This window comes from Hahnella aquatica (SeqCode) (assembly GCF_965194505.1).
Lineage (GTDB): Bacteria > Pseudomonadota > Gammaproteobacteria > Burkholderiales > Burkholderiaceae_A > Hahnella > Hahnella aquatica.
Map to the genome: position 1 here is coordinate 1167148 of NZ_OZ239144.1, position 222485 is coordinate 1389632.

Consider the following 222485-nt stretch of genomic DNA (forward strand, 5'->3'; position numbering starts at 1 on the left):
TGCAACTCCAGCACCTCGCCAATCTGACGGCCAATGGTGAGCAGGGGGTTGAGCGCAGTCATGGGCTCTTGAAACACCATGGCGATCTCGCGGCCGCGCAGGGCCCGACGCCGCGTCTCGGAGGCGTCGAGCAAGGACTCCCCGCGCCAGAGCACCTCTCCCGAACAGTGCGCCTCGGGCAGCAGGCCCAGGATGCTGAGCGCAGAGACCGTCTTGCCCGAGCCAGACTCGCCCACCAGGGCCACCCGCTCACCCTTGTGGATGCGGATGTCCAGGCCCGAGACGGCCTCTCGCTGCTGGCCATCGGCCGAGTGAAATGCGGTCGTGAGGCCCCGCACCTCGAGCAGAAGCTCTGCGGCGTTGGCGTGGACGGCTTCAGCCACGGCGTGTGTCGAGGGCATCGCGGAGCGCCTCGCCAATGAAGATCAGGAGCAACAGCAGGCCCACGAGCACCCCGAAGGTCGAGACCGTGATCCACCAGGCATCGAGGTTGTCCTTGCCTTGGGCCAGCAGCTCGCCCAGGCTCGGGGTGGAGGCCGGCACGCCCAGGCCCAAGAAATCAAGGCTCGTGAGGGCAAGGATGGAGGCCGACATGCGAAACGGCAGGAATGCAATGACGGGCGTGAGGCTGTTGGGCAGCAGGTGTCGCGTGATGATTCGAAAGTGCGACAGGCCCATGGCCCGTGCCGCCGTGACGTAATCGAGGCTTCGGTTGCGAAGGAACTCCGCCCGCACGTAGTCCGATAGGCCCATCCATCCAAAGACCGACAGAATCACCAGCAAGACCAGGAGGCCAGGCTCAAACATCGAGGCCAGAATGATCAACAAATAGAGCTCGGGCACGGAGCCCCAGACCTCGATGAACCGTTGAAAGAAGAGGTCCGTTCGCCCGGCAAAGTAGCCCTGGATGGCGCCAAAAACAATGCCCAGCAGCACTCCAATGGCCGTGAGGGCCAGGCCAAAGAGCACCGAGACCCGAAAGCCATAGATAAGCCGGGCCAGCACATCGCGGCCGCGGTCGTCGGTGCCCAGCCAATTGTCTGCCGATGGTGCCGCCGGGTTGGGCGCGTTGGAGAAGTAATTGAGTGTCTGGTGCTGATACCGATTGAGCGCATACAAGGCCCAGTTCCCCTGCTCCTCAAACTTCGCCTGGATGAAGGGATCGAGGTAATCGGTCTTGGTGGTGAAGTCGCCCCCGAAGGTGGTCTCGGGAATGTCCTGCAAGATCGGGAAATGCAACTGCCCGTTGAACGAGACCGCCAGCGGACGATCGTTGGAGATGAGCTCGGCCACGAGGCTCAGGCCAAAGAGCGCAAGGAAAATCCAAAGGCTCCAGATGCCCCTTCGGTTGGCCCGAAAGCGGGCCCAGGCGCGGGCGGTCGGCGACTGGTGGTTCATCGGCTGGTCGCCCCGAACTGAACCCGCGGATCGACCCAGACATAGATTAGGTCATTGATGAGCTTGGCCACCAGGCCCAGCAGCGAGAAGAAGAAGAGCGTGCCCATGACCACGGGGTAGTCGCGCTTCATGACCGCCTCATACGAGAGCAGGCCCAGGCCATCGAGCGAGAAGAGTGTCTCGATGAGCAGGGAGCCCGTGAAGAAGGCCCCCACGAAGGCGGCCGGAAAGCCCGTGACAATGGGAATCAGCGCATTGCGCAGCACATGGCGCCAGAGCACGACATCCTCCGAGAGGCCCTTGGCCCTGGCGGTGAGCACATATTGGCGCCGAATCTCCTCGAGCATGGTGTTCTTCGTGAGCATCGTCACCACGGCAAAGCTTCCGAGCACCAGGCAGGTGAGCGGCAGCACCAGGTGCCAGAGGTAGTCCAAGACCTGGCCAATCAGGCTGAGCTCGGCGAAGTCGTCGCTGGTGAGGCCTCGCAAGGGGAAGAGCTGCAGAAAACTTCCCCCACCGAAGAAGACCAGCATGATCACCCCGAGCACAAAGCCGGGAATGGCGTAGCCCACGAGAATGACCAGGCTCGTGTAGAGGTCGAATGGGGTGCCGTGGCGCACGGCCTTGGCAATGCCCAGTGGCAACGAGACGGCATAGGTGATGAGAAAGGCCCAGAGCCCCAGGCTGATGGACACCGGCAGCTTCTCAACAATCAACTCCCAGACCGTCTTGTTGTAGAAGAAGCTTCGGCCAAGGTCGAACTGCATGAAGCCCACCACCATCTCGACGAAGCGTTCATGCACGGGCTTGTCGAAGCCATAGAGGGCCTTGATCTCTGCGAGCTGCTTGGGGTCGATGCCCGTGCGCCCGCGGTAGACACCCCCGGCGGTCTGGCCCATGTCGGCACCGGCGGTCATGCCCGGCACCGAGGGGCCTGCACCGCCATGGCCGGCCTGCTGCCCTTCGAGGGCCTGCACCATCTGCTCGACCGGGCCGCCTGGCACAAACTGAATGAGGGCGAAGGTGACCAGCAGAATGCCCAGCAGGGTGGGCACCATGAAGAGCACCCGCTTGACCACATACCGGGCCAGGGCGGCGTTCAACGAGACCCCCACCACCAGGCCGTCATGGCCCAGTCTTCCGAGTGGTAATAGAGTGGACGGGTGGGCGGCGACATGAGGCCCTGACGATACGCCACTCGGTGCACATTGTTGTGCCAGTTGGCCACGGCATAGTGCTCCACCCTCAGCAGGCGATCGAGCACACGGGCTGCTGTCACAAGGCCCTCCCGAGAGCCCGCACCCACCACGCGCTCGATGGCGGCATCGACCAGCGGGCTGCGAACACCGATGAAGTTGTCCGCGCCCGGCTCGTCAGCGGAGCGACCCGTGAACCGAAAGAGGAGTTCATTGCCTGGGTTCTGGCTCGAGAGATACCAGTGAACGATCATGTCGAAGTCGTAGTCATCCACGCGCTTCTTGTAGACCGAGGCATCGGTCATGCGGGTCTCCACACGAATGCCCAGGGTCTGGAGATTGCGGGCAAAGGGCGCCACCACCCGCTCCCAGCTGCGCTGGTTGATGAGAATCTCGAAGGCAAAGGGCTCGCCCTTGGCGTTGCGCAGCACGCCGCCTTGAATGGTCCAGCCCGCCTCGGCCAAGAGCTGCTTGGCTCGGCGCAGGTTCCCCCGCAGGCTTCCCGGGGGGCTGGTCGTGGGCGGCTCCGGCACAGCCCCAAGCACCCCCGGAGGCAATGGCACGCCCGTCTGCAGCGCCAGACTGCGAAGCACCGCCTCCTCGCTGGCCGAGGGTCGGCCCTTGGCCGCCATGTCGGTGTTGGTGAAGTACGAGTTCGATCGCTTGTACTGGTCGTAGAAGAGTTGCCGGTTCATCCACTCGAAATCCATGGCCAGCTCAATGGCCGCACGCACCCGACGGTCGGCAAACTGGGGACGGCGCACATTGAAAAAGAAGGCCTGCAGGCCTGCGGGGTTGGCGTTGGGCAGCTCGGCCTTGATGAGTTCTTTGGTGTCGAAGGCGCGACCCTGGTAGGAGCGGGCCCAGTTCTTGGCCGCATTCTCATGAATGAAGTCGAACTCGCCGGCCTTCAGGGCCTCCAGCCGGGCGAAGACATCCTTGTAATAGCGAAAGCTGATGCGATCGAAGTTGAACTGGTTGGCCCGCACAGGGAGGCTGGCGGCCCAGTAGTCTTTGCGCCGCTCGTAGGTGATGTTGCGGCCGAGGTCGACCCGGCCCACGGCATAGGGGCCACTGCCGATGGGCACCTGCTGAACCCACTGGTCAAAGGGCAGCGCGCCGCCCCAGTTTTTCGAGAAGACGGGCACGCTCGCCACGATCATGTGCAGCTCGCGATTGCGACGACGAAAGTCGAAGCGGATGGTGCGCTCATCGACCACCACGGCCTCCCGCACATCGGCCCAATAGTTGCGCCAAATGGGGCTGGCGGCCTTGCTGCGCAGGGTGTCGAAGGAGAACTTCACGTCGGTGGCGAGCACGGGGCTGCCATCGGAGAACTTGGCAGCCGGGTGAAGCCGAAACGACATCGACAGGCCATCCTCGGCCAGCATCATGTCGCGGGCGAGCAGGCCATACATGGTCATGGGCTCATCCAGGCTGCCAATGGCCAGTGGCTCAAAGACCAGCTCCATGAGGCCGCGGGCTTGCATGCCCTTGAGGGTGAAGGGGTTGAGCTTGTCGAAGCTGCCCATGGCGGCCAGGCGAAGGTCGCCGCCCTTCTTGGCGGCCGGGTCGGTGTACTCGAAATGGGAGAAGCCCCGGCTGTACTTGGGACTACCCCCAAGGGCCATGGATGGCACCCATGACTGCGCTGCAGCGCAAAGCCATGTGCCGACGCCGATCAGCATGATCAGGGCCTGTATCGAACGCCAGCAGGTGCGGCTTGCTTCCATGATGGGAGAGTGTACCCAAGGGCCAAGGCTCTTGGCTTCCGGTGTTGCAGACCAAACCCTTGGGCCTGGGGGGAGGCGCTGGGAAACGTAGAATGCAATGAATCCTTCTGTCCAAACGGAGTCCTCGTCCATGTCCTTCCTTCACGGAAAGCGCATTCTCATCACCGGCCTGCTGTCGAATCGATCCATTGCCTATGGCATTGCCAAGGCCTGCCACGCCCAGGGGGCCGAGCTCGCCTTCACCTACCAGGGCGAGCGCTTCGAGGGCCGGGTGCGCGAGATGGCCGCGGAGTTCAACAGCACGCTGTGCTTCTCGCTCGATGTGGCCGAGGATGCGCAGATCAATGCCCTGCCCGGCGCCCTGGCGGCCCACTGGCCTCACCTGGATGGCCTGGTGCACGCGATTGCCTTTGCGCCCCGAGAGGCGATTGCCGGCGACTTCCTCGAGGGCTTCTCCCGTGAGGGCTTTCAGACGGCCCATGACATCAGCGCCTACAGCTTTGGCGCCCTGGCCAAGGCCCTGCTGCCACTCATGGAAGGCCGGCCCTCGGCCATGATCACCCTCACCTACCTGGGGGCCGAGCGCATGGTGCCCGCCTACAACACCATGGGGCTGGCCAAGGCGAGCCTGGAGGCCTCGGTGCGCTACCTGGCCTCGAGCGTGGGCCCCAAGGGCATTCGGGTCAATGGCGTGTCGGCCGGGCCCATCAAAACCCTGGCCGCCAGTGGCATCAAGGGCTTCGGAAATATTTTGTCGGTGGTGGAGAAGAACGCACCCCTGCGTCGCAATGTGACCATCGACGATGTGGGCAACGTCTGCGCCTTTTTACTCTCGGACCTGGCCGCCGGCGTGACGGGTGAGATCACCTATGTAGACGCTGGCTTCTCCACGGTGGCCTCTGGGCTCATCGAAGGTTAAGGGCCCGGGTTGAAGGCCTACCTCGACCTCATGCGCCACGTGCTGGCGCATGGCACAGAGAAGACCGACCGCACCGGCACGGGCACCCGATCAGTCTTTGGCTGGCAGATGCGATTCAACCTGGCCGATGGCTTTCCCATGGTCACCACCAAGAAGCTGCACACCAAGAGCATCATTCATGAGCTGCTCTGGTTCCTGCGCGGCGAGACCAATGTGAAGAGCCTGCAGGCGGCCGGCGTGAGCATTTGGGATGAGTGGGCTCGGCCTGATGGCGAGCTCGGTCCCATCTATGGGAAGCAGTGGCGGGCATGGCCCGCCCCCCAGCCAGACAACCCGCACCATGTGATTGATCAGCTCGCCGATGTCGTGCGCGACATTCGGCAGAACCCAGACTCGCGCCGGCTGATTGTGAGCGCCTGGAACGTGGGCCAACTGCCCGAGATGGCGCTCGCCCCCTGCCACGCCTTCTTCCAGTTCTATGTGGCCGACGGCAAGCTCTCGTGCCAGTTGTATCAGCGCAGTGCCGACATCTTCCTGGGCGTGCCCTTTAACATCGCCAGCTATGCCCTGCTCACCCACATGGTGGCCCAGCAGACGGACCTGGCCGTGGGGGACTTCATCTGGACGGGCGGCGACTGCCACCTCTACAACAACCACCTGGAGCAGGCGCAGCTGCAGCTCCAGCGCGAGCCCCTGCCGCTGCCGCAGCTGCGCATCCTGCGCAGGCCGTCCAGTTTGTTTGAGTATGCGTTCGAGGACTTTGTGATCGAGGGCTACGAGTCGCACCCGGCGATCAAGGCGCCGGTGGCCGTCTGATGAGGCTGGTGGCCGTGGTGGCGATGGGCCAGAACCATTGCATTGGGCTCGACAACCGCATGCCCTGGCACATTCCCGAGGACCTGGCCCACTTCAAGGCCCTGACCATGGGCAAGACGGTGCTCATGGGCCGCAAGACCTTCGAGTCGATTTTGGCCACACTCGGCCGGCCACTGCCAGGCCGCCCTCAGATGGTGCTCACACGGTCATCGGCCTGGACGCCCGAGGTGGTGGGGGCCGACCCGATCACACGTGCGAGCAGCCTGGCCGACGCCCTGGAGATGGCCCGGGCGCGCGGCCTGGATGAACTGATGGTGATTGGTGGTGCCGAGATCTACAGCCAGTGCATGGCGCAGTTGGATGTGATCGAGGCCACTGAGATTGAGGCCTCGCCCGAGGGCGATGCATTCTTCCCGCCACTGGACCCGGCCCAGTGGGTTCGCACCCCGGGTGAGCGAGGAGAATCGAAGGGGCTGGGTTACACGTTTGTGCGCCACGAGCGACGCGGACCGCGCTGAGGGGCACCTCGGAGAGGCAGCAGAACGGACATGGTGAGCCCCTGCGCAAGGCCGGGATGGCGAGGCCCCTGAGGCAGGGCCAGGGTGCTTTCTTACGTCTTGGGCAGCGTGACGCCGGTCTGGCCTTGGTACTTGCCGCCACGGTCTTTGTAAGACGTGGCGCAGACCTCATCGCTCTCGAAGAAGAGCATCTGGGCGCAGCCCTCACCGGCGTAGATCTTGGCCGGCAGCGGCGTGGTGTTGGAGAACTCCAGCGTGACGTGGCCCTCCCACTCTGGCTCCAAGGGCGTTACGTTCACGATGATGCCGCAGCGTGCGTACGTGCTTTTTCCGAGGCAGACCGTCAGCACGCTCCGGGGAATGCGGAAGTACTCCACAGTTCGGGCCAGCGCAAAGGAGTTGGGCGGAATGATGCAGACATCGCCTTTGAAATCGACGAAGGAGCCCGGGTCGAAGGCCTTCGGGTCCACGATGGTGCTGTTGATGTTGGTGAAGATCTTGAATTCGTTGGCACAGCGCACGTCGTAGCCATAGCTCGAGGTGCCGTAGGACACAATGCGCTGGCCGTTGGCCTCGCGAACCTGCCCCGCCTCGAAGGGTTCGATCATGCCGTGTTCGGCCGACATGCGCCGGATCCAGTGGTCGCTCTTAATCGCCATGCCCAATTATGACCGAACCAGTAAAATGACCGGTTATGCCCATACGCTCGATTTTTCTCACCTCCGCCCTGCCCTATGCCAACGGGGCCATCCACATTGGGCACCTGGTGGAATACATCCAGACCGACATCTGGGCGCGCTATCAGCGGCTTCGCGGCCACGAGGTGGTCTACGCCTGTGCCGATGACACCCATGGCACCCCCATCATGCTTCGCGCCCAGAAGGAAGGCATCACACCCGAGGCGCTGATCGAGCGGGTCTGGCACGAGCACCGCCGAGATTTTGAATCCTTCGGGGTGGACTTTGACATCTACCACTCCACCCACTCGCCTGAGAACAAGGCCCTCTCCGAGCGCATCTATGGCGCCCTGAAAGAGGCTGGCCTCATTGAGGTGCGCACCATCGAGCAGCTCTACGACCCGGTGGAGAAGATGTTTCTGCCCGACCGGTTCATTCGAGGCGAGTGCCCCAAGTGCCGCGCCAAAGACCAGTACGGCGACTCCTGCGAGGCCTGCGGCGCCACCTATGCGCCCACCGACCTGATCAACCCCACCTCGGCCGTGAGCGGCGCCACCCCCGAGACCCGTGAGAGTGACCACCACTTCTTCCGCCTTTCCGACCCACGCTGCGTGGACTTCCTGCGCGACTGGGCGCTGAACTCTGGCCGGCTTCAGCCCGAGGCCGCCAACAAGCTGCGTGAATGGCTCAGCGCAGACACACCACTCAACGACTGGGACATCTCTCGCGATGCCCCCTACTTCGGCTTTGAGATTCCTGGCGCCCCCGGCAAGTACTTCTACGTCTGGCTCGATGCCCCCGTGGGCTATTACGCAGCGCTCGCCCGCTGGTGCGAGCTCCACGGCGACACGCTCGAGCGCTTCATTGGCCCAGACTCTGCAGTGGAGCAGGTGCACTTCATCGGCAAGGACATCCTCTACTTCCACACCCTCTTCTGGCCCGCCATGCTGCACTTCGCCGGCATGCGAACCCCTACCCGCGTCTACGCCCACGGCTTTCTCACGGTCGATGGCGCCAAGATGAGCAAGTCGCGCGGCACCTTCATCACCGCCCAGAGTTACATCGAGCAGGGGCTCAACCCCGAGTGGCTGCGCTACTACTTCGCCTCCAAGCTCAACGGGTCGATGGAAGACCTCGACCTCAACTTCAACGACTTCATCGCCAAGGTGAACAGCGACCTGGTTGGAAAGTTCGTGAACATTGCCAGCCGCTCGGCCGGCTTCATCAACAAACGCTTCGATGGCCAACTGCTCGCAGATGCCCGCAGGGCCGCCCCTGGCACCGACCATGCTGCATTGGAGCAATTGCTCGTGGATGCCGCCGACTCCCTCGCCGAAGGCTACGAAGCCCGAGACACCGCACGCGTGGTGCGAGAACTCGTGGGCCTGATGGATGCCGTGAATGCGTATGTCGACCGCCACAAGCCCTGGGAGATGGCCAAGCGCGAGACCGACCCCGAGGTTCTTCATCGCGTGCTCTCCACCACCCTGCGCTGCTTTGCCCGCCTGAGCATTCTCTTGAAGCCCATCTGCCCAGCCACGGTGGCCCAGGTGGAGGCCGACGTCTTCCAGACCACAGCCTGGGGCTGGGATGACCTCGATGCGCCCGAGTTGCTCCAGCTCAACACCTTCGCCCACCTCATGACCCGGGTCGATCGCGATGCGATCGACCGCCTGATCGACGCCAACCGCTAAGGAAGCCCCATGCCCTTTGTCTTTCGTTTCGCCCGCCCGCACTATGTGTCAGAAGCCACCAGCTTCATTGAGGGCCTCAAGCTCGAGCAGCCCGGCCTTGAGCAAAAGCAGCAGGCTGGCCGCTCCCTGCTCTGGGACAAGCCTCCAAAGTCGCCCGACCAGATTGCGCGTGAGCGTTCTGCCAGGGTGCCCCAGCAGCCCTATGTGTACAACGGCCCAGCGCGGCCAGGCCCCAATGTCTGACACCCTCACCCCGCGGCTGTATGGCGAGCCCATGGGCTCGCTGCCGCAAGACCTCTACATCCCGCCCGATGCCCTCGAGATCATTCTCGATGCCTTCGAGGGCCCGCTCGACCTGCTGCTCTACCTCATCCGGCGCCAGAACTTCAACATCCTCGACATTCCCATGGCCGAGGTCACGCAGCAGTACCTGCGCTACATTGATGAGGTCCGTCAGACCAACCTGGAACTCGCCGCCGAGTACCTGCTCATGGCGGCCATGCTCATCGAGATCAAATCGCGAATGCTCCTGCCCGTGCGGGTGCAGGCCGGCGATGAGGAGCCCGAGGACCCTCGGGCCGAGCTGGTTCGACGGCTCGTGGAGTACGAGCGCATGAAGATGGCCGCCCTGCAGATCGACCAGCTCCCGCAGGTGGGCCGAGACATCGCCGTGGCACAGGTCTTCCTCGAGCAGTCCATCGCGCCGCGCCTTCCGGATGTCAATGCACTCGACCTTCAAGCCGCCTGGCGTGAGATTCTGAAGAAGGCCAAGCTCGTGGCGCATCATCAGGTCTCGCGAGAGTCCCTCTCGGTGCGCGAGCACATGTCCAAGATACTGCGGCAGCTGCAGGCCGCCCAGTTCGTGGAATTCAGCGACCTCTTCATGGCAGCCCTGCGCGAGGGCGGCGGCATTCCGGTGATCGTGGTGCACTTTCTGGCGCTTCTGGAGCTGGCCCGAGAAGGCCTCGTGGACATCACGCAGGCCGCACCGTTCGCGCCCATCTACATTCGGCTCGGCCACCAGACCCACTGATGTCCGTTGCATTCGGGCACCTCACCAGCCTGGGGCTCCCGAGCCATGCAGACGACCTGGTCTGCCTGACCGACTCGCTTCAACTGCCCGGCCTCTCGGCCCGGCTGGCGGATGCCCCCAGGCTCATTTTGGGCGGTGGCAGCAACCTGGTGGTGCGGGCCGATGCAAAGGCGCCGCTCAAGGCCACGGTCATTCACAACCAGTTGACCGGCATCGTTCGGCTGCCCGCGCAGGACGACCGCATCGTGATTCGCTGCGCGGCCGGCGAGGGCTGGCATCGGTTCGTGATCTGGACCCTGGCCCAAGGCCTGGGCGGCCTGGAGAATCTAAGCCTCATTCCGGGCACGGTGGGTGCGGCCCCCATTCAGAACATTGGCGCCTATGGGGTCGAGCTGTGTGACCGCATCCTCGCCGTGCATGCCTGGGATTTTCAAGCCCATGCACACTGCGTCTTTCGTGCCGACGAATGCGGCTTTGGCTACCGACACAGCCAGTTCAAAGACCCCAGCGTGCAAGGCCCCTGGGACCACGCCCGCTACCTGATCACCGCGGTGGACTTCGGCCTGTGGCCCGCGCACAAGGCGCCCTTGGTGGTGGGCTATGCGGGCCTGGAAGGGCTCGATGCGCCCGGCCCCGAAGCCCCGATGCGCCTGGCCCACACCGTGATGGCCCTGCGGCGCCAGAAGCTGCCCGACCCGGAGCAACTGGGCAATGTGGGCAGCTTTTTTCAGAACCCTGCGGTGCCCGAGGCGGTGGCCACGGTGCTGGCCGAGCACCACCCCCGCATGCCGCAGTATGCAGGCGCGCAGGGGGTCAAGCTCTCGGCGGGCTGGCTCATCGAGGCCGCTGGCCTCAAGGGCCATCGGCATGGCGCGGCAGGCGTGTACGACCATCACGCCCTGGTGCTGGTGAATCACGGGACGGCCACCGCGGAGGACATCATGGGCCTGGCCCGTGAAGTTCAGCAGCGGGTGTTGGAGCGCTTTGGCATTTGGCTCGAGCCCGAGCCTACGATTGTTCCGCCCGTCGAAAGACGGGCTTGAGTGGAGCCGAGGCCTCGGCATCGAAGGCATAGCCCTCGGCTGCAAAGCCCAGGAGATCGTCGGGGTGTGAGACCCGCTGCTCGATGGCATAACGGGCCATGAGACCCCGGGCCCGCTTGGCATAGAAGCTGATGACCTTGTAGCGGCCCGCCTTCTCATCCTGAAAGACCGGGCTGATGATGGGCGCCGCCACCCGCTTGGCATCGACCACCTTGAAGTATTCATCGGAAGCGAGGTTCAACAGCCAGGGGGCTTCGGACTGCATGGCCTCACTCTGTGTGATGGCCGTCGTGACCTGGTCGGACCAGTACCGATAGAGGTTTGCGCCCCGTGGGTTGGCCAAGGACGTGCCCATTTCCAAGCGATACGGCTGCAGGGCATCGAGCGGACGCAGCACGCCGTAGAGGCCCGAGAGAATGATGAGGTGCGACTGCGCCCAGGCGAGCGAGGCCGCATCGAGGCTTCGCGCATCCAGGCCCTCGTAGACATCGCCATTAAAGGCGAGCACCGCGGCCCGGGTGGCATCTTTGGGGGGCTTGGTGGACCAGGCCTGATAGCGGGCCTGGTTGAGATCGGCCAGCTTGGGGCTGATGTCCATGAGGGCAGAGATCTCTGCGGAGGACTTCTGTCGCAGGATCTCGATGAGCACGGCCGCCTCGGACATGAGCGGCGGCATGAAGGCCGGCCCAACGGCCACGGGCGACTCATAGTCGAGCGTTTTGGCAGGTGAGAGCAACATCAGCATGAAAAAGATCATGCCATACTGAGCACATGAAGAACTGGCATCTCACATGGCTTCTGGCCCCATTCCTGCTGCTCGTTGGCTGCGCCGGCCCGGCCGGTGTGAGCATCAAGCCCACCATCGAGGCCGTGGACATGCGGGTTGGTCAGTTCGACCGCGAGGGCGCACAGGTCACGGTAACCCTTCGTGTGTTCAACCCCAACCAGGTGAGCATTCCGCTCGAGAACCTGGCGGCCGACCTTCAAATTCAGGGCGAGACCGTGCTCAACCTCAAGGCCATGCAGCCGGTGCACCAGCTCGCTGCGCAGTCGTCGGTGAGCATTCCTCTGAGTGGCCGCGTGGAATTCAAGACCTTGCCCAGCAGCCTATCTCGGGTGGCGTTGTCGCTGGTGAGTGGACTGCTCGAGGTGCGCGTGGTGGGCACTGGCACCACCGGCAACGGCCTCATTCCCCTGCGCTATGAGAAATCAGGCCGCCTCGAAGCACCGCGGCGCTAGCTGCCTAATCGGCCTTCCGGCCCCGCGCCTGCCCTACTGATCCACCGAGCGAATCATTCGCTCAAAAACAGGCCTTGAGGCCTCCGTGCCCATGGCGTTCCAGTCGGGGGATGGCAGCCCCGCGAAGGCCTCCCGAATGAGTCGACCCCAGGCCTGGTGAATGAGGTCGAAGTACGGGTTCTTCTCGGTGATGGACACAAACCGGCTCACCTTGAGTTCGTCGGCCCGATAGACCAAGAGGTCCAGGGGCAGGCCCACCGAGATGTTGGACTTCAGCGTCGAGTCCATCGAGATCAGGACACACTTCATGGCGTCGTCGAGGTCGGTCTCGGGCGTGATCACCCGATCGAGAATGGGCTTGCCATACTTGGATTCCCCGATCTGCAGGTAAGGCGACTCGGCCTGGGCCTCGATGTAATTGCCCGCCGCATAGACCTGAAATAGTCGACAGGCCTCGCCGCGAATCTGCCCACCCAGAATAAAGCTGCAGTTGAACTCGATGCCGAACTCCGTGAGTGCGGCATGGTCACGCGCATGGACCTTTCGGACGGCCGCGCCCACACGGGCGGCCGCCTCGGCCATGGTGGCTGCCGACCAGAGCGATTCCGACTCGGGCGCACTCTGAAGGATGTCTCGCACGCTCTGGGTGATGGCCAGGTTGCCCGCGCTCATGAGCACCAAGACCCGGTCGCCGGGCCGCTCATAGACGGTCATTTTGCGGAAGGTGGAGACCTGGTCCATGCCCGCATTGGTGCGGGAATCCGAAAGGAACACCAGGCCCTGCTGAAGATTGGTGGCAACGCAATAGGTCATGGGTGAGAGTCTAAATCAGCGTTAGAAATCAGCCCTGGTGCACCGACACGGCCACACGCATGGACTCCACGCCCCCGCCGCGACGAACACCCCGCACCGGCGAGACCGCCTCGTAATCGGCTCCCACGGCCAGTCGCAGCCAGCGGTCTCCCACACCACACCGATGGGTGGCATCGATGCCCTGCCACTGACCCTCCACCCAGCACTCCATCCAGGCATGGGTGGCCTCGCTTGCGCGGGCCTCACCGGCCAGATAGCCGCTCACATAACGGGCGGGCAGCCCCATGCTGCGGCAGATGGCGATCATCACATGGGCATGGTCCTGACAGACACCGGCCCCACGCGCCCAGGCCTCCAGGGCTGTGCTGCCCACATCGGTGGCGCCGGGCGTGTAGGTGAGCGTGTCTTCAATGGCGCTCGCCAGTGCAATCAGGCCTTCACGGGTCTGGGAATGCAGGTGTGTGCGGCCAAACGCCAACAATTCGTCTGAGGCCTGGGTGAGCGGGGTCGAGCGGAGAAAATAGGCCACCGGCACCGCGCTCGAATCTTCCGGGCTCGAGAGCCCCAGGCGGGCATCCGGCCGCACCACCTCCACCTCGCCGCTCACCCGAATGCTGATGAGTTGGGTGGGCTTGTCCACAACCATGAGGGCCATGGTGTTCCCGTGGGCATCGGGCTGGGACCAGACCTCACCCGTGCCCGCGATAGACCAGCGCACCACCCGCTGGGCGGCACCCTCGATGGGCTGCAGATACATGCGCTGAATGGCGTGGCGCACCATCTCGGAATACTCGTACTGGGTCTGGTGCTCAACGATGAGCCGCATCAGGCCGTGGCCGCGATCGGCACCAGGAACTCTTCGCTGATCTGAAGGCCCAGGCGGTGCGTCTCGGCAAGAAAGTTGGTGAGGAAGAGGTGAATGGTGGGCGCGAACTCGGCATCAATGGTGAGGTACTGCAGCTCGGCCTGCATGCGGCCCGCGATGCGAAGCGACTGGCCACGCTGACCGGCCGACACGGCATCGAGGTTCACCATGAGCTCGTTGAGACAGGCCAGCAGTGAGCGCGGCATGTCGGCACGCTGGATCAGCAGCTCCGCAATGCGCAGCGGCGTGACCACATCTCGATAGACCTTTCGGTAGATCTCGAAGGCCGAGACCGACCGCAGCACCGAGGCCCAGAAATAGAACTCGGTTCGGCCCACCGCGGCGCTCGCGCCTCCCGTGGCGTGCGACACATACTTGATGTCGAGAATTCGGGCGGTGTTGTCGGCCCGCTCCAGGAAGGTGCCAATGCGAGAAAAGAAGAAGGCCTCGTCCTTGAGCATGGTGCCGATCATCACGCCGCGGCACAGGTGAGACCGCAGCTTCACCCACTCAAAGAATCGGCTCGGATCGCGGATCCAGCCCGGGGTTCGCAGCAACGACTGTGACTCCAGCCAACTGCTGTTGACCGCCTCCCAGAGGTCGGGGGCGAGCACCACCCGCACTGCACGCGCGTTCTCGCGCGCGGCCCGCAGGCAGCTTGCAATGCTCGATGGGTTGGTGGTGTCGGCCACCATGAAGTTCAGCACCCGCTCGGGCGTGACCCGATCGTGGGTGGCCCAGTACTGGGCATCGAGCTCCGAGAGTGTGAGCACGGCACGCCAGCCCTCATGGGCGAGGTCCTGCCCACCCGGCAGCATGGAGGACTGGTGCTGGACATCGAGCAGACGCGCTGTGTTCTCGGCCCGCTCAATGTAGCGAGACATCCAGAAGAGGTGGTCGGCCAGCCTACTGAGCATCGTCGAGAACCCAGGTGTCTTTGGTGCCGCCGCCCTGCGAGGAGTTCACCACGAGCGAACCCTTCTTCAAGGCCACGCGGGTGAGGCCACCCGGCACCATGGAGGTCTTGCGGCCACTCAGCACAAAGGGGCGCAGGTCGACATGCCGGGGCGCAATGCCCTCAGAGACCATGGTGGGGCAGGTGGACAAGGCCAGCGTGGGCTGGGCGATGTAAGTCTGCGGCGAGGCAATGATGCGCTGGCGGAAGGCCTCGATCTCGGCCTGGCTCGCGGCCGGACCAATGAGCATGCCGTAGCCGCCGGCGCCATGGGTTTCCTTGACCACGAGGTCTTTGAGGTGGGCCAGCACATGTTCACACTCATCTGGCCGACGGCACAGAAAGGTGGGCACGTTCGAGAGCACTGGGTCTTCATCCAGATAGAAGCGGATCATGTCGGGCACGAACGGGTAGACCGCCTTGTCATCTGCAATGCCGGTGCCAATGGCATTGCAGATCGAGACCCGGCCCGCCCGAAAGACCGAGACCAGGCCCGGCACCCCCAGCACCGAGTCTGCTCGAAAGACGAGTGGGTCGAGGAAGTCGTCATCGATGCGCCGGTAAATCACATCGATGCGTTGCGGCCCCCGTGTGGTCTTGGCAAACACACGCCCTTCCGACACAAAGAGGTCCGGGCCCTCAACGAGCTCCACGCCCATCTGCTGGGCCAGATAGGCATGCTCAAAATAGGCGCTGTTAAAGACACCAGGCGTGAGGATGACCACCGTGGGGTCGTCCACCCCGGGCGGGGCCACCGAGCGCAAGTGTTCAAGCAACAGGTCTGGGTAATGCTCGACTGGCGCAACCGCATGCTGGGCGAAGAGCTCCGGGAAGAGCCGCATCATCACCCGACGGTCCTCGATCATGTAAGACACGCCGGAGGGCACCCGCAGGTTGTCCTCGAGCACGAAGAACTCGCCCTGCCCAGCCCGCACGATGTCCACCCCACTGATATGGGCCCAGACCTTGTGCGGCAGCCGAATGCCTGCAATCTCGGGGCGGTACTGCGGGTTCTGGTAGATGAGCTCGGCAGGCACGATGCCTTCTTGGATGATGCGCCCACCCTCGCAGTAAACGTCCTCTAAGAACGCGTTTAGTGCCTGCACCCGCTGCTGCAGGCCTCGCTCCAGGGTGGCCCACTCCGAGCCCGACAGCACCCGTGGAATGAGGTCGAAGGGAATGAGCCGCTCGGCTCCGGCTTCATCCCCATAGACGTTGAAGGTGATGCCCACACGCCGAAACAGGAGGTCTGCATCTTGTCGGGCTCGATCAAGCGACTCTGGGGGCTGGGTCGCAAGCCATTGCCAAAAGCCCTCGAGGTGCGCGCGCGGGCTTGCCCCGGCCGCATCGGCGCCGTAGGCGAGAAGAAGCTCATCAAAAGGCGAAGACAAGGCAGAGACCATAGAGACCCTCCAGCAAGCCCTATGCCAGCGGAGAGTTAGCGCCAGATGGGCTTTCGTCGGCTACAGCAGTCGATCGCGTCGGCAATGCGCACCAACATGACGCGCTTGCGCACCAGTGGTGTGCGACTAAAAGGCCGCAACAGCTCCGTTGGATCGCGGGTCGAAGCCCCCCGACAGAAGGCCATTGGGCTGACGCACGATGGCACCCGCATGGCCCACGGATTCATCCCAGGCCCCGATGGACTCCACCCAATGGCCCTTGGCCCGAAGCGTCTCGACCACATCCGCACCAAAGCGAGACTCCAGCTTGAGGCTATCGCTCGCCTGTCCCCAGGTGCGGCCGAGCAGCCACCGCGGTGCCTCGATGGCGGCCTGTGGATCCATGCCGAAGTGGTGAATGCGCGTGAAGACCGTGGCCTGGGTCTGCGGCTGACCATCACCGCCCATGGTGCCGTAGACCATGGTGCCGCCGCCATCGAATTCGGCCAGACCGGCATTGAGGGTGTGAAACGGGCGCTTGCGCGGTGCCAGGCAATTGATGTGAGCTGGGTCGAGGCTAAAGCCACAGCCTCGGTTCTGCCAGTTCACACCGGTCTCGGGCAGCACAAGGCCGGAGCCAAACTCGTGATAGATGCTCTGAATGAAGGACACGGCCACGCCCTGCTGGTCGACCACGCCCATCCACACGGTGTCGCCCGGCTGGATGGGCGTGCCCCAGGGGGCCGCGCGATCGAGTTCAAGCTGTGAGGCCAGCGCATCGAGGTGGTCGTCAGACAACAGCGACTGGGCTGACACCCTCATGAAGGCCGGGTCGGTGAGCTGCTGGTCGCGAACCTTGAAGGCCAGCTTGGTGGCCTCGACCTGCACGTGCACGAAGTTGGCCGAGGTGGGCCCACCCAAGCACTTGGGGTGCTTGCGCATCACGCGATCCATAATGCCAAGGATCATCATCGAGACCACGCCTTGCGAGGGCGGCTGCATGTTGCGCAGCCCCGCACCATGAACCCTGCTGGTGAGCGGGTTCACCAAGCGGGCCTCATAGGCGGCGAGGTCGTTGGCCCGAATGGGGCTGCCCAGTTGCTCGAGCTCGGCGGATATTTGTTTGGCGAGGCTGCCACGATAAAAATCGTTGGTGCCCTGCTGGGCCAGCCTGCGCAGCGTGGCCGCCATGCGGGGCTGTTTGAAGAGGCTGCCCGCCACCGGGGGGGCACCTTGCACCAGGAAGGTGTCAGCGAAGCCTGAGATCGGTGCAAGCTCGGCGAGCTTGGCCTGCGTGCTCATGGCCTGGCTGGCCGTCACGGGAACACCATGTTCCGCATACCAAATGGCATCGGCCAGCAGGCGCGAGAGCGGCAGCCGACCCCCAATGCTGCGAGAGACCTGATGGGCCAAGCCCCAGCCGCCCACAGTGCCCGCCACGGTGAGCGCGGCCGAACCGCCCCGAAATGGAATGCGGTCGCGCATGCCCTGGTCTTGATAAGACTGCAGGCTTGCCGCCGCGGCACTGTGGCCGCTGGCGTCGATGCCCCCGGGCACGCCGTTGGGCCCACGCATCACCCAGAAGGAATCTCCGCCAATGCCATTCATGTGCGGATAGACCACCGCGATGGTGGCCGCCGCCGAGACCATGGCCTCAATGGCATTGCCCCCCTCGCGCAGAACCGCCACCGCCGACTCCGCCGCCAGGCTGTGCGGGGCCACCGCCATGCCCCTGCGCCCCCAGAATGACTGTGTCACCGCATCACCAACCAATGTATTCCGGCAGCCACAGGGCAATGCTTGGAATGGAGAACACAATGGCAATGGCCACGATCTGCATGGCGATGAATGGGATCACGCCCTTGTAGATGTCGATGGTGCGAACCTCGGGTGGGGCCACGCCCTTCAAAAAGAACAGCGCCCAGCCAAAGGGTGGCGTGAGAAACGACGACTGAAGATTCAAACAGATGAGCATGGCCAGCCATACGAGGTTGACATCCTGGGCAATGAAGACGGGGAGGAACAGCGGCACCGCAATGTAGCTGATCTCGATCCACTCCAAGAAGAAGCCCAGCACGAAGATGAGCACCATCAAGAAGATGATGTCGGCCGTGACGCCCCCAGGAATGAACTCAAAGAGGTCGTGGATCAGGTCTTCGCCATTGAGGCCACGGAAGGCCAGGGCAAAGATCTGGGCACAGACCAGGATGAACATCATCACCGCTGTGATCTTGGCGGTGCCCTCGGTGGCCTCTCGAAGGGCTTTGAAGGAGAAACGCCCAGCCCCAATGGTGACCAGCATGGCCCCAATGGCGCCCATGGCGGCAGCCTCTGTGGGCGCAGCCACACCGCCGATGATGGATCCGAGCACTGAGAACACAAGCAGCACTGGCGGCACCACCACCTTGAAGAAGCGTGTCCAGAGCTCGCGCACCGAGACGGCATCGCGCTCGTCCTTGGGCAGCGGTGGCACCTTGTCCGGATAGATCATGCCGAACACGATGATGTAGATGCAGTAGACCGCAGCCAGCAGCAGGCCCGGCCCTACGGCCGCGGCAAAGAGCGTGCCCACCGAGAGCTGCATGATGTCCGAGAGCACAATAAGAATGAGGCTAGGCGGAATGATCTGGCCCAGGGTGCCCGAGGCACAGATGGTGCCGCAGGCAATGGCGGGGTCATAGCCCCGCCGCAGCAGGGTGGGCAGCGTGAGCATGCCCAGCGTGATGATGGTGGCACCCACAATGCCCGTGGTGGCGCCCAAGAGCACACCCACCAACACAATGCCGATGGCCATGCCACCCCGTATGCCTCCGGCCAGGTGACCCACCACGTCCAGAAGGTCGTCGGCAAGCCGAGACTTCTCCAGCATCACCCCCATGAACACGAAGAGTGGGATGGCCAGCCATTGGTAGTTGGCCACGACCCCGAAAATTCGGGCGGGCACCAGGTTGAAGAGTGCTGGGCCAAAGCCCACCAAGCCAAAGACGAATCCGGACACCGCCAGACTGATGGCGATCGGAACGCCCAGCATGAGCAGGCTGAAGAAGCCGGCCAGCATGGCCAGCGCCATCCATTCATTGAAACTCATTGTGTTTTGTCCAGTGCCTGGTAGCGGTGCAGGGTTCTAAAGAAGGCAGCAAACGCCTGCACAAACAATATTGCAAAGCCCAGCGGAATCAGCGCCTTGATGACCCAGCGGTAAGGGATGCCGCCTGGGTCTGGCGAGCCCTCCAGAATGGAGAACGACTGCATGACATAGGCCACGGAGAGCCAGGCCACCATGAGCGCCACGGCCATGGTCAGTACCTCGGCGAACAAATCCACCCGAAGCTTCTTGCGGGGTGGGTAATCGGCGTAGAGCACGTCGATTCGTGGGCTCTCGCCCGACTGTATGCCCCAGCTCATCACCAGAAGAATGAGCGGCACCAGCAGGTGCCACTCCAACTCCTGCGCCCAAACACTTCCCACACTCATGGTGTAACGAAGCAATACATTGGTGGCCATGAGCACCACAATCACCAGAACCAGCCAAGAAAAAACTTGGCCGGTTCTGGCAACCCACGACTCTATGCGCTGCAGGACGTGTTCAGGCATGTGTGCTTAGCCTTGGACCTTGTTGTAGTACTGCGCCTCGCTGACCTTGGTCCAGGAGTCGTACTTTGCCTTGAAGGCGAAGTAGGAATCATGCACCTTCTTCGTGAGGGGGTCTTTGGCAATGGCCTCCTGAAGAACCTTGTTGGTCTCCTTGCGAAGCGCGGCAATGACGGCATCGGGCAGCGGACGTGCGATGACCTTCTCCTTCTTGATGAGCTCGTCCATGGCCTCTGAATTGTTCTTCTGGCACCAGCCCTCGCTGATGACATTGCAGGCCGCCGAGGCGCCTCGAACAATGGCTTGCAGGTCTTTGGGCAGCTTGTCCCATGCGGCCTTGTTGATGAGCAACTCAGAGACCGTTGCGGGCTCATGCCAGCCGGTGGTGTAGTAGTACTTCGCAGCCTTCTGAAGGCCAAGGCGACGATCTTGGAAGGGGCCGACAAACTCCGCCGCATCGATCACGCCACGCTCGAGTGCAGGGAAGATCTCGCCGCCCGGCAGCACCTTCACATCCACGCCAAGGCTTGCATAGACCTTGCCCGCCAGGCCGGGGATGCGCATCTTCAGGCCCTTCAGGTCGGCCACGGTCTTGATCTCTTTCTTGAACCAGCCCGTCATTTGCACACCGGTGTTGCCACAGGGCATGGCCACCATGCCAAAGGGTGCATAGACCTCGTTCCAGAGGTCGATGCCGCCGCCGTCGTAGAACCAGCCGTTCATGCCCTGGAAGTTCATGCCAAAGGGCACGGCCGTGAAGTACTGGGCCGCGAAGGTCTTGCCCGTCCAGAAGTAGCTGTTGGCGTGGTTCATCTCCACGGTGCCTGCGCGCACGGCGTCGAAGCCCTCGAATGCAGGAATCAGTTCACCCGCGCCGTAGACCTGAATGTTCAGTCGACCATCGGACATGTCCGAGATCATCTTGGCGAGGTCGGTGGCGCTGCCGGGGCCGGCCATGTAGAAGGGTGAGCCCTTGGGATAGGCACTGGTCATCTTCCAACTGAACTTCTGCTGGGCCTTGGCAATCATGGGGAAGGCCAGTGCGCCGGCGGCGACGCCGGTGGTGGCACCCGCGCGAAGGAAATGTCGTCTTTGAGTGGTCATGGGGAGTGGCTCCTGAGTGAAGTGCGTTGATATATCCGCTCGTCGGTTGCGAGCGGGATGCGGCTTCCTGGGCAGCAACAGCCATGCCACCCCGCAGACCCATTGCCCTCGCGGGTCAGCAGCGCTGCGAGCTATTTTTGCGCTGGCGTGGTGCATGGACTTGCATCGATATGGTGCCAGATCCCCAGGCTGGTGCATTCGATTTAGTTGCTGCATCACAGCACCTGTAGAGTGTTGACATGCTCGCCTACCGCCACGCGTTTCATGCTGGGAACCACGCTGACGTTCTCAAACACGCGGTCTTGCTGGCCTGCCTGTCCCACCTGCAGCAAAAGCCGGGCCCCGTCCTGGTGGTGGACACCCATGCCGGCGCAGGCGCTTACACACCCGATGGTCCACTGACCCGCCAGAAATCGGAATGGCATACGGGGCTTGGTCGGCTATGGCCCATGCGCGAAGACAACATGCCCAGCCTGGTGCGGCAGTATGTGCAGGCGGTTCGCGCGGCCCAGCCCGGCCCCACACCGGATCAGCCCCTCGTCTTGCCGGGCTCGCCCTGGCTCATCACACACCAGATGCGCAGCCAGGATGCCATTCGCTGCTGCGAGGCCCACCCCACCGACTTCCCATTGCTGCAGGCCATGCTGGCCCCCCTGGGCCGCCGGGCGCAGGCGCTTCAGAAGGATGGCTTTGAGTCACTCAAGGCCTGGCTGCCGCCCGCGAGCCGTCGGGGCCTGGTGCTCATGGACCCGTCTTACGAACTGAAGTCGGACTACCCGCAGGCCTTGAAGTCGCTGCGCGATGCCATGACGCGTTTCGCAACCGGCTGCTATGTCATTTGGGTGCCCATGGTGGCGCGACTCGAGGTCGACCGCTTCGTGCGCCAGGCCATGGCCCTGCCCGCAGGCAGTCGCCTGTTGGTGAGCCTGAAGGTGCGCAGCCCCGTGAAGGACGGCCTTGGGCTGATGGGGAGCCACCTGGTCATTCTCAACCCGCCGTTCGGACTGCAGACGAGCCTCGAGGAGGCCCTGCCCTGGCTGGTGAAGCAGCTCGGCCAAGACGGCTCGGCCCGTTTCGAACTCTCCCAACAAGAAACAGGGGGGCCGAAGCCCCCCCGTCCGACAACACCGCGCAGCCCGGGCCGCGCGGCTCCCTCCCGCCCTGGCTCGCTTAAGCGACTCTCTTGATGGCTGGCTTTGGATCTTCGAAAAACTGCTCGTCCTCGGTGGACCCACGCAGTGCTGCAGTGGAGGAGTCCGCCTCGATGGTGGTGGTCACCGCGTCGAAGTAGCCCGTGCCCACCTCACGCTGATGCTTCACCGCGGTGAACCCGCGCTCGGCCGCTGCAAACTCGGCCTCTTGTAGCTCCACGAAGGCAGACATGTTGTTCTGGGCATAGCCATGCGCCAGGTTGAACATGGAGTAGTTCAGGCTGTGGAAGCCCGCCAGCGTGATGAACTGGAACTTGTAGCCCATGGCGCCGAGCTCTCGCTGGAACTTCGCAATCGTGGCGTCGTCGAGGTTCTTCTTCCAATTGAAGGACGGTGAGCAGTTGTAGGCGAGCATCTTGCCGGGGAACTGCTTCTGAATGGCCTCGGCATACTTCTTTGCAAATTCGAGGTCTGGCGTGCCGGTCTCGCACCAGAGCATGTCGACAAATGGTGCATAGGCCAGGCCACGGGCCACGGCCTGGTCAAAGCCATTGCGGCAGCGGTAGAAGCCTTCGACCGTGCGCTCACCCGTGAGGAAGGGCTTGTCGGTCTCGTCGACATCGGAGGTGACCAGATCGGCCGCCTCCGCATCCGTGCGGGCCAGCAGCACGGTGGGCACGCCCATGACATCGGCCGCAAGACGCGCCGCCACCAGCTTGGAGACTGCATCGCGGGTGGGCACCAGCACCTTGCCGCCCATGTGGCCGCACTTCTTCACCGAGGCGAGCTGGTCTTCAAAGTGCACGCCCGCCGCACCGGCCTCGATCATGGCCTTCATGAGTTCGAAGGCATTGAGCACGCCACCAAAGCCTGCCTCGGCGTCGGCCACGATGGGCACGAAGTAGTCGATGTAATCGGGGTCGGTCGGCTCCTTGCCTTCCATCCACTGAATCTGATCGCAACGGGTGAAGGTGTTGTTGATGCCCTTGACCACCCGGGGCACGGAATTGACGGGATAGAGCGACTGGTCAGGGTACATCTCACCGGCCAGGTTGGCATCGCCCGCCACCTGCCAGCCCGAGAGGTAAATGGCCTTCAAGCCCGCCTTGGCCTGCTGCATGGCCTGGTTGCCCGTGAGGGCACCCAGGCTGTTGACGAAGGGCTCCGCGTTGACATCCTTCCAGAGGCGGTCTGCACCGCGCTTGGCCAGGGTGTACTCCGGCTGAACCGAGCCCCGAAGGCGAACCACATCGTCTGCCGTATAGCCCCGCTTGATGCCTCTCCAACGGGGGTTCTCTGCCCAATCTTTCTGAAGTTGCTGCGCCTGCGCTTGCCGTGTTGCCATGGTGAATCTCCTTGAGATGAAAATTTGGTGGGTTCATCCTAGGGGTGCACGCGGCGAATTGGTGGCACTGCAAACAGAATCTTTTAAAAAATTTAACCTCTATAAATCAGTTATTTAAATAATAAATTTCATATCAAGAAACGCTGAATCAAGGCTTGAAAACGGGTTCTGATGCTCCGCAACAGGGCTGTTTTGCATCGTGAAATGTCAGTTTCACATGACAAAATTAACCGTGCTGCCGGAGTGCTGCAATGGCCGGCTGGGTCAGCACGGCCCGCAACGCCAGCCGACCGGCCAGCAACGCAATGCCGCTGCCCAGCACCAGCCCAATCAGAATGGGCGCCCAGCGCCAGTCCACCGCCAGGGCAAAAAACTGCTGGGCCACCACCATGCCCACACCCTGCGCCAGCAGGGCTGAGAGCCCACCGGCCAGGCCGCCCACCACGATGAGTTCCATGCGCTGCGCCCGCCAGAGGGCCTGCCGACTCGCACCCAGCGCGCGCAGCAGCGCTGCCTCACGCATGCGCTCCTCGCGGGTGGCCAGCAATGCCGCCACGAGAACCAGCCCGCCCGAGAACAGGCTAAAGACAAAGAGCGCCTGAATGGCGGCCACCACCTGATTCACGATGCGACGCACCTGGCTCAACAGGCTGTCGAGGTCCACCATGGTGAGGCTTGGAAAACTCGGCAGCAGGGCCTGTTCGAGCGTGGCCGACTCCGCTGCATCCCAGTAGAAGGATGTGATGAAGGTCTTGGGCATCTCCTGCAGGGCGCTCGGTGTGAGGATCATGAAGAAGTTCACGGCCATGGAATCCCAGCGCAGGCTTCGAATGCTCGTCACCTTGGCCTCGACGATCTCGCCGGAGATGTCAAAGCGAAGCATGTCCCCCAGGCCGATGCCAAGCGTCTGGCCAATGCCCTGCTCCACCGAGACCTCCGGCAGCGCCGGGTTGAGCGGGCGGCCCTCCACCAGCCGATTGTGCGGGGGAAGCTGCGTGCCGTAAGAGAGGTTGAGCTCGCGGTCGAGCAGGCGGCGGGCGCGCTCGTCCTCGGCCTGCTCGGGGCCAATGGGCTGGCCGTTGATGCCGATGAGCCGGCCACGCACCATGGGCGAGAGTTCCACAGGCGACTTCAACAAGCCATTGAGGCGTGCGGCCACGGCCTCTTCTTCACCGGGAATGATGTTGAGCAGAAACCGATTGGGGGCGTCCTGGGGAATGCTTCGGCCCCAGGCCTGCACCAGGTCGGTTCGAACGAAGGAGAGCATGAAGAGGGCCGAGAGGGCCAGGCCCAGCCCCAGCACCTGCGCCACCATGCTGGCCGTGCGCCGGCGGCAGGCCCGTCGAAGGCTCATCCATTCCCAGCCCGACCAGCTGCGTGGCAGCAATTCACCAAGTCCTCGAAAGCCCGACCACAGCAGCAGGCCGATCAGCAGGCCCGAGACTCCAAAGAGCACGACCACGAGCGCGGCCATGAGCAGATCGCCGCTGCCCAGCCAGAGCAGGCCCGCCAGGCCGAGTGCGGCAACCGCCAGCCACAGGCGCGAGGCCTTGCCCACACCTGCACCCTGCTCGCGCAGCGCCTCAACCGGGGAGGCCTCGGTGGCCATCACCAGGGCCGGCCAGGCAAAGACCAGGGTCATGAGAAAGGACATGCCGGCGGCCTGCAGCAGGACCCATGTGGCAGCCATGCTCAATGCGGGCAGTGGCACCGTGAGCAGCGAGGCGAGCATGGCCGCCAGCCCCAGCTGAACCAGCCAGCCAGACAGCAGGCCCGCGAGCGTGGCCCCACCGGCCATGACCATGAGTGTGAAGAACCAGTAACGCCGAAGCGTGCTGCGCGTGGCCCCGAGCACCTTCATGACCGCCAGCCTAGAACGATACAAACGCCCCATGCGCCGGGCCGCCAGGCCCATGGCCGCGCAGGCCGTGAGCACCGAGACCATGCCCGTGAGCGCGAGAAAGCCATTGGCCCGGTCGAGTGCCTCGCGCAGCTCTGGCCGCGCGTTGTCGATGGTCTCAATGCGTTGACCAGCGCCCATGGTGTCGGCCACCAGGCGATCGAAGGTGGCGAGCGCCGCCGGCTGGTCGGCGGCCACCCAGAAGCGGCGACTCACGCGACTGCCCGGCCCAAGGAGGTCGGTCTCGCCGATGTCCTCGATGCGCACCATCACCCGGGGCGAGAGGTTCACAAAGTTCACACCACGGTCGGGCTCATAGAGAATGGCCGCCGAGATGCGAAAGGCCTTGCCACCGAGCGCCATGGTGTCGCCCACCTTCAGCGACAGACGAGACAACAGGCTTGGGTCCACCCAGGCCTCCCCGCGTTGGAGTGTGGCCTGGGTGGTGCGGCCCTCGGTGGTGCCCAATTCCAACTGCCCACGCAAGGGGTAGCCCACGCCCACGGCCTTCAAGGCCGAGAGTTGGGCGCGCCCGTTGGCCAAGACCATGGTGGGGAACTGAATGCCCTCGACCGACTGCACGCCTGCGGTGGCGGCCGCATCTCGCCAGGCCGAGGGAATGGCACGGTCGGCCACCAGAAGCCGGTCGGCCCCGAGGCTCGACTGGGCATCACGCAGCAGGGCCTGCTCCACGCGACTGGCCAGCAGGCCCACCGCAGTAACAGCCGAGACCGAAATGAGAATGGCCACGGCCATGAGGGCCATGGCACCCGAGCGCAGATCACGACGGGCCATGGACCAAAAGAAACGATGACTACGCTGCACGAAGTGCCTCCACAATGGTGACTCGAGATGCGCGCCAGGCGGGCAGCATGCCCCCCAGCACACCCATGGCCATCGAAAAGCCCAGGGCCTGCATCACAATGCCGGGCGTGAGCACAAATCCAAACGAGAGCTCCGAGAAGCTCTGGAAATTGGTGGTCGAGAATTCAAAGGCCTGCATGAGGCTGGCCATGGCCAGCCCGATCACGCCCCCCACCAAGGACAAGAACACCGACTCGGCCAAAAAGGCCAACAAGATGGCACGGCGCTGAAAGCCAATGGCCCGCAGGGTGCCGATCTCGGCCACCCGCGTGGCCACCGCCGACTGCATGGTGATGGTGGCGCCAATCACAGCGCCAATCGAAAAGATCACCGTGAGCGTGAGGCCCAGAATTTTGATGAAACGCGAGAGGGTCTCGGACTGGTCTTCGTAATAGCGGCGCTCTGTCTTGGCCTGCAGGGGCAGCCGAGGGTCATCGAGCACACGCTGCCGAAAGACATCGGCAGCCGCTGGGTCCATGAGCCGAACGATCAGAGACGAGTAGGTGGTGCGCCGAAAGGACTGTCGAAGGATCTCGCCATCGGCCCAGACCTCGCTGTCAAAGCCACTGCGCCCCGCGTCGAAGTAGCCCACCACACGCCAGCCCCGGCCGCCAAATCGCACCGTCTCGCCCAGGCCCAGGCCTTGGAACTGTCGGGCCGTGGCAATGCCCACCACAATCTCCTCTGAGCCCGGTCGAAAGGCACGGCCCTCCACGATGCGGATCTGCCGCCGCAGGGCAATGCCGGTCTGGTCGAGGCCTCGGACCACCACATTCGAGGCCTTGCCCGTGAGCCGCTTCTTCAGGTTCACAAGCACCACCGTCTCGCGCGAGGCCAGTGGCTCCAGTGCACTGGCCACCTCGGGGAACTGGGCCACGATGGCGGCCTGGCCACGATCGATCGCGCTCTGCACCTCGGTGACCGAGCCCTGCCGGGTGACCACCATGTTGTCGGGCTCACCGGTGCTCACCAGCGTGTTGCGCAGGCCCGCATCGAGCATGAGCACCGCCGCAAAGACATAGACCACCAGGGCCATGCCCATGGCCGTGAGGAAGGTCGTCATGCGACGAACCCATAGGTTTCGCAGGCTGTAGCTCAGGGGAATGGCAAAGGGGTTCATCGCACCGTGGGCCTAGATGGCGCGCAGGCCCTCGACGATGCGAATGCGATAGACCTTGAGCATGGGGAAGACGGCCGCCACCAGGCCCGTGAGCAGCGCAGCGGCCAGCTGCCAGGCGTTGGTCTCGAGCGTGACAAAGAAACTGCGGAACAGGGTGCCCGTGGCCTCGTGGAAGGCTGCCGCCACCGGATAGGTGAGCAGCAGGCCACTCACGCCACCCAGCAATGCGAGCAGCATGGATTCTCCGAGCACCATGCCCGAGACCTGCCAAGGCGGAAAGCCCAGGGCCTTCAGGGTGGCGTACTCCGAGGTTCGCTCGCGGGCCGTCATGGACATGGTGTTGGCGAGCACGGCCATGATGATGAGGATCACCACAAACGACACGGCACGGATGGCCACCACAATGGCCTCGGTCATGGCCACAAAGCCCAACTGAAAGGCCTGCTCCGTCTCGGTGTGGGTCTCTTTGGCGGAGTTGGCAAACAGGCCATCAATGGCCATGCTCACCTCGGCTGCGCGCTCAGGGTCTGAGAGGCTGGTGATGAACACGCCCACCGAGTTTGCATCACGGGCGATGTTCCGACGCTTCACCTCCTCATTGAGGTAGGCCCAATGGAAGTACATCTTTCCGGTGTCGGTCTTCTCTTCCTTGCCGTCGTAGATGCCCGCGATGAGGAATTCCCACTGGCCTGGAAAGATCTGGCCCTTCAAGGTGACCATGTCGCCCACCTCAAAGCCATGCTCCTGTGCGAGTCGGCGGCCCACGATGGCGCTGCGTCGGTCTCGGTAGAAGCGATCGCGGGCCTCCTCGGTGAGGATGTATTCCGGGTAGATCTGAAAATAAGACACCGGCTCGACCGCGAACTGTGGGAAGAAATTTCGACTGTCTTTATAGACCCCGCCAAACCAGCGCGAGACGGTCATGCTCTCCACGCCATCGACCTGACGGATGCGCTCCCCGTGCGAGACGGGCAAGGGGAAGATGAGCGAGATGGCGCTTCGGGTGATGAGCCGCGCCTGGCTGGCCGACTCGGCCCCCGAATACCAGGCCTCGACCACCGTGGAGAGCAGGCCAAAGGCCAGCACCGAGATGGTGAGGCCCAGGTAGGTGAGCATGGCCCGGCCGCGATTGCGCCAGATGTTCAGAAACAAAAGCCGCGCGATGAGCATTTAGGCCAACTGCCCCTTCTCCAGGTGGATCACGGCCTTGGCATGGTCTGCGGCCTTGGGGTCGTGGGTGACCATGATGATGGTCTTGCCCTGCTCTCGGTTGAGGCGCTGAAGCATCTGGAGGATCTCGGAGGCCGACTGCCGGTCGAGGTCGCCGGTGGGCTCATCGGCCACGATGAGGCTGGGGTTGGTGATGAGGGCTCGGGCAATCGCCACGCGCTGCTGCTGGCCGCCCGAGAGCTCATTGGGCGTGTGGTGCATGCGATCGGCCAGGCCCACCGAGGCCAGGGCTTCGGTTACACGGCGCTTGCGCGTGGCCCGATCGAGCGAGGTGAGCTGCAGGGGAAGCTCCACGTTCTCGAAGGCCGTGAGCACCGGAATGAGGTTGTAGAACTGAAAGACAAAGCCCACGTGGGCGGCACGCCAGCGGGCCAACTCCGCATCGTCGAGGCTGGAGATGTCGATGCCATTGATCTCGATGACGCCCGAGGTGGGGCGGTCGATGCCAGCGATCAGATTGAGCAGCGTGCTCTTGCCAGAGCCCGAGGGACCCATGAGGGCGAGGAAGTCGCCCTCTGCGACCTGGAGGTTGAGGTTGTCGAGCACCAGAACCTCCTGTCCACCACGCTGATACGCCTTTCGAAGCCCCTGGATCCGGATCACGGGGCCACCACCTTCACCCGGCCTCCTTCGCGAAGGGATGTCGTCGGGCGAAGGACCACGCGGGCACCAGGCTTGAGGCCAGGCGTGAGGACCAGGTCGGAGGCACCGGGGGGTGCCGCCAGGGCAATGGCACGCAGGCTGCCATCTTCAATGGCCCAGACCCGCCAGCCCTTGTCGGTCTCGATGGCGGCCGCGCGGTTTACGCCCACCACGGGCTTGCGCTCCTCGGCTGAGAGGGGCCGCTCCAGGAAGGACACCTTGGCCGACATGTCGGGCAGGATGCGCGGATCGATCTGGTCGAACTCGAGCTTGACCAGGCGCGTGGCCTTGGCCCGATCGATGGTGGGCACCATGCGGGCGACCCGACCCGGGAAACGTTCATTGGGAATGGCATCGAGGCCAATCTCCACCGGCTGGCCCACACTGATCTTGGCCATGCTCGACTCGGAGACATCGGCCTCCACCTCGAGGGTGGACATGTCGGCCATGGTGACGACTGCGCCCTTGGAGTCGGCCGCCGAGGAGAAGGGGGTGATGTTGTCGCCGATGTTGGCGTTCTTGGTGAGCACCACGCCATCGAAGGGCGCACGAATCTCGGCCTGCGAGAGGGCTGCACGGGCCACCTGTGCGGCCGCCTGGGTCGAGCGAAGCTGGGCTGCGGCCTTCTCGAATCGGGCGCGGGAGGCATCGAATGCCGCCTGTGAAATGTAGTTGCGCGCAAGCAGGCTCTGGGCCCGCTCGTACTCGCGGCGAGCGTCGTCTCGCTCGGCGCTGGAGAGGCCCACCTGGGCCTCGGCCTGCAGGAGCTGGGCCGCCAGTTCATCGCTCTCAATGCGCGCAAGCAGCTGGCCCTTCTTCACGCGAGAGCCCTCGGTGACATCGAGTATTTCGAGCCGGCCACTGGCCTTGGTGGAGATGGCCGCCTTGCGCTGGGCCACCACATAGCCACTGGCATTGAGCAGCGAGAGTGTCTGCGATGGGAAGACCGAGACCACGGGGGTGGACTGCACCTCGGTGGGCGATGAGGCGCGCACGATCAGCCAGATGACCAGCAATGGAACGAGGACCAGCGAAACCCGGGCCCAACGCGAGGTGGGAAGGCGAATGTTCATCAGAGGGATTTAGCGCTTGAGGGCGACGGCATCACGAACACAACGAAATCCAATATACGCCACCCGTGTGTCTTTTGGCTTGGTGGCCACGTCAGACTCCACCTGCCGCTCAGGGCCATACCACCAGGATGCGCCACGGGTGATTCGCTCCTGGCCTGAGCCCGTGTCGACCCATTCCCAGACATTGCCCCCCATGTCGAAGAGGCCATTGACGCCAGGCACGGTGGTGCCTGCTGCAACGTGACCCAGGCCGCGGGTGAGGCGGCCCGCGGGCGCAAGGCCTGCATGGCTTGCGCAGCCCTCCAGGCAATGGCTGCCCTGGGCCGAGGCGCCATTCGGGTACTTGTAGCGGGTGCCTCGGGCAAAGCCTGGCGCTGGGCTGCTGCGCTGCTCGAGGTAGGCCGCATCGCGCCATTCCGCATCGTTGGGCAGTCGGCCACCCGACCATCGGCAGATTTGTGCGGCCTCATCGAAGGTGATGTGCACGGCCGGCTCGGCATCCTTGGCCGGTGAACCAAATGGCGCCTGCCAGGTCCATCCAGGCTTGTGGGTCCAGCCCATTTCATAAATGGTGCCGCCCCCTTCGCGCTCGGCTCGGCTCACAAACCCATGCTGCTTGGCCAGCGGCCGCAACTGCCCGACGGTGAATTCATGACGATCCCATTCCAGAGACCCAATCCGAACCCGCTCCCCGAGCGTGAAGGCCTGCGCCGACGAGAGCCCGGCCAGGCCCATCAGCAGCCCCGCCAGGGCCATGGCCACGAGACCCCGCTGCCCACGCGGGACGGTCAGCCAGCCTTTCCTCCACGGCACCGGTGGGTTCGACGACCCGAGGTGCAAAACAGGCGAAAAGGCAGCATCTAGAAGTGAAACGCGTTGCATGACAGAATTCCTCTGAAAGGGAGGTCAGACACCATGGACAGTGAGTGGATCCTTGTGACCAGTGCCGACGGGCAGCAGTTCGATGCCTATGTGAGTCATCCCCCTGCGGGTCGCGGCCCTGGGCTTTTGATTATCCAAGAGATTTTTGGCGTCAATGAGCACATTCGGGCGGTGGCCGACCAATATGCCGCCGATGGCTTTGTGGTCATTGCACCCGACATCTTCTGGCGCGAAGGCCGCCGAATCGACCTGGCCTACGACACCGAAGGGTTTGAGCGTGGCCTGGGTCTCATGGGCCGCATCCACCTGCCACTCACCGCCAGCGACCTTCAACGCACGGTCGAGGCGGTCAAGCACCTCGACAACTGCACCGGCCTGGTGGGCTCGGTGGGCTTTTGCATGGGGGGCATGCTCTCTTATGTGGCGGCCGCCCGGGCAGGCGTGGACACCGCTGTTTGCTATTACGGCGGCGGCATCGACCAGCACCTGGACCTGGCCGAGGACATTACATGCCCCATCTTGTTCCATTTTGCGGAAAAAGACGCCTATATTCCGTCAAAATCGGTGAACAAGATCCAAGAGGCCATGGCCGGCCACCCTGCCACCCGCATCATTACCCACCCCCAGGTGGACCACGGCTTTAACTGCTGGCGCCGGCCGGCCTGGCACCAGCAGACGGCCACCCGGGCCCGTGGGCAGACGCTGGTTCATCTCTCGGAGACCCTGAGCTGACGGGCCAGAAAAAAGATGTAAATCCAAGTTGTCAACTCTGACTGTATCGGACACAATACACCTCACGGCCGTCGGGATTTAGGCCGTGTTACGTAACAGTCCTAAAACAGAAGGAGTACAAGAATGGCTGACAACCAGAAGGTATGGCCCACGGGCCTCACGGAAGCCGAGTCGGAGGAAATCCACCGCAACATGATCCAAGGAACACAGTTCTTCGGGATGATTGCGGCGTTTGCTCACCTCTTGGCCTACATCTATTCCCCTTGGCTGGGTTAAGGAAAGGAGCGCAATCGTGATCTACGGAAAACTGTGGTGTGTGGTCAAGCCCTCCGTTGGCATTCCCCTCATGATCGGAGCCGTTGCAGTGGGCTCCTTTGCCGTGCATGTGGCCTTGCTCACGAACACGGATTGGGTGCCGAAATTCCTCAACGGTGGTCCCCCTGCAAAGGTGGCGCAAGCGCCTGATGCACAGCCCACCATGGCGGCCAAACCCGCCGAGGCCAAGCAGATGTAAGCGCATCACCTCGGGTGCGGGGGAGACTCCCACCCGAGGCCGATTCCATCCACCCAACCCCCATGGCCAAACCCCCTTTCCGATTGGCTTCCGCATGGGCCGCTCTCGGGCCGAGGTTTCTGCCCTTCGCAGACGTTGCCACGCCCGATCTTCCGCTCTCGCGACTGCTTCGTCTGTCTCTCTTTCAAGTGTCCGTCGGCATGGCGCTGGTGCTGCTGGTGGGCACGCTCAACCGCGTGATGATCGTCGAGCTGGGCGTGCCGGCCTCCCTGGTGGCCGTGATGGTCGCCCTCCCCGTATTGTTTGCTCCCATGCGAGCCCTTATTGGGTTTCGATCCGACCGCTTTCAATCCGAACTCGGCTGGCGCCGCGTTCCATTCATCTGGCGTGGCAGCCTCTTGCAGTTTGGTGGATTTGCCATCATGCCCTTTGCACTGCTGGTGCTTGCTGGTGCAGGCCAGTCCGCCTCCGCGCCTGTCTGGGTGGGCTACCTCGCCGCAGCGACTGCATTCCTGCTCGTGGGGGCCGGTCTGCACACCGTTCAAACCGTGGGCCTGTCACTGGCCACCGACCTCGTGGCCGATGAGAGCAAGCCAAAGATGGTGGGGCTTATGTACGTGACCTTGCTGCTGGGCATGCTTGTGAGTGCAACGGCCTTTGGATATGCGCTCGAGGAGTACAGCCACGGCCGACTCATTCAGACCATTCAGGCCGCGGCCGTGATCACCCTGATCCTCAATGCGGTGGCCATCTGGAAGCAGGAACCTCGGATTCGGCGCTCAGCGATGCCACCCGCGGCCGAGCCACAGGCAGGCCCATTCGCAAGGGCCCTGGGCACACTCACCCGCGACACCTTTGGCCTGCGCTGGCTCTGGGTGGTGGCCCTGGGCACGCTGGCTCTCACGATGCAGGACGTCTTGCTCGAGCCCTACGGCGGTGAAGTGCTCGGCCTGCCCGTGGCACAGACCACCCGGCTGACAGGACTGCTGGCCCTGGGTGGCGTGATTGGATTCTGGTTCTCGTCCTTGGCGCTGTCACGAGGCGCAGATGCGCCCCGCATGTCAGCCTGGGGCTTGGTCATTGGCATTCCCGGCATGGCTGCCATCATGATGGCCTCATCGGCCGGTGAAACACTGGTCTTCTTGCTCGGCGTCTCCCTCATCGGGGTCAGCGTCGGACTCTTCGGGCACGGCAGCCTGACCACCTGCCTGCGCATGGCGCCCAAGGACGCCTCCGGTCTCGCACTTGGCGTCTGGGGTGCAGTACAGGCCACCGCCGCCGGCATTGGCATGGCCTGCGGAGGTGTGCTGCGGGATGTCGCCGCCCTGTACCTTGAACCAGCCCAGGCCTACTCGGTGGTTTATGCCTTGGAAATGATGTTGCTCGCAGCGGCACTCATGTTGCTATTCCCTCTGCTAAGATCGAACGAACTCTCAAGGAAGGTGGTGCTTCGATGGAAATGAAAGACATACTGCTGGTCCTGATCCTCGTTGTCGGCGCCTTCATGCTGGCCAACTGGTACAACCGGCCGAAAAGGTAAAACACCATGGTCACTGCGCTTTTTGTGTTGGCCATCCTCGGCATGATGGCCCTGCCGTTCGTGCACATTCGGTATCTTGAAGCCACAAAGAAAGTGCCAAGTCGGCATGCTCGACAGAACTCTGAGCTCTTTGGCTTTGTTTACGCCCTACTGATTGGTGTGTCGCTCTCGGCGATGCTCTTCGATTAAGAGGCCGCGCCGGGCCAGTCTGGCCACGAGGAGTCTCCAGCCAACAAACGGCAGCAGCAGAATAAGACCGAAGTAAAGGAAGGCATCGAGCCACATGTGGATGCCCCTCCTAGCCGCCTGACCCAGGGGGCACAGCGACTACTGGACGTGCCCAACGCCAGAGCCCTGAGGGATCACCCGGCACCATGAGCAGGCCGTGCTCCAGAATGGCCAAGACCAGCATGCTGCCCACCAGGCTCGCGCCCGCTGCCAGGTGCAGGGGTGCCGCCTGATCGAAGACGGGCATCCAGACCCAGGCTGCTGCCATGCAAGAAACCAGAATGCTCATTGGAAACAGAGGATTAAAGCGACGACGCGTGAAATAGGTGAGCAGGTAGTGAAGTCGCGTCGGTAGGAAGGATTCGTAGAAGTTCTTCACACCCAGGTAGATGTTCAGCTTGGCACTCAGTCGCATGAGCCAGAGCACCAGGTAGGTGCCCGCTGCCGTTTGGTTTGGCGCATCCCATGCGGGCAGCACCACCGCCACGGCCAGCACCAGGAGCGCCATCTCTTGATAGGCCACGGTTTGGAAGGCGAGCCAAAAGCGTGGCCAGCCCTTCACACTGGGGCAAGGCTGTCGGTTGGGGCCCGTCACCACGCCCAGAAGAAAGGCCACCTCCTGCCAGACCCAGATCAGCAATGCCGAGCCGAACCCCAGGTAGGCACCGGCCACACTCGGCATCTGGGTTGTGGCCAACGCGCCGTAAAGGCCCACAAACAGGCCGAGCGTTGCAAACGTGAAAACCCAGCGCTCGCCTGACTTGGAGGTGGCCACCGCACGCAAGACCAGCCCGGTGGAGAGCCACCAGACCAGCAGACTCACGGCGATGGCAAGGGCCACATGCATCACCAGCTCGGGACCATGCGAATCTGCTTGGGCAGCGGCGCGCGCTTGACGGGGAGCAGGAAGAGCCGACCAAAGACCACGGCTGCATTGGCTGCCGCCCAGGCCTGCTTGAGGCGGCCCATGACGCCGCCCGCAGCCCTGCCTGCGTCTACGGCGTCTTGCAGCACGCGCAGCCGCTGAAGGCCTGCGAGAAAGTCGGGGTGATCCCAGGACAAGGTAACCGGGAAGACCTGCTTGGAGATCTCGGAGGTGATCTCAAAGACACGCAGGTCGTAGGTCGTTGGGTCCAGGCCCAGGGCCTTGTGCATCTCAGGCCGGGTGTGGTCGCGCACGAACATGGTTGCAAAGACGGCCAGCTGGAAGAAGCGAATCCAGAGGAGGTTGCGCCCTTCGAGCAGCTTGGGGTTGGCCCGCATGATGAGGGCAAAGGCCTCGCCATGGCGGAATTCATCGTTACACCACTTCTCGAACCAGAGAAAGATCGGGTGAAAGCGGAACTCGGGGTGCTTCTCGATCTGACGATAGATGGCGATGTATCGGGCATAGCCGATCTTCTCGGACAGGTAGGTGGCGTAGTAGATGAACTTGGGCTTGAAGAAGGTGTACTTCTTGGCCTTGGTGAGAAAGCCCAGGTCGACACCCACGCCGAAGTCTTTGAGCCACTGATTGATAAAGCCCGCATGGCGGGATTCATCGCGGGCCATGTAGCCGAAGACATCCTTCATGTCCTTGTTCTTCACCTTCTTCTTCAACTCGGCATAGAGCACGCAGCCCGAGAACTCGGAGGTGATGGAGCTGATGAGGAATTCGTTGAACTCCTCGTAGAGCGCGGGGGGCAGCTCGGAGACCTTGCTCGCCATGTCGGGCGGGCGGGTGAAGTGGTCGTCGTTGTTGTCGGCCGCAAATTCGGCCATGAGGGCGTCCCACTCCTCGCGCACGGGATCGACCGAGGCGGCATCGATGGCGGCATGGTCGGTCGTGTAAAAGCGCGGCGTGAGCAGGGTGTCAACCTGCGCCTTCTGCGTGGCCTCATTGGGGCTGCGATCACGAACAGGCGTCTGCTGACGGTTCAGTGTGGCAGCGGCCTCGGCCGTGGCAAATGTCTCTTCAAACTCTCTCATGGCGTGCTCCTCTCAACTGTTGCTTTCAACAAGTACGGCAAGAAAACCTTTGCGGGGTCCGGACCAAACGCGCCGAGGTCCAGGCGCAACCCCGTGATCGGGTCGAGCAGCTCCAGGGCATTTCCCGGTGTGCGCGACAACTGAAATGGCTCGGAGGGGGACCCTCCGCGGCGCATGCGCTCGTGGGCCAGGGTTCGGAGCACACTGCGCGCAAAGCCCGCCTCTCCGGAGATGGGCCGCAGACGCTCACCGGTGGCAGCATCGATCACATCGACATCGCCGGCCTCACCATCTTTGAAAATGAGTAGACGGGCTGCGATGGGCTTAGCCTCTTTCATCTGCGCCTGCTCCTGCCGGGCCGCCTCGCGCTTTTGATGCGCGGTGTAGCCGGCCAGCACCAGTGTGACCACCATGAGCAGGCCAATCCCAATGAGTGGAAAGCCTTCCACCCTGGGCCGGGAAATGAGGCGATCACTCACGAGGCGAGTTCTCCAACAGCTCCGTGCGGCATGTCTTGCACCTTGGCCCCCTGCCCCTTTGAGGCAGACGCTTGCACCGATGCGCCGGTCGGCTGATTGGCCCGCCAGGCAGACTCAAAGAGGCTCGCAACCGGCCCCACCTTGGGCAGGCCTCGCAGCATGGGCTGCGGGTTGGCCAAATGCCAGGGGCGCGCATGCGGCCACAGGTGCGGGTAGGCGATCTTGTCGTCGGGGTGCAGCGCGATGGCGATCTCGCCCGTGCCATGGGCCAGGCGCCTCACATCCGCCGCCTGGATGCGGCGCAGCGGGATGTTGAAGCTCAGGTTCAGCACGATGCCGATGCGCATCACCAGCCGCTTGTCGGTGAGCGTGTAGACCGTGGTCTTGGCCATGAGCAGCGACAGCCAGGCAAAGAGCCCCAAGGCCACCAGGAAGAGCAGGCCAAGCCAACTCACGGCGGCGGCGGTCTGGGCCACCGAGCCAGTGTCGGTGTACATGAAGCTGCCTCGCAGCAGCAGCATGAGGCCGAAATAGGCCAGTAGCAGCCGGCCTCGGAAGACCGACCAGAAGATCAGTGGCGCCGACGGGCTCGCCTGCCAGAGGATGCGTTCACCCGGGGGAAGCTGCTCGGGCAAGCCATACTCGGGCTCGAACTCGTGCTCGTGGCCGTGGTGATGAACGCTGCTCATGGGAAATCCTTAGGCCAAGGGTTCGCGACGGTCTGGTGTGGCAAACAAGGTGCCTGCACCGTAATAGGCCATCACCTTCTCTTCTTCAAAGAGCGTGATCTCGTTGGCCGACTTGATGGCGGGAACGCCCTCGAACTGGCCGCCGAGGATGGACTCCACCGTGACACGGTTGCCACGAATGCGGTCTTTGCGCACCCGGCAGAAGTTCATGGGCAGCAGCACCTGGCGGCCGCCTGTCGTGGTGACCTCGAGGTAGCGAATGAGGTGCTCGGAACGATCCACCCAGACCTCGGAGATCTTCCCACCGACCTGGCCATCGGCACCGATCACCGACAGGCCACGCGGGTCGAGGTCTTGTTTGGCCACGCCAAAGCCTTCGGCAGCCGCCACGCGCAGCGGTACGATGCGCGTGGCGCCATCGACGGTGCGATCGGGCGTGTCGGAGCGGCGGGTGAAGGCGCCTGGCCCGATGCCATCGGTCATGGGGTTGCCCGTGGGCTCCAACGGCAGGCCCGGCAGATCGACCAAAGGCTTTCCGGCGACGGGCGGGTCATCGAGGTCACGATAATGGGGCGCCACAAACTCACCATGAAAGGCCGTCTTGTAAACCTTGGGCTTGGGCATCTCGGCCACACCTTTGTCGAACCGGATGCTGCCGTCCCGACCTTCAATGTGCAGCGGAAAGCCTTCACGCTTGCTCTCGACCGTGAGGTAGTAGACCAACCCAAAGAAGAAAATCCAAAACAAATACAAGACCAACTGTGCGACATCAATGTATGACGTGATTGCTCCGGTTCCCATTTTTTTCTCCTTCTCAGGTTGACAAATCAGCTGGGGAATTCAGCCAATCCAAATTTCTGCTCATGGCGGCCCACCAACTGCCGCCGATACACCAGGGGGCCCATGGCGACCAACGTGATGAACAACATCAAAAGCTCGAGGTGGTAGACCACCCCATAGCCCACTGCAGCGTTGTCGAGTGCGGGGCCCAAGACACCGCCCATGGCCAGTTCGGTGAAGACATCTCGTAGGCCACCGCCCAGCGCAATCGCAATGCCGGTGCTTGTGGCATAGACCGCACCCCAGGCGCCAATGGCCAGCCCGGTGAGGCCGCCCTCTTCGAGTTGGAGGGCTGCAGTGAGCGTGCCAATGGAGAAGAGGCCACCCCCAAACCCAATGAGCACGGTGCCCACGCGAAAGAGCAATTCAGACTGGAATGGGTTGGCGAAGATGACCAGCGAGAAGGCCACCACGCCCACCAGTGCCCCCACCGAGGCCACCAAGGTGGGCGAGAGGCCGCGTTGAATCAGGGTTGCCGCACTCAAGAAGGCCGCCAGTGCGCCGCCGGCCATCAGCGCCGTGAGCGCGGTGGTTTCTGCCACGCTCAGGCCCAGCACCTCGCCGCCATAGGGCTCGAGGATGATGTCCTGCATGGCAAAGGCCATGGTGCCCAGAGACAAGGCCACCAGAAAGCGAAGGTTTCCCGGTGCGCCCACAAAGACCCGCCAGGCCTTCCAGAAGACCGGCCGCTCATCGGTGCGGCGCGTGGCCGACGGCCGACGGGCCTCTTGCTTCCAGAGGGCCACCAGGTTGAGCAGCAGGCCCACAAAGGCCGCGGCCTGAACCACTTGAATGAGGCGGAACTTGGAGAAGTCTTGGAGAAACACACTGAAGACCAGGGCCGAGACCAGCATGCCCACGAGCAGCATGGTGTACATGAGGGCGACCATGCGCGGCCGTTTCTCTTTGGAGACGAGGTCGGAGGCGAGTGCCAGGCCTGCGGTCTGAACCGTCTGCATGCCCAGGCCCACCAGCAGGAATGCGAAGGCTGCGCTGGCGGGGCCGATCCAGGCGGGCCAATGGGTGTCGCCCGAGAGCAGGATGAGCGAGAACGGCATGATGGCCAGGCCACCAAACTGCAGCAGGCTGCCCGTCCAGATGTACGGCACGCGGCGCCAGCCAATGGCCGAGCGATGGGTGTCGGATCGAAAGCCCACCAGGGCCCGAAAGGGGGCCACCAGCACCGGCAAGGCCACCATGCTGGCCACCAGCCAGGCGGCCACGCCGAGTTCCACAATGAGCACGCGGTTGAGCGTGCCCACCAAGAGCGCTGTGGCCAGACCCACCGACACCTGAAAGAGCGAGAGGCGCAGCAGCTTGAAGAACGGCAGGTCCGCGCTGGTGAGGTCTGCAAACGGCAGGTAGCGTGGGTCGATCTGAGACCATTTGCGCGGTGAGAGCAGTTGAAGCCAGATCATCTGCGCACGAGCTCCAGGGCCTGTGAGGTATAGAAGCCACGCGAGACACGTTCGGTGCGGCCAATGCGCCAGCCGTCTTGGGCGAGGGAAGAGGCCGCAATCTTGCGCATCAGCCACTGCGGACGCACCGGCACGATGGCCGGTGAGCGATCACCGCGGGGGAAGAGCCGGCCAGCCCACATCATGGCCATGAGCAGCGGGCTGCTGGGCGCGAAGGTGACCACCATGGAGCGGCGCACGCGTGGGCCGATGGCCTCGAGCGCACGAAGGGCCTCGGTGGGGCCGTAATGAATGAGGGAGTCCATGGCCACAAGGTGATCGAAGCTGCCCAGGCTCGGCTCGAGCATGTCGCCTGCGAAATAGGTGATGCGGCCCGGCAGGTCCGCGGGCATGCGCTCGCGGGCCAAGGCCACCAGGGTGGGCGAGAGGTCGACGGCCGTGACGACCGCACCCGCGCGGGCCAGGTCGGTGGCGAGCAGGCCCGTGCCACAGCCGGCATCCAAGACCGAGGCGCCCGCCTGCACACCCACCCACTGGCCGATGAGTGCGCGCATGGTCTCGCGGCCTTCACGAACCGTCTTGCGGATGCCACTGACCGGCGCATCGGAGGTGAGCCGCGCCCATGCGTCGGCCGCAGTGCGATCGAAATACTCCTCGATCTCGCCGCGCCGCGTGAGATAGGCCGCGTCTCGCACCGAGGTGTTCATCAATCAAACCCCAGCAGATCAAAAATTTCCCGGTCCTTGAGCGCCTCGGGCGCCAAGGGGTCGGTGCCGGCCCAGAGTGAGGCGGCCAGGCGGAGGTATTCCTGCTGAACCGCCTCGAGCTCGGGCGAAGGCTCCATCTCAAAGAGCGTGGCCTTCTTCAGGCGGCTGCGGCGAATCACGTCGAGGTCGGGGAAGTGGGCCAGGCGATTGAGGCCAACCCGGTCTGCGAAGCGATCGATCTGGTCGGTCTGGGCGCTGCGATTGGCAATCACGCCGCCCAGCCGCACCTTGTAGTTCTTGGCCTTGGCATTGATGGCCTGCACGATGCGGTTCATGGCAAAGATGGAGTCGAAGTCGTTGGCCGCCACGATGAGGGCGCGGTCGGCGTGCTGCAGGGGTGCGGCAAATCCGCCGCAGACCACATCGCCCAGCACATCGAAGATGACCACATCGCTCTCATCGAGCAGGTGATGCTCCTTGAGCAGCTTGACCGTCTGGCCCACCACATAGCCCCCACAGCCCGTGCCCGCCGGCGGGCCGCCCGCCTCCACACACATCACGCCGTTGTAGCCCTCGTAGACAAAGTCTTCAATGCGCAGCTCTTCGGTGTGAAAGTCGACCGACTCCAGGACATCGATGACCGTGGGCATGAGCGACTTGGTGAGGGTGAAGGTGGAGTCGTGCTTGGGGTCGCAGCCAATTTGAATGACACGCTTTCCGAGTTTGGAGAAGGCCACCGAGAGGTTCGAGGAGGTGGTGCTCTTGCCAATGCCCCCCTTGCCATAGACGGCAAAGACCTTGGCATTTCCAATCTTCATGTTGGGGTCGAGCTGGACCTGCACACTGCCCTCGCCATCGGGCGGGCCGGGGCGTCGAATTTCTGCAAATGGCACGGTAACCGTGTTCATACGGGTGCTCCTTGGTAGATGCCCTCAATGCGGTCCTCGAATGCCTCGCCTGCTTCACGCAGGGCATTCAAGGTCTGTTCGTCTGGTGTCCAGTAGGACCGATCTGACGCTTCCAATAGCCGGCCGGCAAGCTTGGCCGATGCGGCGGGATTGAGCTCTGCGAGTCGCTCCCGCATGACGGGGTCGAGCAGGAATGTCTGGGTGAGTTGCTGGTAGACCCAGGGCTGCACCTGGCCCGTGGTGGCGCTCCAGCCCATGGTGTTGGTGAGATGGGCCTCGATCTGGCGAACCCCCTCATAGCCGTGCTCGAGCATGGACTCATACCACTTGGGGTTGAGCATTCGGGTGCGGGTCTCGAGGCCCACCTGCTCGGAGAGGGTGCGCACCACACCGCTGCCGGTGGTCTGGTCGCCGATGTAGACCATCGGGTCTTGGCCACCGCGGGCCTTGCGCACGGCGCGGCTCACACCACCCAGGGTGTCGAAGTAGGTGTCCACCGTGGTGACGCCCACCTCCATGCTCTCAAGGTTCTGATAGGCCAGGGTGACATGGCCGAGCGCGGCCTGCAGCAGCTCGGGCTGGCTGCTGGGCCGGCCATTGCGGCCATAGGCAAAGCCCTTGCGCTTGGCGTAGCAGTCGGCGAGTTCGTCCTCGTCTTGCCAGCAGCCTTGCTCGATGAGGTGGTTCACATTGGCCCCGTAGGCGCCGTCTGCGTTGCCAAAGACGCGCAGGGCAGATGTTTCCAGGTCTGCACCGGTGGCCTGCATGTGGGCGAGCACATGCTTGCGCACGAAATTCAGGTCGGTGGGCTCATCGGCCGAAGCCGCCAAAAAAGCCGCCTCGGCGAGCATGCGGATCTGCAGTGGGAGCAGGTCGCGGAAGATGCCCGAGAGGGTGAGCACGACATCGATGCGAGGACGGCCCAGCGCCTCCAAAGAAATGAGGCTCGCGCCGGCCAGCCGCCCGAAGCCATCGAAGCGGGGCTCTGCGCCCATGAGGGCCATGGCCTGCGCAAGCGGGCTGCCCTCGGTCTTGAGGTTGTCGGTTCCCCAGAGCACCATCGCAATCGACTCTGGCATGGGATGGCCCAGCTCCTGATGCCGCGCCAAGAGCTTCTCGGCTTGCTGCTGGCCATCGACCCAGGCGTAACGGCTGGGCATGCGGAAGGGGTCGAAGCCGTGCACATTGCGGCCCGTGGGCAGCACCTCGGGGGTTCGCAGGAGATCGCCCCCGGGGGCGGGCCGAACGAAGTTGCCATTCAAGGCCTCAAGCAGGGCCGCAACCTCTTGGTTGTGCTGCAGGGCGATGTTGATCTGAATGAGCTGCTCGAGCAGGCTGCGATCGGTGTCGCGGCTGCCGACATGGACGAGCGCAGCCGAGAGTGCCTGCTCGGCGGGCTGCTCGAGAATGGCGGCCACGGCATCGGACCAGCCCTCCATGGGCTCCAAGGGCCGATGGGCCCGGGCCATGGCGAGCAGGACATCGGCCCGCTGGCTTGCGTTCATGGCACGGCCCAGGACATGCAGGCCCTGGGGAATGAGCGTGTGCTCGAGCTCGTGGAGCTGCTCGGTGAGCCGAAGCACGGCTGCCGCGGTGGCCTCACCCTCAGAGCTGAACTCAAACTCCAAGGCCTTGGCCTGCTCCGCGATGACCGGCATCAGGCGCGCACGCTCTTGGTCTTCAGTGGGCGAGAGGCTGCGCCAGCGATCGAGGCTCTGCTTGAGTTCGGAGAGCCCACGGTAGAGGCCCGCCTCGGTGACGGCCGGCGTGAGGTAGCTCACCAGCGTGGCCGAGGAGCGGCGCTTGGCAATGGTGCCCTCGGACGGGTTGTTCGAGGCGTAGATGTAGAAGTTGGGCAGGTCTGCAATGAGGCGATCGGGCCAGCACCGGCCAGAGCTGCCCGCCTGCTTTCCGGGCATGAATTCGAGGGCGCCATGGGTGCCGAAGTGCACCACGGCATGGGCCTGAAGGTCTTCACGCAGGTGGCGATAGAAGGCGGCAAAGGCATGGGTGGGCGTCATGTCGTGCTCAAAGAGCAGGCGCATGGGGTCGCCCTCCACACCAAAGCCAGGCTGCACCAGCACCGAGACATTCCCAAAGTTCATGCCCAGCACGAAGAGGCTCTTGCCATTGGTGAGCTGACGGCCAGGGGCAGGCCCCCAGCAGGCCTCGATGTCCTTGAGCCAGACTTCTTTCTTCAGATGGTCCTGCACCGAGATGCTCGCCAAGACATTGGCATCGGTGCCGTGGGCTGCGCGATTGCCATTCAAGAGCTGCTCACGAATGGCATCGCCCGAGGCGGGAAGATCGACCTGATAGCCCTGCCCCGCCATGCCCTTTAAGGTTTCATAGACCGACTCAAAGACCGAGAGGTGGGCGGCCGTGCCAACGCTGCCGCCGTTGGGCGGGAAGTTAAAGAGCACCAGGGCCACACGGCGGTCTTCGACCGGGGTCTTGCGCAGCGTGATGAGGCGGGCCACGCGGGCGGCAAGCATCTCTGCGCGCTCTGGGCAGGACACCATGTCCTGCGGGGTGGTGATGTCGTTGAACTCGCAGCCGCGGTGACAGCCCTGGCAGGCCTGGCCGCGAACACCGGGGCGACCCCCGAAGACGATGGGGCTGGTGGCGCCATCGAGTTCGGGAATGGCCACCATGATGGTGGTCTCGACTGGCATGAGCCCGCGGTTGGAGCCGCCCCAGTCGGCCAGCGACTGGAACTCCAAGGGATGGGCTGCCAGGTAGGGCACATTGAGCGTGGTGAGGATGTCTTCGGCGGCCTGTGCATCGTTGTAGGCCGGCCCGCCCACCAATGAAAAACCGGTGAGCGAGACCACGGCATCGACCACCACACGGCCGTCGCGCATGAAGAAGGCCTCGATGGCCGGGCGTGCATCCAGGCCCATGGCAAAGGCTGGCACCACGGTGAGGCCCTTGGCCTCGAGCGCGGCGATCATGCCGTCGTAGTGGGCGGTGTTGCCGGCCAACAGGTAGGAGCGCAGCATGAGCAGGCCCACGCGTGGCTTGGCCGTGGCGCGCATGCCAGGCAGACGATCGGCCTGGTCTGCAATGCGGCCCGCCATCTTCGGGTGATAGACGCCGAGGTCGGGGTATTCGATGGGCTCGGCCACCGGCAGCCGGCCCTGCCAGACCTGGCGCGGCCCAGTTGCATAGCGGTTGACGAGCATGCCGGCCAGGCTCTCCATGTTGGCGTCGGACCCACCGAGCCAGTACTGCAGCGAGAGGAAGTAGAGGCGGATGTCTTGGGCGGTGCCCGGAATGAAGCGAAGAATCTTGGGCAGTCGGCGCAGCATCTTCATCTGCGAGGCGCCCGAGCCGGAGGTTTCGCTGCGGCCACCCTTGGCGCCTTGGGTCTCACCGGGCCGCTTGCCACGCAGGCGCTTGAGCAGGGCCATCGGGCCCGAGGCGGGCTTGGACATGTCGAAGCGGCCCATGCGGGTGAGCTTGACGACATCCGGCGCCGACATGATGCAGATCAGGGCATCGAGGTCATCGCGACGGCGCTTGAGGTCATCGAGCACCGGCAGGAAGTGGTCTTCGAGAAAGAGCATGGAGACCAGCACCACATGGGCCGATCCAATGGCCGCCTTCACTCGGGCCAGGGCGGCCGGGTCTGCGGAGTATTCGGATGCGGCATGCATGTCCAGGTGCAGGCCAGGGTGCTGACGGGCCAAGCGCGCTGCGGCCATCGCAGTGGCCGAACTGAGATGGGTGTCCATGGTGACGATCACCAGACGCATCTCATCTCGCATAGTGGGCCTTTGCCTCGTAGAGGGTGTCTTTGGTGATGCGCGCCAGGCCTTGCTCGCTGGCGAAGGCCTCGGTGTTGCGCTTGGCCTTTCCGCGCACGAAGAAGGGAATCTTTCCGAGTTCACGCTCGGCCTCGGGGTCCCACTGAACCGAAATGGGGCCAGACGCAGGGGCTACACCACTTCCAGCACCCAAGTGCGACGCCGTGGCCGACTCGTGGAATTCAAAGTCGTCCTTGAACATGCCGAGCAGGTGCTCCTCCAAGCCCATCATGAGCGGGTGAACCCAGGTGTCGAAGAGCACATTGGCGCCCTCGTAGCCCATTTGTGGGGCGTAGCGGGCTGGGAAATCTTGGACATGCACGGGGGCGGAGATGACCGCGCACGGCATGCCGAGCCGCTTGGCAATGTGCCGCTCCATTTGCGTGCCGAGCACCAGGTCGGGTGCGAGCGCGGTGATGGTGGCCTCCACCTCCAGGTAGTCGTCGGTGATGAGGGCCTCCAGGCCATGGGATGCGGCCGCGGCCCGAACCTCGCGGGCCAGTTCACGTGAGTAGGTGCCCAGGCCCACCACCTCAAAGCCCATCTCGTGGGCCGCGAAGTCGGCTGCGGCCATGGCGTGTGTGGCATCGCCAAAGATGAAGACGCGCTTGCCCGTGAGGTAGGTGGAGTCGACCGAGCCGCAGTACCAGTCGGCACGGCCCCGTTGTGAGGCTCGCGCCTTGGCCACCCAGGACTCGGCCTGCTCGGGCACGCCGGCCAGGCCCGCAAGCTCCCGAATGAAGGCCTCGGTGCCACGCATGCCAATGGGAATGCAGCTGGTGTGCGGCTGGCCGTGGCTGCGCTTTAGGTAGCTCGCCACCGGCATGGCCGTTTCCGGGTAGAGCACCACATTGAAGTCGGCCATCGGCAGGCGGCGAATGTCGTCGGGCGAGGCCTCCCAAGGGGCCACCACCTGCACACGGATGCCGAGCATCTCGATGAGCCCGCGCACCTCGGTGAGGTCGTCACGGTGACGAAAGCCCAGGCCCGTGGGCCCCAAGATGTTGCAGGTGGGTGCAGCCGCGTTGGCCGGCCGGCTCGTTGCAGGCTGGCCTGCGAGCAACTGACGAACAACCTGATAGAAGGTCTCGGCCGCGCCCCAGTTCTCCTTCTTCTGATACGAGGGGAGTTCCAGCGGCACCACGGGGATGTCCAGGTTCAAGGCCGCCGACAGGCCACCCGGGTCGTCTTGAATGAGCTCGGCCGTGCAGGAGGCCCCCACCAGCAGGGCCTTGGGCGCATGGCGTTCCACGGCATCGCGAACGGCCGTTTGAAAGAGTTGGGCGGTGTCTTTGCCGAGGTCGCGGGCCTGAAAGGTGGTGTAGGTGACGGGCGGGCGCTTGTTGCGACGCTCGATCATGGTAAAGAGCAGGTCGGCGTAGGTGTCGCCCTGGGGTGCATGGAGCACGTAGTGGACATCGCGCATGGCGGTGGCGATGCGCATGGCCCCCACATGGGGTGGCCCTTCGTAAGTCCAGAGGGTGAGTTTCATGCGAGAAGCCCTCCAAGGCGGCGACGGCGATCGAACGGGCGAGCAAAGAGTGCGGCGAGGTCTGCAGCCTGATCAAAGCCATGCACGGGGCTAAAGACCAATTCAATGGACCACTTCGTGGTGATGCCCTCGGCCTCCAGGGGATTGGCCAAGCCCAGGCCACAGACCACCATGTCGGGCGCGGCCGCCCGGCAGCGGTCGAGCTGGCGGTCGACATCCTGGCCTTCGGAGAGTTGCACCGCAGGGCCCAAGGCGGCCAGCTCGGCCGCCATGATCTGGCGGTTGAGGTAGGGCACGCCCACCTCGACAACCACCATGCCGAGCTCTTCTTGGAGAAAGCGAGCCAGTGGGATCTCCAACTGAGAATCGGGGAAAAAGAAGATGCGCTTGCCGGCGAGCACCTCACGGTGATGCACGAGACTCTTTCGGGCCCGCGCGAGGCCCGGTGCGATGGCGGCCTCGACCTTCTCGGTGGGGCAAGAGAATTCGGCACCAATGTCGCGCAGCCAGCGCGCTGTGCCCTCGCCCCCGAAGGGAAAGCCCGTGGCCACACGGCCAAGCCCACGGCCTTCGAGGACCCGGGCGGTGTCATTTAGAAAGGGCTGGGCCAGCACAAATTTCGTGTGGGGCCCGACCACCGGCATGCGGTTGGACCGCCTTGGGGGCAGGCAGGCCACCGACCCCAGGCCCATGGCCTGACAGCACTCGGTGAGCTGGTCTTCCACGACATCGGGCAGGCTGCCCACGATGAGCAGGTCTGCCGCCGCCTCGCCTGCGGAGGCCAACGACATGTCGGCCGCCAGCCCTGCCAGGCAGGCGTCTTCGCCCTGGGTGAAGGTGGTCTCGATGCCACTGCCCGAGTAGTGCATGACCTTGGTCTGGCCACGATGGGTGAGATCGAGCCGCTGGGCCGCGCGCTCCAGGTCGAGCTTGATGACCTCGGAGGGGCAGGAGCCCACCAGGAAGAGCAGCTTGATGTCGGGCCGCCGCGAGAGCAGCTGGGCCACCACGCGGTCGAGCTCTTCGTTGGCATCGGCCAGGCCGGCCAGGTCGCGGTCGTCGATGATGGCTGTTGCAAACCGCGGCTCGGCAAAAATCATCACGCCCGCGGCCGACTGAATGAGGTGTGCGCAGGTGCGTGAGCCCACCACCAGGAAGAAGGCGTCTTGTATTTTTCGGTGCAACCAAATGATGCTGGTGAGGCCACAAAAGACCTCGTGCTGCCCGCGCTCGCGCAAGACCTCGAGCGGCAGCAGCGGGGCATTCATCCCATGACCTCCTGGCCCATGTGCACGGACTGCTCGCGCCGGGCCAGGCGAAGCTTGTAGAGAAACTGCGCGGCGTTGATCACGTAGGCGGCGTAGGCCGCCAAGGCCAGCCAGAGCTGCGCCTCGAGGCTCAGCCACTGCTCGCCGAGGAACCAGGCCACCACGGCGGCGGTATGAAGGCCGATGACCAGCATGCTCACCATGTCTTCCCAGAAGAATGGGCGTGCAAACAGGTACTGGCCAAAGACCACCTTTTCCCAGATGGCGCCCGTGACCATGATGGCGTAGAGGGTGAGGGTTTTGATGACCACCGACCAGCCGGCCCACTCGGCGCCTTCGGATGTCATGAGGGTTCGCAGCACCAAGACCAGGCTGACCAGGAAGACCACAAATTGAATGGGCGCAAGAAGGCCTTGAACGAGTGTCCAAGGGGTTGCATCGCGCCGGGCCCGTTCCTCACGGCTATAGACAAGGCCCGCCTGTTCCACGACCCAATCCGACATATTTGGAGCTCCTGTCAACGACTTGCACTGCCACAGGAACGCACTCTAGGACGACCCCTCAAAAATGTCAATTTTATTTGACATCAATTTAAATTGACAAAGACAAAATGGCGGCGCATAGTCCGTCTAGGCCATCCAAAGGGCCATCGAGCCGATCACAGGGGAAGGAGCCCCCATGTCATCCAAAACATCTGTTCAATCCGAGCCCGAGACCTTCCTCACCCTGCTCACCCAGGAGGTCATCCCTCGCCTGGTGCTGCTGGAGCAGCCCCAGGCCGCGCCGATGTCGCAGGGAAGCCTTGGGGCCGCCGCAGTGCCCACACCTGTCGATGGCCCCCGTCGCGATCAGGCCGATGCCCTGGCGAGCCTGGCCGCCGCGGGCGACTTGGCTGGCTGCGAGGCACTTGTTCAAGGTGAGATGGCCCAAGGCCTGCGCACCGACGCCGTGTTCCTGTCTTTGATTCAGCCCGCGGCCCGACTCCTCGGCGAGCGGTGGGTGAAGGACACCTCTGCATTTACCGATGTCACCATTGGGCTCTGGACGCTACAACATGTGTTCTCACAACTGCTCGACCAATTTCATGCCGACACCGCCCCAACGGACCGGGGCCCGTGCCTCTTTCTCTGCACTGCCCCGGGCGCGCATCACCGCCTGGGCCTGCGAATGGTCGGTGCCTTCTTCGCCCGCGCGGGCTGGTCGGTCATCACCCACGAATCCAGCGAAGAGCCCGACCTCCTCGAGGCGGCCGCAGCATCCGGTGCCGACATGATTGGCCTGTCCTTGGCCACCGAGCACGACATGCGGCTTGCACCCGCCCTCATTGCCCGACTTCGGCAGGTCTGTCGTAAACAGCAGCCGGCCATCATGATTGGTGGGGCCGCCATCGAGGTCTTTGCCGCGCAGGCCGCTGCCTGCGGTGCAGACCTGGTGTCGGGCGATGCGCCCGAGGCCGTGGCCGCCGCCCAACAGTTTCTCAGCCAGCGAGGTCACCATGGGACGCATTGAAGGCGCACGCGGCGAGATGCTCGGCCTCGACGCCCAGGCCACCGCCGCACTGGTCGAGGCCGCCGCAGATGTGGCGCTCATTCTCGACTCAGAAGGTACCGTTCGCGATGTCGCCGCCAGTGCCGAATCCTGGACGGCCAACGCCTTTCGGGCCTGGATTGGCCAGCCGTGGGAGAGCCTGGTCACCTCCGAGAGCCGGCCCAAGGTGCGCGAAATGTTGTCGCTCGTCGGCTCCGGCGAACCCAACGCGCGGTGGCGTCACATCAACCAGTTGCAGCCCGACGGTGTCGAGGTGCCCATCCTGTTCTCGCTCGTGCGCATCGCACCCGATGGGCGCATGGTGGCCATTGGCCGAGACCTGCGTCCGCTGGCCGCCTTGCAGGGCCGCCTCATGGAGGCCCAGCAGCTCATGGAGCGCGACTACAGTCGGCTGCGCCGCCTGGAGAACGAGTACCGCACCCTCTTCGATCTCATCCGCGACCCGATCCTGATCGTGCGCGCACGCGACCATGTGGTCATGGAATGCAACCGCGCTGCGGGCTTCTTCTTTGGCCAGGATGTCGCCTCGCTCAAGCAGACCGTCTTCGATCAGCTCATTGCGCCCGCGGCGGCCAGCGCCACCACCATGCTGCTGCAGCAGGTCAGCGGCTCGGGCCGCGCCAGCGAGACTGAGCTCACCTTTGCCAATGGCCAAGTTCGCGCGCGCACGGCCGTCTCCTGCCTGCGGCAGGAATCGGACACCGTCTTCCTGGTTCGCATCGAGCCACCCAATGGCCTGCCCTCCTCGCCCGAGGATGCCTCGGTCTTGGAGGCCCTGCGCCGCGTGAGCGATGGCCTGGTCATCACCGACAACAAGGGCGTCATTCGGCATGCCAACCCTGCCTTCCTGGATCAAATCCAGGCTGCACACACGGGCCAGATCATCGGGGAATCGCTCAACCGATGGCTCGGCCGCGCCAACACCGATTTATTGGTCATGATCAACAGCCTGGCCCAAGGTGGCAGCGTGCGGCTCTTCTCCACGCAACTGATCAGTGAGTCTGGGCTGAGCGTGCCGGTGGAACTCTCGGGCGTGAGCTTTACCCTGGGCCCCGAAACCTTGCTGGGCTTCATGGTGCGCGACGTCAACCGCCGACTCGACAGCACGCCCGAAACCTCGAGCCCCGTGGGCCGCAGCGGGGCTGACCTGGCCGCGCTCGTGGGCCGGCTGCCGCTCAAGGAAATTGTGGGCGAGACGGTCGACCTCATCGAGAAGCTCTGCATCGAGGCCGCCCTTCGGCTCACCAAGAACAACCGGGCATCGGCCGCTGAGATGCTCGGGCTGTCTCGCCAAAGCCTCTACGTGAAGCTGCGTCGTTTTGGCATTGATGGGCCCGACGCAGACGCGGGCGACTAACCGACTTCACGGTGGCCGGCCGCGAGACCCTCGTTCTGGCGCTCGCCAAGTGGCAGACAGTTGCCAAGGGCTGGGGCTTGGCCCGACTGGTGCTGGGCGCCCTGCCCCATCGCAAGCCCAACGGCCTTCGCTTTGAACGCTTCCTGGGCAGTGGCCATGAGGGCGGCTTTGGCCTCTCGCCCGGCTGGGATCGCTTTGGCTACCTGGGCCTCTTCGAGACCGAGGCACAGGCCCACGACTTCATCGACCATTCACCACAACTGCAGTCGTATCGCGACCATGCCGATGCACTTCGAGTGCTGAGCCTGCAGGCCTTTTCCAGCCGCGGCCAATGGGGCGGCGTGCCCATTCCGGTGTCGGCCGAGGCCCCCGAGGCCAACAGCCGAATGGCCTCCATGACCCGCGCATCCATCCATTGGCATCGCGCACTCGCCTTCTGGTCGAAGTCGCCTGCAGCCGAGGCCGACCTCGCAAGGGCCGAGGGCTGCGAACTCGCCGTGGGCCTGGGTGAAGCCCCCTTGGTTCGGCAGGCCACCTTCAGCATTTGGTCGAGCCAGGACGCCATGACCCAGTACGCGCATTCCGGCGGGCATCAGGCCGCCATCGCGGCCGCCTACGGCGAGCGCTACTTTTCAGAGTCGGCCTTCATTCGGTTTCGAATTCTGCGTGACATCGGGCAGTTGAGCACGGCCAACACGCCTGCATGAGCGCGCGTTCGGTGCTCATCGTTGGGGCCGGCATGGGTGGGCTCGCGGCTGCCGTGGACCTCGCCCGCCAGGGTGTGCAGGTCACGGTGCTCGAGGCCCATGCAAGGCCCGGCGGAAAAATTCACCAACGCCAGGCCGGCAGCAAGTGGATCGATTCCGGCCCCACGGTCATCACCATGTCGTGGGTCTTTGAAGACCTGCTCGCGGCCGCGGGCCTTCGCCTCTCGGATGTCGTGACGCTCTCGCCCCTGCCGATCATCGCACGGCATGCCTGGTCGGCCTCTGAGTGGCTCGACCTGCACGCCGACCCCAAGGCCAGTGAGCAGGCCATTGCAGAATTCTCCGGTGGCGCGGCGGCCGCACAGTTCCAACGCTTCATGGCCGAGACGCGCGCGCTCTACTTTCAAATGGAGCAGGCCTACATGCGCAGCAGTCGGCCCAGCCTGATGTCGATGGGTTCGGCGCTCGGCCCGCGGGGCCTGGCCCTGCTCGCCAGCATTGGGCCCATGCAGAGCCTCTGGACGAGCCTGGGCCGCCACTTCCAAGACCCACGCCTGCGCCAACTCTTTGCACGCTATGCCACCTACTGCGGTGGCTCACCATGGCTGTCGCCCGCCACCCTCAGCCTCATTGCATTTGTGGAGACCTGCGGCGTTTGGCGCGCCGAAGGCGGCATGCAGGCACTCGGCCAGGGCATGGCCAAGGCCGCCCAAGGCCTGGGGGCACAGATTCGCACCAGCCAGCCCGTGGCGCGCATTCTGGTGGAAGGCGGCCGTGCCGTGGGCGTGGAGACCGCACAGGGCGAAACCCTTCGGGCCGATGCCGTGGTCTTCAATGGCGATGCCGCAGCCCTGCGGGAAGGCCTGCTTGGCGAGGCGGTGAAGGCCAGTGTGCAGCCTGCGGGTGTGGTGCCAAGGTCGCTCTCGGCCATGACCTGGGCCATGGATGCCAGGCTCTCCGGCCGGCCGCTGGACCACCACAATGTTTTTTTCCAGCCCGACTACGACCAAGAATTCGCAGATGTCTTCGATCGGCAACGGCTGCCTGCCACGCCCACGATTTACATCTGCGCCCAAGACCGCGGCGCGCAAATGCCGGATGACGGGCAGGCCGAACGGCTGCTGATGCTCATCAATGCGCCCGCCATTGGCGATCGGCCATCGGCCTTTCCCGAACAGACCATCGACCAGACTTTTGCGAGACTTCAGAGGCAACTTGCCGCATGCGGCGTTGAACTCGAGACCCAGCCGGAGACCACCACATGCACAACCCCTTCGCACTTTCACCAGCAGTTCCCGGCCACGGGCGGGGCCCTTTATGGCCGGGCACCCCACGGATGGATGTCTGTCTTTCAGAGGCCCTCGGCGCAGACACCGATCCCGGGGCTCTTCTTGGCGGGGGGCAGCGCGCACCCGGGGGCGGGGGTGCCCATGGCCGCCCTGTCGGGCCGACTGGCGGCCGCAACCCTGATGGCACACCTCGATTCGACCAGGCGGTCGGCCCGGGTGGTTATCTCTGGTGGTATGTCGATGGCCTGAGCGACTGCGGCCAGCATGGCATCACCCTGATCGCCTTTGTGGGCAGTGTCTTCTCGCCCTACTACCACTGGGCGCAGGCCAAGGCGAAGGCCCGCGGTGCGGTGGTCTCACCCGACAACCACTGCGCACTGAACGTGGCCATCTACAGCCCCGGCCAGAAGCGATGGACCATGACCGAGCGCAGCGCCGCCTGCGTGGACCGCACGGCCACACACTTTCGAATCAAGCACAGCCAGCTGCGCTGGGATGGGTCGAGCCTGGTGATCGACATTCAGGAGCACGGCATGCCCATTCCGTTTCCGGTGCGCGGCCAGGTGCGCATCTTGGCAGACCGGTTCTTTCATCACCAGTCGAACCTGGACGCCGAAGGCCGACACCGCTGGGGGCCCCTGGCCCCTGCAGCCCGCATCGAGGTGAACCTGGATGCCCCGCAATTGCGCTGGAAGGGCAGTGGCTATCTGGATTCCAATGAAGGCGATGAGCCTTTGGCATCGGCCTTTCATCGCTGGGATTGGCTGCGGGCGCCCTTGTCGGATGGCAGCGCGGCCGTGCTCTACGACATCGAACCGCTGGGCCAGGACGACCGGCTCATTGCCCTGCGGTTTCGACCCGATGGCCAGACCGAGCCCTTCGAGGTGGGTCCGCGCATGCTGCTCAAGCGCAGTGCCTGGGCCGTGAGCCGTGCCACCCGCACGGACCCCGATGGCCGTCGGCCGCGGCTGGCTCGCACCCTCGAGGACACCCCGTTCTATGTTCGTTCAGAAATTCGCACCAGCCTGCTGGGCGAGCGCGTGACCGCCATGCACGAGAGCCTCTATGCCCCTCGGCTGCGCTCTCCGGCGGTGCGTTGGATGCTGCCATGGCGCATGCCGCGCATCGACTGATGACGCCCCTCGAGCGTAATGAAAAGGTCGACCATCCAGCCCACTTTTTCGGAGACCGACCGAGGGGGCAGCTGGGCCATGCTGATGCCGGCGGCCTCCACTAGAAAATGAATGGACTCCAGCGGCTTGTGGCCACGGGGAATCCTGGGGGCCACCAAGAAGGCCGGCAGTGACTGTGCAATTCGGGCGAGCTTTTTTTGGCCCGAGACATGGGCCCGGTGGTCGATGGAATTGAAGCGGGCATTGCCGATCTCTCGGCCAATGTCGGCATAGATGTGGCGGGCCGCGAGAATGGCGGGCCGGCAGCCGCGCGGCAGAAACCACACGCCCTCTTCAGCGCGCCGATAGAGGGCATCGGCCGCGGACAAGAGCCGCGCCACCACACGGGCAATCTCGGGGCCGAAGGAGGGTTTGGCCAGCCAGGCATCGGGGTCCAGGCCTTCCTCACGCAGCCAGGTGCGAGGCAGGTAGAGCCGGCCCATGCGGGCATCCTCGCCCACATCGCGTGCAATGTTGGTGAGTTGCATGGCCACACCGAGTTCGCAGGCCCGTGCCATGGGGCGCGCCTCGCGCACCCCCATGACCAAGGCCATCATCGCGCCCACCGTGCCCGCCACCCGTGCGCCGTAGTCGCAGAGGGACTCGAGTGTCTCGTAGCGACGGCCCTGGGCATCCCACGCAAAGCCCTCGAGCAAGGCCAAGGGAATTCGCTTGGGCAGCCGATGCTTAAACACCACCTGGGCAAAGGCCTGGTCCTCGGCAATGGCCATGGGCTGGCCTGCATAAATGGCGTCGAGCCGCTCATGGAGCTCGGCCATGACCCGCGGGCTTGCACCCGACTCATCGACGGCATCGTCGGCCACGCGGCAAAAGCCATAGAGGTCGACGGCTGCGTCTCGAAAGCGCGGGGGCAGCAGGCGTGAGGCGGCATAGAACGACTTCGAGCCCTGGCGCATGAGGGCCTGGTTGGAGCCCTGCGGCGTGTGGTGCATCTAGGCGCCCACCAGGTGATGGTTGGCGGCCTGCGGAATGAGGGTGTCGAGTGCCTTGGCCGAGGTGAGCACCCCGGGAATGCCTGCGCCGGGATGGGTGCTCGCGCCCACAAGATAGAGGCCACGAAGCTCTTCGCTGCGGTTGTGCGGCCGGAACCAGGCACTCTGCAGCAGCACGGGCTCGAGGCCAAAGGCCGCCCCCTTGTGGGCCAGGTAGCGCGATGAGAAGTCATCGGGCGTCATGGTGAATGAGGTGACGATGTGGTCGGACAAGCCCGGCAGCACGGTGTCTTGCAGGTAGGCCTCGATGCGCCTGCGGTAAGGCTCGGCCTGGGCCTGCCAGTCGATGCCTGCATCTTGGTGCGGCACCGGCGAGAGCACATAGAAGGTGTCGCAGCCGGCAGGCGCCAAGGACGGGTCGGTGGCGGTGGGCCGGTGCAGATAAAGGCTGAAGTCGTCGCTGAGCACCTTGTTGTCGAAGATGTCCGTGAGCAGGCCCTCGTAGCGGGGGCCCAGCAGAATCATGTGGTGGGGAATGTCGTCGTATACGCGGCGTGTGCCGAAGTACCAGACGAAAAGGCTCATCGAGTAATGGGTGCGGGCGAGCTTTCGGTCCGTCCAGACGCGCCGCCGCTGGCTGGGCATGGCCCGCTCGTAAGTCCAGGCAGCATCGGCATTCGAGACCACGAGGTCTGCGGCGATGGTCTGGCCAGACTGCAGGCGCACCCCGGTGACCTTGCCGTTCTCACTGAGGATTTCTTGGACATCGGCGTTGTATCGAACCGCACCGCCTTGGCGCTCGAGCAGGCGCACCAGGCCCGAGACAATCGCGCCCGTGCCGCCCATGGCCGAGTGCACGCCGAACTGCCGCTCCAGCGAGAGGATGAGGCTATAGACCTGTGTGACCCGCAAGGGGTTGCCCCCGATGAGCAGGGGATGAAAGCTAAAGACCTGTTGCAGCTTCTCGCTCTTGAAGTGCCGCTTGGCCATGCTGAAGATGCTGCTCCAGGCGCGCATCTTGACCATGGAGGGCATGGCCGAAAAGAGCGAGCCCAGGGTTTCAAAGGGCACGGTGCCAAGCTCCTCGTAGCCGAGCCGGTAGCAGAGGTCGGCCTCCTTCATGAAGGCGTCGTAGCCGGCAACGTCTTCGGGCGAGAGCCGGGCCACCTCGGCCCGCATGGGGTCGGTGGCACCGGAGTAATCGAAGTGGCTGCCGTCGTGAAACCTTATGCGGTAAAAGGGTTTCATGGGGCGTAGGTCGACATCGCGCGACATGGTCTCGCCACAGAGGGTCCAGAGTTCTTCGAGCAGGAAGGGCGCCGTGATGATGGTGGGGCCGGCATCGAAGGTGAAGCCGTCTTGTTGGAAGACGCTGGCGCGGCCACCCGGGGCACCCAGGCGCTCGAGCACCGTGACCCGGTACCCTTTCACCGCCAGACGAATGGCAGCGGCGAGCCCACCGAATCCGCTGCCAATGACAACAGCGCTTGGCAGGCCTTGGTCCGGAAACGGACGTGTCATGGCATGGATCCCCTTTGTTGAAACTGTAACTTGCAATTGACGGTTGCGTTTGTCAAGTAGAGAATCAGGGCATGCCTGCCCTTCTGCGCCAACCCCTGCGTCCGCCGCTGTTTGCGTTCACGGAGCTGCTCAAGCCCATCACCTGGTTTCCGCCCATGTGGGCCTTTGCCTGCGGGGTGATTGCATCCGGTGTGGCCCTGCAAGAGAACTGGCTGCTCATTGCCATTGGCATCTTTTTGGCCGGGCCCATGGTCTGCGCCACGAGCCAGGCCATCAACGACTGGTTCGATCGCCATGTCGACGCCATCAATGAGCCCCACCGGCCCATCCCATCGGGCCGCATCCCTGGCCGATGGGGCCTCTACATTGCCGTGGTCTGGACAGCGCTCTCCCTGGCCGTGGCCAGCCTGCTCGGCCCCTGGGGCTTTCTGGCAGCCGCGCTGGGCCTGGTCTTGGCCTGGGCCTATTCGATGCCGCCGGTGCGGCTCAAACAAAACGGCTGGTGGGGGAACCTCGCCTGTGGCCTCTCCTATGAAGGCCTTGCCTGGATCACCGGTGCTGCCGTCATGGCCGGCGGGGCCATGCCCGAGGCCCGCTCGATTGTGCTGGCCATTCTCTACAGCCTCGGGGCCCACGGCATCATGACCTTGAACGACTTCAAGTCCATTGGCGGCGACCGCCAGATGGGCGTGCGCTCGCTGCCCGTACAGCTCGGCCCACAGGGCGCCGCGCGCCTGGCCTGCTGGGTCATGCTACTTCCACAGGTCTGTGTGGTGGCGCTGCTGGCCTGGTGGGGCGCCCCCGTGCATGCCCTGGCCGTGGCGGGCCTCATCCTGGCGCAGGCCGCACTCATGCGTCGGTTTTTGCAGGCCCCCATCGACCGCGCCCTCTTCTACAGCGGCGTGGGTGTGCCCCTCTATGTGAGCGGCATGATGGTGAGCGCCTTTGCCCTCCGCGGCCTGGGTGCCGGCGCATGAGGGTCGCCACGCAGGCATCCAATAGCCACTTCGGCTGGGGCTCCATTGCCCGGCTCGGCCTGGTGCAGGCCTGCATTGGTGGCGTGGTGGTGCTGGCCACCTCCACCTTGAACCGCATTCTGGTGGTCGAACTCGGCCTGGCCGCGATCATCCCCGGCCTGCTGGTGGCGAGCCACTACGTGGTGCAACTGCTGCGCCCCCGCATGGGCTTTGGTGCCGATCAGTCCGGCTGGTGCACGCCCTGGATCCTCGGCGGCATGCTGCTTCTGAGCGCGGGCGGCTGGCTGGCGGCCTGGGGCACCACGCTCATCCCCGATGGCCAGGCCTCGGGCTTGGCCGTGGTGAGCATGGGTTTTCTCTTGATTGGCGTGGGCGTGAGTGCCTGCGGCACCTCCGTGCTCACCCTGCTGGCCAAACGCACCCTGCCCACCCGCCGTGCGGGCGCGGCCACGCTGGTCTGGATGATGATGATTGCGGGCTTTGCCATCACGGCCGGCACCGCCGGCCAACTGCTCGACCCATTCACCCCTGAGCGCCTGCTGCAGGTGGCCGGTGGCGTCACGCTCTTGGCCAGTGCCATCACAGCCATGGCCCTCATTGGTCTGGAAACTCGCGCACCCCACCAGACCGATCTCACCACCGATCTCACCGCCGCACAGCAACCCCCCGTTCGATTCCTCACCGCCTTGCGCGAGGTGCTGGCCGAGCCCGCCACGCGGCAGTTCACTTGGTTCGTGGCCATCTCCATGCTCGCCTTCAGCGCCCAAGACCTCATCCTCGAGCCCTTCGCAGGCCATGTCTTTGGCATGAGCCCCGGGGCCACCACGGCGCTCTCTGGACTGCAGCACGGTGGCGTGCTCGCGGGCATGCTGCTGGTGGCGGCCGCTGGCAGTGGCCGCATCTTTGGCCGCCGCCTGGGTTCACTCTCCTTCTGGACGGTCTCCGGCTGCCTGGTCTCGGGCCTGGCCCTGCTGGGCCTCACCATCGGTGGCCAGGTGGGCCCCGGCTGGCCGCTCAAGGCCAATGTCTTTTTGCTCGGCGCCGCCAATGGCGCCTTCTCCATTGCTGCCATCGCGTCGATGATGCGTCTGGCCAGCGAAGGGGCCGGCGCCCGCGAAGGCACCCGCATGGGTGTCTGGGGTGCGGCCCAGGCCATTGCCTTTGGGCTGGGCGGCATTCTAGGCACCAGCCTGTCGGACATCGCCCGCTGGGTGGTCGATGACCTCGGTACCGCCTACGGCGTGGTCTTCCTGCTCGAAGCACTGTTGTTTGTGGTGGCGGCCCAGCTCGCCCGATCCATTCGTGAGGCGCCGCCCGCGCCCGCTGCCCCGGCCTTGCGGCCGCCCCAAGAAGGAGATGCCTGCCATGCCTGACTACGACGTTGTTGTGATTGGTGGAGGCCCCGCAGGCGCCACCGCGGCCGATGACCTGGCACGCCTTGGCCACCGAGTGCTGCTCGTGGACCGCGCAGGCCGCATCAAGCCCTGTGGTGGTGCCATTCCACCCCGTGCCATTCGTGACTTTGAGATCCCAGACCACCTGCTCGTGGCCAAGATTGGCTGTGCGCGAATGGTCTCGCCCGCCGACAAGCGCGTGGACATTCCCATTGAGAACGGCTTTGTGGGCATGGTGGATCGCGAGCACTTCGACGAATGGCTCCGCGACCGCGCCGAAGGCCATGGGGCCGAGCGCTTCTCGGGCCAGTTCTCCTCGCTCATCGACACGCCGGATGCCGAGGGCTACACCCAGATCGATCTCATCGCCAAGGCCTCCGACCAGGACGAGGCCCAGTTGCGTCAGGTGCGGGCGCGGTTCGTGATTGGTGCCGATGGCGCCAAATCGAAGGTGGCCCAGCGCCACATTCCACGCTCCAACGAGGGCAAGTTTGTGTTTGCTTACCACGAGATTCTGCAGACACCCGACCCGATTGTCTGCAAGGCCCAGGGCATCGACTACGACCCCATTCGTTGCGATGTGATCTACAACGGCAGCATCTCGCCCGACTTCTATGGCTGGGTCTTTCCGCATGGCAACCACCTGAGCGTGGGCACCGGCAGCATGGACAAAGGCTTCTCATTGCGCCATGCCACGAGCCGCCTGCGTGCCCTGGCGGGCCTGGCCGATGCGCCCACCATTCGCCAGGAAGGCGCCCCCATTCCCCTCAAGCCACTGCCCATTTGGGACAACGGCCGCCAGATTGTTCTGGCCGGCGATGCCGCAGGCGTGGTGGCACCCGCATCGGGCGAAGGGATTTACTACGCCCTGCTTGGCGGGCGGCTCGCAGCCGAGGCCGTGCATGAGGCCCTGCTCACCCACTCGCCCGCGCCGCTGGCCAGCGCCCGGCGCCGGTTCATGAAGGAACACGGCCGAGTCTTCTGGGTGCTGGGGCTGCTGCAGCGGTTCTGGTATGGCAACGACAAGCGACGCGAACAGTTCGTGAAAATCTGTAAAGATAAGGATGTGCAGCAGCTCACATTCGACTCCTACATGAACAAGCGACTGGTCCGCCGCAAGCCCATGGCTCACCTTCGAATCTTCTTTAAAGATTTGGCGCACCTGCTCGGCTTTGCCCGAGCATGACGCCAGTCGAACAGCCCACCCACAAGCCCACCACCCGCATCGTCCTCGTTGCCGCCCTGCTGGCCGTTGCGGTGGCCGGCACGGGGGGTTCGCTCACCATTCTGGATGACTGGTATTTCAGCCTGAACCAGCCCTGGTTCAAGCCACCGGACTGGGCCTTTGGCCCTGCCTGGACCATCCTCTTTGGCCTGATGGCCTGGTCGGGTGCGCTGGGCTGGGCGGCCAGTGATGGCCAGGCCACGCGCCGCAAGCAGCTCATCCTGCTCTGGACGGCCAATGCCGTGTTCAACATTGGCTGGAGTCTGCTCTTTTTCTTTCTCCAGCGGCCCGAGCTGGCCCTCATGGAAGTTCCGCTGCTCTGGGCCTCGGTGTTCATGCTCATTCGGCACAAGCGGGCCTATGCGCCCAAGGCCGCCATGCTGCTCTGGCCATATCTGGCCTGGGTCACACTGGCTTCGGCCATCAACCTCGGCGTCGTGGTGCTCAACTAAAAAAAGTGCCACCGGCGATGATCGCGGGTGGCACCGAACCGAGTTCCCGGCGGGGGACACCGAGAATCGGATCACACTCCTGGAGAGGAGGTGCTTTCGTTATGTCCTTATTTCGGTTTCACCAGGGCCGAGGCCAATGAACCGCCGCTGCTGCTGCCTGCGAGTTCGGGATGGCTCTGGAGCATCTGGGCACCATAGAGGGGCTTGTTCACGCCCTGGTGGCAGGTGGCGCAGTTCACCTTGGCAATGTCGCCCGTGGGCCCAAGGCGGTTTGGCGGATGAATCGGGGCCAGGCCCGCGATGTACTCGTTGTTCACCTCACGCACCATCCGAATGCCGTGCCAGGCGGTGACCCGCTGCGGCGGACTCTGGGACCAGTCGTGCATGGCGCGCGTGTTGTGGCAGAAGGTGCAGTTCACGCCCAGGCCGTCGGACATGTGCATCATGAGGGCGTATGTCCACTCGGTCTGCTTGATCGACTGACGATTGCCGGTGGGCAGTGCCGTGGTACCCGCCACCCGAATCTCTTTGTCCTGCAGCAGGAATGGGGTGAAGGGATCGTAAGGCAGTGAGGTGTTGGCATTGGCCTCCACACCCGCCCGGTTCTGGCCGGAGTCGTTGCCCAGCAGGCGCCCGGCAATCTGGGCGTCGGGCTCGGTGAACCAGCGCTTGGTGGGCAGGTTCTGACCACGGTGGCAGGTGTAGCAGGTCACGCCGGTATCGCCCACGTGGGCCTGCCACTTGCTGTTGATGGTCTGCGTCATTTGGGTCATGCGCCGGGCCACAATTTTGGTGTAGAGGCCATCGTCGGCAAAGTTTGCCACGTTGTGACAGTAGGCACAGCCCTGCTCGGGTGCGACCCAGAGGGTCATGGCCACCATGAGCCGATTGAACTCATTGACGGTGAGGCCTCCGAGCACCTGCACGTTTTTGTAGACGTTCTTGGCCAGGGGGCCACCCTTCTCGGCTGGATCCAAGGCGGCTGGCGCCTGGTTGGCCGCCACGAGCTTGGCCTCCGTGCGCGGGTTGGTGACCTTCTCCATGCCCGTGCCGCGGTAGCCGATTTGGTCGACATCCACCGGGGGACGTTCGCAGCCCGTGAGCAGAAGGGTGAGGCCCACCCCCGCCAAGAGCGACCGCGTGAAATGTGTCGAAATCATGGGAGAGGCTCCTTTATTGTGCGGGGGCGACTGCAGGCATTGCTGCGGGCGCAGCCACTGGCAGGGCTGGGTCGATCACGGGGCCCCAGATGGCCGGATAGGCCGGAGCCACGTGGTGCTTCACGGCCCAGAGGTACCAGTTGTCCACGACCGTGCCGGTGAGCAGGATGCCGATGCCACCGGTGACGCAGGTGAGCACTGCAAACCACCAGGCCCAACGGTGAATCGATTCCATCGTGGCGTTAAAGCCCATCGTCCAGCGCCAGAAGAGGCCAGCGCGCTCCGAGGCGGTGCCGCGGTCGACGATCTGCTCGATCTCGCGCTCGCCGCCGTAGCGGCTCACGGCCAGGATGGTGGCGCCGTGCATGGCAAAGAGCAGCACCGATCCATACAGGAAGGCAATCGAGAGCATGTGGAACGGGTTGTAGAAGAGGTTGCCGTAGCGCAGTGAGAAGGCCGTCGTCCAGTCGAGGTGCGAGAAGATGCCAAAGGGCACGGCCTCACCCCAGCTGCCCATGAGCACGGGGCGGAAGAAGCCCAGCACCAGGTAGAGCCAGATGGCGCCAGCGAAGGCCCAGGCCACGTGGGTGCCCATCTTCAACTCGACCGCTCGCCGGTAGGTGCGAACCCACCACAGCAGAATGGACACCGTGATGAAGAAGCCAGAGAAGAGCCACCAGCCGCCCTCATTCAGGGGCGGGATGGACAGGCCATAGGCGGGCGGTGGGGGGTCCACCGAGAGCCAGAAGAGTTGCCGCACGAACTCGATGGGGCTGTAGTTCACCTGCACCAGGTAGTTCCAGCCAATGGCGGTAAAGCCGATCAGGAAGAAGATGATCGATGCAATGCCGGTAAAGCCCAGGTAGATGGGACCGAGTTGGGCATTGCCCAGGCGCCCCGCGAGGTGCCAATGCCAAGGGCCGCCCATGCGCTCGCGGTTGTCGCGCGGGCGATCGAGCGGCACACCCATGTAACTCGGTGCCTCGACCTGAACCTGCGTGAAGAGATTTTGATATTCAGCCATGTTTATTCTCCGGGGTCTGAGCCACTACGACCAGATGGGCAGACGAAGCCACCAGCCCCACCACTCTGGCCATCCCTGTGTCCAGAATGGTCCGCTGATCACGATGCAGACCGCACTGAAGAAGCCAGCCGCCAAGGCCAGGAAGAGACCGAGCCGGTGAATGCCAAGGGTGCCGATGGAATAGCCAATGGTGTCGCGAAAGAAGGTGTCCTCGTGCTCCGGCGTCTTCACGGTCTCGCCCTTGGCCGGGTTGGTGGCCGAGAGAATGAGCGAGCCATGCAGGGCCAGCGCAAAGGTGGTGGTGAAGAAGAGCGTGACCGCGATCATGTGGGCGGGGTTGTAGTGGAAGTGGAGGAACTGATAGCCCACATTCGAGACCCAATCCAGGTGGCTCAGAATTCCGTACGGAAAGCCGTGGCCCCAGGCGCCCAAGAGCAGCGGACGAATCACCACCAGGGTGACATAGGCGAAGATGGCGAAGCTAAAGGCCACCGGCACGTGATAGCCCATGCCGAGCTTCCTGCAAATTTCAACCTCACGCAGCGCCCATGAGACAAAGGCGCCAATGGCACAGACCGTGATGATCTGCCAGAGCCCCCCTTCCATGAGTGGCGCAAGGCCCAGCCCGTATTTCAAATCGGGCGGTGCAATATTGATCTGCCAAATGTTCCAAACGCCTGCCTGAGAGGTGCCCCACAGAATGAGCGCCGTTCCCAAAAAGGCAAAGAAAATGGTCAGGACACCAAAGAATCCGACATAGAAGGGGCCGAGCCAGAAATCGAACAGATCTCCCCCCAGCAAGGTTCCACCGCGGACCCTGTATTTTTTTTCAAAACTCAGCATGGCCATTTTGTTCTCCTTCGGGGGATGGGTGAGCGGGCTGCAAGCATGCTTATCTCCGCCCGCTCACCGTCCAGCGCTTGATTTACTTCTTTGGCATGGAGGAGTTCTGAATCGCGGCCGTGTACTCGGCCTGACTCATTCCGTCCAACCAGTTGAACTTCGCCGTGCTCAGCAGGATGAGGTGAATCATGGCTGCCAAGCCAAACAAGAAAACGCCCTGCACCAACATGGCACGGAGCGGGTCGTATAGTTTCCAGATACGCCACATATTGATAACTCCTAAGTGAGGTGTGACATAAGGGTGTAAACCGCTGCCCTCACGCCACCAGTGATGGTTCGACTGTTTTCAGCCCCGGGGAACCACGAACGCCAGTTCAGCATCAGCACCTGCGCAGTGACAGCGATCACAAAGAAAACAACGAATGTGAGAGCAAAGATCACAACAAAAGGAAATGAGGCTTCCTTTTGGTGTGGACGACTATTTAGATGACTGATCTGTTGCATGACATGTCCCCTTTTAGGGATGAAGGGTCAGAAGAACCAAGGACGCCAGGCCCACACGAGGATATGGGCCACAACCGCGATGGCGGTAAAGCCGACCAAGCCCTGCATGTAAAACGTATGGAACTCTTGGGCTTCCTCGTCCGTGAGACCGGACAGACTGGTGTTATTGCTCATGGAGGTTCTCCTTTGAGTTGGTCTTGTCGACCAAATCCACGCCGGGCCCGCGTGGAATGGGCAGCCGCAACACCACGTTGCGACGTTCTGGAACCGCACAAGCCTGTGGGGGCCGCACGAGAAGAGGGGGGAGGCGCATGGTCATGAGACCGCTCCGAGGTAGACCGCGTCGTGGGCCTGCTGAAGCCGCGCGGCATTGATGTTGTCTTCGCCGGCCTCGCGGGCATCGCGCTCGGCGCGGTCGCGCAGGCGCTTGGCCACGGAAATTTGCAGCAGCACCGGCTGGGCCGAGACCATCTTGGCGAGCAGGGTCTGTGCGTCGGCAGTCCAGGTGAGGCCTGGGTCGGCATGGGTGCGTGCACCCACCGGGGTTGGGTCGACCTTGTCCATGTCGGTGCCCAGGGGCAGGATGTGGAACAGGGCATCGAAGAGCGCGTTGCAAACTTCCTGCAGCAGATAGACCGCACCGGCATAGCCCATGAAGGGGGTGCCCGTGTGCCTGCGAATGATGGCGCCTGGGAATGAGGCCGGGATGTAGCTTGCGCGTCCAGCCACTTCGGCCAGGTACATGCGCTCGTTGTAAGAGCCAAACAAGACCAACGGGGTTTTGGTCTGCACCAGCTTGCGGATCTCGTCGTTGTTGGTCTTCTCACCGGGCTTGCGGGTGATGGCGAAATTGCACGGCAGGCCGAGTTCCTCTTCGAGGTAGTGCCGGATGCCCCGGCCGTGGGTTTCGCTGGCGACCACACCAAAGCTTGCGGTGCCAAAGAAGTCTTGGGTGACCGAGCGCCAGAGATCCCAGATGGGCTTGATGGTGGTGTGCTTCTCTTTTTCGATGAAGGGCTCGGGGTCGATGCCCAGGGCCTCGCCCAAGGCCCGCAGAAATGCGGTGGTGCTGTGCAGGCCAATGGGCGCCTGCAGGTAGGGGCGGTCGAGGGCCTCGCAGAGCAGGCGGCCGTACTCGCGGTACATGCAGACATTGGCATGGGCCTCGGCGAGCTTGGGCACCTCGGAGAGGTGTGCGGCCAAGGGGAAGACCATGTTCACTTCGGCACCAATGCCCTCGACGAGCCGACGAACCTCGGCGAGGTCGCTGGGCATGTTGAAACTGCCGTAGGCCGGCCCAATGATGTTGACCTTGGGCTTCTCGCCAGGGCCCACGGGCTTGGCCTCGGGCACCTTCTTGGGGCCGTATTCCGTCCAGAGCCAGAGCATGGCCCGGTTGGCGGCCTGCCACTGGTCTTCATCGATCGTGCGCGGCAGAAACCGCGCGATGTTCATGCCCTCCGGGGTCACGCCGCCGCCAATCATCTCGGCAATGGAGCCGGTGACCACCACGGCGGGGAGGTCTGGGTCTAGGCTGGCATGGGCGCGGTGCATGGCGCCCTCGGTGCCTTCGCGGCCGAGTTGCTCCTCAGCAAGGCCAGTGACCACGATGGGCAGTTCATGCGGGGGCAGTGCATCGGTGTAGTGCAGGACCGAGGTGACCGGCAGGTTCTCGCAGCCCACGGGGCCATCGATGACCACCTGCAGGCCCTTGATGGCCGTGAAGACATACACAGCCCCCCAGTAGCCGCCGGCGCGATCGTGGTCGAGGACCATCATGTTCCGATCGCCTCCGAGGCGGCCTTGGCCTTTTTCTTCTGAAGCTGGCGACGCACCTGGGCCTTGAACTCCGGATGCTCGACGGGCGTGTCTTCCCAGATGCCGGCCTGATCGCCCTGGCCCACGCCACCGAAGAAGGCCTTCATGGAATGGAAGCGGTCTTTGTTGGCCATGGCCGCGCGCACCACCTGGCCGAGCGAGCCCACGCCGGCTGCGCCCATGAGGGGACGGGCCGAGATGAGGTTGGTGAAGTAGAGCGAGGGAATCTCGCGCTCTTTGGCGGCCTGCACCACGGGGGTGGTGCCAATGGCGAGGTCTGGGCGATGGCGATCGACGGCCGCGAGGTCTTGCTCGAGCGAGGCCCGGAACTGCACCTCGACACCACGGGCCTCCAGCCATTCAAGGTCGGTGTTGGAGCAGTCTGTGCGCGGGCAGGCCGAGCCCACATAGGGCACGGTGGCGCCGCTCTCGATGAGCAGGCGTGCCACCAATAGCTCGGAGCCCTCGTAGCCGCTGACCGTAATTTTTCCTTCGATGGGTGCGCTCGCCAGTGCGGCCTCAATGCCCGGCAGCACTGCGGCCTTGGCCGCCTCGATGCGCTCGGGGGCCACGCCTGCGGCCTGCCCAATGCGCTCGAGCCAACTGGCAGTGCCCGCCAGGCCCACGGGCGCAGAGCCCACGATGGGTCGGCCCGCCTGCTCGAAGACCCGCATGCTGGCCGTGTAGAAGGGATGAATGGCCCCCACCACCGCGCAGTCGAGCGCGGCATAGAGCTCGCGCCACTCGCGGGTGGGCACCACGGGGCCCACGGCCAGGCCCATGGGCGCAAGCATCTGGGCAATGACCATGGGGTCGGCCGGAAACATTTCGCCGAGCAGCGTGACCGTGGGCAGTGCGGCCACGCCTTGGCGGGGGGCCTGCACGGGGCCAGCGGTGGCCTCGGACATGGCGTACTGGAGCATGGCGCCTGCGAGCACATCCTTCGCCTCGGCATGGGTGGGCACTCCAAAGCCGGGCACATCGATGCCGATGATGCGAACGCCGTTGATCTCTTTGGGCAGCAGCTGCAGGGGCACACCACTGGCCGTGGGCACGCACAGGTTGATGATCACGATGGCATCGAACTGGGCGGGATCGGCCTGGGCATAGACCGCATCTCGAATGTCTTCGAAGAGCTTGCCCGTGACCAGAGACTCGGAGTTAAAGGGCACATAGCCCACCGAGCGGCGTGCGCCGTAGAAGTGAGAGGTGAAGGTGAGGCCGTAGACGCAGCAGGCCGAGCCCGAGAGGATGGTGGCCGTGCGCCGCATGCGAAGGCCCACGCGCAGCGAGCCAAAGGCTGGGCACATGCTCTGGGGCTGGTCGTGCGGGCCCTTGGGGTAGTCGGCCGCGTACTGGGCGAGGGTCTCGGACTTGCCGGCCGCCGATGCGGCTGCATGAAGCTCAGACTTGTTGTTGCACGAGGCACCCTCGGCCAAGGCCCCTTGCGCGCGGGTGGGCGCGGCAGGCTGGATGGGGATGATGGTGTGCTCGGCCACGGTGGTTTAGACCTTGTCGTAGACCACTTCGAGTGATGGCTTGGCGCAGACTTCGCGGCCCATCATGTCGGTGAGAGAGGCGGGTTCAAGGACCACATCGCGGCCCACGGCCGACGATGAGAACAGGCCCAAGAGTTCGTCTTGGGTGAGTGGCTTGGGACGCACGGGCGGGGCTACGGCCACATTGGTGGCGAGCTCTTCAAAGAGCGGGCCCCACTGGGTGCCCGGCCGGCCGATGATGTCGTAGTTGGCGCTCTTGCGGCGGATGTCTTCATGGGCTGGAATGGCCGAGAGCACTGGAATGCCTGCGGCCGATGCGAAGGCTGCGGCCTCGCCGGTACCGTCGTCTTTGTTGATGACCATGCCCGCCACGCCCACGTTGCCGCCGAGCTTGCGGAAGTACTCCACGGCCGAGCAGACGTTGTTGGCCACATAGAGGGATTGCAGGTCGTTGCTGCCCACCACGATGACCTTCTGGCACATGTCGCGGGCAATCGGCAGGCCAAAGCCACCGCAGACCACATCGCCCAGAAAGTCGAGCAGCACGTAGTCGAAGCCCCAGTCGTGAAAGCCGAGTTTCTCGAGGGTTTCAAAGCCGTGGATGATGCCGCGGCCACCACAGCCACGGCCCACTTCGGGGCCACCGAGTTCCATGGCAAAGACACCATCGCGCTTGAAGCAGACATCGCCAATCGAGACAGGCTCACCGGCCAGTTTCTTGCGCGAGGAGGTCTCGATGATGGTGGGGCAGGCCTTGCCGCCAAAGAGCAGCGAGGTGGTGTCGCTTTTCGGGTCGCAGCCGATGAGCAGCACCTTCTTGCCCTGCTGGGCCATCATGTACGAGAGGTTCGAGAGCGTGAAGCTCTTGCCAATGCCACCCTTGCCGTAGATGGCGATGATCTGTGTTTCTTTGGTGACCTCGCCCGTGTGGACTGGGTCGAGCGGCTCTGCGGCCTCATCTCGCAGGCGCTGCTTCATGTTGAACTGAATCGGGGCTCCTGCCAGGTTGGTGTCGGTGACGCTCATTGCAGACTCCTCCAGTCCATGATGACTTTGAGACTCGACTTGCTTTGAAAGGCTTGCTCGTAGGCCTGCGCACAGTCGGTGGCCTGCCAACGATTGGTGATGAGGCCATCGAGGTTGAGCCGGCCTTCTTCCACGAGCCGGCCCACTGCTTGAAGGTCTGCGGGCTGCCACTGGGCGGCCACGCGAAGGCGGGCCTCCCGCAGGAAGGCGGGTGCAAAATCGAATGAGAGCGGCTGGCTGTAGAAGCCCGCGAGCACGACCTCGCCACCAGGGCGCAGGTGGTGGATCCAGTCGTTGAGGGCCTGGCCCGCGCCGCTGGCATCCAGAATGCGATCGAAGAGCTGGCCCTTGCTAAAGGACGGTGTGCGAACGAGGTAGCCATGGGATTCGTCTTGGCGGGCCTTGTCGGTCTCCCAGACCAAGGGCTGGCCGCCCAGGGCCACCACCAGGCGGGCCACGAGCCGGCCCATCACGCCATGGCCCACGATGAGGTCTGGCAGGCCTGAGCCCGGGTGCACCACAGCATGGTGGGCGGTCGCTGCAAGCGCCAGGAGCACACCACGCTCAGAGAGCGAAGATGAAATGGGCAGCACGCGCTGTGCGGCCGTGACGAGCTCGGAGGCGGAGCCCCCGAAGAGGCCGCGCACCGGCCCAAAGCAATTGGCACCAGGCACGAAGACCCACTGACCCTCCGCAATGCCAGCCTGCGGGCCGGCCTCGATGACCTCACCCACGGATTCATAGCCGGGCACCAAGGGGTAGCCCATGCCTGGAAAGGGTGGCATCTCGCCGGTGTAGAAGAGCCGCTCGGTGCCCGTGCTGATGCCGCTGTAATGCACGCGCACCCGAACATCGGCCGCACCCAAGGCCGCGAGGGCGAGTTCTGCAAGGCGCAGTTGGCGGGGTGCTTCGAACAAAACGGCTTGTGCGTGGCTCATTTTATTGTGTCAATTTGATGTGACGAAATAACTGTAAGGCTGATGGTACACCTCAGAGCGTCCTGTGCAAGTTTGTTTTTCATTTTTTTTATTGCGCCGCGGGGGCCTCGGCCACCACCAGGCCCGTTTGCAGGGGCACGGCTGTTGGAACGGCGCGGCCTGCCACAAAGCCCGCCTCGTGCAGCATGTCGATGAGTTCGGCAGCCGAGCGGGGTCGGCCCCCGCCCATGGCCAGCAGGTACCAGCCGAAGTAGGCATCGCCCATGGCCTCGGCACCGCGCGTGGCCGCCATGGGTTCGGCAATGAGGATGCGGCCGCCCTTGGGGCCAAAGCACTGCCGCGCGCGCGAGAGCAGCAGGCGCACACGGTCGTCGGGGTGGTCGTAGAGCACCCGCACCAGGCTCACGACATCGGCGCCTTGGGGCAGTGGGTCTCGGAAAAAATCCGCACCATGGCAGGCCACCCGGCCACTCAAGCGCGGGTCGGTGTCCATGGCGGCGGCCGCCTGCTGGGCCACTGCGGGCAGGTCCACCAGGCTGAGTTTCAGGTGTGCATGGGCGTGGCCCACGGCAGTCACAAACCGACCCAGGCCCCCACCGATGTCGAGCAGTTGTGTGTGGCCACGAAAGTCGTAGGCGTCGATCACCTGCTGGGCCACCAGTGGCTGGCTCTCGGCCATGAGCTTGGAGTAATCGGTGACCTCGCTCGCACCCAGTCCCCCCTCGCGGGTCTGGCCATCGGAGGCGTAAGTCCAGTAGCGGCGCATGCGAGTCTCTGGCGCATCGGTGCGCAAGAGCGTGAGTGGGTCGGTGAGGTCTTGGTAGAAGGCCTCGTGGTGACGCACCATCGCCAGAATGGCTGGGCTGTTGGCCAGCACCACGCCCCGCATGCCCAGGCCCAAGACATTGGGCGCGCGCCACTCCAGAATGCCGATCGACACGCCGGCCTTGGCAAGCAGCAGCATGCGTGCATCGGTGAGGCTGCAAAGACTGGCCGCGGACTCCAGTCGCATGGGTGCGCGACGCAGTTGATCCAGAAGGCCGCTTTGCACCAGGGCGAGCAGGGTTTGCGAATAGGCAAAGCCCGCGACCAGATCGAAGAGCTGGCGCGACTGTCGGTGAACGATCCAGCGCAGAAAGATGGACTGCGAGGCCCAGCGCTGAAAGGCGGGGCTGGCCAAGAGGCGATCTCGCAGGCCCGTGAGGGACCACTTCGAGGGCGCCTTGGCAGGCATCACGGCCGACACTTAAGCCCCCAGCGGATGGCGGCGAAGGCCCGCGCAGTGTTCATCGGGCAGCAGGCGGCGCGCCTGTGCGAGCACCAGCTCACGCAGCTTGGTGGCGCCGCGGCAGGCGGGAATGCTGGCCACGGCCTCGGCAATCAGGCCATCGAAATAGGCCACGGCACCTTCAAGGCCCAGTTCGCGGGCCGAGCTTGGGCGATCGTGGGTGAGGTCTTGGCCTGCGGGCTTGCCCAGTTCGGTCACATCGAGAAGCACATCGCGAATGTCATCGGCCACCTGGTAGGCCTCGCCAATGGCATCGCCCAGCCGCTGCCATGCGCGCGGGTCTGCACCGGCTGCAATCGCACCCCCCACGGTGGCAGCGGTAAAGAGTGCACCGGTCTTCTCGCGCTGGTAGCGGGTGAGGTCGGCCTTGGACTCGCACTCCCAGGCCTGACCGGCCACGATGCCGTGGGGTGGGCCCACGGCAGCCGACAAGGCATCCAAGAGTGGCGCCATGCGGTGGGGCTCATGGGCGCGCGCGGTGGCAATCATTCGGAAGGCCATGACAATCAGGGCATCGCCCGAGAGCACGGCCAGGCGCTCGCCGAAGGCTGCATGCACCGTGGGCACACCTCGGCGGGTGGCGGCGTTGTCGAAGCAAGGCAGGTCGTCGTGCACCAATGATGCGCAGTGCAGGAGCTCCAGGGCTGCGGCATAGGCATCGGAGAGGCGGGGGTCGTCATCGCCGCAGGCCAGGGCCACGGCCATGCACAGGTGGGGCCGAACCCTTGCGCCACCGGGGAAGACCGCATGCCGGATGGCTGCAGCCAGCCTGGGCGGTGCGTTCGATTGCAACTGGGATTCAAGCCCCTTTTCAAGCACCCCTTCAATTCGGTCTGTCAGCATGCTGGCCTCCTGGCGTTCTGCTTCCACAACGGGCACCCGAAGAAAATGGTGTCAATTGCAACTGTCGTTGTGTACTGTACTAGCAATTTGACACTGGCACCAGCATGAATCTGATACCCCGGGTGCTTGAGACGTTTGAGCACCGCCTCGATGGCCTTCAGTGGTCGGGATGGGACCGCCCTGCCGTGGCGCAGTCCCCGAGCCTTCTGTTTCTGCATGGCACGGGTGCAGACCGCAGTTCTTGGCAGCCGCTCTTGGATGTGTTGCCCGAGGACTGGGGCCTGCTCGTGCCCGACCTGCCCGGCCATGGCCAGAGCCAGTTCGAGGCGCCGCAGTCGATTGGTCTTCGCGAGATGGCCCTGCGCCTGCACCGCCTGCTGCAGTCACGCGGCATTCGCAGGCCGGATTGTGTGGTGGGGCATTCTGCGGGGGCGGCCGTGGCCGTGGCCATGGCCCTGGCACCCGAGACCACGCGGCCACACCGCATTTTTGGCGTGGCGCCCTCGCTGGTGCCACCGCCCGCATTGTTTAGTCAGATGCTGGGCCCGTTGCTCGGCCCACTGGTGTTGTCGAGCCCCAGCCTGCTCATGCTCGGTGGCATTGCGCGCTCCACCCATGTGGTGAACCGGCTGCTGGCCTCCACCGGCACCGCCCTGCCCCATGCACGGAAAGAAATTTACCGAGGCCTCTTTGGCCAGTCGGCCCACCTGCGTGGGGCCTTGGGCTTCATGGCCGCCACGGACCTGCCCGGCCTGCTCTCAGAGGCGCACGACCTCACGGTGCCCACCCTCTTTTTGGCTGCGCTCGATGACCCCTGGATTCCGGCCGAGCCGCTTGCACAGGTGATGAACACCCATCTGCCGCAGGCCACGCTCGAGTGGACCACCCAAGGCGGCCACCTCTTCCACGAGGTGGATCAGGCCTCGGTGGGCGCGCGCCTCACGGACTGGATGGCCTCGTGAATGCCCTTGGCCCGTGCCATGGGCAGGGCCAGGTAACGGGCTGACATGGCCTGACTGAGCAAGACCGCCGCAGGCTCCGGGCGGGCCGAGGTGTCGATGAGCAGCCGGTGCGGTGTGAGCAGCGAGAGCTTTCGTGCCATGGCCAGCGCCTCCTCCATGGCCCGTGGCCGGCCGGGGCTGCCATCTCGGGCAAGGTTCGCGCGGCCATCGGAGAGCACCACCAGGCAGGTGTCATCGCCCGCCAGTCGCAGGCGCCTGAGCTGGTCTGCGGCCATGGCAAAGCCCGCTGCAATGGGGCTGCCACCGCCACCCACCAAGGCCGTGAGGCTCTTGCGTGCGGCCACCAATGAGCGCGTGGGCGGCAGCCGAAGCTCGGCCCCGCGCCCCCCGAATGCAATGAGGGCCACGCGGTCGCGCCGGCTGTAGCACTCCGACAAGAGAATCTCGATGGCCCCTTTGGCCTCGGCCAGGCGCGCCATGGCAGCCGACCCCGAGGCATCGACCACAAACACGGTGGTCACCCCACGCTGGCGTTTGAGTCGCCAGACATGCAGGTCATCGGGCCGCAGGGCAATGGCTGCACTCTTCCGAACCCGGCTGTTCTGAAACGGAATGGCGGCGCGCAGGGTGGGCAGAATGGCCAGGCGGTCTGCACCACCGCGCGGCTTGCGACGAATCACGCCCACCGGTCGGCCGCGGCCTCGGCCGCCCTCGCCCATGCGGCCCGCGCCACTGCCACCTGCATGGGTCTGCGACTGCTGTGTGAGCCATTGGGCCCAGGCCTCGAGCAGGCCCTTCGGAAGGCTGGCGGCGGCTGTCTCCACGCTGCGTTCTTCGAAGTCGTCGGTCTTCTGTGGTGCGGGGGTGTCCTCGGGGGTGTCTTGGGGGGTCTCGGGCTGCGCGCCTGAAGGCGGTGAGTTGTCCGCTTGCTCCTGTGGAGTTGCATCGGCCTGCGCCTCAGAAGATTCGTCTTCCGGTGGCGGAGGGCTCGGCCACTGCCGAGCCTGGGGCAGCAGGCTCCAGGGCACCGCCCAGGCGAGGTCTTCGGCCGTGGCTTCGGTGCGCCCATGCGAGCAGGCATGCATGCGCATCCATCGCAGGCAGGCAAGGCTTGGCCGAAGCGAGACCAGACCAAACAGCTGGCTCGCCTCCATCACGGCCGTGACCAAGGGCTCGGGTACATGAACGGATGGCCAATCCTTCGCGGCGTGCATCGCGGCATTCAGCCAGGCCTCGCGCATCAGGGTCTCATCGCGCATGTCGATGCAGCAGCCCATGCGGTCGCGCAGGGCCGAGGCCACCGGGGCTTCATCGGGCAAGGATTCATCGAGCAAGACCAGGCCACAGTCGCCGCGGTCGACCGCCTGGGCCAATGCGGCTGCAAGGCCAGCGGGCAGTCGCTCGGCCATGGCCACCACCAGAAAGCCTTCTTGGGCCTGGGCCAAGAGGCCCGTGCGCATCACCGGGTGGCCCGCGCGAAGGCTCTCGAACGGGTCGATGGTGTCGTTGAGCTGGGCCGGGTCGGTGTGAATGGCCATGCGCAGCCATGCCCTGCCGTGGGCTGTGCAGTGGGCTTGAAGTCGTGCAAGGAGTTGATCGCGGCGCGCACCCGCATGGGCTCGCAACCACAGACCACCATGGGCCGGGCCGCCTTGGGCCAGCAGCCCGAGCAGTCGGTCGATCTCGGCCGCGTCGATCAGATCGACTCCAGCGCGAGCATCACCCGTTGGCTGGCGTCGGTGTCATCCAATGGGTCTCGGCGCAGGCGATGGCGAAGCACCAGCGGGGCCACTTCCTTCAAGTGCGCCACCGTGGCCTTGCGGGCATTGCGAAGGGCTGCGAGCGCCTTGGCTGCACGCATGAGGCTCAGCTCACCGCGAAGGCCATCGGTGCCGAGCGACATGCAGAGCTGGGCTGCGCTGGCGAGCACTTCATCGGAGAGCGTGACCTTGGGCAGGCGCTTGCGTGCGGCCACGAGCTGGTCTTGCAGGGCCTGCTGCTCGGCGGCCTGTGCAGCCACAAAGGCGGCCGGGTCTCGGTCGTAGGCCTCGCGGCGGCGCACGACCTCTACACGTTGTTGAAGGTCGGTGGGGGTGCGCACCTCCACGGCCAGGCCAAAGCGATCGAGCAGTTGCGGGCGCAGCTCGCCCTCTTCCGGGTTGCCACTGCCCACCAGCACAAAGCGTGCGGGGTGGCAGACGCTCAGGCCTTCGCGCTCCACACGGTTCTCGCCCGAGGCGGCCACATCAATGAGGAGATCCACCAGGTGGTCTTCGAGCAGGTTGATCTCATCGATGTAGAGAAAGCCGCGGTTGGCCTTGGCGAGCAACCCCGGCTCAAAGACTTTCTCGCCGCTGGCCATGAGCCGCTCAAGGTTGAGCGCACCCAGAATGCGGTCTTCGGTGGCCCCCAGGGGGAGGTCCACCACCGGCACCGTGATGCGCTCGGCGCGCGGCTTGGATTTCGAAGTGGCCGCACCACCGGTGCAGGCTGGGCACAGGCCCGCGGGCTGGTCTGGTGGGCACTGATACGGGCAGCCGGCCACCACCTCGATGGGGGGCAGCACGGCCGCCAGTGCTCGCACTGCAGTGGACTTTCCCGTGCCGCGATCGCCGAGGATGAGCACCCCACCAATGAGCGGGTCGGTGGCCGCGAGCAGCAGGCCGAGTTGCATTTCTTGCTGGGCCACCATGGCCACGAAGGGGAAGGGGCTTGGGGTGTCACGCTTGGGTGACAGTGGTGTCTGACGCATGGCCATACTCTGCCCAGACTGGCGCAAGCCGTCAATTCACCAGGGAATTTCCTCGCCGCGGTGGTCCACGAACCAGGCCCGGCCCTTGGCTCTCAGGCGATTGATGGCCTGCAGAAGGCCCGCGGCGGACTCATCGGGGCTGATGGCCTCGCTCGCACTGCGAAAGGGCTTGGAGAGATTGGATGCAACCGTTCCGGGCTGCAGGGCCACGAAGACCGCCTGCGGATGTGTGCGGGCGGCCTCGATGGCGGCCGTTTGCAAGAAGGCATTGCCTGCGGCCTTGGCTGCTCGGTAGCCATACCAGCCGCCCAGCTGGTTGTCTTCAATGCTGCCCACGCGGGCCGAGAGCACGCCGAAGATGGCGCGCTCGTGTTTGGCCAGCAGTGGGATGAAGTGCTTGAGCACCATGGCCCGGCCCACCGAGTTCACGGCAAAGAGTTTGTGAAGGTGGTTTGGGTCTAAGGCATCGAGCCGCTTCTCGGGCATGACGCCATCCAAGACCAGCACGCCCGTGGCATCGAGGATGAGGTGAAAGGGACCACGCTCGGCCAGGCGGCGGGCCGTGGCCAGCACCGAGGCCTCTTGGGTGATGTCGAATGCGTCCTCGCCCGAGCGGGAGACGGCAAAGGCCGAGCCACAGCGCGGCGTCTCGCCCAGGGCCTTGAAGATGGCCCCACCGATCGACCCACTGGCGCCCAGCACAATGGCCCGAAAGCCATCGGGCAGGCTGTGCAGCGTGGGGGTGGTGGAGTCCATGGCAAAAGTGTAGCCATGCGGCCGGGCATGAATCCGGCCTTGACGCAGGGGATGCGGGTTGGTGTGAGGCCAGTTGAGGCTTAACCGGCGGATGTATCTCGAAAAGCTCTTAGCACCGCATTGATGCGGGTCTGGTAGCCGGGGCCTTGGGCCTTGAACCACTCAATCACATCGTGATCGATGCGCAGGGAGATAAGCTCCTTCGGTGAGACAGGCCTGAGCCCCCGTCGCACAATGCCCCGCACAATATGTTTGGGGTCGAACTCTGGATGTTCGGCTGTGGCCTCACCCTTCTTGGTCGACATCAGACGATCGTAGTCAGTCTTTGACTTCATTGAAGAAGGCTTTTGCTTCTCGGGCTGTGGCTTTGCGGAAAGAGATGACACGGATTTCATCATGGGCCTCGGTATGTGCGATGGACACTGGCACACCTGCCAGCTGCCCTAGGGTAATAAAGCGCTCTTCGCCGTAAGCAAAACGATCATCCTCGTAGGTGTATGTCAATCCTTGGAAAACAACCTGGACGTCAACGAAGTCCAGGCCGTGCTTCTTCAGATTGACGGAACGCTTGCGTTCAGACCATACGAAACGCATATACGATTGTATCTACAGTCAGAGACTTTTGAAAGAGGGAGAACATTGGGCCACTTGGTTGAGAAGGGTCGGCCAGCATCTCTCAATGGACCATCCGCCATTTCGGTGAGGCTCCCCTGCAAGAGCGCTAGCGGTTGCGCTTCACCCACTCCCGCTTCCACCGTCTATTCCTCCGATTGCTCGTTGGCATCGCCACTTGCACGCTTGTGCTCCCCCGGTTCGCGAGCCTGGGCCGATGCACTCCATTGCATTATTCTCCTTTACAGATTCTGTTTCACGGAATATTCTTTGATGATTCGATCGTTCAAATGCTCAGATACGGAGGCACTGTTTCGCAGCGAGGGGGTCGCGCGGTTCAAGGCGATTGAGCGGGCGGCAAGGAGGAAGTTGTTACAGCTTCATGCCGCGGAGGAGTTACGAAGTTTGCGTATTCCTCCGGGAAATCGGCTCGAACCACTGAAGAGCGATCGCAACGGGCAGCACAGCATCCGAATCAATGACCAATATCGAATCTGTTTCATCTGGACGTCGAGTGGCGTCTTTGACGTCGAGATCGTCGACTATCACTAGGTAGGAGTGCCAAGCATGACCAAGCTACTCGAAGAGATCCACCCAGGAGAGATTCTCCTAGAGGAGTTCATGAAACCCATGGGAATTACGGCTCGCCAACTGGCCGCAGACATTGACGTGTCTCCAAGTCGAATCAGCGAGTTGGTCAATGGGCAGCGGCCAATCACTGCCGATACGGCCATTCGCCTCGGAATCTTCTTCGGGATGGAATCCCGGTTCTGGTTGAATCTGCAGACCGAGTACGACATTCGGGTCAGTGAACGGGAGTTGCGCAGCAAGATCGCTCCGCGCATCCGGGTGTTTCAACGGGCCTAGCGGACTCCTCTACCCTTGGCGGTTGCGCTTCACCCACTCCCGCAAGACCTCATTCATGCGGGTCTGCCAGCCAGGGCCGGTCTGTCTGAAGAACTCAACCACCCCTCGGTCCAGGCGTATCGTCACTGGCGTGCGTGACCCTGAACCCAACGGTCTTCCGCGACGAATGAGGCGATCACCGTTGTATGTGTCAGCAGCCTTGAACCAGTTTTCATCGAGCTCAAGTGCCTCACCGTCCTCAGTGATATGCGACCTTGTTGGCTTCTCGCGCGCGGCGGGTTTCATACCAATTAAAGATACGTACGTTTAAATCGAGAATCAATAGTCGAGGCGGATCGAAGGCCATCCAGAAATGCTGATGTACGCCGCTTGGAGCGTCTCTCCCCCACCCGCCCGAGCCCCCTACCCCTGCCGCCCCCACCCCAGCCAGGCCTGGTCTGTTTTATCAACCCTGTCGATAGTGCTCTCGCGAGCGAAATGGGAATACTCGCCGAGGACGACGCTGAGAGCCCCGACTGAGAAAGGCGGACACCCTATGGTTAATGTAAATCAATTGACGTACACTTTCTTGGACGCAATTCTTAGGGCAAACAAAATGGCTGCCAACAACGCTCTTGTCCAAACACGTATCAGCCCAGACATTCGAGACAAAGCCGCTGCGGTGCTCGAGGGGCTCGGTCTGACCGTCTCCGATGTCATGCGAATACTGCTCACCCGGATTGCCAATGAGGGAAACGTTCCGATAGAACTCACCCTGAAGCCTGCCGATTACGACGCCTGGTTCCGATCAAAGGTGCTTGAGGCCGTGAACGACACTCGTCCGCTTGTTTCACACGAGCAGGTTGAGGAGATCTTCTCCAAGAAGCGCTCCAGTGTCTCGAAGGCCCTTAACCGCCGGTGAGACTCGTATGGTCACAACACGCTATCGAAGATCGAACAAAGATTTTTGAATACCTCGTCGAGAAGAATCCAGTTGCTGCGGTTGACTGTGATACGGAAATTGGACGACAGATTGGTTCACTAATCGACTTTCCTGAGATTGGAAGGATTGGCCGCGTAACAGGCACAAAGGAATTGGTCGTTAGCGGCACACCATTCATCGTCGTCTACCTCGTGGACGATAGAGAAATCAGGGTCTTGCGTGTCCTTCATGCTGCTCAGATGTGGCCTAATGACTAGCGCGGGGAACCTTTAGCCCCCCTACCCCTGCCGCCCCCACTCCAGCCAGGCCTCCAGAATCATGACCATGGCAAAGGTGTCGAGCTCGCAGCAGCGCAGCAAGGCCCGCTCGATGCTGTGCCGCCCCTCAGGCGTGGTGGTGTTGAATTGGCTTTACTGAGGAACCTTCTCTACAAGGCGGCCGCTAACATATTTGTGCAAGACGCTCGCAATAAGCGTCTGATAGGGGAGCCCCTCTTGGAGCGCCCTCGCCTGGAGCCCCGCAAGATCGAGAGACGATATTCTTATATTTACGCGACGATCCTTTAATGCTGTTGCGTGAGCAGCAACCCGATACGCCTCCAGTTCTCGCTTGGTGGCAACCGACCTGAAGGCTCCGCCATCGAAGTCGCGAAGAACTTCTTTCTCTTCCTTAGTGAGTCGGGCCATATCGCTTTGTCCTTTCTGCATATTCCTGCGTTGCCTTTCGGCTGGGGATGATGGTCTTTAGAAAATAGTAATGCTGTTCCTCAACCACTGGGACGAGGTACACGTAGTGATCGACCTCCACCAACAAGAGTCGCTGGTTGGGATAGCGACTCGAGTTTGGATGAATTCGAATGTCTAGCAAACCGCCTTCCTGTATGGCAACCACCACTCGCTCGAACCCTATCCCTCTCTGCGAGAGAAGTTGTTCGTTCTTGTCTGCGTTCCAGTGAAATGCCTTCAAGGTAAGAATGTATCGCACTGTGTGCCTTTTGTCATCAGCTTGTGGTCTACTGATTCTTGCCTATCCAGGCCTGGGTGACTATTAGACATACGAGTGCACTCTGGCGATAACCTTGCAGCCCGTCCCCACCCGCCCGAGCCCCCTACCCCTGCCGCCCCCACTCCAGCCAGGCCTCTAGGATCATGACCATGGCGAAGGTGTCGAGCTCGCAATAGCGCAGCAAGGCCTGCTCGATGCGCTGCCGCCCCTCAGGCGTGATGTCCTCGAACTGCAGCCGCGCATAGGCCATGGCCGCGGCCCCGCCCTCGGCAATCTCCACATCCTCGGGGGCATCGAGTAGGTCGTTGGCGGCATCACCAAGCATCTCGGTGGCCAGGGTCTTTAGCCGGTCGTAAGGGTCTCGCAACTCGCCGGTTGCCTCATCGCGCTGCACCCAAGCAAAGCCCTGCCTGAAATTGAGCGAAGGGATCCCCACCCCATAGATGGGCTGCTCGTACTTCCTCCGCACGAACTGCGAGCTCGCCATCACCGCGGGCAGTACCTTCTTGATGGACGTGCGGCCGTGGGTCTGCGGATGGAAGAGAAAGACTTAAAGCGTTCGGACCAATCCAAGGTAGCTCATCTAATGAGCCTCTTGCCGGACCGAAAATCCTTAATCATCGAGCCCGTTCCCCCGAAACCCCTAAACTAGGGCCGATGAATCCCAGTTCGAACCCCTCGCGACAATCGACGATCGATTGGTACTCGGAGAATGCTGATGCATTCTCGAGAAGCGCAGATTCTGCTGAGATGTCAGAGCTATATTCCCGTTTCCTACCTTACCTCCCTGAGGGTGCGCATATTCTTGACGCCGGCTGCGGTAACGGCAGAGACAGCCTCTTTTTTAAGGAAAAAGGTTACCAAGTAACCGCCTTCGATCTATCTCCGGAAATGGCTCGCCGGGCAAGTGTACTCATTGCACAAGACGCTGTCGTTCGGGATTTTTCGGACGTTAAGGAGCTGCAACACTATGAAGGCATTTGGGCCTGCGCGAGCCTCCTCCATGTCCCTTATGCAGAACTGGGACAGATACTTAGTCAACTAGCACACGCCTTAAAAGAGAACGGCGTGCTCTATCTAAGCTTCAAAAAGGGGGATGGCGAACGGCTGAAGGATGGCCGCCAGTTTACCGACGCAACAAAGACCCGAATTCAAACAATCCTCTCCGAAATTCCCATACTACTGCCGCTCGAATTCTGGGAGACGGAGGACACAAGACCTGATCGAGCGGGCGAAGTTTGGATAAATGCCCTAATCAAGCGCATTGGCGAACGCCGGCTATGCACCGGGGGAGCGAAGCCCCTCTTACCGCAGCTATGCAAGAGCATCGCTCACGCCCAAAAGATCGACCTAGCTGTCGCTTTCGTTAAGGTCACCGGCCTTCGACTACTCCTACCCGACCTAATAGCCTCCGTAACGAATAGATCTGCCCAACTGCGCTTTCTCTGCAGTGACTATCTGGGCCTAACGGATCCCGAGGCGCTTCGACACCTAATGCTTTTAAAGGAAATGGGCTCTGATGTTCGTCTCTTCATTACAAGGCCCGACCAAAGCTTTCATTTGAAAGCTTATCTTTTCACGGTCGATCCAAATAGTCAGGGAGCAAGAACCTGCGCGTACATTGGCTCAAGCAATATAAGCGCAATGGCCTTGAAAGATGGTATCGAATGGAATGTTCGGATCGATCACCCCACAGAGACCGCATTTTTAGAGGCTCAGCAAGAGTTCGATCTCTTATTCCAAGATTCAGAGGCTAGAGAACTTACCCATGAATTAATCGACGACTACGAGAGGCGAAGACGGCCTCCAAGTAGCCAGATCTCTCCGGGAAGCGATGAAAAGGAGCCGCCCCCGCAACCAAACAGAATTCAGGAGGAAGCCCTCAAGGCGCTCGACCAGACACGAACACAAGGGTATCGCAGGGGGCTGGTGGTTCTCGCCACCGGACTCGGCAAGACCTGGCTGGCTGCCTTTGATGCGAGGCAGATGGGTGCGAAGACCATACTGTTTGTCGCCCACCGGGAGGAGATACTTCGTCAGGCAGCCTCGACTTTTCTTCGAATTCAACCCCATGCGAGGGCTGGATACTACATGGGAGCGCAGCGTGATGAGGCGGCCAACCTGCTCTTTGCCTCTGTACAGACCTTAGGGCGAGAGGAGAACCTATCCAAGTTTGAGCCAACTCATTTTGACTATGTGGTGATAGATGAATTTCATCACGCATCTGCACACACTTATCGCAGATTGCTAAGACACTTTACCCCCCGGTTTCTACTTGGCCTTACTGCGACACCAGACCGCACTGATCAAGCGGACATTCTGGCTCTCTGCGACGATAACCTTGTCCATGACACAAACCTCTTGATCGGTATTGAACAGGGTTTTCTTGTGCCGTTTCACTATTTCGGCATTTACGACGAGCGTGTCAATTACACAGAAATACCTTGGCGGAACGGCAAATTTGATCCCACCGCATTGTCAGCCCGCGTATCGACGCAAGAAAGGGCAGACCACGCCTTGAGAATCTGGAACCTGCGCGGCAGAGACAGAACTCTGGCTTTCTGCGTATCAATGAGCCACGCCGAGTTCATGTCGCGACATTTCAAGAGTGCCGGTGTTGCCTGTGCTGCCGTCCACTCCGAGTCAGATATGAGCCGTGGAGAGGCATTGGAACTGCTCTCAAAGGGAGAACTTAAGGTCATATTTAGTGTGGACCTTTTCAATGAGGGAGTCGATCTGCCGAGCATTGACACGATCATGATGCTCAGGCCAACCGAGTCAAAAATCTTGTTTCTACAACAGCTAGGGCGTGGCCTGCGAAAGTCACCCAGCAAGGAGAGTCTCGTAGTCTTGGACTTCATAGGCAACCACCGGGCCTTTTTGAATCGACCCCAAGCTCTTCTTGGAATCAGTGGCGGCTATCAGGCGATTGCGAGATTCGCCGAGGACGTCCAAGCAGAAGCACTCGATCTTCCTCCGGGCTGCATGATCAATTACGACCTGGCCCTCATCGACTTCATGCGGCAGCTATCAACGACTCGTCAGGATAGTCTTTACCTCGATCTAAAAGAACAACTCTCCCGACGCCCAACACTGTGCGAGTTTGCCAGGGCGGGGGGCAGTCCAGCCGAGATTCGTAAACAAAGTAAAAGTTGGTTTCACTTTCTCAGTCGTCAGGGCGACCTGTCCGAACATGAGAAGCGAGTTGAGACGGAGCATGAAGATTTCCTCACGTCGATTGAAACGGAGCGAATGAGCAAATGCTTCAAGATGATTTTGCTTGAGGCCTTTGGAGAACTTGGCGGATGGCACGGCCCGGTCAAACTCCCTGACCTTACCGAACATAGTTGGAAAATCATCTCTCGTAGACCTAAGCTTTTCAACGAAGTTGCCGAGAAGGCAAGGGCCTCTGAGAGTGGGACAAGTAAGGTCTGGAGTGACTACTGGCTTGAGAATCCGGTGAATGCCTGGATAGGAGAGTCTCGAAAGGACCCCGACGCCGCGTGGTTTCAGTTAGAGGACAGTGTATTCCAGGCGCGATTCGACGTCGCAATTGGCAATGCGGAGATCCTCGAGAGTATGGTTCTCGAGATCATCTCTTTCCGCCTAGGACGATTCGAGGCAGCAGTTAATGAATCATCAGTCACTAGCTCTTCGGAGCCGTTGTCGCCTCGAGCGCGGCAATCAAAGCTCAAGGTTGGCATAGGAGATACGGTTTATCGAAAAGACATCCCGGCACTTTTCGATGAATCGTTTGTTGCCGCGACATGGAATAGCGGACACGTCGTGATCCGACCCAAGGGAGTTCATGTCCTTATGGTCAATCTTGACCAGAGTGGCGTCGTTGGTGGGAGCGGACGTATCAATCGATGGCTAGATTCAGACACCTTCTGCTGGATAAGTCAGAACTCCACAGACGAGAATGGAAAGCGAGGTAAGGAGATTATTCAACATCGTTTACAGGGGTTTAGCATTCATCTGTTTATTAGAAACGCAAAGACGCTCGGTGGGAAGGCAGCTCCTTTTACATATCTTGGGGAAGTCGAGTATCAAGGCCACGTCGGAACAAGACCGATGACGGTGACATTTAGGCTCGTCTAGCAGCGTTCTTACGCTGGGTGTTTTGGTGCTCGGCTCAAAGAGATGAAGAACTCGACTCTCTATGGTCCGCGCATCAACAGCCGATCCCCAAACCGGACGACTCAAAACTAATATGAGGTCGATGCAAGCGTTGTATTGACAATGTAAACATTAAGAATCAGGATAACGACATTGAATAAGACCATCCTCTATCGAGGCACACCCCATCTCCTCATCTATGCGAACTGAACCACTGAAGATGCGACTGCAAAGAGATCGGCCGATGACCACGGTCACCGTTCGCATGCCGAAGGACGTGGTCGAATCCATGAAGGCAATCGCCCCAATTCGTGGCCTATCTGGCTACCAGTCGTTGCTGAAGCTTTATCTTAGTGAGGGGCTCAGACGCGATGAAGCGCTGCTGGAGAACCCTATAGCCACCTTCATCGAGGCGCTGCGCGAGCAGGGTGTGCCTGCGGCCGCGATTGAGAAGGCATCGAAGGTGACCTTAAAACGAAGCGCGAGCGCACAAAAGGTCTAATCGGACAAAGCCTCGGGGCAGCCGATACCGGCCCGGACCTTCAGCCCAGAGGTGCGCTTCGCCAGAGCCCCAAGGGCATCACGCTCATAAGCCCAACCAAACCAATCGGCCCCGCAAAGGCAAGCAATTGGACTTCTGCTCCGTACAGAGCAAGTAGCGTGACAAAGGGTTGGCACGCGACTAGGCGTGCTGGAGTTGAATCTCCGGTTTGGTTCCAGTCGCCTCTGCATAACGATAGAGACTTTTCAGACTCGGTAACGAACTTCCTGCTTCGAGTCGCGCAATGACTGACTGAGTGGTGCCCATACGTTGGGCCACCTCTTCTTGCGTCAGTCCCGCCCGGACCCGCGCAGCGATGAAAGTCTTGGCGAGGGCAAATTCAGGTGTCATCTCGTCGTAGGCTTTTTTCACCTTCGCATCGGCAAGCCAATCTCTCTTGAGTTTTTTTAAGCTGCTCATTTTTTCAGTTCCTTCGCTCTAGTACGTGCAATCTCAATTGCGGCCGTCGGTGTCTTATGCGTCTGCGATAAGTGTCAAGGCGTTTGTTTGGCAGATCACTCTGTGATCCAGGTCAACCGAAACAATGCTTCCTAACGCTGCAGATGCAATCAGGTTTTCCGCTTTAGCCGCTCAACTTCGGCGCGAAACGCTGGGGTTAGTTCTGCGATGAGGTTCTCAATGTCGCGTACTTGATGTTGAACCGAAAGCACTGCGATGCCTTGGGGCAAGCGGTCGTAGATCACGAAGTGCTGCCGCGCAGGAACCATCAGAAACGGCACCGAGCGGTACAACCGCAACCGCCCCGTCTCAGGGTTGGAGGCAGCAACGCGCATCGCCGAGTAAAGGTCTGCGAGATAGCGGTCCGCAACTTCGTCACCCCATTCCCGGCGTGACCGCGTGTAAATTCGGCGCAAATCCAGCGCTGCATTTCGGGTCAGCAGGAATGTGGCGGGCGCTGGCACATCATTGCCAGCCATCGGCTTCCTTGCGGTCGAGTACCGCCATGTCGGTCTTGAAATCGCCGCTTGACGCAATGACGCGACCCGCCGCCACGTCGCGGTAACCCGCGAGAATGGCATCCTGCAAAAGCTGGCCATCGCGCCTTTCCATGTCGCGGCGAATCAGGTCGCGCACGTATTCGCTAGGTGTTTCGTAAAGACCTGCCTCACCGACCATTCGATCCACGAATTCAGCAAGGGGTTGCGACAGGCGGGCGTTGATGCGTTCGGACACGAGGAACTCCCAGAGCGGTCAGATACTTCCATTGTCGCATGGACGGCCATCTCTGTCGCAACTATTGCCCACACAGGAGGCAACCAGCCCATAGTTCGCCATCCGCTTTAGGGCGAGGGAACGGGTTCCCCGTCGCCGCCCCCTCACAAGCGGGGGCCACATGCTGGGGAAAGACTATGTGGGACCGCTGCTCGATGGGTGGTTGGTGGGCCAGGATGCAAGCCGTGAGCGCCCACAGAATCGTTAAATAAGGGCCTTGTCGTGTATGGCGCCACACGCTACAAAGTGGGAACTGGCGCCTTACATTTAGGTTTGAAAACGGAGATGCAGTATTAGTGAACTACCAGGACTACCACTGAGGCAACCATGAACTCAATGTTTAATCCCCCGCACCCAGGCTTAACGCTGCGTGATGACATTTTGCCCGCGCTTGGCTTACAAGTTGGCCAGGCCGCGGCCCAACTCGATGTCGACCGCACGACTTTGTCGAAAGTGCTCAACGGTCGCGCATCCATAAGTCCCGCGATGGCACTCAGAATTGAGCGCTGGCTTGGCCCTGAACACGGTGGAGCGGCAGAGGTGTGGCTTGCCCAGCAGGCTGCTTATGATTTGTGGCAAGCACGCCAAGCAACAAAAGCATCGAAGACCCTATCCCAGGTGAAGGCCCTTAAGCTTCAGTCTGCCTGATCGCTTCATGTCTCACTTCAATCAATACGAGGTAGCAAAAAGCCTGGGCAAGACCTATGAGCAAAACGCCGTCATATGGTGTGGACCCGATGCTGTGCCAAAGCTGTTTTTGCTCGTCTAAAAAATTCTTGACACTTCAAATTCAACACCACAGAATTGCAACGTACATAAAGAGTCTGGGCTGACGCCCTCGCCAACCTGCCCTTCCCGGGCAAGGTGGTTCGCCAATTGGCTATGTGACCGGCAACGGTAACCAAGCGGGAAGCGTCAGCCCTCTCATCCGCAGAGGGCTTTTTCATTTCCGGCCCTCCGCAATCGTTCTTTAACAACACGGAGGAGTAGAACCATGGCGAAAGTCATAGAGAACGGGCGTTTCACGTCCGTGGCGGTTGAACACAATGGTCCGCAGTTCCAGATCTGGCGGTTCGACCGCGAACAACGCGAGTACGAGGTGTCCTGCATCAAGAAGGGTGGCCTTGCGGTCACGTTCAGAGATGTCGATGCTGATGAACTCGCAGCAGACCTTGCGGCGGTTCACAAGGGGCGCAGTACCCCCGAGGCCCTCGAAGCCAAACTCGCAGCAAAAATCGATGCCTTCTTGGCAAGCATCGAGCAGTAAGGAAGTGCGCCAGGGGCCCCGCGCCCCTGGATGCAAGACGGGGGATTTATTCCAAATTGCCAGCCCGTGCATGTTGCAGAACTGGCTAAACAAGGAGCATCAGAATGACACAAGCAATCGATTTGCAGTTCCGGCCTCAGTCTTATTTTTGGGCCAAGGACCACGGCATTGCCCTGGCGAGCGACATCAAGGGCGCCAACCGCCGACACATCTATGAACTGGCCCTGCGGAGCAATGAGGCAGACCAGCTCAGCCCCGCATTCAGCCAGCACGCGCTGCACGAAGAAGACCGCCGGCTATTGGGGCGCATTCACCCCTCCTTCATGGGCGGGGAGTACCTACCCAACACCGGGCGCCAGGAGGTGGAGATCGCGAGAATCACCATTGCCTCGACCACTCGCGATGTCACCTGTGTCTATGCGCGGCCGCTGGGCCGACGCATTGCCTATCGCATCGTCGATGAGTACAACGGCGACACCATCACGGGGCCAGCCAAGCGCACCAGCATCCAGCCCCTTGGACTGGGCGCCTTGGTGAAGTTCTTCATCACCGGGTGGGATCTTCTTCAGTGCCTGGATTACAACTTCGGTGAAGACGGTTACCCCAGGGAAGAGACCCATGACTTCATCGTGGATGCGAGCAGCAGTTTTTACTCGCAGTTTGGTCGGGCCATCACCGAGGAGGTGGATCGGTGGCTGGATGAGAAGCATGCCAACGACCCGCCCGAGGTGGAGGATGAGGATGAGCGCTCGGCGGAGATCGCGGACAAGGTGGTTGAGGCAGACCCTAAGGGTGCGGACAAGCCTCTAGACCTGATGAATCTGCCCTTCGATCCAGCGCAGGCGGCGGCGAGAGCCTGCGAGAAGAAGCAGACGGGCAAGTAGTTGGCACGCTTGATGCTCTATTAAAATCAAGACCGACGGTTCTCTGACAACCACACACACGGAACCCTATCCATTGGGTCAGAGCAAACCTGTCGGTCTTTTCTATTGATCAAGATGACAGACCCAACGCCCACCAACCCATACTCTGAGCTCAGTTTCTGGCGATTTGAGTCGTGGTTGCGCTCCACCAACTCTTGCCGACCATCGTGGCATTTGTGACTGGTCTGTTCTAAGCTGACCGCGTCCAACATGCCTGTTGCTATGCGGTCGGAAAGCACATGATCCAAATCGTGATCTTTGAAAACTCCCAGCAGACGGGTTGCCTCTACCGGATCGTGCTGGCCGCGGAAGACATCACCCACCAAACTCCTCATGCGTACGTAAGACACCAGGGCGCCAAGTACGCCAAGCGCGAGGCCTACGACTGGAGCACACAGGGACGGTTCGCGAGCGAACTGGCCCTTGCCCTAGATCAGCAGCCCTTCTTTTGGGAGTGCCAGGCCGACAAGCCCGCGAAGCATCTGGGGCGCCCTCCCCGGCACGAGGGCTATGCCTACTGGGTCACCACCGCTGCCTCGGCCGAGGCGGTGTATTCGCAGTTGATTTCGGGGGCGATTCGGTCGTAGACCGCGCTCGTCTCTTAATCTCGGCCGAGCAAATCACTTCCAGCTCAGGTCTAGCTTTCGGTTCTGAGCAGCACAATCTCGCAGATACAGGTTAATCAAACTTTGATAAGGGATACCGACCTGCTCCGATATAGCCCTGAAATAGTCAATGGAATCCTCGTCGAGCCGAATGGTGATCTGCCTCTTTAGTTGTGACGCATAAGGATTGCGTCGCCCAGAACTGAAGTCATACTCTTTTCGCATTTTGACCCCCTTAAAGGTACTGCTTAGACTCGGATGCTGTTGCCTTTCGAGCCGAAATTATTCGAATGACGCCACCATCGGCGCGATAACAGTGGCAAACGATGAGGAGGCGCAGGGTGCACCCCAGACCCAAAAGAACAAATCGATCTTCTTCATTCGAATGATCTGGATCGTCAATAAGCCTAGCTCTCTCATCGAAGAATACGGTACGCGCTTCATCAAACGACACGCCATGCTTTCTCTCATTTTCCGAGGCTTTTTTTGGATTCCATTCAAACTTAATTGCCATAATTACATTGTAATTTACTGTCAGTTCACACTCAAGCGAAGTCCAGCAGGATCACTCCCTGTTCTCCACCGCTGGGAAGACGGCGATCTTGGCCTCTTCATCTCGCACTGCATTCAGTTCAACTTTGGGCTCAACATGCCCAAGCTGCTCTTTGCGCTTTGCCGCTTCGTGGAGTCTTGCCAGAGCCTTTACCGAAGCGACATCTCCGGCACGCGGTTCGATCCAGACTTTAAGACGCCCGAGCTTGAACTTGTCAGCGAGGATGTCGCGGCAACCATGCAGTAGCTGGCCATTGCCACCGGCCAAGCGCACGCCTCACAAACTCGCGGCCTGCCGGTGCCGTGTCTTGACCTGCTCGGCCAGGTCCGGGGGAGAGATCACCCTCACATCAGGCCCATGCCGCATGATGTCCATCACGAGTTCGCGGGCATCGGAGTAAGGAAAGCTCACCTGCCACTGCGCACCCACCCACTGCCCCTGCTGCTGGGGGTGCCAAATCTCAGCAGACACCCAGCGACTGATGGTCTCGGAAAACAGCAGCACCGCAGTGGCCGTGGGCTTGCCCGAAAAGATGCCGTAACCACTGGCGAGCACTGCATCGAGCTCGGCCTCCTCCATCTCAAGGGCCTTGCCCTTGGCCACCTGGGCCTTGAGAATCGCATCCATCGAAAACGTGGAGAGCCGCTCGCGCAGATGGCAGTAGGCATCCACGTACCAGTTGTCTCGGTAGTGCACCACCCGCTGCGGTGAAATGATCCGTTCGGTCTGATCCCCTCGGGCTCGGCCCTTGTAAACAATCTGGAGCCGCTTGCGCTGGAGGGTGGCATCGACCACCTTCGTGAAGTGCTCGGCCGGCATGCGCCTCGCAGCCATCGACAACAGTTTCACCCGGGCTTGAATCTGCCTGCTCGCCGCATTTGCACCGAGCAGGGCCTCCATGCGCCTGCGGATGGGCACCAGCGCCTTGCCCACCACCGACTCGGTGCCGAGGCCCTCGAGCAGGTGGCTCAGAGACAAGAGCGCCAGGAGTTCATCCTGGGTGAACCAGAGGCCGGGCACCTCGTGTTTCCCGGCAGGGCCCCCTGTGCCCGCCGTGGCCGCGCCCTCCGCCACCAGCCGATAGACCTTCTCGGCAGGGTCGTATTCAATCTGCGCCCCGTACTCATCACGCAGGAAGGCGATGTCCCGCTTGAAGGTGGGTTCTGTGATCTCGAACTTGTCGAGGAGGTCGCGCTTGGTCAGTTGGCCGCGCTCCTTGAGCAGCGCAATCATCTTGAGCACACGGTCTGTTTTTGACATGCCCACCAGTCTAACCAACCGCGCTGGCTCACCCCCTGACCCTGCGGTGCAGTAAAGTTGGAGTCATCATTCAAGTGGGGCTCGCATGGACATGCTGTTGGGGGGAATGGGCTGGCTTTTGGCCCTTGCAGTGGGCGCAGCTCTGGGGGCCGCCCTGGTCAACTGGAAGATGTCGGCCGCCCAACGAGCCATGGCCGAAGAACTCGCCGCCACCAAGGCCCGTATGCAAGAGCGCGAATCCGCCAACACCGAAGTCGAGATGCGGGCCAAGCTCTTTGCCCAAGAGCTCCTGAAAGACCAGGCCCAGCAGCTCGCCCAAACCAACCAAACAAACCTCTCCAGCCTGCTCACGCCCCTGAAGGTGCAGTTCGAGCAGTTCACCAAAGAGGTGAGCGGCCTGAAGGAAACCAGCCAGAAAGACAGCTCAGCCCTGGGCGAGCGCATCAAGCTGCTCCTCGAGGCGCAGCAGAAGATCTCCCACGACGCCCAGAACCTGGCCTCAGCCCTGAAGGGCGACAACAAGATGATGGGCGACTGGGGCGAGGTCATTCTCGAGCGAGTGCTCGAGGTCTCCGGCCTCACCAAAGACCGGGAATTTTTCGTTCAACAAACCCATGCCTCGGCAGAAGACCAATCCCGGGCACGCAAGCCCGATGTGGTCATTCAACTCCCCGAAGACCGCTTCCTCATCGTCGACTCCAAGGTCTCGCTCAAGGCCTACGAGGAATACTTCAACTGCGATGACGACACCATTCGGCAGGCCAAGCTCAAGGAGCACTTGGCCTCCATTCGCGCCCACATGGATGGCCTCTCCAAAAAGAATTACCAGGGCATCCATGGCGACCGCTCCCCAGATTTCGTCATGATGTTTATTCCCGTAGAGCCCGCATTTCTGCTGGCCACCGGAAACGACGAACGCCTCTGGCTCGAGGGCTGGAACCGCCATGTGCTGCTGGTGAGCCCCAACACCCTGCTCTTTGTGCTGCGCACGGTGGAGTACCTCTGGCGGCAGGAACGGGTGGGCCGAAATGCCGTGGAGATCGCCAACCGCGGTGCCCTGCTCTACGACAAATTCCGTGGTTTCGTCGAGACCATGCTCGCGGTGCGAAAGAATCTGGACGCAGCCAGCAAGAGCCACGAAACCGCCATGCGCCAACTCTCGGAAGGCCCAGGCAATGTGATTCGGCAGGTCGAGATGATGCGCGACCTGGGCGTCAAGCCCGACAAGGGCCTGCCAGACGATCTCTTGAAAATCGCCATGCCAGACAAGGAATGAACTGGGGGAATGTTCTTCGGCGGGGCCAACCCTACAGAGAAGAGGGTGGTAGCGGGGGTAGGATTTGAACCTACGACCTTCGGGTTATGAGCCCGACGAGCTGCCAGACTGCTCCACCCCGCGCCGAAGAAGACGAGAGTATACATGAACCATTGCTCCGCATGTGGATCCCCAACCGAGCAGCGCGTGCCCGAGGGCGACAACCGGCTGCGCGGTGTCTGCACAGACTGCGGCCTCATCCACTACGTGAACCCGCGCATCATCGTGGGCACCATTCCGGTGTGGGAGGAGCAACTGCTGCTGTGCCGCCGTGCCATTGAGCCTCGCTCGGGCTTCTGGACACTGCCTGCTGGCTTCATGGAGCTGGGGGAATCCACCCAGGCCGGGGCCCTGCGAGAAACCATCGAAGAGTCTGGGGCAAGCGCCGAGGTGGGCGATCTCTTTGCCGTCTTCGACATCCCGCATGCCGAGCAGGTGCATCTCTTCTTTCGGGCCCAGCTGCGGCACCCTGGGCTGCTGCCCGGCCCCGAGAGCCTGGAGGCCCGGCTGTTTCATCCGCAAGACATACCCTGGAGCGACCTCGCCTTTCGTTCGGTGCACCGTGCCCTGGAGCTCTTCCTGTCCGATCGGGCCGCAGGTCTGCAGCGGGTTCACAACGAGTCGATTGTTCGGTGAGTGTTCGATGAGTGAATCTCCCGAACACCGGCTGGCGTGGATCGGCCCCGACGACGACTTCCCTCAGTCCGATCTCGCCTGGACAGACGAGATGGGCGCCAACGGCCTGCTCGGTGCAGGCGACCAGCTCACCTCAGCACTGCTCAAGCGGGCCTATGCACGCGGCATCTTTCCGTGGTCGGGCCCCTCCGAGCCCATTCTCTGGTGGTCTCCCAACCCGCGCATGGTCCTTCAAACCAAAGACTTCAAGCAGCGCCGCTCGCTCACGCAGGCCATTCGGCAGGCCCAGGCCGAGGGCTTCATGCTCAAGTCCGACACGGCCTTTCAGTCCGTCATGCGCGGCTGCGCAGCACCGCGAGATGAACACGGCGGCACCTGGATCACCACGGCCATTCAGGCAGCCTACCAAGACCTTCACAAACAAGGCCTGGCCCACAGCATCGAGCTCTGGCACGGCCACCAGCTGGTTGGCGGGCTCTACCTGGTCTGCCTGGGCCAGATGGTCTTTGGCGAGAGCATGTTCAGCCGCAGGCCCAATGCCTCGAAGGTCTGCCTGGCGGGGCTCGTGCGCTGGCTCGAGCGCCACGACTGCCCGCTCATCGACTGCCAGCAGGAAACCCCTCACCTGGCCACACTTGGCGCAAGACCCATTCCGCGTGCAGAATTCGAATCATGTGTTGCAAGACTGACCAACGCGCCCGGCCCACCCTGGGCCACCGAGCCCCTCGACTGGGGCGTCTTTCGTGGGCATGACGCGTAATGGCTGACCTGCGCGACCTCCCACTCAGCCAGCTGCAGTTCTATGTCACTGCGCCCTACCCCTGCAGCTACCTGGCCGGCCGTCGCGCCCGCTCACAGGTGGCCACGCCGAACCACCTCATCACGGCCGATGTCTACGGCGACCTGGTGCAGATGGGCTTTCGGCGCAGCGGCGCCTTCGCCTATCGGCCCTACTGCGACAGCTGCAAGTCCTGCCAGCCACTGCGCATTCCAGCAGCCACCTTCGAGCCCACCCGCAGCCAGCGCCGCGCCTGGAAGCGCGGCTCCGAATGGCTGACCGCACGCGAGGAGCCATTGGCCTTCTCCAATGAACACTACAACCTCTACCTGGCCTACCAGGCCGGCCGACACTCCGGTGGCGGAATGGACCAAGACAGCCGAGACCAATACGCCCAGTTCCTGCTGCAAAGCCGTGTCGACACCCGACTCGTCACCTTCCGAGACCCCGAGGGCGAACTCAAGATGGTCTCCCTCATCGACCTCCTGCCCGAGGGCCTCTCGGCCGTCTACACCTTCTATTCACCAGACCATCCCCAGGCCTCGCTGGGCACCTACGGCATTCTTTGGCAGATCGAGGAATGCGCCCGGCTGCGCCGGCCCTATGTCTACCTCGGCTACTGGATCGAGGAGAGCAAGAAAATGACCTACAAGCGAGACTTCCAGCCCGCGGAGGTCCTGGTCTCGGGCACCTGGCAGCCACTGCCGCGTTGAACCCTCGCATGCTGGCCTTTTATCCGGTCGCTCGGCCGTTGCTGTTTACGCTCGACCCAGAACGGGCGCACGACGTGAGCCTGGCGGCCCTGCAGTGGGCCCAACGATGGATGCCCGTGGCCCTGCCCGCCTCAGCGCCCATCACCGCAGGGCCACCGGTGCAGGTGGCAGGCCTCTCGTTTGCGAACCGCGTGGGCCTGGCCGCAGGCCTGGACAAAAACGCAGCCCACCTCGATGCCCTGGGCCGGTTTGGCTTTGGCTTCATGGAGGCTGGCACCGTCACCCCGAGGCCGCAGCCCGGCAACCCCAAGCCCCGCATGTTTCGCCTGCCCGAGGGCGAGGCCATCATCAATCGGTTTGGCTTTAACAACCTGGGCCTGGAGGCCTTCATTTCAAACCTGAAGGCCTCGGAGTGGGTGAGGGAAAAGCGCGGTGTGCTGGGCCTGAACATTGGCAAGAACGCCAGCACCCCCATGGAGCAGGCGGCCGACGACTACCTTACGTGCCTGGAGGCCCTCTACCCCTGGGCCGACTACATCACGGTGAACATCTCATCGCCCAACACCAAGAACCTGCGCGGCCTGCAGTCTGCAGAAAGCCTCACCCCGCTGCTGGAGGCGCTCAAGCGTCGGCAGCGTGAACTCACCAGTCGCCTGCAACGCCGGGTGCCACTCTTTCTGAAGGTGGCCCCCGACCTCGATGACGAACAAATTCTGGAGATTGCCAAGGCCGTCAACACGCACGAGTTCGAAGGCCTGATTGCCACCAACACCACGCTCGATCGCACCGCGGTTGAAGGGTTGGCCCATGCCGATGAGGCCGGTGGCCTCTCGGGCGCGCCTCTCACGGGCCCCTCCACAGCGGTGCTCCGGCGCTTTCGTGAGGCCCTGCTGCCTGAGGTGGCCCTGGTGGGCGTGGGCGGCATCCTGAGCCCATTCGATGGCCTGGCCAAGCGCGATGCGGGCGCCGACCTGGTGCAGGTGTATTCGGGGCTCGTCTACCGAGGCCCGGGGCTGGTGGCCAACTTGGCCAACGACCTGGCCGTGGCCCAGCCGGGGTAACGGGCCGAGAAGGTGGCCCCACGCGGGGTGGGAAGGTCTCGATAGGCCGTCCACCCATTGGCCAGCGGCAGGCCACCCAACCGATGCCGACGCCCCCCACTGATGCGCAGAAACAAACTGGCCATGGAGGCCACAAGCCGATAGAGCGGCGGGCGCACCGCCACATAGGCCCACAGGCTCAAGCCCACACGCTCGGACCAGGGACGCAGGTGCCGCTCGTACTGGCGCTCGCGCAGCTTGCGAAGCAGGTCTGGCAGCGGAATCTTCACGGGGCAGACCACATGGCATTCACCACACAGGGTGGCCGCCTGTGGAAGGTCAAGGGAGTTTTCTAGGCCCTGATAGGCCGGCGTGAGCACCGAGCCCATGGGGCCCGGGTAGACCCAGCCGTAGGCATGGCCACCGATCTTCTGATACACGGGGCAGTGGTTCATGCAGGCGCCGCAGCGAATGCAGCGAAGCATGTCTTGGAACTCACTGCCCAGCAGGCTTGAGCGGCCGCCGTCGACCAGCACGAAATAGAGGTGATCGGGGCCGTCGGGCTCGCCCTTGGCCCGGGTGCCTGTGAGCAGAGAGATGTAATTCGAGATCGACTGCCCAGTGGCCGAACGTGTGAGCAGCCGGGCCACGGTGGCAAAGTCTTCGAGCGTGGGCAGCACCTTCTCGATGCCAGTGACCACCACATGCACGCGGGGCATGATGGTGACCATGCCTTCGTTGCCCTCGTTGGTGACCAAGGCCACCGAGCCGGTCTCGGCAATCACAAAGTTGCCGCCCGTCACGCCCATGTCGGCCGACAAGAACTTGGGCCGCAGCTGCTCACGGGCCTCACGGGTGAGCTCTGGAATGTCAGAGAGCTTGGGCCGCTGATGGACCTTCGAGAAGAGGTCGGAGATTTCTTCTTTGTCCTTGTGGATGACGGGCGCAATGATGTGGCTGGGCGCCTCGTTGTCATTGATCTGAAGGATGTATTCGCCAAGGTCGGTCTCGATGGGCTCGATGCCCGCCTGGGCCAGGGCCGTGTTGAGGGCCATCTCTTCGGAGACCATCGACTTTGATTTGGTGACGGTCTTGACCTCATGCTGCTTGGCAATGGCCACGACCATCTCGGAGGCCTGGGCCGCAGACTCTGCAAACAAGACCGTGGCACCGGCCTTGGTGGCATTGGCCTCGAATTGTTCAAGCCAGAGGTCGAGCCGGCCGATGGCGCGGTTGCGCCGCTCCACCGCAGCCTCGCGGGTGGCTTCGAAGTCGATCTCGGTCATGGCCTGGGCGCGGGCCGTCACAAACTTGTCGGCCAGGCGCCGCAGGTTTCGCTGCAGTCGAATGTCGGCGAGCTTCTCGGTGGCGCGGGCCTGAAAGTGCATCGACTGAATCTGCATGAATGGGCTCCTTAAGGCCGCGTTGCGCCAAGCTCGCCTGCGAGCACTTCTGCCACGTGCAGCACCTGGGTCTTGTCATCGCCAATGCGGCGCAGCCGGCCCTCGATGTGCAGCATGCAGCCGAGGTCGCCAAGCACCACGGCCTGGGCACCGGTGGCCTGAATGTTTGATATTTTTTCATCGGCAATGGCCGCGGACACATTGCCGTACTTCAAGGCGAAGGTGCCGCCAAATCCGCAGCAGCCTCGACTGTCGCGCATCTCTGTGACCGTGAGGCCGGGAATCTTCGAGAGCAGTGCCCGCGGCTGGGCCTGGACACCGAGTTCGCGCAGGCCACTGCAGCTGTCGTGATACGTGACACAGCCTTCGGCGCGGCCGGGAATGTCCTCGAGCTTCATGACGGTGGAGAGGAAATCGGTGAGCTCATAGACCTTGGGCGCGAGCTCGTTCATGCGGGTGCGAAGGCTCGGGTCGTCTGAGAAGAGCTCGAGGTAATGCGTCTTGATCATGCCCCCGCAGGAGCCCGATGGCACGACCACATAGTCGTAGCCTTCGAGCTGCTCGAGCACACGCTCGGCCAGCCGGTGGGCGGCCGCTCGGTCGCCCGCGTTGTAGGCGGGCTGGCCGCAGCAGGTCTGGCCCTCAGGCACCACCACCTCGCAGCCCGAGTGCTCGAGCAATTTGATGGCTGCAAAGCCGATCTCGGGCCGCATGAGGTCCACCAGACATGTCACATAGAACGCCACGCGGGGGTTCGATGGCACAACTGGCGTGATTTCTACAGACATGAACGACATCCCTTTGTAAACTTCCATTCTGCCACCACAAAGTCCCTATGAGCCTCACGTCCTCACCCGTCGTCCCCGCCAGCCCCTCGATTCAAGTGATCGAGCGGCTCAACGCGCTCTTAGACGTCCTGGCACGGCAGTCGGAGCCGGTCTCGCTCAAGGCCCTGTCCCTGGCCACTGGCCTGCATCCCTCTACGGCCCACCGCATCCTCAACGACCTGGTGATTGTTCGCATGGTCGACCGCACCGAGCCGGGCCATTACCAGTTGGGCATGCGGCTGCTGGAGCTGGGCAACCTGGTCAAGGCGCGGCTCAATGTGCGAGACGCGGCCGCGGGCCCCATGCGGGAACTGCACAAGCTCACGGGCGAGACCATCAACCTGGCGGTGCGCCAGGGCGATGAAATTGTGTATGTGGAGCGCGCCGTGAGTGAGCGCTCTGGCATGCAGGTGGTGCGTGCCATTGGCGGGCGAGCGCCACTGCACCTCACCTCCACGGGCAAACTCTTTTTGGCCGTGGAAGATGCCCGCTCGGTTCGGTCCTACAGCATGCGCACGGGTCTGGCTGGCCAGACCCGCAACAGCATCACGGAGGTGCAGCAACTGGAGAAAGAGCTCGACCTCGTGCGATCCAACGGCTTTGCCCGCGACAACGAAGAACTCGAGATGGGTGTGCGCTGCATTGCCGCAGCCATTCGGGACGATGCGGGCAACCTGGTGGCGGGCCTCTCCATTTCAGCGCCCGCAGACCGGGCCAACGATGGCTGGGTGGACGCCCTGCGGCAAACCGCCTTGGAGATTTCCAACTCGCTGGGGGGAGCTTAGGCTGCGACGAGCTTAGGCTGCGGGTGGCTTGGGGGCGAGCTTGTTGGGCTTTTCAGCCTGCTGGATCAGCCAGCGCCGAATCATCTCAGCATCACGCAAGCGGTGCTGCGTACCCGGTGCGTCGAGCATGACCAGAATCACCGGGCGCCGCTCAACCTCCGCCTGCATGACCAGGCAGCGGCCTGCTTCCCGAATGAATCCGGTCTTCGAGAGGCCCAGCTCCCAGGCCTCGGTGCGCACCAGTGCATTGGAGTTTCGGAATTGTTGTGACCGGCTGCCCACCCGCACCATGAGGTTCTGGGCAGTGGAGTACTCGCGAATGAGCGGCACGAGGTAGGCCTCTTCCACAAGCCGGACGAGGTCGCGCGGGGAGGAGATATTGCCGGCATTCAGGCCCGTGGGTTCCGTGAACTGGGTGGCCGACATGCCCAATTGGCGTGCCTTGATGTTCATGGCCACCACGAAGGCATCCATTCCCCCGGGGTAGGCGCGGCCCAGGGCATGGGCGGCGCGGTTCTCGGAGGACATGAGTGCCAGGTGCATGAGCTCACCTCGGGTGAGCTGGGTGCCCACGCGCAGTCGCGAGCCCACACCCTTCTCGAGGTCTGCATCTTCCTGGGTGATGCGAAGCATCTCAGACATGGGCAGGTCGGCCTCGGCCACGACCAGCGCCGTCATGAGCTTCGTGATGGAGGCAATCGGCAGGACCGAGTCGGGGTTCTTCTCAAAGAGAATCTCGCCAGAGATCTGATCCACCACCAGCACTGAACTGGACTTCAGGCTCGCCTCGGTCATGGCCGACTGCAGACCAAGCTTGCTGCCGGCAGACATGCGGTCGTTGGGATTGCGGGGCGTTCGGGCGACCTTCTTGGTTTGTTGCGACTTCTTTTTGACCTGCTGGGTTTTCTTTTGCTGCGCCTTGGTCTGTTGGGGCTTGCTGGCAGGCTTTGCCTGCTTGGGCGCCTGCGCCTGCTTCGCGGGTTGCTTGGGGGCCGCGGACGAGGTGCTCGCCTGGGCCGCCACGGGCACCACGGGGGCCACGAGGCCAAGGCTCATCGCCCCGACGCAGACGCCTCGCAACACTCGCCGAACACCCATGGAACTCTTCAGATCAAACAAATCCAGTCCTTTGTTAGGAGCAAGTCGTCGCCATCCTACCAGCGAAACTCGGAAATGCAACAAAAAGTTCAATTATTTCTGTTGCTTACAGCCCACTTTGAATAAAAAATTCCAAATCGAGCCCTATCGCATTCAGATCTGAGGGAGCCCGATATTACCCCCAAAGGGGAGGCATCATTCATGCCGCCGGAAATCAGACAGGGGTGGCCGCAGCGCGTGAGGCGGCCAGCGGCAGCGGTGCGGAGCCTGCTGTAGACAGACTGCGAGAGGTGGTGCCCGGCGGGGATCGAGGGGGCTCTAACGCGTGGCGACGCGCTCGTCGCCGAGTTCACCGCCCAGTTGCAGCACACCCTCCCGCAGCCGCGCATAGGCTGCATCGAAGCGGGCTGTTGCATCGGGAAGCGAGGCTGCAACCGATGGCTGCTTGAGCCCAAGCTCCAAGTGGCGCCGGGCATTGGGGTCGGTGGGCGACGGCGCCGATGGCAGGCTGTAGACCCGCAGCTCGGGATAGTCGGCCGTGAGCTCCTCGAGCAACTGCGTCACAGCCGCCTCGTAGAGCTTGTAGACCACCATGGAGCGGTCCACCTCGGCCGCCTCCCCAAAGGACTCCGCATAGAAGGTGTCGAGCACCCACTCCATCATGGGCCAGGCCATCACGGGAAAGCCCGGCAGAAAGTAGTGACGGTCGATCGCAAAGCCCGGAATCTTGTTGTAGGGGTTGGGCACGATCTGCGCACCCACCGGGAACTCGCCCATGCGCAGCCGCTCGGGCGTGAGGGGCTGATTGGCCTCGGCGGTGCGCTGGGCAATGAGGTCTGCGGCCTCTGGGTGCAGGGCGAGCTCACGGCCCAGGGCCTCGGCCGCGGCCTGCCGGGTGTGGTCATCGGGCGTGGCCCCAATGCCGCCAAAGCTAAAAACCAGGTCTTGCGTGGCAAAGCTTTGCCGCAGCATGTTCGTGCAGCGCGCGCGGTCATCGCCCAGGTAGACCACCCAGGAGAGCGACAGGCCCCTGGCACCCAAAATTTCCTTGGCCTTCTGGAAATGGCGGTCCTCTCGTTTGCCCGAGAGAATCTCATCGCCGTTGATGTAGAGGCCAATGGTCAGTGGTGGTCGCATGGTGTTCGTGTGGTGGTCGTGTGGGCTTAGGCGTGAAGGTGTGGCGCGAGCGTACCCCAGGTTTTCTGCAGCCGTTTTACAGACACCGGCATGGGCGTCTTGAGGCCCTCGGCAAAGAGCGAGACCCGCAGTTCCTCCAGGCTCCAGCGAAAGGCCTCGATGGGCTCCGACCACTCGCCGCGGTGTGAGGCCGCCCAACGCCAGAACGGCCGAGCCACCTGATCGAACTCGGACAGGCGCTGGGCGTCTCGGGCAGGGTCGGCCCGGTGCTTGTCCAGCCGCAGGGCCACGGCCTGCAAATAGCGCGGCAGGTGGCGGGCACGGTCATCCGGCAGCGTAGAGACAAAGCTCGGGCCCAGCAGGCCCGAGAGCTGCTGCTGCAGGTCTTGCACCAGTGGCTGCGGGAACTTGGCGCCGCCCAGCCGGCGTTGAATCTGCTGATGGGCCTCGAGCACGGCCAGCAACCAGCGCTGCGCCTCTTGGGCCAGCAGCAAGAAACGGGGGCGGCCCGCCTGCAGGCAGGCCTCAAAGCCGGCGGCATCCACGGGCCAGTCGCCCGCAAGGAATGCACGGCGCAGGCTCAGCCGCAGCAGCTCGGTCTGCAGGTCTTCCGATCGGGCCGCCGCCGTCCAGGCCAAGAGAAGCGCGCGGTTGCGGTCGAGCTCCTTCTGAAAGGCGCGCACCTGGTCCTTGAGGGCCAGGGCCAGAAGCCGCATGAGGCCGAGCTGATGCCGCTGCTTGGCCTTGCCGGGGTCGTCGAGCACGCAGAGCTTTACGTGGTCGCCGCAGTCTTCCAGGGCGGGATAGCCCAGCAGCGACTGGCCCGCCACCTCGATGGTCATGGGCCACTCGAGCGCACCGAAGGACCAGTCGCGGTGGGTTGTGTCATCCCGCGTGGGCGCAAAGGCCGCCTGGGCCTGGCCGCCGAGTTGCTCGCGCAACACCATGAGGTCTCGGCCCTGGCCAAGCCGACGGCCATGGGCATCGACCACCACATAGAGCGGCTGCAAGTGCAGTGGCACCGACTCGAGCTTGAAGTCTTCCAAGGCCACCGTGAGGCCCTTGTCTTCGCGCAGGTCTTGCACCAAGGCCTTGCGCAAGGGCATGCTGCCTGCGCGGTCTTGCCAACGGGCACAGAAGTCGTCCACCTGCTGGGGCAGCGGGATGCAATGCCGGCGAATCCGTTGGGGCAGGCTCTTGAGCAAGGCCAGCACCTTCTCCTTGCGCATGCCGGGCACGAGCCAATCGATCTGCACCGCATCGACCTGATTCAGGCTGGCCAGCGGAATGGTGATGGCCATGCCATCGTCTGCAGCGCCTGGCTCGAAGCGGTAATCGAGTGCGAGCCGCAGGCCACCCTGCTCGAGCACGGTGGGAAAGGCCTCGGAGGTCACACCGTCGGCCTGGTGGCGCATGAGGTCTTCTCGCCGAAGGAAGAGCAGCTTGGGCTGCTCACGCGAGGCCTGACGCCACCACTGCCGCAGGCCATCGAAGTCGTTCACCGAGGCCGGAATCCAACGGTCGTAGAAGGCCTCGATCAAGGCATCGTCGACCAGCAGGTCTTGCCGACGGGCCCGCTGCTCCAACCGCTCCACCTCGTGGATGAGCCGACGGTTGTGCTCGAAAAAGGGCAGCTCGAGCGTGGCATCGCCCTGCACCAGGCCCTCACGAATCATGATGAGCCGGGCCTCGCGTGCCTGCTCCTCGCCCAACTGGGCCCAGGCCAGGCGTCGGCGCACAAAGATGGGCAGGCCATAGAGCACGCCCCGCGCGTAGCCCACCACCCGGCCGGCCTTCTTCTCCCAGTGCGGCTCGGAGTACGACACCCGAATGAGCGGGCCTGCGGCGGCCTCCACCCACTCGGGTTCAATGGCCGCAATGGTGCGGGCAAAGAGGCGACTGGTCTCGACCTGCTCGGCCGCCATGAGCCACTTGGGTGGCTTCTTGGAGAGATGCGAGCCCGGCCAGACAGCGAACTTCACATCGTGTGCGCCTTGCCAGAGCGGTGGCTGGGCAGTCTCGATGCGCATGCCAATGTTCGAGAGCAGCCCCGTGAGAATGGCCTGGTGAAGGCTGTTGTAATCGGCCGCCACCGTGTTGATTCGCCAGCCCTGCGACAAGACCCAGTCGGTGATCTGCCGATGCAGGTCGCGCCACTCGCGCACTCGGATGGGCGACAAGAAGGCCGACCGAAGCCGCGCCTCCTTCTGCCGATTGGAATGGTCGTGTGAGAGGGCCTCATCGCAGAAGGCCCAGAGCTTGAGCCAGGAGATGAACTCGCTGCGCGGGTCGGCAAACTGCTTGTGGGCGGTGTCGGCTGCGGCCTGCTGATCGAGCGGCCGATCCCGCGGGTCTTGAATGGACAAGGCCGTGACCAGCACCAGCATCTCCTGCAGGCACTGCCGCTCGCGGCCGGCCACGAGCATGCGGCCCAGGCGAGGGTCCAGGGGCAGGCCTGCAAGCTGTCGGCCCACCTCGGTGAGCTGGCCCTCGCGGTCCAGGCCGCCGAGCTCCTTGAGCAGCATGAGGCCATCGGCCACCGCCTTCTTGGAGGGCGGGTCGACAAAGGGAAAGGCCTCGATGGCATCCAGGCCCAAGGCCTTCATGCGCAGAATCACCGAGGCGAGCGATGAGCGATGGATCTCGGGCTCGGGGTGGGCTGCGCGCTGCTTGAATTCATCCTCGGCATAGAGCCGGATGCAGACCCCCGGCGTGAGACGGCCCGCACGACCCGCCCGCTGCAGGGCCTGGGCCTGGCTGATGGGCTCGATGAGCAGCTGCTCCACCTTGCCCCGATACCGATACCGCTTCACACGGGCCAGGCCGGTGTCGACCACATAGCCAATGCCCGGCACCGTGAGCGAGGTCTCGGCCAGGTTGGTGGCCAGCACCACGCGGCGGCGCCCCCCAGGCCGAAAGACGCGGTCTTGATCGGCCTGGGCCAGTCGGCCAAAGAGGGGCAAGAGCTCCACCTGCGGGTCGAGCCGGCGATCGCGCCAGGCATCGACCACGGCCCGAATCTCTCGCTCTCCGGGCAGAAAGACGAGCACGTCTTGGGCAGCCAGCCGCGCATGGTCGGTCAGGGCCTCCTCGACGCCCGAGAGCACGCGGTCGATGAGGTCGGTGCGCTCATCCTGCGCAGGCCGCCAGCGGGTCTCCACCGGATGCAGACGGCCCGACACCTCGATGATGGGGGCGGGCTGGCCCGCCTGGCCAAAGTGCTTGGCGAACTTCTCGGCCTCCAGGCTCGCAGAGGTGATGACCAGTCGCAACTGGGGGCGGCGCGCGAGCAGGCCGTGCAGGTGGCCCAATAAAAAATCGATGTTGAGGCTGCGCTCGTGGGCCTCGTCGAGGATGATCGTGTCGTAGGCCTCGAGGCCCGGGTCGGACTGAATTTCGGCCAGCAGCATGCCGTCGGTCATGAGCTTGATGGGAATGCCCGGCCGCGATCGATCGGCAAACCGGATCTTGTAGCCCACCTTGGCATTGGGCTCGCCAAGCACGGAGCCGAGTTCCTGCGCCACCCGGCGGGCCACCGAGGTGGCCGCCAGGCGCCGCGGCTGGGTATGGGCAATCGAGCGGCCCTTGGCCGCGCGGCCAGCCGCCAGCGCAATCTTCGGCAGCTGGGTGGTCTTGCCCGAACCGGTCTCGCCGCAGACGATGATCACCGGGTGCTGCACCATGGCATGGGCGATCTCGGTCCAGACCTTCGAGACCGGAAGGCTCTCATCAAAGGTGATGCCGAGGTGTTGGGCCCGATCGCGAAACCGCTTTTCGTCTGGGCCTGAGCAGGAAGTCACCGAAAAATTATAATCGCGCGATGCAGACCGAACCGATCACACAGCCCGACATCGGGCCCGACTTCGTGGGCTGGCTTCGGTCGGTCGCGCCCTACATCCACGCCTTTCGCAACAAGACCTTCGTGGTGGCCTTCCCCGGCGAGCTGGTGATCGACAACCAGCTCGAGACACTCGTCCACGATCTCTCCTTGCTGCAGGCCATGGGCATGCGCATTGTGCTGGCCTACGGCTCGCGGCCGCAGGTGCAGGAACAGCTGCGGCTGCGCCAGATTGAAGACCGCTACAGCCATGGCATGCGGATCACCGACCGCGCGGCCCTGGAGTGCGCCAAGGAGGCCGCCGGCGAGCTGCGACTCGACATCGAGGCCGCCTTCTCAGCCGGCCTGCCCAACACGCCCATGGGCAACTCACGCATCCGGATCATCAGTGGCAACTTCGTCACGGCCCGGCCCGTGGGCATTGTCGATGGCGTGGACTTCGAGCACACCGGCCTGGTGCGCAAGGTGGAGACCGACTCCATTCGGCAGGCCCTGCTCGGCGGCTCGATCGTGCTCGTGCCCCCACTGGGCTTCTCGCCCACCGGCGAGGCCTTCAACCTCAGCCTGGAAGACGTGGCCACCAGCCTGGCCATAGCCCTGGATGCCGACAAGCTCATCTTCCTGTGCTCCGAGGATGGCCTGCCCAAGCTGGAGAACCGGGCCTTGGCCGAAGTCTCTGAGGACGAGGCCGAGCGTCTGCTCGCCCAGGGCTCGCTCTCGGAGGAGGCGGGCTTCACGCTGGGCCATGCCCTTCGTGCCTGCCGCGGTGGTGTGGCCCGAGCCCACCTCGTGCCCTACGCCATGGACGGCGCCCTGCTGCTCGAGCTCTTCACCCACGATGGGGTGGGCATGATGCTCGTGGAAGAAACCCTGGAGGCCCTTCGGCCTGCATCGGTCGACGATGTGGCGGCCATTGTCTCGCTGCTCGAGCCCTTGGAGGCCGATGGCACCCTGGTGCCCCGGGGCCGGGCCACCATTGAACGCGACATCGACAAGTTCACGGTCATCGAACACGACGGCGTGATCTTCGGCTGCGCCGCGCTCTATGTCTTTGAGGACACCCCACTGGGTGAGCTGGCCTGCCTGATGGTGCGCTCGGAGACCCGGGAGCAGGGCGACGGCGAGCGGCTCTTAAAGAGCGTTGAGTCCCAGGCGCGGGCGGCTGGCCTCTCGGGCATCTTTGTGCTCACCACACGCACCACCCACTGGTTCATGAAGCGTGGCTTCAAGGTGGCCTCGGTCGATGCCCTGCCCACTTCACGGCAGGCGCACTACAACTGGGATCGGAAATCCCAGATTCTCATCAAGACGCTTTAAGGCTGAGAGGCCCCGAGAAGGGCAAGCCGCCCGACGCGAGGTCTAGTCGGCCCGCCTGGCCAGCAGCGGCAGGCAGCGGCCATCTTGAAGCCAGGCCATGCCCAGAAGGCTTGTGTGCCCCGGAACACGCTGATCCAGCCAGGCCACGGCGGCCTGTGCATGGTCAGGGGCTGGAGGAGCCAGGCTGCAGGCCTCACCCTGAACAACCACCATGGCCCACTCGGGCAGTCGCGGCAGGCTCACACTCACCATCTCGGAGGTGGATGGACCCACCAGGCCCGTCTCGCCCACCGGCGCGGCCGCACGCACCAAAGCCAACAGGTCTTCGCTCGAATCGACGGGCTCCTGGCCGCGCGGGGTGAGGTAGAGAAAGCGCTGCGGATCGGACTCCACCGCACAGACATGGCCAGCCGGCAGCCGCGTGAGCAGCACACCCATGCGTGGGGAGACCCGAATGCCTGGGGCTGCATCGTGCAGCTTGGGCACCAAGACCGACCGCTGTCGCAAGAGACGGCGCAGCAGCACGGACGCGCTCTCGGCGAGGTCCGGGGAGGCCGCAGACCCCATGTTGGAGGCCATGAGGGCCAAGAGCCGGGCCGCATCGAGGGCCTCGGTGGGCCTGCGAACGGGCCGCACCAACGGGGCTGCAGGCGCTGCGGGTGGATCGATGGGGGCCAAGGCACGGCCTGAGAGCTGGGCCGCCGTGAGGTCGTCTCGCTCGGCCCGCAGGCTGTCGAGGCCCGCAAGCAGGCTGTCGAGTGCCTCCGTGACCGACGGGTTAATGGACATGGCGGCGCAGGCCCACCAGCCCCGCGATCAGCGCGTGCTGCTGGCCTCGAAGCTTGGTGAGCGCCTGCTCCGCCTGGTCGAGCGAGGCCCGGGCCTTTTGCATGTCATCGTCTCGGTGCGGGCCATCGGGGTCGAGGCTCAAGTTCAGCAGGCCGTGACGGGCCACGGCAAGCGCGGACAAAGCGCCTTCGAGCTGATGCTCTGCGCTGTAGAGCTGAGATTCCACGGCATCGAGAGAGGGGTTGGACTCGGCGGCGGCCGCTGGGCTGGGTGTGTCTGACGGGGGGTCGATGAGCACGGGCGCCACCAGGGTGTTGTCGGTGGGAAGGCTCGGCGTCTCGCGCAGGAGGCCTTCAGGCTCCACGAGCATGGCTGCGGAGGCTGCCAACTGCCGGCGAATGGACAGGCCAAGCACGGCGAGGTCGATGAGCGCGAGCAGCCACAACAGGAGGCCTGCGGGCACCCAGATCACCCAGCCGGGCAGGCCGGTGGTCATCCAGTCATTCACGATGCGCATGCCGCGCACCGAGCCCTGGGCATGGCCCTCGAAGAAACCGCCCAGCCAGGCCCAGACCGATGCGTGCAGGCCGACGGGCGCGCCTTCAGCCGGCACTGCAACCGGTGCCGCCGGCGGCAGCCAGAACCATTGCATGGCATTCATGAGCCAGGCGGACAACAAACAGACCAACCCCAAGAACAAGAGCGTGTGCGCACGTCGGGCCCTGCCGCGCAGGGCCTCCACCAGGGTGAGGTCCATCCAAGAATGTCGCATGCTAGTCATCCTGGCTCCAGTCTAGACGATCCGCAAAGAGGGCCTCTCGAAGGTCGCCATTGGGCCGCATCACCACCACCCAGGCGGGTGGCGGGCCCGACGGGGCTGCGGGCGGGGACGGCTCAGGGGCGCTGGCCGCTTGCGCGATGTGCTCTGAGGTGCCCAGCCCAGCAGCACTGCGCTCTGGCTCCCGTACAAAGACCGGGTAGCCTGCGGCCGTACCAAGCCAGCCAGGCCCACTGGGCATGAGCGACAGCCCCTCGAACGCCACCACGCGCAGCACCTGGTCGCCCGGAATCTCGTGGGACTGACCCCGGCGAGTTAATCGGAGGCGCATGCTTTTCTCCAGACGGGCGTGCCCCCGCAGACCCGGGCGATGTCATCGAGCACAGCCTCGTGGGCTGCCCACTCCTCGGCGGTGGGCTCAATCACCCGCAGGTCGAGGGTGGAGAGGTCGAGCCGACCACCCGAACCATGTTCGTCGTCATAGTGCTGCTGGATGTCGAGGGTCTCCTGGCCACGGGTCATGGCCAGCCAGACCTCGGCCAACAATTCGGCATCGAGCAGGGCCCCGTGCTTGAGCCGGTGGGCATTCGAGACACCGTATCGGGTGCAGAGTGCATCGAGCGAGTTGCGCTGACCCGGATGCAGTTCTCGGGCCATGGCCAAGGTGTCGGTCACGCCATCGACCACGGTGGTAAGGCTGGGCTGGCCCAGCCGCTCAAACTCCGCATCGAGAAAACCCAGGTCGAAGGGGGCGTTGTGAATGAGCAGGTGTGCGCCGCGCGCAAACTCGAGGAAGTCTTGCAGCACATCCGCAAAGCGGGGCTCGGCTTGAAGGTCGGCCCAGGTGAAGCCATGGACCTCGGTGGCACCGGCCTCGATCTCGCGCTCGGGATTGATGAGCCGGTGGAACTGCCGGCCAGACGCACGCCGGTTGGTGAGCTCGACACAGCCGAGCTCAATGATGCGGTTGCCCTCCTCGACCCTTAGGCCTGTGGTTTCGGTGTCGAGGACGACGTAACGCATGATGCAACCCAGGCATAAATGGTGGGCAGAACAAAGAGGGTGAGTAGCGTGCCAATGCTCATGCCCCCAACAATAACCCAGCCGATCTCTCGGCGGCTCTCGGCCCCGGGGCCGGTGGCCAGCGCCAAGGGCAAGGCGCCAAAGACCGTGGAGACGGTGGTCATCATGATGGGGCGAAAGCGCAGGGCTGTGGCCTCGAGCGTGGCCTCAACCACACTGCGGCCCTGGTCACGCAACTGATTGGCAAACTCCACAATGAGGATGCCGTTCTTGGTGATCAGTCCAATGAGGGCCACGAGCCCGATCTGTGAGTAGACATTGAGCGAGCCTTGGGTGAGGTAGATGGTGCCAAGGGCGCCGGCAAGCGCCAAGGGCACCGTCACCAGAATGACCCACGGGAACACGAAGCTCTCGAACTGGGCCGAGAGCACCAGGTAAATGAACAGCAAGGCCAGGATGAAGACAAACAAAATGGTGGCCTGCGAGTCTCGGAACTCCCGCGACAGGCCGTTGTAGTCGAGCTGATAGTCGGAGGGCAGCATGGCGCGCGCCGTGGTCTCCACCGCCTCGAGGCCCTCGGCCAGGGTGGCTCCGGGTGCCAGGTTGGCCGAGATCGACACCGCCCGCTGCTGCAAGAAGTGATTGAGCTCCCGCGGCGCCACGGTCTCTCGAATCTGAATGAGGCTGGAGAGCGAGACCATCTGGCCATCTCGGCCCCTAACGAGCAGCCCCTTGATGTCCTCTGGCGTGTTTCGGCCTTCGGCCTCCAACTGCACAATCACGTCGTACTGTTCATTGCCTCGCTTAAAGCGCGTGACCTGTCGACCACCCAACAAGGATTCCAGGGTGCGGCCGATGGCCTCCACCGACACGCCCAGGTCGGCCGCGCGCTCACGGTCGATGTCGATGCGAAGCTCTGGCTTGGTGATCTGCAGGTCGGTGTCCACGCCCTGCAGCTTCGGGCTCTTGAGCAGCTCCAGCCGAAGCTGCTCCGTGACCGCAGCAAGTTCCTGCATGGGTGCCGACGACAGCACCACGACCTCAATGGGGCGCGATCGCACGCTCTGGCCCAACGAGGGCGGATTCACCACAAAGGCATTGATACCAGGAATGGCCAACACCTGCGGCTGCACCTGGGCTGCAATCTCTTGGGTGCTGCGGGAGCGGTCTTCCCATGGCACCGGCCGCAGAAAGGCAATGCCTTTGTCCACCGTGGGGCTGCCCGCAATCACCAGGTACTTCTCGACCTCGGGCACCTTGGCGAAGATGTCTTCCAGGCGCAGCGCATAGCGGGCGGTGTAGTCGATGGAGCTGCCCTGGGGTGCGCTGATCACCGCGACCAGAAAGCCGCGGTCTTCCACCGGCGTGAGCTCCTTCTTCACCAGATTGAAGAAGAGCACCCCAATGGCTGCGACACCCAGACCAACGCCCGCCACCAGCGCGCGGCGACTCAGCAGGCCCGTGAGCAGGCTGGCATAGCGACTGGCCATCTGATCGAAGCGTTGATCAAAGGCATTAGAGAACCGTGCCCAGCGGCCCAGCGGCGTGCCCTCGGGCGGCCTGGGCTGATGGCGAAGCAGCCGCGAGCACATCATGGGTGAGAGCGTGAGGGCCACAAAACCCGAGACCAGCACGGCCGCCGCCAGCGTGAGGGCAAACTCGGTAAAGAGCCGTCCCGTGCGGCCTGCAGAGAAGGCCATGGGCGCAAAGACCGCGGCCAGGGTGAGGGTCATGGCCACCACGGCAAAGCTGATTTCCTTCATGCCCTGGAAGGCGGCCGCAATCGGCTTCATGCCATCTTCGATGTGCCGGGAGATGTTCTCGAGCACCACAATGGCATCGTCGACCACGATGCCGATCGACAAGACCATGGCCAGGAGCGTGAGCGTGTTCACCGAGAAGCCCAGGGCATACATGATGCCGAAGCTGGTAATGAGGCTCACAGGAATGGTGACAATCGGGATGATGGCCGCCCGGAAGCTCTTGAGAAACACGAAGACCACCAGGCCCACAAGCAGCACGGCCTCGGCAATGGTCGTCACCACGGCACGAATGGAGCGGTCGATGAAGACCGAGTAGTCGTTGGCCACCTCGAGGTCGACACTGGCGGGCAGGTCGGCCAGCACACTGGGCAAGGCCTCTTGAACCGCAGATGACAGCGTGAGCGGATTGGCCGTGGCCTGCTTGATCACACCCATGGCCACGGTGGTGCGGCCCTTGAAGCGGGCCACCCGTTTCAAGTCCTCGGGCGCAATCTCGACCCGAGCGACATCTCGCAGTCGCACCAGGGCCGATGAGCCACGCGGGGCCTTGAGCACGATCGACTCAAACTCTTCGGGAGTTTGGAGATCGGTGGGGGCCAGCACCGAGAGCTCCCGGCCCGGCGTTTCAATGGCGCCCGAGGGCACCTCGATGTTCTGACGCCGAAGGGCCTCTTCCAGGTCTTGAATCACCAGGCCACGGGCCGCCATGCGTTGGGCATCCACCCAGATGCGCATGGCGTATCGGCGGTCTCCAAAGATTCGCACATCCGAAGCGCCCGGCAGGGTCTGCAGCCGGGGCTTGACCACCCGATTGGCGAGGTCGGAGAGTTCGAGCAGCGAGAGGGTCTCACTGTTGAAGGTGAGCCAGATGATGGGCTGGGCGTCGGCCTCCACCTTGGAGATGACCGGGTCGCTGGTCTCAGTGGGCAGACGAGAGCGCACCCGCGAGACACGGTCTCGAACATCGGAGGCGGCCGAGTCTGGGTCGCGGTCGAGCGAGAAGCGAACGGTGATCTGCGAGCGCTCGGCCCTCGAAATAGAGGTGAGGATCTCCACGCCTTCAATGCCGGCGATGGAATCTTCAAGCGGCTTGGTCACCTGAGATTCGATGATCTCGGGTGAGGCTCCTCGGTAGTCTGTGCTCACGGTGACCACAGGCTCATCGATGCGCGGATACTCGCGAATCGAGAGCTTGGAGAGACTCACCAGGCCGATGAGGGTGATGATCAGCGAGAGGACTGTCGCAAAGACAGGCCGCTCAATGCAGATCTCAGAAATCCTCATGGGCTGGCGGGCGGGGATGCCTTCGCAGCGGGCGGGGGCCCCTTCGCAGCCGGCGGCGTCCCCTGTGCATTTGGTGTGGGCAGCACCTTGGCGGGCTGGCCCGGGCGTCGAATCTTGAGCTGGCCGGCAATCACCACCTGGTCGCCCTCGGCCAGGCCCGAGAGGATCTCGACCTCGGTCTCCATGCGGGTGCCCAATTGAACAGGCACCTTCTCAACCTTGCCCTCGCGAACACGCCACACAAAGAAACCACGCTGCTCACCGACGATGGCCTCTTCGGAGATGACCAGGGCCTCGGCCCGCTCCGTGAGCACCAGCCGGCCCCGCGCAAACAAGCCCGACTTCAACTTGCCCGACGGATTCGGCACCACGGCCCGCAGCTGCAAGAAACGGCCCTCGGCATCCACCCGCGCATCCAGCGCCGTGACACGGGCCACGATGGGCTCGCGGAGTTGATCGGTCTGAATGGAGACCGACTGACCCGCCTGAACCCGCCCCACATAGCGCTCGGGCACGCGGAAGTCGAAGTAGAGCCGAGAGGTGTCCTCCACCACCGCCACGACCTCGCCATCCTTCACATAGTCGCCGGGGCTGTGCTGGCGAAGGCCCACCCGACCTGCAAATGGTGCGGAAATCTGGGTGCGTTGGAGACGGGCCTCAAAGAGGTCTCGCTTGGCTGCGGCAATCTCGGAATTGGCCTTGGCCTCATCGAGGGCTCGAGAACTGATGAAATTGCGTGCGAACAAGTCTTGGGCCCTGCGGTAATTCGACAAGGCGAGCTCGGCCTCGGCCTGGGCCTGGGCGAGCTCGGCCTTCACCACGCTGTCGTCGAGCCGAATGAGCAGCATGCCGCGACTGACCTGCTGCCCGTCGCGAAAACGAATCTCGGCGATGCGGCCGGCCACCTCGGGACGAAGGTCCACCGACTCCACGGCCATGAAGGAGCCGGTGACCGAGAGCTGGTCGAGCACGGTCTTCTTAACCACAAGCGAGACCTCCACGGGCACCGGTGGCATGGCGTCCTGGCCTGCCCTGCCCGCATCACCGCCCCTGAGCCAGCCCATGCGCCAGGCCAGGAGCCCAAGCAACAAGAGCAGCACGACCGCGGCCACCACCCACCGGGGCCGGCTGCGAATGGTCTGAAGCGTGATGAGTGGCAAGTCGAGAATCCTTAAGGTCTGCTGGTGAGGGGAATGCCTTCGTTGGCGAGGCGATCCGCCTCCTCATTGCCCGGGTCGCCGGCATGTCCCTTCACCCACTTCCAGTTTACGTGATGCGATACGCAGGCCTCATCCAAAGCCTCCCAGAGTTCACGGTTCAGCACGGGCTTGCCTGCGGCTGTCTTCCAGCCCTTCTTCTTCCAGTTGTGGATCCAGGACTCAATGCCATTCTTCACGTACTGAGAGTCGGTGAAGATCGTGACCTCGCAGCCGCGCTTGAGGGCCCGCAGGCCCTCAATGACCGCGGTGAGTTCCATACGATTGTTGGTGGTCATGGGCTCACCGCCACAGAGCCGCTGGGTCTTGCCGCGGCAGACCATGAAAGCACCCCAGCCGCCGGGCCCGGGGTTCCCCTTGCAGGCACCATCGGTGTAGAGCACGACCTGATCACATGGCGCCTTCATTCGCACAACCTGTTCATGCCTGCCTGGCCACGGCCGCCGAGGTGGCCCGTCGACTCGTCCTCTTCCAGGTCGGACTCAAAACCCGCAGGCCCGTGCGGCGCTTAACCGCCGTGAGCAAATAGGTGGCACCCAGGCCGGGCCACCAGCGAGCGCCGGCCGCATCCATCCAACGCCAGCGCTGCGACCAGGCCGCCTCGTAGACCATGGGGCGATACACACCAAAGCAGCCGCCATCGATGGAGAGCCCCAGCAGGTTGCACCAGTCACGCACCCGGGCCGGCGAGAGCCACTTGCCCTCCATGGGCGGACACTGGGTGACCGCCCGGGGGCGGTGCGCGGCCCACAGGCTAAACGGGTTGAACCCGAGAATGACCAACTGGCCCTCGGGAATGAGAATGCGTTCGGCCTCGCGCAGGAGGCCATGGGGGTCTCCCACCATCTCAAGGCAGTGCACCAGCACGAGCAGGTCGGTGGAATCGGACTCGACCGGCAGTGCAGCCGGATCACAGACGAGCTGCTCGTCTTCAGACAAGGCTGCAAAGGGTGCAAGCCGGGCGCGGCAGGCCATGCGATTCTGACGAAGCGCGTCCACGCCCTCCGGGCCCATCTGGAAGGCCTGGTAGCCAAAGCGGTCCTGCAATCGGGCATCGAGCCAGGCCTGCTCGGTGTCGCGCAGGAGCGCCCCCGCAGGGGTCTCGAACCATTTTTCCCAGGCTTGGAACGGGTTGGCTGCAACTCGCGTCACAATAGAGGGCCTTGCCACACGAAAGGAGACCGGTGTGCCGATCGTTGAGATTCCAGCATTCACAGACAATATCATCTGGGGCTTACAGGACGGCGACCAGCTGGTGGTGGTCGACCCGGGCGAGGCTGCGCCCGTGCTGGCTCACCTTCAGGCCCATGGACTCAAGCTCGCGGGCATTCTCATCACGCACCACCATGCCGACCATGTCGGTGGCATTCAAGACCTCCTGGCCCGGGCGCCCCTCACGAACATCGACCTCCCCATTGTCGGGCCTGCTGCCTGTGTGCCCCACGGGGTCAACCGCACGGTGCAAGAGGGCGATGCCGTGGCCTTCGATGGCCTGGGCATTCAGCTCTCTGTCATGGAGGTGCCCGGCCACACCCAAGACCACATCGCCTACTTCGGCGCCATGGGGGCGTCTGGCCCACTGCTCTTCTGTGGCGACACCCTCTTTGCAGGTGGCTGCGGGCGGCTGCTCGGCGGCACCGCGGTCCAGTTGCACCAGTCGCTGCAGCGCTTGAAGGGCCTGCCGGCCGAAACCGCCGTGCATTGTGCCCACGAGTACACCCTGGGCAACCTGCTGTTCTCAGCCCATGTGCACCCCGAGCATGCAGCCATTCAGGCGCGCCTCTCCGAGGTTCGTGCACGACGCGACAAGGGGCAGTCCACCCTGCCCTCGCGCATGGCCATCGAGCAGGCGACCAACCCCTTCCTGTGGGCGCCCGATGCATCGGCCTTTGCATCCCTTCGCGCAGCCAAGGATGTCTTTCGTGCGGCTTAACCGCGCGCTGGCCGGCGCGCTGCTGCTGGGGTTGCTGGCGGGCTGTGCCACCGTGCCCATGTCCGAGGCCGGTTCCGCACCCGTGGTCGATGCCTCGGTTGGCGGCGGCCAAACCGCCGTCATGGCACCCATCGCCAGCGCATCTGTGCCCCCTGCCGCCAAGCCTGCGGCCACGGCGCCCGTACCCAGTCAGCCCCCCGGCAACCTCCTGGTTCGAATCCAGGCGGGCTTTCAACTGCCGGAATTGCCCGATCGGGTGCTGCAGTCCCATATTCGTCGCATCACCTCCAACCCTGAATACCTCGAGCGGGTCTTCGACCGAGGCGGCCGTTACTTGCACCACATCATGGAAGAGATCGACGCGCGCAAGATGCCCAGTGAACTGGCCTTGCTGCCCATCGTTGAGAGCGCCTTCAACCCAGAGGCCACCTCCAGGGCCAAGGCCGCGGGCCTTTGGCAGTTCATGCCCGCCACTGGCCGTGCCTTTGAGCTCTCCCAGGACTGGTGGCGAGACGAACGGCGCGACATCATTGAATCCACACGAGCAGCCCTCGAATACCTCGACAAGATCCACACCCTTCACAACGGCGACTGGTTCCTGGCACTGGCCTCTTACAACCGAGGCGAGAACGCCGTCATGCGGGCGGTGAAGGCCAACAGGGCGCGGGGCAAGCCCGCCGACTTCCTCAGCATTCAGCTTCCGCGCGAGACCAGACATTACGTGCCGGCACTTGTTGCCCTGCGCAACGTGCTGCGCGACCCCCAACGCTATGGTGTGAAGCTGCCCCATGTGGAAGACCGTCCTTACTTCACGGCCATCGAGAAGAGCCAGTCCGTGGACCTCGCCCTGGCCGCCGAGTTTGCCGAGCTTCCCCTGACGGATTTTCGGATGCTCAACCCCCAACTGCGCCGGCCGGTCATCACCGTGAGCCGCACCAACCGAATCATTCTGCCCATCGAGAAGGCCGACCTGTATCAGGCCAACCTAGATCGCCATCAGGCGGCGGGCAAGCCGCTGGTGAGCTGGGCCCCCTACACCCTCAAGAAGGGTGAGAGCCTTCGCAGCCTTGCTGACAAAAGCACCATCAGCCCAGAGGAGCTCGCGCAGGCCAATGGCCTCAAGAGCCCTCGACAGGTGCTGATGCCCGGCACCGTGCTGCTGGCCCCGATTGTCTCAAGCCAGGACGATGCGATGGTTGAGCAGGTGCTCGCCCGCTTCTCGGGGGCCAAGACGGTGGAGCGGGTCCAACTGCCCGCGAAGGTGTACCGCGTGCGCAAGAAAGACACGCTGGCGAGCATCGCCCGCCGATTTGGAATGAGCGTGGCCACACTGAAACAGCTCAACAACCTGACGGCCGAGCCCAAGGCTGGCACGCGGCTCACCATTCAGCCATCGAGAACGCAGGTGGTGGTCACCGACAGCAAGGGTGCTGTGCGGTTACAAGCGCGTTAAGCGGTGGCGCCGCCCAAGTGCAACGACCGAATGCGTCGGGCGAATTCCTGGTAGGCCGCCACGCCACTGGCCTCTGCCTGCTGACACCAGTGTGTGAGCGCTGCAACGGCCTGCTCCAGTGTGAGGCTGCGCTGAGCCCAGATGGCCTCGAAGCTCTCTTTCAGATCGGTGGACGGCCGCGAGACATCTTTGGCCACGAGCTTGGAGAGGCGGGCCAGTTGCTCATACTTGGTTGAGAGCACAGCCCGAATGGTTTCTGCGTCGATCTCCATGCGAGATGGGTCCATGCGAACGGCCGGTGGCAGGGCTCGCGGCTTGGCCAGGCCAACAAACGACAGCAGGCGAATGTAGAGCCAGCCAATGTCGAACTCGTACCACTTGGCCGACAACTTCGGCGAGGTGGCATGGGCATGGTGGTTGTTGTGCAGTTCCTCACCACCAATGAGAATGCCCCAAGGAATGATGTTGGCACTCGTGTCTGGGCTCTTGAAATTGCGATAGCCCCAGTAATGGGCCACACCGTTGATGATGCCGGCAGCAAAGAAGGGAATCCAGGCCATCTGCACGGCCCACACGGCGAGACCCACCACACCGAAGAGCAGGACATCGATCACCAAAAAGATTCCAACGCCAAGGGCACTGTGGCGCTTGTAGAGGTTGCGCTCAATCCAGTCGTCTGGGCAGCCATGGCCATAGCGACTGAGGGTGTCTTGGTCTTTGGCCGCATCACGATAGAGGTCGGCACCCTCCCACAAGACCTTGGAGAGGCCGAGCACCTGAGGACTGTGCGGGTCTTGCTCGGTCTCGCACTTGGCGTGGTGCTTGCGGTGAATGGAGGCCCACTCACCCGTGACCATGCCCGTGGTGAGCCACAGCCACAGGCGGAAGAAATGCGAGACGATGGGGTGTAGTTCCACAGCACGGTGCGCCTGGCACCGATGCAGATAAATGGTGACGCCCGCAATCGTGATGTGCGTGACGACCAGGGTGAATCCAACGATGGCGAGCCAGTTCCAACCGGTGAGGCCAAACGCCAGGAAATCGATCAGCTGTTCCAATTCAGCATCCTTTGAGATTGTTATCGCCGCATATTGTCCCACTAGACCGGCTGCTTCACCAGCATTGCCCCATAAAAACCATCGGTCTCTGTGCGGTGGGGCCAAAGCCGCATGGCGCCTCCATCGGCCAAGGCCTGCCAGTGATCTGGCAGGCTCACCCCCTGCTGCGCCAGCCGCTCCAATGAACTGACTTGGACAAATTCCGGGTGTCGGGCGAGAAAGGCCTGCACCTGGTCCTCGTTCTCTGCGCGCGAGGTGCTGCAGGTGGCGTAGACCAGCCGGCCTTGGGGGGCGCACAGCTGGGCAGCGGCCTCCAGAATCTCGGCCTGCAAGGCCACCAATTCCGCGAGCGACTCCGGGCTCTGGCGCCATTTCAGGTCGGGATTGCGGCGCAGTGTCCCCAGGCCCGTGCAGGGTGCATCCACGAGCACCAGTTCTGCCTTGCCCCGAAGGCGTTTGACCCGGTCGTCGGTGGCGCCCGTGATGGCAATCGGCCAGACATTGGACAAGCCACTGCGGGCCAGGCGCGGCTTGATGCGGGCGAGCCGTGCGACGGAACGGTCCAGGGCATAGAGCCGCCCTGTGTTGCGCATCAGGGCGCCCAAGGCCAGGGTCTTGCCGCCTGCACCAGCGCAGTAATCCACCACAAAGCTGCCACGCTTGGGCGCGGCCAATCGGGCCAGCAACTGGCTGCCCAGGTCTTGCACCTCGAAGGCGCCCGCCAGAAAGGCCGCCATCTTCTGGAGGCCAGGCTTGCCCTCCACATGAATGGCCTCCTCGAGCACCGTCGAGCTGTGGGCCGCCACGCCAAATTCTTGCAGGGCCTGCAGCACCTCGGCCGTCTTGGCCCGCTGCGTGTTGACACGAATGTCGAGTCCCGCAGGCGAGAGCATGCTGCGGCCACAGGCAAGGGCCTCCTCGGGCCCCAATTGGGCCACCCAGTCATTCCAGACCCAGTTGGGCAGGCTCAGGCGCGTGGCGGGCTGGGCCTCGGCCTCGAGCTTGTCCAAGGCGGCCAGCAGCCAGGCCCGCTCGCCCTCGGTGATCTCGGAGACCATGCGGTCCACCCCCACCGACAGGCTGGCCGCGAGCATGGCCTGCCGCCGCGCATAGGTGGTGGCCGATGGCTTGAAGCCCTCTGCTCTGAGCAGGCTGGCATGCGCACCCCAATGCCGAACCGCGGCATAGACCGACTCGGCCAAGAAGGCGCGCTCACGCGGCCCCAGAAACGGGTGTGCGCGAAAGCGGGATGAGAGTGACTGGTCCACCGGCTGCTGGAAGCCAGAGATGGCCACCAGCCATTCCGCCAGGCGGTCTAGTCGGGGCTGTGCGTGAGATTTGGGTGAACGTGCCAAGGACGGAACTCAAAGGATTCAAAACCGGGTCGGGGGGAACCAGCCACCCACCCGGCGGGTGAGAGCCGCATGAGCCCTCCCAGCACCGCGATGACCGACATGGGAAGAAGTTGGTGCTCGAGCGAGAGCACGCGGGCCGCGAGCGTGCTGGGTGTGTCGTCTTCATGCACGGGCACAACGGCCTGGGCCAGGATGGGACCATGGTCGAGCTCGGCCGTGACCGCATGCACTGTGGCCCCATGGAATCGACCACCATCGGCCAGCACCCGGGCGTGGGTGTCGAGGCCTTTGTAGGCGGGCAACAGCGAGGGGTGGATGTTGAGCAGCCGGCCAGCAAAGGCCTCGCAGAATGGGGTGGTGAGAATGCGCATGAAGCCGGCGAGCACGATGAGGTCGGGCGCATGGGCCTCGATGGCCTGGGCCAGTGCGTCATCGAAAGCCTCACGAGACGCAAAAGCCTTGTGATCGATGACCTCGGTATGAATGCCTCGAGACTGTGCCACGGCCAGGCCCTGAGCCTCGGGACGGTTGGAGATCACCGCAGCCACATCGATGGGCCAACCCCCTGCATCGAGCGCATCCAGGACGGCCACCATGTTGCTGCCGCGTCCGGAGATGAGCATGACCAATCGAGGTTTCACCAGGCGGATTGTATGCCGCGCCCTATAATCGCGGTTTTATCTGACGGCCCCATGCGGATTCTCCGAGGACTCCAACCCGCCTGCCCCTCCCAGGACCATGCGGTCACGATCGGGAGCTTCGATGGTCTGCACCATGGACACCAGGCGCTCCTGAATGCCACCCTGGCCAGTGCCCGGCAGCAGCATGTGGCCAGCGCTGTGATCACCTTCGAGCCGCACCCTCGGGCCTTCTTCACCCCAGCGGCCAAGCCGCCGCGCATTCTGCTGGCAAGAGACAAATTCCAGACACTGAAGGCCATGGGCATTGACACGGTCTGGGTGCTTCCCTTTCGCAGCGCACTCGCAAGCATGCCGGCCGAGGCCTTCATCGAAGACATTCTGGTGCGGCAACTGAGGACCCGCACGGTGGTGGTGGGCCAAGACTTTCGGTTCGGTGCCAGGCGCGGTGGCTCGGTGGCAAGTCTTCAGGCCGCAGGCCAGGCCCATGGGTTCTCGGTGCAGGTGGTCGACCCCGTTCGAGATGCCCAAGGCGAGGTGATCTCGAGCTCCATGGTTCGGCGCCACCTGCAGGCGGGCGACCTGGATGCCGCCACTAGGCTCATGGGCCGGCCCCTCACCCATTCTGGTCACGTCATTCACGGCCAGGCCCTGGGCCGCACCCTGGGCTTCCCCACCCTGAACCTGCTCCTGCCGGACCCCTTCGCCGTCAGTGGCATCTACGCGGTCTGGGTCTCAGGTCTCGGGCCCACACGGCTGCGGGGTGTGGCGAGCATTGGGCGACGGCCCACGGTGGAGGCCCACGGCCGGCCCTTGCTCGAGGTGCACCTGCTCGACTGGCAAGGCCATGCCTACGGGGCCTGCGTGTCCGTGGAACTCGCCCGATTCATTCGGCATGAACTCGCCTTCGACTCCCTCGAGGCCCTCACCGCCCAGATGCAGCTCGACCGCCAGATCGCCGACCAATCCCTGTCAACATAGCGCCATGTCCCAGACCGACCAGCCCGCAGACCAGAACCCGCACCGCGACAGCCTCAACCTTCACCCCTCGCCCATGCCCATGCGCGGCGACCTCGCCAAGCGTGAGCCCGCCTGGGTCAAGGAATGGCAGACCCAAGGCGTCTACAAACGCATTCGTGCCCTCACCCATGGCCGCCCGCTCTTCGTGCTCCACGATGGCCCGCCCTATGCCAACGGCGACATTCACATTGGCCATGCGGTGAACAAGATCTTGAAGGACATGATCATCAAGTCCAAGACGCTGGCGGGCTTCGATGCCCGCTATGTGCCGGGCTGGGATTGCCATGGCATGCCCATCGAGATTCAAATCGAGAAGCTCCACGGCAAGGGCCTTCCCACGGCCGAGGTGCAGGCCAAGTCCAGGGCCTATGCCCTCGAGCAGATTCAAAAGCAGAGACAAGACTTCATTCGGCTGGGTGTGTTGGGCGACTGGGATCGGCCCTACCAGACCATGGACTTTCGCAACGAGGCCGACGAGATTCGTGCACTCAAATCAATTGTGGAGGCCGGCTTTGTCTATCGGGGCTTGAAGCCGGTGAACTGGTGCTTCGACTGCAACTCGGCCCTGGCCGAGGCCGAGGTGGAGTATGCCGACAAGACCGACCCAGCCGTGCACGTGGCCTTCGAGGCCACCGACGACACCCGCGCACAACTGAGCACCATTTTCGGCAAAGGCCTGGAGGACCAGCGTGTGGCGGCGGTCATCTGGACGACCACCCCATGGACACTGCCCGCCAACCAGGCACTCAACCTGCATGCAGACCACGACATCGCGCTCGTCAAGGTCGATGGCCACAGCGCACAGAATCTCCTGCTCATGGCGGCCGACCGCGTGGAGGCCTGCCTGCAAGAGTGGAAGCTCACGGGCGAGGTGCTGGCCAAGGCGCCCGGAGGGAAACTCAAAGGGCTGGCCTTCCACCACCCGCTCTACAAACATCATGCGGGGTTTGATCGCACCTCGTCGGTGATTCTGGCCGACTACGTCACGCTCGACTCGGGCACCGGCATTGTTCACTCGGCGCCCGCCTATGGCGTGGAAGACTTCCAGAGTTGGTGTGGCGATGGCCGGGCCGAGGCCGATGTGCTGCACCCGGTCATGGGCAATGGCGTGTATGCCGAGGGCCTGCCCCTCTTCGGTGGGCTGCACATTTGGAAGGCGAACCCGGTGATTGTGGAGGCCTTGGCCGCGGCGGGTTCTTTGGTGCACACGGCACCCCACCCCCACAGCTACATGCACTGCTGGCGGCACAAGACACCCATCATCTACCGGGCCACCAGCCAGTGGTTCGCCGGCATGGACATCACCCCCAAAGACGGTGGGCCGAGCCTTCGTGCACGTGCCCTGGCCGGCATTGAGCAAACCCAGTTTTACCCGGCCTGGGGCCAGGCTCGCCTGTCGGCCATGATTGCCAACCGACCCGACTGGACCCTCTCACGCCAGCGGCAGTGGGGGGTGCCCATGGCCTTTCTCGTGCACCGAGAGACAGGTGCACTGCACCCGGACACGCCGGCCGTGCTTGAGCGCGTGGCCAAGGCCGTGGAGCAAGGCGGCATCGAGGCCTGGCAGACCCTCACCGTGGCCGAGTTGCTCCAAGGCCTCACCGGCCCCGCAGACCTTTACGAGAAGAACAAGGACACCCTAGATGTCTGGTTCGACTCCGGCACGACCCATGCCCATGTGCTGCGTGGCTCTCATGCCCAAGACCTTCAATTCCCGGCAGACCTCTACCTCGAGGGCAGCGACCAGCACCGGGGCTGGTTCCATTCCTCCCTGCTCACGGCCTGCATGATGGATGGCTGCCCGCCCTACAAGGCCCTGCTCACGCATGGCTTTGTGGTCGATGGCCAGGGCCGAAAGATGTCGAAGTCGATGGGCAATGTGGTGGCCCCGCAGAAGGTCTCCGAGACGCTCGGGGCTGACATCCTTCGGCTGTGGGTGGCCTCCACCGACTACTCGGGTGAGCTCTCGATCTCCGACACCATTCTCAAGCGGGTGGTGGAGTCCTACCGACGCATTCGAAACACGCTCACCTTCCTGCTCGCCAACCTGACCGACTTCGATCCTCAGACGGATGCCCTGGCCCCGGCCGACTGCCTGGAGATCGACCGCTATGCCCTGGCCCTCACGGCCAGCATGCAGGATGAAGTCATGCGCCACTACGAGGCCTATGCCTTTCATCCAGCCATGGCACGGCTCACGGCCTTCTGCTCCGAGGACCTCGGGGCCTTCTACCTCGACATCTTGAAGGACCGGCTCTACACGAGCCATGCCAAAGGACAGCCGCGCCGCTCGGCACAGACCGCCATCTGGCACATCACCGAATCGCTCATTCGGCTCTTGTCGCCGGCCTTGTCATTCACGGCGCATGAGGCCTGGCTGCTCCACCGTGGCGAATCGGCCGAGACCATCTTTGCCCAAACCGCCGCAGAGATTCCGCTTTCAGCCGATGCCGAACTGCTGCGACAGAAATGGGCGCGCATTCGCGAGGCCAGGGCCGTGGCCATGAAGGCCATTGAGAAGGCGCGTGAGGCGGGCGAGGTTGGCTCATCCCTGCAGGCGAGCCTCATTCTTCAGGCCAGCGGCGAGACGGCCCAGGCGCTTGTCTCACTGGGCGAGGACCTCCGCTTTGTGATGATCACCTCGGAGGTGCATGTGCGCGAGGTCGCCCAGGGTGAGACCGAGGCGCAGGCCAAGCCGCTGGCGCTTCCCAAGTGCGGCCGTTGCTGGCACCTTCGCGCAGACGTGGGCCAGGACCCCATCCATCCCGACCTCTGCGGCCGCTGCATCTCCAACCTGAGCGAACCCGGCGAGACCCGTCATGCGGCCTAGGTCACAGGCCAACAAGGCCCTGCCCTTTTTCATGCTGAGCCTGTTGCTCATCAGCCTGGATCAGCTCACCAAGCTCATGGTCATGCAGCTGCTCGCCCCGGGCGAGGTCTGGCCTGTCACGGGACACCTCAACCTCGTGCACGTCTACAACACGGGGGCAGCCTTTAGTTTTCTGGCAGATGCCGGTGGCTGGCAGCGCTGGTTCTTCTCAGGCCTGGCCCTGGCGGTCTCGGGGGTGCTGGGTGTGCTGGTCTGGCGGGCGCCGGAGCAGCGCCTCTTTGCCTTTGCCTCGGCCTTGGTGATTGGCGGCGCACTGGGCAACCTGATCGATCGGGTGACCATGGGTGCTGTGGTGGACTTCGTGGACCTGCATGCAGCGGGCTGGCATTGGCCGGCCTTCAACCTTGCAGACTCGGTGATTGTGCTGGGTGCTGGCCTCTTTATTCTGGATGAGCTTCGCCGCGTGAAGCAGGCAAAGCCCCCCCGCCCCGACCGCGCCTAGCCGCGCCCGGTGCTGCCGAAGCCGCCCTCGCCTCGGTCGGTCTTCTCGAAGGAATCCACCCACTCAAACTGAGCCTGCTGCACCGGCACGATCATGAGCTGGGCAATGCGATCCATGGGCTGGATCTCGAAGGGCTCGGTGCCCCGGTTCCAGAGCGAGACCATGAGCGGGCCTTGATAGTCGGAGTCGATGAGGCCCACCAGATTCCCCAGCACGATGCCGTGGCGATGGCCCAGGCCACTGCGCGGCAGGATGAGTGCGGCGTAGCCCGGATCTGCAATGAACATGGACAAGCCCGTGGACACGAGGCTCACCTCCCCGGGCGCAAGGCGCAGGGGCGCATCGATGGCCGCACGCAGGTCCAGGCCAGCAGACCCGGCGGTGGCGTATTGCGGTGCCTCTGCAGACACCCGGGGGTCCAAAGCCTTCACGGCCACCTTGATCATGTGACCTGCTCCCGCGCTCGAAGACGCTGAGCCACCTGCAACACCAGCGCGGCCGCCTGTTGTGATTTGTCTGCCAGGGGCAGTGGCAGGGCCTGTTCACCGTCGAAGAGTGTGAGGGCCGCCTGGGCCTGACCCACCACGGCTGGGCCGATGTTGCCCACGAGCAGGTCCACACCCTTGCGGGAAAACTTCTGCACAAGCTTGGGCAGCAGGGCGGTCTCGTCGCCCGTCTCTGCTGCAAAGCCAATGCAGAAGGGGCGCTGCGCCGCAGGCCGGTAGGCCACGGCAGCGAGAATGTCGGGGTTCTCTGTCCAGCGCAGACCTTCCAGGCCCGCACCGGCGTCCTTCTTGAGCTTCTCGGCAGCCACCTGGTAGGGGCGCCAGTCGGCCACGGCCGCCACGGCCCAGAAGAGGTCGGCTGGCCCTGCCTTGGCCAAGGCGGCATCCACCGCGGCCTGCATCTCGAGCGCGGTTTGAACATTCACACGTTCCACACCATCGGGGGTGGGCTGTGAGACGGGCCCGGCCACGAGTGTGACCGAGGCACCCGCCATTGCGCAGGCGCGCGCGATCTCAAAGCCCATTTGGCCAGAGGACCGATTGGTGATGAGGCGAATGGGGTCGATGGGCTCTTGGGTTGGACCCGCGGTGACCACCACCTTGCGGCCAGCCAAGAGGCCGCGCACGGGAATGCCAACGCCCGGCGACTGCCCATCAAAGACAGACTCCAGGCAGGCCACAAGGTCTAATGGTTCAAGCATGCGGCCATCGCCCACCTCACCGCAGGCCTGTTCACCCGCGGCTGGCCCCCAAATGCCCACGCCATGGGCCTTGAGGCGGGCCACATTCTCTTGCGTGGCCGGGTTGGACCACATCTGGCGGTTCATGGCGGGTGCCACCCAGAGCGGCACATCACGGGCCAGGCACAGGCTGGCGAGAAGGTCTTGGGTCTGCCCCATGGCAATGCGGGACATGAAGTCGGCCGAGGCGGGCGCCACCAAGATGCCATCGGACTCGCGACTCAGCGTGATGTGGGGCATCTGGTTCTCCACGCCACCCCAGGGGTCTTGCATGACAGGCCGGCCCGACAAGGCCGAGAAGGTGAGTGGGGAGACGAAACGGGTGGCCGCCTCGGTCATGACCACCTGCACGCTGGCCCCTCGTTCGAGCAGGCGACGCACCAGGTCGCAGCTCTTGTAGGCAGCAATGCCGCCACTGACACCGAGCACCAGGTGCCGGCCCTGGAGGCTGCTAGGCGTCATGCCCTGCAACGACCATCAGGTAGCCATTGGCGTTCTGGATGCGGCCCTGCACGATGGCCTGGTAGGCCTCGGAGTGATACCAGTCCTGGGCGGCCTGCATGCTCGGAAACTCGATGACCACATTGCGCGGGCCGAGCGGCTCGCCATCGAAGACGACGACATCGCCACCCCGAACAATGAACCGGCCCCCAAAGGGCGTGAGGGTCGGCGGCACTTGTGTGCTGTAGGCCTTGTAGCCCTCGGGGTTGTGAATCTGAAGGTGACCAATCACATAGGCCTTGCTCATGCCTTACTCCTTGGTGGTGCCAGCCAACAAGGCCAGCAGTTGGGACCCATCACGGGCAAACAGGCGAATGCCCTCGGCGAGTTTCTCCGAGGCCATCGCATCATCGTTCAACTGATAACGAAAGGCCGACTCATGCAGGTGGCGCCAAGGCGCCGCCTGGGCGCGGCCCTGGGCCTCTGGGCTGGTGTCTGGCTCCAGCGGTGTGGGGCCGGTCATGGCGGGGCGCTGGGCGAGCTGATCCAGCAGGTCTGGGCTGACGGTGAGCAGGTCGCAGCCGGCCAGGGCCATCACCTGCTCCACCGACCGAAAGCTTGCACCCATGATCTCGGTGGACACGCCCCGGGCCTTGTAGTCCTCAAAGACCGCTCGCACGAAGCGAACGCCTGGGTCGTCCTGCGCAGCAGACCAGGACTCTCCACGCTGCTTGAACCAGTCGCTGATGCGGCCCACAAAGGGCGAGATGAGCTGCACCCCCGCATCGGCGCAGGCGCTGGCCTGGGCCATGGAAAAGATGAGTGTCATGTTGCAGGCCACACCCCGAAGGCTGAGTTTTTCTGCAGCCCGAATGCCCTCCCAGGTGGCGGGCAGTTTGATGAGCACCCGAGACAGTGGCACGCCAGCATGATCGTAGGCCTCGGCCATAGACATGGCCTGGGTCACTGTGCCCTCCACATCGAAGGCGAGTCGGGCATCGACCTCTGAGGAGACACGCCCTGGGATGAGCTTGAGGATGGCCAGACCAAAGCCCACCACCAGCGCCTGGAGACGCGCATCGGCAGAGGCTTGTGGCAACTCGGCCTGCACCGCCTCGGCCAGGGCCCGGCCCTCGGGCTCGGACATGGCCTTCAAAATAAGGCTGGGGTTGGTGGTGGCGTCCTGAGGACGCACCTCGCGGATGCGCGAAAGACTGCCCGTGTCCGCCACGATGGTGGTCACCTGCCGAAGGGATTCAAGGGCGTTCATGGACAAAGGTCTTGGGCAAAAGAAAAGGGCATGATCAGGAAACCCCAATCATGCCCGAAAGCCACAGGGCGGGCGGCCTGAGGCCACCCTGCCCCAACACAGTTTAGGTCAGCATGTCGGCCCAGATGTTCTTGGCCCACTGGTAGGCGTACCGGCCCTCGAGCTCTGTGGGCGCCGTCGACAGGCCGCCCGCACCTTTGACCGGCTGCATGGTCTTGGTGGCTGCGTCGTACTGGTGAACGCTCGCCACGTGAACGACATTGGCCTGGTCCACAAAGCTGTAGCAGGTGTTGGCCATGGTGACCGGCATCGGTGCCCGGCCATTCATGATCTCCACGATGGCTGCTGCAGCGGCCTTGCCATGCTGGTTCGCCATGTGGCCAGACTTGGGCATGCCAGGGGCCGAGAAGGTGGCATCGCCGAGCACATGAATGTTCTTGTGGGCCGTGGATTCGGTGGTGAGCCAGTCCACACCGCACCAGAGGTCGTTCATGTTGACCAAGCCCGCATCCTTGGCGATCTTGCCAGCATGGTTGGGCGGCACCACATTCAGGACATCGCCCTTGACCTTGTCGCCGACCTCGGTGATGAGGGTCTTGCCCTTGAGGTCGAGCTCATTGACCACCATGTTCGGCGTGTAGGTGATGATGCCCGCGTACTGCTCCTTCCAGACCTTCATGAACAGGCCCTTCTTGGACTGGATGTCGGCGTTGGCATCCAGGATGAGCACCTTGCTCTTGGGCTTCTCCCGCTTGAAGTAGTTGGCGATCTGCGAGGCACGCTCGTAGGGGCCGGGAGGGCACCGATAGGGGGCCTTGGGGATGGTGAGCACATAGACACCACCGTTGGGCATCGCCTCGAGCTGGGCCCGCAGTGCGATGGTCTGGGCGCCGGCCTTCCAGGAGTGCAGAACCACCTTCTGGGCCTCGGCATCCAGGCCACGAATGGCACCGAAATTGAAGTCCACGCCGGGCGAGACGATGAGCCGGTCGTATTTCATGTCGGCGATCTTGCGCATGGTGACGACCTGCTTGACCGGGTCGATCTTGGTGACCTCGTCGTTGAGCACCAGGATGCCGCGCTCGCGCAGGCCACCATAGCCGCGCTTGATGTAGTCGATCTTCTGGACGCCACCGAGCACCAGGTTGGAGATGGGGCATGAGTAGAACTCACGCTCGCGCTCAATGAGCACCACCTCGATGGCACCACCGCCCCACTCTTGCAGGTACTTGGCGGCTGTGGCGCCACCGTAACCACCACCGATGACGACCACACGGCCAATCTTCTTGGTGGACGACATGCCGCCCGAGGTGGTGGCGCAGCCGGTCAGCAGGCCAGCACCGGACAGCGCCGCCGCCCCTGCACCAGCCTTGAGAATGCCCCGACGGGACGTGGATGCGTTATTCATATGGTCTCCCTGAAACAATTTGGTCGAAAGAGGGGCGCCTGCTTAGCGCTTTTTCTGGGCCGAGAAGAAGTCGCCCATGATGGCGATCTGCTCGTCGGTATAGCCCTTGGCGATTTGATGCATGAGCGTGGCCGGGCGCTTTCCCGACTTAAAGGCGTTCATGGTGTCGATGAAGCGGTCTTTGGGGTAGCCCGCCAGACTAAAGCCACCGTCGACTGCATTGCCGTTGGTGCCGTGGCAGTTCGCACAGGCAGCCGCCAGATAACGTGCCTTGTTGAGATCGGTGGCGTGCGCAGCACCGAAGGCCAGCGACGTCGCGATGCCGGCCATGACCAGACGCAGTTTCATAGGGTCTCCTTTGGGTATGTTTTCATGCGTATGTGTAGTTTCCTGAAAACACAGACGGGTGCAAGCCCAAATGAACACTTTGAACCCCAGGGAAACCCTAGGCCTACGAGGACACCTCCTCTGCAGCCTCTTGCGATGCGGGCGGACGTTTCCCGCCGGGGGGCTCGGCAGCGACCATGGCCAGTGAGACCGTCTCGTCGTCCTCGGCCAGGTCGATGTCGACTCGGCCACCGTTGACGAGTTTGCCAAAGAGCAGCTCATCGGCCAGGGCCTTGCGGATTTTGTCTTGGATGATGCGCTGCATGGGCCGCGCGCCCATGGCGGGGTCGAAGCCTTTTTTGGCAAGGAACTTGCGCAGCCGCTCCGAGAATGAGGCCTCGACCTTCTTCTCGTGCAACTGGGTCTCGAGGTCGATGAGGAACTTATCCACGACGCGAAGGATGATGTCCTCGTCGAGCGACCGAAACGAGATCACCGCATCGAGCCGGTTGCGGAATTCCGGCGTGAAGACGCGCTTGATCTCTTCGATCTCATCGCCGGACTGACGTGGGTTCGAGAAGCCGATGGCACGTTTGCCGAGGATGTCTGCACCCGCGTTGGTCGTCATGATGAGAATGACATTGCGGAAGTCGGCCTTGCGGCCGTTGTTGTCGGTGAGGGTGCCGTGGTCCATCACCTGCAACAGGATGTTGAAGATGTCGGGGTGGGCCTTCTCGATCTCATCGAGCAAGAGCACCGCATGCGGCTTCTTGTGCACGGCCTCGGTGAGGAGGCCGCCCTGATCGAAGCCGACATAGCCCGGGGGCGCGCCAATGAGGCGCGAGACGGCATGCCGCTCCATGTACTCCGACATGTCGAACCGAATGAGTTCGATGCCCAGCAGAAAGGCCAATTGCTTGGCCACCTCGGTCTTGCCAACGCCAGTGGGGCCGCTCAGCAGGAAGCAGCCAATCGGCTTGTCGGTCTTGCCCAGGCCAGAGCGGGCCATCTTGATGGCGGCCGTGAGGGAGTCGATGGCCGGGTCTTGGCCGAAGACCACGTTCTTCAGGTTGCGGTCGAGCTTGGCAAGAATCTGTCGGTCGTCGGTGTTGACGGTCTGGGGCGGGATGCGGGCGATCTTGGAGACGATCTCCTCGATCTCGGCCTTGCCGATGGTGCGCTTTTGCTTGCTCTTGGGCAGGATGCGCTGGGCGGCGCCGGCCTCATCGATGACATCGATGGCCTTGTCTGGAAGGTGGCGGTCGTTGATGTAGCGGGCGGCGAGCTCGGCCGCGGCTGTGAGGGCGCCGGCCTGGTATTTCACTCCATGGTGCTCCTCAAAGCGCGACTTCAGGCCCTTCAGAATTTGAATGGTCTGGTCGACCGAGGGCTCGTTGACATCGATCTTTTGGAAGCGCCGAGACAGGGCGTGGTCCTTCTCGAAAATGCCGCGGTACTCGTTGTAGGTGGTGGCGCCGATGCAGCGCAGGTTGCCCGATGACAGGGCGGGCTTGAGCAGATTGCTGGCATCGAGCGTGCCGCCCGAGGCCGAGCCTGCTCCAATGAGTGTATGGATCTCGTCGATGAACAGCACGGCATGTGGGTCCGCCTTGAGCTGCTTGAGCACGGCCTTGAGCCGCTGTTCAAAGTCGCCCCGGTACTTCGTGCCGGCGAGCAGTGCGCCCATGTCGAGCGAATACACCGTGGCGGCCTCGAGGATCTCGGGCACCTGCTTTTCGGTGATGCGCCAGGCCAGGCCTTCGGCGATGGCCGTCTTGCCCACCCCGGCCTCGCCCACCAGCAGGGGGTTGTTCTTGCGGCGACGGCAGAGCACCTGCACCACGCGCTCGACCTCATGCTCGCGGCCAATGAGGGGGTCGATCTTGCCTTCGAGGGCCAGCTTGTTGAGGTTCTGGGTGTATTGGTCTAGCGGCGTGGGCTGGGCAGCCGAACTGGAAGAGCCGCTCGACTCTTGCGACTCAGAGGCCTGCTCCTCGGTGGCATTGGGCGGCGTGGTGCCCGACTTGGTGATGCCATGGGCAATGAAGTTCACGACATCGAGACGGGTGACGCCCTGCTGGTGCAGGAAATAAACGGCGTGGGAATCTTTCTCGCCAAAGATGGCCACGAGCACATTGGCGCCGGTGACCTCCTTCTTGCCGTTGGAGGTGGACTGGACATGCATGATGGCCCGCTGAATGACCCGCTGGAAGCCGAGCGTGGGCTGGGTGTCGACGTCGTCAGAGCCTTGAATGACGGGCGTGTTCTCGGCGATGTGGCCCGTGAGGGACTTGCGCAGGACGTCCATGTCGACTGCGCAGGCCCGAAGGATGTCTGCAGAGGAAGGATTGTCGAGCAAGGCCAGGAGCAGGTGCTCCACGGTGATGAACTCATGACGCTGCTGGCGGGCTTCCACAAAGGCCATGTGGAGACTGACTTCTAGTTCTTGCGAGATCATGCTTCCTCCATCACACACTGCAGCGGATGCTGATGCATCCGCGAAAAGCCGTTGACCTGCTCCACTTTGGTCTCGGCCACCTCTTTGGGGTAGACCCCACACACGCCCCGCCCTTCCCTGTGAACCCTGAGCATGACCTGCGTTGCTTTCTCACGGTCCATGGAGAAGAATTTTTGCAGAATTAACACCACAAATTCCATCGGGGTGAAATCGTCATTTAAAAGCCACACCGTAAACCTTGGTGGCGGGGCCACTTTGGACGGCGCCCGTTCAAGCACTGGCGTGCCGATGTCTGGGGGAGCGGAAGGGACATTTGTCGCCATGCACCAAGTGTAGAGCCAATCTCCCCTCAAGAAACCGTCATTCTTTGTTGGACAAAGCCAAGAACTGGGAATATAGTGGGATGTGGTAGTCCGCTTCGCATGGCAGAGTTGTTCTCTTGACGTGCGGTTTTTTGTTCTTTTTAAAAGGTAGGAACGCAGGAATGTCTACAGGTACAGTCAAGTGGTTCAACGATGCCAAAGGCTTTGGTTTCATCACCCCCGATGAGGGCGGCGAAGACGTCTTCGCACACTTCTCAGCCATTCAAACCAACGGCTTTCGGTCGTTGAAAGAAGGCCAGAAGGTGCAGTTCGACATCATTCAGGGCCCCAAAGGAAAACAGGCTTCAAACATCGTGCCCGCGGCCTAAATTCTAGGCGCTCACGAAAAAAAACCCCGATCAGTTGATCGGGGTTTTTTTATGTCCAAAGGCCGCGGACGGCCGACCTCGGATGGCCTTACATGTGCTCAATCATAACCTCGCCAAAGCCCGAGCAGCTGACCTGGGTGGCGCCATCCATGAGGCGGGCAAAGTCATAGGTGACACGGCGGCTTGAGATCGAACGCTCCATCGCCCCGATGATGAGGTCTGCAGCCTCGACCCAGCCCATGTGGCGCAGCATCATCTCGGCCGAGAGAATCAGTGAACCAGGGTTCACATAGTCCTGGCCCGCGTACTTGGGCGCAGTGCCGTGGGTGGCCTCGAACATGGCCACGCGGTCTGAGAGGTTCGCACCCGGTGCAATGCCAATGCCACCCACCTGGGCGGCCAGGGCATCGGAGACATAGTCGCCGTTGAGGTTGAGCGTGGCAATCACGCTGTACTCGGCCGGCCGCAGCAGAATCTGCTGCAGGAAGGCGTCCGCGATGGAGTCCTTCACGATCACCTCGCGGCCCGTCTTGGGGTTCTTGAACTTGCACCATGGGCCGCCATCGATCGGCTCGGCGCCGAACTCCCGCTGGGCCAGTGCGTAGGCCCAGTCGCGAAAGCCACCCTCGGTGAACTTCATGATGTTGCCCTTGTGCACGATGGTGAGCGAAGGCTTGTCGTTGTCGATCACGTACTGCATGGCCTTGCGCACAAGCCGCTCGGTGCCCTCTCGGGAGACCGGCTTGATGCCAATGCCCGAGGTCTCGGGGAAGCGAATCTTCTTCACCCCAAAGTCTTTCATGAGGATGTCGATCAGCCGCTTGGCCTCGGGCGACTCTGCCGCGTACTCAATGCCGGCATAGATGTCCTCGGAGTTCTCTCGGAAAATGACCATGTCGGTCTTCTCGGGCTCCTTGAGGGGGCTGGGCACGCCCTTGAAATAGCGCACCGGCCGCAGGCAGACATAGAGGTCGAGCTGCTGGCGAAGGGCCACATTCAGCGACCGAATGCCACCACCCACTGGCGTGGTCAGCGGGCCCTTGATGGAGACAACGTAGTCGCGCAGGACCTCGAGGGTCTCGTCGGGCAGCCAGACGTCTGGGCCGTAGACCTTGGTGGACTTCTCGCCGCAGAAAATTTCCATCCAGGAGATCTTGCGGCGGCCTCCGTAAGCCTTTTTCACAGCGGCATCGACCACCTTGATCATGACGGGGGTGATGTCGACGCCCGTGCCATCGCCCTCAATGAAGGGAATGATGGGCTGGTCGGGCACCTGAAGGGAGTTGTCGGGATTGACCGTGATCTTTTGCCCCACGGATGGCACGACGATTTTGCTGCTCATGGACACATTCTCCGAATGAAAATTTGATTGGTCCCGTATTCTAAGGCGATGAAAGCCCTCCTGTGCCCAGCCCCATCGTTGGCGTCCTTGACTGTCTTGGCTGCGGTCTTGACTCGAATCGCCCTGGTCACTCGGATGGCCATGGCAACCGTCGCGGCCCTGGCCCTCTCAGCCGCCAGCGCCATGGCCAAGGACACCATCCCCCTGCGGCTGGGCGCCTTCACCGTGCAGGCCGAAGTGGCTGCAACGCCGGATCAGCGGGCCCGGGGCCTGATGTTTCGAGAACGCCTGGCCGACAACCACGGCATGCTGTTTGTCTTTGAGCAGGCGGCCCCGATCTGCATGTGGATGAAGAACACCCCGCTGCCGCTGGCCGTGGCCTTTGTGGATGCCCGCGGGGCCATCATCAACGTGGAGTCGATGGTGCCACGCACCGAGACCCCGCACTGCGCGGCCGCACCGGCCTTGTATGCCTTGGAGATGGCCGACGGCTGGTTCCAAGACCGCGGCCTGGGACCCGGCCGGCGGATTGAGGGGCTTCCGCCGGCGGGCAGCAACCGACAGCCTTCGCGCTGAAAAACGACGCCCCACCCGAAGGCGGGGCGCGGGGCCGGCTCTTTTTTAGGCGGCGTTCTTGGCCACGAAATCCCAGTTCACCAAGGCCCAGAAGCCGTTGAGGTAATCGGGGCGGCGATTGCGGTGGTCGATGTAGTAGGCGTGCTCCCACAGGTCGCAGGTGAGCAGGGGCTTGTCGCCGGTGGTGAGCGGTGTGGCGGCATTGCTCGTGTTGACGATGTCGAGGCTGCCGTCGGCCTTCTTCACGAGCCATGTCCAGCTCGAGCCAAAGTTGCCCACCGCGCTCTTGTTGAAGGCTTCCTTGAAGGCATCGAAGCTGCCCCATTTGGCATCGATGGCCTTGGCCAGCGCGCCCGTGGGGGCTCCGCCGGCCTTGGGTGCGAGGCCGTGCCAGTAAAAGGTGTGGTTCCAGACCTGGGCTGCGTTGTTGAAGATGCCGCCGCTCGACTTGCGAACAATGTCCTCTAAACCGAGCGACTCGAATTCGGTGCCCTTGATCAGGTTGTTCAGGTTCGTCACGTACGTTTGGTGGTGCTTGCCGTAGTGGAACTCAAGGGTTTCTTTGGAAATGTGTGGCGCCAGGGCATCCATGGCGTAGGGCAGCGTTGGCAGGACATGTTCCATGAAACGTTTCTCCTTCAGATGGGGTGGTTTGACCAAGACGAAGCTTAATCGATCTGGCCAGTGCTGGGATGCACCAACGGCCTTAACCGCTCAAGCCTTGGGAGATTTTGGCACCCCCTTGGCCTGAACTGCGGTGACATCGGCCTGCGCCGTGCCATCACGCAGGCTCAGGGCCACCGACATCCCCACCTGCAACTGACCTGCGCTGGTGACGGGCACGCCTTGATTGTCCAGGACCATTGCATAGCCGCGGGCCAGCACGGCTTCTGGATTGAGCGCAGCCAGGCGCATCGATGCCTGTTGCGCCTGGCCTTGTCGCAGCCGCATCGCGTGGCGCAGGGCCAGCCGCATTCGATCGGCGGCGGCCACCATGCGCAGGCGGTGCTGGGCCATGCGGTCTCTCGGGTGCACGAGGCCGCGGGCGGCGAGGTCGAGCCGCTGCTGCGAGGCACGGCACAGCAGGGCCATGGCCTTTTGAGCCCGCGCGCGGGCGTCCTCCATCCGCCGCCGCAAGGCAACACTGGAGGCGGCCAGCCACTCGGCCGCGGCAGTGGGGGTGGCTGCACGGTGATCGGCCGCGAAATCCACCAGGCTGGTGTCGGTCTCGTGGCCCACGCCCGAGACCCGGTGGCCTGGAAAGGCCACGAAGGCACGGACCACGGCCTCTTCATTGAACGCCCAGAGGTCCTCGAGGCTCCCGCCACCGCGGGTGAGCACCAGGGCATCGAGCGGTGCACCCTCGGCCGTGCGATGGGCTGCGGCTCGGCCGATCGCCTCCACCAATTGCCTGGGTGCATCGGGGCCCTGCACCAATGATGAGAACACCACCACCCGCAGCTGGGGGGCCTCTCGGCCCAATGTGACGAGGAAGTCTCGAATGGCCGCACCGGCGGTGGACGTCACCACCCCAATGGCCTGCAGGTGAGCCGGGCGGGCTCGCTTGCGAGACTCATCAAAGAGCCCCTCAGCCGTGAGCAGTGCCTTTCGGCGAAGGAATGCTTCATAGAGGCTTCCCTGGCCAGCAGGCTTCATGCCCACGATTCGAATCTGGAAGTCACCCCGAGGCTCATACAGGCCGGCACTGGCAAGCACCTCGACCATCTGCCCCTCCGTGGGCTGGCAGCCAAGGCCGGCCGCGTCCCCGCGAAACAACACGGCCCGAAGGCTGGCCTGGGCGTCTCGCAGGGTCAGGTAGGTGTGGCCACTGGCGGCCACGGTGAGTTGGGCCACCTCGCCCACAATTCGCACGCTGGGAAACTGCCTGGACAAGGACTGGGCCACCAGCCGATTGAAGCCCCGAACGGAGAGGATTTCCTCCAAATTAGCCGCTCCTGGCCAGCGACTTCTCCACAAGCCGCGTGGGCACGTGCTGCGAGACACCCCGAGCGCCATGTTTCAAGGGCCTCGGGGTGACGACCGGCAGCGCCGCCACATTAAACGTTTTAAACATATGATTTATATATGAATTTTTTAATGAAAATCCTGCGGTGAGACGCTCGGGTCAAACGCGTGCCGGTTTCTTACCATAAACTTTGGCCTCGTGTTGTTCTGGGTGTCAGGAGGCGTTGCCAGCATGTCCACAGAGTTATCCACAAGCTCGGCCGTCACCAGGTGGTTCAAATCCAGGCTGTGGACAAGTTGGTTCCCCGAACGGGGCCGTCCGCTGAAGTCTGTGCTCGCAAACCTCCTTTTCAGGCTGGTGTGGACCCCCATCGCCTGGCCTCTCACCTTCGTGACGAGCCTCGTGAGCAGCGTTCGCCTTATGAAGCAGTCTAACGCGCCAGAGGACCCTGCGCGGCCGGTCCTGGCCGTGGGCAACTGGATCGTGGGTGGTGCCGGCAAGACACCCACCTGCTTGGCCTTTGCCATTGGGCTTGCGCAAAGCGGTTGGCGCCCTGGCATTCTGAGTCGCGGCGCCGGCCGGGTTGTGGTCGATGACGCACCCAGAATCTTGCTGCCCGATGCCTTGGGCCAATGGTCTCCCGAGGAGGTGGGCGATGAGCCTTGGCTACTTGCCTGGCGATCGAACTGCCCAGTGGCCGTGGCGGCTGATCGATGGGCGGCGGCCCAGGCCTTGTTGGCGGTTCGGCCCGAGGTCAACCTGTTCATTCTGGACGACGGCCTGTCGCAGACGAGCATCCGACCGCATGTTCGGGTGCTCGTCATCGATGACCGACTCCATGGCAACGGCTGGCTGATGCCGCTGGGGCCCCTGCGACAGCCCTGGCCGCCATCGTCGGACCACGTACCCGACTTCGTCGTGCTGCGAGACGGCGCGCCCCTCGAGGGCGTGGCCAGGCTCATCGCACCCATCCGCCCGCCGCCGGAGATCGGCAAGCTCGGCCTCATGAGCGTGGCCCTCAGGCGGCCCCGCCGAGAGGGCGATCGCATCGTGAGTGAGACCGTCGAGTTTCTGGATGCGGCACGCGCCTGGCGGATCGCCGACGACCGACCGGTCGTGGCGCTCGCGGCCATTGCGCGGCCGGACCCCTTCTTTGATTACCTCCGGCGGCATCATGTGCGACTCGTGGGCACCGCCTGCCTGGACGACCATGCGCCAGCAGCACTGCTTGAAGATGCCGCCATCGGTCTGCTTCGGCCGCTGGCCGGTCAGGCGCCTGTGCTCCTCATGACCGAGAAGGACGCGGTGAAGTTTTTTGCCAGACACTCCTTCGAGCACCCCGATCTGGCCGGCATCGAATGGTGGGCCCTGGCCCAGCGCCACCGTCTCTTCGAGGACAGCCTGCTGGCGGTTCACAATCGTCTTAAGATGCGGCATGGACTCCAAACTTCTTGACGTCTTGGTCTGCCCGCAGTGCCGAGGGCCCCTTCAGCACGACACCCCACGCGGCCTGCTGGTCTGCGAGGCAGAGCGTCTCGGTTATCCCATCGTCGATGGCATTCCGCACCTGCTGGTGCAAGAGGCGATCGATGTGCCCACCTTCCACGTGGCCACGCCCGACCCCGATTGAGCAACACGGCTGCTGAACCGAGTTTCTGGGTGCTGATTCCAGCCCGCATGGGCGCTGGGCGCCTGCCCGGCAAGCCCCTGGCCGACCTGGCCGGAGAGCCGATGGTGGTTCGTGTGGCAAAGGTGGCGCAGTCGGCCGGCGCCGCACGCGTGGTGGTGGCCACCGACTCCGAGGCCATCTCCCAGGCCGTTCACGAGGCCGGGGTCGAGAGCATCCTCACCCGGGCAGACCATGCCAGCGGCACGGATCGACTCGCGGAGGCCGTGGCCCTGCTCGGCGCCCAGCCAGCGCAGTTGGTGGTCAACCTGCAAGGCGATGAGCCACTCATGCCGCCTGAGGCCCTGCGGCTCGCGGCCCAGGCCCTCCAGGCCCATCCGCAGGCATCCGTCTCCACCGCGGTCACACCGATGTCTCAGGAGGACATCTGCAATCCAAACCAAGTGAAGGCGGTCTGCGATCAGAATGGCATGGCCCTTTACTTCTCCAGGGCGCCGATCCCGTTCTGGCGAGACCCATCGCCCTCAGAGGCGCCACCCGCCCAAGTGCTGCGTCATCTGGGGCTCTATGCCTACCGAGCAGGCCCGCTATCTGAATTCTGGCAATGGGGCCCCTGCGGCCTTGAGGCCATGGAACAGCTTGAACAACTGCGCTGGTTGCATCGCGGCCACCGCATTGCGACATTTCTGCTGGAAACCCCGCCACCGCCCGGGGTCGACACGCCGGAAGACCTCGAACGCATGCGGTTGATCCTCAAAGCGTCTCTATAATTCGTCTACTACAACAATTCCAGCGGGAGACGAACAATGCGGCTGATTCTATTGGGCCCGCCTGGGGCCGGGAAAGGCACCCAAGCCAATCTCATCAAGGACCACTTCGCCATCCCGCAGATTTCCACCGGAGACATGCTGCGTGCCGCAGTGAAGGCGGGAACCCCGCTTGGCGTGGCTGCGAAGAAAGTAATGGACAGCGGCGGCCTGGTGAGCGACGACATCATCATCAACCTGGTGAAAGAACGTCTGCAGCAGCCCGACTGCAAGGCCGGCTATCTCTTCGACGGCTTCCCAAGAACCATCCCCCAGGCCGAGGCCATGCGCACGGCCCAAGTGGGCATCGATGTCGTGCTCGAGATTCAGGTGCCCGACGAGGACATCATCGACCGCATGAGCGGCAGGCGTGTGCACATGGCCAGTGGCCGCACGTATCACATCCGATTCAACCCGCCGCGCGAGGCCGACCGCGACGACATCACCGGCGAACCCCTGATCCAGCGTGATGACGACCGAGAAGAAACGGTTCGCAAGCGCCTGGATGTCTACCACGAGCAGACCCGCCCGTTGGTGAGCTTCTACGAGCGCTGGCAGGCCTCAGGTGAGGCGGCGGCTCCCGTGCTCAAGACCATCTCGGGTGTGGGTGCTGTGGAGGAGATCACGGCCCGCGCCATGGCCGCACTCGGGGGCCGCTAGTTCAGAGAGAGTTCAGAGAACGTCGGGCTCGTAGGGCGTCATGGGGAGTTCGTTGTCGGCCGCAAAGCCCACCACAAAGGCCCAGGCCATCGGCTCGAGTTCTTCAATGCGTTGATCGACCAGCACGCAACGCACACCATCGAACATCACGGGTTGGGCATAGGGTGAAAAACCAGCCAAGGGATTCTGATACGAGCCGGTGACATAGCCGGGCCGATAGGCCGAGAGCACCCCAGCCAAACGCTCCGCCCAGTCGCTCGGTCGGAAAACTTTTCCTGCTTGGGTGCGGCCTGAAATAAGGTGTTGGCGTGGCTTCAAGGTCGGCAAAAGAAACCGGTATTCTAACGGGTTCACGCAACACACAGCAGGCGTTATGTCCATTCTCAGCACCCACCTCATGCCCACCTATGCCCGCCAGTCGGTGGCCTTCGTGCGCGGTGAGGGCTGCTGGTTGTGGGACGTCGAAGGACGCCGCTACCTCGACGCCCTGTCTGGCATTGCCGTGAACACGCTGGGCCATGCGCACCCGGCCTTGGTCGAAGGGCTTCGTGAACAGGTCGGCCAACTGATCCACACCTCCAACCTCTACGAGGTTCCCCTGCAGGCCGATCTGGCCGATCAGCTCGCCCGCCTCTCGGGCATGACCAATGTCTTCTTCTGCAACTCTGGGCTCGAGGCCAATGAGGCCGCCCTGAAACTCGCCCGCAAGCACGGCCATAACCGAGGCTTTGATCGTCCTCAGACCATCGTCTTTGAAGGTGCATTTCATGGCCGGTCCATCGCCACGCTGTCGGCCACGGCCAGCGCCAAGGTGCAAAAGGGCTTTGAGCCCTTGGTCGAGGGATTTGTTCGGGTGCCACTCAATGACATGAACGCGCTGGCAGCTGCCACGGCAGCCAACCCGCAGGTGAGTGCGGTCTTCCTCGAGTCCATTCAGGGTGAGGGCGGCATTCGTCCCGCAGACATTGAATTCCTTCGGGCCCTTCGGGCCCACTGCACGGCCCACAACATTCTGCTCATGCTCGATGAAGTCCAGTGCGGCATTGGTCGCACGGGGCGCTGGTTTGCCCATCAGTGGGCCGATGTTCTTCCCGATGTCATGCCCCTGGCCAAGGGCCTGGGCTCGGGCGTGCCCATCGGCGCTGTGGTGGCCCATGGGCTTGCAGCCAGCCTCTTTGAGCCGGGCAACCATGGCACCACCTTCGGCGGCAACCCACTGGCCATGCGGGCAGGCCTCATCACCCTCGAGACCATTGCCCGCGATGGCCTGCTGGAGAACGCGCATGCACGGGGGGCTCAGATTCGCAGCCGACTTGAGTCGGCCCTCGCTGGGCATCCGGGCGTCTCGGAGATTCGGGGCCAGGGCCTCATGATCGGCATTGAACTGGCCCAGCCCTGCGGGGTGCTTGTGCAACGGGCCCTGAATGCGGGCCTGCTGATCAATGTCACCTCCGACCGCGTCATCCGACTGCTGCCGGCACTGATCATCACCGCCGAAGAGGCCGACGATGTGGTCGACCGCCTCCTGCCCCTGGTTCAGGACTTTCTTCGGGAGTGCGCATGACAGCCGCCATTCAGCATTTCCTGCAGTTCAACGACCTCGACCGCGAGGCCATTGGCCACCTCTTTGAGCGAACCCGGGTCATCAAGTCACGGTTCAAGCAGTACCAGCGGCACATGCCCTTGCAAGACCGCACCCTGGTCATGATCTTCGAGAAGCAGTCGACACGCACCCGGCTCTCCTTCGAGGCCGGCATGCACCAGTTGGGCGGTGCCGCCATCTACCTCAACACCCGCGACACCCAGCTCGGCCGCGGCGAGCCCGTGGAAGATGCCGCGCAGGTCATCTCCCGCATGTGCGACCTGGTCATGATCCGCACCTATGAGCAAGAGATCATCGAACGCTTCGCGGCCCACTCCAGAGTGCCGGTCATCAATGGCCTCACCAACGAGTACCACCCCTGCCAGATCCTCGCAGACATCTTCACCTTCATCGAGCATCGCGGCAGCATCGAGGGCAAGACCGTGGCCTGGATCGGCGACTCCAACAATGTCTGCAACACCTGGCTGCAGGCGGCGGAGCTCCTGAACTTCCAGGTTCGGGTGTCCACCCCACCGGGCTACGAGGTCGAGGCAGAACGGGCCGGCCTGCACTCGGAAGACCACTTCCAGCAGTTTGCCGACCCCCTCGAGGCCGCCCGTGGCGCAGACCTCGTCACCACCGATGTCTGGACCAGCATGGGCTTCGAGGCAGAGAACGAGGTTCGGCTGCGCGACTTCGCCGACTGGTGTGTCGACGCAGAAATGATGTCGGCCGCCAAGGCCGATGCCCTGTTCATGCACTGCCTGCCAGCCCACCGCGGCGAGGAGGTCAGTGCAGAGGTCATCGATGGCCCACAGTCGGTGGTCTGGGAAGAGGCCGAGAACCGTCTCCACGCCCAGAAGGCCCTGATGGAATACCTGCTGCTCGGCAAGGTGTCCGACTAATTCACCCCAACCCCCTCGCACAAGAGACAACATGGCAAACCCCAAGATCAAGAAAGTTGTGCTGGCCTACTCCGGTGGACTCGACACCTCGGTCATCCTCAAGTGGCTGCAAGACCAATACGGCTGCGAGGTCATCACCTTCACCGCCGACATCGGCCAGGGCGAGGAGCTTGAGCCCGCCCGGCAGAAGGCCAAAAAGTTTGGTGTGAAGAAGATCTTCATCGAAGACCTCCGCGAGGAATTCGTCCGAGACTTCGTCTTCCCGATGTTTCGGGCCAACACCGTCTACGAGGGCGAGTACCTGCTGGGCACCTCCATTGCACGGCCCCTCATTGCCAAGCGGCTGGTCGAGATCGCCCGCCAAGAGAAGGCCGATGCCATCTCCCACGGGGCCACCGGCAAAGGAAATGACCAGGTGCGCTTTGAACTCGGCGCCTACGCCCTCATGCCCGATGTCAAGGTCATTGCACCCTGGCGGGAATGGGATCTCCTCTCCCGCGACAAACTGCTCGCCTACGCCGACCAGCACGGCATTCCGGTGGACTACAAAAAGCGCAAGGGCGAGGCGCCCTTCTCCATGGACGCCAACCTGCTGCACATTTCTTATGAGGGGGGCCTGCTCGAGGACCCCAACCGCGAGCCCCCAGCCAGCGGCATGTGGCGCCTGACCGTGCCCATTGAAAAGGCACCCAGCAAGGCCGAGGAGATCGAGCTCGACTTCGTCAAGGGCGACCTCGCAGCCATCAACGGCCAGAAGATGAAGGCCCACGAGTTGCTCACCGAGCTCAATCGTCTTGGTGGCCGTCATGGCATCGGCCGGCTCGACCTGGTGGAGAACCGTTATGTTGGAATGAAGTCGCGCGGCTGCTACGAGACCCCGGGCGGCACCATTCTGCTGCGGGCCCATCGGGCCATTGAGTCGCTCACCCTCGACCGTGAGGTGGCCCACCTCAAGGACGACCTCATGCCGCGCTATGCCAGCCTGGTCTACAACGGCTACTGGTGGTCACCCGAGCGCCAGGCCCTGCAGGTGCTCATCGACCACACCCAGTCCACCGTCACCGGCCGGGTGCGCCTGAAGCTCCTCAAGGGCAATGTCATTGTCACCGGCCGTCAGAGCAAGCACTCCCTCTTCGATGCCAAGATCTCGACCTTCGATGACGACGGTGGCGCATACAACCAGGCCGATGCGGGAGGCTTCATCAAGCTCAACGCCCTGCGCATGCGCATTGCGGCAGCCAAGAAGAAATCCAAGTAAGGAAGGAGCCTGACATGCCCTCATTCGACACCACCCTCGAGGCCGACGTCACCGAAGTGCGCAATGCTGTCGACCAGGCCAGCAAAGAAATCAGCACCCGCTTCGATTTCAAAGGCTCGAGCGCCAAGGTCGAGCAGAAGGAGCGTGAGCTCAGCTGCTATGCGGACAACGAATTTCAGCTCGGCCAGGTTCGAGAGGTTCTGATCTCCAAGTGCGCCAAGCGCCAGGTCGACGTGCGCTTCTTATCCCACGGCGACATTCAAAAGATCTCCGGCGACAAGATCAAGCAGGTGCTTACCGTTCGGCATGGCATTGCTGGGGAGGACGCCAAGCGCATCGTGCGGATCCTGAAGGACAGCAAGATGAAGGTTCAGGCAGCCATTCAGGGAGACACCGTACGGGTTACGGGTGGAAAGCGAGACGACCTGCAGGCGGCCATTGCACTCTTGCGCAAGGAGGTCGACGACCTCCCGCTCACCTTCGGAAACTTCCGAGACTAGGCCTCGATTCGGGCCCAGGCCGAGTGGTTGTGGATGGACTCGAAGTTCTCAGCCTCGATGCAGGCTGACCGAACGCCCGGCAGGGCCCGCACCGACAAGGCGACATCGCGCACCAGGTCTTCCACGAACTTCGCATTGTCGTAGGCCCGCTCGGTCACGTACTTTTCGTCGGGCCGCTTGAGCAGACCCCAGAGTTCACAAGAGGCCTGCTGCTCGATGGTCTGGATCAGCGTAGTGATGCTGGGCGCCAGCGCCGGCTGGCAGACCACGCGCACATAGACTTCCGAGCGCTGATTGTGGGCACCGTAGTCTGAAATTTCCTTGGAGCAGGGGCACAGGCTCTTGACCGGTACCCAGGCCGAGATCGCGAGTTCGCGCTCCTCGCCCTGCTCGCTGGCCTCTAAGCCGATGCGGTAATCCATGAGCGAGGCCACACCACTCACAGGCGCCTTCTTCTGGATGAAGAAGGGGGCCTCCACCGTGAGCGTGCCCTCGTCGGCCTCAAGCAGCCGAAGCATGTCTCTGAAGAGAAGGTCGATGGCCTGCACCGACAGCGCCGTGCCCTCGCGCAGCATGCCCTCGAGCAGGGCCACAAAACGCGACATGTGGGTGCCCTTGCGATCGGCCGGCAAGGCCACCGACAAGGAAAACACGCCCACCGAGGGCTGAGGCTCAGCACCAGCCGCCGTCTCGATGAGCACGGGGTAGCGAATCCTGCGGATGCCCACCCGCTGGATGGGCAGGTTGCGGGCATCGGCCGTGCCTTGCACATCTGGCATCTCACGCATGAGGCCAGCGGAGTCGAGTGGGTTGTTCATGAAACCAGGGATAGGGGTGATGAGAGTGACAACATGGCGATGCGTTGACGAACCGAGGCCACGATGCCCTCGGCATCCAGCCCCTCTAAGGCCAGGAGTTTGCCATGGTCTCCGTGGTCGATGAACCGGTCTGGCAGGCCCAGGTGGAAGATCGGCACCATCGGGATGCGATTGCCCAAGGCCACGAGGGCCTCTGCACAGGCCGAGCCCGCACCCGCCATGACGGCATGCTCTTCGATTGTGACCAGCAGGTCGTGTGTCTTGGCGGCCTCTTCAATGGCCTCCATGTCGAGTGGCTTGATGAAACGCATGTTGATGAGGCTGGCATCGAGCCGCTCGGCGGCCAGACGCGCGGGCGTGACCATGCTGCCGAAGGCCAGCAAGGCGACGCGGGCCCCTGCAGCCTTATTGCCAACGCCGCATCGGCGAAGCCATTCGGCCTCGCCCACCGCAATGGGCGCCAGGCTCTCGCCCGCGGGCTCACCAGGCCCTGCCCCACGTGGGTATCGCACCGCAGAGGGGCCGTCGATCGACAGGCCCGTGCTCAGCATGGCCCTGCACTCGGGCTCATCCTTGGGCGCCATGATGACCATGTTTGGAATGCAACGAAGGAAGGCAGTGTCGTAGGCGCCCGCATGGGTGGCACCGTCGGCCCCCACCAGGCCCGCCCGGTCGATGGCAAAGACCACCGGCAGGTTCTGCAGGGCCACATCGTGGATGAGCTGGTCGTAGCCACGCTGCAAGAAGGTGGAATAGATGGCCACCACTGGCCGAAGCCCCTCACATGCAAGGCCCGCGGCCACCGTGACCGCGTGCTGCTCCGCGATGGCCACATCATGGTAGCGATCGGGAAACTTCTGCGAATAGCCCACCAGGCCAGAACCCTCACGCATGGCAGGCGTGACCACCACCAGCCTTGGATCGGCTGCGGCAGCGTCACAGCACCACTGGCCAAACACGGCCGAATAGGTGGGCTTGGCCGGCGCGGTCGAGGGCTGGATGCCCTTCTCCGGATCGAACTTGCCGGGCCCGTGATACAGGATGGGGTCATCCTCAGCCCGCTGGTAGCCATGGCCCTTTTTCGTGACCACATGCAGAAACTGAGGCCCCTTCAACTCGCGCAGGTTCTGAAGGGCTGGCACCAGGGCATCGAGGTCGTGGCCGTCGATGGGCCCGAAGTAATTAAATCCAAACTCCTCAAAGAGGGTGGAGGGCGTGACAAAGCCCTTGGCCCCGCCCTCGAGCTTGCGGGCAATCTCGAGCACGGGTGGCACCACACCGAGCACCTGCTTGCCCAGTTCGCGCGCGGCCGAATAGAAGCGGCCTGTCATGAGGCGGGCCAGATAATTGCTCATGGCCCCCACGGGCGGCGAGATCGACATCTCGTTGTCGTTGAGGATCACGAGGAGGTCGATGTCCTTGTGAATGCCGGCATTGTTCATGGCCTCATAGGCCATGCCCGCAGAAATGGCGCCGTCTCCAATGACCGCCACATGACGGCGACGGTGCGGCCCCTGGTGCTCGCCCTTCTGGCGCGTGGCCAGGGCCATGCCCAGTGCAGCAGAGATCGAGGTGGAGGAGTGGGCCGTGCCGAAATGGTCGTACTCGCTCTCGGCCCGACGCGGAAAGCCCGAGATGCCGCCGAACTGGCGAAGGCCAGACATCTGGTCACGACGCCCGGTGAGAATCTTGTGCGGATAACTCTGGTGGCCAACATCCCAGACCAGTCGATCGAACGGGGTGTGGAAGACGTGATGAATGGCCACCGTGAGCTCGACCGTGCCCAGGTTGGACGACAGATGGCCGCCCGTCTGCGCAACGGATTCCAGCAGGTGGGTGCGGAGCTCGTCGGAGACTTCCTTGAGTTGCCGACGGGTCAGCATGCGGAGCTGATCGGGGCTGTCGATGGCGTGAAGTAATGTCATGAGGGCCTAAGATGAACTAGTACGCCCGCTGCGTCAACGCATGGGCCAATTGAGAAAGGGCATCGGCCCGCTGGCCCAGTGGCTTGAGTGCGGCCACCGCAGACCGATGCAGGCGCTGTGCATGGGCACGGCTCTCGGCCACGCCCAAGAGGCACACAAAGGTGGGCTTGCCCTGGGCAGCGTCTTTTCCGGCGGTCTTGCCAAGCGTGTGCGAATCGGCCTCGGCATCGAGCACGTCGTCGATCACCTGAAAGGCCAGGCCGAGGTCGCGTGCATAGGCATCGAGGGCCTCGATGCAGCCCGGGACACTGGCCCGTGGACCAATGAGGCCGCCCATGATGGCCGCAGCACGAATGAGTGCCCCCGTCTTGAGGGCATGCATGGCCTCGAGGCTTTTCTGGTCGAGCGACTGGCCCACGACCGCAATGTCGATGGCCTGGCCGCCCGCCATGCCGAGGGCCCCCGTGGCCCGGGTGGCCACCTGCAGAATCTGAACCAGCCGGTCGGGCGCAATGGGCGCCCGAGACAAGAGCTCAAAGCCCAGGGTTTGCAGGGCATCGCCGACGAGCAAGGCCGTGGGCTCATCGTAGGCAATGTGCACGGTGGGCTGTCCGCGCCGCAGGTCGTCGTCGTCCATGCAAGGCATGTCGTCATGAACCAATGAAAAGGCATGGATGCATTCAATCGCTGCGGCCAGATCGAGTGCCGCAGGCCCTGTCGGGTCTGCCCCGGTGGACTGGGCTGCAGCCATGACCATCAATCCCCTGGCACGCTTTCCACCATTGAGGACGCCATGGCGCATGGCAGCCCAGAGCCGCTCCAGGGCGGCGTCTGGCCTGACCGCACCCGCGTGGCAGCGCGGGGTTAGGGCATCAGACAGCCGCGCCTCGAGCACTTGGCGCCAGGCCAGCGGCAGGCCCAGTGCCGTGTCGGTGGCGGCCACCGCGGTCAAGAGGACTCCAGCTGGTCTCGGCTCACCTCAGAATGGGTGCCCTGGCTGTCGATGAGTTCGATGGTCCGCGCCGCCTCATCGAGCAGCGACTGCGCACGCTTGAGCAGGGCGGCACCTCGGCCATAGGCCGCAAGGGCCTCGGCCAGGTCGAGTTCGCCAGACTCCAATTGAGCAGCAATCTGCTCCATGCCGGCGAGCACGTCTTCGAAGCGCATGGCGTCGATGTCGGAATGCGCCGACGGCGTTGTGGGGCTGGATGAGCTGGACTTGGGCATCCCGAGATTCTAAGGGAGGACAGCCGGTCTTCGGGCTGGACCCAATGCCGATTGCCGCTATACTGGGCGGCTTTCCTTGGCTAAAGAGGGGGGATCTGATGTCGGACGTCGGAACCTTTTCGAGGCTCGAACCGTCGGCTGCACAGTTGCCGGTTTGGGCTTACTTTGACGAGGCGCTTCTCGCCCAAGAGCGCCAGGCCTGCTTCGCAGCGGGCCCTGGCTATGTTGGCCACCAGCTCATGGTGCCCGATCAAGGCCATTTCCATACGCTCGCACATGAGGACCACGGTCGCGTTCTGATGAACCAGGGCGACCGCATCGAACTGCTCTCGAACGTCTGCCGGCACCGCCAGGCCATCATGCTCGAGGGCCGCGGCCAGACGGAGTCGATTGTCTGCCCGCTGCATCGCTGGACATACGACCTGCAAGGCCAGCTCCTCGGTGCGCCCCATTTTGAGCAAGACCCTTGCCGCCACCTGCGGCGTCAGACGCTCACCCAGTGGAATGGCCTGCTCTTTGAGGGCAACGCCAGCCTGCTCGACGAGCTCAAGACGGTGCCGTTTTTCAGCCATCTGAAATTCGAGGGCTATGTCTTCGCCAAGAGCCAGTCCCATCGGTGCCCCTACAACTGGAAGAGCTTCATCGAGGTCTACATGGACGACTACCATGTGGTGCCATTCCATCCGGGCCTGGGCCAGTTCGTGGACTGCAACTGGCTGCGCTGGCACTTCGGTGAGAACCACAACATCCAGGCCGTGGGCATCACACCGCTCACCGATGCAGCCACCCCGGTCTACAAGCGCTGGCACGACGAGGTCCTGCGCATGCACGGCGGTCGGCTGCCCGAGTTTGGTGCCATTTGGATGACGATCTATCCCAACATCATGGTCGAGTGGTATCCCAAGGTGCTGGTGGTGAGCCACCTGCACCCCGTCTCGCCACAAGAGACGCTCAACGTGGTGGAGTTCTATTACCCCGAGGAGATCTTTCACTTCGAGCCCTCGTACATGCAGGCCCAGCAGGCGGCCTACAACGAGACGGTCATCGAGGACGATGAGATCGCCATTCGAATGGACCGCGGCCGCCGCGCCCTGATGAAGGCCGGCCGCAACGAGGTGGGCCCCTATCACTCCCCCATGGAAGACGGCATGCTGCACTTCCACGAGTACATGCGCCGCCGCATGGGCGAGGCGCTCGCCCAGGCACGATGAATCCCATCATCACCTGCTCAGAGGTCGTGGGCCATGAGGGGCCCCTGCTGCTCATCGATGTGCGGCACAGCCTCACCGACCCCACCGCCGGCATCATGGCCTACGCCAAAGGCCACCTGCCCGGGGCGGCGTTCCTCTCGGTCGATGAAGAGCTCAGCGGAGAGCCGAGCCCAGGCAATGGGGGGCGGCATCCGCTCCCGCAGCCAGAGGTCCTCGCACAGCGCCTGGCTGAGTTGGGCGCAACCGAAGACACCCTGCTGGTGACCTACGACGACCAGGGCGGGCTCTTTGCATCACGCTTCTGGTGGCTGGCCCGCTGGATCGGTCACCCGCGGGTGGCGGTGCTCGATGGTGGTCTGCGCGCCTGGATCGAGTCGGGCGGGCCACTCAAGGCAGACGAGTTCAAGGCATCGAAGGCGGGGAAGATGTCGGTCCGGCCAAGCCTGTGCCCGCGGTGGAACCTCGAGATGATCGAGGCCTGGGTGGCTGCGGCCTCAGACCAAGAGATCGCCGTGCTGGTCGATGCCCGGGCCGCCGAGCGCTTCCGGGGTGAGGTCGAGCCCATCGACCCCGTGGCCGGTCACATCCCCGGGGCCATCAACCGCCCTTATATGCACAACCTCGATGACCAGGGCCGTTTCAAGGCGCCGTCGGCCTTGCGAGACGAGTTCACCGCCATGCTCGGCGAGGCGGACCCAACTTCGGTGGTGCACAGCTGTGGGTCGGGCATCTCGGCCTGCCACAACCTGCTGGCCATGGAGGCCGCGGGACTTGCGGGCAGCGCGCTCTACCCCGGTTCTTGGAGTGAATGGTGCGGACGGGCCTCGCCCGCCGCTCGGGGCTAAACCAGCCGCAAGACCAAATCGGGCAGGCCCACGGCCTTTGCACGAATCTCATCACCACGCACCACAGGGCCCACGCCCGCGGGTGTGCCTGTGAAGATGATGTCGCCGGGGGCCAAGGTCCAGGCCTCTGAGATCCTGCAGATCATCTCTTCGATGTTCCAGATCATCTGACTCAGATCGCCCGACTGGCGCGTCTCGCCATTCACGGAGAGCGAGATGGCGCCCTGGGTCACCAGGCCGCCGAACGCGTCGGCGGGCAGCAGGGGGCCCATGGGCGATGCATGGTCGAATGACTTGCCAATCTCCCAGGGTTTGGCCTGCTTCTTCATCTCGGCCTGGCGGTCGCGACGGGTCATGTCCAGACCCAGGCCATAGCCCCAAATGGCCGCGCGGGCCTCTTGGGCCGAGAGCTTGCTGCCCCCCGCATGCAGGGCGACCACCAGCTCCACCTCATGGTGCAGGTCGTCGGTGAGCGAGGGGTAAGGCCAGTCGGCCGAGGCGTTTGGCGGACATTCAAAGAGGGTGTCGGGCGGCTTGATGAAGAAGAAGGGAGGCTCGCGGCCCGTGTCGCCCATCTCCTTGGCATGGTCGGCGTAATTGCGACCCACACAATACACGCGGCGCACCGGAAAACGTTCCGTGGAATGGAGGATCGGCAGTGAGACCAGAGGGACAACGGGGGGTTTCTGCATGGGTCTGGACGTGAATGGAGGGTTGATCAATAGCCGCCGCCATAGCCCGTGGGTGCGGGTGGCGCGTGGTTGTCGAACTTGGTGAACTGGCCCAGGAAGGTGAGACGCACCACGCCAATCGGGCCGTTTCGTTGCTTGCCGATGATGATCTCGGCCACGCCCTTGTCGGGGGAATCCGGCCGGTAGACCTCATCGCGGTAGATGAAGAGAATGACATCCGCGTCTTGCTCGATGGCACCACTCTCGCGCAGATCACTCATCACGGGCCGCTTGTCGGTGCGCTGCTCCACGGTTCGATTGAGCTGGGACAGCGCAATGACAGGGCAATTGAGCTCCTTGGCCAGGCTCTTGAGCGATCGGGTGATCTCGGAAATTTCGGTGGTGCGGTTCTCAGCGCCCGCGCTCGAGCCACTCATGAGCTGAATGTAATCCACCACAATCAGCTTGAGGCCACCGGCCATGCGGGCCATGCGACGCGCCCGCGAGCGAAGCTCGAGGGGATTGAGGGCCGGGGTTTCATCAATGTAGGCCTGCACACCCTGCAGCCGCTTGACCGCATGGGTGAGACGATCCCAGTCGTCTTCCTGGAGCCGCCCCGTTCGCAGCCGCTGGGCATCGATGCGCCCGACCGAGCAGAGCATGCGCAGCACCAGCTGCTCAGCGCCCATCTCCATGCTGAAGACGGCGATCGGCAGGCCTTGGTCAATGGCCACATGCTCGGCGAGATTCAGCGCAAAGGAGGTCTTTCCCATGCTCGGGCGGCCCGCCACGATGATGAGGTCTCCGCCGTGCATGCCTGCCGTTTTCTGGTCGAGGTCGACAAAGCCCGAGGGCACACCCGTGACATCGGAGGGATTCGGATGGCTGGCGAGCTCGTCGATCCGCTTGACCACACTCTTGACGAGTTCATCGAAGCGTTGGGCCTCATGCTGGCCGCGGGCCCCCTCCTCCCCGATCCGAAAAATCATCGTCTCGGCCTCATCCAGGATCTGACGCGTCTCCTTGCCAGCCGGGTTGAGCGCCGTGGTGGCAATGGTGTCGCTCACGCTCACAAGCCGACGCAGGATGGAGCGGTCTCGAACAATTTCCGCATAGCGCCGAATGTTCGAGGCCGAGGGTGTCTCCTGGGCCAGCGAATTGATGTAGGAGAGGCCACCTGCATCCTCGGCCTTGCCGATGGACTGCAGGTGCTCGTAGACCGTGACCGCATCGGCCGGCCGGGCCTGCTCGACGAGCCGGTTGATGGCGGCGTAGATCAGCCGATGGTCGGCCCGATAAAAATCGGTGTCGCGAAGGAGATCGCCGATGCGATCCCAGGCGGTGTTGTCGAGCAGCAGGCCACCGAGAACCGCGGCCTCCGCCTCTACAGACTGGGGCGGGAGCCGCAGGGCGGCCGTCTGATCATCTGACATGGCCGTAGACCGCCCGGGCAGGCCGCTTAAACGGCCTCGCCGATCACTCGGATGGTGAGCGTGGCCACGGCATCGGTGTGGGGTGCCACCTGAACAGAATGGTCGCCCACCATCTTGAGCGGGCCCTCAGGCAGACGCACCTGAGACTTGTTCAATGCATGGCCCATGGCCGTGACCGCCTCAGAGATGTCGAAGTTGGTGACCGAGCCAAAGAGGCGGCCATCCACACCGGCCTTCTGGCGAATCTCCACCACCAGGCCCTCGAGGCGTTGGGCCACGGTCTGGGCTGCCGCGAGTTTCTCCGCGGCTGCGCGCTCGAGCTCTGCACGGCGGGCTTCGAACTCGGCCACGGCCGACTGAGTGGCGCGACGGGCCATGCCCTGGGGGATCAGAAAATTGCGGGCGTAGCCATCTTTCACACGCACGACTTCACCCAGGAGGCCCAGGTTGGAAATTTTTTCGAGAAGAATGACCTGCATAGGGGACCCCTGAATCAATGGTTGTCGGTGAAGGCCAGCAGCGCGAGAAATCGTGCACGCTTGATGGCGGTGGTGAGCTGACGCTGGTAACGCGCCTCGGTGCCGGTGATGCGGGCCGGGATGATCTTTCCGGTCTCGGTGACGAAGTCACGCAGTGTGTCGATGTCTTTGTAGTCGATCTGCTCCACCTTGTCGGCCGTGAACCGGCAGACACGCTTGCGCTTGAAGAGGGCAGACTGGGCGTTGCGCTTGGGGCGCTTTTTGTCGAAAGGTTTCTTTCCGAAAGCCATTATGGTTTCTCCGTTTGAAAACTGGTGATGTGAAAAATGAGCCCGCCGGGCCGCTGGGCGAGTGCACTGTCGGGATGACGTGCAGCAAACCGCGGGGCGACAAAGCCCTTGCAATGGATGCGGCTCTGGGCCGAAAGCCGGGCGAGCCCAGATGCGGCTTCGCCCACGGCCTTGGCCATCAGGGGAAAGGACAGCTGACGGGTGCTTCCACCCTCAGTGACCTCGGATGCATGCCAGAGTTGCAGTTCCACGCTCGGTTGTCCGGTCGGATTGGTTCGCAGGGGGCCCACAGAGAGCACGTCGGCCGTCAGAGACAGCTGGTTCGACGTCATGTCCTCGGCGGGTGGCCCCTCGATGGGTTGCTCGGTGAAAAACTCGCTGGGAATCAGGCCGCGGGCGCAGGTTCGGCTGCGGCCTTGCGAGATTCTTCGCGCTGGATCACTTTGAGCATGGGCGACGGACCCGTCTCGGGACGATTCATCTTTACCACCAGGTGGCGAAGAACGGCATCGTTGAAACGGAAGGCGTTCTCGAGCTCCTCGAGCTCGGCCTGGCCGCACTCAATGTTCATGAGCACGTAATGGGCCTTGGCAACCTTCTCAATGGGATAGGCCAACTGACGACGGCCCCAGTCTTCCAGACGGTGCAGCTTGCCGCCTTGGGCAGTGACCAGACCGGTGTAGCGCTCGATCATGGCGGGCACCTGCTCGCTCTGATCGGGATGGACAACAAACACCACTTCGTAATGGCGCATGGGTAAACCCTTTCTCTCTTTTTGGACAAAGGCTGCCCGGCCAACGGCGCTTCATTCGAGCGCCTCATTCGAGTTTCGCTCAGAAGCGCCGGCCAGTGCAGCAAAGAACCGCCAATGATAGCAGAAATGAGGCTTTGGGGGTGCCCGCGGCGGAGGCCCTGGGCTCAGGCCACCCCGGTGGGCAGGCTGCGTCCGGCCAGATGGGCCAGCAGGTTCTCGGCCGCCAGGCCCATCATTCGGCCGCGGGTCGCACGCGATGAGCTGGCGATGTGCGGGGTCAGCACCACGTTGTCCAGGCTGAGGAAGCCCGGGTCGAGCCTGGGCTCGTTCTCGAAGACATCGAGGCCAGCCGCCCGGATCTGGCCCGCGCGAAGGGATGCGAGCAAGGCCTGATCGTCCACCACGCCGCCCCTGGCAATGTTGATCAGGCAGGCCGAGGGCTTCATTTGGGCCAGGTCTGCCGAGCCGATCAGGTGATGGGTGGCCTGTGAGTAAGGCACGACCAGCACGACGAAGTCGGACTGGCCCAGGAGTTCTTTCTTGCTCACATAGATGGCGCCGTCGGCCTGATCCGAGGGCTTTCGGTTGTGGTAGCGCACGGTCATGCCAAAGCCCTTGGCCCGGCGGGCAATGGCCCCGCCAATGCGGCCCATGCCCATGATGCCGAGGCTCGCCCCATGCACATCCACGCCGGTGAACTGATCGAAGGCCCAGCCCGACCACTGGCCCGCGCGGACATACCGCTCGGATTCTGAAAGCCTGCGGGCCGTGGCCATGAGCAGGGCCCAGGCAAAGTCGGCCGTGGTCTCGGTGAGCACATCGGGCGTGTTCGACACGCGAATGCCCCGGGCCTGGCAGGCCCCCACATCAATGTTGTTAAAGCCCACGGCACCGGTGGCAATGAGCTTGAGACCCGACGCAGCCGCGATGACGTCGGCATCGACCTTGTCGACCACGGTGCAAAAGAGATAGTCGGCCGATGGAATCTTGGCCATGAGCTCGTCCTTCGACCAGAGCGCGTCCGTCTCCTGATTGTGGGTGACCTCGAAATGCGGCGTGAGCATGTCGAGCACCTCGGGGTAGATGCGTCGGGTGATCAGCAGGCGAGGTTTGCTCATGAGGGATCCGATTCCATTAAGAGAAGGTGCACACGATAGGGCCCGTGGGCCCCGAGGACGAGGGTCTGTTCGATGTCGGCCGTGCGGGAGGGGCCCGAGATGAAGTTGAGGGCCCGGGGCATTCCACCGCGCTCCTTGCGCAGCATTCGAAAGACATCTTCCATGAAGGCCACGATGCGATCGGTGGGCACCACGGCAATGTGGGTCTCGGGCAGCAGGTTCATGGAGGCGGGGCTGTCGGGGCCAGAGACCATGGCCAGGGTGCCGGTCTCGGCCACGGCCGCAAAGCAGCCTGTGATGCCCACGAGGTCTTGGTTCTTTAGGTCGCGGCTCGGCGCGCGGCCGGCCACCGTCAGGCCCGAACTGGCCCAGTCGAGTGCGGCATAGGCAGGCCAGCAGACGGCCTCCCGGCCCAGGCCCTCGCGGGCCAGGTAGGCGGCCACCGCACGGGGCACATCGGCCAGTGAGGATACCCGGTCGACCGTGGCCGACAGCCGCTTGGATTGCTGCTCGAAACTGGCCACCAGGTCAAGCCATGGGGCGGGCTGTGGGCCCACCAGGTGTTCGCTCATGTAGGCCTGGGCCCGCTCACGCTCACGCTCGGAGGCTGGCGCAGACCGCCCAAGTGAGGCGCGCACGCGGTTGAGAACCTTTTCTCGACTGTTCATGAGGGGCATGGCTATTCCAGGGCAACAGGGGGAACGATCCTGTCTAGAATAATGCTTTTCGCACACGCCACATCGCCATGACACACGTCGTCACAGAATCCTGCATCAAATGCCGCTTCACTGATTGTGTAGACGTCTGCCCCGTCGACTGCTTTCGCAAAGGGCCAAATTTCCTGGTCATCGACCCAGACGAGTGCATCGACTGCGCCGTCTGCATCCCCGAGTGCCCCGTGAATGCCATCTTCGCCGAGGAAGACGTGCCAGATGACCAGCGCGACTTCATCGCCATCAATGCCGACCTCGCCAAGAACTGGCCCAGCATCACTCGGCTCGAAGCTCACCCGGCCGATGCCGACGACTGGGTCAACATCAAGGACAAGAGACACCTCTTGGAGCGTTGATCGCTTGTCGGACAAGACCCAGGAAGTCGAGGTCACGTGGGTCCACCGTTGGACCGACCACCTGTTCTCATTTCGCACAACACGGCCGGCCGGCTTTCGGTTCTCCCCTGGCCAGTTCGCCCGGCTCGGCATCAAGGCCGAGAAGTCCGATGAGGCTCCGAGCATCTGGCGGGCCTATTCCTTGGTCTCGGGCCCCTACGATGAGTACCTGGAGTACTACTCGATTGTCGTGCCCGATGGTGCATTCACATCGCGCCTGTGCACGCTCGAACCAGGTCACACGATCTGGATGGAACTCCAGAACCATGGCTTTCTCACCCTCGACCGCTTTCCGCTGGAGGGCGACCTCTGGATGCTCGCCTCCGGCACCGGACTGGCGCCATTCTTGTCGATCCTCGCCGACCCAGTGGCCTGGGAATCCTTCGACCGACTGCTGCTGATTCACAGTGTTCGGGAGGCACAGGAACTCGCCTATCGGGCCCAGATTGAAAGCCTTGGCGAGCATCCGGTCTTCGGGGAGTGGGCCAGTCGACTTCGCTACCAGCCCGTGGTCACGCGCGAGAAGACCGAATACCCCAATGAACGCCTGCCCGCACTCATTGCTTCTGGCGCACTGGAGGCCAGCCTTGCCACCGAGCTCACGCTGGCGCGGTCAAAGCTCATGCTCTGCGGCAACCCCGAGATGGTGAAGGACACCCGAGAGGCCCTCCAGGCCAAGGGCTTTGTCTCCGCCCGGTCGAGCCGTCCGGGTCAGATTGCCACCGAGAACTACTGGTAACCTCCAGCATGCTCTACCACTTCCATGAACTTCAGCGGGCCTTTCTCAAGCCCGCTTCCTCGTGGGCCGAATCCGCAGCGCAGCTCTATCGCAACCCGTATTCGCCGCTGTCCTATTCACCCGTGTCCAAGCGCATTGCCGCCGCGCTCGATCTCGCACATCGGCTCGGCAAGGATTACGAGAAGCCCGAGTGGCAGATCGAGGGTGTGACGACCGCACCGGTGTGGTCGCATCCGTTTTGCAATCTTCTGCGCTTCGACCTGGAGCAGCCCAGCCGGGCCAGGCAGCCCAAGCCCAGGCTCCTGGTGGTGGCCCCGTTGTCGGGCCACCATGCAACCCTGCTGCGGGACACCGTCCGAACACTCCTCGAAGACCATGAGGTCTTCATCACCGACTGGGTCGATGCCCGCATGGTGCCGCTCACCGATGGGCCCTTCGGCCTCGATGACTACGTGGCCCTCATTGAATCGGTGATTCGGCACCTGGGCGCTGGGCTGCACATCGTCTCGGTCTGCCAGCCGACCGTGCCCGTGCTGGCGGCCGTCTCGCTCATGGCCTCGCGCGGCGAGCCCAGCCTGCCTTGCAGCATGATCATGATGGGTGGCCCCATCGACGCCCGCTCCAGCCCCACCGCCGTGAACGACCTGGCCGAGGAGCACAGCCTGTCCTGGTTCGAACGAAACGTCATTCACACGGTGCCGCAGCGTTATCCGGGCTACCTTCGCAAGGTCTACCCTGGCTTTCTGCAATACGCCGGCTTCGTGTCCATGAACCCCAGCCGACATGCGAACTCGCACTGGGATTACTTCAAGCACTTGATCAAGGGCGACGATGACGCCACCGATGCCCACCGGGCCTTCTACAACGAGTACAACGCCGTGCTCGACCTCTCCGCGCAGTTCTACCTCGACACCATTCGTGTGGTCTTCCAGGAGCACCTGCTGCCAAAAGGTGATTGGCATGTGAAGGGCGAGCACGTGAGGCCACAGGACATTCGGCAGACGGCCCTGCTCACCATTGAAGGCGCCCTCGACGACATTTCCGGCCTAGGCCAGACCAAGGCCGCGCATGCGCTCTGCAAGAACATTGCTCCGAGCCATCGACAGCACCTGGAGGTACCCGGTGCAGGCCACTTTGGCATTTTCAGCGGCCGTCGTTGGCGAACGCTGGTGGCCCCCACCATTCGGGATTTTGTTGCATCCCATGCGTGTCACTGACCCAGACACGATCGATGCGGTGCTGCCGCAGACCCAGTGCCAGCGATGTGGCTACCCGGCCTGTCGACCTTACGCAGAGGCCATTGCGCGTGGTGAGGCCGACATCAACCGTTGCCCACCCGGTGGCCAGGCCGGCATTGTTCAGCTCGCCCAACTGACGGGGCGGCCCGTGCGGCCACTCGACCCAGACTGCGGCGAGGAGGGCCCGATTCGTCGCGCATTGATTGATGAGACCCGCTGCATCGGCTGCGCCCTGTGCCTCGATGCCTGCCCCACCGATGCCATCGTGGGCGCCTTCAAGCACCTGCACACGGTGGTACGAATGGACTGCACCGGCTGTGAACTCTGCCTGCCGCCCTGCCCCGTCGACTGCATCGAGATGAACCGTCATCCTGACGACCAATGGGGCCCGACCGAGGCCGAACGTGGACGCAGTCGTTTTGAGCAGCGCCAGGCCCGACTCGATGCCGCCCCTGCAGCCACCAAGGATCACCGTGCCTTGCTCGATGCCGCGCTGGCCAAGGCCGCCCGTCGCCGGCAGGCCATGCCAGGCGGCGCCGCATGAATGCGAGCAAAAGGCTGCTCATCTTCGAGCGGTTGTCGCAGGCCATCCCCGACCCCAAGACGGAGTTGGCCTACAGCAGCCCGTTCGAACTGCTCATTGCCGTGATGCTCTCGGCCCAGGCCACCGACAAGTCTGTCAACCTGGCCACCGCCCGGCTTTTTCCAGTGGCCAACACGCCAAAGGCCATCCTCTCGCTCGGGCAGAAGGAGTTGACCCGATTCATTCAGTCCATCGGCCTCTACCGCACCAAGGCCAAGCATGTCATCGAGACCTGTGGGCTGCTGATGGCGCACCATCAGGGCCAGGTGCCCGAGGACCGTGCCGCCCTGGAGAGCCTGCCCGGCGTGGGCCGCAAGACCGCCAATGTGGTGCTCAACACCGCCTTCGGATGGGAGACCTTCGCCGTGGACACCCACATTTTCAGGGTCTCCAACCGCACCAAGCTGGCCGTGGGGAAGACCGTCTTGGCCGTTGAAAAAGGCCTTGAGCGACACGTACCCGCAGGCTATCGTCAGGGCGCCCATCACTGGCTCATCCTGCATGGCCGCTACATCTGCAAGGCACGCAAGCCAGAGTGCTGGCACTGCGGCATTGCCGACCTCTGCGAATACAAGCCCAAGACACCTGCCCCCACGCAAGACGACTGGCCACCATCCCCATGATCTTTCAGCCATCCAAGGACGAGGTGCGCCAGTTCTTCGTGAACACCTGGCAGCGGCACGGCGAGGGCCTGCCCCTGGAGCCCATGGCGCAGTTGGCTGCGGACTGGATGGTCCAGCACCCCGAATATCACGCACTGCTGAGCAGCCCAGCCGAGGCGCTTGCGCAGGAGTTTCGCGTGGAGGACGGCCAGGTGAACCCCTTTCTCCACCTCTCCATGCACCTCTCACTCGAGGAGCAAATGGCCATCGATCAACCACCGGGCGTGCGGCAGTGCATCGAGGCCCTCAGCCGCCAGCACCAAAGCCGGCACGCCGCCATGCACGAGGCCATGGAATGCCTCGGTGAGATGCTGCATCGATCCCAGGTGGATGGCGCCCCACCCGATGGCCTGCTCTACCTGGATTGCCTGCGCAGACGGGCCTCGCGATGAACCTGCTGCGTGTCGACTTTCAAAGCCTTCGACTGCTCTTGGCGGTGGCCCAGACGGGCTCCATCACACAGGCCGCTCAGCAGTGCCACCTGGCCCTCGGGGCCGCAAGCACCCGGCTGCGAGAACTGGAGGAACGACTTGGCACGGCCTTGCTGGTTCGACAGGCCCGCGGCACCGTCCTCACCGAGGCGGGTGAGCGCGTGGTGCGTCGGGCCAGGGTCATTGAACGGGAGCTGGCCCAGCTGGGCCTCGAGCTGCAAGATCTGAAAAATGGTGCGGCCGGCCACGTGCGGGTGGTGGCCAACATGAGCTCGATTGCCGCCGTCTTGCCCGCAGACCTCACCGACTTCCTCAAGACCCATCCCGGCGTTCAGATTGATCTCTCCGAGCAGACCAGCCGGGACATCCAGAGCCTGGTGGCCGATGGCCAGGCCGACATCGGCATTCTCACGAGCCCGTCCTTTCGGCAGGGCCTGCAGGCCGATCGCTACTACCAGGACGAGCTTGTGGTGACCGTGCCCGACACAACGGCCTGGCGCAAGACCAAGGCGCTCTCGGCCACGGCCCTGCTCCAGCACGACATGATTCTGCTGCAGGAGGGTGGGGCCATTGCCGAGTGGCTTGCCGACCTTGCCCGGGCCGAGGGCGTGATCCTGCGCGTTCGCGTGCGGGCCAAGGGATTCGATGCCCTGGCCCAGTTGGTCTCAGCCGGCCTCGGCATCACGGTGCTGCCCCAGCGGGTGGCCGAGCGCTTCTCGAAGGTTTTGCGGCTTCGAAGCCTGCGCCTGCAGCACCCGGAAGCCCAACGGGTGGTCTCGATCTGCACCCGTTCAGGCGGGCCCGTTCTGCCCGCGGCCCGTGACCTGCTCCTCTTTCTGAAAGGCCGGCACCGAGGGCGCCAATAGCCCAGCCGACTGCAGGCGTGCGCGAAGGTCAAGCAGGTGGATGAGCCCAGCCAGCGCCAGGCAGCCCATGGCCGCATGGCTCAGGGCAGCAGGCGCTGAGAGCCAGAAGGCCGTGAGCAGAAGCAGGCCTGGGGCCAAGGGCAGCCAGGCGGCACGCATGGGCCGTGCTGCACCCTTGCGGCGCAGCCAGACCATGAGCGCGATCCCCTCCAGCAGGGTGATGAGAAGAATGACGTCCAGCAGCCAGGCTGGCCAGGTCCATGCAAGGCTCATGGCCCGCATCTTCTCAAGCCTGGCCCCAACAAGCCTTCTCCATTCACGAAGGCTCATCCTGGAATGCCGAATTCCAAGTTGGCCGCACGGACGATAGAGTGGTGTCCAAGCTCCTCATTAAAACCACCACCGAGACCGTTCATGCCCACCTCCCCCAAGCCCAGCGCAGGCGCCCGCCTTCAGGCGGCCATGGCCGCCGAGAAGCCCCTGCAGATCATTGGCGCCATCAATGCCAACCATGCCCTGCTGGCCAAGCGGGCTGGTTTTGAGGCCATTTATTTGTCGGGAGGTGGCGTGGCTGCAGGCTCGCTGGGCCTGCCCGACCTTGGCATTACTGGCCTGGAAGATGTGCTCATCGATGTGCGCCGCATCACCGATGTCTGCGACCTTCCCCTCCTGGTTGACATCGACACCGGCTTTGGCGCATCTGCCTTCAACATTGGGCGCACCATTCGCTCGCTCGTGAAGGCCGGCGCAGCCGGCGTGCACCTGGAGGACCAGGTGGGTGCCAAGCGCTGTGGCCATCGGCCCGGCAAGGCGATTGTGGGCCTCGATGAGATGGTCGACCGGGTTCGGGCCGCAGTCGATGCCCGCGACGACCCCGACTTCATGATCATGGCCCGAACCGATGCGCTGGCCGTCGAGGGCCTGCAGTCGGCCATCGACCGGGCCTGCGCCTGTGTGGAGGCTGGCGCCACGGCCATCTTCCCAGAGGCCATGACCGACCTCGACATGTACAAAAAGTTTGTGGCGGCCGTGAAGGTGCCCGTGCTGGCCAACATCACCGAATTTGGCAGCACCCCCTTGTTCACGGTGGAGGAACTGCGCGGTGCGGGAGTGGCCATCGTGCTCTATCCGCTCTCGGCATTCCGCGCCATGAACAAGGCTGCACAGGCGGTCTACGAGGCCGTGCGCCGAGATGGCACACAGAAGCATGTGGTCGACCTCATGCAGACACGCCAAGAACTCTACGACGCCATTGGCTACTGGGATTACGAGAATAAACTCGACGCCCTGTTTAATCAGAAAGGATAAGTTGCTTATGTCGAATGTTGCTGAGATGCCCAACGCGCCCAAGGCCAAGAAGTCCGTGGCCCTCTCGGGCGTCACCGCCGGGAATACGGCCCTGTGCACCGTGGGTCGCACGGGCAACGACCTGGCCTACCGTGGCTACGACATCCTCGACCTGGCTGCAGCCTGCGAGTTCGAAGAGGTGGCCTACCTGCTGGTCCATGGCCAACTGCCCAATGCCACCGAATTGGCCGGCTACAAGAAGAAGCTCCGCGCCCTGCGCGGCATTCCAGCCTCAGTCATGGCCGCACTCGAAGCCCTGCCTGCCTCCTCGCATCCCATGGACGTCATGCGAACCGCTGTGTCTGCACTGGGCTGCGCCGTTCCCGAGAAGGACGACCACAGCGCCCCGGGCGCGCGCGACATCGCCGACCGCCTCATGGCCAGCCTGGGCAGCATGCTCCTCTACTGGTACCACTACAGCCACAACGGTCGCATGATCGATGTCGAGACGGACGACGATTCCATTGGCGGTCACTTTCTTCACCTGCTCCATGGCCAGACCCCGCCCGATGAATGGGTGAAGGCCATGCATGTCTCGCTCAACCTCTATGCCGAGCACGAGTTCAACGCCTCCACCTTCACGGCACGGGTCATTGCCGGAACCGGCTCGGACTTCTACTCCGCCATCGCCGGGGCCATCGGCGCCCTGCGTGGGCCCAAGCATGGGGGCGCCAACGAGATGGCCTTCGAGGTACAGAAACGCTACAACTCGCCCGACGAGGCCGAGGCCGACATTCGCCGCCGCGTCGAGAACAAAGAGGTTGTCATTGGCTTTGGCCATCCCGTCTACACCGTGAGCGACCCGCGCAACAAGGTGATTAAAGAGGTGGCCCGTGGCCTGTCGGCCCAGGCCCGGGACATGAAAATGTTCAGCATCGCCGAGCGGCTCGAGACGGTCATGTGGGACATCAAAAAGATGTTCCCCAACCTCGACTGGTTCAGTGCTGTGAGCTATCACATGATGGACGTGCCCACGGCCATGTTCACCCCGCTCTTTGTCATCTCACGCACCTCGGGCTGGAGCGCCCACATCATCGAGCAGCGCGAGGATGGAAAGATCATTCGCCCCAGCGCGAACTACATCGGCCCCGATGACCAGACATTCGTCCCCATGAAAAACCGTCGCTAAGGCCATGAACAGCGCCCATCGCAAACCACTGCCCCACAGCAAGGGCCTCGATTTCTTCGATGCCCGCCAGGCCGTCGAAGAAATCGCCCCGGGTGCCTACGATCGGCTCCCCTATACATCCAAGGTGCTCGCCGAGAACCTGGTGCGACGCTGCGACCCGGGTGCGCTCACCGAGAGCCTGCGGCAGCTCATCGAGCGACGACGCGACCTCGACTTCCCCTGGTTCCCGGCCCGCGTGGTCTGTCACGACATTCTCGGACAGACCGCCCTGGTGGATCTGGCAGGCCTTCGCGATGCCATTGCCGCCAAAGGCGGCGACCCGGCCCAGGTGAACCCCGTGGTGCCCACGCAGCTGGTGGTCGATCACTCCTTGGCAGTGGAGTGCGGTGGGGCAGACCCTCAGGCCTTCGAGAAGAACCGGGCCATTGAAGACCGTCGCAATGAAGACCGCTTTCACTTCATCGACTGGACCAAGCAGGCCTTCGAAAATGTGGATGTCATTCCACCGGGCAACGGCATCCTGCATCAGATCAACCTGGAGCGCATGTCGCCGGTCATTCAGGTACGCGATGGCGTGGCCTTCCCCGACACCCTGGTGGGCACCGACAGCCACACGCCCATGGTCGATGCCTTGGGCGTGATTGCCATTGGCGTGGGCGGACTGGAGGCCGAGAGCGTCATGCTCGGGCGGGCCTCTTACATGCGTCTTCCCGACATCGTGGGCGTGGAACTCACCGGCCGACCCCAGGCGGGCATCACGGCCACCGATGTTGTGCTCGCCCTCACGGAATTCCTGCGAAAGTCCAAGGTGGTCTCGGCCTACCTGGAGTTCTATGGCGAGGGTGCCACCGCCCTGTCGCTGGGCGATCGGGCCACCATCTCCAACATGGCGCCGGAGTACGGGGCCACGGCCGCCATGTTCTACATCGATGCACAGACCATGGCCTACCTGCGACTCACCGGCCGCGACGAGGCACAGATTGCCCTGGTGGAGAACTACGCCAGGCAGACCGGCCTGTGGGCCGATGCCATGGCCCATGCGGAGTACGAACGCGTGCTCCGGTTCGATCTCTCCACCGTGGTGCGCAACATCGCGGGGCCATCCAATCCGCACAAGCGGGTGGCCACACAAGACCTTGGTGCGGCGGGCATCTCTGGGGCCTACACGCTCGAGCCCAATCGCATGCCCGACGGCGCGGTCATCATCGCGGCCATTACCAGCTGCACGAACACCAACAATCCTCGCAACATGATTGCAGCCGGACTGCTGGCCCGCAATGCGAATCGTCTGGGCCTTGCCCGCAAGCCCTGGGTGAAGTCGTCGCTGGCCCCGGGCTCCAAGACCGTGGCCCTGTATTTACAAGCGGCGGGCCTCATGCCCGAACTCGAGCAGCTTGGCTTTGGCGTGGTGGCCTTCGCCTGCACCACCTGCAACGGCATGAGTGGGGCACTGGACCCCGCCATTCAGCAAGAGATCATCGACCGGGACCTCTATGCCACGGCGGTGCTCTCGGGCAATCGGAATTTCGATGGCCGAATTCATCCGTATGCCAAGCAGGCCTTCCTGGCCTCGCCGCCACTGGTGGTGGCCTATGCCCTGGCGGGCACCATCCGTTTCGACATCGAAAAGGATTCCTTCGGCACCGATGCCAACGGGCAGCCCATTCTGCTCAAAGACCTCTGGCCCTCCGACGACGAGATTGATGCCGTGGTGGCCCAGGCCGTTCGGCCCGAGCAGTTCCGCGCGGTCTACGAGCCCATGTTCAAGCTGCGCGTCGAGACAAATTCGCAGAAGACCAATCCGCTCTATGCCTGGCGGCCGCAGAGCACCTACATCCGGCGCCCCCCCTACTGGGAGGGTGCACTGGCCGGCGAGCGCAGCCTCAAAGGCATGCGGCCACTGGCGGTGCTCGGCGACAACATCACCACCGACCACCTCTCACCGAGCAATGCCATCATGGCCGACAGCGCGGCCGGCGAGTACCTGGCCAAGATGGGCCTGCCCGAGGAAGACTTCAACTCCTACGCCACCCACCGCGGCGACCACCTCACCGCGCAACGGGCCACCTTTGCAAACCCCAAGCTCATCAACGAGATGGCTGTGATCAACGGAAAGGTTCAACAGGGCTCCCTGGCCAGGGTCGAGCCCGAGGGCAAGGTCATGCGCATGTGGGAGGCCATCGAAACCTACATGAACCGGCGTCAGCCACTCCTCGTCATTGCTGGGGCCGACTACGGCCAGGGCTCCTCACGCGACTGGGCTGCCAAAGGCGTTCGCCTGGCCGGTGTGGAGGCCATTGTGGCCGAAGGCTTTGAGCGGATTCACCGCACCAACCTGGTGGGCATGGGTGTGCTGCCACTCGAGTTCATGCCAGGCACCACTCGGCAGACCTTGGAGATCGATGGCACCGAGACCTTCGATGTCACCGGCGATCGCCAGCCACGGGCCGAACTGCGCCTGGTCATCCACCGCCGCAATGGCGAGTCCATCACCGTGCCCGTTCGTTGCCGACTCGACACTGCAGAGGAGGTCTCCATCTACGAGGCCGGCGGCGTGCTGCAGCGCTTCGCCCAAGACTTTCTCGAGGCCAAGGCCGCCTGAGCATGGCACCGACATTCGCCTCGCAGCTCCGCATTCCCGCCACCTACATGCGGGGTGGCACCAGCAAGGGCGTCTTCTTCTGCCTCGACGACCTGCCGAATGTTGCCCGCAGCCCCGGGCCCGCAAGAGACAAGCTGCTGCTGCGTGTGATTGGTAGCCCCGACCCCTATGCCAAGCAGATCGACGGCATGGGCGGGGCCACCTCCAGCACCAGCAAGACCGTCATCCTCTCCAGAAGCAGCCGCCCCGACCACGATGTCGATTACCTGTTTGGCCAGGTCTCCATCGACTCTGCATTTGTCGACTGGAGTGGCAACTGCGGAAACCTCTCGGCCGCCGTAGGCCCCTTTGCCATTCGCAAGGGCCTCATCGATCCGAGCCGCATTCCGCAGAACGGCATGGCCACCATTCGCATCTGGCAGGCCAACATACAGAAGACCATCGTGGCCCATGTGCCCATGACCAATGGCCAAGTCCAAGAGACCGGCGACTTCGAGCTCGATGGGGTGACATTCCCGGCCGCCGAGGTGGCCCTTGAGTTCATCGACCCGGCTGCCGAAGAGGAGGGTGCAGAGGGCGCCATGTTCCCGACCGGCCATCTCATCGACGACCTGGACGTGCCCGGCATTGGCACGCTCAAGGCCACGATGATCAACGCGGGCATTCCCACCATTTTTGTCGAGGCCCAGGCCATTGGCTACACCGGGGTGGAGTTGCAAGAGGCCATCAACGGCAGTCCCGAGGCCCTGGCCTTCTTCGAGAAGATCCGCGCCCATGGCGCCGTGCGAATGGGCCTCATTCAAAGCCCCGAGCAGGCCAGTGGCCGTCAGCACACGCCCAAAATCGCCTTTGTGGCCAAGCCGGCCTCCTATACCGCATCCAGCGGGAGGCCCGTGGCAGCCTCCGAGGTCGATCTCCTCGTTCGGGCCCTCTCCATGGGCAAGCTTCACCATGCCATGATGGGCACAGCGGCCGTGGCCATTGGTGCGGCCGCGGCCATTCCGGGCACGCTGGTAAACCAGGCGGCCGGTGGCGGGGCCCGGGATGCCGTGCGTTTCGGCCACCCCTCAGGCACGCTGAGGGTCGGCGCCCAGGCGCAATGTCGAGATGGCGAGTGGACCATCACCAAGGCCATCATGAGTCGGAGTGCACGCGTTTTAATGGAGGGGTGGGTCTTCGTACCCGTGGAACAGATTTAAATTGCATCACCCAATGCGCAGCCCAGCCATTTGGTGAACAACAAATAGGGCAAGGAGACAACCATGACCGTGGCATTCAAGGACACCAAGCTCGCCGGGGTGCATCGTCGCTCCATCGACGCCAAAGAGGCCTTCTGGGCGGAGCAGGCGGCCCTCATCGACTGGTTTGAGCAGCCCAGCCAAGTCTTGGACTTCTCCAATCCGCCATTTGCCCGATGGTATGTGGGTGGCAAGACCAACCTCTGCCACAACGCCATCGACCGGCACCTGAAAGACCGGGCCGAACAAAAGGCCCTGGTCTACATCTCCACCGAGACCAACGAAGAGAAGGTCTACACCTTTGCCCAATTGCACCAGGAGGTGCAGACCATGGCCGCGGCCATGCAGTCCTTGGGGGTGACCAAAGGCTCACGGGTGCTCATTTACATGCCCATGATTGCCGAGGCGATTTTCGCCATGCTGGCCTGCGCACGCATCGGCGCCATTCATTCGGTGGTCTTTGGGGGCTTTGCTGCGCCCTCGCTCGCGGCCCGAATCGATGACGCCACACCCGTGCTCATGGTCTCCTCAGACGCCGGCATGCGTGGTGGCAAGGAGGTGCCCTACAAGCACTTGGTGGATGAAGCCTGCCGCCTCTCCAAGGCACCCCCCGCCAAGGTCCTGCTCATCAACCGCGGGCTCGCCGCCCTAGACCTGGTGGCCGGGCGGGATGTCGAGTACAGCCCCTTGCGCGAGCAGTTCGCCAAGGCCAGCGTGGCCTGCGAGCCCCTGTTGGCCACAGACCCCAGTTACATCCTCTACACCTCCGGCACCACCGGCAAGCCCAAGGGCGTGCAGCGTGACACGGGCGGCTATGCGGTGGCATTGGCCGCCTCCATGCGCCACATCTACGACTGCAAACCGGGTGAGGCCATGTTCACCACCTCCGACATTGGCTGGGTGGTGGGCCACTCCTACATTGTCTATGCGCCGCTCATCAATGGCTCGACCACCGTGGTCTACGAGGGCCTGCCCATTCGGCCCGACCCCGGCATCTGGTGGTCGATTGCCGAAAAGCATGGTGTGACCACCATGTTCTCGTCCCCCACCGCCGCACGCGTGCTCAAGAAGCAAGACCCCAAGTTCATGAGCGCGCACAACACCAGCAGGTTGCGCCGACTCTTTCTGGCCGGAGAGCCCCTCGATGAGCCGACTGCCCGCTGGATCTCCGATGCACTTGGCGGTGTGAAGATCATCGACAACTACTGGCAGACCGAGACCGGCTGGCCCATTTTGTCGGCCCAGCATGGCATCGACGTCACCGAGACCAAGTTCGGCAGCCCGAGCTTCCCAGTTTATGGCTACGACGTGCGGCTCATCGACGAATCCACCTTCCAGGAGGTGGCTGCCAATGAGAAGGGCATGCTCTGCATGGCGCCGCCGCTGCCGCCCGGCTGCCTGCAGACTGTCTGGGGAGACGACGACCGCTTCGTGAAGACCTATTTCTCGGGCGTGCCCGGCCAACTGATCTACTCCACCTTCGACTACGCCACCCGCGACCAGGACGGCTACCTCTTTATTCTGGGCCGCACCGACGACGTCATCAATGTGGCCGGCCATCGACTCGGCACCCGGGAGATCGAGGAGGCCATCCAGGCCCACAGCAATGTGGCCGAGGTGGCCGTGGTCGGCGTGGCCGATTCACTCAAAGGCCAGGTGCCCATCGCATTCGCGGTCCTTAAAGACGCGGCCAAGGCCGCCGATGAGGCTGGCCGCGCGGCCGAAGAGAAGGCCATCATGGCCACCGTGGACAAGGTGCTCGGCGCCATTGGTCGGCCCGCCCGTGTGCACTTCGTGGGCCTGCTGCCCAAGACCCGGTCGGGCAAGTTGCTACGGCGTGCCATGCAGGCGCTCGCTGAAGGACGCGACCCCGGCGACATGACGACCCTGGAAGACCCCAACGCCTTGGCGCAGATCAAGAAGGCGCTTGCTGCCTCAGAGGCGGGCTGAGATCAGACTGCCTTGGGCTCATCGCCCTTGATGCCCACCCGCTGAATCTCACCCTCGACGTCGAGGGCTGTGACCGTGAAGCACAGGCCCGCCACATGCACCTGGTCTCCAATCACAGCAGGCTTGCCAAGCCGCAGCCGAGTCCATTGGGAGAGCGTCTGGTCGAACTCATGCTCTTCGATCGCCAGGCCATAGAAGTCTGAAATGTCGCGCATGTAGGCACTGCCCAGCAGACCGAAATCACCAAAGGCCTTGCGTCGAGCGACCGGATCGGCCTGATCGGGCAGCAGGAGGTCCAGGCGCTTGGCCACGGTGCCAAGGCTCCAGCCCTGAAACACCAAAGAGGCAATGACCACCATCAGAGCCAGATGCAGCATGGTGCGGTCAGGGTCCACGCCGGCCATGATCGGGAAGATCGCCAGAATGATCGGCACCGCACCCCGAAGGCCCACCCATGAGATGAGCGTGGATTCCTTCCAGCCAAAGTGGAAAGGCATCAGGCTGATCCAGACCGCCAAGGGGCGCGCAATGAACATGAGAATAAATGCGGCTGCAAGGCCCACCCAGAGGTTGTCCAAGAAGATGGTTGGCGTGGCGAGCAACCCCAAGAGCAGGAACATACATGCCTGCGACAGCCAGGCCAGTCCGTCCATGGCGGGAATGACGGTCTTCACATACCGCGATCGCCGGTTCCCGAAGAAGAGCCCAAAAAGGTAGACCGTGAGGAATCCCGATCCGCCAAAGGCCGTGGAGGCCCCATAGAGCACCAGGCCGCCGGCCACCAGCAGAATGGCACCCAGGCCTGGGTTGTGGGCCGACTCCGCCTTGAGCCACTTGAGCATCTTGGCAAATGCAAAGTAGCCAACATAGGCCACGAGCGCGCCCACACCCGCCTGCTGGAGCAAGGCCATGGCCACATCGCCAAGGCCCAGGCTGTCCATCCCGCTGGCCACCAGCCCAATGGCCATGAGGGTCAGGAACACAGCCATCGGGTCGTTGAGCCCAGATTCAATTTCCAAGGTGGCCGAGATGCGCTCATTGAGCCGAATGCCTGCACTGCCGAGCAGCGAGAACACGGCCGCGGCATCGGTCGACGAGACGATGGCACCGATGAGCAAGGCCTGTGGCCAGGTGAGCGGCGTGATGGCCTGCAGCAGGCCCGCCAGAATGAGGCAAGAGAGCACCACACCCACCGTGGCCAGCAGCAAAGAGGGCTTTAGGGCCACTCGAAAGGTTTTCATCTGGGTGCGAAGGCCACCATCCAAGAGAATGACGGCCAGGGCCACATTGCCAAACCAGAAGGCCAGTTGATGGTCGTCGAAGGCAATGCCACCAGGACCATTCTCACCGGCCAACATGCCAATGACCAAGAAGATGAGCAGCAATGGCAGGCCCGTTCGCGAGGCCACGAGGCCCGCAAGAACACTCACCATGACCAATGTGGCGGCCACCAGAATGGTCCAACCCATTGGCTCTAGACTGAACATGGTTCTCCGCGCTAGTTAAAGAACTCGCGAACCTTGTCCATCCAGCCCTTGCTCTGTGGGCTGTGTCGGTCCCCACCCTCCTCGAGCGAGGCCTCGAAGGCTTCCAGCAATTCCTTTTGCTTGTCCGAGAGTTTCACGGGCGTCTCGATGACCACATGGCAGTAGAGATCGCCGGCCAGGCTGGTTCGAACGTTCTTGATGCCCTTACCCCGCAGCCGGAAGGTCTTGCCCGTCTGGGTGCCCTCTGGGAGGTCGAAGCTCGCCTTCCCATTGAGGGTGGGCACGTCAATGGAACCCCCGAGTGCTGCGCGAGCAAAGCCCACAGGCACCTCACAGTGCAGGTCATCGCCCTCACGCTGAAAAACGCGATGCGGCTTGAGGGTGATCTCCACATAGAGGTCGCCGGCCGGACCGCCATTGACCCCGGGCTCGCCATTGCCCGCCGACCGAATGCGCATGCCATCGTCGATGCCGGCAGGAATCTTGACCTCGAGTGTTTTTTGCTTGCGAACACGGCCCACGCCCTCGCAGCTGGTGCACGGATTGGGGATGCTCTTGCCGGACCCATGACAGGTGGGGCAGGTCTGCTGGATGGAGAAGAAACCCTGCTGCATTCGAACCTGACCCTGGCCGCCGCAGGTCTTGCAGGTCTCAGGCTTGGTGCCAGGCTTGGCCCCCGAGCCGCCGCAAGGGGTGCAGGATTCCCAGCTCGGCACCCGAATCTCGGTGGTGTAGCCCGCGGCTGCCTGTTCGAGCGTGACCTCCAGGCCATAACGCAGGTCGCTGCCACGGTAAACATTGCTGCCACCGCGGCCACCACGGCCGCCGCCACCGCGTGCCTGCCCACCGAAGATGTCACCAAAGATGTCGCCAAAGGCATCGGCAAAGCCACCGAAGTCTTGGCCCCCTGCCCCCATGCCGGCGTTGGGGTCGACACCGGCATGGCCGAAGCGATCGTAGGCCGCCCGCTTCTCTGGATCGGAGATCATCTCGTAGGCCTCCTTGGCCTCCTTGAATTTCTCCTCTGCCGTTTTGTCCCCCGGATTGCGGTCCGGGTGATGCTTCATGGCTAACTTGCGATAGGCCTTCTTGATGTCTTCATCAGAAGCATTCTTCGCGACACCGAGCACTTCATAGTAGTCACGCTTGGCCATTAATCACGTTTCACTTCTTTGAAGTCGGCGTCGACCACATCCTCCGCTTTGGCATCCGAGCCCTGCTGGCCTGCACCTGCTGCGCCTGCTGCAGCGGCTGCCGCATTGGCGTCGGCATAGACCTTCTCACCGAGCTTCTGAGAGGCCTTCATGAGGTGATCCGTCTTCGCTTCAATGTCTGCCTTGTCGTCGGTCTTGAGGGCGGCGTCCAGTAACGTGAGCGCCTCCTCAATCTTAGACTTTTCATCGGCCTCGAGCTTCTCACCATGCTCTTCGAGCGACTTCCTCACGGAGTGCGACATGGCCTCGCCTGCATTGCGGGCCTGGACCAGCTCGATGCGCTTGCGGTCTTCCTCGGCATTGGCCTCGGCATCGGCCACCATCTTGTTGATCTCGTCTTCGGAGAGGCCAGAGTTGGCCTTGATGGTGATCTTATTCTCCTTGCCCGTGGCCTTGTCCTTGGCCGAGACGTGCAGGATGCCGTTGGCATCGATGTCGAAGGTCACCTCAATCTGTGGCGTGCCGCGCGGTGAGCTTGGAATGCCCTCCAGATTGAACTCCCCGAGCATCTTGTTGGCCGCAGCGACTTCACGCTCGCCTTGGAAGACCTTGATGGTCACGGCCGGCTGGTTGTCCTCAGCCGTCGAGAAGACCTGCGAGAACTTGGTCGGGATGGTGGTGTTCTTTTGGATCATCTTGGTCATGACGCCACCAAGGGTCTCGATGCCCAGAGACAAGGGCGTGACATCGAGCAGGAGTACATCCTTGCGATCGCCTGCGAGCACGGCACCCTGCACGGCCGCGCCCACGGCCACGGCCTCGTCTGGGTTGACGTCCTTGCGGGGCTCCTTGCCGAAGAAGGTCTTCACGGCGTCCTGCACCTTGGGCATGCGGGTCATGCCGCCCACCAGGATCACATCGTCAATCTGCGAGGCCGACACACCCGCGTCCTTGAGGGCGACCTTGCAGGGCTCGATGGTGCGTGAGATGAGGTCGTCCACCAGGCCCTCAAGCTTGGCGCGGGTGAGCTTGAAGGTGAGGTGAACAGGCGCACCGTTGGCCATGGCAATGTAGGGCTCATTGAGCTCGGTCTGCTGGCTGGACGACAGCTCGATCTTGGCCCGCTCCGCAGCGGCCTTGATCCGTTGCAGGGCAATGGGGTCTTTGGAGAGATCGACGCCGTTGGTCTTCTTGAACTCATCGATGATGTGATCGATGATCCGCTGGTCGAAGTCTTCACCGCCCAGGAAGGTATCGCCGTTGGTGGAGAGCACCTCGAACTGCTTCTCGCCATCCACATCGGCGATCTCAATGATGGACACGTCGAAGGTGCCTCCGCCCAGGTCATAGACGGCGATCTTGCGGTCCTTGCCGGCGGCCTTGTCGAGGCCAAAGGCCAGGGCCGCCGCCGTGGGCTCATTGATGATGCGCTTGACGTCTAGGCCCGCGATCCGGCCAGCATCCTTGGTGGCCTGGCGCTGGGCATCGTTGAAGTAGGCCGGTACCGTGATAACCGCCTCGGTGACCTCGTGGCCAAGGTAATCTTCGGCCGTCTTCTTCATTTTGCGAAGCACCTCGGCCGAGACCTGCGGCGGAGCGAGGCGACTGTCGCGCACCGAGACCCAGGCATCGCCATTCTCGGCCTTTACAATTTGAAAAGGCATGAGGTCGATGTCTTTTTGGACCTCCTTGTCTCCAAACTTGCGGCCAATGAGGCGCTTGACGGCATACAGGGTGTTCTTGGGGTTGGTGACCGCCTGCCGCTTGGCGGGCGCACCCACGAGAATCTCGCCGTCGTCCATGTAAGCAATGATCGACGGCGTGGTGCGGGCACCCTCGCTGTTCTCAATGACCTTGGGCTGGCCTGCCTCCATGATGGCCACGCAAGAGTTGGTGGTGCCAAGGTCGATTCCAATGATTTTTGCCATGTTCGTGTCCTTCAAATCGGGTTTTGGTTAGGAGGGAAGTTGGGTGCGAAATGCTGGATTTCAAGAGGCCACGGCCACCAGGGCGGGCCGCAGCACACGCTCACCAATGAGATAGCCCTTCTGGAGCACCGACACGACATGACCCGCGGTCACGGGTGGGTCGGCCTGGGCCCCGTCGACCATGGAGACGGCCTGATGGCGGTTGGGGTCAAACTTCTCGCCAGCCGGATTCAAGGCCACGAGCCGGCCCTTCTCAAAGGCCTGCTGGAGTTGTTTCAGGGTGAGTTCCACCCCACTGGTGAGGCCCTCGAGGGTCTGGCCTTGGAGCGAGAGCGCCGTCTCCAGACTGTCGGCCACGGGCAGCAGGGCCTCGGCAAAACCTTCGATGGCGAACTTGCTCGCGTTGCCCAGTTCCTGGGCATGCCGTTTGCGCAGGTTCTCAATCTCCGCTGCCAGGCGAATCAGCTGGTCATCGCGCTCGGCCAGCAGGGACTGCGCATGGGCCAAGGGGTCTACGCTGGGCACATCGGTGGAGCCATCGGTGGCGGCAGGCTGACCAGCAGCCTGCTCGGCTGGGGGTGTTACCTGGGGGTCTTGGTCTTGCGGATGGGACGGGTCTTGTGGCGTGGCCGACATGGTCTAACGCTCCTGGAAAAAGATCGATTTCTCAGGAGATGGGGGCTTCCCCCCGCCATTTCAAGGGGAAGACCGCCAAAAATCAGGCCGCCAAGCAAACCAGGCCTGGGCCCGCCCGTGGCATGGCGCCAAAGGCTGCAGGCGATGCGCGCTCGCCTAGGCGTCGAGCCTGGCCATCAGCCCCTCGAGAATCTGACCGCCACCGTAGCTGGCCTGGACCGGTGGAATGCCACCCTTTTCCAGTTGAACAGCGCAGTACTTGAACTCGGGGATCTTGCCGACCGGGTCCAGGGCTGCGTTGGTGAGCTGATTGATCGCGGCCTCGTAATAACAAAAGGGGACAAAAATGGCACCCCTCGGCGTGGCCTCGTCGGCACGGGCATAGAGGCTGACCTCGCCGCGCCGGCTTCGCAGGGTGACGACATCCCCGGGCACAACGCCGAATCCGTCGAGGTCGAGCGGGTGGATGAGGGCCACTGGGTCTGGCTCCAGGGCGTCGAGCACCGTGGCCCGGCGGGTCATGCTGCCGGTGTGCCAGTGCTCAAGCTGCCGGCCCGTGATCAGCACCAAGGGGAAGTCTGTATCGGGCCGCTCATTGGCTGGAATGATGTCGGCCGGCACGAAGCGGGCCAGGCCCGTGGCCGTGGGAAAGCGCTCCGTAAAAATCACCCGATCGCCTGGGTCGCCTTCTTTCAGGCAGGGGTAGGTCACGGCGCCATCCTGCTCGAGCCGCGCCCAGGTGATGCCACCGATACTCGGCATGGTCTTGCGCATCTCATCGAAGACGTCCGACACGTGGCTGTATTGCCAATTGAGGCCCAGCTGCCGAGCCATGTCTTGGATGATCCAGAGGTCTTGGCGGGCCTCTCCCGGTGGCGAGACCGCCTGCCGACCCAATTGAACGAGGCGGTCGGTGTTGGTGAAGGTGCCGGTCTTTTCGGGAAACGCGCTGGCTGGCAGGATGACATCGGCCAAGTAGGCCGTCTCGGTCAGGAAGATGTCCTGCACCACGAGCAGGTCGAGCGAGGCCAGGCTGTGGCGCGCATGGTGGGCGTCGGGGTCGGACATGGCGGGGTTCTCGCCCTGGATGTACATGCCCCGAATCTCGCCACGGTCGATGGCATGCATGACCTCGACCACGGTGAGTCCAGGCTGGTCATCGAGGCTCTCCACGGGCACGCCCCAGGCCTTGGCAAATGCAGCACGCACGGCTGGGTCGCCAACCTTCTGATAATCCGGGTACACCATGGGAATGAGGCCTGCATCGGAGGCGCCCTGAACGTTGTTCTGGCCACGCAAGGGATGCAGGCCCGTGCCCGGCCGTCCGATCTGGCCCGTCATGAGGGCCAGCGCGATGAGGCAACGGGCATTGTCGGTGCCATGGACATGCTGCGAGACGCCCATGCCCCAGAGGATCATCGAGCCCTTGGAGGTGGCATAGAGGCGAGCCACCTCACGGATGGTCTGGGCATCAATCCCGCAGATGGGCGCCATCGTCTCGGGGCTGTAGCCGGACACATTCTTCTCGAGGTCTTCGTAGCCGATGGTTCTGCTGGCAATGAAGTCCTTGTCGACCAGGCCCTCGGTCACGATGACATGCATCATGGCGTTGAGCAGGGCCACATCGGTGTCGGGCTTGAACTGCAAGAAGCGGTGGGCATGCCGCGAGAGTTCTGTCTTGCGCGGGTCCATGATGATGAACTTGGTGCCATTCTTCATGGCGTTCTTCATCCAGGTGGCCGCCACGGGATGGTTCACCGTGGGGTTGGCACCGATGATCACCACCACCTCGGCCTCGGTGACATCCATGACGGGGTTGGAGACCGCACCCGAGCCGAGGCCTTCGAGCAAGGCCATCACCGAGGAGGCATGGCACAGCCGCGTGCAATGGTCGACATTGTTCGAGCCAAAGCCCGTTCGAACCAGCTTCTGAAAGAGGTAGGCCTCCTCGTTGCTGCCTTTGGCCGAGCCAAAGCCCGCGAGCGCCTTGCGCCCGTGGGTGTCTCGGATCTGCTTGAGGCCGCCGCCGGCGCGGGCCAGGGCCTCCTCCCAGGTGGCCTCGCGGAAGACACTGAGCACATCGTCTGGGTCCATCATGAAATCGCCCTGCTTGGGCGCGTCGTCTCGACGAATCAAAGGCTTGCGAAGCCGCTGTGGGTGGTGGGCATAGTCGAAGCCGTAACGGCCTTTCACACACAGCCGCTTGTGGTTGGCGGGGCCATCGCGGCCCTCCACAAACAGGATTTTGTCGTCCTTCACATGGTAGGTGAGCTGGCAGCCCACACCGCAGTACGGGCAGACGGAGTCCACCTTCTGGTCGGGCACCGTGAGGGCCGCCTCGCGCGCCGGCATGAGTGCACCGGTGGGGCAGGCCTGCACGCATTCGCCGCAGGCCACACAGGTGGAGGCGCCCATGGGGTCGTCCATGTCGAAGACGATCTTGGCGTGCTCGCCCCGGAAGGCCAGGCCAATGACATCATTCACCTGCTCATCTCGGCAGGCCCGCAGGCACCGTGTGCACTGAATGCAGGCATCGAGGTTGACGGCAATGGCCGGATGGGAGAGGTCTGCAAACACCTGGGTGCGAGGCGCAAAACGCGGCTTGCCAACACCGAGCCTCTCGGCCCAGAAGTCCACCTCGTTGTGCCGCGTGTACTCCGCCTCGGGCATGTCCGACTGCAGGAGTTCAAGCACCATTTTCTGAGACTTCACCGCCCGCTCGCTGTCGGTGGTGACCTTCATGTTGTTGGAGGGGTGCCGGCAGCAGGAAGGTGCGAGCACCCGCTCGCCATCGATCTCCACCATGCAGGCCCGGCAGTTGCCAGCGGTCTCCAAACCCTGCTTGTAGCAAAGGTGAGGAATCTTGATGCCGTTGCGCTTGGCGACCTCAAGGATGGTCTCGTGGCCAAAGCCCGTGACCGCCTTGCCATTGATCTCAAACTGAATCTCGGTGGCCTGCAGGTTCACCGTCTCGACCTTCGTGACCGCATTCATGCCTTGGACTCCCGGCCTTGGCCCGTCAGTTCATGGGGAAAGTACTTGATGACGCAGTCGATGGGATTGGGCGCCGCCTGTCCCAGTCCGCAGATGGAGGCATCTCGCATGACGGTGGAGAGATCGCCCAGAAGGTCTTGGTCCCAGTTGTCGGACTCCAGTAGCCGCACGGCCTTGGCCGTGCCCACCCGACACGGCGTGCACTGGCCACAGGATTCATCCTGGAAGAACCGCATGGTGTTCAAGGCCGCCCGTTTGGCGGTGTCATGGTGGGAGAGCACCACCACGGCGGCCGACCCAATGAAGCAGCCGTGGGGCTGCAGGGTGTCGAAGTCGAGCGGAATGTCATTCATGCGGGCCGGCAGAATGCCGCCCGAGGCCCCACCGGGCAGGTAACCGTAGAAGGTGTGGCCCGGCAGCATGCCGCCGCAGTGCTCATCGATGAGTTCCTGGATGGTGATGCCCGCAGGTGCAAGCTTCACGCCCGGCGACTTCACACGCCCAGAGACCGAGAAAGACCGCAGCCCTTTACGACCATGCCGGCCATGCGAGGCAAACCATGCCCCACCCTTCTCGAGGATTTCCCGAACCCAGTGCAGCGTCTCGAAGTTGTGCTCCAGTGTGGGCCGACCCCAGAGGCCAACCTGGGCCACATAAGGGGGGCGAAGCCGCGGCATGCCGCGCTTGCCCTCGATGGATTCGATCATGGCCGACTCTTCACCGCAGATGTAGGCACCCGCCCCCCTGCGCAGTTCGATGAGCGGCATCTTGGCCATGGGTGGGCTGGCGCGAAGGAGGTCGAGCTCCTTTTCGAGCATGGCCCGGCAGCCGTGGTATTCGTCACGCAGATAGATGTAGATGGCCTCGATGCCCACCGCCCAGGCGGCAATCAGCATGCCCTCGAGGAAACGGTGCGGGTCTTGCTCGAGGTAGGTGCGGTCTTTAAAGGTGCCAGGCTCACCCTCGTCAATGTTCACGGCCATCAGCCGAGGCGCCGGCTGATCTCGAACGATGCGCCACTTGCGGCCAGCCGGAAAGCCCGCCCCGCCCAGGCCGCGCAGGCCTGAGTCTTCCATGGTCTGCAGCACATCCTCGAGGGAACGATCGCCCGACAGGCAGGCCTTCAGCAATTGGTAACCGCCCGCGTCCACATACGCCTGAAGGCCCGTGTAGGCCTCTGGCGCGTGAAGCCGTTGCCCGCTCTTCACAGCCTGGGCAATCTTCTCCTCGGTGGCAAAGGGAATCGGGTTCTGATGCACCACGGCCGCGGGCGCCTGCTCACAACGCCCGATGCAGGGTGCATGAATCACCCGAACCTCTTTTCCAAGCAAGGCCGGCAGTCGCTCCAACAGTCTCTGTGCACCCGCCATTTCACAAGAGAGCCCATCACAGACGCGCACCGTGAGTGCCGCCGGCGGCGCTTCACCATCGCGGACCACATCGAAGTGGTGATAGAAGGTGGCGACCTCATAGACCTCGGCCTGGGCCAGGCGAAGCTCGTGGGCGAGCGCCGCCAGGTGGCCAGACGAGAGATGCCCGAAGTGATCCTGCAGCCGGTGCAGGTGCTCGATGAGATAAGCCCGATCTCGTGATGTGTCCCCCAGCAGCCCCTGGACATCCTGGAGCGCAGTTGGGTCTACACGGCGGCCCTTGGGCGCCTGTCGTTTGCGTTCCTTGGTGGCGCCTTCGACTGCGATGGGGATCACGAGCTGGTTCATTGCCTTAGACCACAGCCTTCTCGTGCATGGACTTGATCTGGTCTGCGTTGTAGCCAAGCTCAGCCAGGACCGCATCCGTGTGCTCACCGAGCAGCGGCGCACCCGTGATCTCGGGCTTCAAGTCTGAGAACTTGATCGGGCTGCCCACGGTGAGGTACTTGCCGTAGACCTTGTGATCCACTTCCACGATGGAGCCACTGGCCCGCAAAGACTTGTCTGCAGCGAGCTCTTTCATCGACAATACAGGTGCGCAGGGGATGTCGAACTTGCGAAGAATGTCGACCGCCTCGTACTTGGTCTTGTCGGCCAGCCAGCTCTCGATGAAGGCGAAGATGTCAAAGATCTTGTCTTGACGGGCGCGGGCCGTGCTGTAGGCCGGGTCTTCGATCCATTCGGGCTTGTTCAAGGCGCGGCAGATCGGCTCCCATGCATGGCCCTGGATGGTGAAGTAGATGTAAGCATTGGGGTCGGTCTCCCAGCCCTTGCACTTCAAGACCCAGCCGGGCTGGCCACCGCCGCCAGCATTGCCGCCGCGTGGCACCACGTCGCTGAACTTGCCATGGGGGTACTGGGGATACTCCTCGAGGTAGCCGAGGTGATCGAGCCGTTGCTGGTCACGCAGCTTCACGCGGCACAGGTTGAGCACGGCATCTTGCATGGAGCAGGCCACCCTCTGGCCCTTGCCCGTCTGCTGTCGGCCAATGATGGCCGTGAGAATGCCGATGGCCAGGTGCATGCCGGTGTTGCTGTCGCCAAGGGCCGCACCAGAGACGGTGGGCGGGCCATCCCAGAAGCCGGTGGTGGAGGCTGCGCCGCCAGCGCACTGGGCCACATTCTCGTAGACCTTGAGGTCTTCGTAATGGTGACCATCGCTAAAGCCCTTGACCGAGGCCACGATCATCTTGGGATTGAGCTTTTGAATGTGCTCCCAGGTGAAGCCCATGCGGTCGAGGGCGCCGGGCGCGAAGTTTTCCACCATGACATCCGACTCTTTGATGAGCTTCTCGAGCACTTCCTTGCCCTGCGGCGTTTTGGTGTCCAGGGTGAGCGAGCGCTTGTTGCTGTTGAGCATGGTGAAGTAGAGGGCGTCGGCCTCGGGCTTGTCTCGAAGCTGCGTGCGGGTGACATCACCGGAGCCTGGGCGCTCCACCTTGATGACGTCTGCACCGAACCAGGCCAGCAGCTGGGTGCAGGCCGGGCCAGCCTGGACGTGGGTGAAATCGATGATCTTGATGCCCTTCAGGGGTTTGGTTCCAGACATGCTTCTTCTCCTCTTGTGAGTTATTTCTTGGTTGCTGCACTGGTTGGATTAAGGCTGGTGATTCGACCACTCTCGGTGCCTGCGGTTTCATCGATGATGGCGTTGATCAGGGTGGGCTTGCCGGAGCGAATGGCCTCCTCCATGCCGGCCCGCAGCTCGGCCGGCGTCTTGGCATGAACACCCACGCCTCCGAAGGCCTCCATGAGCAATTCATAGCGGGCGTTCTTCACGAAGACCGTGGGTGCCACATCGGCCCCACCCGTGGGGTTGACATCGGTGCCGCGGTAGACGCCGTTGTTATTGAGGATCACCACGCAGACAGGCAGGTTGTACCGGCAAATGGTTTCCACCTCCATGCCGCTAAAGCCAAAGGCACTATCGCCCTCAATGGCAATCACGCGCTGGCCGGTCACCACGGCCGCGCCCACACAGAAGCCCATGCCGATGCCCATCACACCCCAGGTGCCCACATCGAGACGCTTGCGCGGCTTGAACATGTTCACAATGCTGCGGGTGAAGTCGAGCGCGTTGGCCCCTTCGTTCACCAGGATGGCCTCGGGGTTGGCCTCGACGATGTCCTTGACCACGGCCAGGGCGCTGTGGAAATTCATGACCGGCGGATTCTGGGACAGGGTCTCCATCATCTTGGCCATGTTCTTGTTCTTGCGCTCTGCGATGGCGTTGGCCCACTCTGCAGGCGGCTTGGGCCAATTGCCAAGACCAGCCAGCAGGGCCGAGACACAGGAGCCGATGTCGCCCACCAACGGCGCGTCGATGGCCACATTGCTGTCCATCTCGGTGGGCGCAATGTCGATCTGAATGAATTTCTTCTGGCCAGGGCTGCGAGCATCCTTGCCGCCCCAGGTCTTCCCTTTGCCATGGGATAGCAGCCAGTTCAGTCGGGCGCCAATCAACACGACCACATCGGCCTCGGCCAGCACATAGGAGCGGGCCGGCGCTGCGGAGAGCTCATGGGTGTCGGGCAGCACGCCCTTGGCCATGGACATGGGCAGATACGGAATGCCTGTCTTCTCGATGAGTGCCTGAATCTCGGCATCTGCCTGGGCGTAGGCCGCACCCTTGCCCAAAAGAACAAGGGGACGCTTGGCCTCGCGCAGCACCGAAAGCGCGCGCGACACCGCATCGGGCGCAGGAATTTGACGTGGCGCGGGATCGACCACTTTGATCAGGGAGGCCTTGCCAGCGGCCGCATCCATGGACTGGGAGAAGAGTTTTGCAGGCAGGTCGAGGTAGACGCCACCCGGCCGGCCCGAGACAGCCGCACGAATGGCCCGGGCCACGCCCACGCCGATGTCCTCGGCATGCAGGACGCGGAAGGCCGCCTTGCAGTGCGGCTTGGCGATGGCGAGCTGGTCCATCTCTTCGTAGTCACCCTGCTGCAGGTCCACGATCTCACGCTCGCTCGAGCCGCTGATGAGGATCATGGGGAAGCAGTTGGTGGTCGCATTGGCCAGGGCCGTCAGGCCATTGAGAAAGCCAGGTGCTGACACAGTGAGGCAGATCCCAGGCTTTTGCGTCAGGAAGCCGGCGATGGCGGCAGCATTGCCCGCATTCTGCTCATGGCGAAACGAAATGACGCGCATTCCCTCGGCCTGCGCCATGCGCGTGAGGTCGGTGATGGGAATGCCGGGCAGGCCGAAAATGGTGTCGATGCCGTTGAGCTTGAGGGCATCGATCACGAGATGGAAGCCATCGGTGAGCTCCACGGACTCGGAAATGTTCTTCATGTCAGAGATGTTGGTCATCTTGTCGGTCTCTCTCTAGAGGCTGCGAAATAAGGGGCTGCCCAGCCAGCATGAACCTACTGAGTCGGCGCTGTGAAGGTATGATAAGAAAGGGCTGTGAGGCGGCCATTGACGATGGTCAAGTTTCGGCGCTTTTGTGAGCCCAAAAAGCCCATTAACCCTTTTGGGAACTCGCGTTTACCCCATGTCCTCCATCGATCGGCATCCCGAGAAGAACATCATTCGTGTGCAATTGCGGCAAAACCTCGTGCTCAAAGGGGTGGGTGAGGCCGATCTGGCCGCCCTGGAGCAGCAACTCTCCATCGTCGACCGGCAAAAAGGAGAGTTTCTTCTTCACCAGGGTGTGAAGGAAATGGAACAGTACTTTGTACTCGACGGCATTCTCAAACGGGTGGTGACCAACCCCAAGGGCAAGCGCATGATTCTGCGTTTTTCAGAGGGCACCGACATCGAGACCAGTTACGCGGCCTGGCGGCTCAAGACACCAACGCCCTACAGCATTGTGGCGGTGACCAAGGCCCGGGTGGCCAAACTGCCGCTCGCCCATTGGGTGGCCTTCATTGAGGACATTCCGCCGCTCAAGCAGGCCTTCAACATCGAGGTCATGAAGCTCATGAGCGAGATCATGGCCCACACCATCACGCTACACCTGCTCGATGCGCCGGGTCGGGTGCATCGCTTCCTGCGCAAGCACCCCGATCTCTTCGACAAACTGCCCAAGAAGGAACTGGCGGCCTACCTGAACATCTCCTCCGAGACGCTCAGTCGCCTCAAGCACGCCGGCAAGATCTAGACCGTTGCCACCCGGAGCAGGTTGGTGGTGCCCGGCCGCCCAAAGGGCATTCCGGCAGTGATCACGATCTTGTCGCCTGCCACGCCAAAGCCTTCGGCCTGGCAGACCTCTCGAGCACACGAGACCATCTCATCGGCGGAGCTCACATCGGGCACCACCTTCGCATGCACACCCCAGACAAAGGCCATGCGTCGGGCTGTTTCGAGCCGTGGGGTCATGCAGAGAATGGGGGCCATGGGCCGCTGACGGGCTGCACGAAAGCTGGTGGTGCCCGACGTGGTGTAAGTGACGTTGGCGGAGGCCTTGACCACCTCGGCCACGCTTCGCATGGCTGCACAAATGGCGTCTGCCGTGGTGGGAAGCGGCTCGGGGTGCTGAGCATCCATGAGGGTGCGATAGGCCGGGTCGGCCTCCACCTCTCGAATGATGCGATCCATCATCGAGACGGCCTGAACGGGATAGGCCCCACTGGCCGATTCCGCGCTCAGCATGACCGCATCAGCACCATCGTAGATGGCACTGGCCACATCGGAGGCCTCGGCCCGCGTTGGCGTGGGCGCCGAAATCATGGACTCGAGCATTTGGGTGGCCACAATGGTCGGCTTGCCCTGCGCGCGGCAGGAACGCAGGATGCGCTTGGATGCAATCGGTACCCGCTCGGGTGGCAGTTCCACACCGAGGTCGCCTCGAGCCACCATGACGAGGTCGGAAAGCCGAACAATCTCCTCGAGATGGTCCATGGCCTGGGGCTTTTCCAGCTTGGTCATGAGCAGGGCCCGGTCGCCGATGATCTCGCGGGCCTCATGGAGGTCTTCGGGCCGTTGCACGAACGAGAGGGCCACACACTCCACACCGAGCGAGAGGGCGAAGTCGAGGTCTCGGCGGTCTTTCTCGGTGAGCACAGGGATGGGCAGGATGGCGTCGGGCACATTCACGCCCTTCCGATCGGAGAGCGGGCCGCCGGTGATGACCTTGGTCTTGATCTGGGTGGCCGTCTTGCTCACCACCTGCAGACGCAGTTTGCCATCGTCGAGCAGCAGGGACTGCCCCGGCTCGACCGCCGCGAAGAGCTCCGGATGCGGCAGGCAGATGCGCTGGGCCGAACCCGGGGACGGGTCGTTGTCGAGGATGAACTCGCTGCCGGTTTCGATCAGGGCCTTGCCGCCGCCCATGACGCCCACCCGAAGCTTCGGGCCTTGCAAGTCCGCCAGGATGGCGATCGGTCGGCCCACACGGCGCTCCACCTCACGAACCATGTCGTAACGGGCCTGATGGTCTGCATGGGTGCCATGGCTGAAGTTAAATCGAAAGACATCGGCGCCCGCCTCGTGAAGCGCCAGGATGGTCTCCACCGTGGAACTGGCGGGGCCCAGGGTGGCGATGACCCGGGCGTTTCGTTGGCGTCTCATGAGGGCTCCGAATGGATTAGTTGAGGAAGTGCATCTTCACATACCCCTGGTGCTCCTGGGTAACTTTCTCCAAGAGCTTGACCAAGGCATAGACCGTGTTGATGTGCGGCGTGGGGATGTCCGTGAGGCGACCCAGTTCAGAGACGGAGCCCACCAAGGCATCGATCTCCACACTGCGGCCCGCCTCGATGTCTTGCAGCATAGAAGTCTTGTGGGCGCCAACCTTCTCAGCCCCCTCAATTCGCTTCTCGAGCGTGACCCGAAAGGTGATGCCGAGCTTGTTGGCGATGGTCTGGGCCTCGGTCATCATGTTGGATGCCAGGTCTCGCGTGAGCGGGAACTGGCAGATGGCCTCGAGCGTGGAGTGCGATAACGCACTGATCGGGTTGAAGGTGAGGTTGCCCCAGAGCTTGAGCCAGATCTCCGCCCGAATGTTGTCGAGCACGGGGGCCTTGAAGCCCGCGCGCGTGAAGCATTCGGAGACCATGGTGGCCCGCTCACTCACGGTGCCGTCGAGCTCGCCCACTGGAAAACGCAGGCCCTCCACATGGAGGATGACGCCGGGTGCCACCAGCTCCGAGGCCGGGTAGACCACGCAGCCCAGCACACGATCCGCCGGAATCTTGCGAATGGCATCGCCCGTGGGGTCGACCGAGGCCACCTGGGTGCCCTCGTAGGGGCCGCCGTGCTTGGTGAAATACCAATAGGGAATGCCATTTTGCATGGTGACCACGACGGTCTTGGGGCCAAAAAGCTTGGGCAGGTCGTCGGCAACGTCCGCCACCTGATGCGCCTTGACCGCAAGGATCACGATGTCTTGAGGGCCGGCTTCGTCGTAATTGTTGGTGGCCTTCACATTCTTGGCAATGTGCTCGGTGCCATCTTCCATGATGAGCTTGAGGCCGTTCTCACGAATGGCCTCCAGGTTCTTTCCACGCACCATGCAGGTGACATCCTCACCGGCCAAGGCCAGCTTGCAGGCCACGAGACCACCGATTGCACCCACTCCAATGACTGCTACTTTCATACGTCCTCCCAGAGTCTTATTTTTGTGTTGAATCAACCACCACCGCGACTACTCAAAGGTATTGATCAGTGACCCAATGCCTTCGATTTGAATTTCGATCTTGCTGCCTGGCTTCATGGAGCCCACCCCCACGGAGGTACCGCAGATGATGATGTCGCCGGGATGCAGGGTCATGTCGTGCGAGATTAGGCTTACGAGTTCGGCCACGCTGAAGTGCATGTCGGCAATCGGGTAGTCCTGACGAACATCGCCGTTGAGAATGGTCTTCACCTGGAGGCTGGCGGGGTCGAGCCCCGTGGCAATCGCAGGCCCGATCGGCAGGAAGCCATCGAAGCCCTTCGAGCGCACCCATTGCGGGAAGGTGGCATCTCGAAACAGGATGTCGGCATGGGTGACATCGTTCACGCAGGTGAGACCAAAGACATGCGACATGGCGGCTTCCACCGACACGGCCGTGGCCGTCTTGCCAATCACCACGCCCAGCTCACCCTCAAAGACCACCTTGCCCTCGGCTCGGGGCCTGGGAATGACCGCCCCTGGGTCGTTGTAGGTGTTGGGTGACTTCAGCAGGTAGAGCGGCTCTGGCGGCTTGGTGAGGTTGAGCTTGGCACTGAGCTGCGCAAAGTTATTCCACAGCGCGATGACCTTGCCAGGCTCCACCGGGCGCACCAGCCGAATGGCGTCGAGTGAGAGCCGCTGGTCGGTGGGGGTGGGCGAGGCGAACATGTCCCCTCGCCAAACCTGCACGCTGCCGGCCTCCAGCGTGCCAAAGCCTGCCTCGGCCCCATGTACAAATCGAACCCATTGATGGCCCATCGCGTTGCCCTCCCTTTGTAAAACTATTTTTTTAAATAACTTCGGGTTTCCCCTGATTATGGCTTTGAATACAAAAAAAGGGCGCCCTCGGGCGCCCTTTTTTTAAATGACGCCCCGCGCTATCGCTGTCTGGAGAAGAGTTTCAAATCGGCCTCAACGGACAAGACCCCCTTCACAGCGGCCGCAACCTTCTGGGCCGCCTTGGCCTCAAACTCATCGGCCACAATGCCCGCGAGCTTGACTCGGCCCTTTTGGGCCTCAATCACAATGTGCACATCGGAGGCCTCTTCGGAGCGACGCAAGGCCGCTCGCACATGGGCCACCAGCTCGGCGTCGCGCAGCCTCTGCTGGGATTCCGGCGTTTCACGGAAGGCGGGCTGCGCGAGCAGCGCCTTCACCTGACCCACGCAGGCATCCACCGACAGGCGCTTGGTATTGAGCACCAGATCGTAGAGCAATGGATCTCCCCAGACCGCCCCGAAGCGCACCTCCATGTTGCGCGTATGGGCGGCATCACTTCGAAGCAACTCCTCTCGAACCAGGTCCTCGTCATCGGTGCCAAGCTTGGCCTTGAGCCAGGCCACACGGTTCTCCAGGGGCGCACAGACCCGGATGCACGGAATGTGGGGAATCTCGCGGAGCAGGAAGGTTGCACCCCATCCCCGAATGATCACGTTGCCCTGGGCCGCCTGCTCGAAGACAGCCTCGGCCACCAAGTTGGACAGGCTTTCGTTATCCGTGGTGATGCGGGTGAGCAGGCCGGCCCTGCCCTCCACCACGCGACGAATGAGACTGGTGGGGCCCGCCATGTTTTCGGCGACGTGGTCCACCACCTCATTCTTCACCTGAGACAGCTTGAGCTCGTGGGCCAAGGCCTCGGCCACATCCTTGCCCAGCGATGCCATCTCTTGATTCATTGCAATCACAGGCATGGTCTACCCTCTTTCCAGTTGATCTGAACTCAATTCGCAGCCGCAGACTTGGTCGGGGTCTTACCCCCTGCGTACTTGCCATAAGCCCAGGTTGCCATGGGAAGGATGGCCATGAAAATCGCCAAACTCATGATGGTCCCCACAATGCCGTTGGCAAAGAAGATGCTCATGCTCCCATCGGACATCAGCATCGACTGCCGGAAGGCATTCTCTGCACCGTTGCCCAGCACCAAGGCGAGCACCATCGGGGCCAGGGGGTACTTCAGCTTCTTGAGCACATAGCCCACGATGCCGAAGACCAGCATGTACCAGACGTCACCCATGGCACTCGCCACCGTGAAGGCACCAATCGAGCAGGCCGCCAGAATGATCGGCGCGATGATGGTAAAGGGCACGCGAAGAATGGCTGCAAAGAGTGGCACCGTGGTGAGGCAGACGATCAGCGCCGCCAGGTTGCCCAAATACATGCTGGCAATGAGGCCCCAGACAAAATCGGGCTGCTCCTTAAAGAGCAGCGGGCCAGGCTGAAGACCCCAGATCATGAGGCCGCCCAGCAAGACCGCCGCGGTAGGGGAGCCGGGGATGCCCAGCGTGAGCATGGGCAGCAGGGCAGCCGTGCCGGCGGCGTTGTTGGCGGTCTCGGGGCCGATGACACCGTCAATCTCACCGGTGCCGAACTTGTCGCCGTTCTTCGAGAACTTCTTGGCCATGCCATAGCCCACAAAGGATGCTGGCGTGGCGCCGGCCGGCGCAATGCCCAAGCAGGCCCCGAAGATCATCGAGCGCAGGAAGTTGGCCCAATGCTTGCCGAGCATCTTCCAGGTCTTGAGCACCACGCGTGGATCAATCTTCGCCGCCACCCCTTGGAACTTCAGGCCATCCTCCATCGAGACTAGAATCTCACCCAGGCCGAACATGCCGATCACCGCGATGAGGAAGGCAAAGCCACGCATGAGTTCGGTGGATTCGAAGGTCAGGCGCAGCTGCCCTGTCACCACATCGATGCCCACACAGGCCAGGGCAAAGCCGACCATCATCGAGGCAATCACCTTGACGGGCGCCTCCTTGCCCATGCTCATGAAGCTGGCGAAGGTGAGCACCATGATCGCAAAGTACTCGGGCGGGCCGAAGCGCAGGGCGTACTTGGCAATGAGCGGCGCCAAGAAGGTGATCAGCAAGACCGCGAAGAAGGCCCCAATGAAGGAGGCCGTGAACGAGGTTGTCAGCGCCTCGCCCGCCATGCCTCGCTTGGCCATGGGGTAGCCATCGAAGGTGGTGGCCACTGAATAGGAGCAGCCCGGAATGTTGAACAGAATGGAGGTGATCGCACCGCCAAAGAGCGAACCCCAGTAAATACAAGACAGCATGATGATGGCCGAGACTGGGTTCATGCTGAAGGTGAGTGGCAGGAGGATGGCGATGCCGTTGGCACCACCAAGCCCGGGCAGCACGCCCATGAGCACCCCCAGAAACACGCCTGCAAACATGAGCAGCAAATTGGTCGGCGAGAGCGCCAACGCCATTCCACCCATCAGCGCATTGAGTTCTTCCACGATTGACTCCTGTCTATCGAATGGTTGTTGTCGTTAGAAGCCGAGCATGGCTTCGATCGGGCCCTTGGGCAGCGGCACCAGGAACCATTTCTCAAACATCAGGAACACGACGATGGGCACAAGCACGGCGAATGGAATGACCTTGCCAATCTTGTAGCCACCGTTGATCATCATGAAGACTGCAATGTAGAGGGACAGCGCCACGTACAACCCTACGAATTGCATCAAGATCACGTATCCCAGCGTGGGGATGAACACCTGCAGCACCGACTTCATCTGGCTCTTCATCACAAACGGCTTGTCTCCGACCGCCTTGCCGTCTTTTGAGACGAGGGCATGAATGATCACGCCAATCGACGCAGCGAGAAGAAAGAGCCCAATGTAGAACGGGAAGAAGCCGGACTGTGGCCCCTGGTCAGCCCAGCCTGCACCGATGCGGTTGGAATCCCACATGACCAAAAGACCAAGGGCGGCAAGCACCACCGCCGTGATGATCTCCATTCGGCGGGTAGAGATCAGGCTGACATCTGACTCGGCTGACTGCTGCTGACTCATCGAAGAAACCTTTCAATTGGACAATCGACCGCGAAGAATGAGGGCCTTCAGAGACCCGCCCGCAACACACAATCAATATTTTTGAGCCTTGGGACATTGCCAGGGGCATGGCCCGCGGCGATCCGGGGAGGCCAGATGCTCAGTCCGGCGACTCCCCTTCCTTGCTGCAAAAAGACCCTTACTTGGCCATGAACCCAGCCTTGGTCATGAGGTCTTTGTGGGTGGCCTCAGCTGCCTCAAGCCACTTCACATAGTCTGCACCGGACATCATGGTCTGGTTAAAGGCACCGGTTTCCATGAAGTCCTTCCACTCTGGCGTGGCGGCAACCTTCTTGAAGAGGTCTACATAAAACGCGACCACGTCAGCTGACGCACCCGGGGTGGTGAAGATGCCGCGCAGCATCTGGTACTCCACCGGCAGGCCAGCATCTTTGCAGGTCGGGATGTCGGCCCATGACTGAGTGGCTGTGACCTTCTTCGTGTAGGTGCTGCGCTTGGCATCAAAAATGCAGAGAGGCGCCAGGCTGCCCGAGCGCCAGTGCGACACGGCCTCGATGGGGTTGTTCACGGTGGAGTTGATGTGCTTGCCCACCAACTGCGTGGCCACCGCACCGCCACCCTGGAAGGGCACGTAGGTGAACTTCGCACCCGTGTTGACTTCCATGGCCACGGTGATGATCTGGTCTTCCTGCTTGGCCCCCGTGCCGCCCATCTTCATGGCACCGGCGCCAGCCTTTTTCGCAGCGTCGACATAGTCCTTGGCCGTCTTGTACTTGTCATCCACGTGCGTCCAGAGGATGAACTGGTCCAGAGCAAGCATGGAGACCGGGGTGAGGTCTTTCCAGTTGAACGGCACGCCGGTGGCCATGGGAGTGGTGTAGAGGTTGGAAAGCGTGATGATGATCTTGTGTGGCTCGCCCTTGGCGCCCTTCATGTAGAGGAAGCCCTCTGCGCCGGCACCGCCTGATTTGTTCACCACCACCATGGGCTGCTTCATGAGGTTGTGCTTGACCACAACACCCTGAACGAAACGAGCCATCTGATCGGCGCCGCCGCCGGTGCCGGCCGGGATGATGAACTCCACCGGCTTGGTGGGCTGCCAGGCAGCCTGTGCTGCAAACGGTGCGGCCAGCGTGGCCACTGTGACCATGGCTGTGGCCAGGGTCTTGCGGGCAAAAGAAGGACGGCTCTTGAGTGACTTCATGCGTTGCTCCTATCAATGGTTTTATTCTTTTTCACACCGGCATGGGAAGACCACCTCGGTGATTGAAGAATACGGTAAGACTGCTTCGAGTGGCAGCGCCAAACAATGGAAAACTTGACGCCAGTCAATAATCCCATCTCAATGGGAATCCACGGCCCATCAGAGGCTAGGGAAAACCCCAGACCCCCAAGGTCTGCTGTGTCAGGACAGGCGCAATGCCCTCGGGACGGGGCAATGGGGCGGGTGCAGTCGCCGATTCCTCAAGCCACGGACGCAAGGCAGGCGCGGCCGCAAAGACCCCCGCGCAAAGAGCCGAGGCTGACAACACCTCACGCAACAGCTGGGCGTCCACAGCCCGCAATTGCCCGAATTCAAACTGCGCATAGACCTCGCCAGTGCGCGGGCTGGCAAGGTCCACACGCGGCATGCGCTGGAGACAGGCCTTCAGGAAATGGGTGTACTGCGTGGGTGCCTCAGAGAGGTCTGCAGGGTAGACCGCGTCCGCGGAACGGGCCTGCAGATCAATGTGCCGGTAGCGGTCAATCTGCATGAACCCGATTGGGTCGAGGAGCACCAGATGGCCATTGCACCCAAATGCCATGGTCTTGGGCCGTTCCCCCTTGGGCACGGAGTTGTCCAAGAATTCGAAATGCACGACCTTCTCCGTGTTCAAGGCCCACGTGAAGAAAAGGTCCGGCATGCCGGTGTAGGCTTCCACATTGTGGGCCAACAGATCATCAACTGGTTTGAAACGGCCAAACTCCAGGCCTCGGTGCCAGGCCCTCACCACCGTCTCATGGGGCGGTGTGACCATGAAGAACATGAAGATCTGATGGCCAAACCGGGTGAGCAGATTGCTGCCGGCTTCGTCAGAATCCAACGCAAAGCTGTCGAACCGGAATCGATCGATGAGCAGGTGGGTCATGCGGCCCTGCTCTGCCTTGCGGGCCATGTAACGGTCGAGCTTGCGATCGATGAGCTCCAGTTCGAGACCGGTGAGGCTTCCCGCATAGATGGCTGCCTCGCCCAGGCTGTCGTAATCCAATAGGTACTTGCGCCAGATGTCTGGACTGATCACCGCAAAGTCCTCCCAGGCCAGCCCCATTTTTCGAACCAGCTCTCGCTGCTGCAGCCGCAGGGTGCTCTTGCCGGAGGCCGACGACCCCTTCGTATTGAGCACCACCGGCTGCGGCTGGGCGGGCAGCAGCACAAAGCCCAGCCGCGCAGCCAGCCCCTGCACCTGTTGGCCCACCGCATCTCCAATCGCATCCGATGCCAGTTCATTGAGGGCCATCCGATGCGCGAGCCGACAAACCAGGTCACGCTGCGCGGCCAGCCCTCCCAGCTTGGCGCGCGCCACAGCCGCGATGCGCAGCAAGGCCCGCAGTCCGACTCGATCCGCCCTGTCCACCGCAACCGCCGACATCTCGGCCCATCGTGCGACCACCCGCTCCTCAATGTCCCAGTCCGAGTGGACCCCACCGTCGGCGATGGACTCAGAGACTGCTCGGCCGGGATCCTTGCTGGATCGACCGAATAGGCGCGACCAGAAGCCCGTCGGCGCAGGCGCAGGAGCTGCAGGCTCGTCATCGGTGAGCATGCCCATCCAGACCGAAAGACGCGCATCCAGTGCCCGCGAGCAATCCGAGTGCAAGGCCTCAAAGGCAGGGAGCGATGCTTCGATGCCGCCCGCCAACAACTGGTCGGCCATGCGACGAAAGTGAATGCCGAGGTCTTCCACCCGATCACCGGCTGGCACGAGAAGGTCTGCCGTGATGCGCACCAATAATTCATGGACCATGAGCCGATGCGGACGCCAGGCCACCAGCTCTCGAAACTCGAGCCCGGTCAGGCCTCGCAGCTCCAGCACCTCCTCGAGGCTGTTGGAGACATGCTCCCGCCGCAGAATGGTCGACAGGCCAAGATAGGCCCGCGGAATGTCAGAGAGAAGGCCGGGGTTCCATGGACCTCGTTCGGCCATGGACGTCATCCGTCAATCTGCAGCACGCCCGCGGCCCGGAAGTCTTGGAAGCTCTCCGGGTCTTGCAAGGCCTGGTACATGAGGATGGGAATCGCATTTCGCTTGATGAGTCGAGGCAGCAGCATGCCAGCCAAGAAAATGAGCAGGCCGGTGATGAACCAGCCCACGAGCACCAGGGCAAAGCCGATGCCGACAATCGGAAGCCGGATGAGCGGCAGCATCATTCGGGCGGCGAGAAATTCGTAAGCCCGGTCGGGCGGAATGTACGCCTCGAGTCGCCCCTCTCGATGGGCGGCAACGAACTCCGCATGGGTCATGGGCGCATCAGACGACCTTGGCCGCCACCATGGCTTCGATCTCTTCCTGTGAGTAGCCCAGGTGATGGAGGACGTCACTGGTGTGCTCGCCGAGCAGTGGTGAGCGCGTGACCACCGTGGGGCTCTCGGAGAGCTTGATGGGATTGCCCACGCTCAGGTAGGGGCCACGCTCGGGATGGTCCACCTCGACGATGGTGCCAGTGGCCCGGAGCGAGGGTTCGTGGGCGATTTCCTTCATCGACAGGATGGGCCCACAGGGAACATCGTACTGATTGAGGATGTCCATGACCTCGAACTTGGTCTTGGTCATGGTCCACTGCTCGATGGTGTCGAAGATCGACTTCAGCCGGGGCAGGCGGGCGGCGGCGGTGGCGTAGTCGGGGTCGGTGACCCACGCGGGCTTTCCGATGATCTTGCAGATCGGCTCCCAGACAGCCTCTTGGGTGATGAAGTAGGTATAGGCGTTGGGGTCGGTTTCCCAGCCCTTGCACTTCAGGATGGAGCCTGGCTGACCACCACCCGAGGCATTGCCCGCGCGCGGCACCGCCTCTCCGAAGACACCATCGGGAAACTGGGGATACTCCTTCATCACACCATTTCGCTCGAGGCGTTGCTGGTCGCGCAATTTCACTCGGCACAAATTCAACACGGCATCCTGCATGGGGGCAGAAACCTTCTGACCCTTGCCGGTCTCTCGCGCCTGATACAAGGCCACCACAATGCCCAGGCAGAGGTGCAGGCCGGTGCCACTGTCGCCAATCTGGGCGCCGGTGACCATGGGCGGGCCATCATCAAAGCCGGTGGTGGAGGCCGCCCCTCCGGTGCACTGGGCCACATTCTCGTAGACCTTGCAGTCTTCGTAGGGCCCTGGCCCAAAGCCTTTGATGGAGGCCAGGATCATGCGCGGGTTGATTTCTTGGATGCGCTCCCAGGTGAAGCCCATGCGATCGAGGGCCCCGGGTGCGAAGTTCTCGACCATGACATCACACGACTTGATGAGCTTCTCCAAGACCTCCTTGCCCTTCTGGTGCTTGGTGTCGAGGGTGACCGAGCGCTTGTTGTGATTGAGCATGGTGAAGTACAGGCTGTCGACGCCGGGGACGTCGCGCAGCTGGCCTCGGGTTGCATCGCCCACGCCCGGCCGCTCGACCTTGATCACGTCTGCACCGAACCAGGCCAGAAGCTGCGTGCAGGTGGGGCCCGACTGGACATGTGTGAAATCAAGAACGCGAACGCCTGCCAGGGCCTGACTCATGGCAACTCCTTCTTTACTCGAATAGTTTGTTTTGTGGGGCGAGAATGTCGTCGGTCATGCTGGCCAACTGATTGATCTTCACGCGAATGGGGGCCAGGTCTTGGCCCACATTCAGAGAGCCTGCCGCCAGAACCTCTCGGGCCAGCGTGAGTGCGGCCATGACGGCAATGCGATCGGTGCCCACGAGTTGGCCAGACTGCTTGACCTGCCGCATGCGGTAGTCCACCAGCGAGACGCAGTCCATGAGCACCGCCTGATCCTCGGGCGGACAGGCAAGCCTGTAGGAGCGATCCAGAATCTGAACCTCGACTTGGTCTTGGGTCTTCTTCAATCGCGCTCCCTTGGTTCTCTAGGACTGGCTGCCCTTGAGCAGCGCCTCGATGCGCTGGCTGGCATCGTCCATCTGCTGTCGAAGAGAGGCCACGGTGGCTTCGGACATGGTGAGGGACGCACGCAGAGACTGATTCTCCGACCGAAGTCGTTCGACCAGCAAGGCCACGGCCTTGAGCCGGTCTTCCAGAATCTGCAAGTCCTCAATCATGCACAGGATATTACAACGAGAGGCAGGGATAATCCCGGTATGCGAGTCCTGCACCTCTTCACCGTTGGCCTTTGTCTGTTGTGGGGCACGGCCGTGCCAGCCCAAGGCCTGCTCAACACCCTGACCGCACCAACAACGCCATCGGAGGGCGTGGTTCGAGTCGATGCCGTGACGGTACAACTCCTTGCGGCCCAAACGGCCGTAGCCCCGGGGCGTCCCGCTCGACTGGGCTTATTGCTGACGCACGACCCACACTGGCACACCTATTGGGAGAACCCAGGAGACTCGGGCCTGCCCACTCGCATCGAATGGTCCACTGCGTCGGGCCAGACGCTGAACGCCTCCGAAATTCGTTGGCCCACGCCAGACTGGCTTCCGGTGGGTCCGCTGGCCAGTTTCGGTTATGAGGGCAGCGTGCTGCTCTCTCAGACCGTGGACATCCCGGCCGATGCCGTCCCTGGCCAGACGCTGGAACTCATTGCGCGTGCGCAGTGGCTCGCATGCCGCGACGTTTGCATCCCTGGAGAAGCCACCCTCTTGATTCGCCTCCCCGTAGAGAGCCCCACTGCACCGCTGCTTGCGTCGAGCCAGTGGTCCACATTTGAGGCGGCCGAGCAGCGCCTGCCCCGTCCGGACAGCGCGGGCCAAGGCTACGCCGTGACCGCATCTCATTTGGTGGTCTGGGGCTTGGGTTCCGCACAGGCCCTGGAGGGCTTCTTGTTCCCTCGCAACGAAGGCCTGATCGTGCCGGCCGCCGCCCAGGTGGTCTCGGCCACCGCCAACGGCTGGCGACTCGACATTCCCTTGGCCGACTCGGCCAAACGCGTGCTGGCCGACCGAGGCGCATCGGCGCCGCTCGAGGTGGTCTGGCGCCCCAAGGGCCAAGCGCAGGGGCAGCGCTGGGCACTCACCCAAGGCCTTGCACCACAGGCCACCGAGCAGATCCGCGCATACACACCCAGCCCCATGGGCGGCAACGGCACCTCCTTGCACCTGGCCCTGGCCATTGGCCTGGCCTTCTTGGGCGGGCTCATCCTGAACCTCATGCCCTGCGTCTTTCCGGTGCTCGGGCTCAAGGTGCTGGCCCTGGGGCAGTCTGCCTCGAGCCCAACTGCCGCCCGGGGCCATGCAGCCTGGTTTGCTGTGGGCGTGGTGCTGAGCATGCTGGCCCTGGCGGGCCTGCTGCTCCTGCTGAGGGCTGCGGGCGAGAGCATCGGCTGGGGCTTTCAGCTTCAGAACCCATGGGTCGTGAGTCTGTTGGGCCTGCTCTTCGTGGGCATTGGGCTCAACCTCGCCGGTCTCTTCGAGGTGGGCACCGGCCTCACCCGCCTGGGCAGCCTGGATCGCCAGGAGGGCCCGCTCGGTGCATTCGCATCGGGCACGCTGGCGGTGGTGGTGGCCTCCCCCTGCACCGCGCCCTTCATGGGATCTGCACTGGGCTTTGCAGTCACGGCCACGACATGGGAAGCCCTGCTGGTCTTCGGCATGCTCGGGGCGGGCCTGGCCACCCCGTATGTGCTGCTGGCTGTCATTCCATCGGCCCGGGCACGCCTGCCAAAGCCGGGCGCCTGGATGGAGACCTTCCGACAGTCCCTGTCATTTCCCATGTTCGCCACCGCGGCGTGGCTCGGCTGGGTTCTATCGCAACAGAACGGTCCCGTAGCAAGCTTCGCACTGACGCTCTCCATGGTCTGCCTGGCAGTGGCTGGCTGGCTCTGGGGCCGCCGTCAGCGGCGCGGCCAGTTCACGGGCCCAGACCGCATCGCCCTGTTGCTGGCACTGCTTGCCACCGCGGGGCTGGTCGCCACCAGCGTGCAGCCCGGGCAATCGGGTGCGGGGCCATCGGCCGAGTCCAGGCCCAGCCAGGCCGGATCCAGTGCGGCGATCAACCCCACTTGGCAGGCATGGGCACCCGGCTTGCCGGAACGGCTTCAGTCGGAAGGTCAGGCGGTTTTCGTGGACTTCACCGCCGCCTGGTGCATTTCATGCCAGGCCAACAAGGCCCGTGTGCTGAGCACCGACCCCGTGGCCAGCCGCCTGGCCCTGCCGGGGATGTCGGCCCTGGTGGCGGACTGGACCCGGCAAGATCCGAACATCACGAAAGAACTTCAGCGCCATGGGCGCAGTGGGGTGCCCATGTACCTGGTATACCCCAAGGGTGGCGGTCAGCCGATCTTGCTTGGCGAGTGGCTCACGGACGACGCGGTGATGGCCGCCCTCGACCGGGCCGGCGCACCGGTGGCACCGGGCCTGGTTCGATGAGGACACCCCTCGCCACGCTGGCATTGACCGTAGAGGGCAAGCGAATGATCCTGCAGCACGAAGCCACGCTCGGTGGCGATCTTGTGCTGACGGTCTTCGATTTTTGAATCGAAAAACTCCTCCACCCGCCCACAATCCAGGCAGACCAGGTGGTCGTGGTGGGAGCCCTCGTTGAGTTCGAAGACTGACTTCCCGGATTCGAAATTCGATCGGCGCAGGAGACCCGCCTGCTCAAACTGCGTGAGCACCCGGTAGACCGTGGCCAGGCCAATGTCGACGGAATCTTGGAGAAGGATTTTATAGACGTCCTCAGCACTCAGGTGGCGGGTCTGTGACTGCTCGAAGATGGCCAGCACCTTGAGCCGGGGCAGCGTGACCTTCAGCCCCGTGCTCTTGAGGTCTGCGGCCAGGTCTTCGGAAGTCGACATGCGGCTTATGATAACGGGATTCATTCTCTATTCGCCTCGCACATGCCCCCCTCCAAATTGCCACGCGCCCTGCTCCTCGCCCCTGCCCTGCTCCTGCTGGCCGGCTGTGGCAGCATCGATCGCATCACCAAGAACCCACCCAATTGGCTCACGCCCTACCGGGCTGATATCGGCCAGGGCAACTTCATCACCCAAGACCAGGCCAGCCGCCTGCAGAAGGGCATGAGCCGAGAGCAGGTTCGTGCGCTCCTGGGCACGCCCCTGCTCGTGGATCCATTCCGAGACAACCGGTGGGATTACGTCTTCGACATTCGCCGAGGCGATGGCGGCCGAGACCGACGACGCTACTTCGTGAGGTTTGAAAAGGACCAGCTCGTGGAATGGGGTGGCGATGAGCTGCCGGCCGTGTCTGGTGATGTCATCCTGCCCATGCGGCCCGCACGCTGATGGCAACAGACCAGACCCGAATTGCGGTCGCCGGTGCCTCCGGCAAAATGGGCCAGGCCCTGGTTCAGGCCATTGCCTCCGAAGCAGGCTGCCGACTTCATGCCGCCCTGGACCGAGACGGCTCGCCGATGGCAGGCCTGGATGCCGGCCAACGGCTCGGCCTGGACACCAGCATTCTCGTGACCTCACGGCTCGACGCCCTTCAGGGGGCCGACATTCTCATCGACTTCACCCGCCCCGAGGCGAGCCTTCTGCACATGAAGGCCTGCGCGCTGCATGGTGTCGGCCTGGTGCTTGGCACCACGGGCTTTGACACCGCAGGCCGGGATGCCATCGACGAGTTCGGCCAGCACCATCGACTGGTCTTTGCACCGAACATGAGCCTGGGCGTGAACATCACATTCAAAATTCTGGAGGTTGCGGCGCGGCTGCTTCAGAAAGGCTATGACATCGAGATCACCGAGGCCCATCACCGTCAGAAGGTCGATGCCCCCTCGGGCACGGCCCTTCGGATGGGCGAGGTGGTGGCCATGGCCAGCGGGCGGGCCTGGCCTCAGGATGCAGTGTTGTCCCGAGAGGGACACACGGGCGCCCGCACCGACGCCGAGATTGGCTTCTCAGTCATTCGCGGCGGAGACATTGTGGGCGACCACACGGTGATGTTTGCCGGTCAAGGCGAACGCATTGAAATCAGCCACCGGTCGTCTTCGCGGGCGGGCTATGCCCAGGGCGCCCTGCGGGCGGCCAGGTTTCTACATCATCAGCCCGCCGGCCAGTACGACATGCAGGATGTGCTTGGCCTCGCGGCCAAGGGCTCAGGCTTAGAGCTTTAAGAGTTCCTCGGCCATCTCGAGGGAGCTGGCCTGCACGCCTTCGTCTCCGAGCATGCGTGCCACCTCGGCCGCTCGACCCTGCTGCGCGAGGCGTTGGATCTCACTGGTGGGCACACCATCGACCACCGACTTCTTCACCACCAAATGATGGTGGGCCCGGGCGGCCACTTGAGGAAGGTGCGTGACGGCCAGCACCTGATGGGCGCCGCCCAATTCGCGCAAGAGCCGGCCAATCACATGGCCGGTGTTGCCACCAATGCCGGCATCCACCTCATCGAACAAAAGAGTGGGAATCTCGGTGGCACTTGCAGCCACTGCAGCAATGGCCAGACCAACCCGCGACAACTCGCCGCCAGAGGCGATTTTCGAGAGTGGGAAGGCGGGCCCCGACGACTGGTGCCGAAAGAGAAAGATCACGTCTTCAAGGCCATGCGGGGTGGGCTCCTCGCGCGACTCGAGCGCAGCCTCGAAGGTCGTGCCCGACATGGCCAGCTCTGAAAGCCAGCCGCTCACCAAGGCCGAGAACTCGGCCGCAGCCTTTCGACGCGCCGAGGACAGCGCATTGGCAAGCTTCAAGTAGTCTGCCCGGGCCTGCGCCGCCTGACGTTCCAGGGCGGGGATGTCGGCTGCGGCCTGGGCCGCGGCCAGTTCATCGCAGGCCTCCTGCCAGACCTCGAGCAGGGCCTCGGGCCGACACTTCATCTTTCGGGCCATTTCAAAAATGGCCGACAGCCGCGCCTCCACCTGGGCCAGGCGCTCTGGGTCTAGGTCTGCGCGGTCGAGGTAGCGGGCCAAGGCGGTGGCCGCTTCACGCAATGCGATGCCTGCGGTGTCGAGGGTGTCAGCCGCAGGAACCAGCCGATCGTCTTTCTCGGAGACATGACGAATGCGCGCGGCCAGGCGCTCGGCCGAGTCTGCAAGGGGCTCATCGCCCTCCTCGAGCGCCGCCAGCGCAGCCTGCACCGTTTGAAGAATTTCGGCACCATGGGCCAGGCGGCGCTGTTCATCGGACAAGGCCTCCCACTCGCCATCGGACAGACCGAGCGAGCCGATTTCGTCCACACGCCACTGCAGCTGCTCGCGGACACCGGCCAAAGCCGCCGACTGCTGGCTGGCCGCCTCGAGGGCCGACTGCGCCTTGGCCAGGACACCATGGGCCTGGCGCACCGACTGCGCCTGCTCTTGCAGGCCCGCATGGCGATCCAGCAGTTGCAATTGCTCGCCTGCTCGGGTGAGGCCCTGATGGGCATGCTGCCCATGCACATTGACGAGCTGCTCGCCAAGCCGCTTGAGCTGCGCAAGGGTGGCCACCTGGCCGTTGATCCATGCCCGCGAACGGCCGCCCGTCTCAATGCTTCGGCGCACCAAGATGCTGCCATCGACCGTTTCGAGGCCGGCCTCGTCAAGGGTCTCGGCCACAGCGGCGGCAAGGGCGCCGGCGACTTGAAACTCACCGGTGATGTCGGCCCGGGCCGCACCCGCCCGAATCTGGATGGCGTCTGCGCGGTCTCCAAGCAGAAGGCCCATGGCATCGATGAGGATGGACTTGCCGGCACCGGTCTCGCCTGTGAGAACCGTGAAGCCATCGGTGAGGTCGAGTTCCAGGGCCGAAACGGTGACGAAATCGCGTATCGACAGGGTTCGGAGCATCGAGGGTCGTCTCTGGGTGTGGTTAGCCGAGTTCCGACGGAAAGAGTGGATCGGGCCGGCCAAGGTGAATCGGATTGGAACTCCAATGAAGCTTACGCCGCAGCATCGAGAAGTAGTCGTAACCCTTTGGATGAAGCAGACGAACGGCATGCTGGGACTTGCGGATGACGATTCGGTCGCCATCGCGCAGGGCTGTAAGGGCCTGCATGTCACAGTGCAGTTCGGTGCCCGCACCGTTGTTCACCATGACGGTGACGGTCGAGGCCATGGGCAGCACGATCGGCCGGTTCGACAGCGCCTGGGCCGCGACGGGCACCAGGATGAGCCCATCGAGGCTTGGATGCAGAATCGAGCCCCAGGCCGACAAGGCATAGGCGGTCGAGCCCGTGGGCGTGGCCGCAATGAGGCCATCGGCCCGAAGGCTCTGCATGTAGTGACCATCGACAAAGACATCGAGCTCCACCATGCGGCTCACCGCGCCACGACTGATCACTGCATCGTTGAGGGCCAAGGCCTCAAAGGCCGTCTGCCACGCCTCTCCAGAAGCCTTGCGCGTGACGGCGACATCGAGCACCCCACGGGATTCCACCTCGCCCTCTCCCGCGAGCATGCCGGGAAGGGCCTCTGGCGCCTGGGCAATGTCGAGGTCGGTCATGAAGCCCAGCCGACCCTGGTTGATGCCAATGATGGGAACGCCGAAGGCTGCGAGCTGTCGGGCCACCCCCAGCAGGGTGCCGTCTCCGCCCAGCACAATGGCAAGGTCGATTTGGGGCGCCAGGGTTTGAATATCGGCATACGCAATGCCCCCCTTTGGCGGCAGGCCGTTGGCCTGGGCCGTGTCGGACTCCACGAAAAGTTCGGCGGCAGGGGCAGCATCGGCAATCGCATTGAGCACAATCGCAAGCGACTCGGCCAGACCCGAGGTCTGGGGCCGCCCAAACACGCCAATTCGAGAGTAGACCGAGGCCATGCGAGGCATTAGACCACAGCGACCCTACAATTCAGGCATGGACAACCGCGCTCGACAACTGCTCAAGACCCTCATCGAGCGATACATTGCTGAAGGGCAGCCGGTGGGTTCTCGAGCCCTCTCGAAGTCCTCGGGCCTCGACCTGTCCCCGGCCACCATTCGCAATGTGATGTCGGACCTCGAGGAGATGGGCCTGGTGGCCAGCCCCCACACCTCCGCCGGTCGGATCCCCACCCCCAAGGGCTACCGGCTCTTCGTCGACTCCCTCATCACCGTACAGCCCCTCATGCCCGAGCAGACCGCCATGCTCCGGGGCAGCATTCCGGCCGACGCGCCCAGCCGGGTCATGGCCCATGCCGCAAGCCTGCTCTCCAACCTGTCTCATTTCGCGGGCGTGGTGAGCGCACCGCGCCGCGCCGTGTTGTTCCGACATGTCGAGTTCCTTCGCCTGGGTGAGCGCCGGCTGCTGCTGATCGTGGTCACGCCCGATGGTGAAGTCCACAACAAGGTCTTGCAGGTCGATGCCGACTACAACTCCCAGGCACTCATCGAGGCAGGCAACCACCTCACCAGCCAGTATGCTGGCCTGAGCTTTGAAGAGGTTCGGCGTCGGCTTCGGTCCGAGCTCATGGACCTGCGCGCGGATGTGGCCCGGCTCATGCTGAAGGCCGTGGATGAGGGCAATGCCGCCGTGGGAGACCCCACCAGCACCATCGTCATTTCAGGCGAGCGACGGCTCATGGATGTCTCGGAGCTCTCCCTGGATGTGAGCCGCCTCAAACAACTTTTTGACGTATTTGAGAAGAAGACCAACCTCGCCAAGCTGCTCGAATCGGCCGTGACCGCCAACGGTGTTCAGATCTTCATTGGCGGCGACTCCGACCTGGTGCCCATTGAAGACCTCTCCGTGGTGACCGCGCCTTACGAGGTCAATGGTCAGATTGTCGGAACACTTGGTGTGATTGGTCCCACCCGGATGGCGTACGATCGAATGATTCCAATCGTCGACATCACTGCTCGGCTGGTCTCCACAGCCCTCGCTCAATTGAATGGGGCCGAAGAACAGACCGCGGGCTCAAGCAAAGCAACCGAATGACCCTTCCTCTTCCTGCCAGCCTGGTTCGAGACGAACCAGCCTTTCAACATGGCTCCCGACTCCGCGTGGGGGTGCTCATGGTCAATCTGGGCACGCCCGACGCAGCCGACGGGCCCGCCCTTCGCCGCTACCTCAAGGAATTCCTCTCCGACCCACGGGTGGTGGAAATTCCAAAACTGGTCTGGTGGCCCATCCTCAACCTCATCATCCTCAACACGCGGCCAAAGAAGTCTGCAGCCAAGTACGCCTCGGTCTGGCTCGACGAGGGGTCTCCGCTGCGGGTGTATTCCGAGCGTCAGGCCGAAGGCCTGCGCCACCGACTCAAGGCCGAGGGCTACGACGTTGAGGTGGAGCTTGCCATGCGCTATGGCAACCCATCCATCGGACATGCCATGAAGGCCCTGCAGGCCCGTAAGGTGAACCGACTGCTGGTGCTGCCGCTCTATCCCCAATACTCCGCCAGCACCACGGCCACCGTGTTCGACAAGGTCTATGAGAATCTCGCGGCCATGCGAAGTCCGCCGGCCCTGCGCACCATTCGTCACTACCACGACCACCCCGGCTACATCCACGCCGTGGCCAGCCGAATCCGTGCCTACTGGGACGCCCACGGCCGCGGCGACCTGCTCCTGTTTAGTTTCCATGGCGTGCCCAAGCGCAGCCTGCTCAAGGGCGACCCCTACCACTGCGAGTGCCACAAGACAGGCCGGCTGGTGGCCCAGGCCCTGGGCCTGGCCGACGACGCCTGGCGGCTCTCGTTTCAGTCTCGCTTTGGCCGAGCAGAGTGGCTCAAGCCCTACACCTCCGAGGTGCTGGAGCACCTGCCGCAGGAAGGCATCAAGCGGCTCGATGTGGCCTGCCCCGGATTCATCTCAGACTGCCTCGAGACCCTCGAGGAGATCGCGATGGAAGGCAAAGAGGAGTTCCTGGAGGCGGGCGGCACGGAATACCGTTACATACCCTGCCTGAACGAGAGCCCACCGGCCATCGACCTGCTCTTTCGTCTCGTGGCCGAGGAGACACAGGGATGGCCCGTGAAGGGCGAGACCGATGCGAGTCGGGCAGACCGTCAGGTCAGCCGCTCGCGAGCCCTGGCCATCGGCGCCTCCGACTGAACACACCGGTCAGGCGCCTCCGGCGAAGCTGCTCAGGAGGAAGGACTGAACCGATCCCGAAGCAGGTTCTTCTGAACCTTCCCCATCACATTTCGAGGCAGGGCCTCCAGCAGGTGAATTTGTTTGGGCACCTTGTAATTCGCAATGGCGCCCTTCAATGAGGCCAATACGGCAGCCGCCTCCACCTGAGCACCCGGCTTGGCCACTACCACGGCCGTGACCGCCTCGCCGAAATCGGGGTGTGGCACACCAAACACAGCAGACTCCTCCACCCCGGGCCAGTCATCGAGCAGCTTCTCAATCTCCTTGGGATAGACGTTGTAGCCGCCCGTGATGATGAGATCTTTGCTTCGACCCACCAGGGCCAGGTAGCCATGTTCATCCCATCGGCCCACATCGCCGGTCTTGAACCAGCCATCGAGTGTGAATTCCTCTTTGGTCTTCTCGGGCATATTCCAATAGCCCCGAAAGACATTGGGCCCACGCACCTCCACGCCGCCAATGGTCGAGGCCTCACCCAGGGGGGGCAGGGGAATGACCGCCTGTGTCTCCGCACTCACGAGCCGAAGGTCCACGCCAGGCAAGGGGTGTCCCACCGTGCCGGGCCGGCGCTCGCCGTCATAAGGGTTGGTGGTGAGCATGACGGTCTCTGACATGCCATAACGCTCGAGGATTCGATGGCCTGTGCGGGCGGTGAAGGCCTCATGGGTCTCGGTGAGCATCGGGGCCGAGCCCGACACAAACAGCCGCATATGCCGCACGAGACCCGCCTGGAACCGGGGGTCTGTGAGCAGCCGAACATAGAAGGTGGGAACGCCCATCATCACGGTCACCGAGGGAAGGGCTGAGATCACGGCATCGAGGTCGAATCGCGGCAGCCAGACCATCTCACTGCTGTTGTAGAGGGCGCCATGCAGGGCCACAAACAGGCCGTGCACATGGAAGATGGGCAGGGCATGCAGCAGCACGTCACCTGGCTGCCACTGCCAGGCATGGTGGAGCACCAGGGCATTGGAGGCCAGGTTGCGATGGCTCAGCATGGCGCCCTTGCTGCGGCCCGTGGTGCCGGAGGTGTAGAGAATGGCAGCAAGGTCATCGGGGCCGGTACGCACGACCGGTGCCGCATCCGGGAACGGTGCTGCCCTGACCAGCAATGACCCATCGCGCGACTCGCCGAGGGTCTCCACAGCCCGACAGCCTGCCTGCTCGGCCAATGGGGAGATCCACTCCAGGTGCTCGGGCGAGCAGACCACCACCGCCGGCTTTGCATCGTCTAGGAAATAACCAATTTCCCCAGCCCGATAGGCCGTGTTGAGGGGTAAAAAGACAAGGCCCGCCCGAATGGTGGCCAGGTAGAGCATGACGGCCTCGGGCGACTTTTCCACCTGGGCCGCCACCCGCGCACCGGCTGGCAGTTTGAGCGACAGCAGCCAATTGGCGATCCGACCACTCGCCCGATGGAGGTCATCAAACGAATACTGCAGCCCTCCGGGGCAGGTGATGGCCACAGACCGCATGCTGTCTGAATCGGACAGCGGACGGTGCAGGAGGAAGGCGTAGAGGTTGTCGAGCTGGTCGAGTTTGCGGAGGGATGAATCCAGGTTAGTCATGACTGAAGTTGGGCTTGGTCTTGTTGAAAAATGCATCAAGCCCACGAGCATAATCCCGCGTCTCGACAAAATCCCAACAAGCCTCTCGCTGCCCCGGCGACATGATGCTGCGATCATCAAGGGCTGTGAGCAGATGAACCAGCCATTTGTTGCGCCGGGCCGCATGCGGAGCGCCCGCGGAGATGCGTGCCACGGTGGCCTGCACCTCGGGCTCCCAATCTTCATTCGGGCAGGTGCGATTGACCAGCCCCTTCTGATGTGCCTCCTGGGCAGACCAGACACGCCCCTCAAGCAAGAGTTCAAGTGAATTTGCTCGGCCCACGACACTCACGACGCAGGCCGCCTCATGGGGCGCCAAGGGAAAGCCTAGGCGGCCGATGGGCACGCCAAAGCTCGAACGGTCACTGGCAATGCGCAGGTCGCAGACGGCGGCGATCTCAAGGCCACCCCCGATGCAAGGCCCATCGATGGCCGCCACCACCGGCACCGGGCAGCTGAGAATGGCGCGAAGGGCCGAGCCGATGACCTCATCATGGTAGTGGGCCACCTGCTCGCGCGTGGCCCGCTGGGTGGGAAACTCCGAGATGTCGGCGCCTGCTGCGAAGGCATTGCCCTCCCCTCGAATGACCACCACGCGAAGTCCGGGCTCCGCCGCAAAGCGTCGAAAGCAGGTGGCAATGTCGGCCCACATGCTCACCGTCAGCGCATTGAGGCGTCCTGGGTGGGAGAGCCAGACAGTGGCCACGGAGTCGGCATGGCCGGATCGGGAGCACCAGACGCGTCCTTGGGCTGGCGGCAGACGGTCGTTCATCTCAGCGCACCGCCTTTTGCAGCACCGGCCGAGAGGCCGTGGCCTCGCCGTGCACGAAACGCTCATGGTTGACCTCGACCTCGTCGAGGTCGTAGAGGTAATTGACCATGATGCCCAGCGACTGTTTGAGCCCTTTCGGGGAGAGGTTGGCCTTGGGGTTGACCCGTTCGAGTCGGGCACCGTTGTTCAGGTGAAAACGCGCCACGGGGTCTGCCTCGCGCTCGTCGACCATGGCCGTGGTGGCCAGGTAGGCCGAGCATAAGCTCTCAAGGTGCTGGGCCCAGGCCGGGTCCTCTGCGAGGGAGAGCAGTCGTGCGGTGCTGGCCTGCGCCTCGACCACGGCCTCCCGAACCAGTCCGCGACGCTCCTCCAGCCTGACCAACTGCTTGTCAGACCAATCTGCCCGAGGAAGGCTGCCCTGCGCCACCAGCCAGTTCACCAAGGAGGGCACGGGCGAGAGGGTGCAGAAGGTCTTGAGCGAGGGAATCTCCCGCTGCAGCATTTCGGCCACGCGCTTGATCAAGAAATTGCCCAGGTGCACGCCCTTGAGGCCCGGCTGGCAGTTCGAGATGGAGTAGAACGTGGCCACCTTGAAGGCCTTGGGGTCGTCGAGGATGTCGCGCTTGCGCTCGAGCAAGGGACCGACCGCACTGGGCATCTCGGCCGAGAAGGCCACCTCAACAAAAATGAGCGGCTCCTTGGGGAGCGCCGGGTGGAAGTAGGCAAACAGGCGTCGATCCGGCTGAAGCCGGCAGCGCAGGTCGGTCCAGCCATCGATCTCGTGCACGGCCTCATGGGCAATGATCTGCTCGAGCAGCCCAGCCGGCGAATCCCAGCTTAGCTGTTCAAGCCGCAGAAAGCCCGGGTTGAACCAGGACGACAAGAGGTGATGCAGGTCGGCATCGACCGACTGCAGTTCAGGGAACCGTTTGAGCTGGGTGAGCAATTTTGCACGCAGGTCGACCAGCACGCTGCAGCCATGGGGCACGCGGTTCAGGCGGCGAAAGAGCTCCTGCCGCGGGGGTTCGGCCACCGCCACCAGGGCCACGAGATCGGCCGCCCGGCCCGAGTCTGCGTAGCGTGCTGCGGCCTCTCGAACCTGCTGACCATCGGGGTTGAAATCAGAGGCCAGGGCCTGAAAAAAGGCCAGTTGGCGCTCGGCTGTGAGGACCTGGTAGCCGGCGAGGGCTCGCTCCGCCAGGCTCTGGCTGATGGACTCTCCTGCCTCACCGAGCAGACGATGGCAGTCGTCGAGCAGCCGCATGAGGCGCTGCTGATCGGTGCTATCGGACGCGACCCGGCGAAGTCTTTCGAACATGACACGCAATTGTCAGTTTAAAAGGACAGGTTAATGGCGCCGGTTATATTCGTCAGTCGGTATATTCCCTGCCCAATTCCCCTACTCAGGCCTGCCTTGGCGACAGCCTGACCAGGGCAAAGCCCAACAAGACCATGGGCAGGCTCAGCCACTGCCCCATGCTCCAGTCCAGCCACAAGAGGCCCAAAAAGGCATCAGGCTCTCGAAAGAACTCCACGATGAATCGGGCCAGGCCGTATCCAATGAGGAAGACGCCGGACAGACGACCCAGGGGCTGGGGTCGGCGGGCCATCCACTGCAGCACCAAAAAGAGCACCAGGCCCTCCAGGGCGAACTGATAGAGCTGAGAGGGGTGTCGCGGCAGGTCGGTGCCCGAGGCGGGAAAGACCATGGCCCAGGGCACCACCGTGGGGTCGGCCAGCCGGCCCCAGAGCTCAGCATTGATGAAGTTGCCCATGCGTCCAAAGGCCAGGCCCAGTGGCACGAGCGGGGCCACGAAATCCCCCACCATCAGGAATCGTTGCCACCAGGGCCAAGGTGCAGCCCCCTCCGGCACCCCAAGGCCCTGTCGGCTTCGGGCAAACCAGGCCATGGCGAGGACGACCCCCAGCAGCCCGCCGTGAAAGGCCATGCCGCCCTGCCAGATCATGAGGATCTCCAACGGGTTGGCGAGGTAGTCGGCGGGCTTGTAAAACAACACATAGCCCAGGCGCCCACCAAGCAGCACGCCAATGACTCCAAGGAAGAGCAGGTCGTCGAGGTCACGCAGGCCCATCCGGGCGAAGCCCTCCCGTTGCAAGGTGCGTCGGCCCAGCCAGAAGAAGCTGGCAAAGGCCAGCAGGTACATCAGGCCGTACCAATGAATGGCCAGCGGCCCGATGGCCAGGGCCACCGGATCAAACCCAGGATGCATCAGGGGAGTTGACATGGCCTGAGTGTGCCAGAGGCCCGTGCACAGCCCACCGAATCGGCGACAATCGGGGCTTCTTCAAACCCCTTTCCACGAGACCATGGCCCTCAACGATCGCTCCAAGAATGTCACCGCCGGTGTGGCCCGCGCACCCAACCGCTCCATGTACTACGCCATGGGCTACAGGGAGGAAGACTTCACCAAGCCCATGGTCGGCGTGGCCAACGGACACTCCACCATCACCCCCTGCAACAGCGGACTTCAGCCACTGGCCGATGCAGCCGTGACCGCCCTGCGGCAGGCGGGCGCCAACCCGCAGCTCTTTGGCACGCCCACCATCTCCGATGGCATCGGCATGGGCACCGAGGGCATGAAGTACTCACTGGTCTCGCGCGAGGTGATTGCCGACAGCATTGAGACCTGCGTGAATGGGCAGTGGATGGATGGCGTGCTGGTCATCGGCGGCTGCGACAAGAACATGCCGGGCGGCATGATGGCCATCGCGCGAACCAACGTTCCCGCCATTTATGTCTACGGGGGCACGATCAAGCCCGGACACCACAAGGGCAAAGACCTCACCATCGTCTCGGCGTTTGAGGCCGTGGGCGAATTCACGGCCGGGCGCCTGTCCGAGGAGGACTTCAAGGCCATCGAACAGAAGGCCTGCCCAGGCTCCGGCTCCTGCGGCGGCATGTACACCGCCAACACCATGAGCTCGGCCTTCGAGGCCATGGGCATGAGCCTGCCCTATTCCTCCACCATGGCCAATGAAGACCACGAGAAGATCGAGAGCGCTGCGGCATCGGCCCGGGTGCTGATCGAGGCCATTCGCAAGGGCATCAAGCCGCGCGACATCATCACGCGACGCTCCATCGAGAATGCGGTTCGCGTGATCATGGCCACCGGCGGGTCCACCAATGCAGTGCTGCATTTCCTGGCCATTGCCCATGCAGCCGAAGTGCCCTGGACCATCGATGACTTCGAGCGCATTCGGCGCGAGACGCCCGTCTTCTGCGACCTCAAGCCCTCTGGCCAGTTTGTCATCACCGAACTCCACCAGGTGGGCGGCATTCCGCAGGTCATGAAGATGCTGCTGGAGGCCGGGCTGCTGCACGGCGACTGTCTCACCATCACCGGGCAGACGATCGCCGAGACCCTCAAGGACATTCCGGCCAGCCCACCCGCGGGTCAGACCGTCATTCGCCCCATCGGCTCGCCCATCTACAAGGAGGGGCATCTCGCCATCCTCAAGGGCAACCTCTCACCCGAGGGCTGCGTGGCCAAGATCAGTGGCCTGAAGAACCCCGTCATCACGGGTCCGGCCAGGGTCTACGACTCCGAGGACGACGCCATGGCGGCCATCATGGCCCAGTCCATTCAGGCTGGCGATGTCGTGGTGATCCGTTATGAGGGCCCCAAGGGCGGGCCCGGCATGCGTGAAATGCTGGCCCCCACTTCGGCCCTGGTGGGCCAAGGGCTCGGCGAGTCTGTGGGGCTGATCACCGACGGCCGTTTTTCCGGTGGCACCTGGGGCATGGTGGTGGGCCATGTCTCGCCCGAGGCCTATGTGGGCGGACCGATCGGCCTCATTCATGAGGGCGACAGCATCACCATCGATGCCAAGACGCTGCGCATCGAACTGCATGTGCCTGACGAGGAACTGGCCCGCCGACGGGCCGCCTGGGTCAAGCCCCAGCCCCGTTACAGGCGTGGGGTGCTCGCAAAGTTTGCAGCCCTCGCCGGTCCCGCGAGCAAGGGCGCCGTCACCGACCCGATCGGCGACATTTAACCCTACCAAAAGGCTTTGAAGAATATGGCGGCTTGCGCATATACTGTGGCGTTGTCTTTTATCTCAAGGAGATTTTGATGCGTCATTTCGTGCTGGCCGCCTCTCTAATGGCCATCGCTGGTGTTGCTCAGGCCAGCGCAGACCTCACCAAAAAGTACAACTGTGTGGCCTGCCATGCAGAAGCCTCAAAGAAGGTGGGCCCCTCTTACAAAGATGTGGCCAAGAAATATGCAGGCAAGTCCGATGCGGTGGACTACCTGACCAAAAAGATCAAGACCGGTGGTTCTGGTGTCTGGGGCCCGATCCCCATGCCCCCGCACCCCCAGGTATCGGATGCAGACTCCAAGGCCATGGCCACCTACGTCCTGTCCGTCAAGTAAACCTGCTGGGCTGTGTTAAAAAAGCCTCTGTCCTTCGACAGAGGCTTTTTCTTTTCTAGACCATGGACATCCTTCTTCAGCAGATTCTCAATGGCCTGGTGCTCGGGAGTGTCTATGCCCTGATTGCCCTGGGCTACACGATGGTCTACGGCATTCTGCAGTTGATCAACTTCACCCACGGCGAGGTGCTCATGGTGGGGGCGATGGTGTCGCTCTCCGTGGTCATGGCCCTCTCGAATGCAGTGCCCGGCACGCCCGCGGTGGTGCTGCTCTTGGCGGGGCTGGCTGCGGCCATTCCGGTCTGCATGGCCTTGTCGGCCCTCATCGAAAAACTCGCCTATCGGCCCCTGCGGAACGCCCCGCGACTCGCGCCCCTGATCACGGCCATTGGCCTGTCCATCGTGCTCCAGACCCTGGCCATGATCATCTGGAGCCCCAACCCCAGGGTCTTCCCAGACCTGCTGCCCACCGCCCCCATTGCCGTGGGCGGCGCCTTCCTGGCACCCAAGCAACTCCTCATTCTCGTGGTGGCCGCCAGCCTCATGGGCATTCTGATGCTGCTGGTTCAGCGCACCCGGCTTGGGCGCTCCATGCGGGCAGTTTCGGAGAACCCAAAGATTGCCATGCTGATGGGCGTGGATGCCAACCAGGTGATCAGCATCACCTTCATGATTGGTGCGGCCCTGGCTGCCGTGGCCGGGGTGCTGGTGGCCATGAACTACAACATCACCCACTTCACCATGGGCTTTCTGCCGGGGCTCAAGGCCTTCACTGCGGCGGTGCTGGGCGGCATTGGCAACCTGCCCGGTGCCGTGGTGGGCGGCCTGCTGCTGGGCATCATCGAGAGCCTTGGCGCGGGATACATTGGCGACATCACCGGGGGCTTCCTGGGCAGCCACTACCAGGATGTCTTTGCATTTGCCGTGCTCATCCTGGTCTTGATCTTTCGGCCCTCTGGCCTGCTCGGCGAGCGGGTCGCAGACCGCGCATGACTCCACGACAAAAGGCCATTGGGGCCACTCTGCTCATTGGCATGGCACTGCTGCTGCTGCCGTTTGTGGCGGGCGCATTCGGCAACGCCTGGATTCGCATCCTGGCCTTTGCGCTGCTCTACATCATGCTGGCCCTGGGCCTGAACATTGTGGTGGGCTATGCCGGCCTGCTCGACCTGGGCTATGTGGCCTTCTATGCGGTGGGTGCCTACCTCTATGCACTGCTCTCCTCACCCCACCTGGCCGAGCACTTTCCGTCCATTGCAGCCGCCTTTCCCACGGGCCTGCACCTCTCCATCTGGATTGTGATTCCACTGGCCGCGGCCCTGGCAGCCCTCTTTGGTGTGCTGCTGGGATTTCCGGTGCTGCGCCTGCGAGGCGACTACCTGGCGATTGTCACGCTCGGCTTTGGTGAAATCATTCGAATCTTCCTCAACAATCTCAACGCACCGATCAACCTCACCAATGGCCCACAGGGCATCAGTGGCATCGACCCCGTCTCGATCGGCGGCGTCTCTCTGGGCCGGCCGCTGGAGGTGGCGGGACTCACCATTCCCTCGGTGCAGTTGTACTACTACCTCTTTCTCGCCCTCACCCTCCTGGTCATTCTGGTGAGTGTTCGCCTTCAAGACTCTCGGATCGGGCGCGCCTGGATGGCCATTCGGGAGGATGAGATTGCAGCCAAGGCCATGGGCATCCACACCCGAAACGTCAAACTGCTGGCCTTTGCCATGGGCGCCTCATTCGGAGGGGTCTCCGGGGCCATGTTCTCGGCCTTCCAGGGCTTTGTCTCTCCCGAGAGCTTTGTGCTCATGGAGAGCATCGTGATTGTGGCCATGGTGGTGCTGGGGGGCATGGGCAATGTGAAGGGCGTGGTGCTGGGGGCTGTGCTGCTCTATGCCATTCCAGAGGCCCTTCGACATGTGGCCAAGCCCATTCAGATGCAGCTCTTCGGTGAGGAGTGGATTGCGCCAGAGGCCCTTCGCATGCTTTTGTTCGGCATGGCCATGGTGCTGATCATGCTCTACCGTCCATTGGGCCTCATTCCCCGGCGACAGGGCCATGGCTGACCAGGCCATGCTCCAGGTGGTGGGCGCCACCAAGCGATTCGGAGGCCTGCTGGCGGTCTCGAATGTCTCTCTGACCATCTCGCCAGGCCAGATCTACGGGCTCATCGGCCCCAACGGCGCGGGCAAGACCACACTCTTTAACTTGATCACCGGCCTCTACAAGGCTGATGCAGGCCAGTTTGTGCTTGATGGGCAGGCCTATGAGCCCTCGGCCGTGCATGCCGTCACCGCCGCTGGCATTGCGCGCACCTTTCAGAACATTCGACTCTTTGCCGAGCTGAGTGCCCTCGAAAATGTGATGGTGGGCCGCCACATCCGCAGTGCCGGCCTGCATGCAGGGGTCTGGGGTGCCATGCTTCGAACGCCTGGCTTTCGAGAGAACGAGAGGGCCATCCGCGCGGCAGCCGTGGCCCTGCTCGACTATGTCGGCCTCGCCGCCCAGCAAGACCAGACCGCAAAGACCCTCTCTTACGGCGACCAGCGCCGCCTGGAGATTGCGCGCGCCCTGGCCACAGAGCCCAAACTGCTGGCCCTGGACGAGCCCGCCGCAGGCATGAATGCCACCGAAAAGAACAGCCTTCGAGACCTGTTGGCTCGAATTCAATCCGATGGCAAGACCATCCTTCTGATTGAACACGATGTGCGCCTGGTCATGGGTCTGTGCACGGAGGTCACGGTGCTCGACCATGGCGAGGTGATTGCAGCCGGACCCCCGGCAGACGTGCAACGCAACCCCATGGTGGTCGAGGCCTATCTGGGCACCGGAGCCACCCATGGCTGAGGCCGCACTGCGAGTGTCTGGCCTGGTGGTTCAGTACGGCGGCATCATGGCCGTCAAAGGGCTGGACCTCACCGTTCAAGCCGGCGAGACGGTGGCCCTCATTGGCGCCAACGGCGCAGGAAAGTCCTCCACCCTGCGCGCCATCACAGGCCTGGTGCCTGCAGCGGCTGGCCAGATCTGGCACGACGGGGTCGAGATCACCCGAACACCCGGACACCTGCTGCCCGGCCGCGGCCTCGTGATGGTGCCCGAGGGCCGAGGCATTTTTGGCCGAATGACGATTGAAGAAAACCTGCGCATGGGTGCGCACGCCCGACCACAGGCCAGCCGCCATGACGTTGCAGCAGACATCCAGGCGCAGTACGACCGTTTCCCGCGCCTGGCCGAGCGCCAGCAGCAGCTGGCCGGCACCCTCTCCGGCGGTGAGCAACAGATGCTCGCCATGGCCCGAGCGCTGATGGCCCGGCCGCGCCTGCTGCTGCTGGATGAGCCCTCCATGGGGCTCTCCCCAGTGATGGTGGAGAAAATTTTTGAGCTCATTGCAGAGGTGTCCAGACAAGGCATGAGCCTGCTGCTCGTGGAACAGAACGCACGGCTCGCCCTTCAGATCGCAGGCCGCGCCGTGGTGTTGGAATCCGGCGAGAAGGTGCTCGAGGGCCGCGGCAAAGAACTGCTGCATCACCCCATGGTGCGGTCGGCCTACCTCGGGGAATAAGACGGCATGAGCCTTCCTGCAAAGTTCAGACGACCCCGCATCGGTCTGGTAGGGCATGGCGATGTCGGCAGCCGAATTCTGTCTGCGCAGGCGAGTCCGCATGGCCCCCGAATCATTCCAGTGGGGCGGCGCACCGGCTGGAACCTCGACAGCCCCAGTGACTGCAGACGCCTCGCAGCCCTGCTCACCCACTGGATCATCCTGGTGCCGCCATCAGACCAGCATGGCTCGAGAGACCTTCGCAGCCTGCGGCTGTCGGTCGAGGCCCGGGCCGCCCGGGCCCGCCGATACAGCCGCGCCAGTCAGGCGAGATTCAAGGGCGTCTACATCAGCACGACCGGCGTCTATGGCAACCATCAAGGCGCCCTTGTGGATGAGACCGCCGCCTGCAAGACACAACAGCCGCGTTCACTGAGACGGCTCCATGCGGAACGACTCTGGAGATCACTCGGCGCGCATCGGCTGCGGGTGCCCGGCATCACTGGGGCCGACCGCCTTCCCCTGGATCGCATCCGGGCGGGGCAGCCGGCCTTGAGGCCAGAGGATGATGTCTTCACCAACCATGTCGACGCAGATGACCTGGCCCGCATCTGTTGGGTGGCCCTCTGGCGAGGCGGCCGAGGGCGGGTCACCAACACGGTGATGCAGGGCCATCTTCCGATGGGCGACTACTTCGATGCCGTGGCCGATGCAGCGGGCATGCCCAGGGTTCCTCGCATCTCTGCAGAGGAACTGAAGGCGGCCATTCAACGAGGAACCGTGAGCCCCATGATGGCCAGCTTCATGCAAGACTCCAGACGGGTCTGGAGTGCTCGGCTCGGCCGCGAACTGCGCCTGCGCCTTGCGACTCCCAACATCGAGGCACTGCTCCAACGCGCCTTCGGCTAGGCCTCCAAGACCAGCCCTGCATTGGAATCTGCCGCAACCATGTGGCCAATGGGTGCGGCATCAGCAAAGCCCTCCTGACGAAAGACCGCCAGCACAGCGCCAACCGCCTCGGGTGCGCAGGACACCAGGAGGCCACCGCTGGTCTGGGGGTCTGTGATGAGGCTTCGGTCGATGTCAGACAAGCCCGGGGCATGCACCGCCTCCCCGTAGGACGACCAATTTCGGCCTGAAGCCCCGGTGATGTGGCCCGCCGCAATCATGTCCCGAACCCCGGGCAGCACCGGCAACTGCTGCAGGCTCACCCGGGCCTGCAATCCAGAGCCTTTGGCCATCTCCAAGAGGTGGCCTGCCAGGCCAAAGCCAGTGACATCCGTCAGCGCATGAACCTGTGGCATCTCTGCCAGCAGTGGGCCGGGTGTGTTGAGCCGCGTGGTGTTGTCGATCATCTGGGCATAGGCTTCGCCGTCGAACCGTCCCGCTTTCTTGAGGGCAGCCGACAGGATGCCAACGCCCAGTGGCTTTCCGAGGATCAGTGCGTCACCCGCCTTGGCATCGGCATTTCGACGAACCTTCTTGGGGTGAACCAGGCCCATGACCACCAGCCCATAAATGGGCTCGACCGAGTCGATGGTGTGGCCACCCGCAATGGGAATGCCCGCCGATGCACAGGCCGAACGACCACCATCCAGAATGCGGCCGATGGTCTGGGTGCTCAGGACACTCACCGGCATGCCCACGAGGGCCAGCGCCATGATCGGGCGGCCGCCCATGGCATAGACATCACTGATGGCGTTGGTGGCCGCAATTCTTCCAAAGTCGAATGGGTCATCGACGATGGGCATGAAGAAGTCGGTGGTGGCAATCAGGGCCTGCTCGTCGTTGAGCTGATAGACCGCTGCATCATCGGCCGTGTCGATCCCCACCAGGAGCGCTGCAGGCATCGGGAGGCCCACCCCGCCCTTGAGAATCTCGGTGAGCACGCCGGGCGCAATTTTGCAGCCACAGCCGCCGCCGTGCGAGAGCGATGTCAGTCGGGGTTCGGTCATGGCGTGGAGGCCTCGTGCTGAATGAAGAGAGACTGCAGGGTACCAACTCTGAACGGGCCGCGACAATGATCCGCATCATTCGGCCGTGCTTTCTCGATTCTCAGGCGGAATGCAGCACGTCCATCACAGCAAGCAAGGCGTTGGTCTCGGCCTTGTTGTCGGTGAGTCGGTCGCGGGCCGCATCGCTGGCGAGCTGCAGGGCCTGACGATCAGAAGGGCTCGAGAGCCAACGCTGCAATCGTGCGGCCAGGTCCGCGGCATCGCCCGACTCGAACCAGCCCGGGTGCTGCTCACCCAGAATGCCCACGTGCCCGGGAATGCGGCTGGCGACGATGGGCAGGCTCACCGCGGCAGCCTCGGCCAGCACCAGGGCCCCGCCCTCCATCCGCGAGGGTGCGATGAGGAGGTCGGCCTCCAGCATGGCCTGCCGCACGCGTTGGTGAGACACCTGACCGTCTCGCTGCACCGGTGCACGCGCTTCGCGCACAAATTCGGCCAACAGGGCATCCAGACCCGCATCGAGCACTCCGCCCAGGTGCGTGAGACGCACGGGCAATGGCTGCTGCGCCTGGGCCAGCATGGTCACGGCCCGATAGGCGGTGAGTGGGTCCTTCTCCGGCCGCACATGGCCCACCACCAATGCATGGAGTCTGGTCGGTGGCACCGACGAGGCCTGCGGCCGAGCATGCACCCCACCCTGAGCACTGGCCCCAAAGCTGCTGGTCTGCGGGATCACCACACACGGGGGTGCCTGCGGCAGCAGGCCACGAAGGCAATTGCAGGCATCGGCCTGAAGGCCCACCACGGCCTTGGACGCAAGAATGGTCTGTTCGGCCTGTTGGCGCCACGCGACCGACGTGTGGCCTTGCAGGTCTGCATAGAGGTCTGTTCCTGTGAGCACCACGGCGTAAGGCTTGCGAGCCTGCGCGAAGCGAATGCCGGCCGCATGGCTTCTGCGCGCATGAAGCAGCAGGCCACAGGAGGCGCTGGAGAGGTCGGCCACACTGGGCTCGCCCACAACAATCGATGCCGCCACACCTGCTTGCATGAGCAATCGGTGATAGCGTTCCGCCGTGCGCCAATTGCCCGAACCCGTCTCTGGCCCGTAGGGCGTCACGATGAGAAGCATGTCAAAAGGCTACACTGGATCGTGTGAAGAAATCTGTTCGTCACTGCGATGCCAAGGCACTCGAGCTGCTTTACGCCGAGTGTCTCGAGGGGCTGCGTGCTCACATGGCTCGCTTCTCAATGGCGACCGATGGCTTCCTCAAACCCTTTCCCATGTTGGAGCAGGTGAACCCGCCGCTCTGGGAGTTTGGCCACGTGGCCTGGTTCACGGAGCACTGGGTGACGCGAAACCCCAAGCGCCGCATGGGACGTCGGCTCGATGCACCCGAGCCCTCACCAAGCCGGCTTGCACAGGCCGACCTTCTCTTCAACTCCGCCACCATTCCCCACGATGAACGCTGGCAGTTGGATCAACTTGGTGAAGGGGGTGTGACTGCGTATCTCGAGGCCTGCTTCTCCGAGGCCCTATCAGACCTCATGCGTGACGCCCATGGTGATGCAGACCTCTACTTTCACCGGCTCAGCCTGGCCCATGCCTGCATGCACCTGGAGGCCTTCGAGATGACGGCCCAGACCCTCGGCCTTGCGCCTGGCCTGAGCGAACCCCCGAGGGGCAATTCATGCTCACAAGACTCGCAGCAATGGATCTGTGTTCCGGCCCAACGGCTGCATGTGGCGCCCCCTGCCGATCAGTTTCACTTCGACAACGAGCGTTCGGCCCTTGAGGCCGACCTGCAACCGTTCCAGATCGACCAACAGCCTGTGAGCATGGCGTTGTTCTGGGCCTTCGTGGGCGATGGCGGCTACGAACGCCCCTCGCTCTGGTCAGCACCCGGCTGGCAGTGGCGAGAGGCCGCCAACATCACGGGGCCGCTCCACCTTCGCCACGACGGCACACGGCTGCAGTGCCGCCTGGGCCATCAGTGGCTTGATGCACGGCCAAACCAGCCCATGGTCCATGTCTGCCTTCATGAGGCACAGGCCTGGTGCAACTGGGCGGGGCGCCGCCTCCCTTCAGAGGCCGAGTGGGTTGCGGCCGCGCAGGCCGGCATGGCCTGGGGTGATGTCTGGGAATGGACGAGCAGCCCATTCCTGCCCTTTGCGGGCTTCGAGGCCGACCCTTACGTGGAGTATTCGGCGCCCTGGTTCGGAGACCATTGGGTGCTCAAGGGTGCGTCCAGCCAAACCCATGTTGCGCTGAAAGACCTGCGCTATCGAAACTTCTACCGACCGCACCGGCGAGATGTGTTCGCGGGTTTTCGGAGTGTTCAGGCAGATGCATCGGGCACGGAAACGAACTCGGCAAATCCGGCCGAGGCACTTCGGTAGGCGGCCACAACGCGGTAGCCCGCCTTGCGCAGCAGCTCGGCAAAATCGGCCTCGGTGTACTTGTACGAATTCTCGGTGTGCAGCGTCTCGCCCGCATGGAAGACCCGGCGGCCACCGGGCCATGTCACGGTCACATCGTGCCGGGCCACCAGGTGCATCTCAATGCGTGAGGCCTTCGCATTGAAGAGCGCCTTGTGGGACCAGTCCCTGGGGTTGAAATCGGTTTGAACCGATCGATTCAGCACCCGAAGCAGGTTGAGGTTGAAGGCCGCGGTCACACCCAAAGCGTCGTCATAGGCGGCCTCTAGCTCCTCAATGGGCTTGACGAGATCGATACCGATGACCAGCGCAGTAGCCCCGTGGTCTCGGGCAAGCTCCCGCAGAAATTCGGCGGCCTGCTGGGGGTGAAAGTTCCCAATGCTAGAGCCTGGGTAGAAAAATACGCGCGGGCTCTCGCTGGGAATGAGCCCCTCCAGGCAGTTCACTGGCAGGCCCTTGGCGAAGTCCACCACCAGGCCCGACAGCACGGGCGCATCTGGCCGCCGGGAGACCACCTTCAGTGCATCGCGAAGGTAGGCCTCGGAGACATCAACCGCCAGATAGGTTTTAGGCCGAATGCTCGCAAACAGGCTTGCAGCCTTGCAGCAATCCCCGGCGCCCAGGTCGATGAAGGTGCAGTCGGCTGGCAACTGCGCGGCGATGTCGCCCTGATGAAGGGCGAAGATGTCTCGCTCATCACGCGTGGCCCGGTACTCATCGAGCAGCGTAATGGCATTGAACAAATGCGAGCCGAGGGCATCGTAAAAAAAGGCGGGCGAGACCACCGCCTGGGGCATGAGAAGGTCTTCGAGGACTTCTCGAGACCCGCCGGCTGCGCTCGGAGTCCTCAAGACAGAGATGGGTATGTCGACATTCATCCCCGCAGTAAAGCACATGACTTTTCTAAACCGACATAATGTCGGCATGAAAAAACATTCCTTCCTCACGCAAGTCGTACTCACGTCACTCCTCGTCATGGGCCTGGTCTCTCCTGGCCGCGCCGAGCAAATGCTGAGAATCTCCAGCATTCCAGAGGAGGCCGCCACCGAGCAGGTTCGCAAGCTCAAGCCCCTGGCGGATTACCTCTCCCGGGAGACTGGCATGAAGGTCATCTTCACGCCGGTGAATGACTACCCTGCGGCCGTCGAGGCCCTGGTGAACAAGAAGATCGATCTTGTCTGGCTCGGAGGCTCCACCTTCGTTCAGGCCAAGATTCGCTCCAAGAACACGGTGGTGCCGCTCCTCCAGCGCCAGGAGGATACCGATTTCAAATCGGTCTTCATCACCCGCGTGGGCTCTGGCATCACCAAACTCCAAGACCTCAAGGGAAAGACCGTGAGCTTTGGCTCGCCCTCGAGCACCTCTGGCCACCTCATGCCACGCAAGTTCCTGATGGAAGTAGGCCTTGAGCCCGAGCGTGATTTTCGACGAATCGCCTACAGCAAGGCCCACGATGCCGCCATCGCTGCAGTGGCCAGCGGGCAAGTCGATGCCGCCGCCATCGACATCACGGTCTGGCAGAAGTTTGTCTCAGAGCAGCTCGTGGACACCACCAAGGTGGCTGTCTTTCACACCACCCCTGGTTTCTACAACTACAACTGGACTGTCCACCAGGATATGCCCAAGGCACTTCAAGAGAAGATCGTGTCGGCCTTTCTCAAGCTGAGCCCGTCCACCCCAGAGGGCCAAGAGATCCTAAAGCTCAATCGGGCCACACGCTACATCCGCACCGAGGCCAAGAACTACGACGGCATCGAGGCGGCGGCCCGCGCAGCCGGCCTGCTCGCGACGCCCTAGCATGCTGGGGCTTCAAGATTGCAGCCACCATCACCCGGGGGCTGCTGCAGGCCGTTGGGCCCTTCGCGATGTCTCGTTGCAGATTGCACCGGGTGAGCAGGTGGCCATCATTGGCCCCTCTGGTGCAGGCAAGACCAGCCTCATTCATGTGCTCGCCCTGGCCATGCGGCCTACGCAGGGACAATTTGAGTTCCAGGGCCAGGCGGCCTGGGCCCTGGGCGCGCGGCAGCGGCACCGGCTTCGCGCATCGCTCCTGCTGGTGCCTCAGGTGCCACCCTTGCCACCCCGGCAGCGGGTGGTCACGAGCCTGATGGCCGCCCGGCTCTCTCAGATGAGCCTGCTGCGCAGCCTCGTCTCGCTGGTGTACCCGGCCGATATTCCAGCTGCCCACCAGGCACTCTGCGCCTTCGACATCGAGGACAAACTGTTTGAACGGGTGGACCGCCTCTCGGGCGGAGAGCGCCAACGCGTGGGCCTTGCCCGCTGCCTGATGACCAAGGCTCGCACCTGGCTACTGGACGAGCCCCTGTCCGCCCTGGATCCGATTCGAGCGAAATCCTGCCTCGAGGTCGTCTGCTCAGAGGCCGCACGCACCCAGGCCACTCTGGTGGTCAGCCTCCACCAGGTGGAACTGGCCCTGGCCCATTTCCCAAGAATCATTGGCCTTCGGGATGGCCGCATCCTCTTTGACATTCAACGCAGCAAGCTTCTGCCCGACCAGGTGAGCGCCCTTTATTCCGGCGATGCAGACCACGGCATGGCACCCACCGCCGCGGCCCCCATGGACGACCCGTGGTCGATCCGGCCATCCGTGCCACTGACCGGCTGCCGATGACGCTTGGCCCCATGCATCATCGCGATCCGGCCTGGACATCGCGCTGGCTGGCCGCATCCATTGGCCTCATGCTGCTCTGGCCACTCCTGCTCATCACCGAGTTCCAGCCCGCACGACTCTTGTCACCGGCCTCGCTCGCGGAGATGGGCCGCTTCCTTCAGAGCTTTCTGCCGCCGCGTGTGGATGCAGAGTTCTTGGCCCTGTTGGCAGGTTCTGCGTGGAAGACCGTGGCCATGGCCACTGCGGGCCTGGCCTTGGCACTCGTGGTGGCCATTCCCATGGCAATTCTGACCACCGAGCGCCTCTCGATCGGCGCCACCGAGGGGCGCATGCATCCACTGGCCAAGGCTGCACGCCAACTGCTCCGAGGCATCATGGCCATTCTGCGTTCCGTGCCCGAACTGGTCTGGGCCCTCATGTTCGTAAGGGTTGTGGGCCTGGGGCCGACCGCAGGGGTGCTGGCCATTGCCATCACCTACAGCGGGATGCTCGGAAAGGTCTATGCAGAGATTCTCGAGAGCGGCCCGCCCGAGGCCTGCCGTAGCCTCATTCAGTCAGGGGCCGGTCGGCTCCAAGCATTGACCTATGGGCTGATTCCCCAGAACGCGACGGAACTCATTTCTTACACGGTCTACCGATGGGAGTGCGCGATTCGTTCATCGGTGGTGCTCGGCTTCGTGGGCGCAGGGGGGCTCGGCCAGGAGCTCGAGCAGTCGATGGCCATGTTTGCTGGTGGGGAAGTGGCCTCGATCCTGCTCGTCTTCATCGGCCTGGTGGCCCTGGCAGACCTGCTCAGCCGCCTGCTTCGGCGGCCACTGGACGCACCATGAAAGACCCTGCGGCCAACCAGCCCTACCGGCTCTCGCCCGAGCTGCGACGGGGCCGTTGCTGGGGATGCTGGCTGCTGGCCGGCATTCTCGTGATGCTGGCCGCCAGCGTGGCCAGCCTGGAGTTGCAGCTCACCGCCATCTTCTGGCCCGAGAACCTGGCGCGGCTTGGCGCCTTCTGGAGCGAACTCTTCCCGCCCAATCTGTCGCCCGACTTCCTCGAACGCGTGGGCCTGGCCAGCCTCGAGACGCTGGCCATGTCTGCCCTGGGCACACTGCTGGCCATGCTCATGGGCCTGCTCCTGGCGGTCTTGCGGCACCCCATCACCGGCCTGCTGCTCAATGTCTTGCGGGCCATTCCGGAACTCGTCTGGGCGGCCCTGCTGCTCATTTCTGCAGGCCTTGGCCCCTTTGCGGGCACCCTGGCCCTGGCCATCCACACCACGGGCGTGCTGGGCCGCCTGTTTGCCGAGGCCCTCGAGAATGCACCCGCACACCCAGGTGAGACCCTGGCCCGGTTGGGCGCCTCACGGGCGCAGGTCTTCTTCTATGCCACCCTGCCGCAGGCCATGCCGCAGCTGCTGGCCTACAGCCTCTACCGTTGGGAGAACAACATTCGGGCCGCCACGGTGCTCGGGGTCGTGGGTGCAGGCGGCCTGGGCCAGATGCTCATGATTCACCTCAGCCTGTTTCAGATGAACAGCATGGCCACGGTGCTGTTGGCCATGCTCGTGCTGGTGCTGGCCGTGGACCAGCTGAGCGCCTGGCTGCGGCAGCGTCTCTAACGCTCCACGAAGGCCCGCTCAATCACGTAGTCGCCCGGCTGGCCAAGGCCCGGCGAGACCGCAAAGCCCTGGGCATCGAGCATCTCGGCGGTTTCCTTGAGCATGGACGGGCTGCCACAAATCATGCCGCGGTCGAGGCCGGGATCGAGCAGCGGCAGGCCAATGTCTTCGAAGAGCTTTCCCGAGGCCATGGCGGTCGTGAGGCGTCCCGTGTGGGAAAAGGCCTCTCGGGTCACCGTGGGGTAATAGATGAGCTGGTTGGTCACCATCTCGCCCAAGAACTCATGCTGAGGCAGTTCCTTGGTGATGTACTCGCCATAGGCCAGTTCACTCACCAGTCGCACGCCATGAATGAGCACCACCTTCTCGAACCGCTCGTAGGTGTCTGGGTCTCGGATGATGCTCATGAAGGGGGCCAGCCCGGTGCCAGTGGAGAACAAATAGAGGTGCCGGCCAGGCTTGAGGTCGTCGATGACCAGCGTGCCGGTGGCCTTGTCGCCTATGAGGATGGGGTCTCCCACTTGAATGTGCTGAAGCCGTGACGTGAGGGGACCATCTGGCACCTTGATCGACAAGAACTCGAGGTGCTCCTCGTAATTGGGGCTCACCACGCTGTAGGCCCTGGCCAGAGGACGCCCCTCCACCTCGAGCCCAATCATGACGAAATGCCCGTTCCGAAACCGGAAGGCCTGGTCTCGGCTGGTGGTAAACGAGAACAAGGTCTCGTTCCAGTGGGTCACGCTCGTGACGGTCTCGGTGCGGTAAGTGGCCATGGGTGGGTCTTTTTAATCTCGAACAAAAGGGTTGTGAAGGCGCTCTTCACCAAAGGTGCTCATCGGGCCATGGCCCGGCACAAAGGCAATGTCGTCGCCCAGCGGGAAGAGCCGTGACTTGATGGCCTCGATGAGGTCGGCATGATTGCCACGGGGGAAATCGGTTCGGCCAATCGAGCCCGCGAACAAGACATCTCCCACAAAGGCCAGGCGCTCTCCAAGGTGAAAGAAGACCACGTGACCGGGCGTGTGACCAGGGCAATGAATGACTTCCAAGGCCTGCTCACCGACCATCACGGTGTCGCCGTCCTCCAGCCAACGATCGGGCGTGAAGGCCTCCAGGGGCGGGAAGCCAAACATCTTCCCTTGGGCGGGGAGCTGCGAGATCCAGAAATCGTCGTCTCGATGGGGGCCCTCGATGGGCACCCCCAGACGTCTGGCCAGCATGGCGGCCTCTCCGCAGTGGTCGATGTGGCCGTGGGTGAGGAGAATTTTTTCAACGACCACCCCGGCCTCGGCGGCGACGGCCTCCAGGTGATCAATGTCGCCACCCGGGTCAATGAATGCCGCGCGGCGCGTCTTGGGACAGGTGATCAGCGAGCAGTTCTGCGAAAAGGCCGTGACCGGCAAAATCTCAAATTCCATGCCCACATTATCTCCGAGGCAGCAGCCTCAACACCCTGGGGTATCTAGCTCAGTTGCAGGGCGTGGTATTCGAGGTCGGCCAAGGCGAGCAGTTCGAGGGCCTTCTCGTGGGTGGCCTCCAACACCACCGGCGGGGCCACCCCCGCATCGGCCGCTTCTCGCCAACGGCCAGCACAGACGCACCAGCGATCGCCGGGCTTGAGACCAGGAAATCGAAACTCTGGCCGCGGGGTGGAGAGGTCATTGCCCCGCTCCGCGGAGAAGACCAAGAAGGGCTCGGTCATCACGGCACAGACGGTGTGCCGACCAAAATCCTCTGCACTGGTATTGCAGCAGCCATCCCGATAAAAGCCGGTGACGGGGTCGAGACCACAGGGCTGCAATTCCCCGCCGAGGACATTCTTTGGATTTTCGTTGGACATGCGTAAAGTTTACCCATGAGCACAGACATCACCAAGATTCGAAGCGACTACGCCCTGGCCAGCCTGGATGTCGATGACATCGCAGACAACCCACTGGACCAACTTCAGACCTGGCTGCAGGCGGCCATCACCTCTCAAATCCAAGAGCCCAACGCCATGACCTTGTCCACCGTTGCATCCAGCGGCAGGCCATCGGCTCGAATTGTCTTGGCACGCGGGGTCGACGCCCAGGGTGTGACCTTCTTCACCAACTACCGCTCACAAAAAGGCCTCGCACTGCTGGCCAACCCCTGGGCGAGCCTCACCTTCTATTGGGCAGCGCTGGAGCGACAGGTTCGAATCGAAGGGCGGGTCGAGAAATTGGCAGCGGCCGATTCAGACGCCTATTACAAGGAGCGCCCGGTGGGCAGCAAGCTCGGAGCCTGGGCCTCCCCGCAGAGTCAGGTCATTCCAAACCGTCAATGGCTCGAAACCCAGCACGAGGCAATGAAGGCTCAGTTTGGTGACAGCCCTCCTCGACCAGCCGACTGGGGCGGCTATCGGCTGCAGCCAGACCGCGCTGAGTTTTGGCAGGGCCGGCGCTCTCGGCTGCACGACCGTCTCGAATACCGTTGGAGTCAGCTGGATGAGCGCTGGCTGGTGTCGCGCCTGGCACCCTGATCCCTGGGGCGTGCGCTACGGAGCGTTGCGCATGAGCGTCGGGCGCTCCCGTTCGGCCTTGATCACCTTGGGGGCCACCACAAAGGCGCAGTAACCCTGGTTCGGGTGCATCTGAAAGTAGTTCTGGTGATGGTCCTCGGCCGGGAAAAACCGATGGGCCAGAGAACCATGGCCCTGCCAGTCGGCCTCTGAAATGGTCACGATCTCCGTGACCACCGGATCGGCCGACGGATGTGCCTGGGCATAGGTCTGACAGGCCAGGGCCGCAGCGGCCGCCTGATCCGACCCCACCGCAAAGATGATCGACCGGTACTGGGGGCCCACGTCGTTGCCCTGTTGATTGGGCGTGGTGGGGTCGTGGATCAGAAAAAAGAGATCGAGGATGGCTTCGTAGCTGGTTTCGGTGGGGTCGAAGGCCACCTGCACCACCTCGGCATGGCCTGTGCGGCCACCACACACGGCCTCATAAGAAGGCCGATCCACCTGGCCACCCATGTAGCCCGAGGTCACCGAGCGAACCCCTTTGGCCCGTTGAAAGACCGCCTCCAAACACCAGAAGCAGCCACCACCCAAGAACGCGTTTTGCACCATGTGGGGATCCTATTCCATTGCGGCCGGTTCATAACCTTATGGCCAGAAGTCGAAAGCCTGCGGCGCGCAACGCGCTAAAGTGTCGGCCATGAACAATCTCCATTCCCCCATTCGTCGCGGTCTTTTCGGGCTAATTGGCCTGCTCAGCATGGCCGTGGCCCTCACCAGCACCGCCCTGGAGGCCAAAACCCTGCCAGGTCCGGTGGTCTCCGTCCAACAACTACAAGGCCTTCTGCAGGCCAAGCGCGTCGTCGTGCTCGACACGCGAGAGTTGCTCCAGACTGATCAAAAGACGCCGAACTTCACGGCCGGACACATCCCAGGTGCCC

Annotated in this window: 228 protein-coding genes, 1 tRNA gene, 1 pseudogene and 1 riboswitch (2 of these 231 only partly in view); of the genes and pseudogenes, 90 read left to right on the forward strand and 140 right to left on the reverse strand. The window is 63.2% G+C overall.

Translation table 11 applies throughout. The annotated features are described in order from the left end of the window. The 4 genes in view from AC8GDA_RS06040 to AC8GDA_RS06055 are tightly spaced (at most 8 nt apart) and all read right to left on the reverse strand, a layout consistent with a single transcriptional unit that may run on beyond the window. On the reverse strand, positions 1–401 hold the 5' end (the start) of the coding sequence (locus tag AC8GDA_RS06040; RefSeq protein ID WP_506555635.1) for an ABC transporter ATP-binding protein. The gene continues 1303 nt to the left of window position 1, outside the view; the window shows 401 of its 1704 coding nt (coding positions 1–401); it begins with the start codon at positions 399–401; the stop codon falls past the left edge of the window. After that, positions 376–1398: an ABC transporter permease gene (locus tag AC8GDA_RS06045; protein ID WP_506555636.1), complete on the reverse strand. Its 1023-nt coding sequence runs from the start codon at positions 1396–1398 to the stop codon at positions 376–378. Before AC8GDA_RS06045 ends, AC8GDA_RS06040 begins: the two co-directional genes overlap by 26 nt. Beyond that, complete coding sequence (locus AC8GDA_RS06050; protein WP_506557208.1) at positions 1395–2489, reverse strand: microcin C ABC transporter permease YejB; 1095 nt, start codon at positions 2487–2489, stop codon at positions 1395–1397. The genes AC8GDA_RS06045 and AC8GDA_RS06050 overlap by 4 nt, the downstream gene beginning before the upstream one ends. A gap of 8 nt (positions 2490–2497) precedes the next feature. Next, a complete protein-coding gene (locus AC8GDA_RS06055; RefSeq protein WP_506555637.1) occupies positions 2498–4327 on the reverse strand; it encodes an extracellular solute-binding protein in 1830 nt (609 codons plus the stop codon). 130 nt (positions 4328–4457) lie between these two features. Here AC8GDA_RS06055 and fabI point away from each other — a divergent pair, with 130 nt between their 5' ends. From fabI to AC8GDA_RS06070, 3 genes are read left to right on the forward strand one after another with little or no spacing between them, the layout of a single operon-like run. Continuing rightward, positions 4458–5246 carry an enoyl-ACP reductase FabI gene (gene fabI / locus AC8GDA_RS06060; protein WP_506557209.1) on the forward strand — a complete coding sequence of 263 codons (789 nt, stop codon included), beginning with the start codon at positions 4458–4460 and terminating at the stop codon, positions 5244–5246. A 30-nt stretch (positions 5247–5276) separates the two neighbouring features. Next, complete coding sequence (locus AC8GDA_RS06065) at positions 5277–6062, forward strand: thymidylate synthase (RefSeq protein WP_506557210.1); 786 nt, start codon at positions 5277–5279, stop codon at positions 6060–6062. Further along, entirely contained in the window at positions 6062–6580 is a 519-nt protein-coding gene (locus AC8GDA_RS06070) for a dihydrofolate reductase (RefSeq protein ID WP_506555638.1), read from the forward strand. The genes AC8GDA_RS06065 and AC8GDA_RS06070 overlap by 1 nt, the downstream gene beginning before the upstream one ends. Before the next feature lie 92 nt (positions 6581–6672). Here the strand turns inward: AC8GDA_RS06070 and dcd are convergent, their stop codons facing one another. Then, entirely contained in the window at positions 6673–7239 is a 567-nt protein-coding gene (dcd, locus tag AC8GDA_RS06075; RefSeq protein WP_506555639.1) for a dCTP deaminase, read from the reverse strand. A 35-nt stretch (positions 7240–7274) separates the two neighbouring features. Here dcd and metG point away from each other — a divergent pair. The 4 genes and pseudogenes from metG to murB form a co-directional block, all read left to right on the forward strand. Beyond that, positions 7275–8948 (forward strand): annotated as a pseudogene (gene metG, locus AC8GDA_RS06080) (methionine--tRNA ligase); the annotation flags it as partial. 12 nt (positions 8949–8960) lie between these two features. Continuing rightward, positions 8961–9194 carry a DUF3460 family protein gene (locus tag AC8GDA_RS06085; protein ID WP_506555640.1) on the forward strand — a complete coding sequence of 78 codons (234 nt, stop codon included), beginning with the start codon at positions 8961–8963 and terminating at the stop codon, positions 9192–9194. Next, positions 9187–9984 (forward strand): segregation and condensation protein A, encoded by a 798-nt coding sequence (locus tag AC8GDA_RS06090; protein ID WP_506555641.1) that lies wholly within the window; start codon positions 9187–9189, stop codon positions 9982–9984. The genes AC8GDA_RS06085 and AC8GDA_RS06090 overlap by 8 nt, the downstream gene beginning before the upstream one ends. Next, positions 9984–11027, forward strand: a complete 1044-nt coding sequence (murB, locus tag AC8GDA_RS06095; RefSeq protein WP_506555642.1) for a UDP-N-acetylmuramate dehydrogenase — start codon at positions 9984–9986, stop codon at positions 11025–11027. Before AC8GDA_RS06090 ends, murB begins: the two co-directional genes overlap by 1 nt. Here the strand turns inward: murB and yaaA are convergent. Then, entirely contained in the window at positions 10993–11772 is a 780-nt protein-coding gene (gene yaaA / locus AC8GDA_RS06100) for a peroxide stress protein YaaA (protein ID WP_506555643.1), read from the reverse strand. The two genes, murB and yaaA, sit on opposite strands and share 35 nt — an antisense overlap. A gap of 26 nt (positions 11773–11798) precedes the next feature. On the opposite strand from yaaA, the gene AC8GDA_RS06105 reads away from it, so the two are divergent. Then, positions 11799–12266 (forward strand): LEA/WHy family protein, encoded by a 468-nt coding sequence (locus AC8GDA_RS06105; protein ID WP_506555644.1) that lies wholly within the window; start codon positions 11799–11801, stop codon positions 12264–12266. Positions 12267–12299: 33 nt separating this feature from the next. On the opposite strand, the gene AC8GDA_RS06110 is transcribed toward AC8GDA_RS06105, so the two are convergent. The 8 genes from AC8GDA_RS06110 to AC8GDA_RS06145 form a co-directional block, all read right to left on the reverse strand. Then, complete coding sequence (locus AC8GDA_RS06110; RefSeq protein ID WP_506555645.1) at positions 12300–13079, reverse strand: proteasome-type protease; 780 nt, start codon at positions 13077–13079, stop codon at positions 12300–12302. A gap of 28 nt (positions 13080–13107) precedes the next feature. After that, on the reverse strand, positions 13108–13905 hold the full coding sequence (locus AC8GDA_RS06115; RefSeq protein ID WP_506555646.1) for a transglutaminase family protein: 798 nt from the start codon (positions 13903–13905) through the stop codon (positions 13108–13110). After that, complete coding sequence (locus AC8GDA_RS06120; RefSeq protein ID WP_506555647.1) at positions 13905–14861, reverse strand: alpha-E domain-containing protein; 957 nt, start codon at positions 14859–14861, stop codon at positions 13905–13907. The genes AC8GDA_RS06115 and AC8GDA_RS06120 overlap by 1 nt, the downstream gene beginning before the upstream one ends. Continuing rightward, the gene (locus AC8GDA_RS06125) at positions 14851–16302 is read right to left on the reverse strand and encodes a circularly permuted type 2 ATP-grasp protein (protein ID WP_506555648.1); all 1452 of its coding nucleotides are present in this window, start codon (positions 16300–16302) and stop codon (positions 14851–14853) included. The genes AC8GDA_RS06120 and AC8GDA_RS06125 overlap by 11 nt, the downstream gene beginning before the upstream one ends. A 126-nt stretch (positions 16303–16428) precedes the next feature. Further along, positions 16429–18009, reverse strand: a complete 1581-nt coding sequence (locus AC8GDA_RS06130; RefSeq protein ID WP_506557211.1) for a gamma-glutamyltransferase family protein — start codon at positions 18007–18009, stop codon at positions 16429–16431. A gap of 34 nt (positions 18010–18043) precedes the next feature. Beyond that, positions 18044–19369, reverse strand: coding sequence for a TRAP transporter large permease (locus tag AC8GDA_RS06135; protein WP_506555649.1), 1326 nt, complete (start codon positions 19367–19369; stop codon positions 18044–18046). Further along, on the reverse strand, positions 19366–19875 hold the full coding sequence (locus AC8GDA_RS06140; RefSeq protein WP_506555650.1) for a TRAP transporter small permease subunit: 510 nt from the start codon (positions 19873–19875) through the stop codon (positions 19366–19368). Before AC8GDA_RS06140 ends, AC8GDA_RS06135 begins: the two co-directional genes overlap by 4 nt. 6 nt (positions 19876–19881) lie before the next feature. Then, a complete protein-coding gene (locus tag AC8GDA_RS06145) occupies positions 19882–20976 on the reverse strand; it encodes a TRAP transporter substrate-binding protein (RefSeq protein ID WP_506555651.1) in 1095 nt (364 codons plus the stop codon). A 239-nt stretch (positions 20977–21215) separates the two neighbouring features. Here AC8GDA_RS06145 and AC8GDA_RS06150 point away from each other — a divergent pair, with 239 nt between their 5' ends. Then, a complete protein-coding gene (locus AC8GDA_RS06150; protein WP_506555652.1) occupies positions 21216–22163 on the forward strand; it encodes a 23S rRNA (adenine(2030)-N(6))-methyltransferase RlmJ in 948 nt (315 codons plus the stop codon). Here AC8GDA_RS06150 and aceA read toward each other — a convergent pair. The 7 genes from aceA to AC8GDA_RS06185 form a co-directional block, all read right to left on the reverse strand. Continuing rightward, positions 22147–23472 (reverse strand): isocitrate lyase, encoded by a 1326-nt coding sequence (gene aceA, locus AC8GDA_RS06155; protein ID WP_506555653.1) that lies wholly within the window; start codon positions 23470–23472, stop codon positions 22147–22149. The two genes, AC8GDA_RS06150 and aceA, sit on opposite strands and share 17 nt — an antisense overlap. 226 nt (positions 23473–23698) lie before the next feature. Next, entirely contained in the window at positions 23699–26197 is a 2499-nt protein-coding gene (locus AC8GDA_RS06160; protein ID WP_506555654.1) for an ABC transporter permease, read from the reverse strand. Next, positions 26187–27356: an ABC transporter permease gene (locus AC8GDA_RS06165; RefSeq protein ID WP_506555655.1), complete on the reverse strand. Its 1170-nt coding sequence runs from the start codon at positions 27354–27356 to the stop codon at positions 26187–26189. The genes AC8GDA_RS06160 and AC8GDA_RS06165 overlap by 11 nt, the downstream gene beginning before the upstream one ends. 12 nt (positions 27357–27368) lie before the next feature. Continuing rightward, positions 27369–28526 (reverse strand): ABC transporter permease, encoded by a 1158-nt coding sequence (locus tag AC8GDA_RS06170; protein WP_506555656.1) that lies wholly within the window; start codon positions 28524–28526, stop codon positions 27369–27371. After that, positions 28527–29189: an ABC transporter ATP-binding protein gene (locus AC8GDA_RS06175; RefSeq protein ID WP_506555657.1), complete on the reverse strand. Its 663-nt coding sequence runs from the start codon at positions 29187–29189 to the stop codon at positions 28527–28529. After that, positions 29186–30301 (reverse strand): efflux RND transporter periplasmic adaptor subunit, encoded by a 1116-nt coding sequence (locus AC8GDA_RS06180; protein ID WP_506555658.1) that lies wholly within the window; start codon positions 30299–30301, stop codon positions 29186–29188. The genes AC8GDA_RS06175 and AC8GDA_RS06180 overlap by 4 nt, the downstream gene beginning before the upstream one ends. A 9-nt stretch (positions 30302–30310) precedes the next feature. Next, positions 30311–31183, reverse strand: a complete 873-nt coding sequence (locus AC8GDA_RS06185; protein WP_506555659.1) for a formylglycine-generating enzyme family protein — start codon at positions 31181–31183, stop codon at positions 30311–30313. A 33-nt stretch (positions 31184–31216) separates the two neighbouring features. Here AC8GDA_RS06185 and AC8GDA_RS06190 point away from each other — a divergent pair, with 33 nt between their 5' ends. From AC8GDA_RS06190 to AC8GDA_RS06210, 5 genes are all read left to right on the forward strand, one after another. Further along, on the forward strand, positions 31217–31915 hold the full coding sequence (locus AC8GDA_RS06190; RefSeq protein ID WP_506555660.1) for a dienelactone hydrolase family protein: 699 nt from the start codon (positions 31217–31219) through the stop codon (positions 31913–31915). 123 nt (positions 31916–32038) lie between these two features. Then, positions 32039–32191, forward strand: coding sequence for a light-harvesting antenna LH1, beta subunit (pufB, locus tag AC8GDA_RS06195; RefSeq protein ID WP_506555661.1), 153 nt, complete (start codon positions 32039–32041; stop codon positions 32189–32191). Between the two features lie 16 nt (positions 32192–32207). Then, positions 32208–32429: a light-harvesting protein gene (locus tag AC8GDA_RS06200; RefSeq protein WP_506555662.1), complete on the forward strand. Its 222-nt coding sequence runs from the start codon at positions 32208–32210 to the stop codon at positions 32427–32429. Positions 32430–32491: 62 nt separating this feature from the next. After that, the gene (locus AC8GDA_RS06205) at positions 32492–33892 is read left to right on the forward strand and encodes a BCD family MFS transporter (protein WP_506555663.1); all 1401 of its coding nucleotides are present in this window, start codon (positions 32492–32494) and stop codon (positions 33890–33892) included. An 83-nt stretch (positions 33893–33975) separates the two neighbouring features. Further along, positions 33976–34158 carry a hypothetical protein gene (locus tag AC8GDA_RS06210; RefSeq protein WP_506555664.1) on the forward strand — a complete coding sequence of 61 codons (183 nt, stop codon included), beginning with the start codon at positions 33976–33978 and terminating at the stop codon, positions 34156–34158. A 109-nt stretch (positions 34159–34267) separates the two neighbouring features. On the opposite strand, the gene puhE is transcribed toward AC8GDA_RS06210, so the two are convergent. The 12 genes from puhE to bchF are packed head-to-tail and all read right to left on the reverse strand — an operon-like array spanning position 34268 to position 48278. After that, a complete protein-coding gene (gene puhE, locus AC8GDA_RS06215; RefSeq protein ID WP_506555665.1) occupies positions 34268–35044 on the reverse strand; it encodes a putative photosynthetic complex assembly protein PuhE in 777 nt (258 codons plus the stop codon). Next, positions 35044–36165 (reverse strand): magnesium-protoporphyrin IX monomethyl ester (oxidative) cyclase, encoded by a 1122-nt coding sequence (gene acsF, locus AC8GDA_RS06220; RefSeq protein WP_506555666.1) that lies wholly within the window; start codon positions 36163–36165, stop codon positions 35044–35046. Before acsF ends, puhE begins: the two co-directional genes overlap by 1 nt. Continuing rightward, the gene (gene puhC / locus AC8GDA_RS06225; RefSeq protein ID WP_506555667.1) at positions 36162–36644 is read right to left on the reverse strand and encodes a photosynthetic complex assembly protein PuhC; all 483 of its coding nucleotides are present in this window, start codon (positions 36642–36644) and stop codon (positions 36162–36164) included. Before puhC ends, acsF begins: the two co-directional genes overlap by 4 nt. Next, positions 36641–37333, reverse strand: a complete 693-nt coding sequence (gene puhB, locus AC8GDA_RS06230) for a photosynthetic complex putative assembly protein PuhB (protein ID WP_506555668.1) — start codon at positions 37331–37333, stop codon at positions 36641–36643. Before puhB ends, puhC begins: the two co-directional genes overlap by 4 nt. A 9-nt stretch (positions 37334–37342) precedes the next feature. Continuing rightward, a complete protein-coding gene (gene puhA / locus AC8GDA_RS06235; RefSeq protein WP_506555669.1) occupies positions 37343–38134 on the reverse strand; it encodes a photosynthetic reaction center subunit H in 792 nt (263 codons plus the stop codon). Positions 38135–38160: 26 nt separating this feature from the next. Then, the gene (locus AC8GDA_RS06240; protein WP_506555670.1) at positions 38161–39591 is read right to left on the reverse strand and encodes a BCD family MFS transporter; all 1431 of its coding nucleotides are present in this window, start codon (positions 39589–39591) and stop codon (positions 38161–38163) included. Beyond that, positions 39588–40298 carry a magnesium protoporphyrin IX methyltransferase gene (gene bchM / locus AC8GDA_RS06245; protein ID WP_506555671.1) on the reverse strand — a complete coding sequence of 237 codons (711 nt, stop codon included), beginning with the start codon at positions 40296–40298 and terminating at the stop codon, positions 39588–39590. Before bchM ends, AC8GDA_RS06240 begins: the two co-directional genes overlap by 4 nt. Beyond that, complete coding sequence (gene bchL / locus AC8GDA_RS06250) at positions 40298–41206, reverse strand: ferredoxin:protochlorophyllide reductase (ATP-dependent) iron-sulfur ATP-binding protein (RefSeq protein WP_506555672.1); 909 nt, start codon at positions 41204–41206, stop codon at positions 40298–40300. The genes bchM and bchL overlap by 1 nt, the downstream gene beginning before the upstream one ends. Beyond that, positions 41203–44976: a magnesium chelatase subunit H gene (locus AC8GDA_RS06255; protein WP_506555673.1), complete on the reverse strand. Its 3774-nt coding sequence runs from the start codon at positions 44974–44976 to the stop codon at positions 41203–41205. Before AC8GDA_RS06255 ends, bchL begins: the two co-directional genes overlap by 4 nt. Beyond that, positions 44966–46507, reverse strand: a complete 1542-nt coding sequence (bchB, locus tag AC8GDA_RS06260; RefSeq protein WP_506555674.1) for a ferredoxin:protochlorophyllide reductase (ATP-dependent) subunit B — start codon at positions 46505–46507, stop codon at positions 44966–44968. Before bchB ends, AC8GDA_RS06255 begins: the two co-directional genes overlap by 11 nt. Next, positions 46504–47775: a ferredoxin:protochlorophyllide reductase (ATP-dependent) subunit N gene (locus tag AC8GDA_RS06265; RefSeq protein WP_506555675.1), complete on the reverse strand. Its 1272-nt coding sequence runs from the start codon at positions 47773–47775 to the stop codon at positions 46504–46506. The genes bchB and AC8GDA_RS06265 overlap by 4 nt, the downstream gene beginning before the upstream one ends. Then, positions 47772–48278: a 2-vinyl bacteriochlorophyllide hydratase gene (bchF, locus tag AC8GDA_RS06270; RefSeq protein ID WP_506555676.1), complete on the reverse strand. Its 507-nt coding sequence runs from the start codon at positions 48276–48278 to the stop codon at positions 47772–47774. Before bchF ends, AC8GDA_RS06265 begins: the two co-directional genes overlap by 4 nt. 175 nt (positions 48279–48453) lie before the next feature. Here bchF and AC8GDA_RS06275 point away from each other — a divergent pair, with 175 nt between their 5' ends. The 5 genes from AC8GDA_RS06275 to AC8GDA_RS06295 are packed head-to-tail and all read left to right on the forward strand — an operon-like array spanning position 48454 to position 53809. Then, positions 48454–49284 carry a cobalamin B12-binding domain-containing protein gene (locus AC8GDA_RS06275; RefSeq protein WP_506555677.1) on the forward strand — a complete coding sequence of 277 codons (831 nt, stop codon included), beginning with the start codon at positions 48454–48456 and terminating at the stop codon, positions 49282–49284. Further along, complete coding sequence (gene ppsR, locus AC8GDA_RS06280; protein ID WP_506555678.1) at positions 49271–50680, forward strand: transcriptional regulator PpsR; 1410 nt, start codon at positions 49271–49273, stop codon at positions 50678–50680. Before AC8GDA_RS06275 ends, ppsR begins: the two co-directional genes overlap by 14 nt. Before the next feature lie 11 nt (positions 50681–50691). Continuing rightward, the gene (locus AC8GDA_RS06285; protein WP_506555679.1) at positions 50692–51387 is read left to right on the forward strand and encodes a spheroidene monooxygenase; all 696 of its coding nucleotides are present in this window, start codon (positions 50692–50694) and stop codon (positions 51385–51387) included. Then, positions 51384–52925 carry a 1-hydroxycarotenoid 3,4-desaturase CrtD gene (gene crtD / locus AC8GDA_RS06290; RefSeq protein WP_506555680.1) on the forward strand — a complete coding sequence of 514 codons (1542 nt, stop codon included), beginning with the start codon at positions 51384–51386 and terminating at the stop codon, positions 52923–52925. Before AC8GDA_RS06285 ends, crtD begins: the two co-directional genes overlap by 4 nt. Positions 52926–52963: 38 nt before the next feature. Next, entirely contained in the window at positions 52964–53809 is an 846-nt protein-coding gene (locus AC8GDA_RS06295) for a carotenoid 1,2-hydratase family protein (protein WP_506555681.1), read from the forward strand. On the opposite strand, the gene AC8GDA_RS06300 is transcribed toward AC8GDA_RS06295, so the two are convergent. After that, positions 53740–54801: a phytoene/squalene synthase family protein gene (locus AC8GDA_RS06300; protein ID WP_506555682.1), complete on the reverse strand. Its 1062-nt coding sequence runs from the start codon at positions 54799–54801 to the stop codon at positions 53740–53742. The genes AC8GDA_RS06295 and AC8GDA_RS06300 overlap by 70 nt on opposite strands. Then, positions 54802–56322 (reverse strand): phytoene desaturase, encoded by a 1521-nt coding sequence (locus tag AC8GDA_RS06305; protein ID WP_506555683.1) that lies wholly within the window; start codon positions 56320–56322, stop codon positions 54802–54804. It abuts the gene before it with no gap. A 71-nt stretch (positions 56323–56393) separates the two neighbouring features. On the opposite strand from AC8GDA_RS06305, the gene chlG reads away from it, so the two are divergent. Genes chlG through AC8GDA_RS06325 form a run of 4 tightly spaced genes read left to right on the forward strand, consistent with a single transcriptional unit; the run spans position 56394 to position 60370 of the window. Next, entirely contained in the window at positions 56394–57299 is a 906-nt protein-coding gene (gene chlG / locus AC8GDA_RS06310; protein WP_506555684.1) for a chlorophyll synthase ChlG, read from the forward strand. Next, positions 57296–58672, forward strand: a complete 1377-nt coding sequence (locus AC8GDA_RS06315; RefSeq protein WP_506555685.1) for a BCD family MFS transporter — start codon at positions 57296–57298, stop codon at positions 58670–58672. The genes chlG and AC8GDA_RS06315 overlap by 4 nt, the downstream gene beginning before the upstream one ends. Further along, a complete protein-coding gene (locus AC8GDA_RS06320; protein WP_506555686.1) occupies positions 58665–59879 on the forward strand; it encodes a geranylgeranyl diphosphate reductase in 1215 nt (404 codons plus the stop codon). Before AC8GDA_RS06315 ends, AC8GDA_RS06320 begins: the two co-directional genes overlap by 8 nt. Next, positions 59876–60370, forward strand: a complete 495-nt coding sequence (locus tag AC8GDA_RS06325; protein WP_506555687.1) for a TspO/MBR family protein — start codon at positions 59876–59878, stop codon at positions 60368–60370. Before AC8GDA_RS06320 ends, AC8GDA_RS06325 begins: the two co-directional genes overlap by 4 nt. A gap of 107 nt (positions 60371–60477) precedes the next feature. On the opposite strand, the gene pufC is transcribed toward AC8GDA_RS06325, so the two are convergent. The 13 genes from pufC to AC8GDA_RS06390 form a co-directional block, all read right to left on the reverse strand. Further along, a complete protein-coding gene (gene pufC / locus AC8GDA_RS06330; RefSeq protein WP_506555688.1) occupies positions 60478–61530 on the reverse strand; it encodes a photosynthetic reaction center cytochrome PufC in 1053 nt (350 codons plus the stop codon). Positions 61531–61543: 13 nt separating this feature from the next. Beyond that, positions 61544–62554, reverse strand: coding sequence for a photosynthetic reaction center subunit M (gene pufM, locus AC8GDA_RS06335; protein WP_506555689.1), 1011 nt, complete (start codon positions 62552–62554; stop codon positions 61544–61546). Between the two features lie 24 nt (positions 62555–62578). Further along, positions 62579–63403 carry a photosynthetic reaction center subunit L gene (pufL, locus tag AC8GDA_RS06340; RefSeq protein WP_506555690.1) on the reverse strand — a complete coding sequence of 275 codons (825 nt, stop codon included), beginning with the start codon at positions 63401–63403 and terminating at the stop codon, positions 62579–62581. A gap of 76 nt (positions 63404–63479) precedes the next feature. Further along, complete coding sequence (gene pufA, locus AC8GDA_RS06345) at positions 63480–63665, reverse strand: light-harvesting antenna LH1, alpha subunit (protein WP_506555691.1); 186 nt, start codon at positions 63663–63665, stop codon at positions 63480–63482. 11 nt (positions 63666–63676) lie between these two features. After that, entirely contained in the window at positions 63677–63901 is a 225-nt protein-coding gene (locus tag AC8GDA_RS06350) for a hypothetical protein (RefSeq protein ID WP_506555692.1), read from the reverse strand. Between the two features lie 27 nt (positions 63902–63928). After that, positions 63929–64075 carry a light-harvesting antenna LH1, beta subunit gene (pufB, locus tag AC8GDA_RS06355; RefSeq protein WP_506555693.1) on the reverse strand — a complete coding sequence of 49 codons (147 nt, stop codon included), beginning with the start codon at positions 64073–64075 and terminating at the stop codon, positions 63929–63931. After that, positions 64065–64220, reverse strand: a complete 156-nt coding sequence (locus AC8GDA_RS06360) for a hypothetical protein (RefSeq protein ID WP_506555694.1) — start codon at positions 64218–64220, stop codon at positions 64065–64067. Before AC8GDA_RS06360 ends, pufB (AC8GDA_RS06355) begins: the two co-directional genes overlap by 11 nt. Next, positions 64217–65680, reverse strand: coding sequence for a chlorophyllide a reductase subunit Z (bchZ, locus tag AC8GDA_RS06365; protein WP_506555695.1), 1464 nt, complete (start codon positions 65678–65680; stop codon positions 64217–64219). Before bchZ ends, AC8GDA_RS06360 begins: the two co-directional genes overlap by 4 nt. Further along, positions 65677–67218: a chlorophyllide a reductase subunit Y gene (bchY, locus tag AC8GDA_RS06370; protein ID WP_506555696.1), complete on the reverse strand. Its 1542-nt coding sequence runs from the start codon at positions 67216–67218 to the stop codon at positions 65677–65679. Before bchY ends, bchZ begins: the two co-directional genes overlap by 4 nt. 6 nt (positions 67219–67224) lie before the next feature. Continuing rightward, on the reverse strand, positions 67225–68244 hold the full coding sequence (locus AC8GDA_RS06375; protein WP_506555697.1) for a chlorophyllide a reductase iron protein subunit X: 1020 nt from the start codon (positions 68242–68244) through the stop codon (positions 67225–67227). Next, entirely contained in the window at positions 68241–69182 is a 942-nt protein-coding gene (gene bchC / locus AC8GDA_RS06380; RefSeq protein ID WP_506555698.1) for a chlorophyll synthesis pathway protein BchC, read from the reverse strand. The genes AC8GDA_RS06375 and bchC overlap by 4 nt, the downstream gene beginning before the upstream one ends. A gap of 88 nt (positions 69183–69270) precedes the next feature. Next, positions 69271–70428, reverse strand: coding sequence for a methyltransferase (locus AC8GDA_RS06385; protein WP_506555699.1), 1158 nt, complete (start codon positions 70426–70428; stop codon positions 69271–69273). After that, positions 70429–71313 carry a polyprenyl synthetase family protein gene (locus AC8GDA_RS06390; protein WP_506555700.1) on the reverse strand — a complete coding sequence of 295 codons (885 nt, stop codon included), beginning with the start codon at positions 71311–71313 and terminating at the stop codon, positions 70429–70431. It lies immediately after the preceding gene. A gap of 104 nt (positions 71314–71417) precedes the next feature. Here AC8GDA_RS06390 and AC8GDA_RS06395 point away from each other — a divergent pair, with 104 nt between their 5' ends. Further along, complete coding sequence (locus tag AC8GDA_RS06395) at positions 71418–72275, forward strand: alpha/beta fold hydrolase (RefSeq protein WP_506555701.1); 858 nt, start codon at positions 71418–71420, stop codon at positions 72273–72275. Here AC8GDA_RS06395 and AC8GDA_RS06400 read toward each other — a convergent pair. From AC8GDA_RS06400 to AC8GDA_RS06420, 5 genes are all read right to left on the reverse strand, one after another. Further along, positions 72230–73900, reverse strand: a complete 1671-nt coding sequence (locus AC8GDA_RS06400; RefSeq protein ID WP_506555702.1) for a VWA domain-containing protein — start codon at positions 73898–73900, stop codon at positions 72230–72232. The two genes, AC8GDA_RS06395 and AC8GDA_RS06400, sit on opposite strands and share 46 nt — an antisense overlap. Before the next feature lie 71 nt (positions 73901–73971). After that, on the reverse strand, positions 73972–75027 hold the full coding sequence (gene bchI / locus AC8GDA_RS06405) for a magnesium chelatase ATPase subunit I (protein ID WP_506555703.1): 1056 nt from the start codon (positions 75025–75027) through the stop codon (positions 73972–73974). Between the two features lie 36 nt (positions 75028–75063). Beyond that, complete coding sequence (locus AC8GDA_RS06410; RefSeq protein WP_506555704.1) at positions 75064–75783, reverse strand: SDR family NAD(P)-dependent oxidoreductase; 720 nt, start codon at positions 75781–75783, stop codon at positions 75064–75066. An 80-nt stretch (positions 75784–75863) separates the two neighbouring features. Continuing rightward, positions 75864–76088, reverse strand: a complete 225-nt coding sequence (locus AC8GDA_RS06415) for a BrnA antitoxin family protein (protein WP_506555705.1) — start codon at positions 76086–76088, stop codon at positions 75864–75866. A gap of 13 nt (positions 76089–76101) precedes the next feature. Next, on the reverse strand, positions 76102–76377 hold the full coding sequence (locus tag AC8GDA_RS06420; RefSeq protein WP_506555706.1) for a BrnT family toxin: 276 nt from the start codon (positions 76375–76377) through the stop codon (positions 76102–76104). A 288-nt stretch (positions 76378–76665) separates the two neighbouring features. On the opposite strand from AC8GDA_RS06420, the gene AC8GDA_RS06425 reads away from it, so the two are divergent. Further along, positions 76666–76947, forward strand: coding sequence for a type II toxin-antitoxin system RelE/ParE family toxin (locus AC8GDA_RS06425; protein WP_506555707.1), 282 nt, complete (start codon positions 76666–76668; stop codon positions 76945–76947). Between the two features lie 15 nt (positions 76948–76962). Beyond that, a complete protein-coding gene (locus AC8GDA_RS06430) occupies positions 76963–77262 on the forward strand; it encodes a HigA family addiction module antitoxin (RefSeq protein ID WP_506555708.1) in 300 nt (99 codons plus the stop codon). A 9-nt stretch (positions 77263–77271) separates the two neighbouring features. Here AC8GDA_RS06430 and AC8GDA_RS06435 read toward each other — a convergent pair whose 3' ends face one another. Continuing rightward, entirely contained in the window at positions 77272–77547 is a 276-nt protein-coding gene (locus tag AC8GDA_RS06435) for a BrnA antitoxin family protein (RefSeq protein WP_506555709.1), read from the reverse strand. Between the two features lie 310 nt (positions 77548–77857). Here AC8GDA_RS06435 and AC8GDA_RS06440 point away from each other — a divergent pair, with 310 nt between their 5' ends. Beyond that, a complete protein-coding gene (locus AC8GDA_RS06440; protein WP_506555710.1) occupies positions 77858–78163 on the forward strand; it encodes a type II toxin-antitoxin system RelB/DinJ family antitoxin in 306 nt (101 codons plus the stop codon). Next, positions 78160–78441 carry a type II toxin-antitoxin system RelE/ParE family toxin gene (locus AC8GDA_RS06445; RefSeq protein ID WP_506555711.1) on the forward strand — a complete coding sequence of 94 codons (282 nt, stop codon included), beginning with the start codon at positions 78160–78162 and terminating at the stop codon, positions 78439–78441. Before AC8GDA_RS06440 ends, AC8GDA_RS06445 begins: the two co-directional genes overlap by 4 nt. A gap of 153 nt (positions 78442–78594) precedes the next feature. Here the strand turns inward: AC8GDA_RS06445 and AC8GDA_RS06450 are convergent, their stop codons facing one another. Then, positions 78595–78870, reverse strand: coding sequence for a hypothetical protein (locus AC8GDA_RS06450; protein ID WP_506555712.1), 276 nt, complete (start codon positions 78868–78870; stop codon positions 78595–78597). Positions 78871–79292: 422 nt separating this feature from the next. Beyond that, positions 79293–79679, reverse strand: coding sequence for a hypothetical protein (locus AC8GDA_RS06455; protein ID WP_506555713.1), 387 nt, complete (start codon positions 79677–79679; stop codon positions 79293–79295). 167 nt (positions 79680–79846) lie between these two features. Between AC8GDA_RS06455 and AC8GDA_RS06460 the strand changes: the two genes are divergently transcribed. Both AC8GDA_RS06460 and AC8GDA_RS06465 read left to right on the forward strand, forming a co-directional pair. Then, positions 79847–83290: a DUF3427 domain-containing protein gene (locus AC8GDA_RS06460; protein WP_506555714.1), complete on the forward strand. Its 3444-nt coding sequence runs from the start codon at positions 79847–79849 to the stop codon at positions 83288–83290. 262 nt (positions 83291–83552) lie between these two features. Continuing rightward, on the forward strand, positions 83553–83810 hold the full coding sequence (locus AC8GDA_RS06465) for a hypothetical protein (protein WP_506555715.1): 258 nt from the start codon (positions 83553–83555) through the stop codon (positions 83808–83810). 180 nt (positions 83811–83990) lie between these two features. Here the strand turns inward: AC8GDA_RS06465 and AC8GDA_RS06470 are convergent, their stop codons facing one another. The 3 genes from AC8GDA_RS06470 to AC8GDA_RS06480 form a co-directional block, all read right to left on the reverse strand. Continuing rightward, positions 83991–84269: a helix-turn-helix domain-containing protein gene (locus AC8GDA_RS06470; protein WP_506555716.1), complete on the reverse strand. Its 279-nt coding sequence runs from the start codon at positions 84267–84269 to the stop codon at positions 83991–83993. A gap of 149 nt (positions 84270–84418) precedes the next feature. Beyond that, a complete protein-coding gene (locus tag AC8GDA_RS06475) occupies positions 84419–84787 on the reverse strand; it encodes a type II toxin-antitoxin system RelE/ParE family toxin (RefSeq protein WP_506555717.1) in 369 nt (122 codons plus the stop codon). Then, positions 84774–85043, reverse strand: a complete 270-nt coding sequence (locus AC8GDA_RS06480; protein ID WP_506555718.1) for a ribbon-helix-helix domain-containing protein — start codon at positions 85041–85043, stop codon at positions 84774–84776. Before AC8GDA_RS06480 ends, AC8GDA_RS06475 begins: the two co-directional genes overlap by 14 nt. A 366-nt stretch (positions 85044–85409) precedes the next feature. On the opposite strand from AC8GDA_RS06480, the gene AC8GDA_RS06485 reads away from it, so the two are divergent. The 4 genes from AC8GDA_RS06485 to AC8GDA_RS06500 all read left to right on the forward strand — a co-directional run bounded on the left by AC8GDA_RS06485 (position 85410) and on the right by AC8GDA_RS06500 (position 87859). Next, the gene (locus AC8GDA_RS06485) at positions 85410–85730 is read left to right on the forward strand and encodes a HigA family addiction module antitoxin (protein WP_506555719.1); all 321 of its coding nucleotides are present in this window, start codon (positions 85410–85412) and stop codon (positions 85728–85730) included. Between the two features lie 160 nt (positions 85731–85890). Further along, a riboswitch (SAM-I-IV-variant riboswitch) is annotated at positions 85891–85997 on the forward strand. A gap of 79 nt (positions 85998–86076) precedes the next feature. Continuing rightward, entirely contained in the window at positions 86077–86349 is a 273-nt protein-coding gene (locus AC8GDA_RS06490; protein WP_506555720.1) for a hypothetical protein, read from the forward strand. Between the two features lie 104 nt (positions 86350–86453). After that, positions 86454–87233 carry a hypothetical protein gene (locus AC8GDA_RS06495; protein ID WP_506555721.1) on the forward strand — a complete coding sequence of 260 codons (780 nt, stop codon included), beginning with the start codon at positions 86454–86456 and terminating at the stop codon, positions 87231–87233. 278 nt (positions 87234–87511) lie between these two features. After that, positions 87512–87859 (forward strand): hypothetical protein, encoded by a 348-nt coding sequence (locus tag AC8GDA_RS06500; RefSeq protein ID WP_506555722.1) that lies wholly within the window; start codon positions 87512–87514, stop codon positions 87857–87859. A gap of 33 nt (positions 87860–87892) precedes the next feature. Here the strand turns inward: AC8GDA_RS06500 and AC8GDA_RS06505 are convergent, their stop codons facing one another. The 4 genes from AC8GDA_RS06505 to AC8GDA_RS06520 are packed head-to-tail and all read right to left on the reverse strand — an operon-like array spanning position 87893 to position 89690. Continuing rightward, entirely contained in the window at positions 87893–88102 is a 210-nt protein-coding gene (locus AC8GDA_RS06505) for a BrnA antitoxin family protein (protein ID WP_506555723.1), read from the reverse strand. Positions 88103–88112: 10 nt separating this feature from the next. Next, entirely contained in the window at positions 88113–88391 is a 279-nt protein-coding gene (locus tag AC8GDA_RS06510; RefSeq protein ID WP_506555724.1) for a BrnT family toxin, read from the reverse strand. Positions 88392–88442: 51 nt separating this feature from the next. Further along, complete coding sequence (locus AC8GDA_RS06515; protein ID WP_506555725.1) at positions 88443–88697, reverse strand: hypothetical protein; 255 nt, start codon at positions 88695–88697, stop codon at positions 88443–88445. A gap of 9 nt (positions 88698–88706) precedes the next feature. Continuing rightward, positions 88707–89690 carry a helix-turn-helix transcriptional regulator gene (locus AC8GDA_RS06520; protein ID WP_506555726.1) on the reverse strand — a complete coding sequence of 328 codons (984 nt, stop codon included), beginning with the start codon at positions 89688–89690 and terminating at the stop codon, positions 88707–88709. A gap of 85 nt (positions 89691–89775) precedes the next feature. Here AC8GDA_RS06520 and AC8GDA_RS06525 point away from each other — a divergent pair, with 85 nt between their 5' ends. Then, the gene (locus AC8GDA_RS06525; protein ID WP_506555727.1) at positions 89776–90966 is read left to right on the forward strand and encodes a DNA recombination protein RmuC; all 1191 of its coding nucleotides are present in this window, start codon (positions 89776–89778) and stop codon (positions 90964–90966) included. Positions 90967–91012: 46 nt separating this feature from the next. On the opposite strand, the gene AC8GDA_RS06530 is transcribed toward AC8GDA_RS06525, so the two are convergent. Further along, positions 91013–91089: transfer RNA gene (locus AC8GDA_RS06530), tRNA-Met, on the reverse strand. A gap of 21 nt (positions 91090–91110) precedes the next feature. Between AC8GDA_RS06530 and AC8GDA_RS06535 the strand changes: the two genes are divergently transcribed. The 4 genes from AC8GDA_RS06535 to AC8GDA_RS06550 are packed head-to-tail and all read left to right on the forward strand — an operon-like array spanning position 91111 to position 94193. Then, the gene (locus AC8GDA_RS06535) at positions 91111–91641 is read left to right on the forward strand and encodes an NUDIX hydrolase (RefSeq protein ID WP_506555728.1); all 531 of its coding nucleotides are present in this window, start codon (positions 91111–91113) and stop codon (positions 91639–91641) included. 7 nt (positions 91642–91648) lie between these two features. After that, the gene (gene aat, locus AC8GDA_RS06540; protein ID WP_506555729.1) at positions 91649–92401 is read left to right on the forward strand and encodes a leucyl/phenylalanyl-tRNA--protein transferase; all 753 of its coding nucleotides are present in this window, start codon (positions 91649–91651) and stop codon (positions 92399–92401) included. Continuing rightward, positions 92401–93132, forward strand: a complete 732-nt coding sequence (locus AC8GDA_RS06545) for an arginyltransferase (protein WP_506555730.1) — start codon at positions 92401–92403, stop codon at positions 93130–93132. The genes aat and AC8GDA_RS06545 overlap by 1 nt, the downstream gene beginning before the upstream one ends. A gap of 8 nt (positions 93133–93140) precedes the next feature. Continuing rightward, positions 93141–94193 (forward strand): quinone-dependent dihydroorotate dehydrogenase, encoded by a 1053-nt coding sequence (locus AC8GDA_RS06550; protein ID WP_506555731.1) that lies wholly within the window; start codon positions 93141–93143, stop codon positions 94191–94193. On the opposite strand, the gene AC8GDA_RS06555 is transcribed toward AC8GDA_RS06550, so the two are convergent. Beyond that, a complete protein-coding gene (locus AC8GDA_RS06555) occupies positions 94130–95575 on the reverse strand; it encodes a LutB/LldF family L-lactate oxidation iron-sulfur protein (protein WP_506555732.1) in 1446 nt (481 codons plus the stop codon). The two genes, AC8GDA_RS06550 and AC8GDA_RS06555, sit on opposite strands and share 64 nt — an antisense overlap. 11 nt (positions 95576–95586) lie before the next feature. Then, positions 95587–96363 carry a (Fe-S)-binding protein gene (locus AC8GDA_RS06560; protein ID WP_506555733.1) on the reverse strand — a complete coding sequence of 259 codons (777 nt, stop codon included), beginning with the start codon at positions 96361–96363 and terminating at the stop codon, positions 95587–95589. Between the two features lie 47 nt (positions 96364–96410). Between AC8GDA_RS06560 and AC8GDA_RS06565 the strand changes: the two genes are divergently transcribed. Beyond that, positions 96411–97187 (forward strand): IclR family transcriptional regulator, encoded by a 777-nt coding sequence (locus AC8GDA_RS06565; RefSeq protein WP_506555734.1) that lies wholly within the window; start codon positions 96411–96413, stop codon positions 97185–97187. Between the two features lie 12 nt (positions 97188–97199). Here AC8GDA_RS06565 and AC8GDA_RS06570 read toward each other — a convergent pair whose 3' ends face one another. The 3 genes from AC8GDA_RS06570 to hrpA form a co-directional block, all read right to left on the reverse strand. Continuing rightward, positions 97200–98243, reverse strand: a complete 1044-nt coding sequence (locus AC8GDA_RS06570; protein WP_506555735.1) for a serine hydrolase — start codon at positions 98241–98243, stop codon at positions 97200–97202. 360 nt (positions 98244–98603) lie between these two features. Next, complete coding sequence (locus AC8GDA_RS06575) at positions 98604–99410, reverse strand: competence/damage-inducible protein A (RefSeq protein ID WP_506557212.1); 807 nt, start codon at positions 99408–99410, stop codon at positions 98604–98606. 38 nt (positions 99411–99448) lie between these two features. Further along, a complete protein-coding gene (gene hrpA / locus AC8GDA_RS06580) occupies positions 99449–103222 on the reverse strand; it encodes an ATP-dependent RNA helicase HrpA (protein ID WP_506555736.1) in 3774 nt (1257 codons plus the stop codon). Positions 103223–103242: 20 nt separating this feature from the next. Here hrpA and argA point away from each other — a divergent pair, with 20 nt between their 5' ends. Continuing rightward, a complete protein-coding gene (gene argA, locus AC8GDA_RS06585) occupies positions 103243–104577 on the forward strand; it encodes an amino-acid N-acetyltransferase (protein WP_506555737.1) in 1335 nt (444 codons plus the stop codon). A 42-nt stretch (positions 104578–104619) separates the two neighbouring features. On the opposite strand, the gene AC8GDA_RS06590 is transcribed toward argA, so the two are convergent. The 8 genes from AC8GDA_RS06590 to AC8GDA_RS06625 are packed head-to-tail and all read right to left on the reverse strand — an operon-like array spanning position 104620 to position 112583. Continuing rightward, complete coding sequence (locus AC8GDA_RS06590; protein ID WP_506555738.1) at positions 104620–105366, reverse strand: hypothetical protein; 747 nt, start codon at positions 105364–105366, stop codon at positions 104620–104622. Continuing rightward, positions 105356–106138: a hypothetical protein gene (locus AC8GDA_RS06595; protein WP_506555739.1), complete on the reverse strand. Its 783-nt coding sequence runs from the start codon at positions 106136–106138 to the stop codon at positions 105356–105358. The genes AC8GDA_RS06590 and AC8GDA_RS06595 overlap by 11 nt, the downstream gene beginning before the upstream one ends. Before the next feature lies 1 nt (position 106139). Then, positions 106140–106475, reverse strand: a complete 336-nt coding sequence (locus tag AC8GDA_RS06600) for a hypothetical protein (RefSeq protein ID WP_506555740.1) — start codon at positions 106473–106475, stop codon at positions 106140–106142. Next, positions 106460–107167 carry a DNA polymerase III subunit epsilon gene (gene dnaQ, locus AC8GDA_RS06605; protein WP_506555741.1) on the reverse strand — a complete coding sequence of 236 codons (708 nt, stop codon included), beginning with the start codon at positions 107165–107167 and terminating at the stop codon, positions 106460–106462. Before dnaQ ends, AC8GDA_RS06600 begins: the two co-directional genes overlap by 16 nt. After that, positions 107128–110214, reverse strand: a complete 3087-nt coding sequence (locus AC8GDA_RS06610; protein ID WP_506555742.1) for an efflux RND transporter permease subunit — start codon at positions 110212–110214, stop codon at positions 107128–107130. The genes dnaQ and AC8GDA_RS06610 overlap by 40 nt, the downstream gene beginning before the upstream one ends. Beyond that, positions 110211–111374 (reverse strand): efflux RND transporter periplasmic adaptor subunit, encoded by a 1164-nt coding sequence (locus AC8GDA_RS06615; protein WP_506555743.1) that lies wholly within the window; start codon positions 111372–111374, stop codon positions 110211–110213. Before AC8GDA_RS06615 ends, AC8GDA_RS06610 begins: the two co-directional genes overlap by 4 nt. An 11-nt stretch (positions 111375–111385) precedes the next feature. Further along, positions 111386–111838 carry a ribonuclease HI gene (gene rnhA, locus AC8GDA_RS06620; RefSeq protein ID WP_506555744.1) on the reverse strand — a complete coding sequence of 151 codons (453 nt, stop codon included), beginning with the start codon at positions 111836–111838 and terminating at the stop codon, positions 111386–111388. A gap of 13 nt (positions 111839–111851) precedes the next feature. Continuing rightward, positions 111852–112583, reverse strand: coding sequence for a methyltransferase domain-containing protein (locus tag AC8GDA_RS06625; protein ID WP_506555745.1), 732 nt, complete (start codon positions 112581–112583; stop codon positions 111852–111854). 34 nt (positions 112584–112617) lie between these two features. Between AC8GDA_RS06625 and gloB the strand changes: the two genes are divergently transcribed. Together gloB and AC8GDA_RS06635 are read left to right on the forward strand one after the other, a co-directional pair. Further along, a complete protein-coding gene (gloB, locus tag AC8GDA_RS06630) occupies positions 112618–113364 on the forward strand; it encodes a hydroxyacylglutathione hydrolase (protein WP_506555746.1) in 747 nt (248 codons plus the stop codon). Continuing rightward, positions 113354–114817, forward strand: a complete 1464-nt coding sequence (locus tag AC8GDA_RS06635; RefSeq protein ID WP_506555747.1) for a transglycosylase SLT domain-containing protein — start codon at positions 113354–113356, stop codon at positions 114815–114817. The genes gloB and AC8GDA_RS06635 overlap by 11 nt, the downstream gene beginning before the upstream one ends. On the opposite strand, the gene AC8GDA_RS06640 is transcribed toward AC8GDA_RS06635, so the two are convergent. The 3 genes from AC8GDA_RS06640 to purN are packed head-to-tail and all read right to left on the reverse strand — an operon-like array spanning position 114814 to position 117853. Further along, entirely contained in the window at positions 114814–115875 is a 1062-nt protein-coding gene (locus AC8GDA_RS06640) for a DesA family fatty acid desaturase (RefSeq protein ID WP_506555748.1), read from the reverse strand. The genes AC8GDA_RS06635 and AC8GDA_RS06640 overlap by 4 nt on opposite strands. 41 nt (positions 115876–115916) lie before the next feature. Then, positions 115917–117230: an RsmB/NOP family class I SAM-dependent RNA methyltransferase gene (locus AC8GDA_RS06645; protein WP_506555749.1), complete on the reverse strand. Its 1314-nt coding sequence runs from the start codon at positions 117228–117230 to the stop codon at positions 115917–115919. Next, positions 117191–117853, reverse strand: coding sequence for a phosphoribosylglycinamide formyltransferase (gene purN, locus AC8GDA_RS06650; protein ID WP_506557213.1), 663 nt, complete (start codon positions 117851–117853; stop codon positions 117191–117193). The genes AC8GDA_RS06645 and purN overlap by 40 nt, the downstream gene beginning before the upstream one ends. 69 nt (positions 117854–117922) lie before the next feature. Here purN and AC8GDA_RS06655 point away from each other — a divergent pair, with 69 nt between their 5' ends. Genes AC8GDA_RS06655 through lspA form a run of 3 tightly spaced genes read left to right on the forward strand, consistent with a single transcriptional unit; the run spans position 117923 to position 122220 of the window. Continuing rightward, positions 117923–118849, forward strand: a complete 927-nt coding sequence (locus AC8GDA_RS06655; RefSeq protein WP_506555750.1) for a bifunctional riboflavin kinase/FAD synthetase — start codon at positions 117923–117925, stop codon at positions 118847–118849. A gap of 4 nt (positions 118850–118853) precedes the next feature. Next, on the forward strand, positions 118854–121718 hold the full coding sequence (gene ileS / locus AC8GDA_RS06660; RefSeq protein ID WP_506555751.1) for an isoleucine--tRNA ligase: 2865 nt from the start codon (positions 118854–118856) through the stop codon (positions 121716–121718). Beyond that, positions 121708–122220, forward strand: a complete 513-nt coding sequence (lspA, locus tag AC8GDA_RS06665) for a signal peptidase II (protein ID WP_506555752.1) — start codon at positions 121708–121710, stop codon at positions 122218–122220. The genes ileS and lspA overlap by 11 nt, the downstream gene beginning before the upstream one ends. Here lspA and dut read toward each other — a convergent pair. The 8 genes from dut to clpS all read right to left on the reverse strand — a co-directional run bounded on the left by dut (position 122217) and on the right by clpS (position 129693). Beyond that, positions 122217–122666 (reverse strand): dUTP diphosphatase, encoded by a 450-nt coding sequence (dut, locus tag AC8GDA_RS06670; protein WP_506555753.1) that lies wholly within the window; start codon positions 122664–122666, stop codon positions 122217–122219. The two genes, lspA and dut, sit on opposite strands and share 4 nt — an antisense overlap. Then, a complete protein-coding gene (coaBC, locus tag AC8GDA_RS06675) occupies positions 122663–123928 on the reverse strand; it encodes a bifunctional phosphopantothenoylcysteine decarboxylase/phosphopantothenate--cysteine ligase CoaBC (protein ID WP_506555754.1) in 1266 nt (421 codons plus the stop codon). Before coaBC ends, dut begins: the two co-directional genes overlap by 4 nt. Next, on the reverse strand, positions 123918–124214 hold the full coding sequence (locus AC8GDA_RS06680) for a DUF1330 domain-containing protein (protein ID WP_506555755.1): 297 nt from the start codon (positions 124212–124214) through the stop codon (positions 123918–123920). The genes coaBC and AC8GDA_RS06680 overlap by 11 nt, the downstream gene beginning before the upstream one ends. 3 nt (positions 124215–124217) lie before the next feature. After that, positions 124218–125177 (reverse strand): transaldolase family protein, encoded by a 960-nt coding sequence (locus AC8GDA_RS06685; RefSeq protein WP_506555756.1) that lies wholly within the window; start codon positions 125175–125177, stop codon positions 124218–124220. A gap of 103 nt (positions 125178–125280) precedes the next feature. Then, positions 125281–126585 (reverse strand): NAD(P)/FAD-dependent oxidoreductase, encoded by a 1305-nt coding sequence (locus tag AC8GDA_RS06690; RefSeq protein WP_506555757.1) that lies wholly within the window; start codon positions 126583–126585, stop codon positions 125281–125283. Between the two features lie 42 nt (positions 126586–126627). After that, the gene (locus AC8GDA_RS06695; RefSeq protein WP_506555758.1) at positions 126628–126933 is read right to left on the reverse strand and encodes a c-type cytochrome; all 306 of its coding nucleotides are present in this window, start codon (positions 126931–126933) and stop codon (positions 126628–126630) included. Between the two features lie 103 nt (positions 126934–127036). After that, entirely contained in the window at positions 127037–129370 is a 2334-nt protein-coding gene (clpA, locus tag AC8GDA_RS06700; RefSeq protein WP_506555759.1) for an ATP-dependent Clp protease ATP-binding subunit ClpA, read from the reverse strand. After that, positions 129367–129693, reverse strand: coding sequence for an ATP-dependent Clp protease adapter ClpS (gene clpS / locus AC8GDA_RS06705; RefSeq protein WP_506555760.1), 327 nt, complete (start codon positions 129691–129693; stop codon positions 129367–129369). The genes clpA and clpS overlap by 4 nt, the downstream gene beginning before the upstream one ends. Positions 129694–129854: 161 nt before the next feature. Here clpS and cspE point away from each other — a divergent pair, with 161 nt between their 5' ends. Further along, complete coding sequence (cspE, locus tag AC8GDA_RS06710) at positions 129855–130061, forward strand: transcription antiterminator/RNA stability regulator CspE (RefSeq protein ID WP_506555761.1); 207 nt, start codon at positions 129855–129857, stop codon at positions 130059–130061. Between the two features lie 88 nt (positions 130062–130149). Here the strand turns inward: cspE and icd are convergent, their stop codons facing one another. After that, a complete protein-coding gene (icd, locus tag AC8GDA_RS06715; protein WP_506555762.1) occupies positions 130150–131403 on the reverse strand; it encodes an NADP-dependent isocitrate dehydrogenase in 1254 nt (417 codons plus the stop codon). Between the two features lie 48 nt (positions 131404–131451). On the opposite strand from icd, the gene AC8GDA_RS06720 reads away from it, so the two are divergent. Then, positions 131452–131979, forward strand: coding sequence for a DUF192 domain-containing protein (locus AC8GDA_RS06720; protein ID WP_506555763.1), 528 nt, complete (start codon positions 131452–131454; stop codon positions 131977–131979). 45 nt (positions 131980–132024) lie between these two features. On the opposite strand, the gene sodB is transcribed toward AC8GDA_RS06720, so the two are convergent. From sodB to AC8GDA_RS06735, 3 genes are all read right to left on the reverse strand, one after another. Further along, entirely contained in the window at positions 132025–132603 is a 579-nt protein-coding gene (sodB, locus tag AC8GDA_RS06725) for a superoxide dismutase [Fe] (RefSeq protein ID WP_506555764.1), read from the reverse strand. A 90-nt stretch (positions 132604–132693) separates the two neighbouring features. Continuing rightward, a complete protein-coding gene (gene xseA, locus AC8GDA_RS06730; RefSeq protein ID WP_506555765.1) occupies positions 132694–133923 on the reverse strand; it encodes an exodeoxyribonuclease VII large subunit in 1230 nt (409 codons plus the stop codon). 1 nt (position 133924) lies between these two features. Further along, positions 133925–134053 carry a hypothetical protein gene (locus AC8GDA_RS06735; protein WP_506555766.1) on the reverse strand — a complete coding sequence of 43 codons (129 nt, stop codon included), beginning with the start codon at positions 134051–134053 and terminating at the stop codon, positions 133925–133927. Between the two features lie 312 nt (positions 134054–134365). On the opposite strand from AC8GDA_RS06735, the gene AC8GDA_RS06740 reads away from it, so the two are divergent. The 4 genes from AC8GDA_RS06740 to adk are packed head-to-tail and all read left to right on the forward strand — an operon-like array spanning position 134366 to position 137038. After that, positions 134366–135400 (forward strand): tetraacyldisaccharide 4'-kinase, encoded by a 1035-nt coding sequence (locus tag AC8GDA_RS06740; protein ID WP_506555767.1) that lies wholly within the window; start codon positions 134366–134368, stop codon positions 135398–135400. Continuing rightward, positions 135381–135575 (forward strand): Trm112 family protein, encoded by a 195-nt coding sequence (locus tag AC8GDA_RS06745; protein WP_506555768.1) that lies wholly within the window; start codon positions 135381–135383, stop codon positions 135573–135575. The genes AC8GDA_RS06740 and AC8GDA_RS06745 overlap by 20 nt, the downstream gene beginning before the upstream one ends. Before the next feature lie 47 nt (positions 135576–135622). Beyond that, a complete protein-coding gene (kdsB, locus tag AC8GDA_RS06750) occupies positions 135623–136342 on the forward strand; it encodes a 3-deoxy-manno-octulosonate cytidylyltransferase (protein WP_506557214.1) in 720 nt (239 codons plus the stop codon). A 36-nt stretch (positions 136343–136378) separates the two neighbouring features. Next, positions 136379–137038, forward strand: coding sequence for an adenylate kinase (gene adk, locus AC8GDA_RS06755; protein ID WP_506555769.1), 660 nt, complete (start codon positions 136379–136381; stop codon positions 137036–137038). 12 nt (positions 137039–137050) lie between these two features. On the opposite strand, the gene AC8GDA_RS06760 is transcribed toward adk, so the two are convergent. Continuing rightward, complete coding sequence (locus AC8GDA_RS06760) at positions 137051–137356, reverse strand: DUF3579 domain-containing protein (RefSeq protein WP_506555770.1); 306 nt, start codon at positions 137354–137356, stop codon at positions 137051–137053. Between the two features lie 55 nt (positions 137357–137411). Between AC8GDA_RS06760 and AC8GDA_RS06765 the strand changes: the two genes are divergently transcribed. From AC8GDA_RS06765 to AC8GDA_RS06780, 4 genes are read left to right on the forward strand one after another with little or no spacing between them, the layout of a single operon-like run. Next, on the forward strand, positions 137412–138602 hold the full coding sequence (locus tag AC8GDA_RS06765) for an aspartate aminotransferase family protein (protein WP_506555771.1): 1191 nt from the start codon (positions 137412–137414) through the stop codon (positions 138600–138602). Beyond that, a complete protein-coding gene (gene argF / locus AC8GDA_RS06770; protein ID WP_506555772.1) occupies positions 138599–139525 on the forward strand; it encodes an ornithine carbamoyltransferase in 927 nt (308 codons plus the stop codon). Before AC8GDA_RS06765 ends, argF begins: the two co-directional genes overlap by 4 nt. Before the next feature lie 31 nt (positions 139526–139556). Then, positions 139557–140783 (forward strand): argininosuccinate synthase, encoded by a 1227-nt coding sequence (locus AC8GDA_RS06775; RefSeq protein WP_506555773.1) that lies wholly within the window; start codon positions 139557–139559, stop codon positions 140781–140783. A gap of 14 nt (positions 140784–140797) precedes the next feature. Further along, positions 140798–141283: a YajQ family cyclic di-GMP-binding protein gene (locus AC8GDA_RS06780; RefSeq protein WP_506555774.1), complete on the forward strand. Its 486-nt coding sequence runs from the start codon at positions 140798–140800 to the stop codon at positions 141281–141283. Here the strand turns inward: AC8GDA_RS06780 and folE2 are convergent. The 4 genes from folE2 to xseB are packed head-to-tail and all read right to left on the reverse strand — an operon-like array spanning position 141280 to position 145253. Continuing rightward, complete coding sequence (gene folE2, locus AC8GDA_RS06785) at positions 141280–142101, reverse strand: GTP cyclohydrolase FolE2 (RefSeq protein WP_506555775.1); 822 nt, start codon at positions 142099–142101, stop codon at positions 141280–141282. The two genes, AC8GDA_RS06780 and folE2, sit on opposite strands and share 4 nt — an antisense overlap. Further along, positions 142098–144026 carry a 1-deoxy-D-xylulose-5-phosphate synthase gene (dxs, locus tag AC8GDA_RS06790; protein ID WP_506555776.1) on the reverse strand — a complete coding sequence of 643 codons (1929 nt, stop codon included), beginning with the start codon at positions 144024–144026 and terminating at the stop codon, positions 142098–142100. Before dxs ends, folE2 begins: the two co-directional genes overlap by 4 nt. A 16-nt stretch (positions 144027–144042) precedes the next feature. Next, a complete protein-coding gene (locus AC8GDA_RS06795; RefSeq protein ID WP_506555777.1) occupies positions 144043–144978 on the reverse strand; it encodes a polyprenyl synthetase family protein in 936 nt (311 codons plus the stop codon). Further along, positions 144975–145253 carry an exodeoxyribonuclease VII small subunit gene (xseB, locus tag AC8GDA_RS06800; RefSeq protein WP_506555778.1) on the reverse strand — a complete coding sequence of 93 codons (279 nt, stop codon included), beginning with the start codon at positions 145251–145253 and terminating at the stop codon, positions 144975–144977. The genes AC8GDA_RS06795 and xseB overlap by 4 nt, the downstream gene beginning before the upstream one ends. Before the next feature lie 98 nt (positions 145254–145351). Here xseB and AC8GDA_RS06805 point away from each other — a divergent pair, with 98 nt between their 5' ends. Beyond that, positions 145352–146464, forward strand: coding sequence for an aromatic ring-hydroxylating oxygenase subunit alpha (locus tag AC8GDA_RS06805; protein ID WP_506555779.1), 1113 nt, complete (start codon positions 145352–145354; stop codon positions 146462–146464). Continuing rightward, on the forward strand, positions 146461–147309 hold the full coding sequence (locus AC8GDA_RS06810) for a sulfurtransferase (protein ID WP_506555780.1): 849 nt from the start codon (positions 146461–146463) through the stop codon (positions 147307–147309). Before AC8GDA_RS06805 ends, AC8GDA_RS06810 begins: the two co-directional genes overlap by 4 nt. Here AC8GDA_RS06810 and AC8GDA_RS06815 read toward each other — a convergent pair. The 8 genes from AC8GDA_RS06815 to AC8GDA_RS06850 form a co-directional block, all read right to left on the reverse strand. Continuing rightward, entirely contained in the window at positions 147306–148001 is a 696-nt protein-coding gene (locus tag AC8GDA_RS06815) for a fumarylacetoacetate hydrolase family protein (RefSeq protein ID WP_506555781.1), read from the reverse strand. The two genes, AC8GDA_RS06810 and AC8GDA_RS06815, sit on opposite strands and share 4 nt — an antisense overlap. A gap of 26 nt (positions 148002–148027) precedes the next feature. Further along, positions 148028–149413, reverse strand: coding sequence for a replicative DNA helicase (gene dnaB / locus AC8GDA_RS06820; RefSeq protein ID WP_506555782.1), 1386 nt, complete (start codon positions 149411–149413; stop codon positions 148028–148030). 26 nt (positions 149414–149439) lie between these two features. After that, positions 149440–149892, reverse strand: a complete 453-nt coding sequence (gene rplI / locus AC8GDA_RS06825) for a 50S ribosomal protein L9 (RefSeq protein WP_506555783.1) — start codon at positions 149890–149892, stop codon at positions 149440–149442. A 14-nt stretch (positions 149893–149906) separates the two neighbouring features. Further along, complete coding sequence (gene rpsR, locus AC8GDA_RS06830; protein ID WP_506555784.1) at positions 149907–150182, reverse strand: 30S ribosomal protein S18; 276 nt, start codon at positions 150180–150182, stop codon at positions 149907–149909. After that, positions 150182–150514, reverse strand: coding sequence for a primosomal replication protein N (locus AC8GDA_RS06835; RefSeq protein ID WP_506555785.1), 333 nt, complete (start codon positions 150512–150514; stop codon positions 150182–150184). The genes rpsR and AC8GDA_RS06835 overlap by 1 nt, the downstream gene beginning before the upstream one ends. Positions 150515–150567: 53 nt before the next feature. Beyond that, complete coding sequence (gene rpsF / locus AC8GDA_RS06840) at positions 150568–150936, reverse strand: 30S ribosomal protein S6 (RefSeq protein ID WP_506555786.1); 369 nt, start codon at positions 150934–150936, stop codon at positions 150568–150570. A 164-nt stretch (positions 150937–151100) separates the two neighbouring features. Then, positions 151101–152054: a 2-hydroxyacid dehydrogenase gene (locus tag AC8GDA_RS06845; protein ID WP_506555787.1), complete on the reverse strand. Its 954-nt coding sequence runs from the start codon at positions 152052–152054 to the stop codon at positions 151101–151103. Beyond that, positions 152051–152731, reverse strand: a complete 681-nt coding sequence (locus AC8GDA_RS06850; protein WP_506555788.1) for a LutC/YkgG family protein — start codon at positions 152729–152731, stop codon at positions 152051–152053. Before AC8GDA_RS06850 ends, AC8GDA_RS06845 begins: the two co-directional genes overlap by 4 nt. Before the next feature lie 68 nt (positions 152732–152799). On the opposite strand from AC8GDA_RS06850, the gene fdxA reads away from it, so the two are divergent. Genes fdxA through AC8GDA_RS06885 form a run of 7 tightly spaced genes read left to right on the forward strand, consistent with a single transcriptional unit; the run spans position 152800 to position 157681 of the window. Continuing rightward, positions 152800–153123: a ferredoxin FdxA gene (fdxA, locus tag AC8GDA_RS06855; protein WP_506555789.1), complete on the forward strand. Its 324-nt coding sequence runs from the start codon at positions 152800–152802 to the stop codon at positions 153121–153123. Between the two features lie 4 nt (positions 153124–153127). Then, the gene (locus tag AC8GDA_RS06860) at positions 153128–153901 is read left to right on the forward strand and encodes a ferredoxin--NADP reductase (RefSeq protein ID WP_506555790.1); all 774 of its coding nucleotides are present in this window, start codon (positions 153128–153130) and stop codon (positions 153899–153901) included. A gap of 8 nt (positions 153902–153909) precedes the next feature. Then, a complete protein-coding gene (locus AC8GDA_RS06865; RefSeq protein WP_506555791.1) occupies positions 153910–155118 on the forward strand; it encodes a polyhydroxyalkanoate depolymerase in 1209 nt (402 codons plus the stop codon). Continuing rightward, positions 155105–155683 carry an RnfABCDGE type electron transport complex subunit B gene (locus tag AC8GDA_RS06870; RefSeq protein ID WP_506555792.1) on the forward strand — a complete coding sequence of 193 codons (579 nt, stop codon included), beginning with the start codon at positions 155105–155107 and terminating at the stop codon, positions 155681–155683. The genes AC8GDA_RS06865 and AC8GDA_RS06870 overlap by 14 nt, the downstream gene beginning before the upstream one ends. Next, positions 155680–156345, forward strand: coding sequence for an endonuclease III (gene nth, locus AC8GDA_RS06875; protein ID WP_506555793.1), 666 nt, complete (start codon positions 155680–155682; stop codon positions 156343–156345). The genes AC8GDA_RS06870 and nth overlap by 4 nt, the downstream gene beginning before the upstream one ends. After that, complete coding sequence (locus AC8GDA_RS06880; protein ID WP_506557215.1) at positions 156345–156776, forward strand: DUF1841 family protein; 432 nt, start codon at positions 156345–156347, stop codon at positions 156774–156776. The genes nth and AC8GDA_RS06880 overlap by 1 nt, the downstream gene beginning before the upstream one ends. Continuing rightward, the gene (locus tag AC8GDA_RS06885) at positions 156773–157681 is read left to right on the forward strand and encodes a LysR family transcriptional regulator (protein WP_506555794.1); all 909 of its coding nucleotides are present in this window, start codon (positions 156773–156775) and stop codon (positions 157679–157681) included. The genes AC8GDA_RS06880 and AC8GDA_RS06885 overlap by 4 nt, the downstream gene beginning before the upstream one ends. Here the strand turns inward: AC8GDA_RS06885 and AC8GDA_RS06890 are convergent. Next, positions 157607–158011 carry a hypothetical protein gene (locus tag AC8GDA_RS06890; RefSeq protein WP_506555795.1) on the reverse strand — a complete coding sequence of 135 codons (405 nt, stop codon included), beginning with the start codon at positions 158009–158011 and terminating at the stop codon, positions 157607–157609. The genes AC8GDA_RS06885 and AC8GDA_RS06890 overlap by 75 nt on opposite strands. Positions 158012–158095: 84 nt before the next feature. Between AC8GDA_RS06890 and prpB the strand changes: the two genes are divergently transcribed. The 5 genes from prpB (at position 158096) to AC8GDA_RS06915 (ending at position 165947) form a co-directional block, all read left to right on the forward strand. Continuing rightward, complete coding sequence (gene prpB, locus AC8GDA_RS06895; RefSeq protein ID WP_506555796.1) at positions 158096–158989, forward strand: methylisocitrate lyase; 894 nt, start codon at positions 158096–158098, stop codon at positions 158987–158989. Positions 158990–158996: 7 nt separating this feature from the next. After that, positions 158997–160157 carry a bifunctional 2-methylcitrate synthase/citrate synthase gene (gene prpC / locus AC8GDA_RS06900; RefSeq protein WP_506555797.1) on the forward strand — a complete coding sequence of 387 codons (1161 nt, stop codon included), beginning with the start codon at positions 158997–158999 and terminating at the stop codon, positions 160155–160157. Between the two features lie 4 nt (positions 160158–160161). After that, positions 160162–162759 carry a Fe/S-dependent 2-methylisocitrate dehydratase AcnD gene (gene acnD, locus AC8GDA_RS06905; protein ID WP_506555798.1) on the forward strand — a complete coding sequence of 866 codons (2598 nt, stop codon included), beginning with the start codon at positions 160162–160164 and terminating at the stop codon, positions 162757–162759. A gap of 2 nt (positions 162760–162761) precedes the next feature. Next, the gene (gene prpF / locus AC8GDA_RS06910; RefSeq protein WP_506555799.1) at positions 162762–163958 is read left to right on the forward strand and encodes a 2-methylaconitate cis-trans isomerase PrpF; all 1197 of its coding nucleotides are present in this window, start codon (positions 162762–162764) and stop codon (positions 163956–163958) included. 63 nt (positions 163959–164021) lie between these two features. Continuing rightward, a complete protein-coding gene (locus AC8GDA_RS06915; RefSeq protein ID WP_506555800.1) occupies positions 164022–165947 on the forward strand; it encodes a propionate--CoA ligase in 1926 nt (641 codons plus the stop codon). A 2-nt stretch (positions 165948–165949) separates the two neighbouring features. Here AC8GDA_RS06915 and AC8GDA_RS06920 read toward each other — a convergent pair whose 3' ends face one another. The 8 genes from AC8GDA_RS06920 to oxc all read right to left on the reverse strand — a co-directional run bounded on the left by AC8GDA_RS06920 (position 165950) and on the right by oxc (position 178891). After that, positions 165950–167416, reverse strand: coding sequence for a potassium/proton antiporter (locus tag AC8GDA_RS06920; RefSeq protein WP_506555801.1), 1467 nt, complete (start codon positions 167414–167416; stop codon positions 165950–165952). Positions 167417–167445: 29 nt separating this feature from the next. Next, positions 167446–168588, reverse strand: coding sequence for a molecular chaperone DnaJ (gene dnaJ / locus AC8GDA_RS06925; protein ID WP_506555802.1), 1143 nt, complete (start codon positions 168586–168588; stop codon positions 167446–167448). Continuing rightward, positions 168588–170516, reverse strand: coding sequence for a molecular chaperone DnaK (gene dnaK, locus AC8GDA_RS06930; RefSeq protein ID WP_506555803.1), 1929 nt, complete (start codon positions 170514–170516; stop codon positions 168588–168590). Before dnaK ends, dnaJ begins: the two co-directional genes overlap by 1 nt. 60 nt (positions 170517–170576) lie before the next feature. Then, positions 170577–171152 carry a nucleotide exchange factor GrpE gene (gene grpE / locus AC8GDA_RS06935; RefSeq protein ID WP_506555804.1) on the reverse strand — a complete coding sequence of 192 codons (576 nt, stop codon included), beginning with the start codon at positions 171150–171152 and terminating at the stop codon, positions 170577–170579. Between the two features lie 156 nt (positions 171153–171308). Continuing rightward, the gene (gene fdhF / locus AC8GDA_RS06940) at positions 171309–174146 is read right to left on the reverse strand and encodes a formate dehydrogenase subunit alpha (protein WP_506555805.1); all 2838 of its coding nucleotides are present in this window, start codon (positions 174144–174146) and stop codon (positions 171309–171311) included. Continuing rightward, complete coding sequence (locus AC8GDA_RS06945; protein WP_506555806.1) at positions 174143–175864, reverse strand: NAD(P)H-dependent oxidoreductase subunit E; 1722 nt, start codon at positions 175862–175864, stop codon at positions 174143–174145. The genes fdhF and AC8GDA_RS06945 overlap by 4 nt, the downstream gene beginning before the upstream one ends. Before the next feature lie 4 nt (positions 175865–175868). Next, positions 175869–177125: a formyl-CoA transferase gene (gene frc, locus AC8GDA_RS06950; RefSeq protein WP_506555807.1), complete on the reverse strand. Its 1257-nt coding sequence runs from the start codon at positions 177123–177125 to the stop codon at positions 175869–175871. Between the two features lie 20 nt (positions 177126–177145). Then, a complete protein-coding gene (gene oxc / locus AC8GDA_RS06955) occupies positions 177146–178891 on the reverse strand; it encodes an oxalyl-CoA decarboxylase (protein WP_506555808.1) in 1746 nt (581 codons plus the stop codon). Positions 178892–179075: 184 nt separating this feature from the next. On the opposite strand from oxc, the gene AC8GDA_RS06960 reads away from it, so the two are divergent. Next, a complete protein-coding gene (locus AC8GDA_RS06960) occupies positions 179076–179684 on the forward strand; it encodes a Crp/Fnr family transcriptional regulator (RefSeq protein ID WP_506555809.1) in 609 nt (202 codons plus the stop codon). Here AC8GDA_RS06960 and pyk read toward each other — a convergent pair. The 12 genes from pyk to AC8GDA_RS07020 form a co-directional block, all read right to left on the reverse strand. After that, the gene (gene pyk / locus AC8GDA_RS06965) at positions 179681–181093 is read right to left on the reverse strand and encodes a pyruvate kinase (protein ID WP_506555810.1); all 1413 of its coding nucleotides are present in this window, start codon (positions 181091–181093) and stop codon (positions 179681–179683) included. The two genes, AC8GDA_RS06960 and pyk, sit on opposite strands and share 4 nt — an antisense overlap. A gap of 16 nt (positions 181094–181109) precedes the next feature. Then, the gene (locus AC8GDA_RS06970) at positions 181110–182120 is read right to left on the reverse strand and encodes a 2-dehydropantoate 2-reductase (protein ID WP_506555811.1); all 1011 of its coding nucleotides are present in this window, start codon (positions 182118–182120) and stop codon (positions 181110–181112) included. A gap of 48 nt (positions 182121–182168) precedes the next feature. Beyond that, a complete protein-coding gene (locus AC8GDA_RS06975; RefSeq protein ID WP_506555812.1) occupies positions 182169–182936 on the reverse strand; it encodes a fumarylacetoacetate hydrolase family protein in 768 nt (255 codons plus the stop codon). A 119-nt stretch (positions 182937–183055) separates the two neighbouring features. Further along, positions 183056–183868: a cytidylate kinase family protein gene (locus AC8GDA_RS06980; RefSeq protein WP_506555813.1), complete on the reverse strand. Its 813-nt coding sequence runs from the start codon at positions 183866–183868 to the stop codon at positions 183056–183058. 29 nt (positions 183869–183897) lie between these two features. Next, positions 183898–185421, reverse strand: coding sequence for a tripartite tricarboxylate transporter permease (locus AC8GDA_RS06985; protein WP_506555814.1), 1524 nt, complete (start codon positions 185419–185421; stop codon positions 183898–183900). 33 nt (positions 185422–185454) lie between these two features. After that, on the reverse strand, positions 185455–185976 hold the full coding sequence (locus tag AC8GDA_RS06990; protein WP_506555815.1) for a tripartite tricarboxylate transporter TctB family protein: 522 nt from the start codon (positions 185974–185976) through the stop codon (positions 185455–185457). Between the two features lie 178 nt (positions 185977–186154). Next, positions 186155–187180: a Bug family tripartite tricarboxylate transporter substrate binding protein gene (locus AC8GDA_RS06995; RefSeq protein ID WP_506555816.1), complete on the reverse strand. Its 1026-nt coding sequence runs from the start codon at positions 187178–187180 to the stop codon at positions 186155–186157. Positions 187181–187346: 166 nt separating this feature from the next. Continuing rightward, on the reverse strand, positions 187347–189161 hold the full coding sequence (locus tag AC8GDA_RS07000) for a DEAD/DEAH box helicase family protein (protein ID WP_506555817.1): 1815 nt from the start codon (positions 189159–189161) through the stop codon (positions 187347–187349). A gap of 5 nt (positions 189162–189166) precedes the next feature. Continuing rightward, complete coding sequence (locus tag AC8GDA_RS07005; RefSeq protein WP_506555818.1) at positions 189167–189478, reverse strand: hypothetical protein; 312 nt, start codon at positions 189476–189478, stop codon at positions 189167–189169. A 7-nt stretch (positions 189479–189485) separates the two neighbouring features. Then, positions 189486–190733, reverse strand: a complete 1248-nt coding sequence (frc, locus tag AC8GDA_RS07010) for a formyl-CoA transferase (protein ID WP_506555819.1) — start codon at positions 190731–190733, stop codon at positions 189486–189488. Positions 190734–190746: 13 nt separating this feature from the next. Continuing rightward, positions 190747–191064, reverse strand: coding sequence for a cell division protein ZapA (locus AC8GDA_RS07015; protein ID WP_506555820.1), 318 nt, complete (start codon positions 191062–191064; stop codon positions 190747–190749). 18 nt (positions 191065–191082) lie between these two features. Next, positions 191083–191274 (reverse strand): hypothetical protein, encoded by a 192-nt coding sequence (locus tag AC8GDA_RS07020; protein ID WP_506555821.1) that lies wholly within the window; start codon positions 191272–191274, stop codon positions 191083–191085. Positions 191275–191313: 39 nt separating this feature from the next. Between AC8GDA_RS07020 and AC8GDA_RS07025 the strand changes: the two genes are divergently transcribed. Next, positions 191314–193536, forward strand: coding sequence for a protein-disulfide reductase DsbD family protein (locus tag AC8GDA_RS07025; protein ID WP_506555822.1), 2223 nt, complete (start codon positions 191314–191316; stop codon positions 193534–193536). On the opposite strand, the gene fur is transcribed toward AC8GDA_RS07025, so the two are convergent. Then, positions 193440–193964 carry a ferric iron uptake transcriptional regulator gene (fur, locus tag AC8GDA_RS07030; RefSeq protein ID WP_506555823.1) on the reverse strand — a complete coding sequence of 175 codons (525 nt, stop codon included), beginning with the start codon at positions 193962–193964 and terminating at the stop codon, positions 193440–193442. The genes AC8GDA_RS07025 and fur overlap by 97 nt on opposite strands. Positions 193965–194006: 42 nt before the next feature. Here fur and AC8GDA_RS07035 point away from each other — a divergent pair, with 42 nt between their 5' ends. Further along, positions 194007–194411 carry an outer membrane protein assembly factor BamE gene (locus AC8GDA_RS07035; protein ID WP_506555824.1) on the forward strand — a complete coding sequence of 135 codons (405 nt, stop codon included), beginning with the start codon at positions 194007–194009 and terminating at the stop codon, positions 194409–194411. Further along, a complete protein-coding gene (gene dapB, locus AC8GDA_RS07040) occupies positions 194411–195244 on the forward strand; it encodes a 4-hydroxy-tetrahydrodipicolinate reductase (protein WP_506555825.1) in 834 nt (277 codons plus the stop codon). Before AC8GDA_RS07035 ends, dapB begins: the two co-directional genes overlap by 1 nt. Here dapB and recN read toward each other — a convergent pair. Both recN and AC8GDA_RS07050 read right to left on the reverse strand, forming a co-directional pair. Beyond that, positions 195233–196894: a DNA repair protein RecN gene (gene recN, locus AC8GDA_RS07045; protein WP_506555826.1), complete on the reverse strand. Its 1662-nt coding sequence runs from the start codon at positions 196892–196894 to the stop codon at positions 195233–195235. The two genes, dapB and recN, sit on opposite strands and share 12 nt — an antisense overlap. Positions 196895–196916: 22 nt before the next feature. Next, entirely contained in the window at positions 196917–197864 is a 948-nt protein-coding gene (locus AC8GDA_RS07050) for an NAD(+)/NADH kinase (protein ID WP_506555827.1), read from the reverse strand. 37 nt (positions 197865–197901) lie between these two features. On the opposite strand from AC8GDA_RS07050, the gene hrcA reads away from it, so the two are divergent. Next, entirely contained in the window at positions 197902–198960 is a 1059-nt protein-coding gene (gene hrcA, locus AC8GDA_RS07055; protein WP_506555828.1) for a heat-inducible transcriptional repressor HrcA, read from the forward strand. Continuing rightward, entirely contained in the window at positions 198957–200075 is a 1119-nt protein-coding gene (gene hemH, locus AC8GDA_RS07060; RefSeq protein WP_506555829.1) for a ferrochelatase, read from the forward strand. Before hrcA ends, hemH begins: the two co-directional genes overlap by 4 nt. A 32-nt stretch (positions 200076–200107) precedes the next feature. Here the strand turns inward: hemH and AC8GDA_RS07065 are convergent, their stop codons facing one another. The 4 genes from AC8GDA_RS07065 to lgt form a co-directional block, all read right to left on the reverse strand. Next, a complete protein-coding gene (locus AC8GDA_RS07065; RefSeq protein ID WP_506555830.1) occupies positions 200108–201685 on the reverse strand; it encodes a malonate--CoA ligase in 1578 nt (525 codons plus the stop codon). Beyond that, on the reverse strand, positions 201678–202496 hold the full coding sequence (locus AC8GDA_RS07070; RefSeq protein ID WP_506555831.1) for an enoyl-CoA hydratase/isomerase family protein: 819 nt from the start codon (positions 202494–202496) through the stop codon (positions 201678–201680). The genes AC8GDA_RS07065 and AC8GDA_RS07070 overlap by 8 nt, the downstream gene beginning before the upstream one ends. Before the next feature lies 1 nt (position 202497). Next, a complete protein-coding gene (locus AC8GDA_RS07075) occupies positions 202498–203814 on the reverse strand; it encodes a malonyl-CoA decarboxylase domain-containing protein (protein ID WP_506555832.1) in 1317 nt (438 codons plus the stop codon). Between the two features lie 85 nt (positions 203815–203899). After that, the gene (lgt, locus tag AC8GDA_RS07080) at positions 203900–204742 is read right to left on the reverse strand and encodes a prolipoprotein diacylglyceryl transferase (protein ID WP_506555833.1); all 843 of its coding nucleotides are present in this window, start codon (positions 204740–204742) and stop codon (positions 203900–203902) included. 82 nt (positions 204743–204824) lie between these two features. Here lgt and ilvD point away from each other — a divergent pair, with 82 nt between their 5' ends. The 7 genes from ilvD (at position 204825) to AC8GDA_RS07115 (ending at position 211339) form a co-directional block, all read left to right on the forward strand. Continuing rightward, positions 204825–206513, forward strand: coding sequence for a dihydroxy-acid dehydratase (ilvD, locus tag AC8GDA_RS07085; protein WP_506555834.1), 1689 nt, complete (start codon positions 204825–204827; stop codon positions 206511–206513). Between the two features lie 77 nt (positions 206514–206590). Then, the gene (locus AC8GDA_RS07090) at positions 206591–206893 is read left to right on the forward strand and encodes a c-type cytochrome (protein WP_506555835.1); all 303 of its coding nucleotides are present in this window, start codon (positions 206591–206593) and stop codon (positions 206891–206893) included. A 62-nt stretch (positions 206894–206955) separates the two neighbouring features. Beyond that, a complete protein-coding gene (locus AC8GDA_RS07095; RefSeq protein WP_506555836.1) occupies positions 206956–207885 on the forward strand; it encodes a branched-chain amino acid ABC transporter permease in 930 nt (309 codons plus the stop codon). Then, a complete protein-coding gene (locus tag AC8GDA_RS07100; protein WP_506555837.1) occupies positions 207882–208955 on the forward strand; it encodes an ABC transporter permease subunit in 1074 nt (357 codons plus the stop codon). Before AC8GDA_RS07095 ends, AC8GDA_RS07100 begins: the two co-directional genes overlap by 4 nt. Then, positions 208948–209736, forward strand: a complete 789-nt coding sequence (locus tag AC8GDA_RS07105) for an ABC transporter ATP-binding protein (RefSeq protein WP_506555838.1) — start codon at positions 208948–208950, stop codon at positions 209734–209736. Before AC8GDA_RS07100 ends, AC8GDA_RS07105 begins: the two co-directional genes overlap by 8 nt. After that, the gene (locus AC8GDA_RS07110) at positions 209729–210451 is read left to right on the forward strand and encodes an ABC transporter ATP-binding protein (RefSeq protein WP_506557216.1); all 723 of its coding nucleotides are present in this window, start codon (positions 209729–209731) and stop codon (positions 210449–210451) included. Before AC8GDA_RS07105 ends, AC8GDA_RS07110 begins: the two co-directional genes overlap by 8 nt. 6 nt (positions 210452–210457) lie before the next feature. Beyond that, positions 210458–211339, forward strand: a complete 882-nt coding sequence (locus AC8GDA_RS07115) for a Rossmann-fold NAD(P)-binding domain-containing protein (RefSeq protein WP_506555839.1) — start codon at positions 210458–210460, stop codon at positions 211337–211339. On the opposite strand, the gene selD is transcribed toward AC8GDA_RS07115, so the two are convergent. Both selD and AC8GDA_RS07125 read right to left on the reverse strand, forming a co-directional pair. Next, positions 211336–212385 (reverse strand): selenide, water dikinase SelD, encoded by a 1050-nt coding sequence (gene selD / locus AC8GDA_RS07120; RefSeq protein WP_506555840.1) that lies wholly within the window; start codon positions 212383–212385, stop codon positions 211336–211338. The genes AC8GDA_RS07115 and selD overlap by 4 nt on opposite strands. A gap of 100 nt (positions 212386–212485) precedes the next feature. Further along, positions 212486–213514: a glycosyltransferase gene (locus AC8GDA_RS07125; protein ID WP_506555841.1), complete on the reverse strand. Its 1029-nt coding sequence runs from the start codon at positions 213512–213514 to the stop codon at positions 212486–212488. Positions 213515–213537: 23 nt separating this feature from the next. Here AC8GDA_RS07125 and senA point away from each other — a divergent pair, with 23 nt between their 5' ends. After that, a complete protein-coding gene (gene senA / locus AC8GDA_RS07130) occupies positions 213538–214782 on the forward strand; it encodes a selenoneine synthase SenA (protein WP_506555842.1) in 1245 nt (414 codons plus the stop codon). On the opposite strand, the gene egtD is transcribed toward senA, so the two are convergent. Continuing rightward, positions 214722–215699, reverse strand: a complete 978-nt coding sequence (egtD, locus tag AC8GDA_RS07135; protein ID WP_506555843.1) for an L-histidine N(alpha)-methyltransferase — start codon at positions 215697–215699, stop codon at positions 214722–214724. The genes senA and egtD overlap by 61 nt on opposite strands. Before the next feature lie 46 nt (positions 215700–215745). Here egtD and AC8GDA_RS07140 point away from each other — a divergent pair, with 46 nt between their 5' ends. From AC8GDA_RS07140 to phnE, 4 genes are read left to right on the forward strand one after another with little or no spacing between them, the layout of a single operon-like run. Then, complete coding sequence (locus AC8GDA_RS07140) at positions 215746–216618, forward strand: putative selenate ABC transporter substrate-binding protein (protein ID WP_506555844.1); 873 nt, start codon at positions 215746–215748, stop codon at positions 216616–216618. A 1-nt stretch (position 216619) separates the two neighbouring features. Further along, a complete protein-coding gene (locus tag AC8GDA_RS07145) occupies positions 216620–217453 on the forward strand; it encodes a phosphonate ABC transporter ATP-binding protein (protein WP_506555845.1) in 834 nt (277 codons plus the stop codon). A gap of 11 nt (positions 217454–217464) precedes the next feature. Continuing rightward, positions 217465–218283, forward strand: a complete 819-nt coding sequence (locus tag AC8GDA_RS07150; protein WP_506555846.1) for a PhnE/PtxC family ABC transporter permease — start codon at positions 217465–217467, stop codon at positions 218281–218283. After that, entirely contained in the window at positions 218280–219065 is a 786-nt protein-coding gene (gene phnE, locus AC8GDA_RS07155; RefSeq protein ID WP_506555847.1) for a phosphonate ABC transporter, permease protein PhnE, read from the forward strand. Before AC8GDA_RS07150 ends, phnE begins: the two co-directional genes overlap by 4 nt. Here phnE and AC8GDA_RS07160 read toward each other — a convergent pair. From AC8GDA_RS07160 to AC8GDA_RS07170, 3 genes are read right to left on the reverse strand one after another with little or no spacing between them, the layout of a single operon-like run. After that, positions 219062–219838, reverse strand: a complete 777-nt coding sequence (locus AC8GDA_RS07160) for a ferredoxin--NADP reductase (protein ID WP_506555848.1) — start codon at positions 219836–219838, stop codon at positions 219062–219064. The two genes, phnE and AC8GDA_RS07160, sit on opposite strands and share 4 nt — an antisense overlap. A gap of 12 nt (positions 219839–219850) precedes the next feature. Next, the gene (locus AC8GDA_RS07165; RefSeq protein ID WP_506555849.1) at positions 219851–220483 is read right to left on the reverse strand and encodes an MBL fold metallo-hydrolase; all 633 of its coding nucleotides are present in this window, start codon (positions 220481–220483) and stop codon (positions 219851–219853) included. Between the two features lie 44 nt (positions 220484–220527). Continuing rightward, positions 220528–220905 carry a DUF2237 family protein gene (locus tag AC8GDA_RS07170; protein WP_506555850.1) on the reverse strand — a complete coding sequence of 126 codons (378 nt, stop codon included), beginning with the start codon at positions 220903–220905 and terminating at the stop codon, positions 220528–220530. 15 nt (positions 220906–220920) lie between these two features. On the opposite strand from AC8GDA_RS07170, the gene pdxH reads away from it, so the two are divergent. Continuing rightward, the gene (gene pdxH / locus AC8GDA_RS07175) at positions 220921–221565 is read left to right on the forward strand and encodes a pyridoxamine 5'-phosphate oxidase (protein ID WP_506555851.1); all 645 of its coding nucleotides are present in this window, start codon (positions 220921–220923) and stop codon (positions 221563–221565) included. A 15-nt stretch (positions 221566–221580) separates the two neighbouring features. On the opposite strand, the gene msrA is transcribed toward pdxH, so the two are convergent. After that, positions 221581–222156, reverse strand: a complete 576-nt coding sequence (gene msrA, locus AC8GDA_RS07180) for a peptide-methionine (S)-S-oxide reductase MsrA (RefSeq protein WP_506555852.1) — start codon at positions 222154–222156, stop codon at positions 221581–221583. A gap of 88 nt (positions 222157–222244) precedes the next feature. Here msrA and AC8GDA_RS07185 point away from each other — a divergent pair, with 88 nt between their 5' ends. After that, a protein-coding gene (locus tag AC8GDA_RS07185) for a sulfurtransferase (RefSeq protein WP_506555853.1) crosses the window boundary here: on the forward strand, positions 222245–222485 show its 5' portion. It continues 773 nt past the right edge of the window; the window shows 241 of its 1014 coding nt (coding positions 1–241); the start codon lies at positions 222245–222247; its stop codon lies off the right edge, out of view.

Bases quoted from the DNA above. Each gene is read 5' to 3' on its own strand.
- AC8GDA_RS06045 (WP_506555636.1), bottom strand. From the start codon at position 1,398: ATGAACCACCAGTCGCCGACCGCCCGCGCCTGGGCCCGCTTTCGGGCC.
- AC8GDA_RS06055 (WP_506555637.1), bottom strand. From the start codon at position 4,327: ATGGAAGCAAGCCGCACCTGCTGGCGTTCGATACAGGCCCTGATCATG.
- fabI (WP_506557209.1), top strand. From the start codon at position 4,458: ATGTCCTTCCTTCACGGAAAGCGCATTCTCATCACCGGCCTGCTGTCG.
- AC8GDA_RS06065 (WP_506557210.1), top strand. From the start codon at position 5,277: ATGCGCCACGTGCTGGCGCATGGCACAGAGAAGACCGACCGCACCGGC.
- AC8GDA_RS06070 (WP_506555638.1), top strand. From the start codon at position 6,062: ATGAGGCTGGTGGCCGTGGTGGCGATGGGCCAGAACCATTGCATTGGG.
- dcd (WP_506555639.1), bottom strand. From the start codon at position 7,239: ATGGCGATTAAGAGCGACCACTGGATCCGGCGCATGTCGGCCGAACAC.
- AC8GDA_RS06085 (WP_506555640.1), top strand. From the start codon at position 8,961: ATGCCCTTTGTCTTTCGTTTCGCCCGCCCGCACTATGTGTCAGAAGCC.
- AC8GDA_RS06090 (WP_506555641.1), top strand. From the start codon at position 9,187: ATGTCTGACACCCTCACCCCGCGGCTGTATGGCGAGCCCATGGGCTCG.
- murB (WP_506555642.1), top strand. From the start codon at position 9,984: ATGTCCGTTGCATTCGGGCACCTCACCAGCCTGGGGCTCCCGAGCCAT.
- yaaA (WP_506555643.1), bottom strand. From the start codon at position 11,772: ATGCTGATGTTGCTCTCACCTGCCAAAACGCTCGACTATGAGTCGCCC.
- AC8GDA_RS06105 (WP_506555644.1), top strand. From the start codon at position 11,799: ATGAAGAACTGGCATCTCACATGGCTTCTGGCCCCATTCCTGCTGCTC.
- AC8GDA_RS06110 (WP_506555645.1), bottom strand. From the start codon at position 13,079: ATGACCTATTGCGTTGCCACCAATCTTCAGCAGGGCCTGGTGTTCCTT.
- AC8GDA_RS06115 (WP_506555646.1), bottom strand. From the start codon at position 13,905: ATGCGGCTCATCGTTGAGCACCAGACCCAGTACGAGTATTCCGAGATG.
- AC8GDA_RS06120 (WP_506555647.1), bottom strand. From the start codon at position 14,861: ATGCTCAGTAGGCTGGCCGACCACCTCTTCTGGATGTCTCGCTACATT.
- AC8GDA_RS06125 (WP_506555648.1), bottom strand. From the start codon at position 16,302: ATGGTCTCTGCCTTGTCTTCGCCTTTTGATGAGCTTCTTCTCGCCTAC.
- AC8GDA_RS06130 (WP_506557211.1), bottom strand. From the start codon at position 18,009: ATGGCGGTGGCCCCGCACAGCCTGGCGGCGGAGTCGGCGGTGGCGGTT.
- AC8GDA_RS06135 (WP_506555649.1), bottom strand. From the start codon at position 19,369: ATGAGTTTCAATGAATGGATGGCGCTGGCCATGCTGGCCGGCTTCTTC.
- AC8GDA_RS06140 (WP_506555650.1), bottom strand. From the start codon at position 19,875: ATGCCTGAACACGTCCTGCAGCGCATAGAGTCGTGGGTTGCCAGAACC.
- AC8GDA_RS06145 (WP_506555651.1), bottom strand. From the start codon at position 20,976: ATGACCACTCAAAGACGACATTTCCTTCGCGCGGGTGCCACCACCGGC.
- AC8GDA_RS06150 (WP_506555652.1), top strand. From the start codon at position 21,216: ATGCTCGCCTACCGCCACGCGTTTCATGCTGGGAACCACGCTGACGTT.
- aceA (WP_506555653.1), bottom strand. From the start codon at position 23,472: ATGGCAACACGGCAAGCGCAGGCGCAGCAACTTCAGAAAGATTGGGCA.
- AC8GDA_RS06165 (WP_506555655.1), bottom strand. From the start codon at position 27,356: ATGAACCCCTTTGCCATTCCCCTGAGCTACAGCCTGCGAAACCTATGG.
- AC8GDA_RS06170 (WP_506555656.1), bottom strand. From the start codon at position 28,526: ATGCTCATCGCGCGGCTTTTGTTTCTGAACATCTGGCGCAATCGCGGC.
- AC8GDA_RS06180 (WP_506555658.1), bottom strand. From the start codon at position 30,301: ATGAACATTCGCCTTCCCACCTCGCGTTGGGCCCGGGTTTCGCTGGTC.
- AC8GDA_RS06185 (WP_506555659.1), bottom strand. From the start codon at position 31,183: ATGCAACGCGTTTCACTTCTAGATGCTGCCTTTTCGCCTGTTTTGCAC.
- AC8GDA_RS06190 (WP_506555660.1), top strand. From the start codon at position 31,217: ATGGACAGTGAGTGGATCCTTGTGACCAGTGCCGACGGGCAGCAGTTC.
- pufB (WP_506555661.1), top strand. From the start codon at position 32,039: ATGGCTGACAACCAGAAGGTATGGCCCACGGGCCTCACGGAAGCCGAG.
- AC8GDA_RS06205 (WP_506555663.1), top strand. From the start codon at position 32,492: ATGGCCAAACCCCCTTTCCGATTGGCTTCCGCATGGGCCGCTCTCGGG.
- AC8GDA_RS06210 (WP_506555664.1), top strand. From the start codon at position 33,976: ATGGTCACTGCGCTTTTTGTGTTGGCCATCCTCGGCATGATGGCCCTG.
- puhE (WP_506555665.1), bottom strand. From the start codon at position 35,044: ATGCATGTGGCCCTTGCCATCGCCGTGAGTCTGCTGGTCTGGTGGCTC.
- acsF (WP_506555666.1), bottom strand. From the start codon at position 36,165: ATGAGAGAGTTTGAAGAGACATTTGCCACGGCCGAGGCCGCTGCCACA.
- puhB (WP_506555668.1), bottom strand. From the start codon at position 37,333: ATGAGCAGCGTTCATCACCACGGCCACGAGCACGAGTTCGAGCCCGAG.
- puhA (WP_506555669.1), bottom strand. From the start codon at position 38,134: ATGGGAACCGGAGCAATCACGTCATACATTGATGTCGCACAGTTGGTC.
- AC8GDA_RS06240 (WP_506555670.1), bottom strand. From the start codon at position 39,591: ATGATCTGGCTTCAACTGCTCTCACCGCGCAAATGGTCTCAGATCGAC.
- bchM (WP_506555671.1), bottom strand. From the start codon at position 40,298: ATGAACACCTCGGTGCGAGACGCGGCCTATCTCACGCGGCGCGGCGAG.
- bchL (WP_506555672.1), bottom strand. From the start codon at position 41,206: ATGAACACGGTTACCGTGCCATTTGCAGAAATTCGACGCCCCGGCCCG.
- AC8GDA_RS06255 (WP_506555673.1), bottom strand. From the start codon at position 44,976: ATGCGAGATGAGATGCGTCTGGTGATCGTCACCATGGACACCCATCTC.
- bchB (WP_506555674.1), bottom strand. From the start codon at position 46,507: ATGAAACTCACCCTCTGGACTTACGAAGGGCCACCCCATGTGGGGGCC.
- AC8GDA_RS06265 (WP_506555675.1), bottom strand. From the start codon at position 47,775: ATGAATGCCCCGCTGCTGCCGCTCGAGGTCTTGCGCGAGCGCGGGCAG.
- bchF (WP_506555676.1), bottom strand. From the start codon at position 48,278: ATGTCGGATTGGGTCGTGGAACAGGCGGGCCTTGTCTATAGCCGTGAG.
- AC8GDA_RS06275 (WP_506555677.1), top strand. From the start codon at position 48,454: ATGTCATCCAAAACATCTGTTCAATCCGAGCCCGAGACCTTCCTCACC.
- ppsR (WP_506555678.1), top strand. From the start codon at position 49,271: ATGGGACGCATTGAAGGCGCACGCGGCGAGATGCTCGGCCTCGACGCC.
- crtD (WP_506555680.1), top strand. From the start codon at position 51,384: ATGAGCGCGCGTTCGGTGCTCATCGTTGGGGCCGGCATGGGTGGGCTC.
- AC8GDA_RS06300 (WP_506555682.1), bottom strand. From the start codon at position 54,801: ATGCACCACACGCCGCAGGGCTCCAACCAGGCCCTCATGCGCCAGGGC.
- AC8GDA_RS06305 (WP_506555683.1), bottom strand. From the start codon at position 56,322: ATGACACGTCCGTTTCCGGACCAAGGCCTGCCAAGCGCTGTTGTCATT.
- chlG (WP_506555684.1), top strand. From the start codon at position 56,394: ATGCCTGCCCTTCTGCGCCAACCCCTGCGTCCGCCGCTGTTTGCGTTC.
- AC8GDA_RS06315 (WP_506555685.1), top strand. From the start codon at position 57,296: ATGAGGGTCGCCACGCAGGCATCCAATAGCCACTTCGGCTGGGGCTCC.
- AC8GDA_RS06320 (WP_506555686.1), top strand. From the start codon at position 58,665: ATGCCTGACTACGACGTTGTTGTGATTGGTGGAGGCCCCGCAGGCGCC.
- AC8GDA_RS06325 (WP_506555687.1), top strand. From the start codon at position 59,876: ATGACGCCAGTCGAACAGCCCACCCACAAGCCCACCACCCGCATCGTC.
- pufC (WP_506555688.1), bottom strand. From the start codon at position 61,530: ATGATTTCGACACATTTCACGCGGTCGCTCTTGGCGGGGGTGGGCCTC.
- pufM (WP_506555689.1), bottom strand. From the start codon at position 62,554: ATGGCTGAATATCAAAATCTCTTCACGCAGGTTCAGGTCGAGGCACCG.
- pufL (WP_506555690.1), bottom strand. From the start codon at position 63,403: ATGGCCATGCTGAGTTTTGAAAAAAAATACAGGGTCCGCGGTGGAACC.
- pufA (WP_506555691.1), bottom strand. From the start codon at position 63,665: ATGTGGCGTATCTGGAAACTATACGACCCGCTCCGTGCCATGTTGGTG.
- AC8GDA_RS06350 (WP_506555692.1), bottom strand. From the start codon at position 63,901: ATGCAACAGATCAGTCATCTAAATAGTCGTCCACACCAAAAGGAAGCC.
- pufB (WP_506555693.1), bottom strand. From the start codon at position 64,075: ATGAGCAATAACACCAGTCTGTCCGGTCTCACGGACGAGGAAGCCCAA.
- AC8GDA_RS06360 (WP_506555694.1), bottom strand. From the start codon at position 64,220: ATGACCATGCGCCTCCCCCCTCTTCTCGTGCGGCCCCCACAGGCTTGT.
- bchZ (WP_506555695.1), bottom strand. From the start codon at position 65,680: ATGATGGTCCTCGACCACGATCGCGCCGGCGGCTACTGGGGGGCTGTG.
- AC8GDA_RS06375 (WP_506555697.1), bottom strand. From the start codon at position 68,244: ATGAGCGTCACCGACACCAACCTGGCAGGAGCCCCGATTCAGTTCAAC.
- bchC (WP_506555698.1), bottom strand. From the start codon at position 69,182: ATGAGCCACGCACAAGCCGTTTTGTTCGAAGCACCCCGCCAACTGCGC.
- AC8GDA_RS06390 (WP_506555700.1), bottom strand. From the start codon at position 71,313: ATGCTGACAGACCGAATTGAAGGGGTGCTTGAAAAGGGGCTTGAATCC.
- AC8GDA_RS06395 (WP_506555701.1), top strand. From the start codon at position 71,418: ATGAATCTGATACCCCGGGTGCTTGAGACGTTTGAGCACCGCCTCGAT.
- bchI (WP_506555703.1), bottom strand. From the start codon at position 75,027: ATGCGTCAGACACCACTGTCACCCAAGCGTGACACCCCAAGCCCCTTC.
- AC8GDA_RS06410 (WP_506555704.1), bottom strand. From the start codon at position 75,783: ATGGACTCCACCACCCCCACGCTGCACAGCCTGCCCGATGGCTTTCGG.
- AC8GDA_RS06415 (WP_506555705.1), bottom strand. From the start codon at position 76,088: ATGTCGACCAAGAAGGGTGAGGCCACAGCCGAACATCCAGAGTTCGAC.
- AC8GDA_RS06420 (WP_506555706.1), bottom strand. From the start codon at position 76,377: ATGCGTTTCGTATGGTCTGAACGCAAGCGTTCCGTCAATCTGAAGAAG.
- AC8GDA_RS06430 (WP_506555708.1), top strand. From the start codon at position 76,963: ATGACCAAGCTACTCGAAGAGATCCACCCAGGAGAGATTCTCCTAGAG.
- AC8GDA_RS06435 (WP_506555709.1), bottom strand. From the start codon at position 77,547: ATGAAACCCGCCGCGCGCGAGAAGCCAACAAGGTCGCATATCACTGAG.
- AC8GDA_RS06440 (WP_506555710.1), top strand. From the start codon at position 77,858: ATGGCTGCCAACAACGCTCTTGTCCAAACACGTATCAGCCCAGACATT.
- AC8GDA_RS06450 (WP_506555712.1), bottom strand. From the start codon at position 78,870: ATGGCCCGACTCACTAAGGAAGAGAAAGAAGTTCTTCGCGACTTCGAT.
- AC8GDA_RS06460 (WP_506555714.1), top strand. From the start codon at position 79,847: ATGAATCCCAGTTCGAACCCCTCGCGACAATCGACGATCGATTGGTAC.
- AC8GDA_RS06465 (WP_506555715.1), top strand. From the start codon at position 83,553: ATGACCACGGTCACCGTTCGCATGCCGAAGGACGTGGTCGAATCCATG.
- AC8GDA_RS06470 (WP_506555716.1), bottom strand. From the start codon at position 84,269: ATGAGCAGCTTAAAAAAACTCAAGAGAGATTGGCTTGCCGATGCGAAG.
- AC8GDA_RS06475 (WP_506555717.1), bottom strand. From the start codon at position 84,787: ATGGCTGGCAATGATGTGCCAGCGCCCGCCACATTCCTGCTGACCCGA.
- AC8GDA_RS06485 (WP_506555719.1), top strand. From the start codon at position 85,410: ATGAACTCAATGTTTAATCCCCCGCACCCAGGCTTAACGCTGCGTGAT.
- AC8GDA_RS06490 (WP_506555720.1), top strand. From the start codon at position 86,077: ATGGCGAAAGTCATAGAGAACGGGCGTTTCACGTCCGTGGCGGTTGAA.
- AC8GDA_RS06495 (WP_506555721.1), top strand. From the start codon at position 86,454: ATGACACAAGCAATCGATTTGCAGTTCCGGCCTCAGTCTTATTTTTGG.
- AC8GDA_RS06500 (WP_506555722.1), top strand. From the start codon at position 87,512: ATGATCCAAATCGTGATCTTTGAAAACTCCCAGCAGACGGGTTGCCTC.
- AC8GDA_RS06505 (WP_506555723.1), bottom strand. From the start codon at position 88,102: ATGCGAAAAGAGTATGACTTCAGTTCTGGGCGACGCAATCCTTATGCG.
- AC8GDA_RS06510 (WP_506555724.1), bottom strand. From the start codon at position 88,391: ATGGCAATTAAGTTTGAATGGAATCCAAAAAAAGCCTCGGAAAATGAG.
- AC8GDA_RS06520 (WP_506555726.1), bottom strand. From the start codon at position 89,690: ATGTCAAAAACAGACCGTGTGCTCAAGATGATTGCGCTGCTCAAGGAG.
- AC8GDA_RS06525 (WP_506555727.1), top strand. From the start codon at position 89,776: ATGGACATGCTGTTGGGGGGAATGGGCTGGCTTTTGGCCCTTGCAGTG.
- AC8GDA_RS06535 (WP_506555728.1), top strand. From the start codon at position 91,111: ATGAACCATTGCTCCGCATGTGGATCCCCAACCGAGCAGCGCGTGCCC.
- aat (WP_506555729.1), top strand. From the start codon at position 91,649: ATGAGTGAATCTCCCGAACACCGGCTGGCGTGGATCGGCCCCGACGAC.
- AC8GDA_RS06545 (WP_506555730.1), top strand. From the start codon at position 92,401: ATGGCTGACCTGCGCGACCTCCCACTCAGCCAGCTGCAGTTCTATGTC.
- AC8GDA_RS06550 (WP_506555731.1), top strand. From the start codon at position 93,141: ATGCTGGCCTTTTATCCGGTCGCTCGGCCGTTGCTGTTTACGCTCGAC.
- AC8GDA_RS06555 (WP_506555732.1), bottom strand. From the start codon at position 95,575: ATGCAGATTCAGTCGATGCACTTTCAGGCCCGCGCCACCGAGAAGCTC.
- AC8GDA_RS06560 (WP_506555733.1), bottom strand. From the start codon at position 96,363: ATGTCTGTAGAAATCACGCCAGTTGTGCCATCGAACCCCCGCGTGGCG.
- AC8GDA_RS06565 (WP_506555734.1), top strand. From the start codon at position 96,411: ATGAGCCTCACGTCCTCACCCGTCGTCCCCGCCAGCCCCTCGATTCAA.
- AC8GDA_RS06570 (WP_506555735.1), bottom strand. From the start codon at position 98,243: ATGAGCCTTGGCCTCGTGGCCCCCGTGGTGCCCGTGGCGGCCCAGGCG.
- argA (WP_506555737.1), top strand. From the start codon at position 103,243: ATGCAGACCGAACCGATCACACAGCCCGACATCGGGCCCGACTTCGTG.
- AC8GDA_RS06590 (WP_506555738.1), bottom strand. From the start codon at position 105,366: ATGTCCATTAACCCGTCGGTCACGGAGGCACTCGACAGCCTGCTTGCG.
- AC8GDA_RS06595 (WP_506555739.1), bottom strand. From the start codon at position 106,138: ATGCGACATTCTTGGATGGACCTCACCCTGGTGGAGGCCCTGCGCGGC.
- AC8GDA_RS06600 (WP_506555740.1), bottom strand. From the start codon at position 106,475: ATGCGCCTCCGATTAACTCGCCGGGGTCAGTCCCACGAGATTCCGGGC.
- dnaQ (WP_506555741.1), bottom strand. From the start codon at position 107,167: ATGCGTTACGTCGTCCTCGACACCGAAACCACAGGCCTAAGGGTCGAG.
- AC8GDA_RS06610 (WP_506555742.1), bottom strand. From the start codon at position 110,214: ATGAGGATTTCTGAGATCTGCATTGAGCGGCCTGTCTTTGCGACAGTC.
- rnhA (WP_506555744.1), bottom strand. From the start codon at position 111,838: ATGAAGGCGCCATGTGATCAGGTCGTGCTCTACACCGATGGTGCCTGC.
- purN (WP_506557213.1), bottom strand. From the start codon at position 117,853: ATGCTCATCTCCGGACGCGGCAGCAACATGGTGGCCGTCCTGGATGCG.
- AC8GDA_RS06655 (WP_506555750.1), top strand. From the start codon at position 117,923: ATGCGGATTCTCCGAGGACTCCAACCCGCCTGCCCCTCCCAGGACCAT.
- ileS (WP_506555751.1), top strand. From the start codon at position 118,854: ATGTCCCAGACCGACCAGCCCGCAGACCAGAACCCGCACCGCGACAGC.
- lspA (WP_506555752.1), top strand. From the start codon at position 121,708: ATGCGGCCTAGGTCACAGGCCAACAAGGCCCTGCCCTTTTTCATGCTG.
- dut (WP_506555753.1), bottom strand. From the start codon at position 122,666: ATGATCAAGGTGGCCGTGAAGGCTTTGGACCCCCGGGTGTCTGCAGAG.
- coaBC (WP_506555754.1), bottom strand. From the start codon at position 123,928: ATGACGCCTAGCAGCCTCCAGGGCCGGCACCTGGTGCTCGGTGTCAGT.
- AC8GDA_RS06680 (WP_506555755.1), bottom strand. From the start codon at position 124,214: ATGAGCAAGGCCTATGTGATTGGTCACCTTCAGATTCACAACCCCGAG.
- AC8GDA_RS06685 (WP_506555756.1), bottom strand. From the start codon at position 125,177: ATGAACGCCCTTGAATCCCTTCGGCAGGTGACCACCATCGTGGCGGAC.
- AC8GDA_RS06690 (WP_506555757.1), bottom strand. From the start codon at position 126,585: ATGAATAACGCATCCACGTCCCGTCGGGGCATTCTCAAGGCTGGTGCA.
- AC8GDA_RS06695 (WP_506555758.1), bottom strand. From the start codon at position 126,933: ATGAAACTGCGTCTGGTCATGGCCGGCATCGCGACGTCGCTGGCCTTC.
- clpA (WP_506555759.1), bottom strand. From the start codon at position 129,370: ATGATCTCGCAAGAACTAGAAGTCAGTCTCCACATGGCCTTTGTGGAA.
- clpS (WP_506555760.1), bottom strand. From the start codon at position 129,693: ATGGCGACAAATGTCCCTTCCGCTCCCCCAGACATCGGCACGCCAGTG.
- cspE (WP_506555761.1), top strand. From the start codon at position 129,855: ATGTCTACAGGTACAGTCAAGTGGTTCAACGATGCCAAAGGCTTTGGT.
- icd (WP_506555762.1), bottom strand. From the start codon at position 131,403: ATGAGCAGCAAAATCGTCGTGCCATCCGTGGGGCAAAAGATCACGGTC.
- AC8GDA_RS06720 (WP_506555763.1), top strand. From the start codon at position 131,452: ATGAAAGCCCTCCTGTGCCCAGCCCCATCGTTGGCGTCCTTGACTGTC.
- sodB (WP_506555764.1), bottom strand. From the start codon at position 132,603: ATGGAACATGTCCTGCCAACGCTGCCCTACGCCATGGATGCCCTGGCG.
- AC8GDA_RS06735 (WP_506555766.1), bottom strand. From the start codon at position 134,053: ATGTTTAAAACGTTTAATGTGGCGGCGCTGCCGGTCGTCACCCCGAGG.
- AC8GDA_RS06740 (WP_506555767.1), top strand. From the start codon at position 134,366: ATGAAGCAGTCTAACGCGCCAGAGGACCCTGCGCGGCCGGTCCTGGCC.
- AC8GDA_RS06745 (WP_506555768.1), top strand. From the start codon at position 135,381: ATGGACTCCAAACTTCTTGACGTCTTGGTCTGCCCGCAGTGCCGAGGG.
- kdsB (WP_506557214.1), top strand. From the start codon at position 135,623: ATGGGCGCTGGGCGCCTGCCCGGCAAGCCCCTGGCCGACCTGGCCGGA.
- adk (WP_506555769.1), top strand. From the start codon at position 136,379: ATGCGGCTGATTCTATTGGGCCCGCCTGGGGCCGGGAAAGGCACCCAA.
- AC8GDA_RS06765 (WP_506555771.1), top strand. From the start codon at position 137,412: ATGTCCATTCTCAGCACCCACCTCATGCCCACCTATGCCCGCCAGTCG.
- argF (WP_506555772.1), top strand. From the start codon at position 138,599: ATGACAGCCGCCATTCAGCATTTCCTGCAGTTCAACGACCTCGACCGC.
- AC8GDA_RS06775 (WP_506555773.1), top strand. From the start codon at position 139,557: ATGGCAAACCCCAAGATCAAGAAAGTTGTGCTGGCCTACTCCGGTGGA.
- AC8GDA_RS06780 (WP_506555774.1), top strand. From the start codon at position 140,798: ATGCCCTCATTCGACACCACCCTCGAGGCCGACGTCACCGAAGTGCGC.
- folE2 (WP_506555775.1), bottom strand. From the start codon at position 142,101: ATGAACAACCCACTCGACTCCGCTGGCCTCATGCGTGAGATGCCAGAT.
- dxs (WP_506555776.1), bottom strand. From the start codon at position 144,026: ATGACATTACTTCACGCCATCGACAGCCCCGATCAGCTCCGCATGCTG.
- xseB (WP_506555778.1), bottom strand. From the start codon at position 145,253: ATGCCCAAGTCCAGCTCATCCAGCCCCACAACGCCGTCGGCGCATTCC.
- AC8GDA_RS06805 (WP_506555779.1), top strand. From the start codon at position 145,352: ATGTCGGACGTCGGAACCTTTTCGAGGCTCGAACCGTCGGCTGCACAG.
- AC8GDA_RS06810 (WP_506555780.1), top strand. From the start codon at position 146,461: ATGAATCCCATCATCACCTGCTCAGAGGTCGTGGGCCATGAGGGGCCC.
- AC8GDA_RS06815 (WP_506555781.1), bottom strand. From the start codon at position 148,001: ATGCAGAAACCCCCCGTTGTCCCTCTGGTCTCACTGCCGATCCTCCAT.
- dnaB (WP_506555782.1), bottom strand. From the start codon at position 149,413: ATGTCAGATGATCAGACGGCCGCCCTGCGGCTCCCGCCCCAGTCTGTA.
- rplI (WP_506555783.1), bottom strand. From the start codon at position 149,892: ATGCAGGTCATTCTTCTCGAAAAAATTTCCAACCTGGGCCTCCTGGGT.
- rpsR (WP_506555784.1), bottom strand. From the start codon at position 150,182: ATGGCTTTCGGAAAGAAACCTTTCGACAAAAAGCGCCCCAAGCGCAAC.
- AC8GDA_RS06835 (WP_506555785.1), bottom strand. From the start codon at position 150,514: ATGACGTCGAACCAGCTGTCTCTGACGGCCGACGTGCTCTCTGTGGGC.
- rpsF (WP_506555786.1), bottom strand. From the start codon at position 150,936: ATGCGCCATTACGAAGTGGTGTTTGTTGTCCATCCCGATCAGAGCGAG.
- AC8GDA_RS06845 (WP_506555787.1), bottom strand. From the start codon at position 152,054: ATGAGCAAACCTCGCCTGCTGATCACCCGACGCATCTACCCCGAGGTG.
- AC8GDA_RS06850 (WP_506555788.1), bottom strand. From the start codon at position 152,731: ATGCCCCTCATGAACAGTCGAGAAAAGGTTCTCAACCGCGTGCGCGCC.
- fdxA (WP_506555789.1), top strand. From the start codon at position 152,800: ATGACACACGTCGTCACAGAATCCTGCATCAAATGCCGCTTCACTGAT.
- AC8GDA_RS06865 (WP_506555791.1), top strand. From the start codon at position 153,910: ATGCTCTACCACTTCCATGAACTTCAGCGGGCCTTTCTCAAGCCCGCT.
- AC8GDA_RS06870 (WP_506555792.1), top strand. From the start codon at position 155,105: ATGCGTGTCACTGACCCAGACACGATCGATGCGGTGCTGCCGCAGACC.
- nth (WP_506555793.1), top strand. From the start codon at position 155,680: ATGAATGCGAGCAAAAGGCTGCTCATCTTCGAGCGGTTGTCGCAGGCC.
- AC8GDA_RS06885 (WP_506555794.1), top strand. From the start codon at position 156,773: ATGAACCTGCTGCGTGTCGACTTTCAAAGCCTTCGACTGCTCTTGGCG.
- AC8GDA_RS06890 (WP_506555795.1), bottom strand. From the start codon at position 158,011: ATGAGCCTTCGTGAATGGAGAAGGCTTGTTGGGGCCAGGCTTGAGAAG.
- prpB (WP_506555796.1), top strand. From the start codon at position 158,096: ATGCCCACCTCCCCCAAGCCCAGCGCAGGCGCCCGCCTTCAGGCGGCC.
- prpC (WP_506555797.1), top strand. From the start codon at position 158,997: ATGTCGAATGTTGCTGAGATGCCCAACGCGCCCAAGGCCAAGAAGTCC.
- acnD (WP_506555798.1), top strand. From the start codon at position 160,162: ATGAACAGCGCCCATCGCAAACCACTGCCCCACAGCAAGGGCCTCGAT.
- prpF (WP_506555799.1), top strand. From the start codon at position 162,762: ATGGCACCGACATTCGCCTCGCAGCTCCGCATTCCCGCCACCTACATG.
- AC8GDA_RS06915 (WP_506555800.1), top strand. From the start codon at position 164,022: ATGACCGTGGCATTCAAGGACACCAAGCTCGCCGGGGTGCATCGTCGC.
- AC8GDA_RS06920 (WP_506555801.1), bottom strand. From the start codon at position 167,416: ATGGGTTGGACCATTCTGGTGGCCGCCACATTGGTCATGGTGAGTGTT.
- dnaJ (WP_506555802.1), bottom strand. From the start codon at position 168,588: ATGGCCAAGCGTGACTACTATGAAGTGCTCGGTGTCGCGAAGAATGCT.
- dnaK (WP_506555803.1), bottom strand. From the start codon at position 170,516: ATGGCAAAAATCATTGGAATCGACCTTGGCACCACCAACTCTTGCGTG.
- grpE (WP_506555804.1), bottom strand. From the start codon at position 171,152: ATGTCGGCCACGCCACAAGACCCGTCCCATCCGCAAGACCAAGACCCC.
- fdhF (WP_506555805.1), bottom strand. From the start codon at position 174,146: ATGAATGCGGTCACGAAGGTCGAGACGGTGAACCTGCAGGCCACCGAG.
- AC8GDA_RS06945 (WP_506555806.1), bottom strand. From the start codon at position 175,864: ATGAACCAGCTCGTGATCCCCATCGCAGTCGAAGGCGCCACCAAGGAA.
- frc (WP_506555807.1), bottom strand. From the start codon at position 177,125: ATGTCTGGAACCAAACCCCTGAAGGGCATCAAGATCATCGATTTCACC.
- oxc (WP_506555808.1), bottom strand. From the start codon at position 178,891: ATGACCAACATCTCTGACATGAAGAACATTTCCGAGTCCGTGGAGCTC.
- AC8GDA_RS06960 (WP_506555809.1), top strand. From the start codon at position 179,076: ATGTCCTCCATCGATCGGCATCCCGAGAAGAACATCATTCGTGTGCAA.
- pyk (WP_506555810.1), bottom strand. From the start codon at position 181,093: ATGAGACGCCAACGAAACGCCCGGGTCATCGCCACCCTGGGCCCCGCC.
- AC8GDA_RS06970 (WP_506555811.1), bottom strand. From the start codon at position 182,120: ATGAAAGTAGCAGTCATTGGAGTGGGTGCAATCGGTGGTCTCGTGGCC.
- AC8GDA_RS06975 (WP_506555812.1), bottom strand. From the start codon at position 182,936: ATGGGCCATCAATGGGTTCGATTTGTACATGGGGCCGAGGCAGGCTTT.
- AC8GDA_RS06980 (WP_506555813.1), bottom strand. From the start codon at position 183,868: ATGCCTGTGATTGCAATGAATCAAGAGATGGCATCGCTGGGCAAGGAT.
- AC8GDA_RS06990 (WP_506555815.1), bottom strand. From the start codon at position 185,976: ATGAGTCAGCAGCAGTCAGCCGAGTCAGATGTCAGCCTGATCTCTACC.
- AC8GDA_RS06995 (WP_506555816.1), bottom strand. From the start codon at position 187,180: ATGAAGTCACTCAAGAGCCGTCCTTCTTTTGCCCGCAAGACCCTGGCC.
- AC8GDA_RS07000 (WP_506555817.1), bottom strand. From the start codon at position 189,161: ATGGCCGAACGAGGTCCATGGAACCCCGGCCTTCTCTCTGACATTCCG.
- AC8GDA_RS07005 (WP_506555818.1), bottom strand. From the start codon at position 189,478: ATGACCCATGCGGAGTTCGTTGCCGCCCATCGAGAGGGGCGACTCGAG.
- frc (WP_506555819.1), bottom strand. From the start codon at position 190,733: ATGAGTCAGGCCCTGGCAGGCGTTCGCGTTCTTGATTTCACACATGTC.
- AC8GDA_RS07020 (WP_506555821.1), bottom strand. From the start codon at position 191,274: ATGATTGAGGACTTGCAGATTCTGGAAGACCGGCTCAAGGCCGTGGCC.
- AC8GDA_RS07025 (WP_506555822.1), top strand. From the start codon at position 191,314: ATGCGAGTCCTGCACCTCTTCACCGTTGGCCTTTGTCTGTTGTGGGGC.
- fur (WP_506555823.1), bottom strand. From the start codon at position 193,964: ATGTCGACTTCCGAAGACCTGGCCGCAGACCTCAAGAGCACGGGGCTG.
- AC8GDA_RS07035 (WP_506555824.1), top strand. From the start codon at position 194,007: ATGCCCCCCTCCAAATTGCCACGCGCCCTGCTCCTCGCCCCTGCCCTG.
- dapB (WP_506555825.1), top strand. From the start codon at position 194,411: ATGGCAACAGACCAGACCCGAATTGCGGTCGCCGGTGCCTCCGGCAAA.
- recN (WP_506555826.1), bottom strand. From the start codon at position 196,894: ATGCTCCGAACCCTGTCGATACGCGATTTCGTCACCGTTTCGGCCCTG.
- AC8GDA_RS07050 (WP_506555827.1), bottom strand. From the start codon at position 197,864: ATGGCCTCGGTCTACTCTCGAATTGGCGTGTTTGGGCGGCCCCAGACC.
- hrcA (WP_506555828.1), top strand. From the start codon at position 197,902: ATGGACAACCGCGCTCGACAACTGCTCAAGACCCTCATCGAGCGATAC.
- hemH (WP_506555829.1), top strand. From the start codon at position 198,957: ATGACCCTTCCTCTTCCTGCCAGCCTGGTTCGAGACGAACCAGCCTTT.
- AC8GDA_RS07065 (WP_506555830.1), bottom strand. From the start codon at position 201,685: ATGACTAACCTGGATTCATCCCTCCGCAAACTCGACCAGCTCGACAAC.
- AC8GDA_RS07070 (WP_506555831.1), bottom strand. From the start codon at position 202,496: ATGAACGACCGTCTGCCGCCAGCCCAAGGACGCGTCTGGTGCTCCCGA.
- AC8GDA_RS07075 (WP_506555832.1), bottom strand. From the start codon at position 203,814: ATGTTCGAAAGACTTCGCCGGGTCGCGTCCGATAGCACCGATCAGCAG.
- lgt (WP_506555833.1), bottom strand. From the start codon at position 204,742: ATGTCAACTCCCCTGATGCATCCTGGGTTTGATCCGGTGGCCCTGGCC.
- ilvD (WP_506555834.1), top strand. From the start codon at position 204,825: ATGGCCCTCAACGATCGCTCCAAGAATGTCACCGCCGGTGTGGCCCGC.
- AC8GDA_RS07090 (WP_506555835.1), top strand. From the start codon at position 206,591: ATGCGTCATTTCGTGCTGGCCGCCTCTCTAATGGCCATCGCTGGTGTT.
- AC8GDA_RS07095 (WP_506555836.1), top strand. From the start codon at position 206,956: ATGGACATCCTTCTTCAGCAGATTCTCAATGGCCTGGTGCTCGGGAGT.
- AC8GDA_RS07100 (WP_506555837.1), top strand. From the start codon at position 207,882: ATGACTCCACGACAAAAGGCCATTGGGGCCACTCTGCTCATTGGCATG.
- AC8GDA_RS07105 (WP_506555838.1), top strand. From the start codon at position 208,948: ATGGCTGACCAGGCCATGCTCCAGGTGGTGGGCGCCACCAAGCGATTC.
- AC8GDA_RS07110 (WP_506557216.1), top strand. From the start codon at position 209,729: ATGGCTGAGGCCGCACTGCGAGTGTCTGGCCTGGTGGTTCAGTACGGC.
- AC8GDA_RS07115 (WP_506555839.1), top strand. From the start codon at position 210,458: ATGAGCCTTCCTGCAAAGTTCAGACGACCCCGCATCGGTCTGGTAGGG.
- selD (WP_506555840.1), bottom strand. From the start codon at position 212,385: ATGACCGAACCCCGACTGACATCGCTCTCGCACGGCGGCGGCTGTGGC.
- AC8GDA_RS07125 (WP_506555841.1), bottom strand. From the start codon at position 213,514: ATGCTTCTCATCGTGACGCCCTACGGGCCAGAGACGGGTTCGGGCAAT.
- egtD (WP_506555843.1), bottom strand. From the start codon at position 215,699: ATGAATGTCGACATACCCATCTCTGTCTTGAGGACTCCGAGCGCAGCC.
- AC8GDA_RS07140 (WP_506555844.1), top strand. From the start codon at position 215,746: ATGAAAAAACATTCCTTCCTCACGCAAGTCGTACTCACGTCACTCCTC.
- AC8GDA_RS07145 (WP_506555845.1), top strand. From the start codon at position 216,620: ATGCTGGGGCTTCAAGATTGCAGCCACCATCACCCGGGGGCTGCTGCA.
- AC8GDA_RS07150 (WP_506555846.1), top strand. From the start codon at position 217,465: ATGCATCATCGCGATCCGGCCTGGACATCGCGCTGGCTGGCCGCATCC.
- phnE (WP_506555847.1), top strand. From the start codon at position 218,280: ATGAAAGACCCTGCGGCCAACCAGCCCTACCGGCTCTCGCCCGAGCTG.
- AC8GDA_RS07160 (WP_506555848.1), bottom strand. From the start codon at position 219,838: ATGGCCACTTACCGCACCGAGACCGTCACGAGCGTGACCCACTGGAAC.
- AC8GDA_RS07165 (WP_506555849.1), bottom strand. From the start codon at position 220,483: ATGGAATTTGAGATTTTGCCGGTCACGGCCTTTTCGCAGAACTGCTCG.
- AC8GDA_RS07170 (WP_506555850.1), bottom strand. From the start codon at position 220,905: ATGTCCAACGAAAATCCAAAGAATGTCCTCGGCGGGGAATTGCAGCCC.
- pdxH (WP_506555851.1), top strand. From the start codon at position 220,921: ATGAGCACAGACATCACCAAGATTCGAAGCGACTACGCCCTGGCCAGC.
- msrA (WP_506555852.1), bottom strand. From the start codon at position 222,156: ATGGTGCAAAACGCGTTCTTGGGTGGTGGCTGCTTCTGGTGTTTGGAG.